Origin of the sequence: Pseudomonas extremorientalis (assembly GCF_024584605.1) — a bacterium.
Lineage (GTDB): Bacteria > Pseudomonadota > Gammaproteobacteria > Pseudomonadales > Pseudomonadaceae > Aquipseudomonas > Aquipseudomonas extremorientalis.
In genome coordinates this window covers 2,412,515-2,643,200 of the sequence record NZ_CP089519.1, presented here as the reverse complement: position 1 = coordinate 2,643,200, position 230,686 = coordinate 2,412,515, and the positions used below count along the sequence as shown (strand labels likewise).

Below are 230,686 nucleotides of genomic sequence, written 5' to 3'. Positions count from 1 at the left end.
GCAGGGCCTTGAACGTCAACCTCAAGCCGTGTGCCCTGGCCCTGGCGGTCTCGCTGCCGCTGTCGGGCTATGTACAGGCACAGGAGATCGAGATCGACATTCCTGCCCAGCCGCTGGGGACGGCGCTGCAGGAGTTCGGCCGCCAGACTAACCTGCAAGTGCTGTACAGCCCGACGGATGTGCAGGGCAAGAACAGCACGGCGGTCAAGGGTACGCAGGAGCCCGGCAAGGCCATCGCCACCCTGCTCAAGGGCACCGGCGTCAGTTACGGCCTGCAAGGCAATGCAGTTACCATCAGCGCGATCGCGTCTTCAGGGCTGGAACTGGGGACCACACAGGTCACCGCCAACCAACTGGGCACCGTGACGGAAGGTACCGGCTCGTATACGCCGGGGACTATCGCCACGGCGACGCGCCTGGTGCTGACGCCACGGGAAACGCCGCAGTCTATTTCGGTGGTGACGCGTCAGGTGATGGATGATTTCGGACTTGACGCCATTGATGACGTGATGCGCCATACCCCGGGCATCACCGTGTCGACGTATGACACCGAGCGTACTAACTACTATTCCCGTGGCTTCTCTATCGTCAACTTCCAATACGACGGTATTCCGACCCTGCGTGATGCCCAATATTCGGCCGGCCAGACCCTCACCGACATGGCGATCTACGACCGCGTCGAGGTGCTCAAGGGTGCCACCGGCCTGCTCACCGGCGCTGGCGGTCCGGGCGGCACCATCAACCTGATCCGCAAAAAGCCGACTTCCGAGTTCAAGAGCAGCATCGAGCTGGGCGCCGGCTCCTGGGATAACTACCGCTCCCAGGTCGATGTCAGCGGGCCCCTGACCGAAACCGGCAATGTGCGTGGCCGTGCCGTTGCGGCCTATCAGGACAAACACTCGTTCCTCGACCACTACTCGCGCAAGACCGGAGTGCTTTACGGCATCCTCGAATTCGACCTGGACGAAAACACCCTGCTGACCGTTGGCGCCGACTATCAGGACAGTGACCCGAAAGGCTCAAGCTGGACTGGCACACGCACCATCTTTGATGCCACCGGCAAAAAGCTGGACCTGCCGCGTTCGTTTAACAACGGCCCCAAATGGGGCTCCTGGGAACAGTACAGTCGCACCGCATTCGCAACCCTGGAGCATACGTTTGACAGTGGCTGGGTCACCAAAGGCCAGTACAACCACCAGATCAACGGCTACAACGCGCCCCTGGGCTACATTTCCCAGGACTCCGCCACGGCCAGTTCCATTTACGCGCGCAAGTACGTCGGCGATACCACCAGCGACAGCCTCGATGTGTACGCCTCGGGGCCCTTCGAACTGTTCGGCCGCGAACACGAACTGGTGATTGGCCAGTCCCTGTCCATCTCCAAATGGAAAGCCAAGGACTACACCGCGACCACCTACTTCAACAACTCCTATGACTTCTACAACTGGCACGGCCAGGCCATTGAGCCCCTGTGGACTGCCACCAAGATCAATGACGAAACCACCCGCCAGACCGGTACCTATGTGACTGGCCGCTTCAGCCTGACGGATGAGCTGCACCTGTTGCTCGGCTCGCGTGTCGCCAACTACCAGGTCACCGGTACCAGCGACACCCAGGAAAGCGGCAAGGTGGTGCCCTACGCTGGCCTGACATATGACCTGAACGACAATTTCACCGCATATGCCAGCTACACCGAAATCTTCCAGCCACAAACCCAGTACCGTACGCGCACCCGCACGATGCTCGATCCCAATGAAGGCAAGAACTATGAGTTGGGCCTCAAGGGTGAATTCTTCGATGGCCGCCTGAACTCCAGCCTCGCCTACTTCGAAGTGCACGAAGAGAACCGCCCGCTCGCCGATACGGCCTGGAACTCCCAGCCAGGCGTCGACTTCTCCTACATCGGTACCAAGACCAAGACCAAGGGCTACGAAGCGGAAATATCCGGCGAGCTCGCCCGAGGTTGGCAGCTGCAAGCGGGCTACACCCACAAGATTGCCCGTGATGACGATGGCAAGAAGGTTGCCACTTGGGAACCGGAAGACCAGGTCAGCTTCTATACCACCTACAAACTGCAGGGCAACCTGGACAAGCTCACCGTCGGTGGCGGTGCACGCTGGCAGAGCGCCGGCTGGCAGACCGTTAACAACTGGGGTTACCCTGGTGGCGGCCGCTCCGAGAAGTTCACCCAGGCCCCATACTGGCTGGTTGACTTGATGACCCGTTACCAGGTGACCGAAAACCTCTCGGCCACCCTCAACGTCAACAACCTGTTCGACAAGCACTATTACACCAACATCGGTTTCTATGACTCGGCCTACCCTGGCGACCCACGTAACGTCATGGTCACCACACGCTGGGACTTCTAAGCGCGCAAACCGTAGCCCCTGGTCACCCTGTGACCAGGGGCTTTTTTACGCCTATCGCTGACAATCCGCGATGAAGGCCGCCAACAGCAAAACGCCCCTGACCACCACTGGTCAGGGGCGTCTTTTTAGCGCAACCGCTTACTCCATTGCCGCGACAAAACTGCTGATGAACTCCGCGTTGTCCACGATCCGGTGGTGGGTTGTATCAATCACCACCGAGCGCTGGATGCCTGCCTGGCCAATCACCTCACGCATGCCGGTTTCAATCAGTGCCTGGTGAATCCCGCCCTCACTCAAGGCAGCCCACCAGCAATGCACCGGAGCCTTGATCGCACGGTAATCGGTGTCTTGCAGGCGCTCGTCCAGCACCTGCTTGATCGCCCAGGAACGTTCGGTTTCGCCACCGGTTTGCAACTCATCCGTGAGTACGCGGAAGCTGTCGCCCAGGTTCAATTCAGCCCACTCGGATACACGTCGCCACTGCTTATCCTGCTCGCCAGGAGCCGCCTGCCACACGTTCTGGATCTGCTCGGCATAGGCCGGGAACATCACCGCCAACAATTCCACGCGGCGTTCGGCAGCACAAATCTCTCGCTCGTCCACCAACCCACCCTCTTCCCAGAATGCGGTAAAGCGTGCAGGCGGCGGCGCATCGATCCAGCCCAGCGACTCCACGGTTCGGCCAGCCTGTTCCAGACGGTACGCCACCTCCATCGCCAGGTTGCCACCCAGTGACCAGCCGCCCAGGCGGAAGGCGCCGTGGGGCTGGGCCAGCAACAACTGGTGGGTGTAGTCCTCGACTATCTGCGCCCAGCTCGGCACCTCGACACCCTCTTCCACCAGGGCCCGGCAAACCACCCCAAACACCGGGCGCTGCTCACGCAAGGCCAGGGCGATGGCCTTGTAACAATGCACCGAACCAAAGCTTGGGTGGAACAGGTACAGCGGCGTGCCCTGGGTCTGGCTGTTGAGCCTGACGATCAACGAGCTACCGACATCCCCCTCGATACAGCGCGCCTGGCCCGCAACCGTCGGGTGCAGCATCAGTTGATTGACGGCGAGCATCGCACCGCAGGCCTTGTGGATGCGGTCCTTGAGCAGCAACACCAGCAACGAATGGCCACCCAGTTCGAAGAAGTTGTCGTGCAACCCCACCCGCTCGACTTCCAGCACCTGCGCCCACACCGCTGCAAGCTGCTGTTCCAGTCCGGTCTGTGGTGCAACGTAATCGCGACCGATCGCTTGCGGTTTGGGCAGAGCCTTGCGGTCCAGCTTGCCGTTGGGACTCAGGGGCATCAGTTCCAGCAGCACCCATTGCGCCGGGACCATGTAGTCCGGCAGATGGCTGGTCAGATGGGCGCTCAACTGATCACGCCAATCGTCGCCGGCCTGTTGCAGGACCAGGTAACCCACCAAGTGCTTGCCATCGACTACCTGTACGGTGGCCTCACGCACAATCGGGTGCTCGAGCAGGCGAGCTTCGATTTCTCCCAGTTCGATACGCAAACCACGCAGTTTGACCTGATGATCGAGACGACCAAGGTATTCAATGACACCGTTTGCACGCTGACGCACACGGTCGCCGGTGCGATACAGGCGCGCGCCGCTGTGGAACGGGCAAGGCACGAACCGTTCGGCGGTCAGCGCCGCGCGGCGGTGGTAACTGCGGGCCAGGCCCGCGCCGCCGAGGTACAACTCCCCGGCAACTCCGACCGGCACAGGTGCCAGGTCGGCGTCGAGCACATGGGAGCGCAGGTTGGCGATGGGCTCACCGATCGGTACCGTGTCACGGCCTTCGTCGCGGCAGGTCCAGTGGGTCACGTCGATGGCGGCTTCGGTCGGGCCATACAGGTTGTACAGGCCGGCTTGCGGCAGTTTAGCGAAAACTTGCTGTTGAGCATCCGCCGGCAACGCCTCGCCGCTGCACACAATACGCCGCAGGCTATGACAGCTGGCAACCGCGGAGTCTTGGAGAAATGCCTGTAACATCGAGGGCACAAAGTGCAATGTGGTAATGCGCTCGGCATTGATCAGCGCGACAAGCTTTTGCGGATCGCGGTGGTCGCCAGGCGCAGCGACCACAAGACGCGAGCCGGTCATCAGAGGCCAGAAGAACTCCCACACCGACACGTCAAAACTGAACGGCGTTTTTTGCAGCACGCTGTCGCGCGCATCCAGGCCATAAGCCTCCTGCATCCAGCACAGCCGATTGGTCAGCGCCGAATGACGGTTGCCGGCGCCTTTGGGCTGGCCGGTGGAACCGGAGGTGTAGATCACATAGGCGAGGTTTTCGCCGTGCAACACGATACCTGGGTTCTCTTCGCTGTAGCATTCGAACACCGATCCACCCAGGACCAGGGTTTCCAGTTCCTGTGGAATCGGCAACTGCTCCAGCAAATGCGCCTGGGTCAGCAACAGTTTCACACCGCTGTCCTGCAGCATATAAGCCAGCCGCTCACGCGGGTATTCAGGGTCCAGCGGCACATAAGCACCGCCAGCCTTGAATACCGCCAACAGGCCGATGACCATTTCGATGGAGCGCTCAACCGCCAGCCCCACCAACACATCCGGGCCCACACCGGCCTCCATCAAGCGATAGGCGAGTCGGTTGGCGCGCAGGTTCAATTCGATGTAGCTCAGGCACTGCTGACCAAACACCAGGGCCGGCGCATCCGGTGTGCGGGCGACCTGTTCTTCAATCAGTTGATGCACGCAGCGTTGCAACGGGTACTCCCGTGCAGTGGCATTCCAGCCGTGGATCGCCGCTTGCTGTTCGTGGGCATCCAGCAGCGGCAGCTGGCCGATACGTTGCTGGACGTCGCGGGTCATGCCGTCCAGCAGATTCAGCCAATGAGTCGCCATGCGCGCCAGGGTGGCCGGCTCGAACAGGTCTGTAGCGTAAGTCAGCGAAGCGGCAAGCCCCTCGGCTGACTCGTGGGTGTTGAGGCTCAGGTCAAACTGAGCAGTATGACTGTCCCACTCGAGGCCACTGACGTGCAGGCCGGGTAACTGCTCACCTTCGTCGCGGCCACTGGCTTGTGTCTGATGATTGAACAGCACCTGGAACAACGGGTTGAAACTCAGGTTGCGCTCAGGTTGCAAGGCTTCCACCAACTGCTCGAAGGGCAAGTCCTGATGGGCCTGGGCGTCCAGCGCACGCTGTTTGACCTGGGCGAGCAACTGAGCAACCGTCTGTTGACCATCGATATCGGCCTTGAGCACCTGGGTGTTAACGAAAAAGCCGATCAGCCGTTCGGTTTCCACGCGATTGCGATTGGCCACGGGCACACCCACGCGGATGTCGGATTGACCGCTATAGCGATGCAACAGGGTCTGGAACGACGCCAGCAGCAACATGAACAGGGTCACATCCTCGCGCTGGGCCAGCGCGCGCAGCGCCGTCACCAGGGTGGGTGGCACCTGGATGTCCAGGCTCGCGCCGCGATGGCTTTGCTGGCTCGGGCGGGCGTGATCCAGCGGCAGCTCCAATACCGGTTGCTCACCGCCCAGCAGGTCGCGCCAGTACTCCAGTTGGCGGGCCTTCTCGCCCGCCTCCATCCATTGGCGCTGCCATACAGCATAGTCAGCGTACTGGATCGACAACACCGGCAATTGCGGCACCTGGCCCAGACTGAAAGCGGCGTACAACTGCACCAGCTCATCGACCATGACCTGCATCGACCAGCCATCGGAGACAATGTGATGCTGCACCAGCACCAGTACATGATCGTTCTCGGCCACGCGCAGCAGGCTCGCGCGCATCAGCGGTCCCTGGGTCAGGTCGAAAGGCCGGGCGATCTGTGCCTCCACCTCGGTACGGATCGCCGATGCGTCGATATCGACCCGCGCGACCTCGATACTGGCCTGCGCGGCAATCACCTGCACGGCACGCTCACCGTCCTGGCGCAGGCAGGTGCGCAGGCTCTCGTGACGCGCTGCCAGGGTGTCGAAACTGCGCTGCAATGCCGACAGATCAAGACGCCCTTTCAGGCGCAAGGCACTCGGCACATGATAGGCAGCACTGTGCGGGTCCAGTTGCCAGAGGAACCATTGGCGCTCCTGGGCATAGGACAGCGGCAAGGGTTGACCGCGCTCAACCATAACCAGCGCGGGCGCCAGTGGCACGCCACTGGCAGTCGAAAGCGCGGCGACAAACCCTTGCAGGCGCGGTTGTTCGAACAGGCTTCGCAGCGCGACCTCGCGGCCTAACAGGTTGCGCAGGCGTGAGATGACCTGCATCGCCAGCAATGAATGGCCGCCCATCTCAAAGAAGTGATCGGTCAATCCAACCCGCTCGGCACCCAGGATATCGGCCCATATCGCCGCAACCTGTCGCTCCAGCCCGGTCACAGGGGCAACCCAGGCCTGCTGCGACTGGCTGGCGTCGGGTTTTGGCAACGCGTGGCGATCCAGCTTGCCGTTGGGGTTCAGCGGCATGCGTTCGAGGAAGACCAGATGCGCAGGCACCATGTAATCCGGCAGTTGTTCGCGCAGGGTATTTTTGAGGGTCTCACCGTCTTGCTGCTCGGCGACCACATAGGCGATCAGTTGATTATCGGCGGCCAACACCAGTGTTTCACGTACGCCGTCCTGGGCCTGGAGCAGCGCTTCGATTTCCCCCAGTTCGATGCGGAAACCACGAATCTTCACTTGATGGTCAACGCGGCCGACGTACTCGATCACGCCGTCCGCTCGGTAACGTGCCAGGTCGCCGGTGCGGTACAGGCGCTCGCCGGTTTCACCGAACGGATCCGGCACGAAACGCTCGGCGGTGAGCAGCGCACGGTTCAGGTAAGCGCGCGCCAGGCCGCAGTGGCTGCCGATATACAACTCGCCCACCGCGCCCAACGGCGCCAGGTTCAAATCGCGGTCCAGCACATATAACGCACGGCCCGGCAGCGAGCGGCCAATCGGGCTGGCAGTGGCGCCGATGGTGTCAGTACCGGACGTGCAATCGAGAACGCTCGATACCACTGTGGCTTCGGTCGGGCCGTACGTATTGAGCAGGCGCACATGGCCCAGACCGGCTTTCAGCCACTGAGCCGGGCCGTCCAGCGACATGGCTTCGCCGCCAATGTGGATCTGGCGCAGCGCACCATAAGAGCGTGGCCCCGCCGCCAGGCAATCGAGCAAAAACAGGTTCCAGTACGCAGTCGGCAAATCGGCCAAGGTGATGCCTTGAGCGATGATTTCTTCGTACAGGCGGGCGCTATCCCATAGCTCGGGACCACGCAGAATCACAGTCGCGCCGTGGGTCAGCGCCGGGTACAACTGTTCGACGAAACCGTCGAAGTTCAGGGTAGCGAATTGCAGGACGCGATCATCCTGAGTCAGCCGAGAATAACCCGCCGCAATGCTGGAGAACTCGACCAGCGCCGCATGGTTGATCGCCACACCTTTGGGCTTGCCGGTGGAACCGGAGGTGTAGATCACATAGGCAAGGTTTTGCGGGTCGACCATTACCTGCGGGTTGGTCTCGGGATAGGGAGTCAGGTCCGAATCCGACAGGTCCAGCGTCGCTACACCTTCGGGCAGCGGCATGTCTATATGCGATTGGGTCAGCACCAGCCGCACGCCGCTGTCTTGGAGCATATGCAATAGGCGCTCGCGTGGGTATTGCGGGTCCAGCGGCACATAGGCACCGCCGGCCTTGAGCACGGCCAACAGGCTGATCACCATTTCGAACGAGCGCTCCACCGCAACACCCACCAGCACTTCCGGGCTGACACCTCGGGCAATCAGCGCATGGGCCAAACGGTTGGCCTGTCGATTCAACTCGGCATAACGGATGGACTGCCCACCCAGGCACAATGCCACCGCATCCGGGCGCCGTTGCGCCTGATGCTCGAACAAGTGCTGCACACCCTGCTCAATCCCACATGCCGCGGCGGCGCTGTTCCATTCCTGCAGCAAGTGCAGCTGCTCCTGCCGATCGAGCAGCACCAGCTCGCTGATCGGCTTCACGGCATCTTGCGCCACCCCTTTCAGCAGGTTCTGCCAATGCTGTGCCAGACGCACAATGGTGGCGGTTTCAAACAGATCGGTGGCATAGGTCAGTGACGCCCAAAGACCGTCACTCGACTCCTGGGTATCCAGGCTCAAGTCGAAATGTGCGGTGTGGCTATCCCACGCCAGCCCTTCCACCCGCAGGCCGGGCAGTTGCTCGCCACGCGGTACACGTGCCTCTGACTGGTGGTTGAACATCACCTGGAACAGCGGGTTGTGGCTCAGGCTGCGTTCCGGCTGCAGCGCCCCCACCAGTTGCTCGAACGGCAAGTCCTGATGCGCCTGGGCATCGAGGGCACGACGCTTGACCTGCTGTAACAGCTGGGCAAAGGTCATTTGCCCGTCGATATCAGCCTTGAGTACCTGGGTGTTAACGAAGAAACCTATCAAGCGTTCGGTTTCTACGCGGTTGCGGTTGGCGATCGGCACACCGACGCGAATATCCGATTGGCCACTGTAGCGATGCAACAAGGTCTGGAACGAGGCCAGCAACAGCATGAACAACGTCACACCTTCCCGCTGAGCCAGGGCCTTGAGGCCCGCAACCACACCGCTATCCAGACCGATTTCCAACAAGGCACCCCGGTAGCTCTGCACCGCCGGGCGCGGATGATCCAGCGGCAACTCCAGCACGGGCTGCTCACCGCCCAACAGTTCACGCCAGTAGTTCAACTGGCGCTGCTGCTCGCCAGCGTCCATCCAGCCACGCTGCCAGGCCGCGTAATCGGCGTATTGCAACGCCATCACCGGCAGTTGCACCGACGCGCCCTGGCTGAACCCGGCGTAGAGTTGCACCAGTTCATCGACCATGACCTGCATCGACCAGCCATCGGACACGATATGGTGCTGGACCAGTATCAGCACATGTTCCTGCTCATTCAGTTGCAGCAACGTCACGCGCAGTAACGGGCCCTGGCGCAGGTCGAAAGGCTGGGCGATTTCTGTTTCGACCCGCGCCTGCACCTGTTGTGCAGACGCACCGTCCAACCGGTCGAAATCCAGCGGCAATGTGGCGGTTGGCAGGATGTGTTGCAGCGTGTGCTCACCGTCGGTGACAAACACAGTGCGCAAGGCTTCATGACGCGCGACCAAGACATCAAAACTGCGCTGCAGGGCTGGGCGATCCAGTTGCCCGCTCAAGCGCAACGCGTTGGGCACATGGTAGGCCGCGCTTTCAGGCTCCAATTGCCAGAGGAACCACTGACGCTCCTGAGCATAGGACAACGCCAGCGGTAGGTCGCGAGAGACCGCCACCATCGGCGGTGCCAGCGAGGTGGTATCCAGCGCTTGCAACGCCAGCACAAAACCTTCCAACTGCGGCTGTTCGAACAGGGTACGCAGGGCGACTTCACGCGCCAGTAACTGACGCAGGCGAGAAATGACCTGCATGGCCAGCAATGAATGCCCACCCAGTTCAAAGAAGTGATCGGTAAGGCCGATCCGCTCGGCACCGAGAATGTCGGCCCAGATAGCCGCCACCTGCTGCTGCAAGGGGGTAATCGGCTCGACGAATACTCCTTGAGATTGGGTGACGTCCGGCTGCGGCAAGCCTTTTCGGTCGAGCTTGCCGTTGGGGGTCAGCGGCATCTGCGCGAGGAGCATGAAGTGCGCCGGGACCATGTAGTCCGGCAGACGGGTCTTCAGTGCACGACGCAGTGTTTCACGGAACTCGACCTGATCAATCAGGGCCGGATCTGCGGGTACGACATACGCCACCAGTTGCTTGCCCGTCAGCCCTTCCTGGGCGACCACCACCGTTTCGCCAACGCTGTCCTGCTCACGCAGCCGCGCTTCGATTTCGCCCAGCTCGATACGGAAGCCTCGGATTTTCACCTGATGATCGACACGCCCCAGGTAGTCCACCACACCATCCGGGCGGCCACGGGTCAGGTCACCACTGCGATACACACGGCTGCCGGGCTTGCCGAACGGGTCCGGCACAAAGCGTTCGGCAGTCAGCGCCGGGCGCTCCAGATACCCACGGGCCACGCCCTCCCCGCCCAGATACAGCTCACCGGCCACACCGATGGGTTGCAGGTTGAGTTGCGCATCCAGCACATAGCCGCTGCGATTACCCAACAGTGTGCCGATGGGGGCGTAGACCGCGCCGCATGGATCGCCCTTGCGGGCTTTCCACAGCAGTGGCGTGACCACGGTTTCGGTCGGGCCGTAGCCGTTGAACAGATAGGTCGGCTTGAGTGCGCGCCAGGCCAGGTCGTAGCTGGCTTGCGCTACTGCATCACCGCCGAAGCAATACACCCGCACCTTCGGCGGGTTGCCGTCACGCTCGGCATGCTCGGCCAACTGTTGCAGGTACACCGGCGGGAACACCGCCATGGTCACGTTGTGGCGATGCATTTGCTGGTAGGTGTATTCCGGCAGCCACAGGCTGTCATCGCGGATCAACACACTCGCGCCGTTGATCAGCGGGTGCATCCAGCCTTCATGGGAGCCGTCGAAGGCGAACGACATGAAGTGCAGTTCGCAGTCGGCGGGCGAGGTTTCATAACGCTCGCCGGTGGCGATGATATGGGCTACCAGTGGACCGTGAGATACCGCCACGCCCTTGGGCATGCCGGTGGAGCCGGAGGTGTAGATCACGTAGGCCAGGTTGTCGCCGTCCAGCTTCACTTGAGGGTCAGTGTCGCTGAACCCTGCCCACTCCTCGGTGCGATCAATCGCCAGGCTGTCCAGGCCATCTGGAATCGGTAGTTGCTGCAAGGCACTGCTGTGGGTCAGCAGCAACCGGGCACGGCTGTCCTGCATCATGTACAGCAGACGATCACGCGGGTATTCGATATCCAGCGGCACGTAGACGCCACCGGCCTTCATCACTGCGAGGAACGCCACCATGATCTCGGCGCTGCGCGGCATGGCAATCGCGACGCGCACTTCGGGGCCGACACCACGGGCGATCAACGCATGGGCCAGGCGGTTGGCCTGGCGATTCAATTCACCGTAACTCAGGGTTTGTGCGTCGAATTTGACCGCCACTGCATGGGGGGTTTCAGCCGCGCGGTCGGCGAACAACTGATGGACCAGGCGGGTGGCCGGGAAACCAGAATCGGTGCGGCCCCATAGCTTGAGGATGTGTTGCTGCTCGTCATTGTCGAGCAGGTTCAACTGCGCGACGGTTTGCTGTTGATCGGCAACCATTGCCTGCAAGAGGTTCTGCCAGTGCCGCGCCATGCGCTCGATGGTGGATGCCTCGAACAGATCGGTGGCGTACCCCAGCGAGGCCCATAGGCCGCCCGGACTCTCCTGGACATCCAGGTCGAGGTCGAAATGGGCGGTCCGCCGGTCCCACGTCAAGCCTTCGATGTGCAAATGCGCCAAACCCTGTGGCTCATCCCCTGGGCGCCCTTCGGCCTGGTGGTTGAACATCACCTGGAACAGCGGGTTGAGGCTCAAGCTACGCTCCGGCTGCAAGGCCTCCACCAGTTGCTCGAACGGCAGGTCTTGATGGGCCTGGGCATCCAGTGCACGTTGCTTGACCTGGGCCAGCAACTCGGCAACGGTCGTCTGCGCATCGATGTCCGCCTTGAGCACCTGGGTGTTGACGAAAAAGCCGATCAGGCGTTCGGTTTCCACGCGGTTGCGGTTGGCGACCGGTACGCCAACACGAATATCCTGTTGGCCGCTGTAGCGGTGCAACAAGGTCTGGAACGAAGCCAGCAGCAGCATGAACAGCGTCACACCTTGACGCTGGGCCAAGGCCTTGAGATCGGCGGCGAGCGCCGTAGACAGCGGTACATCCAGGCGCGCGCCGCGATGGCTTTGCTGCGCTGGGCGCTGATGATCGAACGGCAATTCCAGCACCGGCTGCTCCCCGCCGAGCAGTCCACGCCAGTAGTCGAGTTGGCGCGCCTTCTCCCCGGCCTCCATCCACTGGCGTTGCCACACGGCATAGTCGGCGTACTGGATCGGCATGCCCGGCAGGTCCGGTGATTGGCCTTGGCTGAACGCGGCATACGACTGCATCAACTCGTCGACCATCACCTGCATCGACCAGCCATCGGAGACAATGTGATGCTGTACGAGCACCAGTACATGGTCCTCTTGCGCCAAGCGCAGAAGACTCACACGCAGCAATGGCCCTTCCTGCAAATCAAAGGGGCGGGCGATTTCAGCTTCGATCTGTGCCTGCAAATCAGCCTCGTGGACTTCATCCAGCCTGATCGGCAAGACGATGGCAGGCCGAATCACTTGCCTCGCACCGTCCGATTGCACCTGCACACAGGTGCGCAGGCTTTCATGGCGTGCTACCAGGGCGTCGAAGCTGCGTTGCAGCGCCGGGACATCCAACTCCCCCTTGAGTCGCAGGGCGCTGGGAATATGGTACGCGGCGCTGCCGGGGTCCAGTTGCCAGAGGAACCACTGGCGCTCCTGGGCGTAAGACAACGGCAGCGGGTGTTCGCGGCCGACCGCGAGCAGTGGCGGTGCCGGCTCACCCTCTGGCTCACCCAGGGCTTGCAAGGCACTGGCAAAACCCTCCAGTCGAGGTTGCTCGAAGACCAGTTTCAGCGGTACTTCACGTCCCAACACATGGCGCAGACGCGACACCACCTGCATGGCCAGCAACGAATGGCCGCCCATTTCAAAGAAGTGATCGGTCAACCCAACTCGCTCGGCGCCGAGGATATCAGCCCACACACCAGCGACCTGCTGCTCAAGTTCAGTCACCGGCGCGACCCACACCTGCTGCGCTTGGCTGGCATCCGGCTTGGGCAATGCGTGACGATCCAGCTTGCCATTCGGATTCAGCGGCATGCGGTCAAGGAAGATCAGGTGCGCGGGCACCATGTAGTCCGGCAGTTGTTCACGCAGGATCGACTTAAGCGCTTCGGCGTCGTGGGGCTCGGCGACCAGATAGGCGACAAGCTGGTTGTCAGCCGCCAACACCAGGGTTTCACGTACACCCGCCTGGGCCAGCAACAGTGCTTCGATTTCCCCCAACTCGATGCGGAAACCGCGAATCTTCACTTGATGGTCAACACGGCCGACGTACTCGATCACACCGTCCGCGCGGTAGCGCGCCAGATCGCCAGTGCGGTACAGGCGCTCGCCGGCTTCACCGAATGGGTCCGGCACAAAACGCTCGGCGGTGAGCAGCGCACGGTTCAGGTAAGCACGCGCCAGGCCGCAGTGGCTGCCGATATACAACTCGCCCACAGCGCCCGGCGGCGCCAGGTTCAGATCGCGGTCCAGCACATATAACGCACGGCCCGGCAGCGAGCGGCCAATCGGGCTGGCAGTGGCGCCGATGGTGTCAGTACCGGACGTGCAATCCAGCAGGCTCGACACCACCGTGGCTTCGGTCGGGCCATACGTATTGAGCAGGCGCACATGGCCCAGACCGGCTTTCAGCCACTGAGCCGGGCCGTCCAGCGGCATGGCTTCGCCGCCGATATGGATCTGGCGCAGCGCACCATAAGAGCGCGGCCCCGCCGCCAGGCAGTCAAGCAAAAACAGGTTCCAGTAGGCGGTTGGCAAGTCAGCCAGGGTGATGCCCTGGGCGATGATTGCTTCGTACAGGCGGGCGCTGTCCCATAGCTCCGGGCCACGCAACACAACAGTGGCACCGTGGGTCAGCGCCGGGTACAACTGCTCGACGAAGCCATCGAAGTTCAAGGTGGCGAATTGCAGTACACGGTCCTCAGACGTCAAGCGCGAATAACCGGCTGCGATGCTCGAAAACTCGGTCAATGCCGCATGGCTGATCGCCACGCCCTTGGGCTTGCCGGTGGAGCCGGATGTGTAGATCACGTAGGCCAGGTTGTCTGGGGACACAGCCACCTGTGGATCATGCTCAGGGCACATCGCCAGGTGTGCGTCCGCCAGGTCCACCGTCGCCATGCCGTCGGGCAATGGCATCGCTACATGGGGCTGAGTCAGCACCAGGCGCACCCGGCTGTCCTCGAGCATGTGCAACAGGCGTTCGCGCGGGTATTGCGGGTCCAGCGGCACATAGGCACCACCGGCCTTGAGCACGGCCAACAGGCTGACCACCATGTCGAAAGAGCGCTCGACCGCAACGCCCACCAGCACTTCCGGTCCGACACCCCGGGCGATCAGAGCATGAGCCAGACGGTTGGCCTGGCGGTTCAGCTCGGCATAGCTGATGGACTGGTCGTCCAGGCACAGGGCAATCGCGTCAGGGCGTTGCCGCACCTGGACCTCAAACAGGCCCTGTACGCCCACATCGTTTTCAAACGCCGCCGCGCCGTGGTTCCAGTCTTGCAACAACCTGCGTTGCTCGTCATCGATCAGCATCGCGAGCTGTGCAATACGACTGCTTGCATGCCCCACCACCGCGCGCAGCAACTTTTGCCAATGCTCTGCCATACGCTGCACGGTCGCCGCCTCGAACAGATCGGTGGCATAGGTCAGCGAAGCATAAAGACCTTCGGGCGACTCCTGGGTATCCAGGCTCAGGTCGAACTGCGCACTCAGGCTGTCCCACTCCAGAGCCTCCACAGCCAGGCCGGGTAACTGCTGTTCGCCCTGCGCCCTGCGACCTTCGGTCTGGTGGTTGAACATCACTTGGAACAGCGGGTTATGGCTCAGGCTGCGCTCGGGCTGCAAGGCTTCCACCAACTGTTCGAAAGGCAGGTCCTGATGACTCTGAGCCTCCAGGGCACGTTGCTTGACCTGGGCCAGTAACTGGCAGAAGGTCATTTGCCCGTCGATATCGGCCTTGAGTACCTGGGTGTTAACGAAAAAGCCGATCAACCGCTCGGTTTCTGCCCGGTTGCGGTTGGCAATCGGCACGCCGACGCGGATATCCGACTGCCCGCTGTAGCGATACAGCAGGGTCTGGAACGACGCCAGCATCAACATGAACAGCGTGACACCTTCGCGCTGGGCCAACGCCTTGAGGGCGGTGACCAGTGCCGCATCCAGGCCAATGTCGAGTCGTGCGCCACGGTAGCTCTGTACGGCCGGGCGCGGGTGATCCAACGGCAATTCCAGCACCGGCTGCTCGCCGCCCAACTGCTCGCGCCAGTAACCCAGTTGGCGTTCTTTTTCGCCGGCTTCCATCCAGCTGCGTTGCCACAAGGCGTAGTCCGGGTATTGAATCGGCAAGTCCGGCAGATGCAAACTCTCTCCCTGGCTGTACGCGACGTACAACTGCACCAGCTCGTCGACCATGACCTGCATCGACCAGCCATCAGAGACAATATGGTGCAACACTAACACCAGCACATGATCATCCGGCGCCAATTGCAGCAGCTTGACCCGCAACAGCGGGCCATGTTGCAGATCGAAGGGCTTGGCGACTTCCGCCTGCACCAGCCGCTCAAGCTGCACGGCATCAGCGCTTTCAAACGTGATTTCAAGCGGCAACTCGGGCCTGACGACCTGCAGCACCTGGTCGACATCCTGCTGCAAATGAGTACGCAGGCTTTCGTGGCGGGCGATCAGACTGTCGAAGCTACGCTGCAAGGCCGTCCGGTCAAGGCAGCCTTTCAAACGCAAGGCGCGCGGCAGGTGGTAGGCCGGGCTCTGCGGCTCCAACTGCCACAAAAACCACTGCCGCTCCTGAGCATAAGAGAGCCGAAGAGGCTCACCTTCCTGGCGCTTGAAAACCGGGGCAATCTCAAACAGGTTGATGCCTTGCTGCTTGAGCATTACCGCCAATGCTTTCTTCTGTTGCGCCGAAAGTGACCCTACCGACTCGATTAATGCTTGCACGCCACGCCCCTCAGGAAATCAATTTATCCAAATCTTCTGCTGATAGACGTTTGAGGGCCTCCAAGGATTTAGCCAATGCGTCCTGCACCGGTGAATTATTTGTCTGTTGGGCCGCCACATAAGCAGTGAAATCGGCCAGTGTCGGGGTGGTGAAAATCGATTTCACGTCAAATTCGGCGTGCAATTGCTCACGCAGGCGCACCACCACCTGGGTGGCCAGCAGCGAATGCCCCCCCAGCTCAAAGAAGTTGTCGTGCAGGCCCACCCGGTCAACGTCCAGCACTTCGGCCCAGGTCGCGGCGATCTGTTGTTCCAGCTCGCTGTGCGGAGCCACGTATTCACGGGCTTGCAGATTGGCGTCGACCTTCGGCAGCGCCTTGCGGTCCAGCTTGCCATTGGGGCTCAGCGGCAGGTGTTCCAGCAGCACCCATTGGGCCGGGACCATGTAGTCCGGCAGCTGTTGCGCCAGGTGAGCGCTCAGCACATCGCGCCAATCGTCGCCGGCGTCTTGCAGCACCAGGTAACCCACCAGGTATTTACCGTCCACCGCCAGCACGGCGGTTTCGCGGACCCAGTCGTGTTCCAGTAGGCGCGCTTCGATTTCGCCCAGTTCGATGCGCAGGCCGCGCAGTTTGACTTGGTGGTCGATGCGCCCGGCGTATTCGATCACGCCGTCATCGCGGTAGCGCGCCAGGTCGCCGGTGCGGTACAGGCGTTCACCCTTGCTGAATGGATGGGCGATAAAACGTTCAGCGGTAAGTGCCGGACGGCGGTGATACCCACGGGCCAGGCCGATACCGCCCAGGTACAGCTCGCCGAGCACACCGACCGGCACCGGCTCGAAGTTGCTGTCGAGAATGTAGCAACCCAGGTTGGCAATCGGGCGGCCAATCGGCACTGCATCGCGGCCTTCATCGACGCAAGTCCAGTGGGTCACGTCGATGGCCGCTTCGGTCGGGCCGTACAGGTTGTAGAGCCCGGCCTGCGGCAGTTTGGCGAACACTTGCTGCTGCGCATCCACCGGCAAGGCTTCACCGCTGCACACGATGCGTTGCAGGCTTTGGCAGGTGGACACCGCCGGGTCCTGAAGGAACGCCTGCAACATCGACGGCACGAAGTGCAGCGTGGTGACATGTTGTTTATTGATCAGGTCGATCAACTTGGCTGGATCCCGATGATCACCCGGCGCTGCCACCACCAGGCGCGCACCGGTCATCAGCGGCCAGAAGAATTCCCACACCGACACGTCGAAGCTGAACGGAGTCTTTTGCAGCACCGTATCGCTGACGTCCAGGCCATAGGCTTCCTGCATCCAGTGCAGACGGTTGGCCAGTGCTGAATGCCGGTTGCCGGCGCCTTTGGGCTGGCCGGTGGAGCCCGAGGTGAAGATCACGTAGGCAAGGTTTTCGCCGTCCAGCGCGATGCCTGGGTTGGCGTCACTGTAGGTCGCGAATGCAGACTCGCCCAGCACCAGGGTTTCCAGCCCCTGGGGAATCGGCAACTGTTCACGGATATGTGCCTGGGTCAGCAGCAGTTTCACGCCGCTGTCTTCCAGCATGTAGGCCAGCCGCTCACGCGGGTATTCCGGGTCCAGCGGTACATAGGCACCACCGGCCTTGAGCACCGCGAGCAGGCCCACCACCATTTCGATGGAACGTTCTACCGCCAGGCCCACCAGCACGTCCGGGCCTACCCCGGCTTCGATCAGTCGATGGGCCAGGCGGTTGGCGCGACAATTCAGCTCGGCATAGCTCAAGCGCTGTCCGGCAAACACCAGCGCCGCGGCATCCGGCGTGCGCGCCACCTGCTCTTCGATCAGCTGATGCACGCCCTGCTGCAATGGGTAATCCCGCACCGTGGCGTTCCAATCCTGAAGCACCTGCTGACGTTCAGCCGTATCGAGCATCGCCAGGTCGCCCAGACGTTGCTGACCGCCCTCAAGCATGGCTTGCAGCAGATTGACCAGGTGACGCCCATAGGTGCGCACCGTGCTTGCATCGAAATGCGCACGCGCAAAGCTGAACTGCACCGACAACGCATCACCGACGTCCACCAGCACCGTCAGCGGGAAGTTGGTCTGTTCACGGGCGTCCGGCTGGCCAAAACGGATACCGCTGCCGCCGCTCTGTTCCAGGGCTTTGGACACCGGGTAGTTCTCGAACACCAGGATATTGTCGAACAGGGCTTCACCGCCCTGCCCGGCCCAACGCTGAATGTCGTACAGCCCGGTGTGCTCATGCTCGCGCAGGGCCAGGTTGCGGTCCTGTACCGCCTGCAACCAGGCCGCCACGCTCTGCTGGTCGTCCACAGCGCTGATCACCGGCAAGGTGTTGATGAACAGCCCGATCTGCTGCTCCACCCCCACAAGCTCCGCCGGGCGCCCGGCCACCGTGGCGCCGAAAGCCACCACCGACTGCCCGCTATGGCGCTGCAACAGGATCAGCCATGCGGCCTGGATAAGCGTGTTGAGCGTCACTTTGTTGTGGCGTGCAAAGGCCTCGAGACGTTCAGTCTGAGCGCAATCCAGGCTCAGTTGGTGCTCGCCGTGTCCGTCCGCCGCCAGCGGCTGGCTGCTGCCCAGGCGCGTAGGGGCTTGCAATGCACTCAACTGTTCGCGCCAGAAGGTTTCGGTCACAACGGCATCACGCTGCTGCAACCAGCCGATGTAGTCGCGATAGCGCCCTGCTTCTGGCGGCACCGCCACGCCGGCGTAGCGTTGCAGTACTTCACCGAACAGGCGCGAATTGCTCCAGCCGTCCATCAGGATGTGATGGTTCGTGTAGATCAGCTCATGGCGTTGCTCGTCGGTGCGTACCAGCACCAGGCGCACCAGCGGCGCGTTGGCCAGGTCAAAGCCCTGGCGGCGCTGGGCCTGCTGCAGGTTCTGCAATTCCAGTTCGCGCTCCGGCATGGCGCGCCAGTCAAGGTGTTCTATAGGTAGCCGGGCTTCGCGGTACACCACCTGGCACGGCCATTCCAGCTGGCCTTCCCAGAAGAAGCCGCTGCGCAACACGTCATGGGCTTGCACCGTGGCGTCCCAGGCCTGCTGGAACCGCGCCACGTCCAGGCCCTCGGCGGTCACGCGGATCTGGTTGATGTAGTCGCCGGCTGCTTGCTCGTAGAGGGTGTGGAACAGCATGCCCTGCTGCATGGGCGACAGGGTGTAGATGTCTTCGATGGCATCGGCGGCCAGCGGCAGGGATTCCAGCTGCGGCTGGGTGAGGCGCGACAACGGGAAGTCAGAGGCGGTCACGCCGTGGTTGCCAGGCGTGCAGCAATGCTCGACCAACGCGGTCAGTTCACGGGTAAAGGCCTGGCTCAAGACTTCGATCTGCGCCGGGTCGAACATCAACGGGCTGAAAGTCCAGCCCATGTGCAGTTCGCCGCCGTACACCTGGCCGTTCAAGGTCAACCAGTTGCCCAGCGGCGCCTCCGGGCTCTGCTCGGCACCGGCGCTTTCCCCCGCTGGTACGAACAAAGCGTCCGGCTGGTCAAAACTGCCGTCGATCTGCCCCAGATAGTTGAAGGTGATGCGCGGCAGCGGCAACTGGCTGAACGCCTGGCGCGTGGCGTCGTCGCCCAGGTAGCGCAGCGCACCGAAGCCCAGGCCCTTGTCCGGCACGGCGCGCAGTTGTTCCTTGATCTGTTTGATCGAGGTGGCCAGGGAATCGGCCGGGGTCAGGCGCACCGGGAACAGGCTGGTGAACCAGCCCAGGGTGCGGGTCAGGTCGATGTCGTCGAACAGGTCTTCGCGGCCATGGCCCTCCAGTTGGATCAGACTCGAGGACTGCCCAGTCCATTGGCAGATGACCCGTGCCAGGGCGGTCAGCAGCAGGTCGTTGATTTGCGTGCGATAGGCCGTGGGCGCCTGTTGCAGCAGTTGCCGGGTGCGCTCGGCATCCAGTTGGCTGACCACGGTCTGGGCCAGGCGCCCGGGACGTGCGCCCTGGGGATCGCGACAGGGCAAGTCGGTCGACACGCCTTGGAGCTGCTGCAGCCAGAAGGCTTTTTCCGGCTCGACCGCTTCGCTGCGGGCATGGGCCTGCAAACGCTCGGCCCAGGCTTTGAACGACGAAGTCTTGGCCGGCAAGCGCTGTTGACGATAAAGGCTTTGCAGATCTTCAAGGAATACGCGCCAGGACACGCCGTCCACCACCAGATGGTGCATGACCAGCAACAGGCGCTGGGAACCGTCGGCCATCTCGGCCAGTACTGCACGCAGCAGTTGGCCTTGTTGCAGGTCGAGGCTGCGCTGGGCGCGCTCGCACAGAGCTTGCAGTTCGGCGACGTCCTGCACGCTGGCCTGCCATAGCAGGGTGGCAGCGGGCGCGTCGTGGCGTGCGGTCCAGCCTTCAGCCTGCGGGGTGAAGCTCAGACGCAGCACATCGTGGTGCTGGGTGAGTGCCTGCAACGCCGTCTCCAGTGGGCCGGCAAGCAGCGGCTGGCGCGGCGTCAGCAGCAAGGACTGGTTCCAGTGATGGCGGTCCGGCAAGTCCATCTCGAAGAACAGTTGCTGGAACGGCAACAACGGCGTCGTGCCCTGCACCGGGCCCTGGTCGATCAGCTGCGCGGTCTGCAATTGCGCCACGCGAGCCAGGCTGCGCACCGTCTGGTGCTGGAACAGCGCCTTGGCGGTGAAATGGATACCGGCGGCACGGGCACGGCTGACCACCTGGATGGAGATGATCGAGTCACCACCGCGCTCAAAGAAATTGTCGTTCAAGCCGACTTGCTCGACGCCGAGCACCTCGGCCCAGATCGCTGCGATCTGCTGCTCCAGCGCACTCTGCGGCGCTTCGTAGTGCTGGGTGGCTTCGGGCTTGGGCAGGGCCTTGCGATCCAGCTTGCCATTGGGGCTCAGCGGCAGCTGTTCCAACAGCACCCATTGGGCCGGGATCATGTAGTCCGGCAGCTGTTGTGCCAGATGGGCGCTCAGCACATCGCGCCAATCGTCGCCGGCGTCTTGTAGCACCAGGTAACCCACCAGGTATTTACCGTCCACCGCCAGCACGGCGGTTTCGCGGACCCAGTCGTGTTCCAGTAGGCGCGCTTCGATTTCGCCCAGTTCGATGCGCAGGCCGCGCAGTTTGACTTGGTGGTCGATGCGCCCGGCGTATTCGATCACGCCGTCTTCGCGGTAGCGCGCCAGGTCGCCGGTGCGGTACAAGCGCTCGCCCTTGATGAACGGATGAGCGACAAAACGTTCAGCGGTAAGTGCCGGACGGCGGTGATACCCACGGGCCAGGCCGATACCGCCCAGGTACAGCTCGCCGAGCACACCGACCGGCACTGGTTCGAAGTTGCTGTCGAGGATGTAGCAACCCAGGTTGGCAATCGGGCGGCCAATCGGCACTGCATCGCGGCCTTCATCGACGCAAGTCCAATGGGTCACGTCGATGGCCGCTTCGGTCGGGCCGTACAGATTGTAGAGCCCGGCCTGCGGCAGTTTGGCGAACACTTGCTGCTGCGCATCCACCGGCAAGGCTTCACCGCTGCACACAATGCGATGCAAGGTGTGGCAGGTCGCGACTGTCGGGTCTTGCAGGAACGCCTGCAACATCGACGGCACAAAGTGCAGCGTGGTGACCTGCTCTTGATTGATCAGGTTGATCAGCCTGGCCGGATCGCGGTGATCCCCCGGCGCTGCCACCACCAGGCGCGCACCGGTCATCAGCGGCCAGAAGAATTCCCACACCGACACGTCGAAGCTGAACGGGGTCTTTTGCAGCACCGTATCGCTGACGTCCAGGCCATAGGCTTCCTGCATCCAGTGCAGACGGTTGGCCAGTGCTGAATGCCGGTTGCCGGCGCCTTTGGGCTGGCCGGTGGAGCCCGAGGTGTAGATCACGTAGGCAAGGTTTTCGCCGTCCAGCGCGATGCCTGGGTTGGCGTCGCTGTAGGCTTCAAAGGCCGACTCACCCAGCACAAGGGTTTCCAGCCCCTGGGGAATCGGCAACTGTTCACGGATATGTGCCTGGGTCAGCAGCAGTTTCACGCCGCTGTCTTCCAGCATGTAGGCCAGCCGCTCACGCGGGTATTCCGGATCCAGCGGTACATAGGCACCACCGGCCTTGAGCACCGCGAGCAAGCCCACCACCATTTCAATGGAGCGTTCTAGCGCCAGGCCCACCAGCACGTCCGGACCGACCCCGGCTTCGATCAGGCGATGGGCCAGGCGGTTGGCGCGGTGGTTCAATTCGGCATAACTCAGGGTGATGTCGTTGAAGCGCAACGCCGTTGCCTCGGGCGTGCGTGCAACCTGTTCCTCGATCAATTGATGCACGCAACGCTGCCGTGGGTAGTCGCGCGCGGTGGCGTTCCACTCGACGAGGATCTGTTCGCGCTCCCGGCTGTCGAGGGTCGCCAGGTCCTGCAATGGCAACGCGGGGTTTGCCACGGCGGCACGCAGCAGGCTCAGCCAGTGCTCGGCCATGCGCGCCACGGTGGCGGCACTGAACAGGTCGGTGGCGTAGGTCAGGGACGCCCAGATCCCGTCGCCGCTTTCCTGGGTGTCCAGGCTCAGGTCGAACTGGGCACTGTGGCTGTCCCAGTCCAGGTTGGCCACGCGCAGCCCGGGTAGCTGCCGTGCCACGGCCGGAGAATGGGCCTGGTGGTTGAACATCACCTGGAACAACGGGTTATGGCTCAGGCTGCGCTCCGGTTGCAGCGCTTCTACCAGCTGTTCGAAGGGCAAGTCCTGATGGGCCTGGGCTTCCAGCGCGCGGCGCTTGGTGTGTTGCAGCAATTGGGCAAAGCTCATCTGCCCATCCAGGTCGGCCTTGAGCACCTGGGTGTTGACGAAAAAGCCGATCAGCGATTCGGTCTCGACGCGGTTGCGGTTGGCGATCGGCACACCGACACGAATATCCGGCTGGCCGCTGTAGCGGAACAAAAAGGCCTGGAATGAGGCCAGCAGCAGCATGAACATCGTCACGCCTTCCCGCTGGGCCAGCGCCTTCAACCCGGCAACCAGCGCTGGTTCCAGCGCGATGTCCTGGCGCGCCCCGCGGAAGCTCTGTTGCGCCGGACGCGGCTGGTCGAACGGCAACTCCAGTACCGGTTGCGTGCCGCTGAGCAGCTCGCGCCAGTATTCCAGTTGCCGGGCCTTCTCCCCCGCTTCCATCCAACTGCGCTGCCACAGGGCATAGTCGGCGTACTGGATCGGCAACGGCGCCAACGCGCAGTCCTGGCCTTGGCTGTAGGCGGCATAGAGCTGCATCAGCTCCTGCACCATCACGCCCATCGACCAGCCATCGGAGACGATATGGTGCTGCACCAGCACCAGCACGTGCTCCTCTTCACTCACGGCGAGCAAGCTGACCCGCAGCAACGGGCCGTGCTGCAGATCGAACGGACGGGCAATCTCGGCCTCGACCCATGCCTTGAGCTGTGTTTCGTCGACGGCATGCTCGGCGATCTCGATCACCCCGTGCTCCAGCACTTCCTGGGCACGCTGCTCACCGTCCAGGTGCAGGCGCGTGCGCAGGCTCGCGTGGCGGGCCACCAGCGTGTCGAAACTGCGTTGCAGGGCGGCCTTGTCCAGCCGGCCGCTCAGGCGCAGGGCGCCGGGGACGTGATAGGCGTCGCTGTCCGGGTCCAACTGCCAGAGAAACCACTGGCGTTCCTGGGCGTAGGACAGCGGCAGGTGTTGGCCGTCCTCGCGGATCGACGCAATCGGTAGCTGGGCGAAGCTCATGCCCCGGCTTTGCAGGCGCTGGTAAAACTGCTGACGCTGTTCCAGAGGCAGACGAAGAAAGCGCGAAACCAGATCGATATTAGGGTTGGAAAGCATGGGTCAAATCGCCTCTAGTTCGCTCAAAAAGTCACGAAGATCATCAAAGTCTTGCGCGCTGCCGGCGCGGAAGGTGGCGGCGGCCTGCACGTAGGCACGCAGCGTTTCGGTCTGGAACACTTCCACCAGCGGCACTTCCAGGCCCAGTTCGGCCTGGACCCGCGAGGTGATCTGGATCGCCAGCAGGGAATGGCCGCCCACTTCAAAGAAGTTGTCGTTCAGACCCACTTGCGGCAGACGCAGGACATCGGCCCAGATCGCGGCGATCTGTTGTTCCAGCTCGGTTTCGGGAGCCACATAGGCCTGTTGCAGCAGGCTCGCATCCGGCTCGGGCAGGCCCTTGCGGTCGAGCTTGCCATTGGGGGTCAGCGGCATTTGCGCCAGGAACATGAAATGCGTCGGCACCATGTAGTCCGGCAGACGGGTTTTCAGGGCGCGGCGCAGGGTGTCGCGCAACTCGGTTTCGTTGATCAGGCTGCCGTCTGCGGGCACTACGTAAGCCACCAACTGCTTGCCGGTCGGGCCTTCCTGGGCGACCACCACGGTTTCACCGACGTTGTCCTGCTCACGCAGACGCGCTTCGATTTCGCCCAGCTCAATGCGGAAACCACGGATTTTCACCTGATGGTCGACACGCCCCAGGTAGTCCACCACACCATCCGGGCGGCCACGGGTCAGGTCACCACTGCGATACACACGGCTGCCGGGCTTGCCGAACGGGTCCGGCACAAAGCGTTCGGCAGTCAGCGCCGGGCGCTCCAGATACCCACGGGCCACGCCCTCCCCGCCCAGATACAGCTCACCGGCCACACCGATGGGTTGCAGGTTGAGTTGCGCATCCAGCACGTAGCCGCTGCGATTACCCAACAGTGTGCCGATGGGGGCGTAGACCGCGCCGCATGGATCGCCCTTGCGGGCTTTCCACAGCAGTGGCGTGACCACGGTTTCGGTCGGGCCGTAGCCGTTGAACAGATAGGTCGGCTTGAGTGCGCGCCAGGCCAGGTCGTAGCTGGCTTGCGCTACTGCATCACCGCCGAAGCAATACACCCGCACCTTCGGCGGGTTGCCGTCACGCTCGGCATGCTCGGCCAACTGTTGCAGGTACACCGGCGGGAACACCGCCATGGTCACGTTGTGGCGATGCATTTGCTGGTAGGTGTATTCCGGCAGCCACAGGCTGTCATCGCGGATCAACACACTGGCGCCGTTGATCAGCGGGTGCATCCAGCCTTCGTGGGAGCCGTCGAAGGCGAACGACATGAAGTGCAGTTCGCAGTCGGCGGGCGAGGTTTCATAACGCTCGCCGGTGGCGATGATATGGGCTACCAGTGGACCGTGAGATACCGCCACGCCCTTGGGCAGACCCGTGGAACCGGATGTATAGATCACATAGGCGAGGTTGTCGCCGTCCAGTTTCACATCAGGCGCCGTGTCGCTGTAACCGGACCATTCCTCGGTGCGATCAATCGCCAGGCTGTCCAGGCCATCTGGAATCGGCAGTTGCTGCAAGGCACTGCTGTGGCTCAGCAGCAACTTCGCACGGCTGTCCTGCATCATGTACAGCAGGCGATCACGCGGGTATTCGATATCCAGCGGCACGTAGACGCCACCGGCCTTCATCACCGCCAGGAACGCCACCATGATTTCGGCACTGCGCGACATGGCAATCGCCACCCGCACTTCCGGGCCGACGCCACGGGCGATCAGCGCATGGGCCAAACGGTTGGCCTGGCGATTCAATTCACCGTAACTCAGGGTTTGCGTGTCGAACTTCACGGCTATTGCATCCGGGTTTTCCCGGGCGCGGTCAGCAACCCGTTCGTGAACCAGGCGCTCGGCCGAAAAGCCGGCGTCGGTCTGGTTCCACAGCCGAAGGATGTGTTGTTGTTCATCCTCACCCAGCAAGTTGAGTTGGCTGATGGGCTGCTGTTGATCGGCGACCATCGCCTGCAACAGGTTCTGCCAATGGCAGGCCATGCGTTCGATGGTCGACGCTTCGAACAGGTCAGTGGCATAACTGAACGACGCACCCAGTTGGTTCCGGGACTCCTCGATATCCAGGGTCAGGTCGAAATGCGCGGCCGTTTCATCCCAGCTCACCGGGCTTATGTCCAGCTGTGCAAGGCGCTGCAAATGCTGGCCGGACAGGCTGATATGGTGGTTGAACGCCACCTGGAACAATGGGCTCAAGCTCAGGCTGCGCTCAGGTTGCAGGGCCTCGACCAGTTGCTCGAACGGCAGGTCCTGATGGGCCTGGGCTTGCAGCGCACGCTGTTTGACCTGGACCAGGAGTTGGCTGACGGTGGTCTGTCCGTCGATGTCGGCCTTGAGTACCTGGGTGTTGACGAAAAAGCCGATGAGTCGTTCGGTCTCTACGCGGTTACGGTTGGCAATTGGCACGCCCACGCGGATGTCCTGCTGACCGCTGTAGCGATGCAACAATGCCTGGTAGGAGGCCAGCAACAGCATGAACAGGGTCACACCTTCGCGCTGGGCCAAGGCCTTGAGGCTGTCGATAAGCGGGGACGGCAGCGCGATATTCAGGCGCGCGCCACGGTGGGTCGGCACTGCCGGGCGCTGATGGTCGAATGGCAGCTCCAGCACCGGTTGCTCGCCACCCAGCACTTCACGCCAGTAATCGAGTTGGCGGGTTTTCTCGCCAGCTTCCATCCAGCTGCGCTGCCACAGTGCGTAATCGACGTACTGGATCGGCAGCGCCGGCAGTTGCAGACCTTCGCCCCGGCTGTAGGCGGCATAGAACTGGACTAGTTCATCGACCATCACCTGCATCGACCAGCCATCGGAAATAATGTGGTGCTGCACCAGTACCAACACATAGTCATCTGGCGCCAGACGCAACAGGCTGACACGCACAAGCGGGCCCTGGCGCAGGTCGAACGGCTGGGTGATGCACGCTTCTACCTGGGCTTTCAGACTCGCTTCATGGGTGTCCACCAAGGCGAGCTCGATGCTTGTCGGCGGGCTGATCACTTGCACGGTGCGGCCGGCATCTTGCTGCAAGTGGGTACGCAAGCTTTCGTGGCGCACCACCAGCGCATCGAAGGCGCGCTGCAAGGCGCCACGGTCGAGCTGACCTTTCAGGCGCAACGCGCGGGGTACATGGTAGGCCGCACTGCGGGGGTCCAGTTGCCAAAGGAACCATTGGCGTTCCTGTGCATAGGACAGTCCCAGCGGCTGCTTACGTTCGACGCGTTCGATGCGGCTGTTTTCAACGTGTGCCTGGGTCAGGCAGCGGACAAAATGGCTCAGCACTGGCTGGTCGAACAGGGCTTTCAAGCCCACATCAAGGCCCAGGCCATGACGGATGCGCGAAACGGCTTGGGTAGCCATCAGCGAATGCCCGCCACGTTCGAAGAAGTGGTCATTGAGGCCGACTCGTTCGACACCGAGTACTTCGGCCCAGATCGCAGCGACCTGTTGCTCCCGCTCGGTCTGTGGCGCGACGAACTCCCCACCCACTGTCTCGGGCTTTGGCAGGGCCTTGCGGTCCAGCTTGCCATTGGGGCTCAGGGGCATCTGTTCCAACAGCATCCACTGGGCCGGGACCATGTAGTCCGGCAGCTGTTGTGCCAGATGGGCGCTCAGCACATCGCGCCAATCGTCGCCGGCGTCTTGCAGCACCAGGTAGCCCACCAGGTATTTACCGTCCACCGCCAGCACGGCGGTTTCGCGGACCCACTCGTGTTCCAGCAGGCGCGCTTCGATTTCACCCAGTTCAATACGCAGGCCGCGCAACTTGACCTGATGGTCGATGCGCCCGGCGTATTCGATCACGCCGTCATCGCGGTAGCGCGCCAGGTCGCCGGTGCGGTACAAGCGCTCGCCCTTGATGAACGGATGAGCGACAAAACGTTCGGCGGTAAGTGCCGGACGGCGGTGATACCCACGGGCCAGGCCGATACCGCCCAGGTACAGCTCGCCGAGCACACCGACCGGCACTGGTTCGAAGTTGCTGTCGAGGATGTAGCAACCCAGGTTGGCAATCGGGCGGCCAATCGGCACTGCATCGCGACCTTCATCGACGCAAGTCCAATGGGTCACGTCGATAGCCGCTTCGGTCGGACCGTACAGGTTGAAGAGCCCGGCTTGGGGCAACTTGGCGAAGACTTGCTGCAGGGCATCCACCGGCAACGCCTCGCCGCTGCAAACGATGCGTTGCAGGCTTTGGCAGGTGGACACATCAGGATCCTGAAGGAACGCCTGCAACATCGACGGCACAAAGTGCAGCGTGGTGACCTGCTCTTGATTGATCAGGTTGATCAGCCTGGCCGGATCGCGGTGATCCCCCGGCGCTGCCACCACCAGGCGCGCGCCGGTCATCAGCGGCCAGAAGAATTCCCACACCGATACGTCGAAGCTGAACGGAGTCTTTTGCAGCACCGTATCGCTGACGTCCAGGCCATAGGCTTCCTGCATCCAGTGCAGACGGTTGGCCAGTGCTGAATGCCGGTTGCCGGCGCCTTTGGGCTGGCCGGTGGAGCCCGAGGTGTAGATCACGTAGGCAAGGTTTTCGCCGTCCAGCGCGATGCCTGGGTTGGCGTCGCTGTAGGCTTCAAAGGCCGACTCACCCAGCACAAGGGTTTCCAGCCCTTGAGGGATCGGCAACTGTTTACGCAAATGCGCCTGGGTCAGCAGCAGCTTCACGCCGCTGTCTTCCAGCATGTAGGCCAGCCGCTCACGCGGGTATTCCGGATCCAGCGGTACATAGGCACCACCGGCCTTGAGCACCGCGAGCAAGCCCACCACCATTTCGATGGAACGTTCTACCGCCAGGCCCACCAGCACGTCCGGACCGACCCCGGCTTCGATCAGTCGATGGGCCAGGCGGTTGGCGCGGTGGTTCAATTCGGCATAACTCAGGGTGATGTCGTTGAAGCGCAACGCCGTTGCCTCGGGCGTGCGTGCAACCTGTTCCTCGATCAATTGATGCACGCAACGCTGCCGTGGGTAGTCACGTGCAGTGGTGTTCCACTCCTCCACCACCTGTCGGCGCACAGCGCCCGTCAGCGACGGCAACTCGCCCACACGCCGAGGCGTGGAACTGGCCAAGCTGTTGAGCAGGTGCTGGAAAGACTCGGCCAACTGCTGAATCTCGGCGTCGCCGAACGCCTGCACATCAAAGCTGAACTCGAACTCCAGAGCTGCCCCGGCGCCTAGCAGCACCGTCAGCGGATAGTGGGTCTGCTCGACGTTCTGCACACCGCTGAAGGTCAGTCCAGCCGGGGCGCCTTCGGCCAACGCTGCGGACACCGGATAGTTTTCAAACACCAGCAGCGTGTCGAACAACGCCGCGCCGCTCGTACCCGCCCAGCGCTGGATATCGAACAACGGCGTATGTTCGTGTTCACGCAGGCTGAGATTCAGTGTCTGCAGTTGCTGCAACCATTCCCCTACCCACAACATCGGACTCGGGTTGGCGATAACCGGCAAGGTGTTGATAAACAGGCCGACCTGCTGCTCCACCCCCGTTAACCCTGCTGGCCGACCGGACACCGTGGCGCCAAACACTACGGTGTCCTGGCCGGTCTGGCGTTGCAGCAACAACAACCAGGCGGCCTGCACAAGGGTGTTCAGGGTGACTTTTTGGGTCTGGGCAAAAGCCTTGAGTTGGGTAGTTTGTGCGATGCTCAGGGCCAGTGTGTGCCTGCCTTTGGCGGACGACGGATCAGACGCAGCGCCCCGCGCCAGGCGCGTTGGTTGCTGCAACGCAGTCAACTGGTCCTTCCAGAAGGCTTCGCTGGCAGCCGGGTCCTGAGCCTGCAACCAACCGATATAGTCACGGTAATGCCCTTGCAGCGCCGGAAGTGGTCGGCCGGCGTAGCACTGCAAGACCTCGCCGAATAATTGCGCACGGCTCCAGCCATCCAGAAGAATATGATGATTGGTGTAGATCAGATGAAAGCGATCGGTATCGGTGCGCACCAGTTTCAGACTCAGCAGCGGTGGCTGCTCCAGTACAAAACCTTGCGCCCGCGTCGACTCGCTCAACGCGTCCAGCGCGGCCTCCTTATCCGGCCGTGCCTGCCAGTCGTATTCAGCGAACGGCAAGCACGCTGCGCGATACACCGCTTGTAACGGCTGCGCCAGGTCCTGTTGCCAGACAAACCCGGTGCGCAGCATGTCATGTCGCGCCAGCACCTGCTTCCAGGCGAGCTGGAACCGAGGTACGTCGAGGCCGTGGATGTCAGCGCGCAACTGACTGACGTAGATATCGTCCCGGCCCTGCTGGTAAAGGCTGTGGAATAGCATGCCCTGTTGCATCGGCGACAGCGGATACAGGTCCTGTACCTCTCGCGATGGGAGTGCCAGACCATCCAGCTGTTCTTGGTTCAGCTGCGCCAGGGTCACATCGGCCGGGGTGAACGCACCGTGTTGCGGGTCCACGCAATGTGCGATCAGCGCCAGCAGCTCACGCCGGTAATCGTCCACCAGCCCCTGAATGGTCTCGGCCTTGTACATCTCACGACTGAACCCCCACCGCAGGGCCAATTCACCGCCGTACACCTGCCCTTCCACCGTCAGCCAGTTGACCAGCGGTGCCTCGGGGTCCTGGGCCTGACCACTGCCCTGGTCAGCCGGAACGAACAGCGCTGCCTCGTTGAACTGGCGATCGAACTGCCCCAGGTAGTTGAAGGTGATGCGCGGCACAGCCTGTTTTGACAAGGCTTCACGCGCACCAGCTGCGCCGAGGTAACGCAGCAGGCCATAGCCGATACCTTTATGCGGCACCGCACGCAGTTGCTCCTTCACCGACTTGATCGCCGCCGACAGCTCGCCGCCGGCCTGCAGGCGCACCGGGAACAGGCTGGTGAACCAGCCCACGGTGCGGCTCAGGTCGAGCGTGTCGAACAGGTCTTCGCGACCATGGCCTTCCATTTGGATCAGCGCGGCGGGCTGCTCGCTCCAGCGGCTGATGACGCGCGCCAAGGCGGTCAGCAGCAGTTCGTTAACCTGGGTGCGATAGGTCGCCGGGGCGTCTTGCAGCAGTTGACGGGTGTGTTCGGCGCTGAGGCGGATTTCGAGTGTGGTGCCCAGGCGGTTTTGCAGGCCGCCCAGGGGGTTATCGCAAGGCAGATCGGCGCTCGCGGTTTGGGCCTGCCAGTACGGCAGTTGCTCGTCCAGCGTCTGCGCGTGGGCCTGTAACTGCTGCGCCCACTGCTGGTAGGCGCTGGTCTTGGCCGGCAGCGCGGCGTTGCGATAGGCCTGCTGCAGGTCTTCGAGCAGGATGCGCCACGATACGCCGTCCACTGCCAGGTGATGCACCACCAGCAACAGGCGTTGGGTGCCGTCGGCCATGATCGCCAGGACGGCGCGCAGCAGCGGACCCTGTTCAAGATCAAGGCTGCGTTGAGCTTCATCGCACAATGCGGCCAACTCAGCCTCGCCGGCGACCTGGGCCTGCCACAACGAAGCGTTGGCAACCGGCTCGGCATGAGCCTGCCGCCAACCATCCGCCTGCTGCACAAAACGCAGACGCAGGACATCGTGGTGGTTGATCAAGCGAGTCAAGGCGGCCTCAAGGCGCATGGGCTCCAGCGCCTCACGCGGAGTCAGCAGCAACGACTGGTTCCAGTGCTGGCGTGCCGGGATCGCCTGTTCGAAAAAGCTGTGTTGCACCGGTGTGAGGAGCACATCCCCGGTGACCGGCCCCTGGTCGACGAGCGTCGCCTGTTCGAAGGTCGCCACCCGCGCCAGGCTGCGCACGCTCTGGTACTGGAACAGGTCCCGCGGGCTCAGGCGAATGCCCGCCTGGCGCGCACGGCTGACCACCTGGATGGAGATGATCGAATCGCCACCCAGTTCGAAGAAGTTGTCTTCCAGGCCGACATGCTCCACGCCGAGCACATCGCTCCAGATTGCCGCGAGGGCTTTTTGCACCTCGCTTTCCGGGGCGACATAAGCCTGCTGGGGCGCAGCATCCGGCAATGGCAAGGCCTTGCGGTCGAGCTTGCCGTTGGCGGTCACCGGCAGCTTGGCCAGGGGCACCAGATGGGTCGGCACCATGTATTCCGGGAGGCTTTCGAGCAGCCAGGCCTTGAGGTCGACCGGCGTTTCGTCGGCCAGCACCAGGTAGGCCACCAGTTGCTTGCCACCCTGCACCAGCACCACCGCTTCGCGCACCGAGGGGTGTTGCATCAGGCGCGTCTCGATTTCGCCCAGCTCGATACGCAGGCCGCGCAGCTTGACCTGATGATCAAGGCGGCCGAGGTATTCGATCACCCCATCGGCGCGCTGGCGCACGCGGTCGCCGGTGCGATACAGGCGCACACCGTCACCGAACGGGCTCGGCACAAAACGCTCGGCAGTCAGTGCCGGGCGCCGGTGGTAACTGCGCGCCAGGCCGGCGCCGCCCAGGTACAGCTCACCGCTGACGCCCGCAGGCACCGGGTTGAGCTGGGCATCGAGCACGTACGTAGCGAGGTTGGCGATGGGTCGACCGATGGGCACGCTGTCGGCGCCTTCGTCGACGCAGGTCCAGTGGGTCACGTCGATGGCAGCTTCGGTCGGGCCGTAGAGGTTGAACAGGCTGGCCTGTGGCAATTTGGCGAACACTTGCAACTGCGCATCCAGCGGCAAGGCTTCACCGCTGCACACGATGCGTCGCAGGCTGTTGCAGGCGTGCACCCCCGGCTCATGAATAAATGCCTGGAGCATCGATGGCACGAAGTGCAAGGTGGTGATGCAGTGCTGCCCGATGGTCTCGATCAAGCGCGCCGGTTCGCGGTGTTCGCCGGGCGCGGCGACAACCAGGCGCGCGCCGGTCATCAGCGGCCAGAAGAACTCCCACACCGACACGTCGAAACTGAACGGGGTTTTCTGCAGCACCGCATCGCTGGCGTCCAGGCCATAGGCCTGTTGCATCCAGCACAGGCGGTTGACCAGCGCACGATGGCTGTTGCCGGCGCCCTTGGGCTTGCCGGTGGAGCCGGAGGTGTAGATCACATAGGCCAGGTTCAGCGCCTGCAGGTCGACGCTTGGCGACTGGCGGCTGTAAACGTCGAGCCAGCTCGCGGGCTGGTCCAGGGCAATCACCTGGATGCCCTCGGTCGGCAGCAATGGCAACAGGTCGCGCTGGCTGAGCAGCAACTGGATGCCGCTGTCGTCGATCATGTAGGCCAGGCGTTCCCGGGGGTATTCAGGGTCCAGCGGGACATAGGCGCCGCCGGCCTTGAGAATGGCGAGCAAGCCGACCACCATTTCGATGGAGCGCTCGACGCAGATCCCCACCAGCGTGTCAGGGCCGACGCCTTGCTCGCGCAAGGCGTGAGCCAGCTGGTTGGCGCGGGTGTCGAGCTGGGCGTAGGTCAGCGTGGTTGCACCGAACACCAGCGCCGGTGCATCGGGCGTGATGCGGACCTGGTCCTCGATCAGGTGATGAATGCCGCGCTCGGTCGGGTACGCCTCGGCAGTCTGGTTCCATGCGTGGACCAGCACCTGCTGCTCATCCGCGACCAACATCGGCAGTTCGCCGATGCGCTGCTCACCGTCGGCCACCATGGCCTGCAACAGGCTGAGCCAATGCCCGGCCATGCGCTCGATGGTTGGCGCGTCGAACAGGTCGTTGGCGTAGGTCAACGCGGCATGCAGGGTGCCGGATTTTTCATAGGTGTCGAGGGTCAGGTCGAACTGGGTGGTGCGGCCTTGCCACTCCACCAATGCCAGTTCCAGGCCGGAGGCGGTGCTGACACTGGTAATGTCGGCCACCACCGGCTGGTGGTTGTACATCACCTGAAACAGCGGCGTGTGGCTCAGGCTGCGCTCGACCTTGAGGGCTTCCACCAGGCGCTCGAACGGCAACTCCTGATGGGCCTGGGCGCCCAGGGCGTGCTCCTTGATGCTTTGCAGCAACTCGGTGATGCGGGTTTGCCCGGTCAGCTCGGTGCGCAGCACCTGGGTGTTGACGAAGAAACCGATCAACCCTTCGACTTCAGTGCGGTTGCGGTTGGCGATCGGCACGCCGACGCGGATATCGTGCTGCCCGGTGTAGCGATGCAGCAACACGTTGAAAGCACCGAGCAACAGCATGAACAGGGTGACGTTGTGTTTTTGCGCGCAGCCGCGCAGTTGCATGGCCAGCGCAGGCTCAATCGCGAAATTGTGGCGTGTGCCCTGGTAGCTCGGCATCGCCGGACGCGGGCGGTCGGTGGGCAGCTCCAGCACCGGGTGCTCATCGCCCAGGCGCGCTTGCCAGTAATCCAGTTGCCGCGCCTGCTCCCCCGCTTCCAGCCAGCGGCGCTGCCACAGGGCGTAATCGCTGTACTGGATCGGCAAGGCCGGCAGTTGCGGGGTTTCGTTGCGCTCGTGGGCGTCGTAGCAGCGGATGAACTCGTCGATCAGCACATTCATCGACCAGCCATCGGAGACGATGTGGTGCAGGGTCAGCAGCAGCACGTGTTCCTGCGCGTCGAGCTTGAGCAATTGCACGCGCAGCAGCGGACCGTTTTCCAGGTCGAAGGGCAACAGCGATTGGCGGGTCGCGGCCTTGTTGACGGCCTGTTCGCGCGCGGGGGCGTCCAAGTGGCTAAAGTCGAGTTGCTCGACGGTCAACGGCGTGTCCGCCGGCACTTGCAACAGGCGCTCGTCTGCCTGGCGCTGGAACGCTGTGCGCAGGGTTTCGTGGCGCGCGACCAGGCTGGCGAACGCCTGCTCCAGCGCGCAGAGGCTCAACGCCCCTTTGAGTCGCACTGCACCCGGCAGGTTGTAGGCGCCGCTGGCCGGGTCCAATTGCCAGAGAAACCACATGCGCTGCTGCGCGTAGGACAGTGCCTGACGATCCTGCGCCTCCACCCCTGCCGGAATCGGAAACCGGGAAAAATCCACGCCTTCTTTCTGCAAGGCCTGCAGGAACAATTGGCGCTTTTCCAGGGGCAACCCGATAAACCGGCGAGCAAGTTTCAAGGAGTCTTCAGCATTCATTTCTTGGAGTCCGGAGCAATAGGCAGGAAGCACAAAGGCACGTCGTCCCTATAAAACGAACCGGAGAGGGAAAAATTAGCGGGGGGATGGCAGGCGCGGGGCACGGTGTCATCAGGGGTTACATCAGTGAACAACCAACTGAAACACAAAGGCTACATCGGCTCCATCGAAGCCAGCCTCGAAGACAACTGCCTGTTCGGCAAGGTCTTGTTCATCAAGGCGCTAGTGAGCTACGAAGGGAAAACCACCTGCCAGACCCTGGGGCATGCACCAGAGAAACCTTGCAAAGGTTCCTTCAATGTCCGAGCCGGCCATGACATGCACCTGGCGGCGACCCGTAAAAAGGTGACACTCAATGACCTGACCCGCCAGGCGTTGAACGAGTTTCTGCAGCATCACGGCACAGACGCCTGCCCCGCGATCGGCTGATCACCCCAGGCGCCGATACCCCAACACCGCAGCCCCCAACACCACTACTCCCGCCGCCAGCGCCACCCGGAACCCGCTGGTGGCGCCAAAGTGGTCGATCATCCACCCGGAGCTGGCCGCGCCGATGGCCACGCCGATGCTGAGGCCGGTGATCAGCCAGGTCATGCCCTCGGTCAATCGACTGGCGGGCACGACCTGTTCCACCAGGGCCATGGACACAATGAGGGTGGGGGCAAAGAACAGCCCGGAGACAAAGACCGCCACCGCCAGCCCCGCAATGTTGGTCACCAGCAGTAAAGGCAAGGTGGTCAACGCCGTGGCGATGCCGCACAACAGAAACTGCCGGGGCAGCGGCGCCTTCAGCTTGAGGGTGCCGAACACCAGTCCCGCCAGGCACGAACCGATGGCGTAGACCGACAGTACGATGCTCGCAGCAGCCGGCTGGCCCTGATGCTGGGCAAAGGCGACGCTGACCACATCCACCACGCCGACGATCACGCCCATGGCCAACAGCAGGATCATCAGGATCAGCACCGAAGGCGACGCGACCAGCCAGCGGCCGTGATGGCCTTGATGCGCGTGCACCGGTGGCTCGGTCTCGCGCTGCAACACAAAGGTGGTGACGCCCACCGCCAGCAACAACGCGGCCACCAGAGGCCCGGCTTCCGGGAACAGCACCACGCACAAACCTACCGAGATCGGCGGGCCGATGATGAAGCACACCTCATCCAGCACCGACTCCAGGGCAAACGCAGTCTGCAGCTTGGGTTGGCCCCGGTACAACTCGGTCCAGCGCGCCCGCACCATGGCCGACATGTTAGGCATGCAACCGGCCAGGGCGGCGAACAGGAACAACGTCCAGTTCGGTGCCTGCAAGCGAGTGCACAGCAGCAACATCAGCAACGCCCCGCCACCGATCAACGCGGCAATCGGCAACACCCGCCCTTGGCTGTAGCGATCCACCAGCCTGGATACCTGCGGCGCGCAAAACGCCGTGGCCAGGGCAAATACCGCTGCCACCGAGCCCGCCAGTCCGTAACCGCCGTGCACCTGCGAGAGCATGGTGATCAAGCCGATCCCCGTCATCGACACCGGCATGCGCGCCAGCATCCCCGCCAGTACAAAAGCCCGGGCGCCAGGGACCTGGAACAATTCGGCGTAAGGGTTTGCCATGGCTCAGAAACCTTCTGTCCTTAAGGTGCGCAACCTTTTATCACACCAACCGCTTGATCTGCTTGTGTCGCCACACCAGCCGATAATACGCAGTCTGCAACGCCAGCATGGCCAGGTAGGTCAACGGAAACGCCATCCACACCCCTTCCAGGCCGAAGTGGGCGTTGAGCAGGTACGCCATCGGCAGTTCCACGCAGAGCACGCAGAAGATCGAGATCGCCACCGGCATCAACACCACGCCGCTTGCGCGCATGATCCCGCCGATCACGGCCTGGAAGCCGAATACCAAAATGCTCCACAACATGATGTGCAACAGGTGTTCGGCATTGACCCGTGCCGCGTCATCGGTGATGAACAGGCCGAGCAGCCAGTGGGACAGGACATAACCCAGCACAATCAGGCCACCGGTCAGGCAGGTGTTGATCAGCAGGCCGGTGCGCAGGATCGGGCCGATGCGCTCCAGACGCCCGGCGCCAATCGCCTGGGCCCCGAGGATCGATGCGGTAATCGCAATCGACAGCGCCGGGAACTGCACGTAGTTGACGATCTGCGTCACCGCGCCATAGGCCGCCGTGGCCTGGGAACCGTGACCGTTGACCAGGGCGAGGATGACCAGCTCCGACAGCGACAACACCACCATCTGCAAGCCCGTGGGCAAGCCGATGCGCAGGACCTTGCCGAGAATGATCCGATCCAGGCGCAGGGCCGCCAACAATTCACGGTCCGGCGCCATCACATGGTTCTTGTGGCGCAGCCGCATTATCAGAAACAGCATCGCTGCCGCGTTACCCACCAACCCGGCGTACACCGCGCTCTGGATACCCAAGGGCGGCAGGCCGATCCAGCCACGGATCAGCGCCGGTGTCAGCAACAGGCCGACCAGGGTCGAAACCATCAGCGCGAGCAACGGCGAGATCGTGTCGCTGACACCACGCAGCAATTGGGTGTAGAGGATAAAGACCAGCAGCAGCGGCATGATCAACATCATCATCTGTGCATAACCCACGGCGTCGTCGAGCACATCGACCGGCGTGCCGAGTGCCTGCAAGGCCGGGCGCGCAAACAGGCTGCCGAGCACCGCAGCGATCACCCCCACCAACGCCCCCAGAGTCAGTGTGGCGCCGGTGATCACCTTGACCAGCGCGGTTTCCTGCGCGCCCCAGGCCTGGCCGATCAGTACCGAGGCGCCCGCCCCCAGGCCGATCACCAGGGCGATAAAAAAGAACACGATGGGAAACATCCCAGACACCGCCGCCAGCGCCTGGGTGCCGAGCATCTGCCCGACATAGATACCGTTGAGGGTGCCGGAAAAGCTTTGCAGGAAGTTGGACAGCACCATCGGTGCCAGAAAGATCAGGTAGATCTGCCACAGCGGCCGTTGCTGGGTGACTTCCATGAGGGTTCGGATCCAGGAGTTGTTGTTAAACAGGGAAGGCGTCGCGTGACAGCCAGGCCAGGTAGGCCTGCACGTCTACCGGCCAGTGCGCGATCTTGCTGGAAAAATCCGCTGCATCAAAGGCAAATAACGCGCGCGAGGCGTCTTCGAAGCCGGGCAGGTCACCGCCGATGGCACTCATGAACCGATAGCCGGCTTCCTTGGCCTGGCGTATTCGATCACGGGAAGCGTGGGCAGCGCGCGCTTCATCCACCAGCCGCCGCAACGCCGCCGAAGCCCCACCGCGCTGCTGGCCCAGCCATTCCCAATGACGCGGCAATAACGTGACTTCCCGTGCGACCACCCCCAGCTTCGGGCGCCCGACCGAGGGGGGAGCGGGAGGCTCGTCAGTCATGTCGACCTGGGCAGGTGGTTCGGGCGCATAGCCCGCAGGCCAGGGAAAATCGACCTGGTTGCCGGTGGCATCGTCGAAGACCAGGAAGCTGCCCGTGGGCTGGTCAAGCTCGGCGAGCGTCGTGGCGACGTCGGCATAGGAACCTGCCGCCACACGTTGGTGGCGAACAAAGGCGGTGCAAGCAGGAAGGGGGTGCGTAGGCATGGTTATTACCCGGGTGATATGTGTTTTACCCGGATCATATTAGCCAAAGTTTTACCAGATGCAAGGTTATTGTCGTATGGGTCAGAGCTTGTCGCGCTTCATCTGCAGGATCAGGTGAAACGGCATGCTGGATAGACCGTTTCCGACACCGTAATCAGCCCGCCATCTTCATCACGATACTGGCGGATGATATTGATAGCGACGGTGCTGAATCCCCTGCTGGGTTATGACCGTGTGGCGCAGGTTACCCGAAAGGCGGCGGTGCAGTTGGGACTGATCACCGCCGAAGAGTATGAGCGACAGGTACGGCCGGAAAGAATGATCAGCCCCGACTGGTCACGGAATGTGGCGGCCCACAATCAACCACGCGACGATTGCGCTTGTTTTTCTCTTATTACGTGGTCGACGTTGACCCAGTTAAACCTTTCATCTTCTGCGCCCCTACCGCCTTTGCCATCAGTGCCAATATCGACCTCCTTCATCAGGCCTGGGCGCCGGAGAAGTTCAGCTGCGAGCCGAGACCGATCTGTCGGCGGGGACTCTGCAGCGGCACTTTTTAAACTATCGAAGCTGATGTAGTTATCCGCACTCCAGTACTGTTTGAACTTTTCGTCAAGGGCCTGAAGCAGTTCAACATCGCTCATTTTTTGATAGCTTGGCGCTGCATTCTGCGTGGCTACCCTTTCAATAGTGTCGCGCCCGATAATCCCGTCAGACGTGTCAGCATCATGATCGGAATCCAGTTTTCTATTGAGCCCCGGCCGACTGATGATTTCCTTGGCCAACAGGGTCATTCGGTCATCCACAGGGTTACCAGTCAAAGGACGATTTGCAACTTCACGAAGCGATTGCTGAGTGATCTTGCCATCCTGGTTTGGCTTGAAGTAATCAAAATTATTACCCAACTCCGTCGTTAAATCTGAGTCTTTGGCATGTTTGAAATTATTTGCGACCTCAGCATTCTGCGGGCTCACGCCGCTCTCTGCCGGATAATAATTGCGTGCCCCATTGGCGCCATATCCATTTTCAAAACGACTGCGCTGCATGCCACCGTAATACCCCTCTTGCTGGCTCTGCATATTGCCGTAATAATTCCCCGGCGCTCCTTGCATACCACCATAATTCCCTCCTGGCCCACCTCGCGTGCCACCGTTATACGCATCCGGTCCACCCAGCATGTACGCTCCCTCCTGGTCTTCGTACTCAAAGACCACCGCCTGCGCATCACCCAGGCTGATCAGACCATCTTCATGGCCGCCATGGTTGATACCATCGAGTAACTCAACCATTCCTGGACGGCTAAGAACGTCCCTTGCCAGCTGTGTCATTTGATCGTGATACGGATCACCGCTCGGTAGACGATTGGCAGCATGCTCAAGCGTTGCCCTCGTGACAAAACCAGATTCTCCCTGGAAATAAGGGAAGGCGTCGACAAAGGCCCGTGCAACTGTGGAAGTGGGAGGCAGCTGAGAGGTCCCCAGTAAGTTACTCATTGCGGGCTGATTACCAAACCTGGCGCCACCGTCCAACGGATTAGAGTAAGGGTAGTGAGTTTGTATGAACGGACCGAAAAGAGTAGATGTCATTGCAATACCTCAGATAGTTGATGCAAATAAGCCGACCAACGCGCCAGTTAGCATTAAGTCAACATCCATCTGTGGCAACGTGTAAAAGGACAGTTCCATTAAACATGAACAAAAAAACTTACCTGCTGGATAACTAATTCGCACCCCTGTATATGGGCAGTACTACGGCCAGGTCGGTAGTGTTGGCCGCCATCTGAACTACCTACCAAAGGTTTGTGAGGGCCTGCGTAACGTCGGATCAAACGGATTGATCCGCGGCCCGATCGCCGCCGCTTCGCGCTTGAGCAACTCCACCACCATCGGCAACCGGCTCGGCCCCAGGCGATCGCTGATAGTGGCCACACTGAGCGCCGCCACCGCGTGCCCGTCCCGATCGAGGATGGGCACGGCCAACCCGGCCATGCCTTCCAGCACCCCGGTATTGCGCGCCGCATACCCCAGGTTGCGCACGTTCTCCACTTCCGAGCGCAACAGCACTTCGTCATACAGGTGGAAGTCCTTGAGCCGTGGCAGGTTGTAGCGGATCACGGTTTCGCGCTCTTCCTCCGGCAGAAAGGCCAGGATCGCCAGGCTGCCCTGCCCCACCCCCAACGCCACGCGCCCGCCGATATCGCCGGTGAAGGTGCGGATCGGGTACGGGCCTTCGCTGCGGTCCAGACAGATCGCATCGAAACCGCTGCGCGCCAGCAGGAACAGCGAGTCGCCCAATGACGCACTCAGGCGCAGCATGCTCGGGCGCACCAGGTCGCGCAGGTTGCCGGTCTTGCCCGCGTTCGCCGCCAGGGCAAAGAACTCCAGGCTCAGGCGATAGCGCTTGCTGCGTGCGTCCTGTTCGACCATGCCTTCGTCCATCAGGCTACGCAGCAGGCGGTGGGTAGTGGGCTGCGAGAGGCCGACCTGTTGCGCAAGTTGGGTGACGCGTTCGCCGCCCTCCGGCACGTCACCCAAGGTGCGCAGCAGCGCGAACAGCCGGGATACCGCACCGGCACCGACCTCTTTGTTATTTTCATTTCGATCAGTGGAATCCATGACTTTCAATCTCTTTGCAAATTCCGGTGAATGAATAAATAAGAAAATAATAGTCCGTTCAGTGAAATTCCATCTTCCGCCCATCCTAGTCTTCGCCCTAATCTGCGTCCACAGGGGCGAAATGAACAACAACCGGCAGCCGACTCAAGATCGAGCGCCAACGCACCGGCAACACCTCATTCGCATCTGCCCAAAACAAAAAAGCGCGTTTCGACGCGACTCAAAAAAGGTGGAACGCAGACATGGCATTTCTCCAACTCAACGCCTTGAGCAAACGCTACGGCGCCGTCGACGCGGTGGTCGCCACCGACCTTGCGGTGGAAAAAGGCGAGTTCGTTTCCCTGCTCGGCCCTTCGGGCTGCGGCAAGACCACCACCCTGCAAATGATCGCCGGCTTCGTCGACGTGAGCGGCGGGCAGATCCTGCTCGACGGCCGCGACATCACCCACGCCAAGCCCGCCAGCCGTGGCCTGGGCGTCGTGTTCCAGAGCTACGCGCTGTTCCCCCACATGAGCGTGCGCGACAACGTCGCCTTTGGCCTGAAGATGCGCAAGGTGCCGGCCGCCGAGATCGCCAGCAAGGTGAAAACTGTGCTGGAACTGGTGCGCCTCGCCCCCCACGCCGACCGCTACCCGCGGGAACTGTCCGGCGGCCAGCGCCAGCGCGTGGCCCTGGCCCGTGCGTTGGTAATCGAGCCGCCGGTGTTGCTGCTCGACGAGCCGCTGTCCAATCTCGACGCCAACCTGCGCGAAGAGATGCAGTTCGAGATCCGCCGCATCCAGTGCGCCGTCGGCATCACCACCTTGATGGTCACCCACGACCAGGCCGAAGCGCTGTCCATCAGCGACCGCGTGGTGGTGATGCAGGCCGGGCGCGTGACCCAGATCGATGCGCCGTACAAGCTCTACGAACACCCGCGCACGCGCTTCATATCGGACTTCGTCGGCAAGGCCAACCTGCTGGCCGGCGATTACGATCAGTTGGGCACTGCGCAAGTGCGACATGAAAGCGGCGACGGCGAGCTGGTCCTGAGCCTGCGCCCGGAAAAAATCACCCTGGTGGACGCGGGGGCCGGTCGCCTGCAAGGCAAGGTGCTCGACCGCTATTTCTTCGGCAGCCAATGGCTGTACCGCGTCCACACCGACCTCGGCGAAATCACCGTGGTGCGCAGCAACGACGGTAGCGCGCCGCTGGATTGTGGCGCAGCGGTGGGCCTGGACTGGCATTCGGACCTGCTGCGCGTGCTGGCAGCCGATGAGGTGCACGCATGAGTCGTGGTTACCTGCTGTCGCTGCCGGCGCTGGTGCTGTTTGCCGGGCTGCTGGTTTTGCCGCTGGGCCTGACCCTGGTCCTGTCGTTCAACGTGTTCGATTACCAGGTGGGCGTGAAGGCCGATGAATGGACCTTGGCCCATTACCTGTCACTGCTCAGCGACTCGTACTTCTACGAGATCTTCTGGCGCACCTTCTGGATCAGCGCGCTGGTGACCCTGCTGTGCGTGGTGATCGGTGTGCCCGAGGCCTACATCCTCAGCCGCATGGGTACGCCGTGGCGCTCGATCTTCCTGATCCTGATCCTCACGCCATTGCTGATTTCGGTGGTGGTGCGCGCCTTCGGCTGGAGCCTGCTATTGGGCGCCGATGGTTTGGTGAATCAACTGATCCAACTGCTCGGCGGGCGCCCGGTGAAGCTGCTGTACACGCCCTTCGCGGTGATTATCGCGCTGGTGCACGTGATGTTGCCGTTCATGATCATTCCGGTGTGGACGTCCCTGCAGAAACTCGACCCGTCGGCTGAGCAGGCCGCATTGTCGCTGGGGGCCAGCCAGGCCACGGTGATGCGCAGGATCGTGCTGCCACAGGTCATGCCCGGCGTGCTGTCCGGCACGCTGATCGTGTTCGGCCTGGCCGCCAGCTCCTTTGCGATCCCCGGCCTGCTTGGCGGGCGCCGCCTGAAAATGGTCGCCACCGTGGTGTACGACCAATATCTCTCGGAACTCAACTGGCCCATGGGCGCGACCATCGCGGTGGTGCTGCTGTTGGTCAATCTGCTGATCATGCTGAGCTGGAACCGCATGGTCGAAGGCCGCTATAAAAAGTCCCTGGGGGTTTGAGCGCATGTCCAGAAACGGTCCTTTGGCCCTCGGTTTCCACGGCTTGGTGGTGCTGTTCATGATGGCGCCGCTGGTGGTGGTGTGCCTGGTGGCGTTCACCCCGGAAAACACCTTGAGCCTGCCCACCTCGGGCTTCTCCCTGCGCTGGTTTCGTGCGGTGTTCGAGCGTGCGGATTTTATCCAGGCGTTCTATAACAGCCTGGTGCTGGCCTTCACTGCGGCAAGCCTGGCCACATTGATTGCGGTGCCGGCAGCGTTGGCGATCAGCCGGTATTCGTTTCCCGGGCGTAATTTTTTCAGTGCGTTGTTTTTGTCGCCGATCATCATCCCGCACCTGGTGCTGGGGGTGGCGATGCTGCGGTTGTTCGCGCTGATGGGGGTCAACGGCAGCTTTACCTGGCTGATGCTGGCCCACGTGGTGATCGTCACGCCGTATGTGCTGCGCCTGGTGCTGGCGGCCGCCATCGGTATTGATCGCAGTGCCGAACAGGCGGCCGAATCCCTCGGCGCCAGCCGCTTTACGCTGTTTCGCCAGATCACCCTGCCGATGATTCTGCCCGGTGTCGCTGGCGGCTGGTTGCTGGCGTTCATCAACAGTTTCGATGAGGTGACACTGTCGATCTTCGTCAGCTCGCCGGCCACGCAAACCCTGCCGGTGCGCATGTACGTGTACGCCACCGAGTCCATCGACCCGATGATGGCGGCGGTGTCGGCGCTGGTGATTGCGCTGACGGCGGCCACCATGATTCTGCTGGACCGGGTCTACGGCCTGGACCGCGTGCTGGTGGGGAAACATTGATGGCCCTGTTCAAACGCTTGGCCGAGACCGCGCGCCCTGCCCTGTCCTTCACCCTGGACGGCCAACCCGCCAGCGGCTTGCTCGGCGATACCTTGCTCACCGCCATGCTGACCTGCGCCGAGCACCTGCGCGGCAGTGACTTCAGCGCCGAGCACCGCGCCGGTTTCTGCCTGATGGGCGCCTGCCAGGATTGCTGGGTGCGCCTTGAAGACGGTCGCCGCGTACGCGCCTGCTCGACGCTGCTGGAAGAAGGCCAGGCGATCAGCCGCGACCCGGGGCGCCAGCCATGAAGCCGGTGGTGATTGTGGGCGCAGGCCCGGCCGGGATCAGCGCGGCGCGCACCCTGCTCGACCATGGCGTCACACCGTGCCTGATCGATGAAAACCTGCGCGGCGGCGGGCAGATCTATCGGCGACAACCCTTGGGCTTTCAGCGCAGTGCCAGGCAGATCTATGGCTTTGAAGCGAGCAAGGCGCAAGCCGCGCACCGCACGATGGATGAGCTGGCGCCGCTGATCGACTATCGACCGCAAACCCTGGTGTGGAATGCCGAGGACGGTCGCCTGGACCTGCTCGACAACGGCCGTGCCGAGAGCGTCGACTACGCCAGGATCATTGTCGCGACCGGTGCCACCGACCGTATCCTGCCGGTGCCGGGCTGGACCCTGCCCGGCGTGTACAGCCTGGGCGCGGCGCAGATCGCCTTGAAATACCAGGGCTGCGCCATCGGTGAGCGCGTGGCGTTCTGCGGCAGCGGGCCGTTGCTGTATCTGGTCGCCTACCAATACGCCAAGGCCGGGGCCAAGGTGGTGGCGGTACTTGACAGCGCGCCGTTCAGTGCGCAGTGCCGTGCGTTGCCGGCGCTGCTCGGGCAACCACTGACCCTGGCCAAGGGCATGTATTACCGCGCCTGGCTGACGGCCCATGGGATTCCCGTGCATCAGGGTGCCACGCTGCAGAAAATCGACGGAGAACAGCGAGTCAGCGGTATTCGTTGGGATGACCATGTTTTGGCGTGCGATGCCGTCGCTTTCGCTCATGCCCTGCGCAGTGAAACCCAACTGGCGGACTTGCTCGGCTGTGAGTTCGCCTGGAACACCTTGAACCGTGCCTGGTTGCCGCAACGGGACAACGCCGGGCGCAGCAGCGTCAACGGTGTGTACCTGGCCGGCGACGGCGCAGGGATCATGGGCGCGGACGCCGCGAAGATGGCCGGTGAGCGTGCGGCACTGGCGGTGCTGGAAGATTCGGGCGTGGCGATTGATCAGCGCCGCCCCGCCGTATTGGAGCAGCAACTGGCGGGCATCCAGCGTTTTCGTCATGGGCTGGAAACCGCGTTCCCCTTCCCCGAGCAGTGGGCGGCCCAAGCGCCGGACGCATTGATGGTGTGCCGCTGCGAAGAAGTCAGCGCCGGCGAGATACGCGCGGTGGTGGATGAAGGCCACTGGGAGCTCAACCGGGTCAAGGCTCACTGTCGCGTTGGCATGGGTCGTTGCCAGGGCCGGATGTGTGGGCTGGCGGCGGCGGAAATCGTCGCCGAGCGCAGCGGTCGCGGGATTGAACAGGTGGGCCGCCTGCGCGGCCAGGCACCGATCAAGCCGCTGCCGTTTGGCGTGGAGGTGCAGCCATGATCGATGTGATCGTCCTCGGCGGCGGCATCGTCGGCGCCTCGGCAGCCTTGATGCTCGCGCAGAAAGGCCAGCGCGTGGCCCTGGTGGAGCGGGATTTCTGCGGTTCCCATTCCAGTGGCGTCAACTATGGCGGCGTGCGACGCCAGGGTCGGCCCCTGCACCAACTGCCCTTGTCACAGCGCGCCCATCAACTGTGGGCCGACTTGCCGGGGTTGATCGGCATCGACGGCGAATACGTGCGCTCCGGGCATTTGAAGCTGGCGCGCAGTCATGCCGACTTCGCGGCGTTGCAGGCGTATGCCGAGCAGACCCGTGGCTTTGGCCTGGGCCTGCAGTTGCTGGACTACGCCGAGTTGCGCGCACGCTTCCCCTGGGTCGGCGATATTGCCGTGGGCGCCTCGCTGTGTCCGGAAGACGGGCATGCCAATCCGCGTCTGGTATCTCCTGCCTTCGCCCGTGCCGCGCAGCGTTGTGGCGCCGCCGTGTACGAGCAGGCCGAGGTGATGCGCATCGAGCATGACAGCCGCCGGTTCCAGGTGCATTGCGCCAACGGCCTGCACCTGCAGGCAGCGTGGCTGCTCAACTGCGCCGGCGCCTGGGCCGGAAGCGTCGCCGCGCAGTTTGGCGAAGCGGTGCCGATCACCTGCGCGCACCCGGCGATGCTGGTCACCGAGCCGTTGCCGGTGGTGATGAACGTGAGTACCGGCGTTGAAGGCGGCGGGATTTATGCGCGCCAGGTCGCCCGGGGCAACTGCATCCTGGGCGGCGGTCGCGGCTTTGCCCTGGGCCCGTTGACCGCGCGCCCAGGGCAGGCGGCGGTGCTGGAGATCCTGCGCAATGCCGGCGAACTCTACCCCTTTCTCAAAGGCGCCCAGGCCATCCGCACCTGGAGCGGCACCGAAGGTTACCTCCCCGATCACGAACCGGTGATCGGCCCCAGCAGTACCCAACCGGGCTTGCTCCACGGTTTCGGCTTTGCCGGCGCCGGGTTCCAGCTTGGTCCCGCAGTCGGTGAAGCCCTGGCAGAGATCGTCTGCGCCGGGGCCAGCCGCCACCCCATCGAAGCGTTTTCCATCCGTCGTTTCCAAGCCTGAGAGGAAAAACATCCATGAACCCACGCATTGCGCTGTCCTGCTTGTCCCTCGCCCTGCTCGCCTCAACGGCGCACGCCGCGCCCACGCTGTACCTGGGCATGAACGGCGGCACCATGGAACGGGTGTACGCCGACAAGGTGCTGCCCGCGTTCGAAAAGGCCAATAACGTCAAGGTGGTGATTGTGCCCGGCACCTCGTCGGACATCCTCGCCAAGGTCCAGGCCAACAAAGACAACCCGCAGATGCACGTGATGTTCCTCGACGACGGCATCATGTACCGCGCGATCTCCATGGGCCTGTGCGACAAACTGGCGCCGAGCCCGACCCTGGAACAGATCCCGGCCAAGGCGAAGATCAAGGACGAAGCCGTGGCCGTGACCCTCGGCGTGACCGGCCTGGGCTACAACGCCAGGATGTTCAAGGAAAAAGGCTGGGCCGCGCCCACCTCGTGGATGGACCTGGCCGACCCGCGCTTCAAGGAGAAAGTGGTGTTCCAGTCCCTGGCATCGTCCACCTTCGGCCTGCACGGCTTCCTGATGTTCAACCGCATCCAGGGCGGCGACGAAACCAACGTGGAGCCCGGCTTCAAGGCCTGGCCAAAAACCGTCGGGCCCAATGTGCTGGAATACATCGCCAGCTCGGCAAAAATCTCCGAGATGGTGCAGACCGACGAAGCCGCGATCTTTCCTTTGACCCCAACCCAGGTCGCCACCCAGAAGCTGCTCGGCGTGCCCATGGAATACGCGCAGCCCAAGGAAGGCGCCGTGGTGCTGAACGTGGCCGAATGCGTGATCGCCCGCAATGACCAGCCAGAACTGGCGCAGAAACTCGCGGCCTTCCTGCTGACCGCCGAAGCCCAGGCACCGGCGCTGGAAGAAGGCGACCAGATTCTGTCGAACCCGACCACACCGACCACCGACAAGACCCGTGCGCGGGTGGAAGCGATGCAGAGTTACTTGCAGACGGCAATTTCGATCGATTGGGACCAGGTGAACCAGGCGCGGCCGGAGTGGAATGCGCGGTGGAGTCGGTCGATCGAGCGTTAATCAAAGGGGCGCAATCGGCAGCGCGCGCTTGTGTGCTGTCTTGCTGTACGCGCCCTCGACAATCGTCCTCACCCGCTCGCTCACCGGTTCGCCCATCAGGTAGGCGTCGATCTCTGCATACGTGCAACCGTAGGCGTGCTCGTCCAGCTTGCCCGGTACCAGCTCTTCCAGGTCGGCCGTCGGGTGTTTGTGCACCAGGTTGTCCGGTGCGCCGAGGGCCGTGGCGAGCAGGCGCACTTGGGTTTTGGTCAGGCCGGACAGCGGGGCCAGGTCGCAGGCGCCGTCGCCGAACTTGGTGAAAAAACCCATCAACGCTTCGGCGCCGTGGTCGGTGCCCACCACCAGGCCATTGTGCAGGTTGGCCACGGCGTATTGCGCGATCATGCGCGTGCGGGCCTTGACGTTGCCCTTGATGAAATCGACATGCTCGGCGCTGGCTTCGGCGGCGGTCAGGCTGGCCATCAGGCCGTCGACGCTGGCGGCGATGTTGAGGGTGTCGATGTGGTCCGCAGTGATGAAGTCCAGGGAGGCCTGGGCGTCGCGTTCATCGGCCTGGGTCTTGTAGGGCAGGCGCATGGCGATGAAGCGTGCGGCGTAACCCTCGCTGCGCAATTGCTCTGCCGCCATTTGGCACAGGCGGCCGGCGGTGAGGGAGTCGACGCCGCCACTGATGCCCAATACCAGGGCCTTGCAGCCCGAGTGGCGCAAGGTGGTCTTGATGAAGTCGATGCGCCGTTGGATTTCCTCGGGCTCGCCGCCTTGGGTCAACGCGCGATTGATGTTCAGTTCCCGTGCGATACGTTCTTGCATGTCACACCTCCACACTGCCAACGTTGAACACTTGTGCTGCGTACTGCAAAAACGAGGCGTCTTCGCAGACGTTCTTGATCGGGTCATCGGAGAACTTCACCACTGGCTCGCCGTGCACCCGCACCAGTTTCATCACGATGCTCAGCGGCTCGACGCCGTCCACATCGCAGGCCAGGCTGGTGCCCATGCCGAACCCGAACCTGGCCTTGCCGCGCACGTGACGCAGGATCGGCAGGCATTTTTCGAAGTTCAGGCCATCGGAGAACATCAGGTCCTTGGTCATCGGGTCGATGCCCAGTTGCTTGTAGCGGGCCAACACCTTGTCGGCCCAGGCGATGGGGTCGCCGGAGTCCTGGCGCAGGCCGTCGTAGAGCTTGGCGAAGTACAGGTCGAAGTCCTTGAGGAAAAAGTCGGTGCTGATGCAGTCGGTCAGGGCGATCCCCAGGCGACCACGGTACTCGCGCACCCAGTTTTCCAGGGCGGCGTTCTGGCTCTCGCGCAGCCGGCCCAGTTGCTGGTGCACCATCAGCCATTGGTGGGCCATGGTGCCGATCAGCGGCAGGTCGAACTCGTAGGCCAGGTGCGCGTTACTGGTGCCGACGAACTGGCCGGGGAAGTCGCGGCGCATGATGTCGACCACTTCGCGCTGGGCCTTGAACGACAGGCGCCGACGAGTGGAGAAGTCCGATACACGCAGGTCGGCCAGTTCGTCGCGGCTGAGGTTTTTCTCCAGCCAGTCGAACTTCTGGTAGAGCTTGCGGGTGACGTCTTCCAGGGTCACATCGGGGTATTTGTCGCGGTTGCGCAGCTCGCTGACCAACGCCAGTACCGGTTGCTCGAACATGATGCAGTGCAGCATCGGGCCGACCACGCGGATATTGAGTTGGCCGTCGACTTCACTGACGTGGATGTAGCGCAGGTTGAAACGGAACAGGCCAAGGAAGCGCTCGTAATCCGGGGTGAGGTATTCGCGAAAACGCGGGTTGAACAGGAAGCGCAACTCGCCTTCGCGCATCCGCAGGCTGGCGAGTTTCTCCAGTTCGGCACGGATTTCAGGAATCAGGTGGCCGAGCTTTTCCCTGGAGCGGACGATGAAGTTGTACTCCACATCAACGTTGGGGTACTGGTGCAACACCGCCTGCATCATGGTGAAGGTGTAGTAATCGGTGTCGAGCAACCCCTGGATCACCGGGGATTCGTAGTCGTATGCACTTTCCATGGTGTCTCTCCTTAACGCGTGGCCATTGCGGCCAGTTCTTCGCGGGTGCGGCTGATAGCGGCACCGGCCTTGAGCAACTCATTGACCGCCTGTACACCGCCCTCCTCGCTGATGCCTCGGCACGCCGGCAAGTGCAGCACCACTTCCAGGCCGGCCTTGAGCAACTGCAACGCGGTGGTCTTGACGCAGTAATCCAGGGCCAGGCCGCCGACGATCACGCGAACCACGCCTTGGGCTTTCAAATACTCGATGACGCCGGTGGACAGCTTGTCGTGCAGGTCGTGGTAGCAGGCGCCGTAGGGATGCAGGTCGGGTTCGACGCCTTTCCAGATGAAGTAGTCGTAGTCATAAGGCGCGGGCAACTCATCCAGCAGGGTGAAGCCCTCGGTGCCGGGTACACAGTGGCTGACCCAAGTGACATCGGCATGGGCCAGGCCGGTGGGTTGCAACATGTCGCTGTGCTGCGCCACCACCCAGGGCGCGTGCGGGGTGTGGGCGTCCTTACTGCCGACACGATGGCCGGCAAGGCTGGCCATGTAGTTGAGCTCGGCGCCGATCCGGTCACCGCCGGCCACCGGCAACTCGTTGGGGCACAGCGGCGTGAAACTCTTCTGGGCGTCGACGTCGAATGAGGCAATGGCGGTTGTCGCGAGGGTCATGGTGGTTCTCCTGTGGCCTGGAAACAAAAGCACACGTCATGTACTTTCATTGCAACAAACATTTGCGTATCTATCCTGGACTCAGTACATGACATATCTGTTCGATCCGTTAGACTGTGCCGCACTGCTGTTTAGAAGGACATCACATGCCCCGTAGCGCCTACCTCCATACCGTCGACCTGTGCGTGCTGTCTTACTGCCGCATCTCTGGCGAACTGAAACTGCTGCTGAACCAGCGCGACGCCGAGCCCTTCGCCGGGCACTGGGCGCTGCCGGGCGTGGTGGTGAATGGCGGCGTGCAGGACCTGAGCCTCCAGGCTGCGGTGGAGCGCTTGCGGGCGAGTGACAAGGTCGGGCTGGACCTGGCCTGGAGCGAACAGGTGGGGACGGTGGGGGATGCGTTTCGCGATCCGCGCTGCTGGTCGTCGTCCACCTATTACCTGGCGATCGTGAACGAGGACGTGACGCTGGGTGAGCACCAGCGCTGGTATTCGCTGACAGCGGTGGCGAGTGGCGGCATCAAGTTGCCGTTCGATCACAACAGCATTGTGGCAGCGGTGCAGGACCGTTTGTTTTCCAAGTCGTTGTACAGCAACTTGCCGCTGATGTTTCTGGGCAATGAATTCAGCGCACCGGACGCGACCACGATCTTCTCCCTGGTGCTGGCGCGGCCGGTGTTGAAGACCAGTATTCGCCAGCGGTTGTTGAAGCTGACGGAGGCAGGGTATCTGCGCGAGACCGGGCGCAAGAAACAGGGTGAAGGCGGCAGGCCCCAGGCGACGGTGGAGAACCTGAAGCCTGGAGAGATTTACTTCTTCGACCGCAGTTTTGCGGACTAGCCCCGAGTCAACGAACAAAGAGGCTCAACAGTGGGAGGGGGCTTGCCCCCTCACACATTGGGCCCTAGTTCATCCAGTTGCCGCCATCGACATTGTAGGTCTGCGCCACCACGTAGTCGGCCTCTTTTGACGCCAGGAAGATCGCCATTCCGGTCAGGTCCTGCGCCGTGCCCATCCGCCCAAATGGTACCTCGGCCCCTACCCGCTTCTTCTTCTCTCCCGGAGCCAGCCCTTCATGCCTGGCAAACAGCGCATCCACACCATCCCAATGCTCCCCGTCCACTACGCCGGGCGCAATGGCATTGACGTTGATGCCCTGCCTGATCAGGTTCAACCCCGCCGATTGCGTCAGACTGATCACCGCCGCCTTGGTCGCGCAGTAGATCGCCACCAGTGGCTCGCCGCGTCGTCCGGCCTGGCTGGCCATGTTGATGATCTTGCCGCCATGGCCCTGGTGGATCATCTGCCGCGCCGCGGCTTGCAGGGTGAACAGCGTACCGGCGACGTTGATCGAGAACAGCCGCTCGTAGCTGTCGCGGGTGATGTCGACGATGGGTGCCAAGTCGAACAGCGCAGCGTTGTTGACCAGGATATCCAGCTTGCCGGCCTGGGCCACCACGGCGGCAATCGCGCCGTCGATAGAGGCCTGGTCGGTGACGTCCATGGCCACGGCGTAGGCCTGCGGGCCCAGCTCGGCAGCCGTGGCCTGGGCCCGTTGCAGGTTGATATCGGCGATGGCGACTGTGGCGCCCTCTTCGATGTAGGCCTGGGCGAAGGCGCGGCCGATACCGCGCGCCGATCCGGTGATCAGCGCGCTTTTACCTTCCAGTCGTTTCATCAGTAGGTCCCGTCAAAAGTTACTTCGGATAGCCGGCGCGTTTCATCTCGCGCTCGGTGGTGGACTGCGCTTGCAGCAAGGCCTGGTCAACCGACATGCCACCGGTCAGCGCCGCCGAGAACAGCTTGCCGACCGAGGTGCCGATGGCCTGGAACTCGGGGATGGTCACGTACTGGATACCCACGTACGGCACCGGCTTGACGGACGGATGCGCGGGGTCGGCGTGTTTCATCATCTCCAGGGTCACCCGGGCAAACGGGGCCGCCTGCAGATACGCCTCGTTATAGGTGGACTGGCGGGTGCCTGGCGGCACGTTGGTGATGCCTTCTTTGTCGGCCACCAGTTGGATGTAGTCCTTGGACGTCGCCCAACTGATAAAGGCCTTGGCGGCGTCCTTGTGTTTGGAAGTGGCCGGGATCGCCAGGGACCAGGCGTAGAGCCAGGACGAACCTTTATCGGTGACCTCGGTGGGCGCGGCAGCAAAGCCTACGCTGTCGGCCACTTTGCTCTGGCTTTTATCGGTGGTGAAGGAGCCGGCGACGCTGGCATCGACCCAGATTGCACATTTGCCGCTATTGAACAGCGCCAGGGTTTCGTTGAAGCCATTGCTGGACACGCCCGGCGGGCCGTACTGTTTGAGGGTATTGACATAGAAGTTGGCGGCCGCGGTCCACTCGGGGCTGGTCAGCTCGGGCTTCCACTGTTCGTCGAACCAGCGCGCGCCAAAGGCGTTGGCCATGGTGCTGAGCAAGGCGATGTTCTCGCCCCAGCCGGCCTTGCCGCGCAGGCACATGCCGTATTGGCCCTTGTCCTTGGCGGTGAGCTTGGACGCGAACTCACCGAGCTGGGTCCAGGTGGGGTGCGCCGGCATGCTCAGGCCCGCCTGCTGGAACAGGTCGGTGCGGTAGTAGGTGACAGTGCTTTCGCCGTAGAACGGCAAGGCATAGAGGGTGTTGTCGACTGACAGGCCCTGGCGTACCGAGGGGAAGATATCGTCGACATCGTAATCGGCCGGCAGTTGGGCCAAGGGTTCCAGCCAGTGCTTGGCGCCCCAGAGCGGGGTTTCGTAGGTGCCGATGGTCAGCACATCGAATTGCCCACCCTGGGTGGCGATGTCGGTGGTGAGGCGCTGGCGCAGCACGTTTTCTTCCAGCACCACCCAGTTGAGCGTGATGTCCGGGTGCTGGGCTTCGAACACCCTGGACAGGCGCTGCATGCGGATCATGTCGCTGTTGTTGACCGTGGCGATGGTGACGGTGTCGGCGGCGTGGCTGGGCATGGCCAGTGCCAGGCCGGACAGCAGGAACATCACTTGCGGGAGCTTGAACATGGCGGTTTCCACCTGTTGTTTTTGTTGTTGAGCGCCGATTACAGCAGCTTGGCCAGGCCCTCACAAACCCGTGGCGGATGCTCGACTGGTACTTTTTTAACCCGGGCGTGCGAGTTAAAAAAGTATCAGTGCCGGACGCAAGCGGGGGTAGCGCCTGAACGCCCGAGGCGCGTATTTTGAAGCGATTACAAGAACCCCAAGAAGTCCGCTCATGCCCATCAGCCGTGCCACGCTGTTCGAGCACCGCCCCGCCGAACTGGAAGTGATCCTGCCCGAGCCGGACCACTGTTTCCGCTGGTTCGAACACGACTACCCCTACGACCTGGCGCGTTGGAACCACCACCCCGAATTCGAAATCCACCTGATCCGCCAAGGCAGCGGCAAACTCGTAGCGGGCGACTACATCGGTGCATTCAGCGCCGGGCATGTCGCACTGATCGGCCCCGACCTGCCCCACGACTGGATCGGCGAACTGGCCCCCGGCGAATACCTGAGCGGCCGCGACGTGGTGCTGCAATTCGACGGCGCCGCCCTCCTCGCCCTGCGCAACACCCTGCCGGAGCTGGGCGACCTGCAGCCGTTGTTCGAACAGGCTCGCCGTGGCCTGGAGTTCACCGGGGACACGGCGCTGCAGGCCGCCCACCTGATGGAAGCCATCGGTAACGCCCAGGGCCTGCAACGCTTGATCCTGTTCCTGCAATTGCTCGACACCCTGAAAAACACCCCGCCCCATCAGGCCAAGGCCCTGGCCAGCCCCTGCTACGCGCCGACCCTGGATGCACGCAGCGCCGAACGCATCAACAAGGCATTCGACTATTTGATGCGCGAGCTGACCGGCGATGTGCGCCTGTCGGTGATCGCGCAACAGTTGGAGATGAGCGAACCGGGCTTTTCGCGCTTCTTCAAGCGCAACACCGGCCACGGCTTTATCGAGCTGATGCGCAAGTTCCGGGTACAACGCGCCTGCCGGCTGTTGCTGCAAAGCGATATGTCGGTGGCGGACATCTGCTTTGAAGTGGGCTACGCCAACCTGTCGAATTTCAACCGGCACTTTCGCATCGAGATGAATCAGACGCCGAGTGACTATCGACGGGAAACCGCGACGCACCTGTTCCACCGCATCGAAAAATGACACCCGGTCAATTCTGACCAAAAGGTCGACTAATCCTATTTTTTTCCAAGCTGATCAATCGATTGAACAAAGTTGGTACAGCCTGTGCAAACGTTTGCGGTACGAACTTGGCGACCAAGTTCACCTCTACCCGAAGAATCGGGTTCAAACCGCGTACGAATAGGGATTTTCAATGCATTCCACCTCAAGGCGTCCTACCTGCTTTGGTGTTTCCTTGCTACTGACCGCCGTTACGGGACTACTCAGCGCGCCCGTTTTGGCGCAGGAAAAACCCGTCGATGACTCAGCACAGGGCGAAACCCTCAGCCCGGAAGCCAACCCGGCGAAAAAAGGCGTGTACCTGTCGGATTGGTTCAACCAGGACCTGACGCTGATCGGCAGCAAAGACATCAGCTTCGGCCCCAAGCCGCAGGATGACGTCTATCTGGAGTACGAATACTTCGGTCGCAAGGGGCCTTTCGAGTTGTACGGCTATATCGACGTGCCGAAGATCCTCACCATCGGTAACAGTAATGACAAGGGCGTGTGGGACCATGGCTCGCCGGTGTTCATGGAGCATGAGCCGCGGATTTCCATCGACTACCTGGCGGGCCGCAGCCTGGCCATCGGGCCGTTCAAGGAATGGTACGTGGCCTTCGACTGGATCTACGACCACGGCAGCAACAAGGCCAACCGCGCCAATACGCTGTACAGCGGCCTGGGCACCGATATCGACACCCACTCGCGGGTCAACCTGTCGGCCAACTTCTACGGGCGTTACCAGTGGGAAAACTATGGCGCCAGCAACGAATATTCCTGGGACGGCTACCGTGCGCAAATGAAGTACATCGTGCCCATCGGCAAATTCGATAACGGCGCCTCGCTGACCTACATCGGCTTTACCAACTACGATTTTGGCTCGGACCTGCACAAGGACAACCCTGCACGCACCGCCAACTCGCTGGTGGCCACCAACGTGCTGCTGTATTCGTTTACCCATCTGCGCTTCACCCTGGTCGGCCGTTACTTTCATAACGGCGGCAACTGGGAAGACGGCAGCGAGTTGAATTTCGGCGAAGGCAATTTCCGCGCCCGCTCGGACGGTTGGGGTTACTACGCCGGCGTGGGCTATCAATTCTGATCAAGGAGCTTTAGATGAACGCATTGACCCGTCTCTCAATGGCCGTTGGCCTGACCTTTCTGCCCCAGGTGGTGCTGGCCGATGCACCCGCGCCGATCAAGCCCAAGGTGATGCTGATCACCATGTTCGCCCCCGAGGCGCAAACCTGGATCGACCGCCTGGAACTCAAGCAGGAAGTGCGCGTGCCGGGCCTGTCCGCCGAGTATCCGGTGATCCGCTGCAATACCCGGGATGTGTGCCTGCTGGTCACCGGCATGGGCCAGACCAACGCCGCGGCCTCCACCCTGGCATTGGCCCTTTCGCCCAAATTCGACCTGCGCCAAAGCTATTTCCTGACCGCCGGGATCGCCGGTATCAGCCCCAAGCACGGCACGATCGGCACCGCCGCGTGGGCGCATTACCTAGTGGAATTCGGCACCCAATGGGAGCTGGACTCACGGGATGCGCCGAAGGATTGGCCGACCGGCTATCTCGGCATCAACACAAAGGGCCCCAACGAAAAACCACCGCTGGACTACAAGACCGAAGTGTTTGAGCTGAACCCCAAATTGCAGGCCAAGGCGTTTGCCCTGTCACAGAAGGTCGAGCTGACGGAAAGCAAGGAATCCAGCGCCTGGCGCAAACACTACCCGGCCGCGCCGGCCAACCAGCCGCCGCAAGTTACGCGCTGCGACACCCTGGCGGGCAACACCTGGTTCTCCGGCACGCGTTTGAGCGAGCGCGCCGAGGTGTGGACCAAGCTGCTGACCGACAACAAAGGCGAATACTGCACCACGCAGCAGGAAGACAACTCCACCTATGAGGCCCTGCTGCGCGCCAGCCGCGAAGGTTTGGTGGACATCCAGCGCCTGGCGGTGGTGCGGGCCGGTTCGGATTTCGACCGGCCGTACCCGGGCTACAGCGAAGTGGATAACCTGTTGAAGTACGCGGACCAGGGCGGTTTTGTCCCGGCGCTGGAGAACCTGTACCGCACGGGCAACCCGCTGGTACAGGCGATCCTCAACAACTGGTCGGCCTGGGAAAAAGGTGTTCCCGAGGCATGACCGCCAGGATCAGGGCAGGAAGATGAGCTTGTCTGCGCTGCCCTGGTTCACCTCTTCGAAGCACTGCACCCCATCGGCCAGCGCGACTTCACGCAGGCCGGTGGGCAGCGGCAACAAGCCTTCATCGAAGAACCGCCCGAACTGCTCCAGCATCACCGCACACTGCTCGCAGTTGTAGAGCAACGAATTGATCCCCACCACCGAACCGCCCTTGCGGTACAACGCCAGGGCCGGCAGTTGTACATGGCCGTCCACCGGTGCGGCGATAATAGCGATGCGGCCGAACGGTGCCAGGCCTGCCACGGCGGCGGGCAGCCAGAAGCCGGTGGTATCGAAGATCACATCCGCACCGCCCTTGAACACGGCGTTGACGTGCGCGCCCAGGTCTTCCGGCTTGCCCAGGGCAATCGCGGCGAAGCCCTGGCTCTGCAAGACTTCAACCTGTTCCGGGCGACGTACGGCGGCCAGCACCTGGGCGCCACGGATCTTCGCCAAGGCCAGGGTCGCACTGCCCACCGCGCCATTGGCGCCGATCACCAGCAGGCGTGTGCCCTGGGTCACGCCACTGCGCTCCAGTGCATCCCAGGCGGTGGTGTACGGCACACCAAGGCCCGCGGCCTGGGCGAAACTCAGGTGGGTAGGCTTATGTGCCACGCCCTTGGCCGACACGGTGAGGTACTGGGCATGGGAGCCGTCGGCAAAAAAGCCCAGGTCACGGCCGGTGCCCCACACTTCCTGGCCGACCAGCGCCTGCGGACCTTCAACCACAATCCCGGCGAAATCACGGCCGGGGATGCGCGGCAAGGTGGTATAGGGAAAACGACCGAGCACGTTTTTGACGTCGCTGGGGTTGAGGCCCGCAGCCTTGATCTGGACCAGCACTTCACCCACGGCCGGCACCGGGGTGACGACGTCGACAAAGCGCAGGTTGTTGAGGTCGCCGGTGGCAGTAAATTGCAGTGCTTTCATGGCCAATATCCATCGAAGAGAAAAAAGAGATCAGGAGAACCAGGTGCCCACCAGCTGCCGCCCCATGGGCCAGAGCTTTTCACCCAGCAACATGCCCATCAGGCCGATCAGGGCGATGGCCGGCGGTGCGGGCGAGCGGAAGTCGAGGGCGCCGTAGATCACGCCGACAAACAGGCCGATGGCCAGGGAAATGAGGTAGTTCATGGGGCAGCGCCTTGTGGGTGGATGCGCTCAGTGTAGAGAGCACCAGCCTGAAGCATCGGCCAAGTGCTTCAGGATTTCGGCCAACCCCTCAGCCCACGTATTGCGAGGGCGCCACACCGAGTTCACGCCGGAACATGTCGCTGAAACTGCTGGGCGAATACCCCAGTGAACGCGCGATGGCGCTGACCGACTGGCCCTGGATCAACTCTGCCACCGCCGTGGCCAGTTGCACCTGGCGGCGCCATTCGGCAAAGCCCATGCCCAGGTGGGTCTGGAACAGCCGCGCCAGGGTGCGCACGCTGGCGCCGGCGGCTTCGGCATGCTGCTCGAAAGGGATCTCCAGGGACGGCGCAGCCATGACCGCCTGACAGGCATTGATCAGCCGACGGTCGGCCTCCACCGGCATGGCGATGCGAATCGGCGAGCGACGCGCCCGTTGCAGCTCCAGCAAAGCCAGGCTGACCAGCGCGTCGTAGTAAGCCACCTCACCGTTGTCGCCCTCGTCCACCAACGTGACGATCAGCTCGCGCAACAACCCACCGACTTCGATCACCTGCACCTGGCTGTCCAGCGTTGCCGCCAAGGCCGGGCGCAGGTAGATATTGCGCATCTGCAAGTCCGAGACCACGCGGATACCATGCTCCACGCCGGGCGGCAGCCATACGGCACGCTGTGGCGGCACCACCAGCGCTTCCTGCGGGGTGTCGACCCACATCACGCCGCTCATGGCATAAAGCAACTGGCCCCAGTCGTGGCTGTGGGGCTCAATGTAGAGCCCACGCGGATAGGTGCGCGCCAAAGGTTGCACGGGAACGGCAGGATCACTGAGGTCAGGCGGCGCGGCCAGGGCCATGGGGTGCACATCATTCGAAGGAGAGTCGCTATGGTAATCACCGCCGCACGACAATCCGAGCGATTTTTGCGGCCCGCAAACCGTGTGGGAGCACGCATGCCCCCACCGGTTCAAACACCGCTAGCCTTTGGCAGACTTGGCACATTCACACCCCGTCGCAGCCGCACACGGCTCACCATGGGCATGGTGCTCGGCACAGCCCTGGCAGCAATAGCCCTTGCCGTCCTTCATGACCGCATCAGGTCCCAGCACGCATTTGCAGTGTGGGCAGGCACAGGTTTTATCTGGCATGGTCAGACTCCTTCTTCATGGTCGTCCCGGTGCGGCGGGCGCCGACACCTTAAGCAGTGACTGCGGCCCGCCTTCGTTGGTTCAAGCCATCAGTCGGTGCGGGTATTGCTGCGATACATGAACACCAGCGCCAACGCCAGGCAGGCCATCGCCACGATGCGGCTGCTCGACAGCTCGATGGCCGGGTTGCCCAGCCAGCCGAAGTTGTCGATCAGCATGCCCATGCCCAATTGGCCGACGATCACCGCGACGGTGGCAACGGCCGTGCCGACCACCGGCACCGCGCCGACCATCACCATCATGTACACCACACCGAACAACGCACCGGTCAGTTGCCATTTCGGCACGTCCAGCAGGCTCACCGCCTGGACGGGTTCAAAGAAGAAAATCATTAACGCGGTGACAATCGCCCCCACCGAGAAGGTCACCAGGCTGCCACGCAACACCCCCACCGCCTGGCCCAGGCGACCGTTGATCGCCGCTTGCACGCTCAACACCGCACCTGCGGCGACCACCACTACCAGTAACAGAATCAGATTCATCGCCTTAACCTCGTGCAATCAGAACAAGTGCCACCACAATCAGTGCCAAGGCAATCCAGCGTTCGCCATTGACCCGCTTGCGCGCCGAGCCGAACCAGCCGAAATGGTCGATCAGCACACTCTTGCCGACCTGCCCGGACAAAATCGCGATCATGGTCATCGCAATACCGATGTGCGGCGTGGCCAGGGTCAGCACGACCACGTAGATCGGTCCCAGGAAACCGCCGATCAGCTGCCAGCGCGGCAGTTCGGAGAGCGCCGGGCCCTTTTGCGGGCCACTGAACAACAGCAGCAGATACAGGATCGCCGAGCCCACCCCGAAAATGCTCAGGGTCGCCCACAAGTGGCCGACCTGCACACCCAGCGGGCCGAGCAACCCGGCTTCTACCGACAGGCCCATGCCGGCCAGGATCACCAGCGGCAGCAACAGCACCCTCAAGACGTTTTTTTTCGGCCTGGCTTGCGCCACACCCTCGATGGAACTTGCTTGCATACATCACCCGCGCTCAAGAAAGGAAACATGGCGCGCATTATCCGGTGGCCGAGCTGTGCGATAAATGGGAGCATGTCGACAACACCTTTGCGCAAAACGCACAGCCTGGAGACATGATGCAAGGCTTGAATGAATTGAGTTTCAAGGCGCTGCGCCTGTTCGTGGCCGTGCTGGACCTGGGCAGCTTCTCCGAAGTGGCTCGCCGCGAAGGCCTGGCACCCTCCTCTATCTCCCGGCAGGTACAGCTGATGGAACAGGCCCTTGGCCAACAGTTGCTGTACCGTCACACCCGCGCGGTCAGCCCCACCGAAGCCGGTCGGCTGCTGGGGCGGCATGCGCGGTTGATGCTGGAACAACTGGAAGCCGCCGGCCAGGCGTTACAGGAACAGGAAAGCGAGCCCAGCGGCCTGGTGCGCATCAATGCACCCATGGTATTCGGCCAGCGTCACCTGTCACCGTGGCTGGGTGAATTGTGCCGACGCTATCCGAAGCTGCAACTGGACATCCAGCAGACCGACACTTACGTCGACCCACTGCAGGACGGTACCGACCTGCTGTTCCGCATCGGCGTGCTCAACGATTCCAGCATGCAGGCCCGCATCTTCGCGCCCCAACGCTTTCGCATCGCCGCCAGCCCCGCCTACCTGGCCCGGCATGGCACCCCGCAGCACCCCGACGAGCTGAGCAACCATCAATGCCTGGCCTACAAAGGCGTCACCGGCCAGCAGCGCTGGTTCTTTCGCAAGGGCCAGGGCGACTGGACGCCCTACAGCGTCAAGGGCCCGATCACCGGCAACCATGCTGACACCTTGACCCACGCCGCCGAGCAAGGGCTGGGGCTGGTGGTGTTTCCCTCCTGGTTGATCGGCGAAGGCTTGCGCGCAGGCACGTTGCAGGCGGTGCTGACCGACTATGAAGTGGCGACAACCCTGGAACCGCAGCAGATTGCGGCACTGTGGCCGGGCAGCCGGCGCTTGTCGCTGAAGGTGCGGACGGTGATTGATTATTTTGTGGAGTGTTTCGGGGGGGTGCCGTATTGGGATCGGTGAGCAAAGAGGCTCGGGAGAAACATCGCCACATCAGGAATTTTCTTACAGGAGGAAGTAGTTCCATTCTGTTTTTTCGGGCCAGTATTCTTCTGGCCAAGCCTGTTACGGCAGACTTTCGCCACATCTTCCTTTAGAGAACTGCCATGAAAGTCACGTATCACAAACCATCGCGATCTGAGCGTGCCGCGTCCGCCAGTGGTCTGGCCGTCTTTGATAGCGCACCCAGTTTTGGCTATATTTGGCCAAAATATGGGGATAACCACATGATCACGGTTCCTTTGGGCGAAGCGAAAAACAATCTGTCGAAACTGGTGGATGAGGCCGCTGCGGGCAAGGTCATCACCATAGCCAAACATGGACGTGCGATGGCACAGCTTGTGCCCATGGGGAAATCCAAGGGTCGCAGAATCGGTGCCATGAAAGGCAGGTTCATCATTCCCGAAGACTTTGACGCACCTTTGCCTGACGATCTGCTGGATGCCTTCGAAGGCAAGCGTGCATGAGAGTGCTGTTGGACACCCACATTCTGCTGTGGACCCTGACGGAAGACCCCAGGCTATCCGGCAAAGCCAGGAAGCTGATTGAGAATGCCGCAGAGATCTACATCAGCGCTGCGACATTCTGGGAGATGGCAATCAAGGTCGGCCTGGGGAAACTCGCTGTCGATCTGGATGAAATCCGTGAGTACTGCCTGGAAAGCGGATTTGTCGAGCTGCCCGTCACCTCGGAACATGCCATCGCGGTCAAGGATCTCGAACACCATCACAAGGACCCTTTTGATCGGCTCATCGTTGCGACAGCCATGAGCGAACCCATGAGGCTGTTGACCGCCGATCCCCACATCGCCCAATACACGTCCTTGGCGATCCTGGTCTAACTCATCTCGACGACAGCACCACCTCAACCAAACACCCACTGCCCAATCAACCAGGCATTCGCCCCACTGATCAGCGCAAACAGAAACCACGCCAGCAACCGCGTCGGCAGCCGATTCACGAATGGCCCCATCAGCTGTTTATCGCCGGTCATGCGGATCAACGGATACAGCGCGAATGGCAACTGCAGGCTGAGCACCACCTGGCTGAGGATCAGTAGCTTGCCGATGGCATCGTCGCCCATCAGCCATACCCCCACAAACGCCGGAATCAGCGCCAACCCACGGGTGATAAGACGACGTTGCCAGCAGGGGATGCGCAAGTTGAGGTAGCCCTCCATGATCACCTGCCCAGCGATGGTGCCGGTAAAGGTAGAGCTTTGCCCGGACGCCAACAGCGCAATACCGAACAAGATACTGGCAAAGGCACCGCCCACCAGCGGGTCAAGCAGGTGGTAGGCGTCCTGGATCTCGACCACCTCGGTGTGGCCGGTCTTGTGGAAAGCGGCGGCGGCGAGAATCAGGATCGCGGCGTTGACCAGCAGCGCCAGGGCCAATGAACCGATGGTGTCGATACGCGCCAGCTTGACCGCATCCACTTTGCTGGCGAGGTCCTTGCCGATCAAGCGGGTTTGCACGATGGAGCTGTGCAGGTAGAGGTTATGGGGCATCACGGTGGCCCCGAGGATACCGATGGCCAGGTACAGCGGCGCCGCGTCGCTGATGGCCGAGAGTGACGGGGCGAAACCACCGAATACGTCCGGCCAGTACGGTTTGATCAGCACCAGTTCGATAAAGAAACACACGCCGATGGTCGCCACCAGCGCCAGCATGATCGCTTCCAGGCGCCGGAAGCCACGGTTTTGCAGGGCCAGGACCAACAGCGTGTCAAAGGCGGTGATCACAATGCCGGTGGTCAGCGATACCCCCAGCAGCAAGTGGAATGCCAGGGCACAGCCCAACACTTCGGCAAGGTCGGTGGCGATGATGGAGATTTCCGCCAGCACCCATTGGGTGCGAGCGGAACCCTTGCTGTAGCGCTCACGGCACAGCTGCGCCAGGTCTTTGCCGGTGGCGATGCCCAGCCGCGAGCACAGGCACTGCACCGCCATCCCGGCCAGGCTGGCCAGCAACACCACGAACAACAGACTGTAGCCGTAGCGCGAACCGGCCTCGATGGCCGTGGCCCAATTGCCCGGGTCCATATAGCCGATGGAGACCAGCAAGCCAGGGCCGGCGAACATCAACATGCGCTTGAAGAACGAGGCCTTGGGGTCAACGGCGACGGAGCCGGCCACTTCCGGCGGGCAGAACGGGGCGGTAGCAATTTTCGGCAGGCTGAATTTCACGCGGTATCCCAGGCAAACATACAAGACAAGGATGCAGCTTATCAGTCGGACACGACCGTGCGCATCACCGTGTCCCTTGGCAGGTCGAATGCCTCCACTACCTGCACCACCAGGTCCATCTCCTGGTTCAGCGCTTCACGCTCCATGCGCTGGCGAATCACGCCGATCACCAACACGGCCAACGTGGTGATCGAATACGCCGGGCCGGAAAATGCTCGCACGCCGCTCACCACCAGCATCGCCGCCGCCAACGCCTGGCCCACCACCGGGATTGCCGTGGCCGCGCCACGGCGCAGGATAAAACCGGTGAGCCCGGCCAGCGCCGTGCCGCTCAACGCGGTGGCAGCCGAACGGCCTACGTCAAAACGGCTGAACAAGCCCTGCTCCTTTTGCGCGGCAGCCTTGAGTTCTGCGTCGAATACCTGTCGGTCCGCGTTGCTGAGTTTATCCTTGTACTGTTCGATGAGTTTCTCGGCGACCCTGGCTTCGAGATCGGCCAGAGCGACAGTATCCAGCGCCTCGTCGAATTTGATCCCCAGCCGCCGCACCACATCTTCGGCGATCTGGCGGTAACCCACACCATGCCCACGGGCCAGGTTCATGAAGCTGTCGCCGCCCATGCGTTGCAGCTCAACAGCCAACTTGAGCGGCTCGCGCACCGTGGCGTCTATCGATGCACTGCGCTTTTGCGCCATCAATTCGGCGAGGAACTTCAACTCTTCCGGCCGGGCCTGCACCAGCGCCGGGAACAAATCGATGTCCTCCTCGGCAAAACGTACTTCAGCACTGCGCTGGTCAGAGCGGATCATGCCGCGCCGCTCGTGCAGCAGGTCGGTGTACTGCACCACCGTCTGCAACTGCGGCCAATAGGCGGCGTGATCGAAAGTCGCCAGGTGCACGTTGGTGACCTTGGCCTTGAGCGCCGGTGTCACCGGGATTGCATAACGGCCGATACAGCGTTCGGTGTCCGGCTTTATGGCCAAGGCCCAGTCCTTGCTGGAGTGGCAGTTGATCACTCGCCCCTTGAGCGGCGCCGACACCACGTCCCACGGGCTCGACGTGCAGATCGCCCCGCCCATCAACAACAGGTTGTCCAACGGCAGCTCACGGGCGGTTTCGGGGCTGGCGAGCAAGCTCTTGACCAGGATGCGCGCCCCCAGGGAATGACCGATCAGGTTGATACGCCGCACATCAAGGGATTCACCGTGCAGGTAGTTGGCCAGTTCCGGCAACAGGCTTTTGGCGACTTCGTCCACCCGCGCCTCGACGCTTTTGTAGTGATCGAGAAAATAGGCAATCGCCTTGCCCACCCCGACGGTCGCCGCGCCCAGGCTGCCGCCGCCCAGCACTGCGCCGATCACCTCCTTGAAGGGTGCAAACAGATTTTCCAGGAAATGCCCGGCCGGCCAGAACAGCATCAGGTTGGTCGAACCTTCGATACTCGCCAACTGCTCCTTGAAGCCACCCAATTGTTGCCGATTGAAGAACGCCGAATAACCGTGAACATAGAGATTGAGCACGTCGCCCTGAGGCTCGCCGCACAGTACGAAGGTGGGCTTGCGGGTGCGGTGCATTTCATCCCACTGGTGCTGCATGGGGCAGTGACTCCTGGCGACAAGGGACGGCGATAGTAACAAAGGACGAGGCTCGCCGCCGTACCGCTGGGGGAAAAGGCGCCCGGTTGGCAGTAGGGTTGTATCGCCGGCCGGTGAACCTCGCACCGGTCGGGCAAGTTGCGGTCATGCAAGGCGATTGATAACCGGATAAAACAAAACCCTGCACGTGCCGGGCTTTTGCAATGTTTCCAAATGCACGTCATATAGCTTTTCTGCCATCGGGACGTGTTCCTCATACCATCGGTGTCGCCCTGTCTTGTCTCCACCGATCAGCAACAACGCACATCGGCGTGGATCAAAGGCATACAACACGCGAAGCGCTCGGAACCTTGAAAAATACTGCGTGTTCCCCCTCCTGCGCCGCAAAAACACAATTATCCAAATGTAAAAAGCGCTCTAATACCTGTCTGTTGATTGGTTTTGAAGATCCTGGAGTTCCCAATGCCCCATGAAGGCAACCTGTTACAAGCAGCCGTGGTGTTCCTGCTCGCCGCCGTGCTGACCGTGCCCCTGGCCAAACGTCTGCAACTGGGCGCGGTGCTGGGCTATCTGTTCGCCGGTGTGATCATCGGCCCCTCGGTGCTCGGCCTGATCGGCAACCCGCAAAGCGTCGCGCAGTTCTCCGAGCTGGGTGTGGTGTTGCTGCTGTTCATCATCGGCCTGGAGCTGTCACCCAAGCGTCTGTGGGTGATGCGCAAGGCGGTGTTCGGCGTCGGCCTGGCGCAGGTGCTGCTTACCGGCCTGGTAATGGGCGTGGTGGCGTTGTGGCTGTTTGGCCAGTCGTGGAACAGCGCTATCGTGCTGGGCCTGGGCCTGGCGCTGTCGTCTACTGCCTTCGGCCTGCAAAGCCTGGCCGAGCGCAAGGAGCTGAACCAGCCCCACGGTCGCCTGGCCTTTGCCATCCTGCTGTTCCAGGACATCGCCGCGATCCCGCTGATCGCCATGGTGCCGCTGCTGGCCGGCAGCGATCACCCGACCACCGAGGCCCAGGGCCTGCAACACGTACTGCAGATCCTCGGCAGCATCGCCGTGGTGATCATCGGCGGACGCTACCTGTTGCGACCGGTGTTTCGCATCGTGGCCAAGACCGGCCTGCGTGAAGTATCCACCGCCACCGCGCTGCTGGTGGTGATTGGTACGGCGTGGTTGATGGAATTGGTGGGCGTGTCCATGGCCCTCGGCGCCTTCCTCGCCGGCCTGCTGCTGGCGGACTCGGAGTACCGCCACGAACTGGAATCGCAGATCGAGCCATTCAAGGGCCTGCTGCTGGGGCTGTTCTTCATCAGCGTGGGCATGGGCGCCAACCTCAGCCTGTTGCTCAGCTCGCCGCTGGTGGTGATTGGCCTGACGCTGCTGTTGATAGGCCTGAAATTGCCGCTGCTGTATGCCGTGGGCCGCATGGTGGGTGACCTCAATCGCGAAAGCGCCCTGCGTCTGGGCGTGGTGCTGGCGGCCGGGGGTGAATTTGCCTTCGTGGTGTTCAAGATCGGCCGCGACCAGGGCCTGTTCGAACCGCACCTCTACGACGTGCTGGTATTGACCATCACCCTGTCCATGGCGGTGACGCCGCTGTTGCTGCTGGTGTGCCCGAAGTTGTTCAAGCCCAAGGTCAAGCCGGTGGAAGTGCCCGAGGAGTACCTCACCATCGAAAGCGATGCGCCGCGCGTGGTGATCGCCGGCATGGGCCGTATGGGCCAGATCGTGGCGCGGATCCTGCGGGCACAGAACATCTCGTTCATCGCCCTGGACACCTCGGTGGAAACCATCGAGCTGACCCGCAGCTTCGGCGGCATGCCGGTGTTCTACGGCGACCCGCAACGCCCCGAGATCCTGCACGCGGCCAAGGTCGACCAGGCGGAGTTCTTCGTGATCGCCATGGACGACCCTGAGATCAACATCAAGACCGCCGAGTTGGTGCGCAACCTCTACCCGCACATGCAGATCATCGCCCGTGCACGTAACCGCCAGCACGTGCACCGCCTGGTCGACCTGGACGCCTCGCCGGTTCGTGAAACGTTCTATTCCAGCCTGGAAATGAGCCGCCGCACCCTGGTGGGCCTCGGCTTGAGCCAGGCCCAGGCCGATGCACGCATCACCCGCTTCAAGAACCACGACCTGCAAGTGCTGGCCGCGCAACACGCGGTGTACGACGACGCGGCCAAGGTGATGCAAACCGCCCAGGAAGCACGGGCAGAACTGGCGCGGCTGTTTGAGATGGATCGACTGGAGGAAGAGTCCGACAAGCTGTGAGGCTGCCGGTGAACGAGATTGCGACTTTTCTGACAGAATACGCCGCAATCTTGTTCATCCCCTGGAGCGCTTCATGGCCACTTTCACCAAGACCACCGTCCTGCTGGCCCTCGCGCTGACCGCCGGCAGCGTATTCGCCGCGTCCAAGCCGACCACCCAAACTATCTCCACCTTGGGCGGCAAGTTCACCTTCAACCTGCCCAAAGCCTACGCCGCCGACACCCTGCCGGCTGGCAAGGCGGAGGACGGCACTGCCGATACCCAAGGCACGATGTACGCCAACCAGACCACGAAAAGCGTGGTGATCGTCGCCGAAACCGTGCGCAACGATGGGGTAACTATTGGGGATAACGACGCGAAATTCCTGGACGGCGCCGTGGCCGGCTTCGTCAAGGACCAGAGCGCCGCCCTGCCGGACTTCAAGAAACAGAGCGAGAAGAAGCTGACCTTCAAGGGTCTGGGCCTGCGCCAGGTGGACAGCACCGCCACCCAGGGCGGCGGCAAGACGCTGAATTCGACGTTCCTGGGCGGTTCGGGCAATCACCTGCTGGTGATCCAGGCGATTTCGCGGGCGGATGATGCGAAGGGGCATGCCGCGTTGGTGAAGCAGATTACCGGCGGGAAATAACAATCTTCCAGACAACCCGATCAACATGTGGGAGGGAGCAAGCCCCTCTCACAGTGCTCGACCGCGTTTAATTCAGGCTCTTTTCCAGCCAGGCTTTCAGGTCCTGCACTTCCGTTTCACTGATGGTATGCGGCATGCCCGGATACCCGTGGAACTCCGGCTTCAATCCCAACCCCGTCAACACCTCATTCGCCCGAGTGGCCGACGCATAAGGCAGCGCCTGGTCCAAAGTGCCGTGGCCAATGAAAATCGCCAGCTTGCCCAGTGACGCATCCGGCTTCAGCTCAGCCTTGAGCACCGGCAACACGCTGCCACTCAACGCTGCAATCCCACGCAGCAGTTCCGGCCGACGCAACCCCACCTCGTAAGACATGATCGCGCCCTGACTGAAGCCCACCAGGAACACCCGATCCGGCTGGGTGTGGTATTTGGCGGTGGCTTTGCCGACAAAGTCTTCGATCAGCCGGGCGCTACGTTGCAGGTCGGCGGTCTCGCCATCGTATTCGCCGTCACCGGGCGTCTTGGTAAACCAGCGATAGCCGTGGGGGGCCACCGGCATCGGCGCGCGGGCCGACAGGTAAGTCCAGGTGGACGGCAGCGCGTCCTTGATGCCGAACAAATCCTCTTCGTCACTGCCGAAACCGTGCAGGAAAATCACCAGCGGCTGGTTGCGCGCATCGCCCTGGGTCTGTTCCAGGTACGACAACGGCAAGTCGGTGTGCAGCGTATCGTCGGCATGAGCGACGCCGACCACCAGGGTCAGCGCCAGGGCAAACAGTTTGAGCATGGGACGTGACCTCAGGGTTTGCGCAGCAGATAAGTGTCCATGATCCAGCCATTTTCCAGGCGCGCCGCCTTGCGCACCCGTTCGATTTTTTCTGCCACTTCACTGACCTTGCCGCTGATAAGGATTTCATCCGGCGTGCCCAGGTAGGCGCCCCAGTAGATGTCCAGGCCTTGATCGGCCACGGTGCGGTAAGAGTCTTCCGCGTCGAGCATCACCACCAGGGTGTCCGCATCACTCGCCTGCCCCGCCGCCAGACGGCGCCCGGTGGTGATCTCGACCGACTTGCCAATACGGTTCAGCGCCACTTTATGCTGTGCGGCCAGCGCCTGCACGCTGGTGATACCGGGGATCACCTCGAACTCAAAGGCGCAACGGCCACTGGCCAGAATCGCCTGCAAAATGCGGATGGTGCTGTCGTATAACGCCGGGTCGCCCCACGCCAGGAAAGCACCTACTTCACCGTCAGCCATTTCTTCGTTGATCATGCGTTCGAAGGTCTGCTGCTTGTCGCGGTTCAGGTCCTGCACGGCGGTGGTGTAGTCGATATCGCCGCGCACGCGCTCCGGGCACTCGGCCTCAACGAAGCGATAACCCGGCTCGGTGATGTAGGTCTCGCAGATCTCGCGACGCAGGTCGATCAACTTGTCTTTGCTCTGGCCCTTGTCCATCAGGAAAAACACGTCGGTGCGGTTGAGCGCCTTCACGGCCTGCATCGTGATGTAGTCAGGGTTGCCGGCGCCAATGCCGATGATCAGGATGCGTTTCATGGGTTGCTCTCATTGCGGGGCGTGGATTTTGCCATGTTCAGGCGCTCAGGCGTGAGTTTCCAGGCGCAGGCGCCAGACGTTGTTGAAGCGTAGCTCGGTGGCGGACAACGGTTCGACGTCGATACGGTAGAACATCGACAGCGGGAACTGCATCACCTGCAACAACGCGGCGCGGATCACAAAGGGGTGGGTGATTGCGACGATATGGCCGGGTTGGGTTTCGAGGGTTTTCAGCCACTGCGCTACACGTGCGCATAGGTCATCGACTGACTCCCCACCCTGGGCCGCGAAGGTGCTGTCGGTGAGCCAGGTATTCAACTCATCACGATTGAGCTGGTTGATGGCCTGGCCTTTCCACTGGCCGAAATCAGCATCGCGCAGGGCGTCTTCGATCACAGCGTCATTGCCGAACAAGCCCGCCGTCTGCCGAGTACGCAGCTCGGGAGCGCAGAGTAAACGCGGCTTTTTCCTATAACGCCCAGCGAGAGAGCCGGCCGCCCCCTGCCAATCCATCGCCACCGGCTCGTCATCGCAGAAACGCCCCTGTTTTTGCAGGGGCGTGAGGGCATGGCAAATGAGTGTCAGACGTGTGGCTTGCATCGCAGCGTGCTTGGACCCAGGGAATGAGGCCACCAAGACTGGCGCAGTTATCCCAGTCGCGCAACGCCTTGTGCCAGATAGAGCACCTGGTAACCCGTCCCTGGGTGCTGCGCGTCCAGCGCCTTGGCCGACAAGGTGACCCGCACCAGGCGCCACGCTTGCACATCCAGCGCCAGGAACACCGCAAAGGTCTCTGCGCTGTCGGCCACCTGTTGATTGCGCCGTTTTCCCTCGGCCAAGGCCACCGCCCTGTCCGCGCCCGCCTCCAGCGGCCATTCCTCGCGGTACAAACTCACTGCGCCCTGCGCCGGGCCACGTTGTACATCAAGCGGCAACCAGCTCTCGATATGCGGGCGACCAAAGCTGTCGAGCACCTTCTGGAAGCGCTCGCCCAATAAAAAGTCAGCGGCCTGCAACGGGTCGGCCCACAGGTACACCGACGAATACACTTTGCCCCCCTGCTCGCGGGCGATAAACGCCTTGAACAGCAACCCCTCGGCGTCATCCCACAACGGCCCCAATTGCGCGGCGCGCCGGTGAATCACGCCCATGTCATAGTCGGCTGGCAAGCGGTGTGAATACTGTTTGGCAAACATGCGAGAACTCCTGTGCAAGATGAGCGTTCAGCTTGCGCAGCGTCGATGATTTCAACAAGATATCCGTCGATATATGTGCGATAAGGATTGAATATGACTGACGCCCTCAGACCCCTGGATATCGATACCGTCCAGGCTTTTGTGCTGGTGGCGGATTTCGCCAGTTTCACCCGCGCCGCCGAAGCCCTCGACACCTCCCAGGCGGCCATCAGCCTCAAGCTCAAACGCCTGGAAGAGCGCCTCGGCTACCGCCTGCTCGAGCGCACGCCTCGCCATGTACGGCTGTCGCCCCAAGGCGAACAGTTCATCATCGCCGCCCGCGCCCTGCTCAATGCCCATGAACGCGCCTTGGGCGACATGGCGACTCACACGCCCCGGCGCCTGGTCATCGGCATCAGCGACCACGTGGCCGGCCCCGACCTGCCGGCCTGGCTCAGCCGCCTGGCCGCCTACGACCCGCTGGTGATCCTCGAAGTGCGCATCGCCTCCTCCCGCGAACTGGTTGCCGCTTTTGATCGCAATGAGTTGGACGCCGTGATCGTGCGCAACGAAGGCGACCGCCGGGACGGTGAAGTGCTGGCAGTGGAACGCTTCGGCTGGTTCGCCGCCCCCACCTGGCAACACACCCCAGGCACGCCCCTGCGCATGGCGACCATGGCCGCACCCTGCGGTGTTCGTCACCTGGCGACCCGCGCACTGGACACGGCGCGCATCGACTGGACCGAAGTCTTCGTGGGCGGCGGCGTCCTGGCCGTCGGTGCTGCCGTCAGCGCCGGATTGGGCGTCGCCGCCCTCGCCCGCCGCGTGGCGCCGTCTGGCGCGGTAGATGTGAGCGAGCAATACGGCCTGCCACCCTTGCCGGTGAGTGAAGTGGTGCTTTACAGCCGCATCACCGATGTGCGCTCACGGGAGACACTGCGTGCCCTGAGCGCGACCTTTCGCGGCGTGCTGCAACACTGAAATAACTGTTTTTTGTGGCGAGCGGGCATGCCCCGCTCACCACAGGGGAATTCGGTGATCTAAGAGAAATCTGTCAGTCAAACCACTCCCGCCGACCTTCAAAGGTGCCAACGATCAGTTCAACAATCATCCGCACCGCCTCCTCATCCCGCACCTGCGCATTCACCGCCAACCACACCTGGCGCTGCATGCTCTCGGCCAATAACCCCGGCAACGCCACCAGCCCCCGGTCAAAGCTGCTCATGTAATGCGGCAGCAACCCAATGCACGCGCCACAACGGATCATCTCCAGCATCAGCGAATACGCCTGCACCTGCACCACTGCCGCCAGGCGCTCCTGTACAACCTGGTTCCACGCCTGCAAAGCCCCCACCTGCGCATCCGGCTGCCATTGCACCAGCATGTAATCGTCGAGGTCCTCCACACTGTCCGGCCGCGTGGTCAACCGCGAATAACGCTTGGCGATATGCGGCAGATACTGCAAGCGCGCCAAGGCTCGGGGTGGCTCAGTGGCAAAGCTCGGACCCGGCACCGGCCCGTCGGCGTCTGACAGCCACAGCACCACGTCCACATCCATCGCCTGCAACGACACGTGACTGTCGATGGAGATGATCTCCAGGCGCACGCTGGCATTGCGGCGCAGCAACGCGATCAGATCGCGCCCAAGGATGTCATGCAGGATCGGCTCGGCCACGGCCAGCCGAATCAGCGGCTGCTCCGTCACCGGCAGGCGTCGTTCATGGGCCAGGGCAATCAGCTGCGCCTGCAGCTGCTGGCCATCTCGACTGAGCACCAAACCATTGCCCTGGTAGCTGAACAGCGAATGCCGCAGGTGTTCCTCCAACTGCGCCAGACGCTTGCGCAACAGCGTGGCCTTGATATTCAAACTGCGCGCCGCCTGCATGAAACAGCCGCAGCGTGCACTCACCAAGAAGTAGCGCGCCACTTCCGGGTCGATCTCATGGGCCAGGGCCAGCCAACTGTTGCGGCCCTCGGCTGGCGCACGATAAGCGGACGGCCCCTGAGGGGCAGACGGTTCTAGAAATGCCATGGGAGACTCCCTGTCTTGTTGGTCTGTGCATCCAATGCGGGTTGACGTGTATTACTCCAGCACTTTGTTCAACTCGGCGCCGTCGATACTCAGGGTGGCGGTATTGAGCATGCCTTCGAGGTAAGCCTTGGCGATCTGTTCCTGGCGCTGGGCACGCAGGGCCTGGATCAGCCGTTCACGCAGTTCGTCGAGGGTCGCGGTGCGTGCCGGTTGCTGGCCGGTGAGCTTGAGCACATGGAACCCCGCCGCGCTCTGCACCACATCCGACACGGCACCGACCTTGAGGCGCGACACCGCACTGCGCACTTCCGGCACCAGTTGCTGCAACGGCTGCATGCCCGAGTCGCCAGCGCGTGCAGCAGAGTCGGTGTCCTGGGAAAACTGCGTGGCCAGGGCGGCGAACTCATTCGGCGCCGCCTGGGCGCGACGGCTCAGTTCCTGGGCCTGGCGGCGCACACTGTCAACGGCTTGCGGGTCATTCACCGCGAGGAAAATCTGGCTCACGCGATACAACGCCGGCGTCACCCACTGCGATTTACCGCTGTCGTAGGCCTGCTGCAATTCGGCGGCGCTGGGGTAATCGGCCGGCACCTGGCTGACCGACAACATGTAGTCGCGAAACACAATCTGCTCGGCGGCGGCGCGGGTTTGCTGCTCCACGTCCGGGCGCTGGCGCCAGCCCTGGGCGTCAGCCTGTTCGAGCACCGCCTTTTGCGCCAGGCGTGAACGGATCCAGGTTTCCAACGCGCCACGATTGCCGCGCAATTGCTCGCGGGACTCGACAGGCAGGCTGGCCAGCACGGTTTTCAGTTCCATGAGGTCGATCTGCTGATTGCCCAGGCGCGCCACTGCCGGCCCGCTCGCTGCCGGGTTGCTCACCGGCGCCGGTTGCTGCGCCGCCACCGGGTCGCTGCCCGGCCGCAGGCTCAAGCCAACCGCCACCACCAGCAAGGCCAGCGCACCCGCGCCGACCATCAGGGTTGGCTTTTTCACAATACCGGCGCCTCGGCTTCAGCCTGCAACTGCGCCGCCTGCTGGCTGTATTCACGCAGGTAAACAATAAATTCCTGCAACAGACGGTCCCACAATTCCAGCTGGCTGCGCAGGTGCGTAGCGCCGACACCGGCCACCACCACGTCCATTTCCATCAGCAGGAATTCGCTCTGCACCGACAACCGCGCAAAGCGCCGCGAAGCGTTCCACACCTGGGCCAGGCCTTCGGGCAGCTCGCCCTGGATACGCAGTGCGCAGCTGTAGGTGAAATCCACATAACCGCCCTGCTCCGCCGCCGGGTTGCCGAAGCGAACCGCAAAGCCGATGCCCTGGCTGGCGCTGAGCAATTGCACGATGCCGTTTTGCTCAGTCTGGTTGACCCGGTAGCCGGCTTCCTGCAGCAACTCGGTGAGGCTCTGGGGGGTGACGCTGGTGATCAATTCGCTCATGGAGATCTCTTCCCTGTCTATCAATGATTGGCAGTTGCCTGGGGCGCATCGAAACGGCTCTTGTACAAATCGTCGCCGAAGCCCTGGGCCAGTTCCTCGAACTTGACCCGGACGCTGCTGGCGAACGGCTGGCGGATACTCATCACCTCGGCCACGTCGATTTTTTCGTAGGCGGTGAGCAACTGCCGGGCCACGCCGTACATCTGTTGATTCTTGACTGAACATTGCTGCACTTGTGTGTCACGTTCACTCAGTTGTGCCTGCAAGCGCGCTCGCTCGGCCTCTTTACCCTTGGCCAGCACCAGCAGTTCGTCATAGGCCTTCTTGAACTTGCCGATCTGCTCATTGCTGGCCGCCACCTGGGCCTGCGCCTGGCTGTGCAGGCTCTGTTGCTGGCCGGCCATTTGCTCGGCCACGGAGCGGGCCTTGTCCAGCTCGGCCGTCAGTTGCTTGATTTGCGCCTGGGCCTGCCTGGCCTGGTTTTCCGCAGCAAGGCGTGCGGCGCTGGCCTGGGCCTGCTCGCTTTGCAGGGCCTGCAATTGCTGGGTGGTGCTGCGCAGTTGCGTGCGCAGGCGCTCCTCCATGCCTTCAGCCGACGCGCCGCTGGCGACCAGCAGCAGTAACAGCCCGCAGATTCGCGTGTTCATGTGGCATCTCCCTGCGCATCAAAAGCGCGTGTTGAGTTCCAGTTGCATCACATCCACCTCGAACGGCGCGCCATACACTTCGGACGCACTCAACCAACGCGCACTGGCGTAGATGTTCTTTTCGATGCCGTAGTTGGCGCCAATGAAGTAGCCCTTGGCGTTGGTGCCGCCCAGGTGGAACGACGAATCGTTGAAGCCGTCGGGCAAGGCGTCAGGCTGGATGTACTTGTAGCCGGCCAGTACGTTCCAGTCGCCACGCTTGCGCATTTCCAGCGCGCTGCCGAGGGTGAACGAAACCATCAACGCATTGCCGCCACTTTCAAACTGACCGTCGCTGTTGATGTTGTTGACGATCTGGCCTTCGCTGCGCTTGAGCATTTCGCCCTTGTCGTAGGCCAGGTTGTGGATGTAATTGCCCTGGGTGCGCAGTTTGAAGTCGCTCGGCAGCTCGGCATCCCAGGCCAGGTTGAGGTCGAGCACGTCGAACTTGGACGCCAGGCCCACGAACTGCGGCTGCGGGGTCAGGCCGGGCGTCGCCGGGTTGGGGGTGATGTCGCGTAGCAGGAACACGCTGTTGCCCTTTTGCATGAAGGCCAGGCGTGAACCGTCGCTGTCACAGGCCGGCTGGCCGGACCAGGGCTGGCAAGCGCCGGAGCGCTTCCCTTCGATATCGTCGAAGTGGTAGTACGCCAACGCGCCCTTGAGGCTGTTTTCGCGGTTGATTTTCCAGTTGGCGCCGATTTGCCCGCCAAACAGCCATTTGGTATCGCTGTCTTCCTTGTCGAAACCGTTGCTGCTGGCCGAGTCGGAGGTGTACTCCACCGGGAACGCGCCCAGGGTGCCGAACAGGCCCCACTCACTGTTCAGCGCGTGGTTGAAGTTGGCAGCGATACCGTCGAAGTTCAGGTCGCCCGAATACATCATGTCGGTGGAATAGAACGGGTTGGCGAAGCGCCCGGCGGTAAGGGTCACGTCCGGGCTGGCCTTCCAGCTCAGGTAACCCTGGTCGAGCCAGATGTCCTTCTTGCCAAAGCCACCGCCCAGGGTCTGAGTGGTGGACACCGGGTTGTTGTCGGAGCCGGTGCCCACCCGGATGCCGGCGGTCCAGTCCGGCGACAGTACCGCTTTCATGCCCAGGCGCGCGCGCAGGCGGAACAGGTTTTCGCGGTCCTTGGTGGTGTTGAGCAGCGGTGGCAGCTTGGTGTTGGTGTCTTTGTTGGTGTCGTACGGGCCACTTTCATTGAGCTTGGCGTAGTCGACGATCTCGTTGCTGTTGTTCCCCGAGAAGTAGCGCGACTCATCCCGCAGGCGGATATCCCCGTCAAAGCTGATGCGCGAGACCCAGTCCGGGAAAGTATTGGGCTGCGCCCAGTTTTCCTGCTTGGCAGTGGCCATGACCTCGGCCTTGACCTGGTCACGAATCTGATCCTTCACCGCCTGCGGCACGTATTGCACCCGCACATCGCCGGGGGCTGCGGTCGGGCCTGCGGCCACCAGCGGCGCGGCATTCGCCTGGCGCGCCTGCCGGGCTTCTTTTTCGGCCTGGGCGATCAGCCCGTTGGCGGTGTCCTGGCTCAGCACGCCCTGCTGCACCAGCAGACGGATCAGGTTGATGGTGACGTTTTCCGAGGGCGCAACCGGGGCCGCAGCCGCCTGGCCGACCAGGGTCGCGATGACCATGCCGACCGCCAGGGTCAGTCGATTCACGGGGGAAATCATGTGTACGCAACTCCTGTAAAAACCGTTGAAAAAAGGATTCAATCAATCCGGGCGCCGGCCCTTGAGGGACAGGCGCATGGGCAGCGTCAGCGACGCCGGTGGTTTCTGTGTGGCACGCGGCGCCTGGATCAAGGCGAGCATCTGCGCATCGGTCTCGGCATCCCCGCTGGACTTGGCCACCAGCGCCTTGGTGACCTGGCCATCGGCGCCCAGCCACAGGTCTATCTGTATCGAGAAGGCCTTCTTGCGCAGCTCAGGATCCTCGCGCATCAGCCGTTGATAAGTGCCGGCCAGGTACTGCTTGTAGGTGCCGGTCCCCAGCCCGCCGCCACCGCTGCCGGCCATACCGCCGCCCTTGCCGGCACCGATGTTGAAACCGTCATTGCCGGACTGGGCGTCGCCATCGATCTGCATCGGGTTGGCCAAATCCTCGTTAGGCGAAGGCGGCGCTTCCTCGACCGGCTTGACCTCTTCGGGCTCGGGGCTCGGCACCGGTTCCGGGACTTTTTCTTCGACCTGGGGCTCGGGCTCCTTGGGTTTTTCCGGCGGCGGTGGAGGTGGCGGCGGCAACGGGATAATCGTCGGCACCTTCGGCGCTTCACGGCGCACGCCGCTCATGTCGTTGGCCCACTGCCACAAGAACCAGGCGGCGACGGCGCCCAGCAACAGGCCGGCGCCCCACTTCAACGGGCGCAACGGCGGCGTGTTTTTCACAGGCGGTGGCGCGATCGGGATCTGTGCAGTCATGACTCAGCCCTGGCTCGGTTTGCCGGTGACCAGCCCGACTTGGGACAGCTCCAGCCGGCGCAGCAGGTCGAGCACTTCGATGACTTTCTGGTACTGCACCATCGCATCGCCGCGCACGATCACCGGGAAGTCCGGGTTCAGTGCTTTCTCGATGCGCAGGCGCTCTTCCAGCTCGCCGAGAGTCACCGGATAGGCGTCGAGGAACACCTGGCCGCCGTCATTCACGGAGATGGCCTTGGTCTTGGCCTGCGACAACGACACCGAGGCGCTGGCCTTGGGCAGGTGAATCTGGATGCCCGACACCTGGGCGGTCGCAGTGAGGATAAACATCACCAGCACCACCATGAGCACGTCCACCAGCGGCGTGATGTTGATGCTGTCGACGGCCGCGTCATCGTCATCGTCGTGGGAGGCATTTACGGAAGCCATGGCGATTCTCCTCAGGCCGGAACCGATGCGTGATGTTCGCGGCGGTGCGCGGCTTCACTGTGCTGGCTCTCGCCGTGCATCTCCGCCAGGCGAGTGATGAACTCGTCGACGAACACGCGCATGTCCGCACTGACTTCCTTGTTGCGCGTGATCAGGCGGTTGTAGCCAAACAGCGCGGGGATCGCCACGAACAGGCCCATGGCTGTCGCCAGCAACGCCGCCGCCATGCCAGGGGCGATCGCGTTGATGTTCACGTCACCGGCCATCGCCGTGCCGAGGAACACCACCATGATCCCCAGCACCGTGCCGAGCAGGCCGATGTACGGGCCGCCGGCGATGGCGTTGGACAGGGTCGACAACTTGGAACTCAGGGCCTGGTTCTCGCGGGTGCGCACGCCGTCCATGGAGCAACGGATGGCTTCGATGGTGGCGGCCGACACCGACGAAGTGTCCGCGCCCTGGGCACGGCGGGTGCGGATCTCCTTGACCGCCACCAGGTACAGGCGCCACAGCGAAGAATGGGTCAGGCGCTCACCCAACAGGGCGTCGTCGGCATACATCTCCAGGCGGGTGCCGATCTGCGCGAAGTGCTCGCGGAAGACCTCGTTGGCACTGCTTACACGGCTGACCTGGCGGTTCTTGCGCAGCATGATGACCCACGACTGGAACATCATCGCCACCAGCACCAGGATGATCACCCAGGCATCCACCGGTACGGCGTTGAGCAAAAAGCCCAGGCTGCCGAAACCGAAGCCGGATTGTTCTTCATCCACCCCGTAGGCCACCAGCTTCGACTCGGCGCCCTGGGCGCTGGCATCGGCCAGCAACAGCGCAGCCGGGCGTGCCACCTTGGACAGGCGCAACTCATCGATGGCACCGGCGAATGGCAGGTGGGTGCTGCCGGCTTCCGGCAGGTCGGCGCCAATGGCGGTCTGAGAATTGAACGCCGGCAGAGCCACTGCCAGAGTCGCGGTTTCGCGGCCATTCACGTACAGCGTGACCTTATCGCCCTCGGCGGTGAACGCCAGGTGCTGCCACTGACCAGGGTTCAGCGGTTGAGTGGAGACGGCGCGCTGGCCGTCGACGTCCACGAACGGCATGCCCTGGTTCAGGCCCAGTAACAGACTATGGCCGCCGTCGCGACGGGCCAGCACCGCTTGCTCGCCGCTGGCCTGGTCCAGGCGCAACCAGGCGCTGAACGTGAACGCGCCGCCCGCAGCGTGCTGTAACGAGGGGCTGGCCGGCAACATCAACGCTTGGCCGCTCAACTGCAAGGCGCGGCCGATCACGCCGTCGATGCTCGCGCCGGTGGCGTTCAACGCGGTGTTGGCGTAGGCCGTGGTGTCCCGGGCCGGGCTGCCATTGACCCCGTCAAAGTGGTAGAGCGCGGTGTAGCTCGGGTCGAAGGTCAGTTGCCCATTGGCCGTGGCCGGGGCCTTCTGGTTGCCGTAGTACATCCACAAGTCCTGGCGCTGGCCGCCTTCGACCTTGGGCACATCGACCCAGATCAGCGCCATGCCCATCAGTGGGTCGAAGCTTTCGATCTGGTGGTTGAACACGGTCTTGTCGTCGGCACTCACAAAACGCAGGTCAGAACCGTCGTCCTTGACCCCGTCAAACGTGAAGTTGCCGGTGTGCAGGCGCACCAGCAGTGCAGTGCGACCCAGGGCCTGGCTGATCGCGGCGCCTTGGGCGGTGGTGTCTACCGAAATCTGTTTGCGGTAGTGCCAGTCGTCCTGCCACCAGGCATGGGCGGTGGCCGGGAGCGCGAAGCCCAGGCAGATCAACAGGCTCAGGAATAGGCGTTGCATGGGTGAAGTCTCCGGAAGAAAAAGTCAGAAAGTCGCCTGCACACTGAAGTGCAATCGCGAGTCCTGTTTCTGGGTGTTCGGTCCATCGAGCAGCGGGTAGCCCCAATCCAGGCTGCCGGACAACCATTTGCTCAAACTGGCGCGGGTGCCCAGGCCGACACTGGCCAGGCTGTATTCGTCTTCTTGCTCGGGCAGCGGGTCGTGCAGGCGCATGCGCGCGCCTTCGGCGAACGCATAAAAGCGCCACTCCTGCACATAACTGCCGAGGAACTTGGCCAGGGACGGCGTGCGCAGCTCCTGGGAGAGCAAGTAACCCTCATCCCCGGTGCGCTCCGCCGCCAGGTAACCGCGCACCGAAGTGGCGCCGCCGGCGGAATACTGCTCGTTGGAAACCAGCGGCCCCGACGCGAGCTGGAAGCCGCCCTTGGTTGCCGACTGCCAATCGTTGGCAAAGGTGTAGGTGTAATTCAGGTCGCCCTTGAGCACGGCGAAACTGGCGCTGGCCTTGTAGCGCTTGTAGTCGAACTCTTCGGCATCGCTGCCGTAGCCGAAGAACGCGCGGGTGCCCACCACCAGGTTCAGGCCCAGGCCCAACTGGGATTGTTCGGTGTAGCGAAAGCCGTTGTAACCCAAGGTGAACGGTGCGTACTTGAGCGGCACCTGGTCGCTGCTGGAGCCGAATTTCATCTGCTCGTCGAAGTCCTTGAAGTCCACGCCGAACGAGAACGAATGGGCCCAATTACCCGCCGCCGGCAGGTTGTAGATGGCCGACACGCCGTAGGAATGGCCCTTGCCCAACACGTTACTGCCGCCGATGGTGGCGATGTTGCTGTCGGACTGGTAACCCGAGAACTGCAAGGTCCAGCGCTCGTTCAACGGCGCACTGTAGGAACCGGACCAGACCTTGGCGTTGTCGGTGTCCTGGGGCGCGGTGAAGTAGGTCAGGGAAATGCTGTGGCCCAGCTGCCAGAGGTTGTCGTAACCCAGCGTGGCGACCGAACGCAGCTTCTCGGTGTCGGCGCTGTAGTCGTTGTTCAGGCCGAGGGTGGCGTGCCAGGGGTTCTGGTCTTCCACCTGCAGGTCCACATCCATCGTGCCCGGGCGCTGGCCTTCGCGCACCAGCGGCGTGACCTGGCGCCCGGCACTGCGATTGAGGCCGGCCAACTGGGTTTGCACCGTGGCAAAGTCCGGCACCGCGCCCTCCTCCAGGGCCGGCACCTGCTCGCGGATTTCCACCGGTGAATAATGCTTGGCGCCGACCACCCGTACGCGGCCAACCTTGGTTTCGCTCACCTGCAGGTAGACGATGCCGTCATCGACCTTCTGCTCCGGCAGCTCGACAAACACCGACTGGTAGCCACGCGCCTGGTAGATCTTCTGCAATGCATCGCGGGCACCTTCGATATCGTCCAGGGTCTTTTGCGGCCCCAGGAACGGGTACACCGCCTCCTCGATCGTCGCCGCATCGAGCACGGTATTGCCGCGCACGAAGTACTCATTGACGTCGACCCTGCGCGCCGCCGCCTCTTCCTCGGCCAACACCGGTTGCGCCAGGCTCCCCAGCGTTACGCAACACAGCGCCAGCGTTAATTTGAACAGATGCTCCACACCGCCCCCTGACTGTCTGATTGTTTGCACCGTCGCCGAATGCCCGGCGTACGGCCTGCTCAATTGCTGGTGATCGCGGTGTTGCCGTGGCGTGCCAGCCAGGTGTGCAACAAGGCGAAGTTCAACGAGAACTCCGGCATGTGCAGCAAGGCGCCACAAAACACGTCACCGATGATTTTCTGGATGAGTTGCACCGCACGCGGGTTGTTCAGCAGCGTGGCGATGTCGCGAGTCAGGACATGAACACTCCAGACCTTCTGGTTGAGGTCCAGACCGACGAACCAGCGGAACAGCAGGTTGTAGTTCAGCTGTTCATGCAGTTGCTGCTCGCTGGGCACCGAATACAGCAGTTGCAGCAGCAGGATCTGCAGCACGGTCGGCGCAGGGATCGACATCACGGGTTCGGCGGTGAGCCAGTCACGGTGCTGGTCGAGCACTTCGTCGATCTGCGGGCGCAGCAACACCAGGGAATGGCCTGCCGGGATGTAGCTTGAGACTTCCTTGCGGGCGCCCTGCCAGTCCTCCTGGGAGACAATCCATACCCAGGGTGCGCCGTAGCGATAGACCGACACCGGCTTCTTGCGCGCCGCTTCGACGATCTTCGACAGGCGCTGGTCGAGCTCCTGCATGCCCACTTTCGAGTAACGTTCCATAGTTCCCATCGCCCCACTCCTGGCATCCTGCTTGCGGCTGAAAAGCTCACCTTTCTGGTGGGCTCAAGCGCGTTACACAGAGGAGACGGGAGTGGCCATGGGCTACCGAACTTTTGTCATGAAAGCTTCATTTGGGATTGGGTGGGGGGCAATTCTTGGTGGTGTGTATATCCGTTATTTGGGTAACGGCGGCTATTGGTTCCGCCCTTACGGCGGCTCACTTTTGAAAAGCCGGAATGCCGGCCCAGTCAAAAGTAAGCAAAACGCTCTTGCCCCAACACTCGGCACCTCGCTTAGGCTCGGTGTACCCGTAATCCGACAGGGATTTGGGGGGCCGCCTAACATCAAAATCAAAAGCAGATCAAAAGCCAGAGCCAGAGCCAGAGCAAACCACCCTTCAACTGATACATGAAGATCAAACTGTGGGAGGGGGCTTGCCCCCGATGGCGGTGTGTCAGCCAACTCATCAGTGACTGACCCACTGCCATCGGGGGCAAGCCCCTCCCACACTTTGACCGAGTACCGGCCATACAATCCGGTCGGCTCCAAGGCCGCCGCGCTCTTGCTTTTGATCTGGGATCGCCCCGTCAAACACGCTGGCCGAACCTAGGCGAGGTGCCGAGTGTTGGGGCGAAGGCCTTTTGCTTACTTTGGGCTGGGCCGGCATTCCGGCCTTTCCAAAAGTGAGCCGCTGTAAGAGCGGAACCCTAAGTAGCCGTTACCGAAGAAACGGATATGTACTCAACTTCGAGAACAAAACCCAACCCCCTGCAACGGCAACTCATAAGACTTCTTAACCGTCCTAACCACCAACGTCGACGAATAGGTCCGAATCGGAATATCCCGATAAGTCTCCAGAAACCGATAGATATACTCGGTGTACTCCGCAGCATCCCGAAACTTCGCCACCATCACAAAATCAAACTCCCCCGTCATCAGGTAACAATCCTGAATCTCCGGATGAGTCGAAAGGATGTGCTGCATCTTGCGGTCAATATCCTGGCTATCCCTGTCCAGCTTGATCAGGAAAAACGCCGTCACCTGAATGCCCAATTTGCGTTCATCCAGCACCGCGACCTTGGCCTTGATGATCCCCACGCTCTCCATGCGACGAATCCGCCGATAACAACTGGTGGAAGACAGCCCCACGCTGTCGCTCAACAACTCCAGGCTCTGGTCGCAATCCTTCTGCAACTTGCCCAGGATCTTCAAATCCATGGCGTCTGTCATCGGTTCCGAATCGTCCTTGAAAAAATGCAATGAATACGTCGCAAAGACGGGCCAATTTGCACAAATCCTGCGCAGTGGCTAGTTAACATCGTTCCAGCTTAGCAGCCCGGCCAACACCTGGCCTGAAGGCGGCATGAGAGGGATCTGATGATAGTCGCGAAACCGACATGGACCGGTGATATCAAGGCGCTGTTCAGCGCCCCCTACTGGATACCCGCCGCCCAGCGCGCCGCCGTCGCCGCCACCTGGGTCGGTTGCATGAACGCCTATGAGGTGTTCCTGGAAGACCCGGCCTCGGTCCAGACCTGGTCGCAAACCATCTACCAGCACCTGGCCTCGCGCAACATGCCGCTGACCACCGATCAGCAACAGTTCTGGCCGATGGATGCCCTGGAAACCTTCCGCCTTTGGGTCAACCAGGGTTGGCGGCTGGACAGCATCTCGCCGTTTGACCTGGCCGAGCGCATTCCGCCACCGGCATTGCCACACCCGGTCAAGCGTGTACGCCAGGACATCCGCTCCCTGAGCGCCGAAGCACTGAACCTGTACCGCGCCAAGCTGGATGACGTAATGCACATCGGCGACCCCGACAGTGGCTCGCCCTGGCAGCGCTATGCCTACATCCACACCAACTGGTGCCTGCATTACCAGGAAGCCTTCGCCCTGTGGCACCGCGCTTACCTGCTGTACCTGGAAGCACTGATCGACTGCGCGATCCCCTACTGGGACTGGATGGCCGCAGACGCCAGTGTCGACGGCAGCCCCCAGGCCGGCTTGCCCCAGGCGTTCCTCGATGAAACCTACGTGCACCCCCGCACCGGTGAGGTGCGGCGTAACCCGTTGCGTTATGCGGCGGCCAAGGATGGCTGCTCCAAGGTCTGCGCCACCGCGCCGGTCGAGGGTGTCGACTGCCTGTACGTGCAGCGCAACCCGCTGTTCTACACCCAGGGCGAGGCCTTTCGGTTCGAGCGCACCCAGCTGTATGGCATGAGCCGGATCTTCCAGCAGCAGGTGGTCGATGCGCTGGCGTTCACCACCTTCAGCCAGCCCCAGGGTGTGCCAGGCTATCCGTGGGCCAACATCACGGCCTTCGACCCGCCGCAACCGGACAACCTGTACCCCAACCGTGCGCTGAATTTCGACGGACTCTACGAGCAGCCCCACGACAACTATCACGGCTGGATCGGCGGCGACATGGCCGACAACGCCTACACCGCCTTCGACCCGGTATTCTGCTCCTATCACGCCAACATCGACCGCATGCTGGAGGTCTGGATCCGCGCCAACCCGGCGGCGCAGTACACCACCCAATGCCTGTTGCAACCCTTCGCCGGGCATCAGGCCGATGACGTGACCTTCACCAGCGCCGACGCCTGGCGCTACACCACCCTCGGCGACATGGCCCAGGACAGCCGGCACATCGGCTACGACTATGGCACGCCAGTCGCCCCGCAGTTCGGCGCGGCCAAGGCTGCGTGCTGCCGTCAGTCCCAGGCGGCAGGCACCGGTCCGTGGGTGGTGTTCGACCATGTGCGCTGCACCCACGACACCTACCTGATCGACGTCTTCCTCAACCAGCCCGACGCCACCGCGCAACACGCCCGCGCCGATAACCCGCATTACGTCGGGCGCTTCAGCCGCATCGGCATGGGCCTGGTCGACGACAAGGGCCGCTGCGTCACCCTGGGCGTGTCGCGGGCGCTGAACGCTGCGCGCAATGCCCGGGTACTCAAGCTCAAACCGACCGACACAGCGCAGTTATCGCTGGTCGTGACCCACTCCGATAGTGGCCAGGTATTGACGGCCGATGCATACGCGCCGCTGCCTGGCTTTATCGCCGAACTGGTGTGGGACGACCCGCGCCAGACCTCTGCCGGCCCCGCTCCGGGCGCCGGTTGCTGCTCCACCAACACCGATGCTGGAGAACCGACATGAGCACACCCTTCACCCAATTCACCTCCCCTGCCGAACAAGCGCCCAAGGACTACAACAAGCTGGGCCTGGAGGACCAGTTGCCGGCGTTCGAAACCGACTGGAACAACAACGTCACCGGCTGGACCCAGATGTCGATCATCGGCAACCCCTGGTCCAACCTCAACGATGCACCGCGCTCGGGCTATTACAACCCGCTGGAGAGCGGCTACGGCACGCTGACGCCAAAGACCATCACCTGGCAGCCCTTCCCCAATCGGCTGTGGACGTTTTTCTATAACGAGGGCGCTGCCGTGGTCCCGCAACTGGGCGGCAAGGCCATGACCCTGGACCAGGTGATGCAACTGACCGACCACGGTCAGATCACCCTCAACGACACCCTCTATTCGCTGTACCCGGACCCCAAGGCCACCCAACTGCAGATCCCCAGCGTGCTGTGCAAATCCATCAACTGGAACGGCCCCTACGCCGACTTTTCGCCCTCGGGTCCACGGGGCTGGCTGGACGAATACTGCGAGTGGTCGATCACCCGCGACCCCGACGGCAACATGCGCAGCATCATGTTCACCAGCGAGAACCCGGCGTATTTCCTGACCATGTGGAACATCGACCCGGGTGCCGTGCTGGGCCTGTACCAGGCGTATGTCGACCCGCAGGTGAAACTCGAAGACCTGTACCTGCGCTACACCGCCGACGGCCCGACCGGCAAGGCCGGCGAACCGGTACTCGACCCCACCACCGGCCAGCCCGCCTACGACACCGTGAACAAATGGAACAGCGGCACCGTGCGCATACCGGGCGTGTCGGGCGGCGCGATGCACCTGACTTCCGGCCCCAATACCCTGAGTGCCGAGATCTACCTGGCGGCGGCGGCCACCATCCTGCGGCCACTCACCAGCAGCCAGAACCAGCAGAGCCTGATCTGCTGCGCGCAATACGGGCAGAACTACCGCAACTCCGACCCGCATATCGGGTTCTCCGCGAACCAGGCGGCGGTCAACAACCTGATCTCGTTGACCAACCCTATCGGCCTGTACCTGCAGCAACCCAAGTCCTTCAGCACCTGGAAAGGCCCGCAAGGCCAGGATGTCAGCAGCTACTGGCGCGTTACCCGTGGCACCGCCGGCACCGGCCCGAACAACTCCGACCAGATTCTCCAGGCGGTCTTCGAGGTGCCGGCCAGCGCGGGGTTTTCGATCAATGAGATCACCATCAACGGCACGCCGATCGACTACGTGTGGGTGATCGCCAACGAACTGAACGTGGCCCTCAGCGTGACCCCTGCGCCGCTCACGGCCCAGCCCAAGGAGTGTGCCTGCGTGGCGGCCAACACCACCGATGCGCAACCCTGGCCCGTGCAGTTGCTGCCGATTGACCTGTTCTACGGCCAATCCCCCAGCGACTTGCCGGCCAGCTTTGCCCCCGGCAGCTCAGGCCAGTTCGTATTGGTGGTACAAGGCGCCGACCCGAACACCACGGCGGCGGATGCACGGGTGCAGTTCTCCAACCCGGGCATCACGGCCCAGGTCACGCAGTTCCTGCCGGATGCCTCGGCGATTCCCGGCCAGACCGACGGCGGCGGCACCCAGGGCTACATCATGACCATCACCGTCAGCAGCAACGCGGCGCCGGGGCTGGTCAGTGTGCGTGCGCTGAACCCCAGCGAAGCGGCCAACCCGAGTGCCTCCGAGCACCCCTGGGAAAGCGGCCTGGCCCTGGTGCCCAGCGCCTGAGTGCCTCCCGGCCGCCCATGCCTGGCCTGGGCGGCCGCCCCTTGAGTCTTGAGCAAGGAATGCGATCATGAACGGATGGCTTCGCCCGCTGCGCCGGGCACGCTTGCGTATTGCCTGCGCAATCACCTGCACCCTTCTCCCACTGCTGGCCCCCACACCGGCCAATGCCGCCTCGGACGCCCAGAGCTGCGTCAGCCAGCTGGTGTTCGATCCCACCAGCGGCGGCTTCCTGCCGGTGAACAATTTCGGCACCGAGCAGGCTTTTCTCAATTGTTTCGGCTGGCAGTTGTTCATCGCCATGAACTGGCCGGTCAATCCCGGCTGGCCGGCCAACCCAAGCCTGGCCGGTGAGCCGGACACCCAAAGCAGCGCGGCCCAGTTCGGCGTGCCGCCAACCCCCGGCCAACCGATGAGCAATGCCCCGGTGTGGGCCAGCTACAAGGATGCCAGCGAAATCTTCCTGCCCGGCGCGGCCAAGCCGTCCGGCTGGGGCGTGGAAACCCTGGTGCCGTCCAATTGCACCGCCACCGGCAACCTCAAGGCGTTTGCCACGGGGGCGCGTAAATTCATCACCGCCACCTCGGAAAGCGCGATCAACCGCAAGCACCGCTTCCACCTGTCCAGCGGCACCCAGGTGACCCTGCCGGATTCGATCATGGAAGCGTCCGGCGGCTGGCTCACGGACCAGTCGGGCAACCTGGTGTTTTTCGAGCGCAAGGTGGGCAAGGCCGAGTTCGACTACATCGTCGACAACGGTTTGTACGACGCCGCCAACCAGCTGATCGTGGCGCAAAACAGCGACAACCGACACCCCGCCGGCCTGTCACTGCCGGCCGGCAAGCCGGTGCGCGAGCTGCCGGCCAAGGCGCTGCCCCAGGAGGAGCTGGGTGCCCTGGAACTCAAGGCGGCCTGGCGCGTGCTCACCAACAAGCCCGACTTGTACGGGCGCTACCTGACCACCGTGGCCTGGCTGCAACGCCCGGACACGCTGCAATGCACCCAGGAAGTGATAGGCCTGGTAGGGCTGCATATCATCAACAAGACCCAGACCCAGCCGAACTTCATCTGGACCACCTTCGAGCAGATCGACAACGTGCCCGATGGCGGCGCCGCCCCACCCCAGGGCTACAGCTTCAACAACCCCGAGTGCACCGGCGATGCCTGCGCGCCAAACGTCGCCCGCGTGCAGTGCGACGCCACCCACACGCCGCCCGACTGCACGCCCCTGGACCAGCCGGTGCAGGCCACCCGGCTCAACGCCACGCCCCAGGACATGCAGGCGCTGAACACGGCGGTGCAGCAGACCTTCGCCCAGCAGACCCAGGGCCAGTCGGTGTTCCAGTACTACAAACTGGTGAACGTGCTGTGGTCCAAGACGCCCAACGCCCCCAACGATCCAGGCCCTGGGCCGAACGTGAAGGTGCCGCTGTCCTATGGGCCGTTTGTCAGCGACCAGAGTGTCGTGGTCGCCAACACCACGATGGAAACCTACGTGCAGACAGACAACTGCAATGACTGCCACCAGTACGCGGCGATTGCCGGCAAATCCGGGCTGGCGTCGGACTTCTCGTTCCTGTTCGGCAATGCCGACTCGGCGAAAAATACGCGGCTGATCAAACGCATCGAGTCGTTCAAGACCCTCAAGGACAACCCGTAACCGGCGCAAAAAAAGGGGCGATCATTGATCGCCCCGAACGGTACATCGAGAGGTCCCTTCCAACGCCTTACAAACTGATCTGCTTGCGCTCCTCATCCGTCAGCCGCGCTCGCGCCTGTTCGCTCAGCGGCCCGGCGCCCAGCACCTGCACCGGGCTGTTGGGGTTGTAGCCGGAGGTTTTCTGCGCCGGCGCAGGCTCCTGCGGCAACGGTTCGGTGCCCAGGCTCAACACTTCCACGGTCATGATCGACGGCCTGCCCTGTTTGGCGGCCGCCTGCTGGCTGCGCGCCGCGTCTTCCGCGGCCTGGGACGCCGCCGCTCCGGCCGCGCTGGCCGACGTCATGGCGTTGGTGTTGACCGCAGCAGACACCGGCACCCCGGACGACTTGCCCTGGCTCTGGATATTCGCCGCGTTCACCACGCGCAAGGCGGCAATGTTGACGTTGCCGGACACACGAATGCCCGCCTCGCCGGCATCGATGGTGCCCAGCGGTGCGATCAGGTCGATGTCCCCCGCCGGCACTTCCGGGATCGGGTTGAGCGTGGCGATCCCCGCACCGGTACTCGGCACCGACGGCGACAGGCCGACGTTGCCCCAGTTGTCATACACACGCTTGGGCGGCGTGTACACCACGGTGGTCTTGGAACCGCGCCCGGCGTTGATGTCGCCTTCGCTGGTCCAGCCCATGATCGAGCCGCCGAAGGTGGTCATGATGCGGCTCTGGCCCAGCAGGATGCTGCCCAGGGAATACAGCTGGATATCCCCCGCGCCCTGGGTGATCACCCCCGCCGTCGACGGTGGCGCCGCGCCTTCGATACCGAAGGTCTGGCTGCCGCCCGGCGTGAGCATCTGGATGGAACCCCCGAAGTTGGTGTGCACACCCGCGCCACCGAACATCGTGATGTCGCCTTTGTAGGTGATCGGGTTGCCGGCCACGTCCTTGTCCGGGAACAGCGCCGCAATCGCCGCGCGGCCACGCAGATAGCTGCCCTGGCGCACGCTGCCAGCGGTGTTGTACTCACGGCCGGCGGCCTTGAGCTCGGCGAAGTACACGTCGCGGGCGAACACCCGTTGTTGCTCGGCGGGGAGCGCCGCGTAGTAAGTGCGGGCCTGTTCGGCGTCTCCGGTAAACCCGAAGCGCTCGACCAGCCAGGCGAGCAATTCCCTCTCGTAGGTCTTGGCGACCTTGCTGCCCTGGATCGACTCACCCGGCAGCGCCAGGTTGGCGGGGTTCAAGTAAGCCTCGACAAACCGACGGTAGTCCGGCCCCTTGGGCCCGACACCGGCTTGCAGGACGATGCTGGCACCCGCTCGGTTGTCGCCGGCCGCCACGGCGCCCAGACTGTTCACGCCCACCTGATCGTCCATCTGGATAGTGCGCCCGGCCGTCAGCTCAAGGGTCCCGGGGCCCGCGACATTGAAACTGCTGTAGAGGATGTCGCGCCCGGCGCTGGCAATGGAGATATCAGTCGCCCCCGTGTGCACGAACAGGTTGCCGATGAACGTGTATTCACCGGTGCTCACGTCCCCGCCAAGGGCACCATTCAAGCGGGTGCCGCTGCTGACGATATCGCGCCCGGCGAGCATCCAGACCGGGCCTGCACCTTCGTAATAGGTCTGACCGAAGCGTGGATCGTTTGCCCCATAGAGACTGAGCGCCCGTCCACTGTTGACCCCCAGCAGGTCACCGCTGAGCGCATAGAAACGCGCCGGTTCCAAGGCGCCGCCCCATGCCATGCTCGCGGTGTCAGGGCCAAACGCGAACAGCGGGTGAAGCCCCAGGCGTGCGATGTTGCCATCACTGGAAAGATTGCCGCTGCCTGCGACCGGCAAGCTGTTGATGAAGCCCAGGAACGCCGGACGCTGGATCGTCGCCAGGCTTTGCGGACTTGCGCTGGAACGGCTGATGGTCAAGTCGCCGCCGTAGATCGAATCGCCCGCCAGCAATTCCAGTTGACCGTTGGCCGACGGTGCCAGCACCAGCGCCTGCAATGGCTGCGGCACATTCGGGTTACTCGTCGACGCACGGCCGTAGTACAGGCTGCCGCTGGCGGCGACCGCACGCAATGTGGCGGGGTAGACCGCCGCCATATCGGTTTCCAGCGTCTGGGTCAGTGGTGTGAGGTTACCGCCGGAGGAGAACAGATCGACTGCCGCACGGTCGGTCCACAGGCTGAACCAGCTCTGTCCTACCCCGTTGACGCCTTCCTTTGCGTAGGCCAAGGCATTCATCTGCGGTACGCGGCCTGGATCGGCGACATCCTGGAGGACCAGGTCGCCCCGGGTAGCCAGGCTGAAGGTCGAATCCCCTGGCAGCAGGCTCAAGCCGCCGGCCGCCATGGCCGAGGTGGAGCGCAGCGGGTCGTAGGCGCGCACTTCGCTGGGGCTCTGGTCCCTGGACTGGTTGCCGTAACGCAAGGTCAGGCTGCCCAGGCTGCCGCCCGTCACCTGTACGTGGCCGCGCAGGTTCACCAACGAGCCATTGAGGTGATCGACGGTGACCTGACTGGCGGGGTTCAGCGCATCGCCCACCCGCAGGTTCAAGTCGCCACCACCGCTCAGTTGCACACTGCCATCGGCCGCGACCCGCCCTGTACCGCCGACCGCCAGAACGAGGCCTTGGCTGCGTGGGCTGACGTTCTGGGCGGTTGACGACAGCGCACTGATGATTCCCGCATTGCCCCCCACATCAACCGTGAGGTTGCCGCCACCCAGGGTGCCGAACCCGGTAAAACCGACCATCTGGTCCGAACGCACGTTAGCGACGTAAGAACCGAAATTGATCCACCAGCTGGTCGCTTGTGCCTGGCTGCCCTCCAGGTTATTACCCTGTCGCCACAGCCAATTGCCGACATTGGCTGAATCCAGCCCCAGGTCGACAGGCACAGGACGCGCAACGCCATTCTGCGCAGGGCTGGTGATATTGCCTGTCAGGTCGCCCCCCACTTTGACCAGCACATTGCCGCCCGTGTCCGGGTACCAGGCGCGGTACAGGCTGTCGGGGCCACCGTTGACCCACTTTTCGTTACCGCCGACGTTACCCAGGACCTTGCCATTGCCGCCAAGGGCACGCTTGAGGTTATACGGGTCGCCAGCCGAGGTGCCCGTGGAGGAGCTGCCGGCGGTGTAGACACCGTACAACGACTCCATGCTCAGGTTGCCGCCTGCCAGCAAATCCAAGTCCGCAGCGCCGGTGCGGATGACACTGAAACGCGTACTGCCGCCCGCCAGCAAGGTGTAGGCATCGCCCTCGGACGAGCAATATTCCGGCATATCGTCACAAATCCCGGGGTAGGCGTAGCCATCATTCACATCGATGGGCTTGCCCACCATGCTGTTGTCGCCATAGACATCCAAAGAGCCCTGCTCGGTCCAGACCAGCGCACCCTGCCCGTACATCCCATAGTGACTGTCGGCCAACCGAAGGTTGCCGGTGACCGGGTGCGGTTGCAGCAGGCGACTGTCCGCCGCGCCGGTGTCCGCGCCGGCCACCAGCCGAATCGACCACGCTTGCGAGCCTTCCTCCAGCATCGGCGCAATCGCCCAGTTCTTGCCCTGGCGCCCGGCATCGGCGACACGCAGCTGTACCGACGCCGCACCGTCCGGCAACTTGACATCGGTACCCGACGGCAACAGCGCGCCACGGGGCAAGACTTTACTGCCTGCCAGCTTGAGGCTGGTAGCCAAAGGCACTCCCTTGGGCCAGATCAGCCCGTTGACATTGGCCGCACTGCCCAACAAGGTGCCGGCGTCCAGCGTGCTGCCGGCGGCGAGGGTCTGGCTCTGAACCAGCAGCGTGCCCGCGGCGAACAGCACATTGCCCGATGCGTCCCGCACGGCGGCGGCCAACACCGTCCCGGCAGGCAGCACCAAGGACTGGCTGAGCGTTGCCGCGACGGGCAACCGCGTGCCAGCAGGCAGGAACAGCGGCTGCGTCGGCACATCGAAATTGAGCGTCACGCCGCCTGGGAACAGGGTGCCATCCGCCAGGGTCACACCACTGCCCGGCACCACCACCGTGCCGCCGGTGTAGTCGATACCTGCACGCAGGACCCAGCCATTGTCATCATCGGTTTGCGGCGGCGGCGCAAAGCCGTCGTTGATGCTGCCGTAGATATTCAGGTCGCCACCGGCGCGCAGGGTCAGGCTGCCGGCCTCGGTAGGTTGGGTCGACTTGAGGCTGGCGTAGCGATAGCCGGACAAATCCAGGTCGCCCTGTACCACCAGGTCGACGTCGGGCGTCTTGCTGATAATCTCCACACCAGGCCGCAGGTGGAAAACATCGCCGTAGGTGGCGTTATTCAGGCCTGCCAGTTTGTTCTGCAGCAGGTTGGTATTGCCGAGCGCAGCATTGATGAACGCCGTGCTCAGTGCGTGCTTGCCGTCGAGGTAGGCTTGGTCGATCGCCTGGTACGGACGTCCGTTCGGGGTGGCATCGGTCCTGGTCGGGGCATCGTCGTAGGTGACCATGCCATTGAGCGCGATGGAGCGTGCGCCGGTGATGGTCAGGCGCCCACTGGCATCGATGGCAATGTCATCGCCGCCCAGACGGGGCGCGTTGAGCTCCAGGGTGCCGAGACTGCGTCCGTCATTACCGGCCCCTGCCCCCGTGCCATGGCGCAGGTCGATGCGCACGCCATCGGCCAGGGTCAACTGGCCCTGGCCTGAGCCGAGCACAACGGTGGCGCGGTTCGGCGCGTCGATGACCTTGCCATAACTGTCCACGCGCACTTGCGTGCCATGGGCATCGAGCACCGCCGTACTGTCCAGGACCAGGCCGTTCCTGGCGGCCAGGTTGATGCTGCCGACGCGCTCGCCGCTGGCGTCTACCAGGCCGGTAACGCGCAGGCTGCCATTGTCTAGCGAAACGTTGACGCTGTTGGCCTTCACATCGCTGCCGATGATCAGATCGCCTTGCTTGAGCTGAAAGCTGCGCGAGCCATACACCTGGCCTTGATTGAGGCGTTGATTGAGGGCGGCGAACTGTTCATTCCATGTGCCGCTTGTGCCCAGCCGCTGGGCCTGGATCTCCACCGCGCCCGCCAGGTAAGGCACCCGCGTACCGCCGGCATCGTAGTCGCCGCTGCTGCCAGCGACGATCCTGCCCGCCAGGTCGACGGTGCCCGCCGCGCCCTCTACGGCCACCGCCCGCAGCCGACCCGCCTGGTTGTGCTGCGCCGACAGGTCGATGGTCGAACCGACCGCCTGCAGCACGTTGCCCGCACGGCTTTCCAGCAGGACCTCGCCGCCAGCGCTGTATTTAGTCAGGTCGTTGAAAGCGATGGCCCGGCCGGCCACATCGATCAAGGCCGCATCAGTCAACACCACATCGCCACGGGCGCCCAGGGTGAGCTTGCCGCTGGGCAATACCACCGCGCTGGCCAGGCGGATGCTGTCGCCCTGCAAAGACAACTCGCCGCCAATGCCCTTCGCCTCGCCCACCGGCCCCGCCGAGGCGAGCACATCAATCGCGCCACCGGCTGTGATCCGGTTGACTGAGCCGGCTTCACCGCTCATCAACGGTGTGAGGATATTCAGGTTGCCGCCGTTGTAGGCAAAGCCCTTGATCGCGTCATAGGCGCCCTGACGCTGATACACCGAGAGGCTGCCCTTATGGTTGGCGGTGATGCGCTGGCTGGCGTTCAGGTTGACGTTGGCAAAGCCCAGGGCCAGGCGGTCAAAGGACTGGGTGGTGCTTGGCTGGGCAAAATCCCCATAGCCGAACTCGATGCGCTCGGCATTGATATCCAGGCGCCCGCTGCCGCTGCCGGCACCGTCAGTTACTGCCGCCACGGGCGGTGTCGCGGCCCCCTGCCAGATCAGGTTGGCGGTATGGATGGTGGCTACATTGTTGGCGCCGCCCGCACCATAAATAGCCGGCGTGGACAGCATCAGGTTGCTCAGCATCGACTTGCCAGTCGCCGAGTCATAAGTGTCCAGGGTCGTGGTGCCATAGAAGTTGAAGCTGTCGCGTGCCGACAGTTGCAGGGTTTCCAGGGCCGGCGCGCCAAATTGAGTGTCCCCCCGCAGCAGGCGCTCCAGGACTTGCTGGGTGAGGGTCATGCCCGCCGGCAGGCGATTGCCGGCAGCGGCGGCGGCCAAGGCTTCGGGGCTGCCGACGTTGATGCTGGATACGCCCAGGTTCAGGTGACGGGTGCCATAACGCACGTCCGCCCCCATCTGCAGGGTGCTGTCGGTCAAGGCAACGAGTGTGCCTTCGGAATACAAAGCGCTCTGGCCGCTGCACAGCGTGCCAGTGCAAGCCCCCAGCTCGATCCCGCCGCTGGTCACACCGGCCATCGGCGTTGCTGCGACCACGTTGAGCAGGCCGTTGGACACCGCCAGCATATTGGGCATGTTGTACACAAAGCCGTCACGTGCGTCATAACTTGCCTTGCCGCGACCGATGGTGTTGATCGAGGCCCCCTGTTCGACGGTTACCTTGCCGGTAGAGGACACCAGCAACACTTCCGGCGCCGCCAGGTTCGCGCCTTGGCGCAGGTTGATGTTGCTCAAGGCTCCGTTGGCCAGGTTGATGTAGTTGCCGCCCTGACCGTAGGTCACCACGGTCAGGCCACCGATCAACAGACGCGCCGCGCCGAGCGCGTTGAGGCTCTCGGCCTCGACGCTGATGCCGCTGAAACCCGGGGTTGCGCCCTTGCCTGCCGCGACGATCTCAATGTCCTTGCCCGTGCTCCTGTTGCCATTGGTCAACGCCACGGTGCCACCGTAACCGCCGTCGGCGGCCTCGAAGCGACCGATACCCTTGAACGAAAAGGCATTGGCACCCGCCCCCGGGCTGAGGTTCAGTTGCAGGGTCTTGGCATCCACCGGCAACAGCGCACGCGGCACCCCGAGGCGGGCCGCGTCGGCCACGGCGAATTGCGCATAACGGGTCTCGTTGTATTGGGAATAGCGGCGCAGGGTGTCGGCGGCGGTGAGGATCACCTGGCTCGCCGTACTGTTGCCGATGCCGGTATTGGCGATGGACAAGCGCCCCGCAGTGGACCATGAGCCGTTGCGCAGCAACTGGGTCGTGCCTTCGCTGCCGAGCCCCGCCAAGCCGTTGATTTCCAGGCGGAAGGCCCCCGGCATCAGGGCATAAGTGGACGGCATCAAGGTGTAGGTGCCCGCTGTCAGCCCCGGCACACCGGCACCGATCGTGATTTGCTGGCCAATCAACGGGTCGGTCGCCCCGCCTTCCGGCCCCACCGGGGCATAGCCCGGTTGCGCGCCCGGCACAATCGCGTAGACCGGGTTGGTGCCCAGCCCCGGCAACACAAAACCGCCGGTTGCCCCGAATTGCACCAGGGGGTTGTAGCGCGCATCGGTAGATCCGCCGCGCCCGGAAATAAACCCGGCCCCAAGCAGCTCGCCGCCACCGGAAAGGTCCACGGTAGCGTCAGGCTGCACCACCACCGATTCGCCACCCAGGACCATCCCGACATTCAGGCTGCCGTTCGCGTTAGGCAACGCCCCCTGCCCAAGGAACGTCACAGTCTTGCCGTTGTATTTGTAGACCTGGCCGTCTACCGTGCCGCCGTAGGGCAACACCAGTCCCTTGCCACTCACCGAGGTCAGGCTGCCGGGCAGCAGCTCGACGCGGCTGGCCCCGAGGTTGCCGATTTCGATCAGGCCCAGGGGCGCACGCACCACCCCGCCCTGCTTGATCGTCGGGCCGCCCAGTTGCAGGCGGCCAAACGCCGAGTACGGCATGGCGGCATCAGCAGTCCCCGTGCGCGCGATCGTCAAGGTACGGGTCGGGTCGTACTTGAAGCCAGAGAAGGCATCGATAAAACCGGCCAGCACCCGTGCGCCAACGTCCGTCGCCGGGTACAACTGCGCGGCGCGCAGCGTCATATCGCCTTTGGTCATCAACTGAGTACTGATGCCCTGCGCGATCACGTCCGCCCCGGCACCGGCAAGGAAGCGCAGGTCACCCTGGCTGCTCAACTGCACATCATCGAAGCCACGGCGATCGATGCTCTGCTTGCTGGCATCGCTCAGCGTCAGGTCACTCTGGTTGCCGAACAGCACATTGCCGCGCACGTCGATCAGATTGCCACTGGCCTGGAACAGCGCCTGGCTGGCACGTTGCGACAGGTTGGACGCCAGCACCGGATGCAGGTACTGGTCCTTGCTGGGGTCCAGCGGCGCAAGGATGCCGGCCAGCAGCAGATAAGGCGCAGACAGGTTGATGCGAGCGTTGGCGGCGGCGTTTTCGGCAAGGCCCATGGCGCCGCTGTACAGGCGCAGGCTTTGCCCCATGTTCAGCGACACATCACCGTCGAAGCTCAACACGCCGTTGCTGAGCAAGGCCAGGTTATCAAAGCCGCCGGTGGTGACCTGGTCCACACCGAGGCGGCCATGGCCGTACTCGAGGGTGTCCGGGAGGGGGCTGGCTTGATGGGACTGGCTGAGCACCAGTTCACGCACCTTGAGCATCGGGTCGGTGACCGCCGCCTTGAGGTAGTAAGGCGTTTCCAGTGCCAGCGATAAACTGCCGCCCGCCGCCGCGGCACCGCCGGCCCGGGCGACCAAGCTGCCATCCAGATACAGGCCATTGTTGGACGCAACGCTGATGCTGCCGCCATTGCTGGCCACCTGCACCCGGCCCTGGCCCGGAATGTCGAGCATCGCCTGGGCACCGGAAGCGTCCAGGCGCGCGCCGTCGCGCACCACCACAAACAGGTCGCTGGCCTTGGCAATGCCGGTGGCCAGGTCAATTTCGCCGCCGAGGCTGATCCTGCCACCCTGGCCGACCTGGCCGTAGAGGCGCCCGCGATTGTCCGCGGCACTGATCGCACGGGCTGCCACATCGATCACCGCGTGGTCGCCGACCCAGATCGAGCGGTTATGCCCGGCGGCATTGGCCACCTCGGAACCGACAGCGGTCAGGCCTCCCAGATTGACGCTGCCGCCCCAGGCATTGAGCGTGCCGTTGACCGTCAACTGGCCGACGCTGCGCAGGTTGATGCTCTGGCCCGGGTCGACGTTGATCACCGCGCCCCGGCCCACTGTCAGGGCCGTGGTAGCCAGTTCGGCCGCCGTGGATTCCTGCCGACCGGCAGTCAGGCTCAGGCTGGCGCCACGGCGCTGGGTCAGCACGCCTTTGGCAGCGTCTTGCTGATACAGCGCAGGGGTCCAGCGCTCCAATACCGTGGCAGGGTCGCCTCCCGTTGGCGCAGCGGACGTCTGCTCGCCAAGGCGATACACCGGCATGGTGACATCCACCTGGGTGCCATCAGTGACCAGCAGGCCCTCGTTGCCGGTGATGTCATAGGCCGAGAAGCCCTTGTTGAAGAAGTCTTGCGCCAGTTGCACGGTGCCGGCGTCAGGCGCCCCGGTGCTGTTGCCGATCTGTACCTTGCGGGCCTGCAACGCCAGGGTGCCGCCGCCATTGACACCATAACCGCGAATCTCGCCCTCCAGCCCCAGGCTGCCCAGTGCCCCCAAGGTCACGTCACCGCCCTTGCCGCCGATGAGCTTGCCATCCACGCCGAGCGTGGCGCCGGAAGACGCCTCCACCACGCTGCCTGACGCCAGGTTCAGGTTGCCGGTGCTGCGCAGCGACACCTTGCCGCCGTTCACATAGGCCACGCCTTCACCAAGGCTCGGGTCCAGCGCCAGGTTGTTCCAGCGCCCGGCGGCGTCCAGCTTGACGCCTGTCGCCACATCGACCCGTCCGCTGCCCGCGAGGATCACATCGCCGACGGTGTTGCCCGCGTTGAGGTTGACCTGAGTGAGGATGTTGCCCGCGTTGATACTGCCCCCCCGGGCGGTGAGATTGGCGTTGATACCGACCCCCGGCCCGAACAAGGTGATGTCGCCGCCGTCTGCCACCTTGAGCGCACCATTCACCGTGATCTGCTGCTTGGCGCCCACCTTGATCGCGCCCAGTTGGTAACCGTTGAGCGGGTCGCTGTCGAGCACCATCTGGCCCTGGCGATCCGCTGGCAGCGCCGTGGTGAGGTTCAGGCCATCGGCGATTTTCCGGGTATTGCCATCGATCAGCACCTGGTCGGTGGTGCCGCTCAGGGCATAGCGCAGCGTGCCGGTGGTCTTGTTGTAGATCGGAATGTACTGGCCGATGATCAACTGCGCCCGCTGGGCCATGGTCTTCTTGGATTGCTGATAGCCGTCGAGGTTGATGTTGGGCGCCTGGGTCTGCCGATCGCCCTGGAACACATCACTGATCAACTGACCTTCCAACACCGCACTGGTGGTGCCGACCACCAGTTTGCCGGCGTCGCGGCCTACGGTGTAGCCGGCCTCGTAGCGGCGTTGCGGCGCGATCAGCGGGTTGTAGTAATACTCGGTCTGGCCCCAGCGCGCGCTGGTGTCTTCATAGCCCTTGTAGAACCCCGAATAGAGGATGTCGCCGGGCGCCCTGGACAATTCATACAAGCGGCCATTGGGCCCCTTGAGCCAGGTCTGCTGGATGTAACCGGCCTGCACGTCCACGGTGCCGCCGGACAGGTTGATCTGCGCGCCCGTCTGAGTGACCACATCCTTGCCGGTAAAGGTCACCGTGCCGCCCTGGGCCATCCATTCGCCGACCGAATGTCCTTGAGTACCGAGGTAACCGCCCACTTCCAGCAAGCCGCCGGCGGTGTACCAGCGATCCGTCGCGTAACCGTTGGTGCCTGCCGGTACAAACACCAGCTCGCGCAGGTCGACCCACACATCGTTGTTGATCAGTTGCCCGCCGTCACGGTTCACCGGAGCATCACGCTGCTCGTTACCCTGCACGTTGATCTTGATCGTGTTGGATGCCATCGACACCTTGACGCCGACCGCGCCTGAGACGTCGATCATCGCGCCATCGCGCACCAGGCTGCGCCCGGTAGCGCTGACCGCCACCTGGCCGCCGGTGGCCAGGGTGATCGAACCCTTCTGGAAGTCCACGGAGCCACCGCTGACGATCTCGACGCGTGATTGGTCGGTACGGTCAGCCACGGCGCTGAGGTGGTTGAACCGGCCGGTGATCAGGTTGGCGGGTGTTCCGTCGAGTTTGACCAGCCCGTTGTCTTTCTGGCTGTTGAGGGCGGTGCTGTCACTGGCGTCCAGCAAGATCGCGGTGGTGCTGCCCTCGCCCAGGGTCACGCTACCGGTGCTGTCGCTGGCAGCGTTGAGCAGATGAATCGTGCCGCGAGTGTCCACCGAGGTGCTGGCCAGCGCCACGCCGTTTTGCTGCACCTGGTGGCCGGTGAGCGTGATATCGCCGGTGGAGGCCATGATCAGGCCGCTGTTGGTGACTTTACCTGCGCTGCTGCCAGGGTTGAGGCTGGTCGCCACCTCATTGCCACGCGTGGTGGAGCGGTCGTTGCCCGTGGTGCCGACACCCTTGCGGATGTAGAAACTGTCGCCGGCGGCCAGGGTGGTCTGGCCCTTGGCGGTGATGACGGTGCCGGCGTTTTCCACTTCGGTACCGAGCAGCAAGGCATAGCCGCCGGCGTCGGTGGAGGTGGCCGGATTGTGGGTCTGGATCAACGCACCGCGCTGCACCTGGACCTTGCCCGCCGCATCGGTGAAGGTCGGCTGGGTGCCGTTGGCATCGACGTAGAGGCCGCGTTGGGTGAACTGCTCGTCGGTGATGTTCGCGGCGGCCGCCACCAGGTTGCGCACGTTGACCTGGCTGGTGCCGCCGAACACCACGCCGTTGCGGTTCATGATCATCACCGTACCGGCGCCGTTGATCTGGCCCTGGATCTCACTGGGGCGCGCATTGGGATCGTTGACGCGGTTGAGCACCGCCCAACTGGCCTGCTGCTGGAAGTCCAAGGTGGTGTTGCGCCCGACGTTGAACGTCTCCCAGTTGAGGATCGCCTTGTCGGCGGTCTGCTCGATGGTCACCGTGGTCTTGCCGCCGGACTGGCTCTGGGTCGGGTTCTTGGCGTGGGTCCAACCCTGGGTCAGGCTGTTGTCGACCTGCAGGCCGCCCTTGCCCAGGCCATCGGGAATCGCCGAGACCTGACCGAACGCCGCCTGGCGCCCTGCCGCTTGCGCGGCCTGCTGGGCCGCAATGGCCGCGACACTGGTGTTCAAGGTACTGATGGAGCGCGCCAACTGCTGCTTGACCCGCGCCTGCTGGTTCAATGAAGGAATCCCCGGCACCTGGCCGGCACCGGTACGCGCTGCCGTGGCCGCCTGGGACGCGCCCTTGTCGGCAAACCAGCCGGAACTGAACGCCGTGGCTGCCTGGGCGTTACCCGCCACCATCAATAAGGCAATGGCATGGGCCAAAGGCTTGAGACGCAGGACGGTCTCGGGGGCTTTCAGGTTGACCGGTGATTTGCAGCGGACCATCGGGAATCTTCCTTCTTTGTTATTACGCAGGGAGCAGGACAGGCTCACGTATGAGGATTAGGCGGTTGGCGAGGGACACGACTGAACTTCTGTCATGCAAAGTTCACATGACGCTGTCGGCGCGGCGGTGAACAGCACAAACGCAAAAATCAGCAACGGCGCAGGCCGTTGCTGATCAGGTGTTGCGGGTCTTTGAAAGCGTGGGTTACAGCGGACGACCGATGCCGTTGCAGACGTTGGTGTTGCCGATGCTCAGGGCATTGGTGGCGGTCAGGAAGCTACCGCGAATAGCGATTTTCCAGTTGTTTGGCAGTGGCACGAACGCGTTGGCTTCGATCGCTGCGTCGTTGTTGGCAGACGAACCGTAGTGCTTGGTGAAGAAGTCACGCACTTGGGTGGTCTGGGTGGCATCGGCGTAGCACTGGCTGAAGATCACGTTGGTGAAGCCCAGGATCGGGTAGCCCGACGTTGGGTAAGGCACCACACCCGCGGTGTTGGCTTTGCCGAACACGGGCACCCAAGCGTCAGGGTTGCCACGGTCAGCGACAGCAGGCAACGGCACGGCATTGATGGCGGCGGATACGTTGCTCGCTTTCGGCGATACACCCTGGACCGCCACACCGTTGACCACGTCCTTGCCCACGCGAGCGACTTTAGTTGCGTCATCCAGACCGGCCAGGGTCGGGGCGGCGAAGTCAGGGCTCATGTAGGTGATACCGCCGTCGGTACCGGCCAGGGTGGTCATCACGCCTTGGCTGCCAGTTGCGGAAACCGCGCCGGCAGGCAAGCCACCGGTGTAGCTGGTGCCGAAGGTGGTGGTGACATTGAAGGTGCCGGTTTCAGCGCACTTGGCATTCAGAAAGCGCGTGAACAGTTCGGTGGTGCCACTGCTTTCGCTGCGGTAAACCACTTTGATGGCGCCACTGCGACCCGAACCTGTGATACCGCTCCAGTCGGCGATACGGCCGGAGAACACACCGCACAGCTCGTTGATGCTCAAGTCAACGGCCGCAGTCCCGCTTTTGTTGAACGGGATGGCAACCGAAGTACCCACCGATGGCACTTGGATCAGCTTGCCCCAGGCAGGTTGCTTGGCCGACGCATACGTCGACAGTTCAGTAGCGCTCAGCTTGGAATCGCTGCCCGCCCAGTGCACGTTCAGGTTGGAAACGCCAGCCTTCAACTTGGTGTAGTCGTTGGTCAGGAAAGCTGCCTTGCCATTGCCGCTGCCCACACCGATGTACGGGGCAAAACCTGCGGTCAACACGCCAGACGTCTGGTACAGCGCTTGTGGCAGGGTTGCGCCGCCGCCGTTGATGTCAGCCATTGCAGCCTGGGCCGAGCACAGTGCAGCGAGGGTCATGGATACCGCGAGAACGTTGCGCTTAAACATGAAGAATCTCCTTTCGTCGTGTTTGTACGTTTGGGGTAGAGGGCTCTTGCATGACGCCATGGCTTCGGTCCCGAGCCGTGTTCAGGGGGGTGGCCAGGGGTTAAAACCATGGGACAGAAATTCGCAGTTTCCGATGACGTTTGTAGGAAAAAACCTCGGGAGGAACACCTTGATTTTTAAAAAGATTCTCGGGTGTTCCGGTCATGATTCCGAGCGCTTTGGGCGCAGGTGACAGTCAGGTTTCAGCGCGTATGGCTGGAGGCGACATGAGCTGTCGGAATGTGACGGAACGAGGAACCCGAGGTTGGACGGGAGCAGGTGCGGTCAGGTGACCAGTTGGTTGATCTCGATGATCGGCAACAACACCGCCATGACGATCACCAGCACCACGGCCCCCATCACCACGATCATCAGCGGCTCCAGCAAGGCGGTCATGCCCATGGCACGCCGTTCGATATCCCGCGACAGTGTCTGCGCCGCGCGCTCCAGCATCGGTGGCAGCGAGCCGGTTTTCTCGCCGCTGGCGATCAGGTGGATCAGCACCGGCGGGAAGACCTTTTCCACCGCCAGCGCCGGGGCCAGGTTGACGCCCTCGCGCACCTTGGCGGTGGCATCGCTGACGCACTGGTCGAGCCGGTCGTTGGACAAGGTTTGCCGCGCGGCCTCCAGAGCACGCAGCAACGGCACCCCGGCACCGCCGAGAATCGCCAGGGTCGAGGCGAATCGTGCCGTGTTCAACCCCAGTACAAAACGCCCGATCAATGGCAGGCGCAGCACGCGGCTGTGCCAATTCAGCCGCGCTACCGGATTGCGCAGGTACAGGCGCCAGCTCCAGAAACCACCGACGATCCCGGCAAGACACAGCCAGCCCCAGGCGCGGATGAAGTCACTTGCGTTGAGCATCGCCAGGGTCAGCCCCGGCAGGTCCTGGCGGGCCTGGGAGAACGCACTGACCACCTGGGGCACCACGTAGCTCAGCAAGAAAATCACAATGCCGATGGACACCAGCCCCACCACACCGGGGTAGATAAACGCGGTGAGAATCTTGCCACGCAGGTTGTTGCGCTCCTCGATGTAGTCGGCCAAACGCTCCATCACCTGGGCCAGGTCACCGGACTCCTCCCCCGCCGCAATCAGCGCGCGGTAGATCGACGGAAAATCCCGAGGTCGCGCCGCCAACGCATCCGCCAGGCGCATGCCGCCCCGCACATCGGCGCGCACGGCGGCCAGGGTCTGGGCGATATGCTTTTTCTCGGCCTGCTCCACCGTAGCACTCAGCGCAGCTTCCAACGGCAGGCTCGCGCCCAGCAGGCTCGCCAGTTGCCGCGTGGCCCAGGCCAGGTCGTTGTCCGACAGTTTGGCGCTGAACAGGCTGCTGCCCGTCGCGGCCGGCTGATTGCCTTCGATCTGCACCAGCAACGCGGTCAAACCGCGACTGCGCAGGTTGGCAAAGGCTGCGCTCTGGCTGTCGGCCTCCACATGCCCGGCCTCGACTTTGCCGCTGCTATCGGCGGCTTCATAGCGATAGCGATTCATCAGGCGTCCCGTGTCACACGCAGGATTTCTTCGGGGGCGGTGGCACCGCTGCGCACCCAGCGTTCACCGTCTTCACGCATGCTCAACATCCCGGCGCGGCGCGCGGCCAGGCGCAGGTCCTGCTCGTTGGCGCCCTCATGAATCAGGCTGCGTACCGCATCGTCGACACAGAACAACTCATGGATCCCGGTACGTCCGCTGTAGCCGACCTGGTTGCACTGCGCGCAGCCGACCGGGCGCCAGGTGCCGGGCGCGGCGGGGTCTTCCTGCTTGCAGTGCGGGCACAGGCGCCGTACCAGGCGCTGGGCCAACACCCCCAGCAGGGACGACGCCAGCAGGAACGGCTCCACCCCCATATCGATCAGGCGGTTGACCGCCGACACCGCATCGTTGGTGTGCAGGGTCGCCAGCACCAGGTGACCGGTGAGCGAAGCCTGCACGGCGATTTGTGCGGTCTCCAGGTCACGGATTTCGCCGATCATGATGATGTCCGGGTCCTGGCGCAGGATCGCACGCAGGGCCAGGCCGAAGGTCATGTCGATCTTGGCGTTGACCTGGATCTGGCTGATACCCGGCAGGTCGTATTCCACCGGGTCCTCCACGGTGAGGATATTGCTGGTGCTCGCATCCAGCCGCGCCAGGGCGGCGTACAGGCTGGTGGTCTTGCCACTGCCGGTGGGTCCGGTGACCAGCACGATGCCGTGGGGCTGGCGGATCAGCGTATCCAGGCGTGCCAGCAGCTGCGGCTCCATGCCCAGGGTTTCCAGCTGCAGGCGCCCGGCTTGTTTGTCCAGCAGGCGCATGACCACCCTTTCGCCATGGCCGGTGGGCACCGTGGACACGCGAATATCGATGGGCCGCCCGGCCACGCGCAGGGCGATACGGCCGTCCTGGGGCAGGCGTTTTTCGGCGATATCGAGTTGGGCCATGATCTTGATCCGCGACACCAGCGCGCCATGCAATGCCTTGCGTGGCGAGACCACGTCACGCAGGGTGCCGTCGACACGGTAGCGCACCACGGAATGGGTTTCGTAGGGCTCGATATGGATGTCGCTGGCTTCGTCGCGGGCGGCCTGGGTCAGCAAGGCGTTGATCATGCGGATCACCGGGGCGCCGTCCTGGGTGTCCAGCAGGTCGGTGATTTCGGGCATGTCTTGCATGAGACGGTCGAGGTCGACCTCGTTTTCGGCGGCGCCGACGACGGCGGCGGCGCTGCCGGTGTCGGCGTACGCGCTGGTGAGCAGGCCGTCGAGTTCGTCGTCGCGGACCTGTTCGAGGTGGGCCGGGCCGAATTGGCGGTGGACTTCGCTGATGGACCAGCCGGGGGTTGAGGGGCAGACCGTCAGCAGCATGCCCTGGTCGCTGGGGCGCAGGAGGATGCGTTGGGATTTGGCCCAGGCGTAGGGCAATAGGCTCATTGGGGTTGCCCTTTGGGTGGGTGTACATATCCGTTATTTGGGTAACGGCGGCTTATGGTTCCGCCCTTACGGCGGCTCACTTTTGAAAAGCGCAAAAGTAAGCAAAACGCTCTTGCCCCAACACTCGGCACCTCGCTCAGGCTCGGTGTGCCCGTAATCCGACAGTGATTTGGGGGGCCGCCGCCACGCGCCATCCATGGCGCGGGGCGGCTAAACCGGCATCCCTGCCGGTTTACCCCCCAAATCCCTGCCGAATTCCGGCCAGCGTGTTTGACGGGGCGCCTCAGATCAAAATCAAAAGCAAAGCGCGGCGGCCTGGTAGCCGACCGGATCGTTGAGGCGTGCGCGTTCCCCCTGAGCCGGGCTTGCCCGCGATGGTCGTTAACGATGACGCGGGAAACCAGGATAAACGCGGCGCGCTCACTGGTTTCAGGGCTGCTTCGCAGCCCAACGCGGGGCAAGCCCGCTCGCCACAGTAGGGCGGCAACACAAAACAAAAAACGTATCCACGATGCGCAGCGAGTCGCTCTTGCTCTTGATCTTCGGCGCCCCGTAAAACCACGCTGGCCGAACGCAGGCTTGAATCCGTGGGTAACCCGGCAGGACGCCGGGTTAGCCGCACTGGGCCATGGATGGCCCATTGCGGCGGCCCACGGATTCAAGCCGGAGTGAGGGAACACCGAGCCTGAGCGAGGTGCCGAGTGGTGGGGCGAGGACCTTTTGGTTACTTTTGGGTCCTTCCAAAAGTGACCCGCTGTAAGAGCGGAACCATAAGCCGCCGTTACCGAAGGAATGGATATGTACACGGTCAAAACGTTCAAGGCCGGCCCCCAGGAATCGCCTTGTCCACAGAAGGCAACTGCGGCGCCTGCACATCCGGCATCGCCCAACTGTGCTCCGGCTGCAACCCCCCTTGCGCCCTGCGCATAAACTCATACCGATTCAACGTAATACTGCGCCCCGCCCCACTGTCCCGAATAATGTACGGCCGCAAGAACACCATCAGGTTGGTCTTGTTCACACTGCGCTTCTCATTGCGAAACAACGCCCCCAACCCCGGAATATCCGACAACCACGGCACCGCGTCATTGCTCTGGCTATACCCATCCTGCAGCAACCCGCCGAGCACCATGATCTGCCCGTCATCCAGCAAAATACTGGTATCGATCGCCCGCTTGTTGGTCACCGTACCCGCCTCCACCGACGCCCGCGCATCCACGGTGCTGACCTCCTGATAGATATCCAGCTTCACGGTGCCGCCTTCGGAAATCTGCGGCCGCACGTTCAACTTGAGCCCCACCTCTTCACGCTGCACGGTCTGGAACGGGTTATTGCTGGTGCCCCCGCCGCCGGTCACATAACTGCCGGTGACAAACGGAATGGTCTGGCCCACGAAAATACTCGCCGCTTCGTTATCCAGGGTCAGCAGGTTGGGCGTGGACAATATGTTGGTGCCGCCCTTGCTCTTCAGCGCACGGGCCAACACCTTGAGGTCGAGCACCTTGCCGATGCCGGGAATATCAACCGTGCCGTTGACCACCCCCACATTCAGCCCCTTGGGCAGCACATCAATACTGGTAGGGCTATTGGGCTTACCATTCACGCCGCTACCGCCGAGGTTCACGCCACCAAACCCGCCCTTGCCCCCCAGGTTGCCGGCCTGCCACTGCACGCCAAACTCGGTGGCATCGTCCTCGCCGACTTCCACGATCAGGCTTTCGATCACCACCTGGGCACGGCGCTGGTCGAGCATGTCGATGACTTCGCGCAGGTTGCGGTACAACGGGTCCGGCGCGGAGATCAGCAGGGTGTTGGTGGTGGCGTCGGCCTGGATCGTCACGCCGCCGGCACTGAACGCGGTGTCCTGGTCCTTGGGGGTGCCGTTGGTGCCGGTGGTCGAGCCGGTGGCCTGGCCATAACCCGACTGCACGCCGCTGCCGGTGGGCGTGCCGCTGCTGTTTTGCGCATTGCTCGCGCCTTGGGCGGTGTTCTTGCCATTGCCGCCCATGGCGCTGAGCTTGCCCCGGGCATCGTCGCTCACGCCGGAATCGCTCTCGCCGGTGAGCAAGCCGCGCAGTGACTGGGCCAACTTGCCCGCCTGGGCGTTGCGCAGGTACACCACGTGCATATTGCTGGGGTTGCTCTGGGCGTTGTCGAGTTTATAGATGAGGTTGCGCGCCAGTTCCGTCCGCTCCGGGCTGCCGGAGCGGATGATGATCGAGTTGGAGCGCGGGTCGCCGACCACGTTGATTTTCTGGGTCTGGTCGGCGCCCTGGGTGTCCAGCAGCTCGGAGACCATGGCGGCGATGTCCACGGCGATGCCGTTCTGCACCATCACCACATCGGTGTCGATGGCACTGGGGGTGTCGATACCGTTGATGATCTGCGCCACCCGCGCCAGGTTTTCCGCGTAGTCGGTGATCACGATGCTGTTGTTGCCGGGGTAGGCATTGATCGGGTTGTTCGGCGACACGATGGGGCGCAGCACCGGGATCAGGTTGACGGCGTTTTCGTATTGCAGACGGAAGGTGCGGGTCTGCATGCCACTGCTGCCGGCGCTGTAGATCGGCCCGCCGAGCAGCTTGGCATCGGCCTCGGGCACCACCTGGGCGACGCCGCCCACATCGACCACGCTGAAGCCCTGCATGCGCAGCGCCGCCAACAGCATGTCGTAGGCCTGATGCGCCGGCACCTGGCCTTCGCTGACCAGGGTGAGGTTGCCCTTCACACGCGGGTCGACCAGGAATTGTTGGCCGGTGGCGCGGGAGAGTGCGCGCACCACGGCCTGGATGTCGGCGTCGACAAAGTTGAGCTGCACCGGTTGGTCACCCAGCGGGTTGCGGGCCTTGACGGTTGCCGGGGCATGGCCGCGAGCACTGTTGGTGACGCGGTGCTGTACGGGCGCTTTGGGGGCGGGTTGGCTCTGGCGGTCGAGGACGGTCTCGCCACTGCGACGGGTGTCCGCCAGGGGCTGGCCGAGTTCGCTGTCCACCAGCAGCGGCTTGGACGCGTCCTGGTTGCTGCACGCACTCAGGGCCAGCACCAGCAACGGCGCGACCATACGGAAAGGGGGGACTGACCACTTCATGAAGCTTCCTTAGCGCCAAGCGCCTGATCCATGCGAACGGTCCCGGACACAGTGCCGGCCGAGTTGTCGACGGTATCGAGCACGCGCTGTAAACGCGCCTCGGACACCTCCAGGGAAAACGAACGGGCATTGCCCAGCAGCCAGCCCACCACCGCGTCGGCCGGGGCGTTGTCGAAGGTCAGGCGCCACCCCGCGGGCTCGAGCGCCTGCAACTGGTAATGCCCTTGCAGGCCGGCACTGTCCAGGGCCTGGCGCAACGCGGCTTCGTCGCCCGGCCTGGGCGCGGCGACGTCCTGCAACAACACCTGCAAGGCCTCGGCCTGGGCGCGCAGCTTGGGGGTTTCGGCCTGCCAGTAATCGATCTTTTTCAACGCGGGCTGCACCAGCACCAGCCAGGTCAACAGGCTGGCCAGGACCAGCCCGGCGCCACCGAGCATGCGCTTTTCGCGCAGGGCCAGGCCGCTCCAGAACACCCGGGCCTGGCTGCGCAGTCGCTGCACTTTATTCATCGCCGGCTCCGGCTTTTTCTGCGGGCTGCACGGGAGCAATGGTCCAGGCCTGGCCCTCGCGGCTGGCGGTGAAACCGGCCTGGGCCAACGCCGCCTGCCATTCACCTTCGGCGGTCGGGTGACGACTGTCGGCGAGCAGCTCGACACGCAAGCGCCCCTGTTCAAACGTCAGGTTGCCGACACTGCCGACCATGAACGGCAGGTTGCTGCCCACCAGTTGCAGCAGGCCGGGGAAGCGTTGGCCCGGGTCGGCGGCCGCGCCGGTCTGGCGTGCGGCCAATTGCTGCCGGGCCTGTTGCAAGGGGTTGAGCACCACCGGCAACGCCGGAAACGCCTGGCGCACCTGCTGGCTCATCAGCGCCTTGAGTCGCTGGCCTTGCTCCACCTGGCGCGCGGCGTACAGGTTGAGGCCCAGGGTCCAGATGGCCGTGGCCAGCACCACACAGGCCAATGCCCTGCCCCACCCGCCGGTCGAGGGCTGTGTGAGGCGACCGTGCAACCCCCACATGGGCAGCGGCCCACTCCAACGCTGCGCCGCTGCCACCAATGGCAGGTCCAGCGCCTGCAAACCCAGCGGGTGCATCGTGCCTTGTTGCAGGCTGTCACGGGTCAGCAGGTAGCCGTCATCCAACGCAGCGGCGCCCACCGGCAACGCATAGGGTGCCGGGTACAGGCCGCGCAGCTTGAGCGGCAACTGCGCCAACCGCTCCAGCCCGGCCTTGGGCACCCAGGCCACCTGCACGCGCCCATCGCTTTCACGCGGGCCGTGGGCCACCTGCATCTGTTCAACCGGGCCGAGGATCAACGCTTGTGCGGCACAGGCCACGGCGGCGGCGGTCTTCGCCGCCGGCAATGGCGGCAGTTCCAGGCTGGTCAGCAGGCTGTCCCGCGGATGCAGGAAACAGTCCGCTGCCTGGCGTGACTGGCCCAACTGCGCCAGGCTGGCGTCGCCCTCTTCAATGACCACGCCACGCTCCACCCAGGCAAACCGGACCTGGCTCTGCGCACTCAATTGATCCAGCGGCGGCAGGCCAATGCGCAAGCGTTTCATACGCCCACCCGCGCCCAGATCACCCGGGGCTGCCGGTCTTCGGGGCGGTGCAACAAGGCGTCAAGGCTGACCCGCCGCTGCTCGCGCCGCGCCTGGCCCCGCACGCGGAACCACTCGCTGGTGATGCCCACCTGCACCGAATCCACCGCCACTTGCGGCAAGTGCAGGCGGTTGACGAAATCACCCCGGTTGATAAACCACTGCCCGCTGTCACGCTCAGCCACCAATCCATGGGCCTGGGACAGGCTGAGCTGGGGCACCACCGCACTGAGCACTTCGGCGCTGGCGGTGTTGCCGTTGACCCAGGTCGGGCCGGGCAGCACGCTGATATAGGCCTGCATGCGCTGCAACACCAGGGGATCAAGGCCTTCGATCCCGCTCAGCTCATCCAGGCTGCGCAGCATCGGGTATTTGGCGGGCGGTTCATAAGAGGCAATCACCCGCTGACTGATGCGCCGACTCACCGCCGGGTCGACGCCGATCAGGCGGCACAGCCGTTCAAAACTCTGCAATTGCTCGGTGTCCACCTGCTGGCGGTTGACCAGGTTGCGCAGGTTGAACTTGCCCTGTTCGTCCTCGATCCGTCCCTCGAAGGCCCCCCCGTGGGCACGCGCCCAGGGTTGGTCGAGACGGGTCAGCACGTCCTTCTGGCGGGCGTCCCAGAGCAGCTGCCGACTGCGCTCCAGGCCGCCCTGCAACAACCATTGGCCCTGGATGCGCAACTGCTCGGCTTCGAGGCTGCGGGTAAATACGGTCTGGCGCGTGAGCATGGCGCCGGCCAATACCGCCACCACCGCTGCGATCAGCAAGGCGCTGATAATCGCCATGCCGCGCTGCTTCGCCACTGGCGGCGAATACCGTTTCATGGCGGGCCCTAGAGTTGCCAGGAGCCGATATCGGCATTCACGCCATCGCCATCCGGTTGGCCGTCGGCGCCGAGGGAGAACACATCCACCTCACCATTGGCGCCCGGGTTGAGGTAGTGATACGGGTGGCCCCAGGGGTCGTTGGGCAGGCGATCCAGGTAGGCGCGCCAGTTGCTGTTCTTGGCGTCGGCCGGGCGTTCCACCAACACCTTGAGGCCCTGGTTCATGCTCGGGTAAGTGCCGTGGTCGAGGCGATAGAGTTTCAGCGCCTGCATCAACCCGCCGATGTCCTGCCTGGCCGCCGTGGCCCGCGCCTGGTCCGGCCGGTCAAGCACCTTGGGCACCACCATTGCGGCGAGGATACCGAGGATGACCACCACCACCATAATCTCGATCAAGGTGAAGCCACACTGCCTGTGAGGGCCTGGCAATGGGGACGTTAGGCGCGCGATATCCATCTCGACATTCCTTGGCTTGAGTGCAATTCGTGGCGCAGTGTTGCAAGAACACATGTCAGTCGTATTGAAATTCCTCGGGAGTTTCAGTCGCCAATCGGTCAACTCCCGGCGCTAGTCTGCGGGCCTGTTTCCCGGCTTTGAGAGCGCCATGTACGGCCGTCGCAAGGAGCAAGGTTTCACCCTGATCGAAGTGCTGGTGGCGCTGGCGATCATCGCCGTGGCCATGGCCGCCGCCGTGCGCGTGGCCGGGTTGATGACCCAGAGCAACGGCCTGCTGCGAGACAAATCCATCGCGTTGCTGGCGGCGCAGAGTCGCCTCGCCGAACTGCGCCTGGAAGGCCACCTGCGCAGCGGCAAGAAGACCTTCACCTGCGATCAAGGCCGCCTGAAACTGCGCTGCGAACAAACCATCAACGCCGACGGCCGTCTGTTCCAGGTCAACCTGCAAGTGCTCGACGCCAGCCGCGAAGCGCCGCCCCTGGCGCGGCTGGACACCCAGGTCATGGCCGAGTGAGCAGCGGCAACGCAGGCCCCGGCGGCAACTTGTCGAGGTTGACACGCTGCTTCTCGCCGCCGCGCTCGATCTCCACCCCATCGCCTTCAATGGCCGTCAGCCGCACACCGGGGCTGAGGCGTTCACCCACTAGAAAGCTGCGCGGCGGGCCATCGTTGAGACTGAGGATCGCCACCGCACCACGGGCACCTGCCAACACGCCAGTGACTTTGACTTGCAGCGCTGTCGGCGCATTGGAAAACCATTGCAGCGCCGGGTTATCGCTGCGCGCCGCCAGTGCCTGGGGCGTGGCTTGCGGCGTGTGGGATTCGGCGCTGGTGAGCAACAGCGGCGTCCATACCGCCACGCCCGCCAGCGCGGCCAGCACACCCAGGACCTGCACACCATGGGCCAGGGTGAAACGAGGGGCAAATGTCATGGGGAGGACCTCCTGTTTGTCCGTCGCACCAGCCTACAGGTCAATTCGCACGCTTTTATTTCACACACTCCCCAGTTCTCCAGGTAGCCCGCGATGAAACAGCAAGGCTTCACCCTGATCGAGCTGATGGTGGTGCTGGTGATCATCGGCATCGCCAGCGCCGCCATCAGCCTCACCATCAAGCCCGATCCGCTGCACCTGTTGCGCAAAGACGCCGAACGCCTGAGCCAACTGCTGCAAGTCGCCCAGGCCGAAGCCCACGCCGACGGCCGACCCATCACCTGGCACGCGGATGCCAAGGGGTTTCGCTTCAACCGCCAGCGGGACGACGGCCAGGGCCTCGATACCTTTGAAAACGACGACCCGTTGCGCCCACGCCTGTGGGAAAGCACGCCGATGCAGATCAGTCTCGAGCCCCGGCAAACCCTGGTGCTCAACGCTGAATGGATCAACCCACCGCTGCGCATGGTGCTGTCCGACGGCCAACACAGCCTCAGCCTGCAACGCGACGCCGCCGGTTTGATGCGCGTGGTCAGCCAACCATGAAGCCGGCACAGCAAGGCTTCACCCTGATCGAAGTGATGGTGGCGATCATGCTCATGGCGGTGGTCAGCCTGATCGCCTGGCGCGGGCTGGACAGCGTCACCCGCGCCGATCAGCATTTGCAGGCAAGCACCGAACAGACCGAAGTGTTGCTGCGCGCACTGAACCAGATGCAACGGGATATCAGCCTGCGTGCCAGCGTCGAACTGACGCCACCTGAAGCCACCCAAACAGAGGGGCTGGCCGCCGTGACCGTACGCAGCTCCGACAGCAAGGGCTTTCGCCTCGACGTGATCCGCAGCGCCCCAGCGGCCGGCGATGGCCTACAACGGGTGCGCTGGTGGCTCAAGGGCGACGCACTCTACCGCGCTGCCGCCCCCGCGCGGGACCGCTACCCGCTGCCGGCGGCAAAGGACGGCGTGGTGGTACTGACTGGCGTCAGTGACCTGCAGGTACGCGTATGGGAAGCGGACAAAGGCTGGCGGCAACTGAGCGGCAATCGCCGCGAAGACCCGCTGGGGCTGGAGATCAGCCTGGTGCGGCAGACGCCACAGGGAGTGGAAAAATACCGGCAGGTGGTGGGACCGTTGAAGTAGGGGCGGCGAATTGGCCGCCCCGCTACTGTCATCGTCCGCGCTCGCCGGTCTCGAGCCACACTTTGCTGACGCTCAAGGTTGTCGCCAGTTTCTCCACACGATCCACCGGCAGCCCGCGTGAAAACCAATTGTTGAGGCACTGCGGGCTGACGTGCATCCATTCGGCAAAGGCCGTGGGCGGGATGCCGTAGGTGTTGAGCACCAGACGCAGGCGCTGGCCGGAATGAAGGGTCGGGGGTTGTGGTGGGGTGTGGCGCCGGGGGGATTTTTTTCGGGTATGCATGAGGTGGGCGGCTCCCTGCCGTGGTGGATTGCTCCGTGAACTATAAAACAGCGCAGGCATGAAACAGCAGGTGTCTGGGAGGGCTGGAAAAGCATAAAACGAAATGACCTACATATTACAGTGAACAATTCCTACGACTCGATAGGAAGCTGAACGCCGGTCACGGCTGATCGACGTTCGGGTTGAACTGACTTGACCGCGCATTACAACAATCGGCGTTGCACCGCTTCTTCCAGGGTACTGCGGGTCAAGGCATGCACCACGTCCTGCGTGTTCTTCTGGAAAGGAATGGCGACGATCGATCGCGGGTAACACACCTTGCTTAGATTTTTGCTGTCATTGCCTCAAGGCTGAGTATGACTAGCGCTATGCTTGTCGAGATCAAATCTTTTCTGCATAAAAAATCGGTTATATCCAGCGACCGGGTAATCTTTGAGTTCTCCAAATATGCTGAAGCCGAGCCGGCGGTAAAAGTCCGGAGCCTGAAAAGAGAATGTGTCCAGCCAGATACCTTGGCAGCCTTTCTCACGCGCCAGCGCTTCCACCTTGTTCATCAACTTTGCGCCCAACCCTTGCCCTCGGGCTACTTCAGGGACTACCAGCAACTCAACAAATAACCACTGCCCAGAAATTTTTGCGTATAGCCCACCTTGCGTCGCCCCTGCGTCATCCTTGATCAAGAACGCAAATTTTTCAGTTCCGATGAGCCCCGTTTGTGCTTGGTTGAATTCGCGCAGCGGTGCCAAAATCGCTTGGTAATCGACCTCTTGAGGCGTCTCATTTATCTCAATCCGTAAGTCCACAGCTTTCTCCTTGAGTGGTTTTTGATTAAACAGGCGCCCAACGATGTGGTAACAAGTTGGTGGCGTCCCCTGTCCGCTGCGTGGGCAGACGAGTCAAAACGTCCTTCATTTAAGCATACGGCTCATGTCCGTTCATGCGCGCAGACTGGATCAAAGTCATAATCGCTGCCGCCCGCTTTCCGCTGTGTAGCGATCCGGCAAACAACCTCTTTTACCTTCTTATACCTTTTGCCCCAACTAAAGTTTAAAGAGAATAGAAAAATCCGGACCGAGCTCATTTCTCAAGTGTTCAGCTAATCGCTCTCCCTCTCGCTTGAATTCGCGCTCTAACTCCTCACTCTCGAACCCAGAGTTTGGCGGGTAATCAGCATTCAGGGTTTCATCGTATATAGCGGCCCACTTTGATAGACGCAGCTGAAGCTCTTCAGAGATAGGAAGCTCGCAGGGAGCTATGTCCCCATACTCATCGGGGGACATATTCCAAAGCGGATGACACTGATAATCCGCCATCAACTTTATATTTTTCATTTAACGCTGCCCCTTGGATTTGCACCGACGACAAAGCCGTTGTCGCCAACAGTCACAGCAATTCGATGCGGCTGCCCATTAACAGTTAACTCATAAATTGGGCGCCCAGCTCCAGAGCCTTGATAACCAACGAGCTGGATCCCTCAGGGTCTGACCCCGTTTTCCAAAGTCAAAAATCACTCTTTTCGACGATAAACGACCCTCGCAGCTTCCGACAAACTAGGTATATCTTCGTTGCCTACAAAAACTTCCGACCTGCATTTTAAATCCGCCCCCTGGTAAGCAGTATATTGACATATGATATCTTCTACCTCACCAACATCATCCTCTATATTTTCTTCAAGATAAAATCTTATTACCCAAACATCATCCTCACAATACAAAACTACCATCCTGAAGTTTGGAGTAACTGCCCCCAACATCGCTTGAACAAGCATTAAGACTTGGAAATTCCAAGCTTTCAATTCGGCTTCTGCATTCATTTTTGAGTCCAATTAGGATCCCTCAGGGTCAGACCCCGTTTACCCTTATAAAATTAAGTATTCCCTAGATAAACGACCCCATCCGAGAACTCCATAAGCCAAGGCTCAGTTGATGACGAACAAAATGCATTCAAGACGCGGCCGTCAGATAATTTAAAAAATGGATCGATTGGCTGAGCATCGATAAGCCAACCTACCTCAACAATGGATAAGCCTAACAGCTCAGAAACATGGTCAAGCACATCGTCATCCCAACAAGCGAACAGCAACTCCCCCCCCTTAGACACACGCCACGCACTCTCGGTCTGAAAGCTCCAACCCGCAGAAAAAAGCATCAAAATATCGCCATCCCAAAATACTCTTTCAATTTTCATAGGCAACAAAAGGGCCACAGCTTGCAAGAATGTATTCGTCATTTAGTCCACCTGCTCAATATGCGTACGCTCTCTAATCCACTGCTTCCGTTCAGCCTTCGATAAACCCTGCGGGGCTGCGACGGCTTTCCAGTAGTAGGATCGACAGGTCCACCATTAGCGTTCTCGAATGAGGCGCGCTGGGGGCTTCGACCATCCGCCTGCATCACCCGAACTCGCGAACCATCAGGCAAGATGTATTGAGTTCCGAAAAAAGGGAACGAATTTATTTAGGCTTGGCGCTGCTCGGCAAGCACCAAATAAATCTGTCCCCTTCTCTTATGGCGTGGATCGCCACCTTGGGTAACGAGCCGTCCGCCAGGACGTTTTTCATGTAATCCCCTACCAGGTTGAAACTGGCCGCCGCCAAGGTGTTGAACAAAGCATTTTTCGCCGCGTCACTGACACTGCCGCCCTGCCCCAGGGCTTTGTTCAGTCCCTCAGGGTCTGACCCCGTTTACCTACGTTTACCTATCCCTTTTCTCGCCATAGCCGATAGATTGATAAAAAGTAACAGTAGGCCCGTAATCCTGATCTGAATTCGAAACCTCTACAGAAAAATTCCATCCTGGAAATTTGTCCTTTAAAACTAGCCGCCATGAAAAAGCAATAGTGTCAGCTAGCTGCTCAAAAACGACATCATCAACTTCATCCGTACAGCCTGAAAAAACATCGTACATGTGAGTGTGGTTCATTATTTTTTCAACTGCAGAAATATCCCCATCAAGTTTCTTTAACCATACCAAAAAAACTTCATGATCATATTTAGCATTTAAAAAAATCGCACCTTGACTGATAAAAAAATCAGGAAACAACAGCCTGCAAAATAGCAGACAGTCTTCAGGCTTACAAATAGCACTCATATAGGAAAATATATCTATATTATCTCTCTCAGCCCAGCTTGACGCCCATAGCTCGTATCGACTCAAACCGCTAAATTGCCCAAGCGTATTTACTTTCATTATGGAATCTCATCCGAATTGGTAGGCCGGGGAGCCAGTTTAGTAGAACCTGGAACTGCCTCTCCAGTTGAAACAAGTACTCCTTTAGCCCAAAAAAAATAATTAAACCGCTATTACTATTCGTAAATTTTAGATGCAAACAATATTTTTGCAAATGTCTGCCAACTAGGGATGAGGGCTTCATCATCCCCAGAGTTCAGTGCATAGAAATTCATTGCTCGTACCCAAGCTTCCATTGCATCCAAAAACCTTTCCAGCGTAGGGTTTTCCCATTCACCTGAATTCAACTCCAAATCCTCCCTAAGCCCACAAATAAAATCTGCAAACTCCTCTCTTGTTTTAACACTCTCAATCATCTTATCTAAATCCATAAGTCACCTATTTACAAACCCCACGCACACAAATTATAGAACCGTTGTTTGGTGTAGTCATCTTCCTTCCAATTTCCTTGGCTATTTCGGCCTCGGTGGCGGGAACGATTTTGATGGGCACGCCGGCAGCAGATGCAGCTAGAACTCGCCGATTATCTAAGCTATAGACTAGGCCATCCTTTTCGAAGAAATCGGGGTCAGACCACCAATATACATTGGCGCACTAATCGGGCACACTAATCGTGGTCCGCCCCCTATTCCCCAATAATGTGCAACGGGATATACGGCAGTATAACCCTAGGACGGCGAACCAAATAAATCCCCAAACAAATAAGAGCTTACAGCTTAGCCGCCCATCACTAGGCCAACAAAATCGAATAAGTACAAAAAAAAAAAAATAAATCATATTTTAAAAGAGCAATTCTGCTGAACTCTAAAAATCGCAAAGCCGTGGCCTCCCCCCTATCTTTTCAGGTCCTAGGCTAGCAGCAAAATTTTTTAAGCATTCAACACTGCAAAGCTTACATCACCGGACCTCAAAAATTCTTGAAAACAAGAAATAACGATATCTATATTTCTTGTGACAACACTCGCCGGATAGTAATCGTCCAAAACATCAACCAATTTTGCTCCAGCCGACGTATTATTAAGAGTACGCACAACATGCTCACCATCATCAAGGTATTGGTTCAGCATCAGAATATAATTTCCGGATTCAGCATAAAGATTGATTTCGTAAGGTCCGGCTTCAGGTGCTGGGGAAATAGACAACGAAACGACGCCGTCGACTTTACTATATTCAAATATAATGGACCTTACCTGTTCCATGGTCGGCTTATCAATTAGAGGGATTTGCGATCTGCCATGCTCAGGACTAAGGGTATACCCTCCGATGATCATCTATTTTCTCTCCTTAATAGACTTGCCGCGCAGGAACTGGGGTCGGTCTGGCAACTGACGATGGCGTCAATGTCCTGCTGGAGGCTCAGTTCCTGGAATTTGCACGTGGCATCCTGGATGCAGGAGGCGTCGGTGCATCGGGCTATCTGTTTGGCGGCACGTTCCAGTTGGTTGTGTGACAGGTAGTTGTATTGCGTAGCGTTCTTCGCCACCCAGCTGCCGGTCTCCAGCTTGGCGGCGTCGGTGTCGCTTTGTGCCGCAGCCGCCAGTACGCCGACGATCTGCGAACTCATGGTGAGCAGGGTGTCGTTGCCTTTGACCAACGTATCCAGGTGGCCAACCAGTGCTTCGCTTGCCGCCGCCGCCAATGCGCCGGTCTTGAAGTCGCCGCCGGTGGCTTCGGCCAGCAAGCCACCGACCATGGCGTGGATCGCCACCTTGGGTAACGAGCCGTCCGCCAGGACGTTTTTCGTGTAGTCCCCTACCAGGTTGAAACTGGCCGCCGCCAAGGTGTTGAACAAGGCATTTTTCAGCGCGTCACTGACACTGCCGCCCTGCCTCAGGGCTTTGTTCAGTCCCTCAGGGTCTGACCCCGTTTACCTCCGTTTACCTCCGTTTACCTTTTTTAAAAAACTGATCGGCGTCACTCATAAATTTCGTTGGACCTGGAACTGCCTCTCTAGTTAAAAAAAGTACTCCTTTAGCACCAACTAAAATGTCAATTTAATCCAAATAAAATCCGCCTGAGAGCACGTTGTTTTTCTAGGGTTGAACCATCAGAAAAAACCTTATCAGACGTTACAACTTTTAAAAACCTACCACACTCATAAACTTTAAATCCCTGGCTTTCCAACAACGAAATGCTGGCAAATCTATCCACACCAGCTCTCTCCCAGAAGAGGTTTCCTAGCCACATAGTGCTTCCAATCGCTTCAATATATCCTTGCCTGGGCACGTTACGGCCAGGATTCCCTGAGGTATCAATTTCCATTTGATCCAAGGGGGGAGGTAAACCATTTGACTTCATTGGAAGACCTGAAAGAGGGCGCCCCACACATTCATACTCTAGAGGGTCTGTAGCGTTCTGCCAAAAATCATATTCGACATCAGAAACCCATGCCTGAATAAAACCTTCAACGCTGAGAAAAGGCCCTATTTCCTCTTTCAACTTAGTATTACTATGACCCTCTGACTCTTCTAGTACCAAAAAGCAATAACCCAGTGCTGGAAGCAACCCGAATCGGAGCTCAAACCCGCTAGACATCAAACCACTCGGCCAAGATTTTTTTTTCAATATTTTCTTTTCAAGCGTTTTAATATCAATCTTAACCCCATGCAGAAAAAACACCGTAGGGGAGGAAAACTTATTTAGAAGCTTCTCAACCAAGGCCAGCATCTGCAAACCACTGATCGACTCGATATCAAAAACAAACTTAAATCGCTTCATTTTTTCAGGTCTCACTTGAACTCTTTAACAACCACTTTGACATTATATTCACGTCCGAATTCGATAAGCGATTTAGCAGCAGCCGAACCGCCAGGCTGAACTCGCAGATCAAGCACCATATTTGCTGGTACACCATCGACTTTCGCGCCATTTTTTCCTAAGTCGATAATATGATCTTGCATTCGGCCTAACCACGTACTTCCTGCCGTATCTACAGATTTCAGACTAACGAGCGTATTACCATTCTGAAAATCTACAAGCGGGAAATATCCATTTCTTTCGGCTCCTACGTTATACCAGCCGCTCTGCGGTGAATACTCAGTTTTAGCAAGGTATGACTCAATGTCTACCCCTCGTTGAGTCGGTTTAAGAGTCCAAATCTCTGAAAGATTCGTTTTGAGATCTTTTGGCCCCCCCGCCGCAGTCCCCACCCCAACCGCCAGTGCGATCTTCAGGTTGTCCGCAATGTCCTGCGCCTGAGCATCGCTCAGTGCCCACTTCGACTTGAGCGACTCGACCATCGCGCCCACCGAGTGCTCGGTCGTGGCGGTCGCCAGCATTTCCTGAAATTCGTAATTGCCGTTGATCAGGCTCTGTACCGCCTCCCGTGCGTCTGGCGAGGCGTAGTCGGCGATGTCGCGGATGGCGTTGAGGTTCGCCATGGTGTTGGCGACTTCTTTGGAGCTTGCCGCGCAGGAGCTGGGGTCGGCCTGGCAGCTGACGATGGCGTCAATGTCCTGCTGGAGGCTCAGTTCCTGGAATTTGCGTGTGGCGTCCTGGATACAGGAGGCGTCGGTGTCGCTTTGTGCCGCAGCCGCCAACACGCCGACGATCTGCGAACTCATGGTGAGCAGGGTGTCGTTGCCTTTGACCAACGTATCCAGGTGGCCAACCAGTGCTTCGCTTGCCGCCGCCGCCAATGCGCCGGTCTTGAAGTCGCCGCCGGTGGCTTCGGCCAGCAAGCCACCGACCATGGCGTGGATCGCCACCTTGGGTAACGAGCCGTCCGCCAGGACGTTTTTCGTGTAGTCCCCTACCAGGTTGAAACTGGCCGCCACCAAGGTGTTGAACAAGGCATTTTTCAGCGCGTCACTGACACTGCCGCCCTGCCCCAGGGCTTTGTTCAGTCCCTCAGGGTCTGACCCCGTTTACCCCTACTCAGGAATAATTTCCAACTCACTCCACAGTGGTTTCAGCCCTACACTCTCCATATAAGCCCCATAGTCGAAAAAGGCCCTAACCCCAATGTCTTCGTATAAAAACCATGAGGCATCGCACTCTTGACATAAGAACAAGCAAGTGTCGCCAGCTATAACTTTAGCCTTGATAACATCTCCCTGCTCACACCTTGGACACAACATATAAAACCTCTCTATTTAACAGGACAGGCGGTAATGACCTGACTGGTCCCAGGCCGAACAATAACTTTAATACTCGTTTCTCCCGAAGTACCAATCGCTCGGCCCATCGGGACAACATATGCCCCCGGATCCCCTACTACAGGACTACCTTTCTTGAGCCATGCTTCATCGACAGCGCTTAAAATCTCTTTTGTGTCCATACTAAAGACGCTATGTGCTGTCTTGGCTGGATTCGGTTCCGCATGCTCTAAAACATGCAAAACTCTGTTTCCTTGAACCGATCCTTGTCCATAGTCTAGACCAGCTGGAGTTGTCCAAGTCCGCGTAGCCTTGTCAAACGTTAGCTCTACTGCACCACCTGTCGCTTTTGCACCATTAAATCAGGCCAAGTTCTCGCAACTGTTTCTCGCTCGCAAACTCTAATCCGCCGTTCTCAACCCTAGACCCATCTGAATAATGGGAGTACCCACAGACATTGCACTGATAAGCCAACAATCCATTATGCTTACCTATAAAGGCGCGCATTCCCTCAGATTCACATCTGGGGCATTGCTTATCAACTTCGACAGTCGCCAACTCCTCAATTGTATCACGTAAAAACCTCGCAATTGACTCTACATCTCTAGCCTGAAGTTTAAAAACAACACGCTTGAAATTAATTAAATCACTCACCTTAAAGGAAGAGTATTCAACTGGAATCTCCCTCTCATCTAATTTCGTAAAGCTATCAAAACCATAGGCCGAAAACGGCTCACCGGCAAGATACTTATGATTACCTCTCATCCAAAATAGTATTACTTCAAGAACTACCCTTAAATGTGTTTCGTCACTCAGAGCTTCCACTACCGACTGGAATTCACGCCATATCTTTATGGGTAGAATACGCATCAGTTGCCCACCTTAACCGGGAAGGTTGTAATTAAATTTCCTGCCTTATCGGTGAATACCTTTATCACAGACGTAGGAACACCGCCATCCTTCAATGTAGTGGTGCCAATAGCCCGCCCCACATCAACCGTTCTTACGAATTGGCCATCTGGCAGCGCAACAACCGGAGACTTCACGACAGAACTGCTCTGTAGGATGCCTTTCAGCTCATCCGGAGCAATGGTAAACACGGAGCGCGAGTTGGAGATTTCTCTATTGAAATGCCCATCTATAACGTGATCGAAACCCGCAGATACGGGATTGCCGTTATCACGAAGAGGAGTCGTTTCCGTGCGACCATTGGCAATGTTTACACGCGACTGCACTCGGTCTGGGATCTGAGTAGCAGCTTCGCTTGTCGCTTTTGCCCCCCTCGCCACAGCCCGCCTATAAGCCACCACCCCCGCCGCAGTCCCCACCCCAACCGCCAGTGCGATCTTCAGGTTGTCCGCAATGTCCTGCGCCTGAGCATCGCTCAGTGCCCACTTCGACTTGAGCGACTCGACCATCGCGCCCACCGAGTGCTCGGTCGTGGCGGTCGCCAGCATTTCCTGAAATTCGTGATTGCCGTTGATCAGGCTCTGTACCGCCTCCCGGGCGTCGGGCGAGGCGTAGTCGGCGATGTCGCGGATGGCATTCAGGTTCGCCAGGGTGTTGGCGACTTCTTTGGAGCTTGCCGCGCAGGAACTGGGGTCGGCCTGGCAGCTGACGATGGCGTCAATGTCCTGCTGGAGGCTCAGTTCCTGGAATTTGCGCGTGGCGTCCTGGATACAGGAGGCGTCGGTGCATCGGGCTATCTGTTTGGCGGCCCGTTCCAGTTGGTTGTGTGACAGGTAGTTGTACTGTGTGGCGTTCTTCGCCACCCAGCTGCCGGTCTCCAGCTTGGCGGCGTCCGTGTCGCTTTGTGCCGCAGCCGCCAGTACGCCGACGATCTGCGAACTCATGGTGAGCAGGGTGTCGTTGCCTTTGACCAACGTATCCAGGTGGCCAACCAGTGCTTCGCTTGCCGCCGCCGCCAATGCGCCGGTCTTGAAGTCGCCGCCGGTGGCTTCGGCCAGCAAGCCACCGACCATGGCGTGGATCGCCACCTTGGGTAACGAGCCGTCCGCCAGGACGTTTTTCGTGTAGTCCCCTACCAGGTTGAAACTGGCCGCCGCCAAGGTGTTGAACAAGGCAGTTTTCAGCGCGTCACTGACACTGCCGCCCTGCCCCAGGGCTTTGTTCAGCAACACAGAGGTGCCGTTCTGCAGCGCCTGGTTGGCCGCGAATTGGCCGACGCCGCTCCAGGTGCCCAGCGAGCCGGAGGTGGCCACTTTGCTGAGTGTGGTATTGGTCTGCGCTCCGGTCCATGGGTCGAAGTAACCCACCGTCAGGCCGGCAGTGATCGCCGAAACGCCGTAGCCCTTCAGGGCATCGGATGACGTCACGTCCTTGAACACGGCACCAAGATTGCCCCGGTTGTTGACCACGCTGACACTGGCATTGGTCGAGGCGCCGGTCGCAACCGCACCGACCATGGCGCCGCCGACACCGCCGCCTGCTGCGGCCGTCGCCATGGGCCCGATGACTGCCGACATCACGATGGCAATGATCAGTTGCGAGGCCGGCCCCAGCCCGGAGTGGCTGTACTTGAAGCTGTCGTGGACCTCCCTGACCTGGCGCCAGTCCACATCCCCGCGCTGTTCTGCGTCCTTGAGCCAAGCCAATTGCGGGTCGGCCTTGACCATCGCATCAATGGACTGGCTGACGCTCTGCTGATTGACCTGCTTGATGTCGATCTGCAAACCGTCGACGGCCTGGATCGCGATGGTGCCCCCGGCAACCAACTGGCTCTGGCGTAGTGTTTCGTCAGTGCTGCCCTTGCCCTTGGATGCCACCCAGAATGCGTTGTTGTTGGTCTTCTCGTGGCTCTCCTGATGCAGGTCTTTCACCGCTTCGAAGGTCACCGCCCCACCACTGGTGATGGCGATATCCGCCGCGCTTTCCAGCCTTGCCCCTTGATACAACTGACCGCCGCCGCTGATCAGGTTGAGGTTGCCGCCTGTGGTGATCTGGCTGCCCACCGCCAGCACGTCGGTGACTTCGTCGCGTTGGGTCTTGAGGGCGCCGAAGCTGCCTTTTTTCTTGTAGTCATACAGGCTGTAGTCGCTGTCATTGGCACTCAGCAGTTGCAACTGCCCACCCGCCACCAGGTACGCATCCTTGCCGCTGCTGACCTGGCTGGCGTGCAGCACGATGTCTTGCCCCGCGCTGGCGTTCAGTTTGCCGCCGGCGGTGAGCTGGCTGCCCACGTGACGCACCTGGGTGGTTTGCTCATGCACCTTGGCGCCGCCGCGTTTGCTGTTGACCGCGTGATCGGTTTCGTTGGCGGCGGCCAACAGGTGGAGGTTGCCACCGGCGGCGACGGTCAGGTCTTTGTCGGCGTTGGCTTGGCTGGCCAATAGGGTGATGTCGCGCCCGGCATGCAGGCTCAGGCTGCCGGCGGCGTTGAGATTGGCGCCAAGCTGTTCGGTGCGGCTGTGTTGGGTGACCCGGTGGCCGCCGTTTTCCGTGGTGCGTACCTGTTGGGTGTCGGTGACGGCGATGAGGTTGATGTCGCGCCCGGCGCTCAGGCTGGCATCGCCAGCGCTGTTGATGTCGCCTCGGTTGGTGATGTCGCGCCCGGCGTTGAGCGTGAGTTGCTGTGCGGCGCTGATCTGGCCCGCCTGGTCGAGATGGGTGACAAGGGTGCCGTCGCCCTGATGCTTGGCATGGGCGGTGCGGTCGTTGACGATGTCGCCGGTGACGCTGGTAAGTTCGATATGGCTGCCACGGATCTCGCCGGCCATCGCGTTGCGGATACTGTCGGTGGCCAGCAGGCTGATGCGTTCACCGGCGCTGAGCGTACCGCCATTGAGCAGGCGGCCGTCGGCGATGGCGGTCAGCTCCTGTGCCGCATTCAAGGTGCCGACATTGACGATGTCGCCACCACTGACCAGGTTGATGTCCCGGCCTTGCACCAGGCTGCCCCCGCGCAGGTTATTGGCGTCGACCGTCGCCAGGTACAGCACCGGCACCAGCACGTCTTCACCCTGCACCTGGCGTTTTTCCATCCACACGATGTCGTGGGTCAGGGCCGCCACCTGCTGCGCGGTGAGGCCGACGCCGACGCTCAATTGCAGGCTGTCGCGGGCGCTGAGGCCGTTGTCCATCAAGTAGCGGAACTGTTCCTCGTCGCTCTCCAGCCCGGCGAGGAAGCGTTGCCCGGTCTTCGCCAGCACGGCGTCACGGATCAGGCGGCTTTCGTAGTAGCCGTCGCCCAGGCGTCGCCAGGCCACGTCGGTGCTGTAGCCGATCTTGTCGAGCAAGTACTGGGAACTGAGGAAGTTGGCCAGGTGGGTGAACAGGGGATTGGTTTCAATCAGGTAGGGGCTGCCCGGATTCTTGCTGGGGATAAACAGCCCGTATTTACCGCTGGGGAGTTGGAATTCCGGCGGTTGGGTCAGGTCATCGCTGAGGCGATCCGGGCTCAGTTCGAGGTCGTTGGGGTTGTGGCCAATGTCGCCGGTCAGTTGCGCCAGGGTGTTTTCCCGCAGGGTGCCGTTTTGCAGGTACTCGGTGGCCTGCAGGTTGAGGCGGCCGCCGGCTTGCAGCGTGGCGGCATAGACTTCGCGGCCATCCTCGCGCCAGGTGGTGAGGGTGCCGGGGTTGCTGAACCCCTCTCCGGTCGAGCGGGCCTTGAGTTCGGCAAAACGCACGGGGTCGAAGGGTGCGTTATTGAAGGCCGGCAGGTCGTGGAATTCCATCTGGTCCCACAGGGCTTTGTCGATGCGACCGGGGGTGCCGATGATGGTGCTGGAGATGCCGGTCTGGGAGGCCGCGCCCTGGTTGATAAGGCGGTTGGCGGAAAGGTGCACGTCGCCATTGGCGGCGAGCAGGCTGTAGCGGTTCTCCAGGGTCTGCGCGTCGATACGCAGGTCTTTGCCGGCCACCAGTCGCGCCGCCCTGGTGGAGTTGGGCGCGGCGGTTTCGCGCCAGGTTTCGCTGATGTAGATGGTCCCACGCTTGAAGCTGTCGTCGCCGTCGCAGTGCTGGCCGCAGACCCATTGGATACTGCCGCCGACCAGCTCGCGTTCGAGGACAAGGTGGGTGCGGGCGTTTTCAAACTCGCGGGCGTTGATGTGCAGGTTGCCTTCGGTTTCCACGCTGCCGGAGAGGTTGCTGAAGCGCGTGCCGGCGAAACTGAAATCACCGACGCTGTAGAGGTCACCTTCAAGGTTGCTGAAATGCTCGCCACGCACGTGCAGGTCGCCGCCGCTGAACAGCAGGCCGGTGTTGGTGACGTTGGCAGTGAGCAGGAGATTGCCTTGGCTGCCGAGCGTGCCGGGGTTATTCAGTTGAGCCGCATTAATCTGCATATGCCGCGCTGCGCTGAGCACGCCGAGGTTATGCAGTACATCGCGCACGCGCAGTTGGATGTCTTGGCCGCTGAGAATCTGGCCGTGGTCTTGGGTAAGGTTTGATGCGCTGATATAGGCATCGCCTTTGGCGGCGATCAGGCCGCGGTTGTTCAGGTCGCCATCGACCTGCAGGAGCAGGTGGTTGTCGCCGAGCAGTTCGCCCGCGTTGGTGAACGTGCCGGCCGCAATACTCAGCGCAGTGCCTGCCCCCACGATCTTGCCGCTGTTGTCGACGCTGTCGGCGACCAGGCTCAAATCGCCTTCGGCATGCAGCGTCCCGGCATGGTTGATGGCCTGTCCGGCGGCAATTTCAAGTTGGCCGGCGGTGACCACCTGGCCAGTGTTTCTCAGGTCCTGGCGGGCTTCGATCCTGGCGCTGTCGGCGGCGATCTGGCCGCTGTTATCGAGGCTGCCGCTGGTGATTTCCAGGTGGCCACTGGCATTGAGTTCACCCGGGTTATCCAGGCGCTGGGCCTTGATGCTCAGCTGTTTGCCCGCGATACGCCGGTCTTCCAGGATGCCGCTGACGACCTTGCCCTGGTTGCTCACCGTACTGCCTTCGAGGCTGACATTCCCGGCGCTGGCCAGAGTCTGCCGTACCACCAGATCGCCCTGGGCCTGCAGGTCGATATCAGCCATCGCAAAGGTCGGGCCTTGCAAGTCAATCGACGCGGCCTTGGCCGTGAGGGCGCCGACGCTGGTGGTGTGGGACAGGCTCAAGCCGCCATTGGCGTTGATCACGATGTCGCCGGCGGTGCTGGCCATATCGCCCGCCAGCCTTACGCCGACGCCCTGCTCAGTGCCCACCAGGCGAATCGTCCCGGCGTACATGCCGCCGAGGGCGCTGGCATCAATGGCCAGTTGCGGTTTGTCCCGGCCATCTTCGGCATGGGCACGGGCCTGCAAAGTGTCGGCACTGACATCGTTACGGCCGGTGATAATGTTGAGCTGGTCGGCATGCAGTTGCGCGTTGAGCTTGGTCGTGCGGGTAATCAGATCGAACTGGCTGACATTGCGGGCATTGAGCCCGGCGCCCTCCAGCGCAATATCGCCGCCGTCTACGCGAAAGTGATCCAGCCGCCCACCTTCGATCACGGGCTTGCCGGTGGTCAGCGTCGCGCGCGGCGTATTGATAAACCCGCAGCCATTGCAGGTGATGCCGTGAGGATTGGCGACGATCACCCGCGCGGCATGCCCCGCCACTTCGGTGTAGCCCCCCAAATGGCTGCGGTTGCCACCGGTGACTTCGTTGAGGATCACGCTGGCAGGCCGCCCTTGCAGGCCTGGGTTGCCGAGGATCACACCGCCCAGTTGGGTGTTTTGCGTGGCCTGGGTGGCGTTATTGAGGATCAGCCCGTTGCTGCCGACGTTGTAGTCGGTGAACAGGTTATGGGACAGCCCGCTGCCATTGGGCCCGGCGATATTCACCACCGGCACGCCGTTGGGCGCATGGCCGAGGCTGGTGCCGGGGCTGGCCGGGTCCACGCTCAGCTCGGCGGCGGCCGCGACAATCGGGTTGAGGAAGATGATGCCTGCGAGGCTCAGGGCCAGGCACTGGTAAAACGGGCGGCGCACGTCCATAGGCTAGGTTCCTTGTTGTTATTCAGAAAAACAGGTCGATTCGGGCATAGATCGGGTGTTCGCGACGTTCAACGATGGCCGGGCGCTCCAGGGAGCGGGCGAGCACCAGCGAAGCGGCAAGGTGAGTACCGCGTGCGCTGAGCTCCCAGGCATGGCCGGTAAGGCGCCCGGCAACGTCAGGGTTGTGCGGGCCACGGCGGATCACTCCGACGTCGTAGCCAAAGCCCACGCCCACTTCGTGCACCCAGGGCCGCAGCGCGTCCCAGGCCACCGGTTGGCGCCAGCGCACCTGGCTGCGCCAGTAGCCGCCGCTATTGCCCGAAAGGTTCTGTTGCTGGAACCCGCGCACCGCACCGAGGCCGCCGACGCTCAGGCGTTGTGGCCCATAGAGTTCGTCTTCGGCGTGTTGGCCGGTGGCAAGGCTGTCGACACTCCAGTGCTGGCCCAGCCAGCGAAAGGCCTGCAAATAGCTGAGGGTCAGGGTGTATTTCTGATAGCGCGAGGTCGGCGCGCCGCGCTGTGTAGAGAGATCGCGCTGGGCGTCCAGGGCGCCGATGCCCTGTTGCCAGCCGGCATCGAGGTTGAGAAAGGCGTTGCCGATGCGGCGGCCATGGTTGAAGCCCAGTTGACGCTCCGTGATGCGATGGCTGGAGGTGCGCAGCAACGCGTCTTCCAGGTAGTTGCGGGTCCGCAGGTGGCTCAGGCCAAAGCTGAACGCCGTCTTGCCCAGGTTATCGCGGTGCAGCACGCGCTCGGCGCGCAACTGCTGGCTGGAGGTCTCGCCTGACAGTGCGAAGGCAAACCCGGAAAGGTCGTTGCGCGTGCGGTAGAAGCTTTGGCTGTGGCTGACATTGAACGTCCACCAACCATACGGCAGGCTGTAGAACAGGTTCTGGCTGTGGGAATGGCGCCAGCGGTCGCTGACGGTGTCGCGGCTGGCCCGCAGGTTCAATTGATCCGCCAGGCCCAGGGGGCTGTCCCAATCCAGGCCGATACCGGCCTGCTGGCGACCGGTGCTGGCATCGCCATGGTTGTTGCGGTTGGCCGAGACACGCCAGGGTTCGCGGCGCTCACCTTTGAGCGTCACGCGGCTGCCCCCCACTGCCTGCCCCGGCAACACCTCAAGCTGCGGCTGGCGCGAGGGCAAGCGCGATAGTTGATCCACCCACTGCTCCAGCTCGCGCAGGTCGAGCACCTCCCCTACGGTGCCGGGAAAGGTCATGGCGGACTCCAGCGGGCTGGCCAGCGATGAGCTGTCGAGCCCTTCAAGGCGCCCTTCGACCACGATGATGTTCAGTTCGCCATGTTTCAGGTCCTGCTGTGGCAGGTAGGCGCGGGTGGTGACGTAGCCGCGATGCAGGTAGTGATCGGTGAGGCTTTTGAGCACGGCGTTGAGTTGGGGCACCCCCAGGCAACGCCCCTGCCAGGGTTGCAGCAGCGCCTCGCGCTGGCCTTCGGGCAGCAATGTCGCGCCTTCAATGTTGATAAGCGTGACGGTGATGCACTGGCCGTCTTCCAGCAGCGCGGGAGCCGTTGGCACAGCGATTTGGCCGGGCAGGTTCTGCAGGTCTTCAAGGCGACGACGCTGCTCTTCCAACACTTGCTGCTGACGCTCACGGGCCAATTCGCGGTCGCCGGGCGACACGGGGGACGCGGCAAGAAGCGGACCTGAAAACAGCGCTATCCCCAGCAGCGCAGGTCGAAAAACAGCCGGCATCCTTTCACCCTCACACAGGTACTCAAATGGAAAGAGCACCCATGCTGCCGAGGCTGAAACGCTTAAGGAAAACAGGAAAGGTTACAAAAAATTCGGCGTTCCTGAGGGCGTAGCCCTGTCTGTCACACAGCCGTTGGAGGGCTGTCAGATGCTTCCGAACAATGTCAGTCGAAGGAAGAAACCGGATAGGAAGTGAGACTTGAAACGTACATTTCCTGGGTTTTTCTTACGCTGAAAATCCTTTCCCCTACAAACGAGAAAGACAATTCAGAGAGGATAAGAAAGGAGATCTGTCAGAGGAAAAAGACCGGTCGCTCTACCCATGAGCACACAGGCATACCTGAAAGCGACAGGCGTAGATTAGCGTTCTGGCCCGGTCCATTTACATCGTAAAAATTGGAGTTACCCGACGAGCGGCAGCCCCTCAACTCAACAACACCACCCCACCCGGCAACTCCGTGCACTTGGCCCCATACGCATCGCGGATCAACAACGCCACGCCCGCCAACTGCTGCAAACTGAAGCGCGCCTGAACCCGACGCTGGCCCAGTTCCTTGTTCAACAGCAGCAGCATGCCCGGGCGATAACGGTTGATCTCGTCCACCACCGTCGCCAGCGTGGCGTTGTTGAACACCAGCACCTGTTCACGCCAGGCCACCACTGCCTGGGTGTCCACCATTGTCACCTCGCTGACGCCGGACGCGCCGTAGGTGAGTTGCCGGCCGCTGTCCAGGCGCACGCTGCGCCCGGCGATGGCCACCGCGAGTGAACCGTCGATGCAGGTGACGCATACCCGGTGGTCGGTATTGCGCACATTGAAGCGTGCCTGCGCCGCGCTGACCGAGCCCTCGCCAGCCTGGACCAGCAGCGGTTGCGCAACGTGGGTGACCACCTCGACTTCGCCTTCGAGCAGTTCGATGCCCTCGCCCACCCGGCTGATGCGGGTCTGGGTGTTGAGTTCCAGGCTGATGCCTTGGCTCAACAGCACTTGGCGCTGCTCGCCGACTTCGGTGCGATAGTCCGCTGTGAGCCCGGCGAAGCCGCCCGGCACACCGACGCGCACCATCACCACGGCTGCCGAGGCGGCGATGGCCCCGCCGAGGAAGGCACGGCGGCCAAAGCTGCGCGGTTGCGACATTTGATCAAGGGCCGGGGACAGTTGCTGCCACAGCGCCTTGGCCTGTTCGAAAGCCTGGGCGTGTTCCGGGCTCTGCGCGCACCAGGCTTTGAGGGCCTTGGCATCGGCCACGGTGGCGCGGCCCGAGGTCAGCAGGAGCAGCCAGTCGCGGGCTTCATCGTGCAGGGGGGTGGCGGCGGACTGCCGGGCGGTGGAGAGGCTAAAAATATTCAAGCGCGCACGTACTCACGGATTTATCAGGGACTCGACACTAAGACGGTTTTCCGGCCCCGGGACCGAACCGCTGAATCACTTTTCTTTCCAGGCGCTTGGCACAGTGGCCCAGGGCGGCCTTGATTTCCTTTTCGACCATGCGCGTGGAAATGCCAAAACGCTGGGAGATTTCCAGGTGCGGCGCCTCTTCCAGGCGCGCGGCGATGAGGATCTTGCGCCGACGCGCCGGCAGTTCGTAGAGGGCCTTGACCAGGGATTGGATTTCTTTCTGGCCGCCCACCACCCGCGACGGGTCCTGGGCTTCGTCGGCGCTTTGCAGCAGCTCTTCCACCTCGCTGCCGGTGAGCAGGCGCGCATCGGCCTGGCGGCGGTCGGCGGCGATGTTCAGGGCCATGCGGTACAGGTAGGCATTGGGCTGTTGCAGGTTCGGCGGCACGTCCATGCGGTCGACGCGCAGGTAGGTCTCGTGCAGCACGTCGTTGGCCAGGTCCTCCGAGCCCAGGCGCTTGCGCAACCGCACCTTGAAGTCTTCGTAAGAGGCCAGGAACAGGCTGACCATCGTACTGTGCCCGGTATTTTTCATCCCTCCGAGGCTCCTTTTGCGGCTGTGCATTCCATGCGCGTTCCTGTTGTGTCAGGCATCAAAAGTAAAGTCACCGGTTGGCGCAGCGAGCTTGGCGCCGGGCGTTCGACCCGCGCCGCTGCCAGGCTGCGCACCAGTGCTTCATCGCGTTGTTCATCGCCGGTGGAACTCACCAACCGGCTGTGTTCGACCCGCCCATCCGGGTTGACCCACACCTGCACCAGCGCGCGAAAACTGCCGGGCCGGGTCAGCGGCGAGCGGCACAGGCTGGTCTCGATGGCTTGCTGCAACGCCGTCGCATAGCTGTTGTTGATCCGCGCAGCGTTGCGTGCCGCCGCACCCCGCTTAGTAGTAGGCGGAGGGCTGACTTGCGGGGTCTGCAAGGTAAACGCATCGCTGCGTGCATAACGGGCCATCAGGCCACTCCCTGTCAGCAACATCGCCAGTGCCTCTTGCGCCGTGAAGCGCCCGCGCACGGCGATGGAGCGCCGCCCGCGCGTCAACTCACGGTCCACCAGCACCGCCATCCCGGTGGCACGGCTGTAGGCTTGCAGTGCATGTTCCAGGTCCTGCGCCGGCAGGTTCAACGGCAGCAGCGGTGACTCTGCCTGCGCCGCGCGACCAGCGGCCAGCAGCAACAGCAAGACCAGGGCGCGCATGACGCGCCTCCAGGCTCCCTGTTCACCCCCTGTTCTGCATCGCTGCACGGCCGACGCGCCCTAGAAAACCGTCATCCTGAGGCCAGTTTATGAACCTGATGTTACGGTGATAGCAAAAAAAACATCACGGTGATGAGAGGCCCGCTGCACTAGACTTCCAAGCCTTACCGGCCCACTCCTTCGGGCCTGCCAGGAGGCCCGATGAAAACCTTGCCGACCCTTGCCAGCCTGTTGCTGTGCGCCACCCTGCCCTTGCTGGGCCATGCCGAAACTGCCGCCGGCACGTGCGCCGAGGTCAGCGTGGATGGCTACAAGGCGCCCGACTATGGCTGCCTGAGCCAGCAGATGAGCAACCACACGAACGCTACCAAGGCGGCCAAAAAGAACCGCGAGGCGCAGAACCTCCCCATCGAAAAACGCCCGCCGAACGCGGTAGGCCTATCCACCCCGGCGGCGACCAGCGTGCGCATGGGCAATACCTTCGGGACGTCGGTGAAACCGCAGCGGCCCTGAGGGCCAACCCTTTCAAAACGGGCGATAAGTCCCCTGTGGCGAGCGGGCTTGCCACAGTTGCAGTGTTCGCTCTTAACGGGAGGGTTTCAGCCAGAGACTGGGAGCACTGGATCGCGTTTACCCTGCTGGTCGGGCTGGGGCTGCACATGATCTGGTGGCAAGCGTGCGGAGATGGTCGGTGGTGTGGTGCTGATGCTAGTGGGGGCGACAATTCTGTACGAGCACCTCTTGGTCCAGGCACACCGCAAAATAATGTGGGAGGGGGCTTGCCCCCGATAACGGCGGGTCAGTCAATTATGCGGTGACTGCCCGACTGCTATCGGGGGCAAGCTGAACTGGCCTAATGATTTTGGACACTTCAATCGGGCGCTATGATAGCGCCCAAATCTGAGGTGTTTGGATATGCGTAAATCTTATTCGAGTGAGTTCAAGCTCAAGGCTGCCAGCATGGTGCTGGATGAAGGTCAGCCGGTTACCGAGGTCTGTGCCAGCCTGGATATTGGTCCTACTGCTCTGCGCCGTTGGGTCGATCAAGTGCAAAAAGAACGCTTGGGCTCGACTCCGGTGGGAGCCAAGGCAATTACCGCTGATCAACGAGAGATCCAGAGACTCAAAGCCCTGCTCAGGGAGAAAGACCTGGACATTGAAATCTTAAAAAAGGCCAGTGCTCTCCTGCTTTTGGACGCCAAAGATCATTCACGCTGATCGATGAGCTGGACGAGCAGTACGGCGTTAAAAGGTGTTGCCGGGCGTTCGGGGTTAACCGCAGCAGCTTCTATGCCTGGCGCCAGCGCCAGGGCAGAGCAAATCCTGAGCGGGAAAAGCTCAAAGCCGCGCTGGTCAGGCACCACAAGGCGTCGAGAGAGTCGGCGGGCGCACGTACCTTGTCCAAGGAGCTGCAAGCCAAAGGACATCGTGTCGGACGTTACATGGCTCGCAATTTGATGCGCGAGGCTGGCATCGCTAGTCGTCAGCGCAGGCGCCATAAGTACAAGTCGCCGGGCGTGGAGGCCTTGGTGGCGCCGCATGTGCTCAAGCGGAAATTTGATGTGACGGCGGTTAATCAGGTGTGGTGTGGCGACGTAACGTACATCAAGGTCGGCAAGCGTTGGATGTACTTCGCCGCCGTTCTGGATCTGTACGCTCGCAGGATCGTAGGCTGGTCGTTCTCGATGATTTCGGATGCCAACCTGACCTGCGAGGCACTACGCATGGCAGTTGAGCTACGCGGCCATCCCGAGGATGTGTTGTTTCACTCTGACCAAGGTTGCCAGTACACCAGCCATAAATTCCGAAACGCGCTTGTGAAGCATGGGTTTAGGCAAAGTATGAGCCGTAAAGGCGAGTGCTGGGACAACGCCCCGATGGAGCGTTTCTTTGGTAGTTTGAAATCCGAGTGGGTTCCTGAAACGGGCTACAAACTGGAGCATGAGGCCCGGGCAGATGTGCAGCGCTATGTCTCGCGCTACAACATCAGCAGGCCTCACAGCTACAACGACTACCGGTCGCCGGTCGCGAAGGAAAGGTTGGCGGCATGAACCTTAATCGGTGTCCAAGATTACTTGACCAGTTCAAGCCCCCTCCCACAAGGGTTCTACAGCGGTTCAGGGAATGCGTTTCACGCCGCTTGGCTTTCCTTTTTCAAGCTGTCCATATCGATCACGAACCGATACTTCACATCGCCCTTGAGCATCCGCTCATACGCCTCGTTGATACCCTGGATATCGATCATCTCGATGTCCGAGACAATCCCGTGCCTGGCGCAGAAGTCGAGCATGTCCTGGGTCTCCTGGATGCCGCCGATCAACGAACCGGCCAGGCTGCGGCGCTTGAAGATCAGGTTGAATACCGTGGGCGACGGATGCGGGCTGTCGGGCGCGCCGACCAGGGTCATGGTGCCGTCACGCTTGAGCAAGTTAAGGAACGCATCGAGATTGTGCGGCGCGGCAACCGTATTGAGGATGAAGTCCAGGCTGTTGGCAACCTTGGCCATTTCGTCCGGGTTCTTCGACACCACCACCTGGTCGGCGCCCAGGCGCAGGCCGTCTTCGCGCTTGTTCGGTGAGGTGGTGAACAGCGTCACATGGGCGCCCATGGCATGGGCGATTTTCACTGCCATATGGCCCAGGCCACCCAGGCCGACCACGCCGACTTTCTTGCCGGGGCCGACCTTCCAATGATGCAGCGGCGAATAGGTCGTGATGCCGGCGCACAGCAACGGCGCCACGGCAGCCAGGTTGGCGTCATCGTGGGAGATGCGCAGGACGAACTTTTCCTTGACCACGATACTGTCCGAGTAGCCGCCGAAGGTATTTTCACCGCCGAACACCGGGCCGTTGTAAGTGCCGGTAAAGCCGTTCTCGCAGTACTGCTCCTCGCCCTCGGTACAGGACGCGCAGTGCTGGCAACTGTCGACCATGCAGCCGACACCGGCCAGGTCACCCACCTTGAACTGCTGCACATTGGCGCCGACCGCCGTGACACGGCCGACGATTTCGTGGCCAGGCACGGAAGGGTAAAGGGTGTTGTTCCACTCGTTGCGCACGGTGTGCAGGTCGGAGTGGCAGACCCCGCAATAGAGAATGTCGATCTGCACGTCATCCGCCCCCGGCGCACGGCGCTCAAAGGTGTAGGGCTTGAGGGAATCCTTGGCGTTCTGGGCGGCGTAGCTGTAAGTCTTGGCCATTTCGTTCACCTGTGTGATCGGATGCTGGGAGTCAGATGACCAGCATAGACGCTGAATCGTTCAACCGAGCACGTCCGTACAATCCGCCGGTCGGCCCCGTCCCTAAGATCGAGACTTTCTCAAAACGCGGGAGAGTGGGTATGTGTAGAAAAGTCAGGACGGTATCGCTGGCAGTCACCTTGCTGGCCGGGGCCATGATGAACAGCGCCTTCGCCGCTACACCGGCGGTCGCCGTGGCTCCGCAATACGACACCAGCCACGTCTATGTGGCACCGGCCGATGTGGAGCGTTTTACCCAGAGCTTCCTGGCCACATTCGGCGGCAAAAGCACGCCCCAAGTGGTGGTGAACGTGTTGCCGGTGCCCAGCAGCACCACGTCGCAACTGCTGCAGACCCCGGCAGGTACAGTGTCGCTGTTCGGTTTCACCACGCCGATCCCGCACCCGTTCGGCCAGGAGCGCAACGGTTACCTGGTCAAGGACATGGACGTCGCCCTCAAGGCCGCCCGGGAGAACGGCGCGGCGGTGATCGTCAGCGACTTTCCCGACCCGATCGGGCGTGACGCGGTGGTGCAGTGGCCGGGCGGTGTGAACATGCAGCTTTACTGGCACACCAAGACCCCGGATTACGCCGCGTTCCAGACCGTGCCGGAAAACCGCGTGTACCTCAGTGCCGAGCGTGCCGACACCTTTATCAAATCGTTTATCGGCTTCTCCCACGGCAAAGTCCTGGCCGATGACAAACACGCCCCTGGCGTGGATATCGGCCAAGCCAACGGCAACTACCGTCGCGTCGACATCGAATCGCCATTCGGGCGCATGGCGGTGCTGGTCACCAACGGCCAACTGCCCTACCCGTTCGGCCACGAGACCACCGGCTATCAAGTGGCTGACCTGACGGCCACCCTGGGCAAGGCCACCGGCTCCGGCGCGAAAGTGTTAGTGCCTGCGTTCGACAGCAAAGGCCGTCGCAGTGCGTTGGTGGAATTTCCGGGCGGCTACGTCGCGGAGATCCATCAACTCAACGCCGCAAAATGACGCGCCGCACAGGCTGGGGCCTGGCCGTGCTGTGGCCGCTGCTCGTCGGCAGCGTCCACGCCGACGAGCAAGCGACACGCCCGGCCATCAAGGCCAACCGCTGGCAGGAAGACTGGTCGGTTTTGCAGGACCCGGCGCTGCGCACGCAGCCGCTGGACAGCTTGAAGTACATCCCGCGGTCCAGCGCGAACCCCTACACCTACCTGTCCCTGGGCGCGACGTTGCGCGAGCGTTTCGAGATGAACGATGCCAGTGGCTTCGGCGTGCGGGATGTGAAGCGTGATCGCTACCTGATCCAACGCTTCCAGCTCCACGCCGACCTGCATCTGAACGAGCACTGGCGGGTGTTCACCCAATTGGAAGATGCGCGGGCGTACGACAAGACCACGATCGGCGGCGCCGACCAGAATCGCGTCGATCTGCGCCTGGCCTTCGCCGAGTACGTGAATACCTTCAGCAGTGGGACTCTCAAGGCCCGTGTCGGGCGCCAGGATTTTGCCTTCGACCTGCAGCGCTTCATCTCATCGCGGGACGGCCCGAATGTGCGGCAGTCCTTCGATGCGCTGTGGGCCGACTGGGAGACCTCCAACTGGCGTTTTATCGGGATCGCCAGCCAGCCGGTGCAGTATCAGGACGGGCGTCACTTCGACGACAAATCCAACAGCGATGCGCGCTTCCACATGGTCCGTGTGGAGCGACTGGTGGGCGGCAAGAACGAGTTGTCCGCCTACTACGGCGTGTATGAGCGCACCGCCGCCCACTACCTGGACGCCGACGGCGACGAGACCCGCCACCTGTTCGACGCACGCCTGGGCGGCGCGGCCATGGGCTTTGACTGGGACATCGAAGCGATGCTGCAAAGCGGCTCGGTCGGCAACAAGGACATTCGCGCCTGGGCCGGTGGCAGCCGTACCGGCTACACCTTCGACAGCCTGGCCTGGAAGCCGCGCATCGGCCTGCAACTGGACATCGCCTCGGGCGACCGCAAAACCGGGGATGGCAACGTCGGCACCTTCAACCCGCTGTTCCCCAACGGCTACTATTTTTCCCTGGCGGGCTACACCGGCTACAGCAACCTGATTCACGTCAAGCCGTCGATCACGCTCAAGCCGATCGACAGGCTCAGCGTGCAAACCGCCATCGGCCTGCTGTGGCGCCAAACCACCAGCGACGCGGTCTACACCCAGCCCAACCTGCCGGTGGCCGGCACCGCAGGCCAGGGCGATCGCTGGACCGGCGCCTATGCGCAAGTGCGCACCGATTATGTGTTCAGCCCCAACCTCACCGGCGCCGTCGAGGCCGTGCACTACGACGTGGGCCAGACCCTGCGCGATGCCGGCGGTGACGACAGCAATTACCTGGGGGTCGAGCTCAAGTTCAGCTGGTAACCCCAAGCAAGCACACCCGTACAAGCCCTCGAGCCGGTTAACGGCAATAGTGATCCTGCGTTTTATCCCCCCTCGATAAGGAGATGTTCATGAGCACATTCGTCGCCAAAGACGGTACCCAGATCTATTTCAAAGACTGGGGCAGCGGTAAACCCGTGCTGTTCAGCCACGGCTGGCCGCTGGACGCCGACATGTGGGAATACCAGATGGAATACCTGAGCAGCCGCGGCTTTCGCACCATCGCGTTTGACCGCCGTGGGTTCGGCCGCTCGGATCAACCCTGGACCGGCAACGACTACAACACCTTCGCCGACGATATCGCCCAGCTGATCGAACACCTTGACCTCAAGGACGTGACCCTGGTGGGCTTCTCCATGGGCGGTGGCGACGTCGCCCGCTACATCGCACGCCACGGCAGCGCACGCGTGGCCGGCCTGGTACTGCTGGGCGCGGTCACACCGCTGTTCGGCCAGAAACCGGACTACCCGCAGGGCGTGCCGACTGAAGTGTTCGATGGCATCAAGGCCGGCCTGTTGAAAGACCGTGCGCAATTTATCAGCGACTTCAACACGCCGTTCTTCGGCATCAACCAGGGCCAGAAGGTCTCTGAAGGCGTGCTGACCCAGACCCTGCAGGTGGCGATGCTGGCATCCCTCAAGTCGACGGTGGATTGCGTGACCGCGTTCTCCGAAACCGACTTCCGCCCGGACATGACCAAAATCGACGTGCCGACCCTGGTGATCCACGGCGATGGCGACCAGATCGTGCCGTTCGAAACCACCGGCAAAGTGGCGGCCGCCTCAATCAAGGGCGCCGAACTGAAAGTCTACAAGGACGCACCACACGGCTTCGCCGTGACCCACGCGCAGCAGTTGAATGAAGACCTGCTGGCGTTCCTGCAACGCTGAAACGCCTGCACCACCCTCTCCTTATTTTGGCCGGGCTTGCCCGGCCTTTTTTTGCTCAGGAGAAACGCTGGCCCAGGACCAGGCGACCGGGCCCGCTGATCAGCAAGGTGGTAAAGATGATCAACAGCAGCCAACCGAACTGCCCTTCGAACAACGTCCACTCCGGGTGCACCACCAACAAAGCGATCAACAGCACCGCCAGGATCGGCAGGCACGCCAGGCGCACCAGCACCCCGGCAATGATCAGCAGCGGGCATAGCACTTCAGCGAAAATCGCCAGCAGCAACGTGATGTTCGCCCCCAGGTGAAACGGGTCTTCGATCAGCTGCAATTGCTCGCTGTAGTTGAGCAACTTGGGCAAGCCATGCACCCACAGCAGGAACAGCGCCCCGCTGATCCGCAGAAACAATAGTCCCAGGTCCTGACGCGTCGATTCGTTCATACGTGCTCTCGGTTGATTGCTACAAACAACGATTGTGTCGACCGGGCCACCGCCGCGCTTGCAAGCCTGTGCTGACCTCACTCCCCGGTGCCGGCAAACGCCGCCACGATTTCATCGATCACCGCCCGCACCCGTGCGGTGTGGCGCAGATCGGCGTGGGTCACCAGCCATACGTCATATGGCAAGGGTCGGGTGCGCTCCGGCCACAGGCGCACCAGCCCGTCGCGCTCACCGGTGCACACCGGGATTTCGCCGATGCCGATGCCGGCAGCGATGGAGCGGCGCACCAGCAGGCTGGAACTCAAGGCAGCAACGATGCGCCCGCGGCCGAGGGGCTCGGAGACCAGGGTCATGTCCTTCTGGCTTTGCAGATGAGGTTGGTAGACCACCAGGTCATGGCCTTCGAACAGGCTGCCCGGCTCAGGTACGCCGTGACGCTCGAGGTAACCCTGGGACGCAAACAACCCCAGCGGCCAGCGCGCAATACGCCGGGCGATCAGGTCGGGGTTATCCGGGCGCTGGTTGCGCACGGCGATATCGGCTTCGCGCTTGGCCAGGCTGAGGATCTGCGTGGAGGCGTCCAGTTGCACGCGCACGTCGGGGTGTTTGTCGTGCAGGCAGGCGATGGCCGGGATCAGGAAGTCGATGGCCAGGGAGTCGGTGGTACTGACCCGCACAGTGCCGGTCAGGCGGTCATCCAGGCCCTGGATCTGGCGCTCCAGGTCGAGGGCCGAGCGCTCCATTTTCTCCACCGAAAGCAACGCCGCTTCGCCGACCGCCGTGAGCGCGTAGCCTTCGGAGGTGCGCAGGAACAAGGTTGCGTTCAAGGACTTTTCCAAGGCGTTGACGCGGCGCCCCACGGTGGCCTGGTCCACGCCCAGCACCCGTGCGGCGCCGCGCAATGTGGATTCGCGGCACACCGCCAGGAATACCCGTGCATCGTCCCAATTCATGCGGTCTCCCATTGATGCAGATATGCATCATCATGACGCTAATTCGCTGCATTATTGCATCGAAAAATCCCGATATGCTGACCGCCGCAGAAAAAACTTCAGGACAGCCATCATGCTCGACTCCCACGCACCATCCCGCAGCGCGGTCTGGCTGCCGATCTTTGCCGGCCTGTGTGCCAGCCTGGTCAGTATCGGCCTGGCACGCTTTGCCTACACACCGCTGATCCCCAGCCTGATCCAGGCCCAGTGGTTTTCCGCCAATGACGTGGTCTACCTCGGCGCCGCCAACCTGGTGGGTTACCTGATCGGTGCGCTGATCGGCCGGCCCATCGCCCAGCGCACCTCCAATACGACCGCCCTGCGCATCATGATGGTGGCGGTAACCCTGGCCTTCTTCGCCTGTGCCTTCCCGCTGTCGGTGGTGTGGTTCTTCGCCTGGCGCCTGCTGTCGGGGATTGCCGGCGGCGCGATCATGGTGCTGGTGGCCGCGACCGTATTGCCCCACGTACCGGCCGCACGCCGGGGCCTGGCCAGTGGCGCGATCTTCCTCGGCATCGGCCTGGGCATTGCCGGCTCCGGCACACTGGTGCCGCCGCTGTTGAGCCTGGGCTTGCAGCAGACGTGGCTGGGCCTGGGCCTGCTGGCGTCGCTGTTGACGGCGGCCAGCTGGTTCGCCTGGCCCGGCGTTACGCTGCATGAAGCAGCGGCCCCAATGGCCACTTCAGCGCGGATGCCGTCCGGCGTGTACCTGCTGTTCGCCCAGTACGCCTTCATGGCCGCAGGCCTGGTGCCGGCGATGGTGTTCCTGGTGGATTACGTGGCCCGTGGCCTGGGTGAGGGTGCGCACATCGGCGCGATGGTCTGGGTGATGTACGGCCTGGGCGCGATTGTGGGGCCGGTAAGCTACGGGTTTATCGCCGATAAACTCGGAGCACGCCTGAGTATCCGTGTGGTGCTGGTGGTGCAGGCGATTGCCGTCGGTCTGTTGCCGCTGGCCAGTTCTTTCACTGCCCTTGCCGTACTGGCGGTGATCCTCGGTTCGTTCCCGCCAGGCATCGTGCCATTGGCCTTGGCGCGGGTGCATGAATTGCTGCCCAACCATCATCAGCAGCAGGTAGCGTGGAGCCGCGCCACCGTCTCCTTTGCTACCTTCCAGGCACTGTCCGGGTTTGCCTACTCGGCACTGTTCAACAGCAGCGGTGGCCAGCATGCGCTGTTGTTCGTGATTGCCGCTGGCGCCATCGTGGTCGCCCTGGCCCTGGAACTGGGCATGATTGTGCTGAACCGTCGACCGCTCGACACGGTCCCAACCCATACGCTCCCCCTTACAGGATTTGCCAAATGACCCTGCCTACCGACATGACCCTGATTGAAATCACCACGCCCGGCGGCCCCGAGGTGCTCAAGCCGCGCCAGGAACCGGTGCCCTCCCCGGCCCCCGGCGAAATCCTGATCCGCGTGCACGCCGCCGGGGTCAACCGCCCCGACGCCTTGCAACGTGCCGGCAAGTACCCGATGAAACCCGGCTTCAGCCCGATCCCCGGCCTGGAAGTGGCCGGCGAAGTGGTCGCGCTGGGCGAAGGGGTCAGCGAATACGCGATTGGCGACAGGGTCTGTGCCCTGACCAATGGCGGCGGCTACGCCCAATACTGCACGGTGCCCGCCAGCCAGGCGTTGCCGGTTCCCGAAGGCATGGAGTGGATTCAAGCCGCCGCCATCCCGGAAACCTTTTTCACCGTGTGGGCCAACCTGTTCGGCATCGGCGGCGCGCACAAGGGCCAGCGCGTGCTGATCCACGGCGGCACCAGCGGGATCGGCACCACCGCCCTGATGCTGTGCCGCGAGTTCGGTATCCAGGCGTTCGCCACCGCTGGCAGCGAAGAGAAATGTGCGGCCATCCGTGCCCTGGGCGCTGAAGCCATCAATTATCGCGAGCAGGATTTTGCCGAGGTGATCGGGGCTCGAGGTGTCGATGTGATCCTCGACATCATGGGCGGCTCCTACCTCAACAACAACCTCAAGGCCCTGGCCATGGACGGGCGCCTGGTGATGCTGGGCTTCCTGGGCGGCGCCAAGGCCAATGACGTGGACCTGCTGACCATCCTCGGCAAACGCGCCGTCGTCACCGGCTCCTTGCTGCGCGCCCGTACCAAGGACGAGAAAGCCGCCATCGCCGACCAACTGCGCGAGCACGTATGGCCGGTGCTGGCAGCCGGGCGCTGCCTGCCGATGATCGACCAGGTGTTCGATTACACCCAGGCCGATCAGGCGCATGCGCGGATGGAAGGTGGCGATCACATTGGCAAGATTGTGTTGCGGGTGGTTTGATTACCCGGCGAACACCGGGTAGTCGACATAACCCGCTTCGCCTCCCCCATACATCCCTTCCGCCCGCAGCGGGTTCAACGGCCAGTCGTTGAAAATCCGCTGCGGCAAGTCCGGATTGGCGATAAACGGCCGCCCGAACGCGATCAGATCCGCCAGCCCCGCTTCAACCAGTGCTGCACCGCGTTCAGCGGTGTAGCGACCGGCATAGATGATCCGCCCGCTGAAGGTGTCGCGTACCGCTCGGCGGAATGATTCGGGCAATACCGGGGCGTTATCCCAGTCGGCTTCGGCAATGGACACATAGGCGATGCCCGACGCTTCCAATACCTTGATCGCTTCAATGTAGGTGTGGTGCGGGTCGTCTTCCACCAGGCCGATGTACACCCGGTCCTGGTCGGTGCCGCTGAACAATGGTGAGAAGCGCACGCCCAGGCGCTCGGGCCCGACCACGGCGGTCACTGCTTCGACGATCTCGCGCAGGAAGCGCAGGCGGTTGTGCAGCGAGCCACCGTACTCGTCGTCACGCTGGTTGGCGTGGGCCGAGATGAACTGGTTGACCAGGTAGCCATTGGCTGAATGGATTTCCACCCCATCAAACCCCGCATCCAGTGCATTGCGCGCTGCCTGGGCGTAGTGCCCGACCAGGTCCTTGACCTCCTGTGTGGTCAACGCACGCGGTACAGGCGGCTGCATCAATTGCCCCTCGCCCGGCGCCGTTTCGATAAAGGCCTTGGCCTGAATTGCCTGGATAGCAGAAGGTGCGACCGGTGCGGCACCCTCAGGCTGCAACGCGCTGTGGGACACCCGACCGACATGCCACAGCTGGGCGAAGAACACCCCGCCTTCGGCATGCACCGCCTCGGTGACCTTGCGCCAGCCGTCGATCTGCGCCGGCGTATAAATGCCCGGCGTCCACGCGTAACCCTGGCCACGCGGTTCAATCTGCGTGCCCTCACTGACCATGAAGCCGGCACTGGCGCGCTGGCGGTAATACTCGGCCATCAAGTCAGTGGCGATATCGCCCGGCTGGGCGCTGCGCTGGCGCGTCAACGGTGGCAGCACAATACGGTTGTTCAGTGTGTGGTGACCCAGTTTCACCGGGGTACTTAAAACGGTCATCTCATTCTTCCAGATTACGAGCGCGCGAAAGCATTGGCGACTTATTCAAGTCGCCAATGCATCAAGCGGTTTATTGAGTCAGGCAGTGAGTTTCAGCAGGGCCTTGGCGACATCGCTGGAACTGCCGGGGTTTTGCCCGGTGACGAGCAAGCCATCGGTAATGACAAAGGACTGCCAGTCAGCGCCTTTTTCATACAGGCCACCCAGCTTCTTGAACTCGTCTTCCACCAGGAACGGCACTACATCGGTCAATTCAACGGCGGCTTCTTCCGAGTTGGAGAAACCGGTGACACGCCGGCCCCTGACCAACGGCTCGCCGTTGACCGCCTTGACATGACGCAAGGCACCCGGTGCATGGCAGACAAAGCCGATCGGCTTGCCGGCACGCTCGAAGGACTCGATCAACGCGATGGAAACCGGCGATTCCGCCAGGTCCCACAGCGGGCCGTGGCCGCCTGGGTAGAACACGGTGTCGAAGGCATCGGCGTTGACCGAATCCAGCTTCAGCGTGGTCGCCAGGGCCTGTTGCGCGGCCGGGTCGGCGGCGAAGCGGCGGGTCTGGTCGGTCTGGAAGTCCGGCTGATCGCTCACCGGATCCAACGGCGGCTGGCCGCCGGCCGGGGATGCCAGCACCACCTCGGCGCCGGCGTCCTTGAACGCGTAATAAGGTGCGGCAAATTCTTCGAGCCAGAAGCCGGTCTTGCGGCCGGTGTTGCCCAACTGATCGTGAGAGGTCAATACCATCAATACTTTCATTGTCGAGTGCCTCGGGATGACTGTGGGTTGAAGCTTAGGAGCCTGGGCGTCGCCTCACAACGTCATATCCGCAAGGTTTTCGGACATTGCTCGACGGCAGTTGCCGTTTCTCGCCCAGCCGCCGACAATCGCGTCTCCCCTGCCCCCTGGAGAAACACGATGCACAGCGTTGCGCTGCTGGTCTACCCGAATTTCGAATGCCTGAGCCTCAGCGTGGGCTCGGTGTTCGAGTGCGCGAACCTGTTGCGCGGCGAGCCGGCCTATGCGTTTCACCTGGTCTCGGAGACCGGCGGCGCGGTGATGACATCCCAGGGCTTTTCGGTGAACACCACACCCATTCGGGCCGAAGGCTATGACACCTTGATCGTCGGCGGCTACATGGAGTTCCGCCTGCCGGAAGCCAACCTGCTGGAACAGGTCAAGGCCGCCTCTGCCCAGTCGCGGCGCGTCGCCTCATTGTGCATGGGCATCTTCGTGCTGGCCGAAGCCGGCCTGCTGGAAGGCAAGCGCACCACCACCCACTGGATTCACGCGCCGGCCTTTCGCAAGCGCTACCCGCACATCCAGCTGGAAGAAGACAAGTTGTTCGTGGTGGACGGCCAAGTGTGGACCGGTGCCGGCATGAGCGCCGGGGTGGACCTGGCATTGGCCATGGTGGAGAACGACCTGGGCAGCGACCTCGCCCGGCGCATTGCGCGCAAACTGGTGATTGCCCAACGTCGCGGCAGTGAACAATCGCAGCTGTCGGCGCTGTTGGAGCTTGACCCCAAGTCAGACCGCGTGCAACTGGCCCTGGCCTACGCCCGTGAGAACCTGACCCACGATCTCACGGTGGAGACCTTGGCCGATGTCGCCCGGCTGAGCCCGCGCCAGTTCAGCCGGGTGTTCCGTGAGGAAACCGGGCAGACACCGGCCAAAGCCATCGAAGCCCTGCGCGTCGAAGCCGCCCGGGCACTGATGGAAACCAGCCGTCACCCGGTGGAGGTGGTGGCCCGCGAAACCGGCTTTGGCGACCGCGAACGCATGCGCCAGGCGTTCCTGAGGGCGTTCGGGCAGCCGCCGGCGGTAATGCAACAGGCCTTTAATGCAGGGCCGCCCGCGTAATCAGGTAACTGACCAACTGCGGGTCATCCTCCAGCTCTATCGTCTGTACCGGGCGCGGCAGGTTATCCAGCACCGTGCGCCAGAACGCCTGGGACACTTCGTCCTGGTCATAGAACCGCACCAGCCAATTGGCCTGGCCGCTGCACAGCACCTGGCTGGCGATGGCGCGGCCGATGCCTTTGCGGCGATAGCGCTTGAGGATGAACAGATCGGCCAGCTCCAGGGCATCGATGCCTGGCAGTTCGCTGCCTTCGATCAGCAGGAAGCCGGCAATGTAGCCATCCACCAGCAGCAGGTTGGCGCTCCATTGCGGGTCTTGCCAGTAGCGGGCCAGGTGTTCGTCATGGATGTAGAAACGGCCGTCCGCCTCCACATCTTCCTGTTCCCAGTCGGACGACTCATAGGCGTAGTACTGGTAGAGATTACGGATCAGCTCGGCGGCTTCGGGGCCGGTCTGGATCAATTCGACGGTGACTTCGGGCATGGGGCTCTCGGTGAAAAAACGCAGGGCGCCATTGTTCACAAAACGCGAGGAGAGGCCAACCTTTCTACTTGCTGAACCGATTGCAAATAGGTGTTGCCTCGCCCGAAACCTTGAAACATTTCGAATAAACTTCGTGAAATTTGCCTCTGCTCTTCAAGGACACCTATTTTGACCAACATGTGTACCGCCGGCCTGGATGTGGGTTTTGCCTCCCTCGATTACCTACAGATCTTCATCCTTGGCGTGATCCAGGGCATTACCGAACTGCTGCCGGTGTCGTCCACCGCCCACATGCGCGTGGTGCCCGCCCTGCTCGGCTGGCAAGACCCCGGCTCGGCGTTTTCCGCGGCCATGCAACTGGCGGCGCTGGCCGCGGTGGTCAGTTACTTCTGGCGCGATGTGCGCCAAGTCACCACCGGCAGCATCGGCGCGGTGCGTCGGGGTGACTACAACGACCGTTGGTTCAAGCTGGCGGTGGCGATTGTGCTGGCGACCCTTCCCATCGGGATTGCCGGCCTGGCGTTGTCGTCGACCTTGAATGCCTGCAACTCGCCGCTGCGTGGGCTGATGGTGATCGGCATTTCCTGCGTGGTGATGGCGGTGCTGCTGGCTGTGGCGGAAGTACGCGCACGCCACACCCGTGAAGTGAGCGAAATGCGCCTGCGCGATGCGTTGATCGTCGGGATCGCGCAAATTGGCGCGTTGATTCCGGGGGTATCGCGGTCCGGCTCTACGCTGACCGCTGCGTTGTTTCTCAATTTCAAGCGTGAGGAAGCTGCACGCTTCTCCTTCCTGCTGGGCCTGCCGGCCATCGCCCTCGCCGGGCTGAAGGAGTTGTGGGTGTTGCTGCACGCCGACATGCCGGCCCATGCCTGGCCGCATCTGCTGTTCGGTCTGGTGGTGGCGAGCGTCTCGGCGTTCTTTGCGATCTGGGGCCTGATGAAGTTCCTGGAGCGGTTCTCCACCTGGCCGTTCGTGATCTACCGCGCGCTGTTGGGGGTGTTCCTGATTGTGGCGGTCAGTACTGGGCTGTTGAGCTGACTCAATTCAAAAAACACATCCGATCCAATGTGGGAGGGGGCTTGCCCCCGATTGCGCAGTGTCAGTTGCATATAAGTTGACTGACACACAGCTATCGAGGGCAAGCCCTAATGCCGGTCAGTTAAGGGACAGAACGGGCAACCAGACACCTGTGGCGAGCGGGCTTGCCCCGCGTTGGGCTGCGAAGCAGCCCCAAAACATAGCCCCGGAGCTGTCTGGCACACTGCAGTGCTCTTATTGGGGCTGCTGCGCAGCCCAACGCGGGGCAAGCCCGCTCGCCACAGTTACAGTGTTCCTCCTTAACTGACTGGCATTAGGGCAAGCCCCCTCCCACCTTTGTACCGTATTGCCTTACAGACTGCCGGTTCGGTCGGCCAGTTCTTCCAGCAGGTCGGCCGAGGGCACGAAAAACAGGCCGCCGGTGACCGCCGTGCTGAAATCCAGCAGGCGGTCATAATTGCCCACCGGACGGCCGACGAACATGTTTTCCAGCATCAACTCCAGGGGATGCGGCGAGCGTGCATAGCCGATGAAGTAGGTGCCGAACTCCCCGGCACCTGGCCGGCCAAAGGGCATGTTATCGCGCAGGATCTTCACTTCTTCACCGTGTTCGTCGGTGATGACGGTCAAGGCGCTGTGGGAGTTGCTCGGCTTGGCTTCTTCGTCCAACTCGATATCCGACAACTTGGTGCGCCCGATCACTTTCTCCTGGGCCTCCACCGTCAAGCCATTCCACGCCGTCATGTTGTGCAGGTACTTCTGCACCAGCACGTAGCTGCCGCCACGGAATTCGCTGTCTTCGTCACCGACGATGGTGAAGCCCTCGGCCTTGCGCCCTACCGGGTTCTCGGTACCGTCGACAAAGCCGATGATGCTGCGCATGTCGAAATAGCGGAAACCCTGGACCTCATCCACCACCTTCACGCTGTCGCCCAGGGCCGCCATGAGATGGGTGGCCAGTTCGAAGCACAGGTCCATCTGTTCGGCGCGGATATGCAGCAGGATATCCCCCGGTGTCGACATGGCCATGCGCCCCTCCACGCCGAACTCGCGGAACGGGTGCAGCGCCGCCGGGCGTGGCGCGCCGAACAGGCGGTCCCAGGCATCCGAGCCAAACCCGCAGACGCAGGTCAGGTTGCCGGCCGGCACGCGCTTGCCCACCGAGCGCACCAGCCCGGCAATGTCGGCGCACCAGGCGCGTACCGTGTCCTCGCTGCCGGGGGTGACAGTGGCGACCATGAAAATCGCGCTGCTGGTGATCGGGTGGCACACGGACTCCGGTTCCAGGGGCGGCTGAACGGAGGATGGGGTCATGGTGAAAGTCCAGGCTAAAGGGCGAGATTGAACCCGCGCAGATTAGCAGATCACTTCTGACAACTGCGCCACACCTCACGAATGAGCGCCTGCATCTTCAGCGCTTCGGACCAGCGATCGCTGATTTCGCACCCGTCCGCGCCGGTGATCGCATAAGGCGCCGGGCCGAGTTCGCAGGTAAAGGACAGGCTCTGCGGCGTCTGCGGGCGCGCCAGCCAGTCTTCGATCCCGTAGCGCCACCACTCGGTAAAGCGTCGGACCCAGGCTTGGTGCTGGGGAAACGCCAACGAGACTTGTACCTGCTCGCTGCTGGCTACCCGACCGTGGAAACCCCAGCTGTGGCGCAGGATGCTGCGTATCTGCGCATCGTCCTCGGCGGCGCCCGGCTCCGGCAGTTCGCGCCCGACCACGTAGTGGGACAGGTCGGCCAGCAGCTTCAAGTCGGGCATCTGTGCCAGCACGTCAAGGGTGAACAGCAGATCATTGGTGAGGCGATAACGGTGGGTTTCCAGCAGCACCGGAAACTCCACCTGTTCGGCCAAGCGCTGCCAGCCTTCGACCAATCGCGCCGCTTCGCTTTGGGTGCGTGGGCGCACGTCGGCTTGCAGGGTGAGGTGGTGGCAGCCATAGCCACTGATCACCTCCAGCGCGGCGGCCAGGTCATCCACCGACTGCGGGAACAGCTGGCCTTCGATCTGCAAGCCTTGCGCCGTGGCGGCGGCGTGCAGGCGGGCGACATCGGCGGGCTTGAAGTAATGATCGGTAATGCCGTCGAACCCGGCGGCCTTGATGCGCTCGAGTTGAGCCTCGAGTGGGCCGGGTTCGGTCTGCATGGCCCACAGGGATTGGAACACCAGGAATTGGCGCATATCAGCCTCGCAGCAGGTGTTTGAGGGACAGCTCGGGGTTGGCCAGGCTGGCGGGATCGAGTGAGCGTCGCGCGCTGATCAGGCGTTCGCAGAGCTTGATGTCCTTGGCCACGCTGTTGCCTGGCGCCCATCCGCACGCGCCTTGCAACTGGTGATCGGCATCGAGATGGAACAGCAACATGCCGCCGCCCGGCAATGGGCGGCTGACCGTCGAGGGCGTGAGCACGCCGACGGTCTGCAAGCCCCAGTCGTACTGGTCGGACCAGAACCCGGGAAGCGCCTCGAACGGCACATCGCGGCCCAGCAGGTTCAATGCCGCATGCCGGCCCTGGACCTCGGCGTTGCGCCAGGTTTCCTGGCGCTGATAGAGGCCATCCAGGCGAAACTCACACACGTCACCGGCGGCATAAATATCCGGCGCGCTGGTACGCAGGTGCGTATCCACGCGTATGCCCTGCCCCACGTCCAACCCCGCTGCGGCGGCCAATTCGATATTGGGTTGCATGCCGATGCCGACCACCACCAGGTCGCAGGGCAAGCGTTGCCCGTCCACCAGCAGCACGGCGTCGGCCTGGATCGATTCCAAGGCCACATTCAGGCGAACATCGACCCCGTGCTGGCGATGCAGGGCCAGCAGCGCCTCAGAGATAACGGCCGGCAACACCCGGCCCGCCAATCGCGGCCCGGCTTCGAGCAGGGTGACCTCACAGCCAAGGCCACGTGCCGTGGCCGCCACTTCCAGGCCAATAAAGCCGCCACCGACCACCACCAACCGCGTGCCGGGCTTCAGCGCATCGCGCAGGGCCAGCGCTTCATCGTGGGTACGCAGGTAGAGCACGTTGGCCTGCTCCTGAGGCAACCGGCGCGCCCGCCCCCCGATGGCCAGCAGCAGGCCGGCGTAACGCAGCCATTGGCCATCGGCCAGTTGCAGGCGATGCTGTTGCGGCTGCAACTGCGTCACCGGGTTAGCGGCGATGTGCTCGATGTCCAGCTCGGCCAGTCGCGCGCTGTCGCACAGGCTGCAGCCGGCCAGGTCCGCCGTGCCCTGCAACACGCCTTTGGACAGCAGCGGCCGCTCGTAGGGCAAGTGCGGCTCATCGCCAATCAGGATCAGCCGCCCGGTGTAGCCTTCTTCACGCAAGGTCAGCGCCGCACGGCCGCCGGCATGGCCGGCGCCGACGATGATCAAGGGATCGTGCATGATCAGGCCGTGACAGCGAGCAACACCCGCCCCGCTTCGACCCGCACCGGGTAGGTCTTGAGGTTGACGCACACCGGCGCGCCGAGGGCCTTGCCGGTGCGGTAATCGAAGCGCCCATTGTGCTTGGGGCACTCGATCACGTGGTCCATCACCAGGCCATCGGCCAGGTGGATTTTCTCGTGGGTGCACAGCCCGGCGGTGGCGAAGAATTCATTCTCGGCCGAGCGATACACCGCATAGGTGTGCGGCCCATGGTCGAAGCGCAGCACGTCTTCTTCGTCTATTTCGCCCACGGCGCAGACGTCGATCCATTGATCGTTCATGGCGTTTTTCTCTTGTTCTTGGGTGGGGTTCAACCGGCAGCGGTTTCTGCATGCACCGGCGCATGGGCAGCCGGAGGCGTATTCGGGTGAATCGGGCGCTGGACGAAATAGGTGGGATCGCTGCGCTGCTTCCAGATGGTCGGCAGGATCTCCTTGAATGCCTCGAACAGGTTGGCGTACGGCGGCGGGCAGTCGCTGCGGATTTCGTCGTGCAGTTGCGCGAGGGCGTGGTACGGCACCATCGGGTACATGTGGTGTTCGAGGTGGTAGTTCATGTCCATGTAGATAAAGCGCAGCACGCGGTTCATGTAAATGGTGCGGCAGTTGCTGCGGTGGTCGAGTACATCTTCGGCCAGGCCGACATGCTGCGTGAGGCCAAACAGATAGCCGAGCCACGCGCCATAAATACTCGGCAGGCCCACCAGCATCAGCGGCAACCAGCTATGCAGGTACAACGCGGTGCCGATCACCACGGCATAAATGCCGACCCAGATACGCGCGGCACGGAACACCTTGGGCCATTCGGATTCGGGGATGAAGTCCGCTTCCTGGGCACTCATCTTGCCCATGGCATGGCGCGCCACGCCGCTGAAGGTTTTCCAGGCCAGGGGCAGGTTGAACAGGCTCAGGCACATCATCCAGAAGCTCGGCGGACGCGGTTCGACGATCTCCGGGTCACGGCCGACCACGATGGTGTCGGTATGGTGCCGGGCATGGCTCCAGCGCCACACGTGGGGTTCGAAGATGCACATGAAGCTGGCGACCTGATACAGCACATCGTTCATCCAGCGGGTCTTGAAGGCGGTGCCGTGGCCGGTTTCGTGCCAGCGCGGGTTGGACGCAGTGCCATACAGCACGCCATAGACCAGGAAGAACGGCACGCAGGCCCAGGTGCCCCAGAACCAGTAGCCGCCAAAACCGCTGGCAAACAGTGCGATCACCCAGATCGCGGTGTCGAGCAGTGCCGGGCCGTCACGGCGTTGCATCAGTTCTTTCATGCGTTTACGCGAGATCGGCGATTGGTACCAACTGGCCGAGACCAGGCCTTTTTCAGCGGCGCGGGCGGCTTCGGGGCCGGTGAGGCTGTAGTCGCGGCGGCCGATAGGAGCGGTGTGTTCAGGCATTGTTATTGTTCTCCACAAGCGGGTGGTTTCTGGTGCTGTGTGAAACCCACCTTAGAGAACGGGTTATTCACCCTCAAGGCCTTGAATCCATTCCCTATCAAGCTATCATCCAGGCCCAGCCGGGCTTGATAGTTTTCTATCAAGACGCTCAAGGGGCCAGTCATGAACAACAACAAACGCCCAACCATCGCCAGCGTGGCCGCCCATGCCGGGCTGAGTGTGGCCACGGTCGACCGCGTATTGAATGCGCGGGCACCGGTCAATCCCGAGACTGCCGAGCAGGTATTCCAGGCGGCCGAAGCCGTGGGGTATTTTGCGGCGCGGCTGATCGGCCAGCGCATTCGCGAGCGTCGGCCGACCTATCGCTTCGGCATCCTGTTGCTGGCCACCGCCCAGGCGTTCTATGCCAGCCTGGCGCAGGCCATCAGTACCGCCGCGGAGCAGCATGCCAACGCCAACCTGACGTGCCAGTTCGAGTACATCGTGGACCGCTCGCCCAACGCCATCGTCGCGCAGATCGAACAGTTGGCCGTGCAGTGCGATGGCCTGGCGGTGGTCAGTTTTGCCCATCCGTCGATCAACGCCTGCCTGGCGCAAATCCGCGCAGCCGGCGTGCCCGTGGTCGCCCTGCTCTCGGATATCCACGAACAGGCGGAGGAACCCTACGTAGGCCAGGACAATCATGTGGTCGGCCGCACCATGGGCTGGCTGCTCGCCCGCACCTGCGGCACGCGCAAAGGCAGCGTGGGTATCCTGCTCGGCGGCCACCGTTTCCTCGGCCACCAGGCACGGGTCGAAGGCCTGCACAGCTACCTGGCCGAGCATGCGCCGGGGCTCAAACCGCTGGAGCCGTTGATCAATCTGGACAACTGCGACATTACCGAAGAAGCCACCCTCGACCTGATCAGCCGCCACAGCGACCTGCGCGGCCTATGCGTGGTGGGCGGCGGCGGCGATGGCATCATCAGCGCCCTGGCGCAGTTGCCCAGGCGGCCGGCGTTGTGCTGCATCCTGCAGGAGTCCACCGAGCTGTCGCGCCAGGCGCTGCGCCAGGGTTTGATCGATGTGGTGATGGACTCGCAGCCGGGGCAGACGGCGACGGCGTTGGTGCAGTTGATGGTGGAGTTGCAGACTGCCGAAGGGTTCGATCCGGTGCGGCAGCGGGTGTATATACCGCCGCAGATTGTGACGTCGGAGAACCTCTAGCGGACGCATCGACGAGGAAGCCAAGGCTGAACGCCTACGCCACGCTTGGGAGGCGCTGGCTTTCTGTGGCGAGCGGGCTTGCCACAGGGGTTCTCGTTTGTCGTGGGCCAGCGCTGCTTAAATCTCAGGCGCGGCGAAAATCGCTGGCACTCAGCCCGAACCGGCTCATTTTGTTGTACAGCCCGCCCCGCGACACGTTCAGTTGCCGGGCGGCCAGGCGGATGTTGCCGCCGGTGTTCTTGAGTGCGGCGACGATGGCGTGCATTTCGTGGCTGCTCAGGTCCTGGGCGGGTTGCGGCTCATAGGCGCGCAGCGGGGTGTGCTGCCTGGTTTCCATCGGCAGATCGGCAGGCTGAATCAGCTCGCCCATCGCCAGGTTGGTCGCCCGCTCAATACTGTTTTCCAACTCCCGCACATTGCCCGGCCAGCCATAGGCCGACAGCAATGCCATCGCCTCCGGCGAAAAGCCCTGCACCGACTTGCGCAACGAGCGTGCACAGCGGGCCAGGAAGTGCCGCGCCAGCAGCGGAATGTCTTCGCGGCGCATGCGCAGGGGCGGCACGGTGAGGTTCAGGACGTTGAGACGGTAGTAGAGGTCTTCGCGAAACGCGCCTTGCGCCACGGCCTGGCTGAGGTTGCGGTGGGTGGCGGCAATGATGCGCACGTCCACTTGTCGCGAGTTCTTCGCGCCCACCCGGGTGATTTCACCCTCCTGCAACACCCGCAACAGGCTGACCTGGGCATCGAAGGACATGTCGCCGATCTCATCCAGAAAGATGGTGCCGCCATCCGCCAGTTCGAACTTGCCCGCCGAACCGCCACGGGTGGCGCCGGTGAACGCGCCCTCGACATGGCCGAACAGTTCGCTTTGCACCAGGTCACGGGGGATCGCCCCGCAGTTGACCGCCACGAAGGGGCCTTTGTGGCGGTCGCTGCCGTTGTGGATGGCCTGGGCGAACAGCTCTTTGCCGGTGCCACTTTCGCCGAGGATCAGCGTGGTGGAGTCGCTGCGACTGGCGATACGCCCCAGGTGCAGGGCGTCCTGGATGGCTCGGGAGTTGCCCTGGATGGTTTCAAATGTGTAGCTGGCCCGGGTGCCGATCAGGCGCCGGGTGATTTCGCGGATGCGGCGGTTTTCACGCAGCGACACGATCACCCCGCCCTGCTCCAGCGGGCACACCGACACCAGGCAGGCGAGTTGGCCTCGGTTAGCCAAGTGGAAGGTGCAATCGAGGTCGCGCACGGGCTCGCCAAGGACGTCGCTCAACTCGCTACGGCCCAGCTGCTGGAACGGCCGCCCGATCAGCTCCAGCCCTACGCCGAACAACTGCCGGGCATAACGGTTGAGCGCCTTGATGCAACCGCGCTCGTCCAGTACCACCAGGCCTTCGTTGAGGACTTCGAGCACCGCTTGCTGCTCCTCCAGCAACACCTGCAACGCCATCTGCCGCGACACCGCCTCGGCGGCCGCCTGCACCGTACCGAGGGTATGGAAGTGAAACCAGCCGGGCTCGGCGGTGAGGGTCAGCATCGCCACAGTGTGGCCCTGGGCATTCCTGATCGGCGCGGCGGCGCAGTGCATGCGGCGCTGGCGCAGGCCGATGCCGAAGTTTTCCTCGGCCAGCACGTACACCAGGCGGTCTTCGGCCAGGGCCAGGCCGGTGCAGTTGGTGCCTTGCACCGACTCGAGCAGGCGGCTGCCGACCGGAGTGATGTCCAGGCCACAGAAATACAGGGTGGTGCCATCGGCATCGGTGAGGTTGATATGGCCGCGCGGGTTGTAGGCCAGCAAGCCGTGCATGACTTGCGCGGCAGCGGCGATCAGCACGCGGTGGGTGGTCAGGGTGGCGGTCAGCGTGTCGGCTGCGACAAAGCGGTACGCGTTGTCGGCTGGATCGATGCCCGCCTCGACGCTGCGCCGCCACGAATCCCAGATCACTTGGCGCACGGACGCCGGCCGGTCGACCTGGCCGGCCAGGCAATCGCGCCAGGCCTGCTCCAGCGCGGCCACCGGGCCGTCATTCAGCGCGGCAGGCCCCAGGGTCGTCAGGTAGTCGAGGTCTTGCACACTGAAGGCCATGCTCATTGGGTGATATCCATGTTCATGTTTTTGACATGTCAGTATAGTCATGTCATCAGAATGAACACTTATTGTTTGTAGATATTAATTAACCCTTATTAATCAATAAGTTGAAAACTGGCACACGCCTTGCTCCCACCCCCTTGCCCATCAGGACTGTCCTGAGGCCAATAACAACAAGGGGTCATTGCATGAGTACACAAAACATCCGCCTGGGTTTGATCGGTGCCGGTCGCATGGGCAGCTTCCACGGCCTGACCGCCGCACGGCACATCCCCGGTGCCAGCCTGGCAGCGATTGCCGACCCGACGCCAGGCCAGGCCGCCCGCCTCGCCGCCGAACTGGGGGTGAGCAAGATCTACACCGACCCTCAGCAGTTGCTCGACGACCCGGCTATCGACGGCGTGATCATCGCCGCCCCGGCCCGCAGCCATGCCGAACTGGTGATCAGCGCCGCCCGCGCCGGCAAGGGCATCTTCTGCGAAAAACCCATGGCCATCACCCTCGATGAGGCCGACCGCGCCATCGCCGCTGCCGCCGATGCGCGAGTGCCGTTGCAGGTGGGCTTCAACCGGCGTTTCGCCAAGAGCTTTCGCACCGCGCACCTCGACGTCGCCGCCGGCCGCATCGGCACGCCGCAGTTGCTGCGCTCGCTGACCCGCGACCCGGCGCTGAACAACCCGGCCAACTCGCCGCAATGGGTGATTTTCCTCGAAACCCTGATCCACGACTTCGACACCCTGCGCTACCTCAACCCCGGTGCCGAGGCGAAGCAGGTGTATGTGATGGCCGACGCACTGATCGCTCCGCAATTCAAAAGCAAAGGCTTCCTCGACACCGCAGTGGTCGCGATCCGCTTCGACAACGGCGCCATCGCCACCGCCGAAGCCAACTTCCAGGCCGTGTACGGCTACGATGTGCGCGGCGAAGTGTTCGGCAGCGCCGGTATGCTGAGCATGGGCAGTCTCAACGACAGCGACCTGGTGCGCTACCTGGCCCAGGGCATCCAGGCCGACACCCAGCGCCTGGACACCGACCTGTTGCGCGACGCCTACATTGCCGAGCTCAACCACTTTGTCGACTGCCTGCGCAGCGGTGCCAAGCCGATGGCCAGCGGCGAGGATGCGCGCGCGGCCCTGGCGATTGCCCGTGCGTGCATCGAGTCGTTCGAAACCGGCAAGGCGGTGGCGGTATGAGCCCGTTCAAGCTGGCGGTCAGCGCCGAGATGGTGTTTCTCGACCTGCCGTTTGTCGAGCGTGTAAAGCGCATTCACGCACTGGGGTTCAGCGCCGAAATCTGGAACTGGACAGACAAGGACATCACCGCCCTGGCCGCCACCGGCGCCGATTTCACCTCCATGACCGGCTACATCAGCGGCACCCTCACCGACCCCGATGGCATCCGCCAGTTACTCGACAGCGCCCGCAAATCCTTAGGGGTAGCCGCACACCTGAATTGCCCCAGCCTCAACCTGCACGGCACCGGCCTGGGTGAAGGCGGCCTGCCCGTTCAACCGGTGAGCCTGGCCACCGGGCGCATGTGGCTGAGCGCCTGCAAAACCCTGGAAAAAATCGCCCGCCTGGGGGAAGACGCCGGCCGTGTGTTCCTGCTGGAAAACCTCAACACCGAAGTCGACCACCCCGGTACGCCATTCGCCCGCGCCGACGATACCCTGGCGCTGATCGAGGCCGTGGGCAGCCCTTACCTGAAGATGAATTTGGACCTGTACCACGCGCAGATCGGCGAAGGAAATTTGATCGAACTGATCCAGCGCGCTGGCAGCGCCATCGGTGAAATCCAAGTGGCCGATGTACCAGGTCGCAAGGAGCCTGGCACCGGTGAAATCCACTACCCGGCCATTGCCAAAGCCTTGCACGCCATAGGCTACAGCGGCGTGGTCGGCCTGGAAGGCTGGGCCAGCGGCGACAGCGAGATGGCCCTGGAGCGTTTCCGCCAGGCGTTCACCCTATAACAATAAAAGGATCACCCTTATGAATCGCTATTCGTTGTTTGCTGCCACCTTGTTGCTGCTGTTCAGCCAATGGACCTACGCGGCTTATCGCATCGGCGTGAGCATTGCCCGGGTCGACGACAACTTCATGACGTACGTGCGCACCGGCCTGGAAGCGGCCGCCAAGCAGCAGGATGTGCAGATCCAGTTCGAAGACGCCCAGGGCGACGTGGTGCGTCAGCTTAATCAGGTCGAGGGCTTCCTCAACCAGAAGGTCGACGCGGTGATCGTACTGCCGGTGGACACCGCCGCCACCGCCAACATGACCCGCGCCGCCGTCTCCGCCAAGACACCGCTGGTGTACGTCAACCGCCACCCGGACGAGCGTACCCTGCCCAAAGGCGTGGTCACCGTGGCCTCCAACGACATCGAGGCCGGCCAGTTGCAGATGCGCTACCTGGCGGAAAAACTCGGTGGCAAGGGCAACGTGGTGATCATCATGGGCGACCTCGCACAGAACGCTACCCACGACCGCACCGAGGGCGTCAAACAGGTGCTCAAGGAGTTTCCCGGTATCAAGGTGGTCGAGCAGCAAAGCGCCGAATGGCAACGCAGTAAAGGCATGGACCTGACCAGCAACTGGCTGCTGGCGGGCACGCCGTTCGATGCCATCGTGGCCAACAACGATGAAATGGCGATTGGCGCGGCCATGGCTTTGCAGCAGGCGGGAAAAACCAAGGGTGAAGTGGCGATTGTGGGTATCGATGGCTTGCCCGATGGGCTGGCAGCGATCAAGCGGGGGTTGCTGACGGCGTCGGTATTCCAGGACCCGAAGGCCCAGGCGACCCAGGCCGTGCAGGCGGCGGTGCGAATGATCAAGGGCGAGGCGATTGAGCCGCAGGTCTGGGTGCCGTTCGAACTGATCAAGCCCGAGCAGGTGGCGGTGTTCGAGCAGCGCTACAAATAACTGGAGTGTGGTGACCCAAATATGGGAGGGAGCAAGCTCCCTCCCATATTTTTAGTCCAAGTCGCGAGCGCTATGGCGTTCGGCCAACTGCTCATGGGGCTCGCCGGACACCCGGTTGACCCGCCGCCCACGCTGCACCGCCGGCCGCGCTTCAATCGCGTCCGCCCAGCGCAGCACATGCTGGTACTCATGCACCGAGAGGAACTCCGCCGCGCCATACAAACGGCCTTTGACCAGCCCGCCATACCAGGGCCAGATGGCGATATCGGCGATGGTGTACTCATCACCCGCGATGTATTCGCTCACCGCCAGGCGCTGGTCGAGCACATCGAGCTGACGCTTGGTCTCCATGGCAAAGCGGTTGATCGCATATTCCATCTTGCTCGGCGCATACGCATAGAAGTGACCGAAACCACCGCCCAGGTAGGGCGCGCTGCCCATCTGCCAGAACAACCACGACAGGCATTCGGCGCGGGCGGCGGGTTCGGTGGGCAAGAACGCGCCGAACTTCTCTGCCAGGTATTGCAGGATCGCTCCCGACTCGAACACCCGAATCGGCGTGGCGCCGCTGCGGTCCAGCAGTGCCGGGATCTTGGAGTTGGGGTTCACCCCCACGAAGCCGCTGCCGAACTGGTCGCCGTCACCGATCTTGATCAGCCAGGCATCGTACTCCGCACCGCTGTGCCCGAGGGCCAACAGCTCTTCCAGCAGGATCGTGACCTTCTGCCCGTTGGGCGTGGCCAGGGAGTACAACTGCAGTGGATGCTTGCCCACCGGCAATTCTTTTTCATGGGTCGCGCCGGCCACAGGGCGGTTGATGCTGGCGAAAGTGCCGCCATTCTCGGTGTCCCAGGTCCACACTTTCGGGGGTACGTAATCGGTCATGCTTACTGCTCCAAATGTGCTTGCGTTCAACGAAGCGTTCCAGACTAAACCAAAGGTCGATGGCTCGTCACACCGTGAATGCGGCCAATCTCCAGGCTGACGTCAAAGATGCAGCGGTGCACCCACGGCGTCATTGCCCGGCACCGTTACCCGCAGCGCAATCAACAAGGCGGCCAATAGCATCAACACACCGGCGCCGAGAAACACCCCGCTGATGCCACTGAGACTGAACATCGCGCCCCCACCGGCCGCGCCCGCCGCAATGGCCGACTGCACGGACGCCACCACCATGCCGCCGGCACTTTCAGCTTGATCCGGCACGCTGCGCGCCACCCAGTTCGACCACGCCACCGGCACCCCGCCAAACGCCATGCCCCACAGCGCCAGCAGCAACGCCTGGCCTGGCAGCGAGGCCGGCAGCAACACCAGCGCCAGCGCCGCGACGCCCACCAACACCGGCATCAGCACCAAGGTGCCGCGGGGATAACGCACCAGCATCCAACCGGCCAACAGCGTGCCAACGAAGTTGGCCGCACCGAAGCCCAGCAGCATCAAGGCCAGCCCTTCAGTGCCCACGCCCGTGGTGCTTTCGAGGAACGGCCGGATGTAGGTGAACAGCGCAAAGTGCCCGGTGTGCACGAGCACGCAGCCCAACATGCCGATGGCGATGCCCGGGCGCAGCAGCACATCCAGCACCGTGCGCAAGCGTGCGCTGCCCGTGGGGGCCAACGGTGGCAACGTGAACAGCTGGAACGCCAGCGTCACCCCGCCGACCGCTGCCGCCGCCACAAATGCACTGCGCCAGCCATACAGGCCGCCCAGGTAGCTGCCCAACGGCACGGCAACCACCGTGCCCACGGCAATGCCACTGAAGATGATCGACAGCGCACGGGGCAGCAGCGCCGCCGGCACCAGCCGCATCGCGACCGCCGCCGCCATGCTCCAGAAGCCGCCCAGGGCAACACCCAGCAGGATGCGCATCAACAGCAGCACCGCCAGGCTGGAAGAAAACGCCACCAACAGGTTGGACGCAATCATCAGCAGGGAAAAACCCAGCAGCACCACGCGCCGGTCGATCCCGCGCGTGAGGCCCGGTACCAGCAACCCGGCGAACAACGCCACCACGGCGGTCACGGTCACGGCTTGGCCGGCCAGCGCTTCAGAAACGCCAAGGTCCAGCGCCATCGGCGTCAGCAGGCTGGCCGGCAGGTATTCGGCCGTCAACAAGCCGAACACCCCCATGGCCAGGGAAAACACCGCCATCCAGGCGGGCGCATCGGGCGCCACCTGGGCAGGGCGAGCGGTTTGGGCTACATAATCATTCATCACACGACATCCTCGGTCATTAGCACGACGGCCAGTCTAGGTTTGCCAATTCGGATGATCTATGATGCAAACCCTTGAGTTTTTGACCGAAACCCCGAAGATGACCGCAGCGGCGCCCTTCAACCTGTCCTCCGACCTTATCGACGAACTGCTGCGCGGCATGCGCCTGAGCGGGGTGCAGTACCGACGCATCCAGGCCGGACCGAGCTTCGGCATGGGTTTTGAGGCCAAACCGGGACACGCCTACTTCCACTTCCTGGCCGCAGGGACGGCCACCCTGCGAACCGATGACGGCAGCCTGTTCGAATTGTCGGCGGGCAATGCGGTGTTCATCTCCCACGGCGGCGCCCATGCGCTGTCCTCCGATGCGGACAGGGCTGTGCAAGACATCGATGGCTTTGGCGCGACCGCGTTGGGCGATACCGTCTGCGCCGTGGATGCGTCCCCCGATACCCCCCCCTGCACCTTGCTGTTCAGCGCCTGCATGGCGTTCGAGCTTGGCAGTATCCAGGGGCTCGGCAGCCTGATGCCGGCCTTGATGCTGATCGATGCCCAGGGCCAGCGTTACCCTGGCTTGATGCCGATTTTGGCGGTGATGGAACGTGAAGTCAGCGCGGCTCGTGTCGGCTATTCCGGCATCCTCGCGCGCCTGGCCGATGTGGTCGCCGCCATGATCGTGCGGGGCTGGGTGGAGTGTGCCTGCGGTAATGCATCAGGATTGGTGGCGGCGCTACGCGACACGCGACTGGCCGGTGCCCTGCTCGTCCTGCATCAGGACCCGGGCCGCGATTGGAGCGTGGCCGAATTGGCGGCGCATTGTCATGCTTCCCGTTCGGTGTTCGCCGAGCGCTTCCAGGCCACCCTGGGCATCCCGCCCCTGCGCTACGTGACGGAGTTGCGCATGCGCCTGGCCAGCCAATGGCTGACCCTGGAGCGATTGCCTATCGAAGAAGTAGCGCTGCGCCTGGGCTATACCTCCCAGGCAGCGTTCAGTCGTGCGTTCAAGCGTATTACCGGCCATCCGCCTGGGGCCAGTCGCCAGCGCAGCCGGAGCCCGGCATGAACGAGCGCCTCGAAGACATCCTGGCCGACGCCGGCGTTCAGGTGGTTTTTTCGAGTACCCAATAATCGGCGGTGTCGACGTTGATATAGTTACCGCGCTCGATACGCATGACCACACGCACCTTGCAGTCCTCGACCAAACGCTTGACGTACTCGACAAAAGGTTCATGGTCCAGGTAACTCTGGCGCGTACTGACAATCAGGTAGCCAGGACTGCGCGCGACACGCAGCAGTTCGTCCAGTGCGGTGACGGCCACATGTCCGTCGATGAACACGCCGCAACAGACCACCAGGTCATAGCGATCATCGGCGATGGCCGGGTTGCGCACGTTCAAGTCGACATCAGCCGTAAGCTGACTGTATGCGTTGGTCTTGCGTGCCTGCTCGACCATGCCGGCGGATAGGTCGACGCCATCGATCTCGCCGTAGCCGATCCCGGCCAGTTGCTCTCCCACCAACCCGGTACCACACCCGGCATCGAGAATCCGCGCACTGTGTGGCCGGCCAGATTTGACCAACGCGTGGGCCACCACATCCAGCAATTTTGCACAAACCCAGTGACCGACATACTTCTCACCAAAAGCGGTGTCTACGTAGCCTTCCGCCCACTCATCGTAGAAGGCCCGCAGCACCTCCTTTTCACCGTTGAGCCGGTGGGATGCGGTCACCAGTGCACTTTCCTCTGCCGTGTGTTTCATTGTCGATCCTCGATTGATGTCACGTGGGGAAATAAGCCTCAGCCCGCCAGCCGTTGGCTGCGCGCAATACCGGCTCGGAAACAGTCGGACAACGTCAAGCCTTCGCCTACGGCGTCCAGCAATGCTTCCGTCACGCCACCTGGCGTGGTGGCGCTGTGCAGGTAGTCGCGCCGGGCACGGTCATCCAGCCCCCGGGGCCTGACGGCGTTGGCCCACGCAATCACCTTGCCCCAAGGCGGCAGGTTGCACGCTGTGGCGCCCCTGGCAATGGCTTCTTGGGACACCTTGACGGCCAGGCTCTCGCAGTAGGTCAAAACAATCGGCAGGCAGGGGCCATAGACGGTAAAGGCGTCGAATTCAGCTTCCGATGGCAGGTTGATCAGTTCGACTCCCAGCCGGCGCAGCAACCCATCAACCAGGGCCGAATCGGCGCCATAACGCGCGCCGATGGCACAGGCACCGGCAATCGTATCCGGTGCGCTGACCATGACACGGACAATCTGGGGAGGCGGCTGGAACAGGGACTTGATGCGCTCAACCGGCAAACCAGCGATAAACGAGACCAGCACAGTGCCGCTCTTGAGCTGCAGCCCGCTCAACGCCCGGTAGTCCTGAGGCCTTACCGTCAGCAGGATCAACTGCGACTCATCGACGACTCGCCGGTTGTCGGCATATCGGTCTTCCAGCCCGGCCTTCTTGAGCCTGCCCCGCGCAGCGCTGGAATGCCGATTGCTGAGCAACAGGTTGGCCCTGGGTAAGCCGGCGGCAATCAGCCCTTGGGCCAGGGCGACCCCCAAGTGGCCCGAGCCGACAATGCCGATGCGGGTGGACAACACTGTCTTGCAGTCATTCATATCCATAGCGACTTGACCCTTGACCGTTGGAAACCGCGGCATCACGCCTCGGATGCCAGGCGCGAAGTCGCTCCTGCGCGGCGCACGCTCAGGACCTCCAGCACGCTCACACCCAGGATGCCAATCAGGACCAGCAGGGCTCCGCACACGAACCACAGGTCCAACGCATCGTTGAGGACCACCACCCCCAGTGCCACGCCTGCAACCGGCGTCAACAGCTGCAGCACGGACAGGCGTGACGCAAGGTATTTGGTCAGCAGCCAATACCAGCCCAGGAAGGTCCCCAGGACCAGAACCAGGGTCTGGAAGGTCAGGTTCGCTACCACCGCACCGTCGATCTCAAAGGTGGAGTGGCCCATGAAAAAGGTCAGCGGAAAGATCAACAGCGTCGCGATACTCACCTGGTAAAACAGGGTTTTCTCCGGTCGCGCACTGGCGAGCGTCGACGTACGCACTGCAATGGTGGTGGCCCCCCAGGCGGCTCCGGACAGCAGCCCGAGCCCATCCCCCAGCAGCGTGTTGCCCTGGGCACCGTCGCCCCGCCCCATGAAGGTAATGACGATGCCAAGAAACGCCAGCACCACGAAACACCATTGGCTGCCACTGAGACGTTCCTCCTCGCGCAGGAAATGCAGGCCGAAACTCGCAAACAAGGGGCCGGTGTACAGAAACACGGTGATATGGCTGGCACTGCTGTAGCGCAAGCCTTCAGCGATGAAGATCGATTCCAGGGCTACCAGGATTCCGACCACGATACCCGCGCCGACGGTGTTATCGCTGAACAGCCCGGCACCCTGGCGATACCACAGGTACCCCCCCAGGATCAGCGCGGAAATGGCATATCGAATTGTCAATTGCATCAGCGGATCGAGCTGCGACGCGGCCAGTTTGATCAATACCTGCTGCCCCCCCCATAACAGGCACAGGACCATCATCGTGGACACGGAAAAGACATCGAGGGATTTGCGTGTGTCGAGCATCGTCATAGACCTTGAGCCGCGGCATTGAAAAACATAGGTTCAAGGCTATGCGCATCACCTCTGGCAAGTAATCGATTTTTTGCTAAGGTGCTTGCATGAAACTCAACCTGGAAAAACCTCACCGCCTCCCTTCCCTCAGCGCCTTGCGTGCGTTCGAAGCCGCCTCACGCTGCCGCACGCTCACCGAAGCCGCCCAGGAGTTGTGCGTGACCGTGGGCGCAGTGAGCCGGCAGATCCGACAATTGGAGGATGACCTGGGGCTGAGCCTCTTTCATCGCACCGCTAACGGCGTAACCCTCAATGAGTCGGGGCAGCGCCTGGCCCGTGACGTGTCCAAGGCCTTCTCGCTGCTGCTCAAGGCCACTCAGGATATGCGCCCGCAGACCGGTGCCAGCATCGTGTTGACTTGCACGGTATCCATCACCAGTCACTGGTTGAGCAAGCGGTTGCCGGCCATCACCGCGTATGCTGGCGGTAACCTTGCGTTGACGATCGACCCTAGTTCCGAAGTGCGCAACCTCGACCATGGCGATGCCGATCTGGCGATTCGCTACTGCCCGCGCGAACTTGTGTTGAGCCATTCGGCGTTGCTGCTGCAGGACCGCTACTTCCCCGTTTGCAGCCCTGCCTACCTGAACAGCCTTGGGCCTGTCGACGAACCGCTGGACCTGGTGGGTGCGCGGCTGGTCCAGTCACCCTGGTACCACGACGATCGCTTGGGCAATGCCACTTGGGACGACTGGTTCACGGCGATTGCCAAGTGCGATACGCAGACGACGGCAGCGCTTTCCTTCAGCGGTGTGGGCTATGCCATGCATGAAGTGGCGCAGAATGGCGGGGTAATGATCGGCAGTTCTGCGCTGCTGCAAGACGAATTGGCCGACGGGCGCCTGGTAGCCGTGTTCGGCGACCGCCATCAACTCACCTCCCCTTACGAATACAGGCTGGTCTGGACGCAATCGGCACACCAGTCGCATGATCAGCAGTACCTGATCAATGGCCTGCTGCGCGCCGCCGGACAACCTTCGGCCTTTGCGCCGGGTAGGGTCTACGCCCCGGGGTAGGCCCCACCGTCCATATTGATGACCGCCCCCGACAAATAGGATGCTCTTGGACTGGCCAGGAACAACGCCAGATCGGCCACTTCCCCCGCGCGGGCAAACCTGCCCATCGGGATCGATGCCTGCTGTCGCGCCAGGGTCTGCTCAAGGCTTTCGCCGCTGCGTTGAGCCATGCGTTCCAGGGTCGCCTGGGTACGGGGCGTCAGGGTAAACCCAGGGTTGATCACGTTGATACGGATGCCTTGGCAGCCATAAGCCTGCGCCAACCCCTGTGACGTGAGGATCAACGCTGCATTGGCTGCACCGCCGGCGACATGCTCGGGCATTGCCACCCGGCCACCGATGCCGACGATATTGACCACCGCCCGCAGCGACGGCTGCGCCTGGCCAAGAAAATGGGCAAGCACCGCATGCTGGGTGTTGATGTAGGGGCAGAACTTGGCGCTGAACGCCTCCAGGTAATGGGCCGGAGTAAGTTGACTCACCGGGTGTCTCGCAGCGGCACCCGCACTGTTGACCAGCACGTTGATGGCGCCATGGCGCGCGCTGATTGCGTCAATGACCGCTTGAGCCTGATCGGCGTCTGACAGGTCGCCGGCAAAAGGATGCACGTGCAGGCCCGCTTCCTCGCACACGCGTTGCGCCTGCTCAAGCCGCTGATGTGACCTCGAAACAATTGCCACCCGCGCGCCTTCGGCGGCGAAAGCCTGGGCGCAGGCCAGGCCAATGCCTGAGCTACCGCCCGCGACCACTACCAGGCGTTGTTGCAAAAACAGATCCATTCGGGCGGGGCCTCCTTCAGGCGTTTTTTCTCAGCTGGTCAAGATAACGCTCCACTTCCCCGGACAGCCAATGGGAGAATTCGCGCTGCTTGTCTTCCGAACTTTCCCTGGGTGGCCACACCAGCCAATACGGATAGGCATAGGGCGCACTCACATCGCACAACTGGACCAGCTCTCCGCGCTCGATAGCGTCATGCACCAGACTGCGCCGCTCCAGCGTGATGCCCTGCCCCAGGCGAACCGCCTCCAACACCAGATTGGAGTCGTTGCTGCACAACCCCTTGCGTTCGTTGCCCATTTCAACACCCGCGGCCTCGCACCAGGGCAACCATGATTCAGTGTTGTAGATGATCTCGCTGTCGATGACCTCTTGCGGTGTTTGCGGCAGGCGCCCGCTATTGAAGTGGGGGGCGGCGACGACGACGACTTCATCGTGGAACAACAGCTTCTGCTCGACCCCTTCCCAATCCCCCTTGCCCATACGAATACCGATATCCACCGATTCCTGATGCAAGTTGGAGATGGTCAAGCTGGCTTGCAGACGAATGCTGATATGAGGGTAAAGCTGCTGAAAACGTGGTAGGCGCGGTAACAGCCAGGACCGGCCAAACGATGGCAATACCGCCACCACCAACTCACCCATCTTGGGCTGTGCCTGGATCAATCGCGTGGCTTCGGCGATATCGCCCAAGGCTTTTCGGATCTGCAACGCGTACAGCCGCCCATCCTCGCTGACACGCAAGCCTCGCCCTTCACGCACGAACAGGGTCAAGCCGACAATCTCTTCCAGCACCTTGATCTGCTGGCTGATGGCTGAATGGGTAACGTGCAATTCCTTGGCTGCCAGGGTGACGCTCCCCAACCTGGAAGTGGCTTCAAAACTGCGCAGGCAGGTCAACGGAGGGAATGCACTCATGTAAGCTAAACTAACCTATTGTGGTAAAAATTATCGATACTTCGAGGGCTACACTCAGGATAAAGTAACCTCAAATTAACAATCCTGCCAGCTGCAGGCGTCTTTTCGTTCCACCGTCACCTCGCGAACCGCGGAGCGTCTTCGATGAAAACCACGATCATGGAACAGAGCGTCTCGACCGCCCGTATCACTCAGGCTCCGCAGGTATTGCTGGCGAAAATGGCGTTGGGCCGACATTCCCTGAAATGGCTAGTGACCAAGGATCAACTACTCTCTTTCTGGTTGGAACAGCAAGCCTATGTCGTCGCGCTGAAAGGGCGTCATTGGATGACGTCCCAAGGTACCGATGTCTGCCTGGAACCCGGGGATTTCACCTGTCTTGCGCCGGGCCTGATTCTGCTGGAGGGCGACGGGGAAATCGCGCTGTTCCTGGCCGCCGACGAGGCCAGTCCTCGCGTGCGCGGGTTGCTCCTGGATCTCTACAAATACCTCAAGCATCCCCACTGCACTTTGAAAATTACCCTGACGTAAATGGAGGCTTCATGAAACTGGTTGGCATGCTGGACTCGCCCTACGTGCGCCGCGTCGCAATCTCCCTGGACCTGTATGGCGTCGACTTTGAGCATCAGCCGCTCTCGGTATTCAGCACCTACGAGCAATTTGCCCAAATCAATCCGGTCGTCAAGGCGCCCTCCCTGGTGCTGGACGATTCAACCGTGTTGATGGACTCAAGCCTGATCCTCGAATACTTCGAAGCGCTGGCGCCGGCCAACAGGAAGCTTTTGCCCGATCGCGCCAGCGAGCGCGCCCAGGACCTGCAATTGATCGGGCTCGCACTGGCCGCCTGTGAAAAAACCGTACAGATTGTGTACGAGCATAATCTGCGCCCCGCCGAAAAGCTCCACGAGCCCTGGCTCGACCGGGTAACCGGCCAATTACTGGCAGCCTACTCGACCCTGGAAAAACGCCTAGCCCACGCGTCCGACGAAAAGCTGACTCAAGGCGCCATTACCGCTGCGGTGGCGTGGTCGTTCAGCCAGTTCACGGTCGCCTCAGTGGTCAAAGCCGAGTCCTTCCCGTACCTGCAGCGTCACGCCAAGCGCCTGGAGGAACTCCCGGCCTTCAAGCAATACCCCATCCAGTAAACTGGCTCAAACGCCACGCGAGCCGGTCCCCACCGGCTCCTCGCCCTGCGCCCACATAAAAGCCCCCTATGTACACAGTATTTTTTTCACCTACCGCCAACGGTTATAAAATCCTGCTGATGCTTGAGGCCCTGGCGGTCAATTACGACATCTGCCACATCAACCTCGCCCGCGATGAGCAGCACCTTCCCGCGTATCTGCAGCTGAACCCGCACGCGAAGATTCCGGTGCTGCTCGACCACGATACCCAGCAAGTGGTGGTGGAGTCGGCGGCGGTGCTGCTCTACCTGGCGGACAAGCACGCCCGTTTTCGCGGGACGTCGCCCGAGCAGCGCTGGCAGGTGGTGCAATGGCTGATCTGGCAAGTCAGCAGCCTGGGACCGATGGCCGGCCAGAATTATCACTTCCACCATCAGGCTTCCCAACCCGAGGCATACTCGGCCAACCGTTATCTGAACCAGACCCGCACGCTGTTCCAGGTATTCGAGCAAGCCATCGCCGGGCGCGCGTTTATCTGCGGCGAATTTTCCATCGCCGACATGGCGATTTATCCCTGGCTGCGACTGCACAAGGTGCTGCACATCAGCCTGGAGGCGCTACCTCACACCGTGCAGTACCTGCAGCACATGGCCCAACGGGACGATGTTCGACGCGCCTATGATGCAGGCGCGCCGTATCATGAGCGCACGCACGGCGACGTCGACAAGCTTATGGCCATTGCCGATCGCCGCGCGACGGGCTAGACCGCCGTGGCGTACTTGCCTGCATGAAAGATCAGCGGGTTGCCTTCATTGAGTGTGAAGCTGATGACTTCGCCGATGAAAATCCAATGATCACCACCGTCGAACTCATTGCGCTTGATGCATTCGAACTGAGCAATCGCGCCATCGATCAACGGCAGTTGGTTTTCGCTGATTGCGTAGGGCACCTGGCTGAACTTGTCAGCGGTCGGCGTGGCAAAACGGTCGCTCAGCAGTTGTTGCTCATGGGCCAGTACATTGATCGCGAAGCCATCCGCCGCCTGGAATGCACGAGCGGTGTAAGATTCCTTGCGCAGGCTCCACAAGACCAGGGCCGGCTCCAACGACACCGAATTGAAGCTGCTGACCGTCAGTCCGGCAGGCGCGCCTCGATCATCCAAGGTTGTGACAACGGTGACCCCCGTGGCGTACTTGCCGTAGGCGTTACGCAACGCGCGCGTGTCCATCTGTTTTTCAAGCGTCTGCATTTCCCTGTCCACCTTTTCAGAGTTGGCCAACCACGGTGTGGTTGTCGATTGTCGTCAAGCATGCCGCCAGTATCTCCAGACCTTCGAGCAACACGGGCCGGGGAATGGTCAGTGGCATGAGAAAACGGATGACATTGCCGTATTGCCCGCACGCCAGCAGGAGCAAGCCGCGCTCGCGCGCGCATTGGATCAGTTGCCGGGCCAGGCGCGCAGAAGGTACACGGTGGGCCGCATCGTCAAACAGCTCCAGGGCAACCATCGCCCCCAGGCCGCGGATACGGCAATGGATACCAAGGGCGCCGGTGATTTCCTTGAGGTTGTCGCGCAGATCTTCGCCCAGTTCGCGGGCGACGTTGAGCAACCCTTGCTCATCGAATACCCGCAGGACGGCCAATGCAGCCGAGCAGGCCAGCGGGTTCCCGGCGTAGGTGCCACCGAGGCCGCCCGGCAGGGGCGCATCCATGATTTCAGCCTTGCCGGTCACGCCGGATAACGGCAGCCCGCCGGCAATCGACTTGCCGAACACAATCAAGTCGGCATGGACGCCCATTTGCTCCATCGCGAAAAAACTGCCGGTACGCCCCGCGCCACACTGTATTTCATCCGCGACCAGCACAATGCCATGCTGGTCGCACAAGGCGCGTAGCGCCACCATGAACGCCACAGGGGCTGCGACAAATCCCCCTTCACCCTGAACCGGCTCAATAACGATGGCAGCGATATCTTCCGGTGCGGCGTCGCTGCTGAAGATCCGGTAAATGCTGTTCATCGCCTCGACCACCGAAACGCCGGCGTCCGCATCCGGGAACATCGCCCGATAGACACCACCGGGCATCAGTCCCATGCCTTGGGCATAGGGGTTGACCTTGGCGGTCATCGCCAGGGTCATCAGCGTTCGGCCGTGATAAGCGCCGGTGAACACAATCACACCCGTACGGCGTGTGTGTACGCGGGCGATTTTCAATGCACTTTCTACCGCCTCAGAGCCCGTGGTCAGCAGCAGCGTCTTCTTGGCAAAATCGCCCGGCACCCTCGCGTTGATCGCTTCACACACCGCGATATAGCTCTCATAGGGCACCGCCGCAAAACACGTATGGGAAAACTGCTGCAATTGCGCCTGCACCGCGTCAACCACCTGCGGGTGCAGGTGACCGGTATTGAGCGCTGCAATCCCGCCGCAGAAATCCACGTAGCGCCGCCCTTCGACATCCCATAGCAGCGCATTGTCCGCACGCTCCACGTACACGGCATGGGCCTGGTTGACGCCCCGGGCGACTGCCTGGGTGCGTCGCTGCGCCAATGCCTGGGTTGTATCTTGCATACCCTTACCCTCTCGTAGACGACAGTCAAAGCGGCTCCAGCCTTCACCGGAGCCGCATGCAGTGGGGGAACTCAGCGAACCCGATAGGCTTGCAGCGCTGCATCTGCCTCGGCAGCCAGCTGCAGGCGGTCGCCGTAACGGTAGCTGTCGAGGAAGTCGAACTTGACCGGTGCATTGCCGCGATCAAATCGTGCCTTGAGCCCGCCCGGTGCGTCATTGGCCCACTTGAGCAACGAATCGGCAAACTCCTGGCTCGCGCGGGAGATGAAGCGGTTGGAGAAGTCGGCGAAATCGATCGGCAAATGCTCGCGCTGCTCTTCGAACAAGCGCTGCAATACCTCGATGGTCTGCGCTTCGCTCTGCTGGCCGGCACGGTAGGCTTCCATTGCGGTGCAGGCGGCCTCAAACAGCGCTTCGTAATACGGGCTCTCGATCGACAGGTGCCCAGCATAGGTTGCCGTCTCGAACGCCTGTTCCAACGCCTCGTTATCGCCGGTCTTGAGGTAGTCGGAGAGAATCTTGCGAAACCGCAGCACGCCAATGTAACTGCCACTGATCCACACCCTGAACCACGCATTCCAGAGTGGGAAGCTGTCGAACGCGGTAAAGGAGTTGGCCACCAGGCGGTCGTTCACTTTCACCACTTCCAGGCTGTAATCCTGATATGAGAGAAAGTCCTCCTTGCGCCAGACGTCAGTCTGGACCGCCTTGAGGATCTTCGGTGCCACCCGCGCAATCGACTCGAAGGTATTGACCAGGCCACGAGAAAACAAGGGGTCGACAAAACCCACTGCATGCCCGAGCAAGCAGTAACGATCCCCCACGCTTTCGCGGCTGGTGTAGTTGAGTCGGGGGGCTACGGTCCATTCGCGCACCCTGGCCGCGCCCTCGAAATGCCGGGCAACGGAAGGGTGATCGTCAAGAAACTGCTTGAACTCCACCTCTGGATCACCAGCAGGACCATGCTCGTCGATATCCAACTGCAGCCCGATGCTGCATAGCGGGTTGGTGGAGTGAGGATGATTGTTGAACGGGATGATCCACAGCCATCCTCCCTTGAACATATGGTGCAACGTGCTTTGCGCCAGGGGTGTAGGCGAACCGGAAGCCTGGGTCGACGCGATGACCTCTTCGTAGAGCTTTACCCCAGTCATATGCGTGAAGATCGACCGGGTACGCGCCTGCATTTCCCGGGCGCCCTGGCGTAGCTGGTACTTGTCGGCGATGGGCGAACGGTAACCCGCCGCGTCCACCACGTAGCGTGCGCTGAGCTGTTCGCGGCCCAGGTTCAGGATCATGCCGTCGGCGGTTTCTTCAATATCCTGAATCCGCGCTTGTTGCTTGATGGTCGCGCCGAGCCTGGCGGCCAGGGCCAGGTAATAGGCGTCCACATCCTGCCGGAACAGATGGGCCTCGGGGGCGATAACCGGAGTGGACACCACATCCAGCGGGTTATGTTCTTGGTGTTTGCCGTTCCAGGCAAAACTGAACGCCAACTTGATCCCGGCCGATGAGGAACCCACATGCTTGATCAGCGAATTGAGTTCGCCGGGGTAGGCCAACTCCGGTATTGCATAACGGTTGGCCAGGATTTTCAACAGCACAGCGCTCTCGGGCACCATCGATTCGCCCACTGCAAAACGCGGATGGGTGCCGGCGTCGATGATGACCACGCTCACACCTTCCTTGGCCAGGATAGCGCCCAACATGGTTCCGGCAATGCCACTGCCAATGATGGCTACGTCGTAAGTGTTTTCCATGACAACCTCGATCGGTGGTTATTGATTCAGTGAAAGTGCGCACTTGCGCGCTGTAGGAGTTCGGTGCTGACCTGAAGCACCTCGACGCTGTCCGTCTGGGCCTCGACCAGAAACAGATAGTCGGCCTGGCCCGTGGCTAGCCAATAGTCGGCCAAGCCTCGGGCAATGGCTTGAACGTCACGTCCAGGCATGGTCAGGACCAGCGTCGGTCCCTGGAAGCCATAGCGTGTGCAACAGATGGAGGTCGCCGCTCCGGCATTGGCGTTGATAAAGTCCGAGGGCGAAACACGGTCCTTGCTGGCCAGGCCTTCGACGATCCTGTCGGTGGTGGTCTTGGGATAAGCGTTGCCGTAATAAATGAACCCCACCTGAGCACGCACCGGGTCGAGGCGTTCGCGGTATTTGAGGTACAACTCGCTGACGCTGGATAGCACGCTGTAGACCGACGGGTCAGCGCTTTTGAGGCCTTTGCGCAAGCCTTCATCAAGGTCGTTGTAAGTGAAGTTGCTGGCATGAGCACGATCCAGGATTTTCATGAGACCCTCCTTGAAGTGACTTAGCTGTAGCGTTGGAACACAAGGCTGGTATTGAACCCGCCAAAGCCGATGGTGAGGCTCAGGCCGATCTGCGCCTGTGCCTGCAATGCCGTGCCGACGGGCAAGCGGAAATCCAGGTTCGCGATTGGCGTCTCAAGCCCGTGGATGGGCGGCACGACTCCGGTCTGCAGGCTCTTGACCAAGGCAATCGCCTCCAACGCCCCCGTTGCGCCCAATGTGTGGCCAAAGGCGCCTTTCGTGGCAAAGACGATGGGCTGGTAGCCGCTGAAGTAATCGGCATAGGCTGCGCTTTCCACCCGGTCATTGGTCAGGGTTCCCGAGCCATGGGCATTGACCAGGCCGATCTGGTTACGGTGAATCCCCGCCTCCTCCAGAGACCGGTCCAAGGCCAGGCGAATACCCATGCCTTGCTCGTCCGGCGCAGTCAGCCCGGCGGCATCGTTGGCCGAGCCACAGCCCAGCAGATAGGCATAGGGCTTGCGCGCCTCCTGCCCTTGACGCTCCAGCACCAGGAACCCCGCGCCCTCCCCCAGCAGCGTGCCGTCGTGATGCTGGTCGAACGCCCGCAGTCGAGTCGCCGACATGGTGCCCAACGCGGTATGGGCCAGGCGTTTGGAGCGGCCGAGGATATCCGCACCGCCACAGACACAGGTGTCGGCCAACCCGGCTCGGATCAGGTAAGCCCCCAGCATCAGCGCATCCGAGCCCGACGAGCACGCAGTGGACAGCGCCAACGGCTGCAAACCGAGGCGCTGCGCGGTGGTCACTACCCATTCATGCAGCGGATCTTCATGAAACGCCAGGCTGTCCAGGCGATACCCAAGGCTGGTGCCGGCAATCAGAAACTGCCGGGGGTTTTGCCCGCTGACGGCCACTCGGGCATCGTCCAGTGCCGCCTTGACCGTGCGTTGCGCCAGATCCAGCAGCCGTGCCTTCGGCTCGGCGATGTCGCAGTCCGGCAGGAAACCTGCCAGCGTGTTCTTGAGCGGATATTCGACGGGCAGATCACGTATGCCTGTCTGACCTTCTACCAGCCGCTCCCATACGGTCTGCAATTGAGACCCTAACGCGGTGTTCCATCCGAGACCTGTCACTACAACCTTGTTCATAGTGCCTCCAGCAGAAAAATCGGGAGTCGCCTCAGCCGTAGACCCGTTGAAATTCGTCAACCGGCTTGTCGTGCACTGGCGAGGGATAGTAGTTATCAAGCAACTCGCCCGAGACCAGCTCGATGCGCCGGGCAAACGGCTCGCTTTGCAGCCAGCGGTCGCTGTGGATGAAGGTTTCGTCGATATCGGCGGCATTGAAGCCCGGCAACTGCGATGGTTCGACGATCTTGCGGCGCTTCTTGTCCAGTACCTGGGCATAGGCCGAGGTATCGAAGTAGCGGATACGGTTGTCCTGTATCAGCGCGTTGATGCAGTGCCAGCGCTGTGGCAGGTACAGATAGTTGACGAAGATGTTCCTCACCGCGTAGACCTTCTGGCCGAGCAACTGGCTGACGAGCACGCCCGCCACGTTGGCCATTTCCGAGCAGAAACACGGCAACCGCGGCCCCTCGTCGAGCATGGCGTTGAGGTAGTCCAGGGGGCTGATCGCGGGAATCACCACGTCCCGATAGTGCTCATAGCGCTGGATGCAGGCTTCCCACTGGCTCGGGTCGAACTTCAACTTGACCACATTGGGCGGGTAGGTCTCGAACTGGTCGGACTCCTGCAGCACATGACACATGTACCGGGGAATCAACGCCATGACATCCTCCAGTGAGGACAACGCGTAGCGATTGATCACTTCGCGGGCCGCAGCCGTAAGCTGTTCATTCATAGCAGTCACCTACTTGTAATTGACGATGGAGCCGGCGTCCTGAAAGACCAGGTCAATGCGGCCGGGGCGCTCGTAGCGCTTGAGCAGTTTCAATATGTGTTGCTTGAACGAAGGGCCGTCGCAGGACGGCACGATGGACTGATCGAGCGTCACTTCCAGCTCGAATCCCGCCAGCGCCTGATGTGTCGGCTTGACCAGCGTTCGGCAACTGATGACCCCTGGCAGCGTGCGGCAGATGTGCTTGATCGCCCCAAGGTTGACCTTCTCATCGTTGATCACCAGGAAGTCCGATTTACGCCCTTTGAAAAACAGATATCCCTGCGCGTCCTGGGTAAAAATATCGCCGGTGCGCAACCATGTCGTCCCGTCGATATCGACCAGAGGCGATTTCGCGCTGCGCCCGATTTTGCTGAGCAGCAACGTATTGGATGACACCAGCAACTCCCCTTGCCAAGGGCTCTCGGACAGCCAGTCGAGCCTCACTTGGGTGCCCGCCAACGGTAGCCCCACCGAGGCATACCGGGCAGGGTCGACGCGATGGGCGGCCAACGTCGACACGCGGGGCCCGGCTTCGGTGATGCCGTACGTCAGATACAGCTCCAATTGCGGGTTTGCTTGCAGGCAACGCTGCACCTGCTCCGCCGGTACGTGGTCGCCCCCCACGCTCAATACGCGCAACCCAGGCGGTAAGCCGGACGGTTCGCAGGCATTGATCTGACGCAACAGCACCGGTGTCAGCGAACTCACCGTGATGCGATGCGCGGCGATATCGCGGGTGTATTGCGGCAGTAAAAAGGGCGGACCGCTGATGACCAACTGGGCGTCCAGCGTCAGGGTCGCAATGGCTTGGGCCACCAGTGCCGTCGAGTAATACAACGGTAGATTGACCAGCACCCGATCCTCTTTACGCAGCCCGATGCTGTGGGCATGTCGCAGGCCATTGGCTTGCAACGATTCGAACCGGTGCACGCAACCGCTGCTGAACGACGCTGAAGTGCCTGATGTGGTGATGATGACCTCACCAGGTCGCGTCGACGGCATACGCGGCGCATCGAAAATCAGCACACTCCAGCGACCGATGAGTTCAGCCCGTGCGCCTGGCCCATGGGGAATACCATCAATGCGCAGACTCGACTTCACCAACGCCGCGGCCTGGAAATCCTCGATGATCTGCCCAAACCGCTCAGACGGGGTAGTCGGCGCAATCAACGCCGGTACCAGGCCGCTGTTGAGCACAGCGAAAAACATGTGCAGTACATCGATCGTGTTCGGCAAGGCGATGACCACGACGTGTCCGGGCTGCAGCGGACTGGTTTGCCAGAACCTCAGGTAGTCCGTGTAAGTGTCAGTCGCTGTGCAATGATCGCCTACGGATGAGGTGGCCGAAATATTCAACAGTTTATCGGCAGGAAAGAACTCCCTGCTTCGTTCGATTGACACAAGGCTATTCATTTCAATGAGCCTCAAGCTTGTTGACAATAAAGTCAGACAGTGTCTTGCAATTAAAGAAGTTATCGGGCCCGAACTCTTCTTCACTGATCTTAATCTTGAATTCTTCTTCACATTGAAAACGCAATTCGATAAAACCAATCGAGTCCACGCCCACTTCCGAGGAGAACCCCGCCTCCTCTTTTATGTGCGACTCCGGGATATCCAGGTCCAACTTTTCGGAAACAATTTTCTTCAGAATCGCGATAACTTCTTGCCGGGTATGTACGCTCATGGAAACCTCGCTTTTATCAAAGAAAACAACGGGTATTACAGGTCAGTGAGAACTTCGCGTTTGCAGCATTTCTTTCGAAAGAAATACATGGGGATCCGGGCGTAACAGACGCCGGACCAAGGGTGTCGTCGTTGCAGTAATAATCAGCGCCATGAACACCAGGATGGTGTAGGCATCGATCGAGATCAGTTTGAGTTCCAGGCCAATCGCCAGGATGATCAGCTCCATCAACCCACGGGTATTCATCAGGGCGCCGACAATGGCCGAATCGGTCCGTTGCAGACCGCTGACACGCGCCCCCAGATAGGCGCCACCGAACTTGCCAACAAACGCACACACCAGGAATACGCCGAGCCAGATCAGGTTTTCCTGACTGCCAAGGCTGGCGAACGAGGTTTTGATCCCGGCGTAGGCGAAAAATACCGGCAACAGGACAAAGTTCAGAAACCCTTCCACCTGGTTGCGCCAATAGTGAGTGAATTCAGGCACCTGCTTCATCATCAAGCCGGCGAGCAGCGCTCCGATTGCACAGTGCAGGCCCAACCAGTCAGTGACCCAGGCACACAGCAATACGTAGCTGATCACCATGGGCATGATCGCCGCGTGCTCGTCCCGCGCCTGGGCGCGGCGGATAAAGGGGATGACCAGGTAGCGTGTCAGGCCATAGAAACCGACGAATGCCACCAACAGTTGCGCAGCGAAATAGCGAGCATCGAGGGGATTGCCATCCACTCGGGAGCAAAACACTATCGCGCCCAATATCACCCAGCCCACTACGTCGGTGATCACAGCCGCACGCAACGTGACGTGGGCCACCAGCGTTTCCTGCAAGGCGAGGCTCTGGACGATCCGCGTCATGACCGGCACCGCAGACACTGCTAACGCAACACCGCAGAACCAGGCGAACCCCCATTTCGAATAGGTCGGCGCCAAGTGTTCATGGGCAACCAGCGCCACGCCTACGCCCAAGGCAAAGGGCAAAACCAGCCCGAGCAGGGCAATCGCCAAGGCGGCGAAACGCCCCTGTGCCGATGCTTCGGGGTGTCGTTGATTGATGTGCACACCGACTTGGAACATCAGGAAGATCAGCCCCAGGTCGGCAACATGCGCCAACCACCCGATGTGCTGGGTTTCAAACAGGCCCACGGACTGACCAAGGGATGATTCCAGGCGCCCGAACACCGTTGGCCCGAGCACGATACCCGCGGTTATCTCGCCCACGACGCGACATTGTCCAAGGCGCTCAGCCAGCCAACCAAATAGGTGACAAGCAAGTAATATAACGGCCAGTTGTATGAAAAACATAGTGAAGTACCCATGCAGTACAACGATTGAAAGAGCCACACAAGACGCCGAACTTCAGGCATGCCTTCGGCATCCAGGCACGGTTTAAACCCACCCGCCACACAGTCATTGGCAGTCCAGCAGTCCATCCATCTATAAAACTTAGCGATGCGTGCGCAGTTTACTTATCAACACTATCGGCAATCGAAAGTTCGACAACTGCGCGGGCGCCAGGCGAACGCATCAAGTAGTTGGCAGCGCCGCCCGTCAACGCAAGTAAAAGACTCGTCCAACAAATACCGGCCCAGCCGAAATAAGCATGAATGACCGGCGCAGCTATCGACCCTATGGCGCCGCAGCCATAATAAAAAAACATATAAAGTGCAAACAGGCTATTGCGCTGGAGCGGATCTATTTTCAGCACGGTCGTTTGATTGGCGACTTGGGCGCTGAAGCAACCCAAGTCAAACAGCACCACTCCCGCGACAATCGCGAGCAGAGAATAGGGAAACACCAGCAACACAAGCACGCCCAGTCCGGTCATGCCGAAGCCGGCGCCAATCACCTGTCGGCTTCCCCACCTGTCTGCCCATTTTCCGGCCGGCCGAGCCATCAACAATCCTGCCAGCCCGGCCAGGCCGAGCATGCCTGCCTGTGAAGGGCTCAACGACATAGGTGCGCTGCTGACGTGGAGCATCAATGCGACCCACAACAAGCTGAAAATCAAAAACCAACAGCCTCCCAATAACGTAGCCCAGCGTAATGCCCCGTGGCGCATGAACAGAGGCGCAAGACCGAGGAGCAATTGCCGATAACTGGCACTGCGCCGGGTTTCGATATAGGGCAACACCGCTCGACTGGCCAAGGCCAGCAGCAGCATCAGCAGCCCCACCACCACGAGCATCCCACGCCAGCCAAATTGATCAGCCAGAACACCGCCCATGAACCGCGCCAGCAGAATACCGGCGGCGATACCGGCACCCACCAGCCCGACCGTGCTGCCCTTCGGGTCAATCTGAAAGCCTAGGGCGTTGAGCTGCACCGCATTGGTGGCCATGGCGCCAATCACGGCACCGAGGCCGATCATGTACAACAGGTGCGTGCCGCAAGCCGCCAGCAACAATGCCAAGCCCAACACCAGAAATTGAAGGCTGACCACGCTGCGCTTGTTCCGCGAATCGCCTAGGGGCACCAGCAGCATGATCCCCAGCATGTATCCAACCTGGGTACTGCCGGCGATCAAGCCGGTGGCCGACACGGGGATGTTCAACGAGACCGCGATGGCCGGCAGCACAGGCTGCAATACGTAATTGTTGGCGATGGACAGCCCTGCGGCGACAGCCACAAACCCCGTGACGAATCGCGTGTCTGATAGGCTCATATCAACGCTCTCCGTCAACGATTCCGTTGGGCAACCACTTCAATGCCCACCAGCATTTGCGGCTCGGCGAAAGGCAGCACATGCAACAGCGTGAACGCCGGCCGGATATCACGAAAGAAGGCGCCATGGACCTCGGCCGCCTGCCGCCACTCCGTCAATTGCGTCAGGTACATGCGGCTTTGCACCACGTCTGTGAGGGCGAAACCGGCGTCCTGCAGGATGCGGCTGATCTTTTCCAGGATGACGCGAGTCTGCTCGGCGACATTGGACGCGACGATGATTCCGTCGGGCCCGAGTGCGCCCGTCTTGGAGATGTATAGGGTGTCATCCACTTGAACCGCCCGGGAAAACCCGAACACTTCCTCCCAGCTGGAGCCCGATGAATACCTTTCGCGCATAGTTCATCTCCTTATGAAACGGGGCCTGATGCGGCTTAGGTATGGAGCAGTGATCTTTCGGATCCAATGATCAAAACCATACGCCCGACGCCTCGGAGATGTCTAGGTTCAAGAACGCATATAGTTAACCTAAACTACCAATAAGAACGAAATAGACCGCTTAAAACCCGCCTTCATTTAAGAAAAACTACACTATCAATTAACATCCACTACCAGATCGAAACGCCTTCATCGGCAAAATTGTCTTGATTTCAAGCTGTTGGCCGACAGCTCGACTGACCGGTCCGAAGGGCACCCGAATGCTCACTGGCGCGCCTGACCATTCGTCGGCTAACGCATATTGGCGGGAGGGGGAGGAGTATATGCACAAGCGAGTTGACAGACTGCTCCTGCGCAAGAGCAGTCCATTGAAGTCGACATTCGGATGGAGGGTGCGACGCGGTTAAACCCAACCGCCATCCACAATAAAGTTCTGCGCCGAACACATCGCCGAGGCATCGGAGGCGAGAAACAACGCCATGTTGGCGATGTGTTCCGGCAAAACGCTCCCCGGCAAACACTGACTGCGGCTGATCAGTTCCTTGGCGGCATCGTCGACCCACATCGCCAATTGTTTTTCCGTCATCACCCAACCCGGCACCAGCGTATTCACGCGGATGCGGCTCGGCCCCAGTTCCCGGGCCAGGGCGCGGGTCATGCCGTGGGCGGCGGCCTTGCTGGCGGCGTACACCGGGTAGCCGGCGGAAGCCATCATCCAGCCGACGGAGCCGAGGTTGATGATCGCCCCGCCGCCCGCGTTTTTCATCATCGGCACCACGGCCTTGGCGGCGAAGAAGGCGTGCTTGAGGTTGACGGAGATGAGCCGGTCGAACATTTCCGAGTCGACTTCTTCCAAGCTGTGGCGTACGTCATTAGCGGCATTGTTCACCAGCACGGTGATCGGCCCCAGCGAGTGTTCGAAACGAGTGATGGCGGCTTTATAGGCTATCTCGTCGGTGATGTCGCAATTGACGAATTCCACCGTGTGCCCTCGCGAACTCAGCAAAGCCGCCAGGCGTTCGCCCTGGCTTTGCGCGCGGTCGACAAAGCCGACCTTGGCGCCTTGGGCCGCGAAGGCGCGCACCATGAATTCGCCAATGCCTGAGGCGCCTCCAGAGATCAGGACAGTCTTGCCTTCAAGGTCGGGATAAACGGGGTGATGAGTGGTCATAAAAGGTTGCCTCGCTTAATTAGTCTTATTTTATTTTGCAAAAATGCGGTTTAAGGCTATAAATTCGCTGTCATATCGACAAAATATCGCACATTAGTAGAACTATTCCACTCAAAACAACAAAAGGAAGTTCGACCATGAAGCACCCTCGTTACCTGCTTTCGGGCCTCGCCCTGTCCATGCTGGTCGCCAGCGGCGGCGCCCAGGCGGCGGGCCTTACCAGCGAACACAAACCGTTCGGTAAAACCAATGACGGCACCGCCGTCGAGCAGTACATCCTGCGTAACAGCCATGGCATGCAAGCCACGGTGATCACCTACGGCGGCGTGTTGCAGTCGCTGAAAGTACCGGACAAACATGGCAAGCTCGACGACGTGGTGCTGGGCTTTGACGACGTGCAAGGCTATCAGAGCGGTACGGCGTTCTTCGGCGCGACCATCGGCCGTTTCGGCAACCGTCTGGCCGGCGGCGCCTTCGAACTCGACGGCAAGCGCTACCAGGTGCCACTCAACGACGGCCCCAACTCGCTGCATGGCGGCGCCCAGGGCTTCGACAAGCGGGTGTGGAAAGCCACGCCGGTCAAGGCCAAGGACTCGGTCGGCGTGACCCTCACCTACCTGTCCAAGGACGGCGAGATGGGCTTCCCCGGCAACCTGAAGACCGAAGTCACCTACCGCCTCAACGACAACAACGAACTGCACATAGACTACAGCGCCACCACCGACAAACCGACGGTGCTCAACCTCACCAACCACAGCTACTTCAACCTGGCCGGCGCGGGCAATGGCGACATCCTCAAGCAGGTCGCCACCTTGCATGCCAGCCATTACACGCCGGTGAATGCGACGCTGATTCCCACCGGCGAACTGGCGCCGGTCAAGGGCACACCGATGGACTTCCTCACGCCGACGCCGATCGGCCAGCACATCAAGGACGATCACCCACAGCTCAAATTTGCCGAGCCGAAACAGGGTGGGTTCGACTTCAACTGGGCGCTGGATACCCAGGGTGACGTGAAGCAGGTGGCGGCCGAGGTGCATGATCCTGCGTCCGGGCGGCGCTTGCAGCTGTTTACCACCGAGCCTGGGGTGCAGTTCTATACCAGCAACTTCCTCGATGGGTCGGTGAAGGGCAAGGCTGGCAAGACCTATCAGCACTGGAGTGGGTTTACGTTGGAGACCCAGCATTTTCCGGATGCGCCTAACCAGCCCAAGTTTGCGTCGACCCGCCTGAACCCAGGGCAGACCTACACCCAGAACACTGTCTTCAAATTCTCCGCGGACTAAACTTGTGTGAGGGGGCTTGCCCCGATAGCAGAGTGTCAAAGACAGCGATGCACACTGACACACCGCTATCGGGGGCAAGCCCCCTCCCGCATTTGGAACTACATTTGGCTTGGGATCAGCGTTGTTTCATGCGGTCGATGACCACCGCCAGCAGCAGGATCGAGCCGCGGATCACGTACTGGTAGAAGGTGTCGATGTTCTTCAGGTTCATCGCATTCTCGATGATCGCCAAAATCAACACGCCGGCAATCACATGACGGATCATGCCTACCCCGCCGCTCAGCGACACCCCGCCCAGCACGCACGCCGAGATCACGGTCAGCTCGAAGCCCTGGCCGATCATCGGCTGGCCGGAGGTCATGCGCGAGGCGAGGATCACCCCGGCCAACGCGCCGATCAGGCCGTGCACGGCAAAGATCAGGATCTTGGTGCGGTCCACATTGACGCCCGCCAGCAACGCCGCTTCCGGGTTGCCGCCGATGGCCATGGTGTTGCGCCCATAGGTGGTGTAGTTGAGCAGCCAGCCGAAGAACAGGAAGCACAGGATCGTGATCAGGATCGGCACCGGCACCCCCAGCAACTGGCCGTTGCCGAAGATGAAGAACTGCTCCTGGGACACCCCCACCGCCTTGCCGTTGGCGAAGATGTACGCCAGGCCGCGCACGATCTGCATGGTCGCCAGGGTGGTGATCAGCGCGTTGACCCGCAGCTTGGCGATCACGATGCCGTTGATCAGCCCCACCATCAGGCCCATCAGCAAGGCGGCGCCAATGCCCAACAGGACGCTGTCGGTGTCGCGCATCACAATCGCCGCCACCACCCCGGCGCAGGCGATCACCGAGCCCACCGACAGGTCGAAATGCCCCGACGCCAGGCAGAACAGCATGGTGCAGGCGGCGATGCCCACGGTGGAAATCGCCAGGCCCAGGCCACGCATGTTCAGCGGTGACAGGAAGTTGTCGATGAGCAAGGCGCACAGCAGGAAAATGCTCACCGCCGCCAGCAGCATCGCCCAGTTGTCCAGCAGTGCACGCAGGTCCAGAGGCTTGCGCGCCGTGGGCAGCACGTTGTGTTGAGTAGTCATAGTCGTCTCTCAGTTCGCCACGCTGCGCGGCAGGGCCAATTGCAGCAGGTTGGATTCGGTAGCGTCTTCGCGGGTTTGTTCGCCGCGCATCGCACCTTCGCACAGCACCAGGATGCGGTCGGAGATGCCCATCACTTCCATCAGGTCGCTGGACACCACAATCACCGCAATGCCCTGGGCCGCCAGGTTATGGATGATCTGGTAGATCTCGGCCTTGGCGCCGATATCGATGCCACGGGTCGGTTCGTCCAGCAGCAGCACCTTCATCGGCATCGACAGCCAGCGACCGAGAATGGCCTTCTGCTGGTTGCCGCCGGACAGGTACATGATCTTCTGCGCGGCGTTCGGCGTCTTGACCTTCATGGCCTGGATCTGCTGGTCGGCGTTGCCCTTTTCCCAGCCCTCGCGCAGCAGCCAGCCGAACGTGGAGTGGGCACCGCGTGCGCTGATATTGATGTTCTCGGCGACGCTGGACAGCGGGATGATGCCTTCCTTCTTGCGGTCCTCCGGGCACAGCAGCACGCCGGCGGCGATGGCATCCCTGGGCGAGCGCAGTTGCAGCGCCTGCCCGCACAAATGCAGGCTGCCGGCACTGGCGCGCTCCAGGCCGCTGAGCAGCCGGAACAGCTCGGTGCGCCCAGCCCCGACCAGCCCGAACAGGCCAAGGATCTCGCCCTTGCGCACACCGAAACTGATCGGCTCACGCAGGCCGGGACCGAGCAGGCCATCGACCTTGAGCGCGACTTCGCCGTGCTCACGCGGGCGGTAGTCGTAAATGTCCTGGATATCGCGACCCACCATGCACGTCACCAGTTGGTCGTGGGTCAGCGCGCTCATGTCCTCGAAGGTGCGCACGTAGCGACCGTCCTTGAACACCGTGACGGCGTTGCAGATGCGGAACACTTCTTCCATGCGGTGCGACACATAGAGCACCACTTTGCCCTCATCGCGCAGGCGCGTGATGATCGCCATCAGGCGGTCGATCTCCCGCGCCGACAGGCTGCTGGTCGGTTCGTCAAAGGCAATCACATGGGCGCCACGGGACAGCGCCTTGGCGATTTCCACCAGTTGACGCTGGCCAAGGGACAAGCGCCCGAGTTTCTCGGCCGGGTCGATTTCATCCGCCAGCCCCTTGAGGCACGCGAGGGCCTGCTTGCGCAGGAGCCCCCGGTTGACCACGCCGAAACGCGACGGCAAGTGGCCAAGGAACAGGTTCTCGGCCACCGTCATTTCCGGCACCAGATGCAGTTCCTGGTGGATCACCGCCACACCGCTGGCAATGCTGTCGGCGGCGCATTTGAAGGCCATGGTCTGCGCGCCGATGTGCAGCGAGCCGCTGTTGGGAATGTAGGCGCCGCCGAGGATCTTCAACAGCGTCGACTTGCCCGCACCGTTCTCGCCCATCAGGGCGTGCACCTGCCCGGGGTGGGCGGTAAAGCTGATGCCATCCAGCGCCTTGACCCCGGGAAAGGTCTTGCCGATGCCGTCAAAGCGCAGGGCCGCAGCGGTCATTGCCACAACCCGATCTTGGTCAGTTCTTCCTTGAAGTTGGCGCGGGTGATCAGCGTCACTTCGTCCATGGCCGTGTATTTCGCAGGCTCGGTGCCTTTAGTGACCCAATCGAACATCATCTTCGCAGTGTTGTAGCCCTCGATATGCGGACTGGGCAGCATGGAGCCAAAGAAGCCGCTTTCAGGCTTTTTCAGTTCGCCAATGGCGTCGGTGCCATTGATGCCGATACCGATCACATTGGCGGCCTTGAAGCCGGCGCTTTCGGTGGCGCGTACGCCGCCCAGCACGGTGTTGTCGTTCATGCCGCCGATGATCAGGTTTTTCGCGCCGCTGGGCAGCTTGACCAGCGCCGAGTTGGTGGCGTCCATGCTGCCGGGTACGTCGAGAGTCTTGGCGGCGGTGAACAGGATGTGGTCCTTGGGCATGCCGGCTTCTTCCAGGGATTTGACCGAGCCGTCGGTGCGTTTCTTGCCGGTGTCGAGTTCGTTGAAGGTGTTGATCACCGCGTAGGTGTCCTTCCAGTCCCAGCCGCGTTTTTTCGCTTCGGCCGCCATCGCGGCGCCCTGCTTCTGGCCCACTTCAAAGGCCGCCATGCCCAAGTACGGCACGTCTTCCATGAAGTTGCCCTTGGCGTCGACAAAGCGGTCATCCACGGCAATGACTTTCAAACCGTTGGCCTTGGCCTTGGCCACGATGGCCGGGCCGAGGGACACGTCCGGCGGGCAGATCACAAAGCCCTTGGCACCATTGGCGGCCAGGCTGTCGATGGCCGACAGGGTCTTCTCGCCATCGGGCACGGCGATCTTGATCACGGTGAAGCCATGCTCCTTGCCGGCTTTCTCGGCGAAGGCCCATTCGGTCTGGAACCACGGCTCCTCGGCCTGCTTGACCAGGAAGCCGATCTTCACTTCTTCAGCGGCCAGCAACAGCCCGCTCAAGCTCATGGCCGAGACCGCCACAGCGGCGCAGCACAGGGAACGCAAACCACGACGATTCATACGGGTGACTCCTTGTTGTTGTTTTTAAAGGGGGACTTATCCGGCAAAGCGATGACAGGGTTTTCCAGGCACATCGACCTCGATGGCCAATACCGCGCCATCCAAGGGGTGTTCCAACGGGCTGGCCGCGCTGGTGATGTACAGGGTGGTGAGGTTCGGGCCACCGAACACGCAACTGGTGGGGCGGCTGACGGGCAGCTCGATGATGCGGTCGACGGTGCCGTCGGGCGTGAGGCGCAGCAGGCAACTGCCATCCCAGCGGGCGTTCCAGATGTAGCCTTGTACATCCATGGCCGAACCGTCCGGCCCGCCACGTTCGTGGGGACCGAACCACGCCTGCGCGGATTCGAGTTGGCCGTCTGGCTGGATAGCGTGGCAGTACAGCGTGCCGTCCAGGCTGTCGCCGAAATGCACCTGCCGACCGTCATCACTCCACAGCAAGGTGTTGGGAATGCCCAGGCCGCTGAGCAACGGTGTGACCTGCGCATCGGCATCGATACGAAACAGGCCGCCGGAGCGTCGCGTGATGGGCAGGTCTTCACCCTGCTCGCCAATATTGTTCTGCATGGTGCCCAGCCACAGCCGGCCCTGGGCATCGCAGCGTGCTTCATTGCCACGGTTGCCGGGTTGCGGGTCGGCCACGCACAGCAGGGTCAGGGCCTCGGTGGCCAGGTCGAGGCGGTACACGCCGCTGCTCAGGGTCACCAGGGCATCGCCGCCCTCACACGGGATGAACGCCGAGACATGCTCGGGCAACTGCCACACCCGCAACTGCCCGCCCATCAGGCGCAGTGCCTGTTTGCCGGCAATATTCACCCAGTACAGTGCCTGGGTGGGCGCGTCCCAGAACGGTCCCTCGCCCAATTGCGCACGGTGCGGGGTAACGGCGATACACGACATGATGCCTCCTGGATTGTTGTTGTTCTCAGGTGTGCGTTACAGCGGTTCGCGAGATGGTGTGCCATCCACCAGCCGCTGGATGCGCAACGGATTGGCGTTTTTCAACGCGTCGGGCAGCAGGCTATCAGGGTAATTCTGGAAGCACACGGGGCGCAGGAAACGCTCGATGGCCAAGGTGCCGACCGAGGTGCCACGGGCATCCGAGGTGGCCGGGTACGGTCCGCCATGCACCATCGAATCGCAGACTTCCACGCCGGTCGGGTAGCCGTTGAGCAGGATGCGCCCGACTTTCTGCTCCAGCAGCGGCGTGAGTTCGGCGAACTGTTGCAGGTCGGCGGGCTCGCCAATGATCGTCGCCGTAAGTTGACCGTGCAGACCGTGCAAGGCGGCGTTGAGTTGGGCCTGGTCGGCGACTTCGACGAACACGGTGGTGGGGCCGAAGACTTCTTCCTGCAGCACTTCATCGCCGTCGACCAACAGGCTCGCATCGGCCTTGAACAGCTGTGGTTGCGCCTGATTGCCGGCCTGCTGGTTGCCCGCCAGGTGCTGGATGCCCGGGTGCGCCAGGAGTTTTTCCAGGCCTTTGCCGTAGCTGCCCAGGGTGCCGGCGTTGAGCATGGTCTGGGCCGGTTGCTCGCCGATCAGTTGCGCGACTTGCTGGGTGAACGCGGTGAATGCAGGCGACGCGACACCGATGACCAGGCCAGGGTTGGTACAGAACTGGCCGCAGCCTTGTACCACCGAGGCGGTCAGGTCACGCGCGACGCTGTCGGCGCGCACGGTCAGGGCCTGGGGCAATACGATCACCGGGTTGATGCTCGACATCTCGGCAAACACCGGGATCGGCTGCGGGCGCGCCGCCGCCATGTCGCACAAGGCACGCCCGCCCTTGAGCGAGCCGGTAAAGCCCACCGCCTGGATCGCCGGGTGCTTGACCAGCGCCTCACCCACGCCACCGCCGAAGATCATGTTGAACACACCGGCCGGCATCTCGGTGGCCTCGGCCGCGCGGATGATCGCATCGGCCACGCGTTCGGCGGTCGCCATATGCCCGCTGTGGGCCTTGAACACTACTGGGCAGCCTGCCGCCAAAGCAGCCGCTGTATCACCGCCCGCCGTAGAAAATGCGAGGGGGAAGTTGCTCGCGCCAAACACCGCGACCGGCCCCAGGCCGATGCGGTATTGACGCAGGTCCGGGCGTGGCAGCGGTTGGCGGTCGGGCAGTGCCTTGTCGATGCGCGCACCGTAGAAATCGCCGCGACGCAGCACCGTGGCGAACAGGCGCATCTGGCCGCTGGTACGCCCGCGCTCGCCCTTGATGCGTGCAGCCGGCAGCGCGGTTTCGCGACAGACCAGTTCGACAAAATCATCCCCCAACGCGTCCAGCTCATCGGCCACCGCATCCAGGAACTGTGCACGGCGCGATGCGCTCAAGGCGCGGTACGCAGGGTAGGCCTGCGCGGCAGCCTTGGCGGCGGCGTCGACTTCCTGCGGCGTGGCCTGGAAAAAGGCCTGGGGCAAGGCTTCGCCGGTGGTGGCATCGACGCTGTGCAAGGTCACGCTGCCGTTGGCGCTGCGCTGGCCGCCGATGTAGTTGTGGCCGAGAAACTGAGTCATGGGGTTCTCCATTAAAGGGTGATGACATTGCCGGGTTCGAACGCCGCAGCGCTGCTGCCGACACGGTTGACCAGCGGCGCACCGAACTCGGCCTGGCTGATCTCGAATACATCGCCGACCTGGGTCCGTATACCGTCGGCGAATGACAGCGTGGCGGTGCCGAAGAAGTGGATGTGCACATCGCCGGGCTTGAGGAACTGTTGGTATTTGAAGTGGTGGTACTCAAGGTTCTCCAGGCTGTGGCACATATTGGCCTCGCCGCTGAGGAACTCGTTCTGCCAGATCACTTCGCCGTTGCGCAGAATGCGGCTGGTGCCCGCCAGGTGCTGGGGCAACTCGCCCACGCGCAACTCCGGGCCGTAGCTGCAACTGCGCAGTTTGGAATGGGCCAGGTACAGGTAGTTCTTGCGCTCCATGATGTGGTCGGAGAATTCGTTGCCCACCGCAAAACCGACGCGATAGGGCTTGCTGTCCGGGCCGATCACATACAGACCACCGATCTCCGGCTCTTCACCGGCATCCTCGGCAAACGGTGGCACCGGGAAGGCTGCGCCGGGGCGCACCACGATGCTGCCGTCGCCCTTGTAGAACCACTCGGGTTGCACACCCGCCTGGCCAGCCGGTGGACGGCCGCCCTCCACGCCCCATTTGAAGATGCGCATGGTGTCGGTCAATGCGCTGTCGTCGCCGGCCTGGTGCATCTTGTCCCGCGCCGAGGCACTGCCCAGGTGAGTCAGGCCGGTGCCGCTGATCAGCATATGGGCCGGGTCCGGGTGGTCCAGCGGCGGCAGAATTTTCAAGTCGGCCAGCAGCGCGGCGTAGTCATAGCTGTCGCCCAGGCCCAGGCTGTCCACGTGTTGCGCCAGGCCTACGCCGGCGTCGATGGCAGCCAGGGCCAATTCGCGCACGCTGCGGGCTGTCTGTACTTCGCGCACCTTGGTGGCGTCGACCACGCCGACACGGCGGTCTCCGTTACGCAACTCGAACTGAACTAAACGCATGACTGTTCTCCTGGATTAAGGTCGGGTGGCGCCACGGGCACTGGCGGCAAATTGGTCGGCAGGCAGGACGTGCCTGCGCTCGAGCAGGCGGTAGACCACAACGGTCAGGACCAGCCCGAACAGCATCACCCCGGACAAGAAGTACAGGCCCGAAGCGAGGTTGCCGGTGTATTCCTTGAGCGCGCCGATCACGAACGGGCCGATATAGCCGCCGAGGTTGCCCACCGAGTTGATCAACGCAATGCCCGCCGCCGCACTGGCGCCCGCGAAGAAGCGCCCGGGCAAGGTCCAGAACACTGCCGTGCAGGAGAACATCGCGAATGCCGCCAGGCACAGCGCCGCCATTTGCAGCACCGGCACACTGAGCGCGGCACTGAAGAACAGGCCAATGGCGCCCAGCACGTAGAGCACCGCAAGGTGGCCGTAGCGGTCGTTCAAACGGTCGGAACTGCGCGGGATGATCAGCAGGCCGATAATGCCGAAGAGATACGGCACCGCAGAGATAAAGCCGGTGACCAGATCAGTGCCGCCGAACTGCTTGATCAGGGTCGGCAGCCACAGGCCCAGGCCGTAGATGCTCAGGGTCACCGGCAGGTAGAACAACGCCAGCAGCAACACGCGTTGGTCTTTCAAGGCATGCAGCGGGTTGCCGTGACGGGTCTGGCCGTAGGTTTGCAGGTCTTTGGCGAGTTCGCCGGTGAGCCAGGCCTTTTCGTCGTCGCTCATCCAACTGACCTGTTCAGGGCCATCTGGCAGGAAGCGCAGCACCGGCCAGGTCAGCAGGATCGCCGGGGTGCCAATCACGATGAACAGCCATTGCCAGCCGTGCAGGCCAAGGATGCCGTCCATGCCCAGCAAACCGCCGGACACCGGACCGGTGATCATCATCGCGATGGGTTGCGACAGGATGAACAGCCCGAGGATCTTGCCGCGATGGCGCACCGGGAACCACTGGGTAATGTAGTAGAGAACGCCGGGAAAGAACCCCGCCTCCGCCGCGCCGAGCAGAAAGCGCATCACATAGAAGCTGTGCGGGCCCTGCACAAAGGCCATGCCGATGGTGATGGCGCCCCAGGTGATCATGATCCGCGCAAACCAGCGGCGTGCGCCAAAGCGGTCGAGCATCAGGTTGCTGGGGATCTCGAACAGGAAGTAGCCAATGAAGAACAACCCCGCACCCAGGCCATAGGCAGCATCGCCAATGCCGACGTCGGCGCCCATGTGCAACTTGGCGAAGCCCACGGCGGAACGGTCCACGTAGGCGATCAGGTACAGCAGGATCAGGAAGGGAATCAGTTTCAGCGTGATGCGCCGAATAAGCCGCAGTTCCTGGCTCATGGGGGTCGATCTCCGATTGTTGTTTTTATAGAAGCTCGGGGGACGCCTCTCGCGAAAATCCGCCAGGGTCATACCTCAGTTGAGATCGACTATATAGTAGGACTATTTACAAAACAACTCTTCCAAAGCAGCGTTTTTGCGCTTATGTTTAAGCACGCATAGAACATATAGTCATACAATAAGAGAATCGATCATGCCTGATAAAAAGCCCGGCCTCCGCTCCGCCCAGTGGTTCGGTACCGCCGACAAGAACGGCTTCATGTACCGCAGCTGGATGAAGAACCAGGGCATTGCCGACCATCAGTTCCATGGCAAGCCGATCATCGGCATCTGCAACACCTGGTCGGAGCTGACCCCGTGCAATGCACATTTCCGTCAGATCGCCGAGCACGTCAAACGCGGCGTGATCGAGGCCGGTGGCTTCCCGGTGGAGTTCCCGGTGTTCTCCAATGGCGAGTCGAACCTGCGTCCCACCGCCATGCTCACCCGCAACCTGGCGAGCATGGACGTGGAAGAGGCGATTCGCGGCAACCCGATTGACGGCGTGGTGTTGCTGACCGGCTGCGACAAGACCACCCCGGCCCTGCTGATGGGCGCCGCCAGTTGCGACGTGCCGGCCATCGTGGTCACCGGCGGGCCGATGCTCAACGGCAAGCACAAAGGCCAGGACATTGGCTCGGGCACCGTGGTGTGGCAGCTCAGCGAACAAGTGAAAGCCGGCACCATCACCCTGGATGATTTCCTTGCAGCCGAAGGCGGCATGTCGCGCTCGGCGGGCACCTGCAACACCATGGGCACCGCGTCGACCATGGCCTGCATGGCCGAGGCACTCGGCACTTCCCTGCCCCATAACGCGGCGATTCCGGCGGTGGATGCGCGGCGTTATGTGCTGGCGCATATGTCGGGCATGCGTGCCGTGGAGATGGTGCGCGAAGACTTGAAGCTGTCGAAGATCCTCACCAAAGAGGCGTTTGAAAACGCGATCCGTGTGAACGCGGCCATCGGCGGCTCGACCAATGCGGTGATCCACCTCAAGGCCATCGCCGGGCGCATCGGCGTCGAACTCGACCTGGACGACTGGACCCGCATGGGCCGTGGCATGCCGACCATCGTCGACCTGCAACCTTCGGGGCGCTTCCTGATGGAAGAGTTCTACTACGCCGGCGGCCTGCCCGCCGTGCTGCGCCGCCTGGGTGAAGCCAACCTGATCCCGCACCCGAATGCCCTGACCGTCAACGGCAAGTCCCTGGGCGAGAACACCAAGGACTCGCCGATCTACGGCCAGGACGAGGTGATCCGCACACTCGACAACCCGATCCGCGCCGACGGCGGCATCTGCGTGCTGCGCGGCAACCTGGCGCCGCTGGGCGCGGTGCTCAAGCCCTCCGCCGCCAGCCCGGAACTGATGCAGCACCGTGGCCGTGCGGTGGTGTTCGAAAACTTCGACATGTACAAGGCGCGCATCAATGACCCGGAGCTGGACGTGGACGCCAACTCGATCCTGGTCATGAAAAACTGCGGCCCCAAGGGCTACCCGGGCATGGCCGAGGTCGGCAACATGGGCCTGCCGGCCAAGCTGCTGGCCCAGGGCGTGACCGATATGGTGCGAATTTCCGATGCACGCATGAGCGGCACGGCGTACGGCACGGTGGTGTTGCACGTGGCGCCGGAAGCCGCTGCCGGCGGACCATTGGCCACGGTCAAGGAAGGCGACTGGATCGAACTGGACTGCGCCAACGGCCGCCTGCACCTGGACATCCCCGACGCAGAGCTGGCGGCACGCATGGCAGACCTGGCGCCTCCGCAGAACCTCATCGTCGGCGGCTACCGCCAGCTGTACATCGACCATGTGCTGCAGGCCGACCAGGGCTGCGACTTTGACTTCCTGGTGGGTTGCCGTGGGGCGGAAGTCCCACGGCATTCCCACTAATTGGGATGCTATGATGCCGCGTCTTTAAGCCAGAGCCTCCCCGTCGTCATGGATCACCAGCCGCCCAAGCCGCGCAAGAGCCAGCATGCCCAGATCGTTCAGGACTTGGGCATGCACATCGTTTCCGGCCGCTTCAAGCCCGAAGAACGGCTGCCCATGGAGGCCACGCTCTGCGAGGAGTACCAGGTCAGCCGCTCGGTGTTGCGCGAAGCCACGCGGGTGCTCAGCGCCAAGGGCCTGGTGTATTCCAAGCCACGGGTGGGCGCGGTGGTGCGGCCGCGATTGAAGTGGCACCTGCTCGACCCGGACGTGTTGTCCTGGTTGATGCAGTCCACGCCCCACAGTGAGTTCTTCAACACCCTGGCCGGTGTGCGACGCATCCTCGAGCCGGAGATCGCCGCCATGGCCGCGACCACGGCTACCGATGAAGACATCGCCACCATCGAAAAAGCCTACCTGGGCATGGAAACCGCGCAGACCCACGAACAGCTATTGCAGGCCGACCTGGACTTCCACCGCGCCATCGCCGACGCCACCCGCAACGACCTGCTCGCCTACATGTGCAACATGCTGTCGCTGCCGTTGCGCGAGTCGATCAACATCACCAACCGCCGCCCGGACATCCAGGGCCTGAGCCTGCCCCGGCACAAGGCGATCCTCACCGCGATCCAGAACCGCGACGCCCTCGGCGCCCGGCATGCATCGCTGGTGCAGCTGGATGACACGCGGGTGGCGTTGGATACGGTGATGAACGTGCTTACGCCGCTCTGACTTCAAGGGGTACACAGAACCAAATGTGGGAGGGGGTTTGCCCTCTCCCACATTGAAACTGTGCTAGGCATTAGAGGGTGTAGGCGATGCCCACCTGCACCGTGCGTGGCGCACCTGGGTAGGCGTAGAAGTTGCCGAACGCGCCTTCCTCGAAATCACGGTTGAACAGGTTCTTCACATCCAGGTTCAGGCGCACCTTGTCGTTGACCTTGTAGTAGCCCAGCAGGTCGACCACGGTGTAGGCGTCCATCGAGAAGGCGGTGTTGGAGGTCTGGCCGGCACGTTCATCGACGTATTTGGCGCCCGCGCCCAGCCCGAGCCCCTTGAGGCGACCGTCCTGGAATTCGTAGACATTGAGCAGGCTGAAGCTGTTGCGCGGGATGTTGGCCAGGGGTGAGCCGACGCGGATGGTGTTGTCTTTGGTGACTTCGGCGTCGACGTAGGCGTAGCCGCCAATCACGCGCCATTCAGGGGTGAGGTTGCCGGCGACGTTGAGATCGAAGCCGCGGCTGCGCACCTGGCCGGCGGCGACACTGAAGGTCGAGTCCAGGGGGTCGGTGGTGAGCACGTTTTTCTTCTCGATCTGGTAAACCGCAGCATCGACGCTCAGTTGACGATCCAGCGCTTCCCATTTGATGCCCATTTCGTAGGACTTGCCCTTCTCCGGCTCAAACCCACCCCCCTGGCGGCTGGCACCTGTATTCGGCTTGAACGAGCGAGCGGCATCGGCGTACACCGCGACAGTGTCGGTGAGGTCGTAGGTCACGCCTACGCGCGGGGTGACTGCATTATCACTGGCCTCCCAGCTTTTACCGCCTGGCACATAGGTGTGGTAGTCGTGCTCGAAGCGCTCGAAGCGTGCGCCGGCGAGTACTTTCAGGCGCTCGGTCAGGGCCACTTGGTCCTGGACGAAGGCGGCGTAGGTCTTGAGGTTTTCCTTGTCGTGGGTCGGCGTGCGCGTGAGCGTCGGGCGTGGTTGGCCGTAGACCGGGTTGAAGATGTCGATGGGATAGGTACCCACCGCCCCGCTGGAGCGCTGGATGATCGACTTGTAGTCGTAGTCTTCGAACTCGACGCCGGTGAGCAGGGTGTGGTCAAAACCGCCCGTGGAGAAATGCCCGGTGAGGTTGAGCTGGGTGTCCTTGTCGGTCCACTCCAGCTTGCGGTAGTTGAAGTTGCGACCCAGGGTACGACCGTCAGCGGCCAGACCGTTGGCTTCGATGGCGTTGCCTTGCAGGGTGCCATCGAGCCATTGAAAACCACCGCCCAGGGTCCAGTTGTCATTGAGCAGGTGCTCGAAACGCAACTGGGCCATGCTGTTGTCGTTGTGCAACTTGCCGACGTCTTTATCGCCCCAGAAAGTGTCGCGCGAAGGCGTGCCTTTCTGATTGGCAAAGCGTGTCAGCCCGCGGTCCAGCGGGTGGTTGTTGCGCATGAAGTCGCCTTCGAAGATCACCTTGGTGTCGTCGCTGGCCTGCCAGGTGAGCACCGGGGTGACGCCGTAGCGCTCGGTCTCCACATGGTCGCGGAAGGTGTCGCCGCCCTCGCCCACCACGTTCAGGCGATAGGCCAGGCGGCCCTCCTCGTCCAACGGGCCGGAGGCATCCAGGGTGCCGCGCTTCATGCCCTGGTCATTCAATTGGCTGCCGAGAGTGACCGTGCGTTCGGCCAACGGTTGCTTGGTCACCACGTTGAAGGTGCCGCCGGGATCGCCACGGCCATAGAGCATGGTCGCCGGGCCGCGCAGCACTTCCAGGCGTTCGATGGTATTGGCGTCCGGCATGTTCGGGTAGCCACGGTTGATCGGGAAACCGTTGCGGTAGAACTCGCCGGTGGTAAAGCCGCGCACGGTGAAGGTGGTGAGGCCCTGCCCGCCGAAGTTGTTGGCGCGGCCGACACCGCCAGCGTAATCCAGGGCGTCTTGCAGGCGGGTGGCGCCGATGTCTTCGACCACCGCCCTGGACACCACGCTGATGGACTGCGGGGTTTCATGGATCGAGGTGTCGGTGCGCGTCGCACTGGCTGAACGTGTGGCGTGGTAGCCCTGCACCGGCCCTTGGGCGGTCTCGTAGTCCGCCTCGCCGGTGACATTGGTCGCTTGCAACTCAAGGCTGGCTTTCTCGGTAGAAGCAACCTCTGCCCAGGTGAACGGGGAAAACGCCTGAAGCACGCAGAGGGAAATCAGGGTACGACGCATGGGTGTGGAACCTAGTGAATGAGCCAGATGGGACGGCAAACCTGCCAAGAATTCGCGAGGGATGGTATATCAAGTCATTCGCGTTTGACATCTATTCTCATTCGCTATTTTTTGCGCATCGCCTGTGTATCAGCGCTGACACAGGCAAAAAAAAGCCACTCAATCGAGTGGCTCATCGTTGACGCGTGACCTCAGCGATAACGTTCCAACCAATGCGCGTAAGGCGCAGGCAAGGTCCACGAGGACTTCTCGACCCCCAGTTCCTTGGCCGCGAAGTACGCCCAATGCGGGTCGGCCAGGTGCGCACGCCCCACCGACACCAGGTCCAGGTGCCCGGCCTGCAACGCGCCTTCGGCCAGTTGCGGGGTGCCGAAGCCCCAGGCCGAAGTAACCGGGATACCGGCTTCGCGACGCACGCGCTCGGCGATCGGCCCCATGAACGCAGGCCCCCACGGGATGTGGGTGTCGGGGATGGTGAAACCGACGCTGACGCTCAGCAGGTCCAGGCCACCGGCCTTGAAACGGCGGGCCAGTTCGATGGACTCGGTGAGGGTCTGCTCGTCGCGACCGTCGTACTCGATCACACCGAAACGTGCGGTGAGCGGCAGGTTTTCCGGCCAGACTTCGCGCACGGCAGCCAGGGTTTCCAGGAGGAAACGGCTGCGGTTGTCGAAGCTGCCGCCGTAGGCGTCGGTGCGCTGGTTGGAGTGCTCGGAGAAGAAGCTCTGGCCCAGGTAGCCGTGGGCGAAGTGCAGCTCGATCCATTCAAAACCGGCGTCGCGGGCACGGCGGGCGGCGTCGACGAAGTCCTGGCGCACCCGGGCGATGTCGTCCAGGGTCATGGCGCGAGGCACCTGTGGCAGGTTGGCACCGAAGGCAATGGCCGAGGGTGCGATGGTTTCCCAACGGCGGGCGTCGGAGGCGGCGATATGGTCGTCCCCTTCCCACGGACGGTTGGCGCTGGCCTTGCGGCCGGCGTGGCCAATCTGGATGCCCGGCACGGAACCGGCAGCCTTGATCGCCTGGACCATCGGCACGAACGCCTCGGCATGCGCATCACTCCAAAGCCCCGCGCAGCCTGGGGTGATACGACCTTCCGGCGCGACGGCAGTGGCTTCGACCACCACCAGGCCGGCACCGCCACGGGCCATGCTGGCCAGGTGCACGAGGTGCCAATCGTTGACGATGCCATCATCGGCCATGTACTGGCACATCGGCGGGATAGCGATGCGATTGCGCAGGGTGACATCTTTTAGTTGGAACGGTTCGAACAATGCGGCCATGGGGCAACTCCAATGAGCAGGTGGTTGATTCGATAGTTCGATGGTAATCGAACTATGGTATTCAACGATAGCCCCCTGTTATGATTCATTTCATGCGAGCCTTCAAACACCCTCCCCTGCAAGACCTCACCCTTGAGCGCGTGCTATACGCCCTGAGTGATCCGGTGCGCCTGGAAATCGTACGCTGCCTGGCCGGCGTGCCCGAGGCTACCTGCGGCGAACTGGACGGTGGGCGACCGAAGTCGAGCATGTCCCATCACTTTCGGGTGTTGCGCGATGCCGGGCTGGTGCAGACCCGAAGCGTGGGGACCACGCACATGAATGCATTGCGCGCGGACGACCTGGAAAGCCGCTTCCCCGGCTTGCTCGCGAGCATTCTGGCCCAGCACTGAGGCCCATCTGTCCGTTTCATCTGGAAGCGGTCACTGGCTCGCCATCCAGATACACGCAGTCCTTGCCATTGTGCTTGGCGGCATACAGGTTGCGGTCGGCGCATTTGAGTACCACTGACATATCGGCACCCACCGAGAAATGCGTCATACCCGCGCTGCACGTGTAGTGATGGGGCGGCGGGACACTGCCACGGATCGCTTGCAGCAGCCGCACGGCAAAATCAGTGGCCGCCCCAGGGTCATCTCCCACCAGCAACACGCCGAACTCCTCTCCCCCGATCCTGCCGAAGCTGTCGCTGCCCGGCGTGGCGTTCAGGCAGTGCGCCATCGCACAGAGAATCTTGTCACCGACATCATGGCCAAACTGGTCGTTTTTCAACTTGAAGCTATCAATATCCAGCATCATGAAATAGCCGCACTGCCCCTCGGCGATCACCTTGGCGAAACGTTCGATAAAGGCCCTGCGGTTAAGGATGGAGGTCAAGTAATCCGTTTCTGCCAGTTCCCGGAACTCACTCTCGACCAGCAACACAGAGCGCAGGTTCTTCACGTAGGAATAATTCAGGATAAAGCCGATCGACACCGACGCCAGGCAGAACATCACCAGGTAAACCTCAACCCCGACGTAGATCGACATATGAACAGCTGGCCACAGCATCGACCAGATCAATGCAGCGCCTATCAAGAAATCCTGGACTGCGATAAAGAGCAAGGCACTGCTCAGCACCAGAATCACCGCCAGCGGTAGAGCAAATACCTGCAACGCCTGATCGGTCTGCATCACCAACGCAAAGCCGCCGGCCAACACCGCCATATAGACCACACCGAACGCCCGCCAGGCCAGGAAATTGGTCAACCGCCGGTGAAATCGACACAACGCTGTCAAACACACGGTAATGAGCACGGTGTACCACCCGAACTCCAGCACCGGATCCACCAAGAGCACCCACCACCAGGCAATCAGACCTATCGATTCCGCCTGGGCAACAGCGGGCGACAATAACCTCTGCATCCTTGGCCTGAGCTTTAAGTCAGCCGGCATCTCAACACTCCCTGCGCATAAGTTGCCTATATTTTGTTGGCTTGGCCCAATTCGATACTTTGCAGGGTGATTGCAAATGAATACGCCATGAAACGGCGCACCAACTTTACAAAGGGCGGCAATACTTCCAACTGCGTCTTGGAATGCACTTTAAAGCAACCTTTTTCAACACCCTCCTGAACCAGACGAATCACATGGGTCTTGGACACTGAAAGTCGCGTCGCCAGTGAAAGATAAGAAGACGTCCTGAAACTTGCGCCCTGACAGTCCAAGGAACAGGCATCGTTATAAATCGCCAACATCAGCATATGTCCGGCATCGCGGTTAACCAGCCAGTCACATTCAGGCAGCAATACATCGATGGTCAGCTTATTTGAAAGAAGGGTGGCAAACCCTTTGAAATAAAGTGCCAGGAAGGCTCGGTCGTCCAACTCACTCATCCGCTGGACCTGCGCTTCACTGGGGCACATTGGTCCCAGCGGCTGCACCACGGAATTGAGCATCGACCTGACTTCATGGCAGGCCTGGGCCGATGGGCTGAACACTCGGAAACGGCTGTCGTCAGGGTGGCCGGCGACCTTCATGAACCCCAGTGCCCGGAACAGCAGGAAGATCGACTCCAGGCTGTTTCTGGAACAGAAGCCGCGAGCCACGCAGAACGCTTTCACGTCGGACAACAACGGCGCGGGCTTGGAGAAATATTCACTCAGCAGCGTGAAGGACACCATCAAACGGTTGAACTTCAACGCTGTCTTGTAGAAAAACGGTCGTTTTGAATAGGGAACCAGCAGAATGGCGTAGTGCGCGCGAATACTGCATTCAAATTCCCCGTGACGTTCCAACACCCGCGCGGAATGATCCAACGCCCACTTCAACGAACTGACGCACATGAGAAAGAGCCCTGATCAACCCACTGGAATTCACTGATCGATGGCGCAGCACTTCTGCAACCAGGTCTCACAACAACTCACGTCGTAAACACCACCAGTGATGGCGTTTTGCCTCGAGCGCAATGTATCGCGATTAACCCGACAGACATCATCGCTACCAAAATTGTTCCAAAACGTATTGGCGTCCCTAAAACAACCCACTCATACACGCCCATGACAGCTGCGGTGCTTCGCTGCTTTTAAATATATCCAAGCGTTGTGATGAAACTGTTCAATCGACCTGTTCGCCGATGCCATTGAATCCTGGCGGCACTGGAAGAATTGCGACGACTCTCATGGGAGCCGGTGAGCGCTACTTAAACGATTCAGGCCCTGGGGCGAACCTTTCACCGCGACCCGCGTCCGAGCTAAGGCACCGTTGCCTGCCACTCACCGCGAGGTCTCCGTTTGAAAGCCGCCATCCTCAAAAAGTACCGCCTGATCATCAAAACCATGGGCTACGTTGGCTGGGCGCTGTTCTGGCTGCTGCTGTGGGACGTCGCCGTCACCGTGGACTTCATGTTGTTTCTCACCTACAAGATCAATCTGCCGCTGATGCCTCTGACCCTGCTGGGTTCGGCGCTGGTGGTGCTGATCAGTTTCCGTAACAGCAGTGCCTACAACCGCTGGTGGGAAGCCCGCACACTGTGGGGCGCGATGGTCAACAACTCGCGCAGTTTTGCGCGCCAGGTACTGACCCTGCTGGACGACCCCGACGACGAAGTGAACCCGGTCAAGGCCACCCTGCTGCGTCGTCATGTGGCCTATGTGAATTGCCTGGCCGCGCACCTCAAGGGCCAGCCTTGCCCCGAAGAAGTCCGCGCGTTTATCCCTGGTGACGAGTTTGCGCGCAACGGCGCCACCAACAACTTTGCCAACGATATCCTCACCGGCTCGGCGGCGTTGCTGGCCCGCGAGTACAAGGCCGGTCACCTCGACAGCATCCGTCTGGCGCGGCTGGAGTCGACCCTGGTGGACCTGTCCAACGCCCAGGGCGGCATGGAGCGGATCGCCAACACCCCGCTGCCCTACCCTTACGTGTATTTCCCGCGGCTGTTTATCTCGCTGTTCTGCCTGATCGTGCCGGTGGGCCTGGTGGAGTCCCTGGGTTGGTTCACCCCGCTGGCCTCGACGGTGGTGGGGTTCATGCTGCTGGCCATCGAGCGCATCGGCACCGACCTGCAAAGCCCCTTCAACTCCAGCGAACACCAGATCCAGATGGACACCATCTGCGAAACCATCGAAAAAAACCTGCAGTCGATGCAGCGTGATGCGCTGGGTGGCGAGCGCATCGGTTAAACCCTCCCTCAGCCCTCAAGTGCGTGCCCGCGCAGTCGATATACAGAGGGTACGCATGGGCCACACTCCTTAAAACAACACATGCGACGCTCGACGCTACTGTTTTCTCCTTGCCAAAATTATAAATACCCGCGGGTGAAGTCATGAATATCAAGCAAAAGCTGACCTGGGCGTTTGCCGCCATCGCGTGCGTCCCGGTTATTTTGGTCGCTGTATTGGTTGTACTGAATCTGCGCGAGGGGGCCCAGGCCAATTTCCTCGACAGCAGCGGCCGCGAGATCCGCCAGATCGACAATGGCATGAAGCAGTTCTTCGACGGCATCAGCCAGAACGTCGAGTATGTGGCCAAGGACCCGCGCGTTGTCGCGGCCAAGGACCTCAAGAGCTACGCCGGCGCCGATGCCGCGCAAATCCCCCTCACGCCCACCAACACAGCGCTGCTGGAGATTTTCGACCAGTTCGCCAAGAGCCATCCGAGCACCGCCTACCTGTCCCTGGGCCTCGCCGACGGCGGTTACGCCAGCTGGCCCGACGACACCAAGCTGAACAACTACGACCCGCGCGTACGCCCCTGGTACCAGGCCGCCATCGCCGCGCCGGGTAAAACCGTGCGCACCGGGGCCTACTATTGGGCGCCGGACGACGTGACGCTGATCGGCACCGTGCACACCGTCACCGACGCCGCCGGCAAGATCCTCGGCGTGGTTGGCCTGGACGTGTCGCTCAAGCAGCTCACCGAGTTGGTGCGCAACATCAAGCTCGGCGACAGCGGCTACCTGATGCTGGTGGAAGGCAACGGCAACGTGCTGGTAGACCCCAGCGACGCCAAGCACAATTTCAAGCCCCTGGCCGATCTGGGCCCCAACTACGCCGAGCTGGCCAAGCGCGGCGACGGTGTGAGCCAGATCGATATCGATGGCGTGGCCTACATGGCCAACATGGTCAGCTCCAAAGACCTGGGCTGGCGCTTTATCGGCCTGATCAAACGCGACGAAGTAATGGCCGGCGCGACCCACCTCACCTGGTTGATCGCGGCGATTGCCGCCGCGCTGGCCGTGGTCTTCGCGATTGTCGGCGCCAGTTTCGCCAGCGTGATCGTACGTCCGATTCGCGGCGTGGCCGACGGCCTGCAAGAGATCGCCGAAGGTGAAGGCGACCTGACCCGCCAGCTCAAGGTGCAGGGCAAGGACGAAACCGCCAGCCTGGCTGGCTGGTTCAACCAGTTCCTGAGCATGATCGCCCAGTTGGTACAGCGCATCGGCAACGCCTCGTCCGACCTGCAAACCGCCGCCGCCGACACCAGCGAAGTCGCGCACAACATGAACCAGGCCGCCGGTCGCCAGCGTGAAGCGGTGGAACTGGTTAGCACCGCGTTCAACGAAATGGTGGCCACCGCCAATGAAGTCGCGCGCTCCTGCAGTGCCGCCGCCACCAGTGCCGACGAAGGCTACCGCGATGTGCACGACGGCCAGCAGCACATCGGCGAAGCCACCGGCAGCGTGCTTCAGCTCAGCGAAGACCTGCAACGCTCGACCCAGACCATGCAGCAGTTGGAGCAGGACAGCAAAAACATCAACACCATCCTCGACACCATCCGCTCGATTGCCGAACAGACCAACCTGCTGGCGCTCAACGCGGCCATCGAGGCCGCCCGTGCCGGTGACCAGGGCCGTGGCTTTGCGGTGGTCGCCGACGAAGTCCGCGCCCTCGCCCGTCGCACCGCCGACTCCACCGGCGAGATCGACAGCCTGCTCGGCAACCTCGCCCGTCGCACCCAGGAAGTGACCCAGCAGATGCAAGGCAGCCTGCTGGTGTCCCACACCAGCGTGGAGCGCATCCAGCAGGCCCGCGACAGCTTCGACAAGATCCGTGGCTCGGTGGACTCGATCCGCGACCAGAACACCCAGATCGCCACCGCCGCCGAAGAACAGCACCAGGTGGCCGAAGAGATCAACCGCCACATCGCGCAGATCCATGCCGATGCGCAACTGGTCGAGGGGTTTGCCCATTCGGCGCAGACCGGGTCGGGTCGGCTGACGGATATTTCGGGGCAGCTCAAAGGGTTGGTGGGACGCTTCAAGTTCTGATCCATCCTCCGCAGGGGCCGGCTTGCCGGCTCCACAGGATCGGTCACCCCACCTGAAGCTCCGTGGAGCGCCCGGTGGCCTTGAAGAACACCAACACGACAATCCCCAGCGCAAGCCAGCACGTGCCGCCGACCTTGGCATAGATATCAGAGTTGACCAGCACATAGCTGATGATCACAAAGCCGATCAATGGCACCAGCCCATGCACCAACCGACGACCGGCGCCGCGGTAGTGCCAGGCCACGGCGACATGAAGCAGCAGGAACGCACTCAGCGCACCAAAGTTGCACATCGACGCCAGCAGGTTGATCTGTCCCACGAAGAACAAGCCCAGCACCAGGCTCAAGCCCGCGACCAACAAGGTGGCGCGCTGCGGCACGCCGGTGACCGGGTGCACCTGGCTGAGAAACTGCGGCAGTTGGCGATCGCGGGCCATGGCAAACAGCAGGCGCGAGGTGGCGGCCTGGGCCACCAGGGAATTGGCGATGGCGGCGCCGATGGCCACGGCCAGGGCGATCACCACTTGCAACCACGGGCCTGCCACCAGGCGGCCGATTTCGTAGAACGCGTTGTTCGACGCATCGGCATCCGGGTACTGCACCAGGTTGGGCTGCAACAGCGCGGCCAACCAGGTTTGCACCATGAACAATGCCGCTACCAGGGCCAGTGCCCACAAGGTCGCACGCCCCACCGCCCGGCTACCGCCACGGGTCTCCTCCGACAGCGTGGAGATCGCATCGAAGCCCAGGAACGACAGGACCGCCACCGACAATGCGCTGAAGATCAGCGGCAGGGAAAACTCAGCCGGGTTGTACAGTGGCTTCAGGGTCCAACTGGCACCATTCACGCCGTTGCTGATCGCGATACTGGCCAGCACCACAAACACCACCAGCACCACCAACTGCCCATAAAGGAACAAGCGATTGGCGCGCGCAGTGGTCTGGATACCGCGCAGGTTCACCAGAGTGTTCAGTACCACGAAAAACACGATCCACAATGGCTGAGGCACCGAGGGGATCACATTGGCCATGGCATTGGCACCGATCACATACAGCAACGTCGGCACCAGCAGATAATCGAGCAGGATCGCCCAGCCCGCAAGAAACCCCAGCTGGCTGTTCAGCCCACGCCCCACATAGGCATACACCGAACCGGCGACCGGAAACGCATGGGACATCTGCTGGTAGCTGATCGCGGTGAACAGCATGGCGACGAAGCCGATCAGGTACGTCAGCGGCACCATGCCGTGGCTGGCGTCGAACACCCCGCCAAAGATGGAGAATGGCGCCAGCGGCACCATGAACACCATGCCGTAGATCAGCAGGTCGCCCAGGCTCAGCTGGCGCTTGAGTTGTTGGGTATATCCGAAACGCGCAAGCTCCGCGCTGTCACCGGGGGTGGAAGGATCGATCATGATGACGCTCCGCAAGGGTTGGACAGAAGCTTCACTCTAGGGCGTTACAGGCCGGCAGCTGTATCCTGAAAAATACTAGGTTTTGGCCTTGGCAGATTGTTTGCTTGGAAAACCGCGCAACCCAACGCCCGGAGGCGCCATGCACACCGACCTGATGCGATTCAGCGAGCAACTCGCCCACACCACGACGCTGGACGCGTGCCTGGCCGAGGTTCAGGCCGCCACCGACCAACTGGGTTTCAAGACGCTGATCTACGATTACGCCCCCGTGCCGGTGAGCCACGAGGGGGCGCTGATCACACCGTCGGTGTTCAAGACCCTGAATGCCCCGACCGACATGCACACGTTGTGGTGTGAGCGCGGCTATTACCAGATCGACCCGGTGCAGCAATGCGCAGCCCGCCGGACCACGCCATTTGTCTGGTCATTCAGCGCGGACACGCACTGGAACGGCGCCCTCACCGACGCCCATCGCCCGGTGGCTCACTACATTCGCGACTATGGCTTGAGCACCGGACTGACCGTGCCGCTGCACTTGCCCGATGGCGGCTTTGCCACACTGACCGCCATTGTCGACGGCACGCCCGACGGCGCCGAACGACAAGCCCAGCACAACCTGGGCGAGATGCTGGTACTGGCCCATGCCTTCCAGTCCAGGGCCAGCGAGTTGCTGGCGCCGGCCGAACGCTGCTGCACCCACATCCACCTCACCCGCCGCGAACGCGAGTGCCTGCAACATTCGGCCAAGGGGCTTACGGCCAAGGGCATCGCCGCCACCCTCAACCGGTCCCAGGCCACGGTCAACCTGCACCTGGTGGGTGCCGCGCGCAAACTGGGCGCGCGCAACCGCGTGGAAGCGGTGGTCCGTGGCCTGCATTACCGGCTGGTGGAGATCTGAGAACCTATAACTTTTGCCAGTGCCCCTGACGGCACGCTTTGACTAGCCTGTACCTCATTGATCCCCAGGAGGTACACAGCATGCAGGTTCGCGAAGGTTATGCCGAGTTCCGTGGGCACCGGACATGGTTCCGGGTCACGGGCGATCCGGACTCGGGGCGCCTGCCCCTGATCGTTGCCCACGGCGGCCCCGGTTGCACCCACGACTACGTCGACAGTTTCAAGGACCTGGCCGCCACCGGTCGGGCGGTGGTGCACTACGACCAGATCGGCAATGGCCGCTCGACCCATCTGCCGGATGCGCCCCGCGAATACTGGGTGGTGGACCTGTTTCTCGCCGAACTGAACAACCTGATCGCTCACCTGGGTATCCGTGATTACGCGCTGCTCGGCCAATCCTGGGGCGGCATTCTGGGGGCCGAGCATGCGGTACGCCAGCCGGTCGGCCTCAAGGCACTGATCATCGCCAACTCGCCGGCGTCCATGGCGCTGTGGTCCGAGGCCGCGAATGAGCTACGCCAGGCACTCCCTGCGGATGTGCAGGCAACGCTGCAACGCCACGAAGCAGCAGGCACCACCTCCAGCGCCGAGTACCGCGCAGCATCGGACGTGTTCTATGCGCGCCATGTATGCCGCATCCAGCCGATGCCCGCCGAAGTGGCGCGCACCTTCGCTGCCATCGATGCGGACCCCACGGTCTACCACGCCATGAACGGCCCCACCGAATTCCACGTGATCGGCAGCATGCGCGATTGGACGATCATTGATCGCTTGCCTCGCATCCAGGTGCCGACGCTGTTGATTTCCGGTCGCTACGATGAAGCCACCCCCGCAACGGTGCAGCCATTCGCCGACGGAATCGCCAACGTGCAGTGGCAGATATTCGAGGCGTCCAGTCATATGCCCCACGTGGAAGAACGAGAAGCGTGCATGGCCTGTGTGGCGGCATTTCTGGAACAGCAACCGAGCTAGCATGCCGGGTCAAGCCGTGGGCCGTGCGGGGGTGTTCTCACCCGCGCGCGCGGCTGATCCGCCAACTCGCCAACTGATAAAGCCCCAGTAAACCGCCCGCCAGCAGCAGTGTCCATTGCACACTCAGCGCCGCCGCCAACAAGCCTGCAAGTAACCCGCCGATGGCTTCAAAGCCGAAGCGCATGGCGATATAGAACGCGATCACCCTGCCCCGCAACGCTTCGGGCGCGGCGCTTTGTAGAGTCATGTTGCTGCTGACATTGCTCGCCGTGATGCCAAAGCCCAACCCCGCCAGCGCAACCAGCGTGAGCCACAGCGGTGGGTCGGCCGCCACCGCGCATAACGAAACCGCACAGACCACCGCGCCCATGGCGATGATGCGGCCCAATCGCGAGGTGCTGCCAGCGAAAGCGAGAAAGATCGTGGCCACAAAAGCCCCCGCGCCCGCAGCGCCCCATAGCCAGCCCAGAGTCTGCGCGTCGCCGCTGAACGTGTGCTTGGCCAGAATCGGCAGCAGCACCGTGTAGCAGGAGGCGAGCAGATTCACCATCACCACACTGATCAGCAAGCGCCGGATGGACAGTGTGCCCCACAGGTAGCGCAGGCCTTCGCGGAAAATCTCCCCGGTCGACCCCTTTGCCCGCACGGGCGCACGACTCTGCACCTTGCCCAGCCCGATCAGCAACATACCGAAGGCGATAGCGGTGAGAAGGAAGCAACCGGCCTCACCGCTCCAGTTGATCAGCAAACCGGCCAGCGGTGGGCCGATAAAGCGCGCGGCGTTGATCAGCATTGCATTGAGCACGAGGGCATTGGGCAGGTCGTTGGGGTCATCGACGAAGCTGGCGATCAAGGCCTGGCGCAGAGGCGTTTCCAGGGCGTTGAGCAAACCCAGCAGAAGCGCCATGGCGATGATCACCTCACGGCCCATCCACTGCTGCCAGGTCAGCACGGCCAGGGCCAGCGATTGCAGGGCCAGGGCGGCCTGCACCGCCATCAACAGGCGACGCTTGTCGTGGCGGTCGGACCAGGCGCCCGCCAGCGGCCCGACCAACAGCTGCGGCAACAGCGTCAAAAACGCAATGGCCCCCAGCAGTACGGCCGAGCCCGTCAGGTGGTAGGCCAGCCATGACAGCGCGACCTGTTGCACCCACTTGCCCAGGGTCGAGAGACCCTGACCGACAAAGTAGATCTGGAAATTGCGATGGCGCAGCGCGCGGATGGGCGTGGGCCATCGGGAGGTAGACGCAGGATTCAAATAAACTCACAGCCCTTTTGTTTCAGGGATTCAAGGACCCAGGAGCGGTCGTTTTCGCCCAGTGCAATCTGTTCCAACTGCTTCTGTTCGGCGGCATGTTTGGCACTGGCGCGATCATACACCTCACCGACCTGCTCAAACGGCACGCAGAGCAATCCATCTTCATCACCGATCACCAGATCGCCGGGTTCGATCACCATACCGGCCAGGGCAATCGGCACATTCACCTCGCCAGGTCCGTCCTTGTAAGGGCCGCGATGGGTGATACCGGCGGCGAACACCGGGAAATCCCCGGTGCCGATGCTGGCTGCGTCGCGAATCGCGCCGTTGATCACAATACCCGCCACACCTTTCTTGATCGCGTACGCCACCATCATCTCGCCAATCAGCGCATTACTCAGGTCACCGCCGGCATCCACCACGATCACGTCGCCGGGCTCGGCGATGTCCAGCGCGTGATGCAGCATCAGGTTATCCCCCGGCCGCGCCTTTACGGTGAGCGCCGGCCCGACCAATACGCCCGTGCGATGCATCGGTTGCAGGCTTGCGCCGCCGGCGGTAAGGCGGTGCATGGAGTCGCTGATATTGGCGACAGGCACGCTCCGGTAACGCTCGACCCACTCAACGGCGACCTTGCGTTGCTGCTTGAGCACTCTGAATCCGATGGACATGGGGTATTCCTCTGATGATTTTTGTTTATTTTGAAACACCATTTCGAAATTAACACCACAAATTCAAATCAACAAGACTCAAGCCCAATCCAGGCATCAAATGACCAGCGGTACAACTCCTGAAAAACCAGCACAAAACCCTATCTGGCAAGGTTGGGTACTGTATTTGGCCGACTTTGAAGCGACGATAAAAAAATTATTTATTGCAACGCCGTTTCATTATGATAATTTCCAGTCACTACCGCACACCGACAAAAACACCAAGGTGCACAGAAATGACCCGAACCCTCCTGCTGACCGGCCCGGAATTGACCGCCGACGCCATGACCCACGCCGCCTCCCACGGCGTGCGCGTCATCCCTACCACCCCCTACGCACCGGCCGATGAACTCATCGCGATCATTGCCCGCGAACAACCGGACGCAATCATCGTGCGCCAGGGCCAACTGACCCGGGAGATGATCAACGCATCGGCCGCACTGAAGATCATCGCCAAGCACGGCGTCGGCTACGACAGCATCGACATCGCCGCCGCCGCCGAACGCCAGATCCCGGTAACTATCGCCCTGGGCGCCAACGCGCAATCGGTGGCCGAACACGCCTTGGCATTGATGTTCAGCGTGGCGCGCCAGACCGCCCTGCTCGACGCACGGATGCGTGACGGGCATTGGGACAAAGCCACTTCAGTGGGCATCGAACTGTCCGGCAAGACCCTGGGCCTGGTGGGCCTGGGAAGCATCGGACGAATCCTGATGGAACTGGTGGCGCCGCTGCGCATGACCATCAAGGTGTTCGACCCGTACTTGCCGGAACTGCCGAATGTGGAGCGCGTCGACGACATTGATGACCTGCTGACAAGCTGCGATATCATCAGCCTGCATTGCCCACTGACCGAACATAACCGCAACCTGTTTGGCGCGGCGCAGTTCAAGCGCATGCGCCCCGGCAGCCTCCTGATCAATACGGCGCGCGGTGAACTGATCGACACCGAAGCCTTGGTCCACGCCCTGAGCACCGGGCAGATTGCCGGCGCCGGACTCGACACGTTCAACCCCGAACCCCCTCCCGCCGATTCGGCGCTATGGGGCCTGCCTACCCTGGTAGCCACACCGCATGTGGGGGCCAATACCGCCGAAGCGCGGGACCGAGTGGGCCTGCTGGCCCTGCAACAAATCATCGATTTCTGGGACGGCATCGCGCCGCCGCCGCGTGCTGTGGTCAACCGCCACCTCTACGCACACTGACATCTCCCGCCGGTTACATGCGGGCTCATCACGCATCTCCAAAAAAAACAATACGGGAGAGAGTCATGCCTATCAGTTCTACCGACATCAGCGCCATCGAGCGCTCAACCATGCGCAAGGTGGCGTGGCGACTGCTGCCGTTCCTGATCCTTTGCTACCTGCTGGCGATCATCGACCGCGGCAACATCGGCATGGCCTCGCTGCAAATGAACCAGGACCTGGGGCTGACCCCGGCGATCTTCGGCTTTGCCAGCAGCCTGTTCTTTGTCTCGTACTTCCTGGTGGAAGTGCCGAGCAACCTGGCCTTGCAGCGCTTCGGCGCACGGGTGTGGATTGCGCGGATCATGGTTACCTGGGGCCTGATTTCCGCCGGCACAGCGTTTGTTACCGGCGCCAACTCGCTGTATGTGATGCGCTTCCTGCTGGGCGCGGCCGAGGCAGGATTCTTCCCGGGCGTGCTGCTGTACCTCACTTACTGGCTGCCAGCGGCATACCGTGGGCGCATGGTCGCGATTTTCATGGTGGCGATTCCCGGCGCCAACTTCATCGGCTCACCACTGTCCGGCTTGTTGTTGAGCCTGGACGGCTGGTTCGGCATGCGTGGCTGGCACTGGCTGTTCATCATCGAAGGCATTCCCGCTGTACTGCTGGGCATCGCCTGCCTGTTCGTGCTGACTGATCGCCCGGAACAAGCCAAATGGCTGAACCACGAGCAGCGCCACTGGCTCACTGGCCGCCTCGACGAAGAGCGCAACCGCAAGACCGCCATCGGGCATATCTCCCTGTGGAAACTGCTGCGCCACAAGCACATCTGGGTGCTGGCACTGATCTATTCCGGCGCATCGGCGGCCGGCAGCACAATGAGTGTATGGGCGCCGCAACTGCTCAAGACGTTTGGCCTGGACAACCTGGAAATCGGCATGGTCAACGCCATCCCCTACGGGCTCGCGTCCATTCTGATGATTGTGTGGGGCCGCAGCTCCGACAAGACCGGTGAACGCCGCTGGCATACCGCACTCACCCTGTTGCTGATCACCGGCGGGTTGCTGCTGGCGCTGGTGACCTCTTCGCTGGTCGCCACGGTGTTCATGCTGTCAATGGTGCTGATCGGTGCGTACTCCATGAAAGGACCGTTCTGGGCGCTGGTCTCGACCTGGCTTTCATCCTCCACCGCAGCCGCTGGCTTGGCCGCCGTAGGCGCGATGGCCAACCTGATAGGCGGCGGCATCATGGTCAACGTGTATGGAACCATTCATCACGCTACAGGCAGCTACGCCCTTGCATTGCTGCCGCTGGCGGCGCTGTGTGCCGCTGGTGCGATCATGGTGTTGCTGATGGGGCGCAAGCAGATGAGCGAAACGGCGCAACTCAATAAACCTGCCAACGCGACCTGAAAAAGCGGGAGGGGCAGCACGATGATTCGACTGCCCTTCTCCCCACCGCTTTGACCGCGCCGACCAATGGCAGTATTTTGCAGCCTACCCGCCCACCCCCTCACAAGGAGCAACCCATGGTAAAAACCCGCCCACGCCCCGCAGTCACTGGGGTGGCCTCGGCTGATCGGGTGCTCACCGTGCTGACTGCCTTCCGCATGGGGGATACCGCCCTGGAACTGGCCGAACTCGCCGCACGCACCGGACTGATCAAAAGCACCATCATGCGTTTGATGGTTTCGCTTGAGAATCACGGCCTGATCACCCGCCTGGCCGATGGTCGCTATCAGCTGGCCACCGAAATCATGCGCTTGAACACGGTGTACCAGGACGGCCTCGATCTTGAACGCCACATCACTCCGCTGCTGCACCGCCTGACTCAGGAAACCGGCGAAACCGCTTCCTTCTACGTACGCCACGGCGCTTATCGGATGTGCCTGTACCGCGTGAACTCCCCTCACCATCTGCGCCTGCACCTGCAACCCGGGGACACTCGCCCCATGGACGGCGCCGCCGGAGCCGAGGCGTTGCGTACACCCTATGCGCTGGCCGCGAAAATGATCAAACCGATTTTCTCCCATGGCGCCACCGACCCCCATGCCTCGTCCATGGCCCTGCCCATCTTCGGTCCAGGGGAAAACCTGATCGGCGCACTGGTACTGTCCGGCCCCGCCAGCCGCCTGACTGCCGAACAGGCGCAGACGCTGCACCCGCTGTTCCAGCAAGCGGCCGTCGAACTGACCCGCAGCTTGGGCGGCGACGCACTTGCCAGCACCGAGGCCCCGCAAAAAAAGCTGCGCGGCAAGAAATCCGACTAAAACGCCGGCCTGCCAGGTGCGAGACGCATCGCACCTCGAGCGACATTCGACCACATGCCATCATCGCAGCACCTGTAATAGTCTATTGCAGGACTCTAATGTACTAACCAGTTACTTATCTTGCTAAAATCGCGTCTTTGCCCTCTCACATTCGAGTCCTGTCGACATGAAACGAGCATCGCGCGCCACTGGCGTCTCTAGAATCCTACTGCTGGGCCTGGGCGTTATCATCGCCCTGCTCGGCCTCGCGCTGGCCATCGGCGGCGGCAAACTGGTGAGCCTGGGAGGCTCCTGGTACTTCTTGATCGGCGGTGCGGCCATGGCCGTGTCCGGCTTGCTGATTGCCCGACGCAAGCCGGCGGGCGCGTGGCTGTTCGCGGCCTTCCTGGTCGGCACGGCTCTCTGGGCGGTGGCGGATGTGGGGCTGGTGTTCTGGCCGCTGTTCTCCCGCCTGTTCATGTTTACGGTGATCGGCCTGGTGGTAGCGCTGGTGTACCCGCTGCTGGCCAACCGGCCTGCACGTGGCGCCTATGGCGTGGCGGCGGTATTGGCGGTGGGCGTGGCCGTGGCGGCGGGCAACATGTTTGTCGCCCACCCGAGCGTGGCACCCACCGGCACTGGCCCAGGTATCACGCCGGTGGCCGCAGCCGACGCACAGAAAGACTGGGCGCACTACGGCAACACCGAAGGCGGCAGCCGCTTCGCCGCGCTGGACCAAATCAATCGCGACAATATCAATAAGCTCAAAGTGGCCTGGACCTACCACACCGGTGACGTCGCTCTCAGCGACGGCAACGGTGCCGAAGACCAGCTCACCCCGCTGCAGATCGGCAACAAAGTGTTCATCTGCACGCCGCACAACAACCTGATCGCCCTCGACGCCGACACCGGCAAAGAGCTGTGGAAGAACGAGATCAACGCCAAATCGGCGGTGTGGCAGCGTTGCCGTGGCATGGCCTACTTCGACGCCACTGCGCCGATTGCCCAGCCTACCCAACCGAACAGCTCACCGATCATCGCCGCCAGCGTGCCCGCCGGTGCGCAGTGCCAGCGCCGCTTGCTGACCAACACCATCGATGCACGCCTGATCGCCGTGGACGCCGACACCGGCCAGTTCTGCGAAGACTTCGGCACCCACGGCCAGGTGGATTTGAAAGCCGGCCTGGGCAACGTGCCGGACAGCTACTACCAACTGTCCTCGGCACCGCTGATCGCCGGCACCACCGTGGTGGTCGGCGGCCGCGTGGCCGACAACGTGCAGACCGACATGCCCGGCGGCGTGATCCGTGGCTTCGACGTAATCACCGGCCAGATGCGCTGGGCGTTCGACCCGGGCAACCCGGAAGACAAAAAAGCCCCGGCCGACGGTAGCACCTACGTGCGCAGCACGCCGAACAGCTGGGCGCCAATGTCCTATGACCCGCTGATGAACACCGTATTCTTGCCGATGGGCAGCTCGTCCACCGACATCTACGGTGTGGAACGCACCCAGCTCAACCACAAATACGGCGCGTCGGTACTGGCGCTGGACGCCTCCACCGGCGCGGAAAAATGGGTGTACCAGACCGTCCACAATGACCTGTGGGACTTCGACCTGCCGATGCAGCCGAGCCTGATCGACTTCACCCCGCCGGGCAGCGACAAGGCTGTGCCTGCGCTGGTGATCGGCACCAAGGCCGGGCAGATCTACGTGCTCGACCGTGCCACCGGCAAGCCGCTGACCGAGGTGAAGGAAGTGCCGGTCAAGGCCGCCAACATCCCTGACGAGCCCTACTCGCCCACCCAGCCAAAATCGGTCGGCATGCCACAGATCGGCGCGCAGACCCTGACCGAATCGGACATGTGGGGCGCCACGCCGTTTGACCAGTTGCTGTGCCGCATCGACTTCAAGGGCATGCGCTACGACGGCCTGTACACCGCGCCGGGCACCGATAAATCCCTGAGTTTCCCGGGCTCGCTGGGTGGCATGAACTGGGGCAGCATCTCCACCGACCCGGTGCACGGTTTTATCTTCGTCAACGACATGCGCCTGGGCCTGTGGATCCAGATGATACCCTCGCAGAACAAGGCCCAGGCCGCGTCGGGTGGCGAAGCGCTGAATACCGGCATGGGCGCCGTGCCACTCAAGGGCACGCCGTATGCGGTGAACAAAAACCGCTTCCTGTCGGTGGCCGGTATTCCGTGCCAGGCGCCGCCGTTCGGCACCCTGACTGCGATCAACATGAAGACCCAGAAAGTCGCCTGGCAAGTACCGGTCGGCACCGTCGAGGACACCGGCCCCCTGGGCATCCGCATGCACCTGCCGATCAAGATCGGCCTGCCGACCCTCGGCGGCACCCTGTCGACCCAGGGCGGCCTGATCTTTATCGCCGGCACCCAGGACTTCTACCTGCGCGCCTTCAACAGCGGCAATGGCGAGGAAATCTGGAAGGCCCGCCTGCCCGTCGGCAGCCAGGGCGGCCCGATGACCTACGTATCGCCGAAAACCGGCAAACAGTACATCGTCATCACCGCCGGTGGCGCACGCCAGTCCACTGACCGTGGCGACTACGTGATCGCCTACGCCCTGCCTTAACCCCCCTGTTCGCGCGGCGCCTCCCCGGCGCCGCGCCTTGTGCCTGGAAAAACCCGCATGACCCCCACTTCTCATATTGCCCTTGGGCGCCTGCTGCTGGGCCTCGCCCTGGGTGCCGCGCTGCCCGTACAAGCCGATGACACCACCCTGACCGGCGACTGGGGCGGCCTGCGCCGTGAACTCGACGCACAGGGCATCCGCTTCACCGGCGACTACAGCGGCGAGACCGCCTACAACGCCCACGGCGGCCAGCACCGCTCGGCGCGCTACTCGCAGAACCTCAAGCTCGGCGTGCAGTTCGACCTGGGCAAGCTCTACGGCTTGAACAATGGCGACCGCATCCAGCTCACGATCAACGACCGGCGCGGCAACAGTGCGTCCGAGGACCTGGTGGGCAACCGCCTGCCGATCCAGGAAAACTACGGCGGTCTCTACACCCGCCTCACCGAGTTGAGCTACGAACGCACGCTGTTCACCCCGGCGCTGAACGTCAAGCTCGGCTACATGGCCATGGGCAATGACCTCGGTGGCCTCGACAGCGGGATCTTGTGCAACTTCATGAACGCCGGGTTCTGCGGGCACCCGCTGAACATGTCCGGCGGCAGCGGCTGGACCAACTACCCGAATGCACGACTGGGTGCGCGGGTGAAATATGACTTCTCGCCGGCCTGGCAATTGCGCGTTGCCGCCTTCAACGTCGACCCGCAAAGCAACGGCAACTCCAGCCGCGCCTGGCGCCTGGACCCCAAGCACACCACTGGCACCGTGGTGCCCATCGAATTGATCTACAAACACGCCGGCAGCCTGCCGGGTGAATACAAGCTGGGCTATTACTACGACAGCTCCGACGTGAAACGCATCGGCAGCACCAAGGAGGTCAGCGGCCGCGGTGGTCACTACCTGCTGATCGACCAGGCAGTGTGGGCCTCGGACTCATCCGCCGGCCGTGTGCTGCACGCCTTCGGCCAGTATTCCGCCGCCAGCGAAGCGGCCTCGCCGTTCAGCAAGTGGTACGGCGCAGGCGTGGTGCTGTACAAGCCGTTCGAAGGCCGGCCGCGTGACACCCTGGCCCTGGGTTATGGTCGCGCCGTGCCGAACCCGCGCAGCCGCGAGGTACAGGAACTGGCCGCCTTCAAGGCCGGGACCGACTATCCCGACCTGAACAATGCCGAACAACTGATCGAACTCAGCTACGGCTACCAGGCCACCCCCTGGCTGACCCTGCGCCCGGATGTGCAATACATCATCGAGCCGGGTGCGTTTTCCGGTGACAACATCGACAACGCCCTGGTGCTGGGCCTGCAGGTCAAGGCGGTGTTCTGAGGCGACTCAGTCGTCTGATGGCAACGCCCTGTTCGCCCGTTCGAGCGCAGTGATGCGCTCGACTTTCCTCCCGGAGCGCTCTGCTTCGAACTCCGATTCCAGGAACACTTTGACGATGCTCTTGGCCAGCTCGGGCCCGATCACCCGCGCACCGATGGACAGGATCTGCGCATCGTTGCTCTTGCGTGCGCGCTCGGCCGAATAGGTATCGTGGGCCTGGGCGGCCCGCACCCCCTTGATCTTGTTGGCGGAAATCGCCATGCCGATGCCGGTGCCGCAGATCAACACACCCAGGCGCCGCTCACCCGCGCCCACCGCCGTGGCTACGGCTGCTGCGATGTCCGGGTACAGCACCGGGCTGGACGAATGGCAGCCAAAGTCCTCGACCTCATACCCCAGGCTTTCGATAAAACGCTTGAGCATTTCCTTGAGCTCAAAGCCTGCCTCGTCGCATCCGATGGCCACCGAAAACATCGTTTGTGCACCCATTACTGCCTCTCCATCAGACCGATCAAATGATCACTAACTGAAATTATGCACAATCATTAGCGGACGATCAGCCCGCCGCTGTCAAGGCTTATTTCAAGGCGAAGTGCCGCTAAAACGATAAAAGCACGGGCGAACACTGCGCCAAACCATTGACAAAGCCGGCCCGAGCAGTTTAAACATATGATCACTATCCGATCATATGATCAGGCTGTTGGCTAAGCCTACCTAATAAGAAAATCAGCAAGAGGACACACCGATGGCCCCGCCATTACTGCTTCACGCTGAACAAGTTTCCAAGGCCTACGCCGGGGTCCCTGCCCTGCGCGACGGGCGCCTCTCCCTGCGGGCCGGCAGCGTGCACGCACTGTGCGGCGGCAATGGCGCCGGCAAATCCACCTTCCTCAGCATCTTGATGGGCATCACCCAGCGTGACGCCGGCAGCATCCTGCTCAACGGCCAGCCGGTGCAGTTCGACCGCCCCAGCGCAGCCCTCGCCGCCGGGGTGGCGATGATCACCCAGGAGCTGGAACCCATCCCCTACATGACCGTCGCCGAAAATATCTGGCTGGGCCGCGAGCCACGCCGCGCCGGCTGTATCGTCGACAGCAAGGAACTGAACCGACGCACCCGCGAACTGCTGCAAAGCCTGGAGTTCGACGTGGACGCCACCAGCCCCATGCATCGCCTGAGCGTGGCGCAGATCCAACTGGTGGAGATCGCCAAGGCGTTCAGCCATGACTGCCAGGTGATGATCATGGACGAACCCACCTCGGCCATCGGCGAACACGAAGCGCAAACCCTGTTCAAGGCGATCCGCCGCCTGACCGCCCGTGGCGCCGGGATCATCTATGTGTCGCACCGCCTGAGTGAACTGGCGCAGATTGCCGATGACTACAGCATCTTCCGCGACGGCGCCTTTGTGGAAAGCGGGCGCATGGCCGATATCGACCGCGCCCACCTGGTGCGCGGCATCGTCGGCCAGGAGTTGCAGCGCATCGACCATAAAGTCGGCCGCGAATGCGCCGCCGCCACGTGCCTGGATGTCAATGGCCTGAGCCGTGACGGCGAGTTCCAGGACATCAGCCTGCAACTGCGCCAGGGTGAAATCCTCGGCATCTATGGGCTGATGGGTTCGGGCCGCAGCGAATTCCTCAACTGCCTGTATGGCCTGACCCTGCCGGACGCCGGCAGCGCCACCCTGCAAGGCCAGCCCCTGCCCACCGGCACCCCGGCGGCGACCATCCGCGCCGGCATGTCCCTGGTCACCGAAGACCGCAAGGACAGCGGCCTGGTGCTCAGCGCCAGCATCCTCGCCAACATCGCGCTGTCGGCCTACAAGCAATTGTCGAGCTGGTCGGTGATCAATGCGCGCAAGGAACAGGCCCTGGCGCAGAGCATGGTCAAGCGCCTGCAGATCAAGATCTCCTCCCTGGACCTGCCGGTGGAATCCATGAGCGGCGGCAACCAGCAGAAAGTGGTGCTCGCCAAATGCCTGTCGACCCAGCCGATCTGCCTGCTGTGCGACGAACCCACGCGCGGCATCGACGAAGGCGCCAAGCAGGAGATCTATCACCTGCTCGACGAATTCGTGCGCGCCGGCGGTGCGGCCATCGTGGTCTCGTCCGAGGCGCCGGAACTGCTGCACCTGAGTGACCGCATCGCGGTGTTCAAGGGCGGCCGCCTGGTGACCGTCAGCAGCGACACCGCCCTTTCCCAGGAAGCCTTGTTGAGTCTTGCCTCATGAACAGTAAAGTCCTCGCCGCACCCGTCACTGCCGCGCCGCGCAACCGCCTGCGCTTGTCCCTCGACCGCTTCGGCCTGCCGCTGGTGTTTATCCTGCTGTGCCTGGTGATGGCGTTTTCCAGCGAATACTTCATGACCTGGCGCAACTGGATGGACATCCTGCGCCAGACCTCCATCAACGGCATCCTGGCCGTGGGCATGACCTACGTGATCCTCACCAAGGGCATCGACCTGTCGGTGGGCTCGATCCTGGCCTTCGCCGGCTTGTGCAGCGCGCTGGTCGCCACCCAGGGTTATGGCCTGCTGGCGGCGGTGAGTGCGGGGATGTTTGCCGGGGCCATGCTCGGCGTGGTCAACGGTTTCATGGTAGCCAACCTGAGCATCCCGCCCTTTGTCGCCACCCTCGGCATGCTCAGCGTGGCGCGGGGCATGACCTTTATTCTCAACGACGGCAGCCCGGTCACCGACCTGCCGGACAGCTTCCTCGCCATGGGCATCGGCAAGCTAGGCCCTATTGGCGTGCCGATCATTATCTTTGCGGTGGTCGCGCTGATCTTCTGGATGGTGCTGCGCTACACCACCTACGGGCGCTACGTGTACGCCGTGGGCGGCAACGAAAAAAGCGCGCGCACCTCCGGCATCGGCGTGCGCAAGGTCACGTTCTCGGTGTATGTGATTTCCGGCCTGCTGGCGGGGTTGGCCGGGGTGGTGCTGGCGGCGCGCACCACCTCGGCCCTGCCCCAGGCGGGCGTGTCTTATGAGCTGGATGCGATTGCGGCGGTGGTGATCGGCGGCACCAGCCTGTCGGGTGGCACCGGCAGCATTGTCGGCACGTTGTTTGGCGCGCTGCTGATCGGTGTGATCAACAACGGTTTGAACCTGCTCGGGGTGTCGTCGTATTACCAACAAGTGGCCAAGGGATTGATCATCGTGCTTGCGGTGTTGATTGATGTCTGGCGCAAGAAAAAACGCTAAGTGGAGTGTGTGCAATGTCCAATTTCTGGAACCAGGCGTTCGACCTCACCGGCCGTTGCGCCGTGATCACCGGGGGCGCCGCCGGTATCGGCCTGGCCTGTGCCCAGTTGCTGGTGGAGCGCGGCGCCCGGGTGGCGTTGCTGGACCGTGACCCCGCGGTGGTCGAAGTGGCTGCCAGCCTCGGCGCGGGTCATGTGGGGCTGGTGGCTGACCTGCGCCAGCTCGATTTGCTGCAGGCCGCCGTCGACCAGGCCGCTGCCGGGCTAGGGCGCATCGATTACCTGGTCAACAGCGCGGGGGTCGCGCTGCTCGACAAAGCCCTGGACGTGAATGAAAACGCCTGGGACACCACCCTGGACATCAACCTCAAGGCCAGTTTCTTCGTGGCGCAGGCCTGTGCCCGCTACATGATCGAACAAGGCGGCGGGCGTATCGTCAACCTTGCCTCCCAGGCCGCCGTCATCGGCCTGGACCGTCATGTGGCCTACTGCGCGAGCAAGGCCGCCGTGGTCGGCATGACCAAGGTGCTGGCCATGGAATGGGCGCCCCACGGCGTCAACGTCAACGCCGTGTCTCCGACCATCGTCGAGACCGCCCTGGGCAAGAAAGCCTGGGCGGGCGAACTGGGCGAACGGGCCAAATTGCAGATCCCGGTGGGGCGCTTCGCCCAGCCGGAAGAAATCGCCGGCCTGGTGCTCTACCTGGTCAGCGACGCGGCCAGGATGATCACCGGGGAAAACGTAGTGATCGACGGTGGCTACAGCATTCAGTAAGCCGATTCCAGACGAATAAGAACAAGGAAACACCCTATGAATCGAGTCATCAATGATGCGGACCTGGTGGTCGAGGACATGCTCGCGGGCATCCTCCTGGCGCACCCGGAACTGGTGCAGTACGAGAGCAACCCACGGGTCATCCGCAAACGCACGTCCTCACCGGCCGGCCAGGTCGGTATTGTCACCGGCGGCGGTTCGGGGCACGAGCCGGCGTTTCTCGGCTATGTCGGCCCGGGGCTGGTGGATGCGGTGGCGGTGGGCGAGATTTTCTCTTCGCCCACCGCCAAGAGCTTCTTCGACGCGTTCCGTGCCGCCGACCAGGGCGCAGGCGTGGCGTGCCTGTATGGCAATTATGCCGGCGACAACATGAACGTGAAGCTGGCGATGAAAATGGCCGCCAGCAAAGCCATGAACATCCGCACCGTGGTGGCCAACGACGACGTGGCCTCCGCCCCGCCCGCCGAAATCGCCAAGCGGCGTGGCGTGGCCGGCGAGATCTTCATGTGGAAGATCGGCGGTGCCGCCGCCGCCCAGGGCTACGACCTTGACGCCGTGATCCGCGTGGCGCAGAAGGCCGTGGACCATTGCCGCTCCATCGGCGTGGGGCTCACGCCCTGCACCATTCCGGCGGTAGGCAAACCCAACTTCCAGATTGCCGACGGCCTGATGGAACTGGGCATCGGCCACCATGGCGAACCCGGTATCGAAGTGGTGCCAGTGGAGTCCGCCGCCGCCATGGCCGAGCGCATGCTTGCGCCGATCCTGGCCGACCGCGACTTCACCCAGGACCAGAGCGTGGTGGTGCTGGTCTCGGGCCTGGGCGCCACGCCGGTGATGGAGCTGTATATTTTCTACGCCGAGGTCGAGCGCCAACTGCGCGCCAAGGGCCTGCGCATACACCGCTGTTACGTGGGCAACTACTTCACGTCCCTGGAAATGATGGGCGTGACCCTGACCCTGCTTGGCCTCGACGCCGAGCTGAGCCGTTTGATCGACCAACCTTGCCGCTCCATCGGCATGACCCAGTCGGAGTGAAGCATGAGCGAACATTTCCCGAGCAACACCGGCAGCGCCATCGTCACCAACCTGGTGTCGATCATCGTCGCCAACCGCGAATACCTCAGTGAAGTGGACGGCGCCATCGGCGACGGCGACCACGGCATCAACATGGCCAAGGGATTCTCGCGCTGCGGCAAGACCCTGGAGGGCCGCGAACTGTCCCTGGCCGAGGCGCTGGACGAACTGACCCTGGCGTTGATGGAAGGCATCGGCGGCTCCATGGGCCCGCTGTATGGCAGCCTGTTTATCGGCATGGCCGACGAAGTGCGCGGCCGCGATAGCATCGATGGGGCGACCTTCGCCAGGCTGCTGCGTGGCGGCCTGACCTCACTGCAAGACATCAGCGACGCCGGCGTGGGTGACAAGTGCCTGATGGATACGTTGATTCCAGCGGTCGAGGCGTTCGAACAGGCCCAGGCCAGCGGCGCGACGTTCCGCGAAGCGTTGCACCGGATGAAAAGCGCCGCGTCCCAGGGCCGTGATTCCACCCGCGACCTGGTGGCCAAGATCGGCCGTGCCAGCCGCCTGGGGGAGCGCTCCCTGGGAGTACTGGATGCGGGCGCAGTGTCGTGCTGCCTGATCCTGACCAACCTTGCCGAATCGGTTGAGGCGCGGTTGGTGGCCTAGGTGTGGGAGCGGGTTTGCCCTACACAGCCTCTTTGGTGGACGGGGCTTTCTGTGGCGAGCGGGCTCGCCACAACAAGCCCGCTCACCACAACAAGCGGGCTCACCACATACAAGATGTCACCTAGCGGCGCGTTGCATCATCCAGGGCAAGGATCGTGTAGGCATTCGACACGGTCGTCGCCAGGGTGTTGATCACCCCGGAGCGCAACGCACCGAGGGTGGCCGCCGCCTTGGTGTTTTCGCTGGCAATCGCTACCACGTCGGGAATGCGCACCAGCTCCTGTACCGACAGGCCGATCACCCGGCCCTGCATGGCGTTGACCGCTGGCTGGCCGTGGATGTCGATGAAGTCGTAGCCCATCATGTCACCGACCGTACCGGACACCCGGGCCTGGGCGATTTCCTGGGGCGAGAACCAGCCCATGCGCACCATGTTGCTGTTCTCGCTCATGTCGCCGATGCCGATCAAGGCGATATCGGCGCGGCGCGCACGGTCGAGGGTGGAGCGCACGGTGTCGTTGTTGATCAGCACGCTGCGCAGTTCCGGGTTGGCCACCAGGGCCGGGGCGTACAGGGTTTCGCTCTCGGCGCCGAAACGCAGGGCCAGGCGCCGGCAGATATGGTCGGGGTTCATGTATTCGCCGGCCTTGAGCGAGCCGCCGATGGCACAAACGAAGGTGCAGTTGCGCGTCACCGGCAGGAACACGTTCTCGGCCACGGCGCCCACGTTGCGGCCCATGCCGACGGCGACGATCATGCCGTCGCTGAGGGTCTTGTTCAGGTAGTTGGCCACCAGGCTGGCCACGGCCGAGCGCTGGGTGTCGGGGTCGCCGTGGTCAACCGCGATCAAGGCGCGGTCCAACTGGAAACGCTCGACCAGCGCCTGCTCCAACTCCGTGTTCAGGGCCGGATGCTGCAACACCCGCACCTCCACCACCCCTTCATCACGGGCGCGCTTGAGCAAGCGGCTGACCTTGACCCGCGACAGGTCGAAGCGCTTGGCAATGGCTTCCTGGGTGATGTTGTCGAGGTAATAAAGCATGGCCACTTCGGTCATCAGGTCGATGTCGCTGGCGGCACGGTGGGCACTGTCGGTCATGGGAGCTTCCATTTACGCCACAAAAAACCATTCTCCCTAGTCTGTACGGTGCAAGTCCAGCAGCGAATGGGCGATGCCTGCAAAGTTTCTAATGGCTGTGCTGGTATTCCCGTGGCGTGCAGCCGAACTCGCGGCGGAACACGGTGTGCAGGTACTGCGCCGACTTGAAGCCGCACTGCTGGGCGATGTCGGCAATCGCCAGGTGGTTGCCCTGCAAGCCCTTGGCGGCGCTGGCGAGTTTGAAGCGCAGGATCTCGTCGTGCACGCTGCACCCGCGCGCCTTGCGAAAGTGCGATTCCAGCGATGAACGCGACACGCCGACATAGGCCGCCACCTGCGCCGTCTTGATGCCCTGGCAGGCGTATTGGCGGATAAACAGCAACGCCTGCATCACATAGGGGTTGCCCAAGGGTTGGTGCAGGCTCGACGCCTGCACGTTGATCGCATCCGGCGGCACCAGCACCTGCGTGCCGGTGCAGGGCTTGCCATGCAGCATCTGGTGCAACAGCGCGGCGGCGGTGCGGCCCATGGTTTCGGTGCCCTGGATCACCGAACTCAACGGCACGCGCGTGAGGGTGCGGGTCAGTGGGTCGTTGTCGATACCGATCAGCGCCACTTCTTCCGGCACCGCGATGCCGGCGGTGAGACAGGCTTGCAGCAGTTGCCGGGCGCGGGCGTCGGTGACCGCAATGATCCCGATGGGCTTGGGCAGGCTTTGCAGCCAGGCGATCTGCTGCTCCACCGCGCTGTCCCACAGCGGCGCACTGGTGCCCAGGCCGCGATAGATCTGCACTGGCAAGCCATCGCGTTGCAGCAAGCGCTTGAAGGCCTTTTCGCGCTCCTGGGCCCAGCGATTGGCCTGGGCTTCGGGCAGGCTGAAACAGGCGAACCGCGTCACACCGGCCTCGATCAAATGTTCATAGGCCAGCTTCATCAAGGCCGCATTGTCGGTGGCCACATAGGGAATGCCCTTGGGGTAGGCGCGCGCATCCTCATAAGAACCGCCCACTGCCACCACCGGCACCTTGCTGCCGGCCAGCGCCTCGCCGATCAGCGGGTCGTCGAAGTCGGCGATGATGCCGTCGCCCTGCCAGCGCTCTATGCCTTTGAGGCGGCACAGGAAGTCCTCTTCAAGGAACAAGTCCCAGGACGCGCGGGTACTGCTCAGGTAATTGCCGATGCCGGCGATGATGCCACGGTCGTAGATTTTGCTGCCGTTGAACAGCAAGGCGATGCGGTGCACGGGCGGTAGGGTTTTCATTGTTGTTGTCCTGGGGCCGGTCGCAACAGCCTAGACCCTGCCACTCAAAATCGCACCCTCCCTTGGTGATTTTCATAATCGGCAGCCCATTGGCCGTTGCTAGTATCGGGGCACCGCCAAGAACAATAAGGAAAACGCCATGCCGTACTTCCCCGGTGTCGAGAAGGTTCGCTTCGAAGGCCCCAGCAGCGACTCTGCCCTCGCCTTTCGCCATTACGACGCCAATAAAATCATCCTCGGCAAACCCATGCGCGAACACCTGCGCATGGCCGCCTGTTATTGGCACACCTTCGTCTGGCCAGGGGCGGATATGTTTGGCGTGGGCACCTTCAAACGGCCATGGCAACGCAGTGGCGAGCCGATGGATCTGGCCATCGGCAAGGCGGATGCGGCCTTCGAGTTTTTCACCAAGCTGGGCATCGACTACTACAGCTTTCACGACACGGACGTCGCCCCCGAAGGCAGCTCGCTCAAGGAATACCGCAATCACTTTGCGCAGATGGTCGACCACCTGGAACGCCATCAGGAACAAACCGGCATCAAACTGCTGTGGGGCACCGCCAACTGCTTCAGCAACCCACGCTTTGCCGCCGGCGCCGCGAGCAACCCGGACCCGGAGGTGTTTGCCTACGCCGCCGCCCAGGTGTTCAGCGCGATGAACGCGACGCTGCGGCTCAAAGGCGCCAACTATGTACTGTGGGGCGGCCGTGAAGGCTATGAAACCCTGCTCAACACCGACCTCAAGCGCGAACGCGAACAGCTCGGGCGCTTTATGCGCATGGTGGTAGAGCACAAGCACAAGATCGGCTTCAAGGGCGACCTGCTGATCGAGCCCAAGCCCCAGGAGCCGACCAAGCACCAATACGATTACGACAGCGCCACGGTGTTCGGCTTCCTGCATGAGTTCGGCCTGGAGCATGAGATCAAGGTCAACATTGAGGCCAACCACGCGACCCTGGCCGGGCACAGCTTTCATCATGAGATCGCCACCGCCGTGTCCCTCGGGATTTTCGGCAGCATCGACGCCAACCGTGGCGACCCGCAGAACGGCTGGGACACCGACCAGTTCCCCAACAGCGTCGAGGAAATGACCCTGGCCACTTATGAAATCCTCAAGGCCGGGGGTTTCAAGAATGGCGGCTACAATTTCGATTCCAAGGTACGCCGCCAGAGCCTCGATGAGGTAGACCTGTTCCACGGGCATGTGGCGGCCATGGATGTGTTGGCGCTGGCGCTGGAGCGGGCGGCGGCCATGGTCGAGAACGACCGGTTGCAGCAGTTCAAGGACCAGCGTTACGCCGGCTGGCAGCAGCCGCTGGGCCAGGCGGTGCTGGCGGGGGAATTCAGCCTGGAATCCCTGGCCGAGCATGCCTTTGCCCATGAGCTGAACCCGCAGGCGGTGAGTGGTCGGCAAGAGATGCTGGAAGGTATTGTGAATCGCTTTATCTACCGCTGACTGTGTGACATGCGGGCTTTTTTTGTGGCGAGCGGGCTTGTTGTGGCGAGCGGGCTTGCCCCGCGTTGGGCTGCGAAGCAGCCCCAGAACCAGGCGCCTACGTGTGTCAGGTGAAAACATGTCGCCGGGAAAGGGGCCGCTTCGCGCCCCAACGCGGGGCAAGCCCGCTCGCCACAACAGCTCACTTGCCACAACACGCTTCATCGCCACAAGTACGGTGTTTGCCTAGAGTCTTTCCAACAACAATAAAAGGACGCATAACCATGAAACGCACCCTCATCGCCACTGCCCTGGCCCTGTTCGCCCTGCCGGTGCTGGCCGACTCGGCCCACCCGAAGATCGGCTTCTCCATCGATGACTTGCGCCTGGAACGCTGGTCCCGCGACCGCGACTACTTCGTCGCCGCCGCAGAGAAACTCGACGCCAAAGTCTTCGTGCAATCCGCCGATGCCAACGAGCAAAAACAGATCTCCCAGATCGAAAACCTGATTTCCCGCGGCGTCGATGTGATCGTCATCGTACCGTTCAACGCCACCGTGCTCACCAACGCCGTCGCCGAAGCCAAGAAAGCCGGGATCAAGGTGGTGTCCTATGACCGCCTGATCCTGAATGCGGACATCGACGCCTACATCTCCTTCGATAACGAAAAGGTCGGCGAAATGCAGGCCAGCGGCGTGCTGCAAGCGGCGCCCAAGGGCAACTACTTCCTGCTCGGCGGCGCGCCCACCGACAACAACGCCAAGGTGCTGCGCGAAGGCCAGATGAAAGTGCTGCAACCGGCCATCGACAAGGGCGATATCAAGGTGGTCGGCCAGCAGTGGGTCAAGGAATGGAACCCCACCGAGGCCCTGAGCATCGTCGAAAACGCCCTGACCCGGAACAACAACAAGATCGACGCCATCGTCGCCTCCAACGACGCCACCGCCGGCGGTGCGATCCAGGCCCTGGCCGCGCAGAAACTGGCAGGCAAGGTGCCGATCTCCGGCCAGGATGCCGACCTGGCGGCGGTCAAGCGCGTGATCGACGGCACCCAGACCATGACCGTGTACAAGCCGCTCAAGCTGATCGCCAGCGAAGCCGCCAAACTCTCGGTGCAACTGGCGCGCAATGAGCAACCCACCTACAGCTCGCAGTACGACAACGGCAGCAAAAAGGTCGACACCATCCTGCTCACCCCGACCCCGCTGACCAAGGCGAACATCGACCTGCTGGAGAAAGACGGGTTCTACACCAAAGAGCAGATGGCCGGGCAGTAAGCGCCATGGTCGACTACCTGCTGCAAATGAACGGCATCGTCAAACGCTTTGGCGGGGTCAACGCGCTGAACGGCATCGATATCAAGGTGCGGCCGGGGGAATGCGTCGGCCTGTGCGGCGAGAACGGCGCCGGTAAATCCACCTTGATGAAGGTGCTGTCGGCGGTATATCCCCACGGCACCTGGGACGGCGAAATTCTCTGGGACGGGCAGCCGCTCAAGGCCCAGTCGATCAGCGAAACCGAAGCGGCCGGTATCGTGATCATCCACCAGGAACTGACCCTGGTGCCCGACCTGTCGGTGGCCGAAAACATCTTCATGGGTCATGAACTGACCCTGCCGGGCGGGCGCATGAACTACCCGGCGATGTTCCACCGCGCCGAAGCCTTGATGCGCGAGCTCATGGTGCCGGACATGAACGTGGCGCTGCCGGTGTCGCAGTACGGCGGCGGCCACCAGCAACTGGTGGAAATCGCCAAGGCCCTGAACAAACAGGCGCGGCTGCTGATTCTCGACGAGCCCTCCTCGGCCCTGACCCGCTCGGAAATCGAGGTGCTGCTGGACATCATCCGCGGCCTCAAGGCCAAGGGCGTGGCCTGCGTGTACATCTCCCACAAGCTCGATGAGGTGGCGGCGGTGTGCGACACCGTTGCGGTGATCCGCGACGGCAAGCACATCGCGACCACCGCCATGGCCGACATGGACATCGCACAAATCATCACCCAGATGGTCGGCCGCGAGATGAGCAACCTCTACCCCACCGCACCCCATGCGGTGGGCGAGGTAATTTTCGAGGCACGCAACGTCACCTGCCATGACGTCGACAACCCCAGGCGCAAGCGCGTGGACGATGTGTCCTTTGTGCTCAAGCGCGGGGAAATCCTCGGCATTGCCGGGCTGGTCGGTGCCGGGCGCACGGAGCTGGTGTCGGCACTGTTCGGTGCCTACCCCGGTCGCTACAGCGCCGAGGTGTGGCTGGACGGCCAGGTGATCGACACGCGCACGCCGCTCAAATCGATCCGCGCCGGGCTGTGCATGGTGCCCGAGGACCGCAAGCGTCAGGGCATCATTCCCGACTTCGGCGTGGGCCAGAACATCACCCTGGCGGTACTCGACACCTACGCGCACCTGACGCGCATCGACGCCGAAGCCGAACTGGGCAGCATCGACCAGCAGATTGCACGCCTGCACCTCAAGACCGCCAGCCCGTTCCTGCCGATCACCAGCCTGTCCGGTGGCAACCAGCAAAAGGCCGTGCTGGCGAAAATGCTGATGGCCAAGCCTCGCGTGCTGATCCTCGATGAGCCCACACGCGGGGTGGACGTGGGCGCCAAGTATGAGATCTACAAATTGATGGGTGCGCTGGCGGCCGAGGGAGTGTCGATCATCATGGTCTCCTCGGAGCTGGCCGAAGTACTCGGCGTATCCGACCGCGTGCTGGTGATCGGCGACGGCCAGTTGCGCGGCGACTTCATCAACGACGGGCTCACCCAGGAACAGGTGCTCGCCGCGGCGCTCAGCCAACACAATAATAATGATCGGAAGACCGCGTAGATGAATCAGCTCAAACAGCTGTTTACCCGCTACAAAATGCTTGCCCTAGTGATCGCCGTGGCGGTGATCTGGCTGTTTTTCAGTTGGCAGACCGAGGGGGGCTTCCTTACACCGCGCAACCTGTCCAACCTGCTGCGGCAGATGTCGATCACCGGGATCCTGGCGTGCGGCATGGTGCTGGTGATCATCAGCGGCGAGATCGATTTGTCGGTGGGCTCGTTGCTCGGCTTGCTGGGCGGGTTGGCGGCGATCCTGGACGTGGTGTATCACGTGCCGCTGTTGGCGAACCTGAGCCTGGTTGCCCTGTGCGGCTTGATGATCGGGTTGGCCAACGGCTACATGACCGCCTACCTGCGTATCCCGTCGTTTATCGTTGGCCTGGGGGGGATGTTGGCGTTTCGCGGGATTCTCCTGGGGATCACGGGCGGTACCACCATTGCGCCGGTGTCGCCTTCCTTGGTGTATGTGGGCCAAGGGTATTTGCCCCATTCGGTCGGGATCGGCCTCGGTGTCTTACTGTTTGCCCTGACCCTGTTCCTCACCTGGAAACAACGGCGCAACCGCGCACTGCATGGCCTGGCTGCGCATTCATTGGTGCGTGATGTGCTGCGCGTGGTGGTGATCGGCGCGGTGTTGGCCGGGTTCGTCACCACGCTCAACAGCTACGACGGCATCCCCGTGCCAGTGCTGCTGTTGCTGGTACTGCTCGGTGTATTCAGCTACGTCACCAGCCAGACCGTGTTCGGCCGCCGGGTGTATGCGGTGGGCAGCAATATGGAAGCCACGCGCCTGTCGGGCATCAACGTGCAGGCAGTGAAACTGTGGATCTTCGGCATCATGGGCGTGATGTGCGCGCTCGCCGGGTTGGTCAACACCGCTCGCCTGGCTGCCGGCTCGCCGTCGGCGGGTAACATGGGTGAGCTGGATGCCATCGCCGCGTGTTTTATCGGCGGCACATCGATGCGCGGCGGCTCTGGCACGGTGTATGGCGCGTTGCTCGGGGCGTTGGTGATTACCAGCCTGGATAACGGCATGTCGATGCTGGATGTGGACAGTTACTGGCAGATGATCGTGAAGGGCAGCATTCTGGTGCTGGCGGTTTGGGTGGATGTGAGTACCCGCACAGGTCGGCGCTAGGAACGCAGGATTAATGTGGGAGGTGGCTCGCCCCGATGGCGGTGGATGAGTCAGCTTACCTCTAGCTGACTCATCCACCGCCATCGGGGGCAAGCCTATAGCGATAGAGCACAAGCCATCTGCCAGCCCGCAAATCCAATCAGACACACCCCGCTCGCTCGATTGAGCACACCAAAACCTGAACGTTCAGCAAACAGCTTCTTCATCCCCCCACCCCCTGCTGCATACAACATTTGCCCGAGAAACGAGCCCACTAGAACACCCAGCAAATTCCAGTAGATTCCCTGCCCCTGAAGCTGGGCGCCGCTGGCGATGGCATAGGAAGAAATCGCCGCAATGGTGAACGGGCTAGTCAACGTCAGTAAAAAGACCGGTACAAATCCTGCGGTGCACGTTATCTGCATCGTGCCAGCAGCGTTCTTGAATGTGGTAACACCAAGATAAAGGAGGTAGGCAATCGCTCCCCACGTCAATAGCTGATGATTGTCGACCCAAAATGCTTCGACCACCTTCAAGCCTGTAAAGGCGACAGCTGCAAATACCGCGTCGGCAACTGCCGCCCCCAGGGCTGCGGGCAATGCACTGCGAAAGCCAAAGACGATGGACTGCCTTAGAATGATCAAGGCTATCGGTCCAACGCTTATTGAAAGCAGTGTCGAAAATAGCATTGCACTCAGAAAGTCGTGCATTTACCTCACAATCTCTCTGAACATTTTTTTCTTTGCCCGACAGTGCGGACACTGAAAATTGTCGTCTAGCTCGCCCCACCTTGTTCCTGCCTCAACGTCGACTAGAAGCTCACCCAATGCCTCGGAATAAACGTAGTGACAGATCTGACACTCATAAGACTTATACATGTAGACAATCTCCAGAATTCAAAGACTCTGCGGGTCGGCAAGGCGACGATTAAGTGCCGAAAACATATGTTCAAAACCGTCCATGAATGCCATCGCACCGCGCATGGCTTGTGGAGCGATACCTGGGTTTTTCTCCAAGTATGAAATTACGATCTCCCGCCCGGTCGCTACGTGCATGGGTTCGACTTCGCAGTGGATAGCGAAGAACGCCAAGACCGGGTCTTCCTCATCCACCAAGCCATACTCACGGGCGTATTTTTTAAACCCTTCAAGAAAGTACTGAAACTCTCTGGACGAGGTCATTTCCGAAGCCAAATGAAAACCCAACGCTTCGCCCAAAAACTCGGAGCGGTACATCCTATGCGTGTTATTCCCCATCGCAGTACCCTCTGGGAGTACGTTAGACGGATTAAACAGATCAGCATCGGAAAGCCCCAGATGAGTCGTCAGTTGTTTAAACATCTGATGATGGGTAGGCAGCACATGTTTACTATGCTGGTGCAGACCATACTCATCAACCGAAGCATAAAGAATATGCGCAGCCTTGGCTGTGCCATTCCACATATCCTCCTTGATCCATTCATCCGTAACACGTGCAGCCAACGCAACGATTCCCGCAGGCACGTCTTTAAAAAAAGCCCAAAGGGTGCCAAAAAACAAGGCCATACCCTGATGCGTCAGAGGACGAGCAGAGATAATCTCGCCGAATTTTTCAAGTTCCCTAAGCGCGGCATGCCGGACAATTGCATTAGCCACCTCGTTGTAACCGGCCTCGCACACTCTATATAAATCTCATTCTTAGAGAGCCTTTCATTTGATCTGTTTTTTACTGAATTTTGAGCATCCATCATTTTCATCCTTGTTTTTATAAAAAAATGATTTCACACCTTTTAAAGCAAGCGATTAAATTATTTATCCGCACATAAATTTGTCAAGCCAAAACACCTCATGATTTTGTATCACACATCTTAAACGCTCACTGTAGAGCGTTCCTGCACGATAAAAAAAACCGCCAGCAAACCAGCAACTAAGTCCTACCGATAATACTGTAGGCTGCGTTTGTAAGACGAATACCATCCGAAGGAAATTCCCATCACCAATTAAACCATCCATTAGTTTATTTATTCATCAATTAAACATGCTCGCACTGACACACCCTGCTCTACACCGCCAGCTTGCTCGACAGTGCTTCGGCCACCGAACTGGATTGCGGTTAAAAAAGTGGGAGGAGGCAAGCCCCCTCCCACTTTTGCATCGGTTTACACCAGATGATCAGGCTGACGATTGCACGGCAGTCACTGGCTCAACACTACATCGCGCATCGCCGGGATGTAGCCATAGTCATAAGCCTCCTGCACAAACGAACGATCGCCCTTCAACACAATCCTGACCGTCGGCGCTTCGGTGCCGCCGATACGGTAGTCATCGCCGGTGGTGGGCACACTGTCGATAAACGATGTCACCAGGCCGTTGGGCATTACACAGTGGGAGTATGTCTGGAAGGGCTGCGAAGGCGGATTGCCGAGCACCAGGCCGGAGGCGTTCATCGGTGTGTAAGGGCCGAACAGCCGGTCGCTGACGAAACCATACACGCCATCCGGGCCCGTCACGCCGTCCGCGTAGGTGAACTTGTGACTGATGGTGAACAGGTAGTACTTGTTGTCCTGGAACACATAGTGCGGCCGTTCGGTCTGGTCGTTCACACCGACGGCGGTCACCAGCGGTGGCAAAATCTCCCACTCGTCACCGTTGAGGTCTTTGGCCACCGCAATGCCGATGCAGCCGACCTGATAACGCGCACCGCCGACATCTTCATGCCCGGGCGGCACCAGGCCTATTTCATTCGGGCCTACTTCGTGTGTCCCGCGCTCGCCGGCAACGTTGCCTTCGAACACCATGTACAACCTGCCATCTTTTGGATCGATAAAGGGGCTGGGATCGCGAAAGTTCCAAGTCGAATTTTGCGCTTCGGTTTGGTAATAGATACCGTCGGCATCAAACAACGATTTGACCTGATCAAAGCCCCGCAGGGTCACGCCGGTATCCGAGGTGACCACCTGGCCCCTGACTTTGGCAATGGTGGCGCCCGGTGTGACGCAGGTGTAATACAGGTCGATATCGCCGTTGTTATTCAGCAGGATCGGTGTACCTGCCCATTCCCGCGTGGTCGGCGAAACCCCTTCGGCCATGACACGACCGCCGAAGATCCAGTCCTTGCCGGTGCGCGAATACCAGTAGCAGATACGCGCATGGCCATGGCG

The 230,686-nt window shown here is 62.1% G+C and carries 176 protein-coding genes and 8 pseudogenes (2 of these 184 cut by a window edge); 67 read left to right on the top strand and 117 right to left on the bottom strand.

Annotated elements, in window-relative coordinates; genetic code table 11:
• Positions 1-2,369 carry the 3' portion of a TonB-dependent siderophore receptor gene (locus LUU92_RS11885; protein ID WP_257103668.1) on the top strand. Its footprint begins 49 nt before the window's first position, so only the last 2,369 of its 2,418 coding nucleotides appear in the window; its start codon lies beyond the left edge, outside the window; it ends in the stop codon at positions 2,367-2,369.
• Positions 2,370-2,507: 138 nt separating this feature from the next.
• Here LUU92_RS11885 and LUU92_RS29350 read toward each other — a convergent pair whose 3' ends face one another.
• From LUU92_RS29350 to LUU92_RS11865, 3 genes are read right to left on the bottom strand one after another with little or no spacing between them, the layout of a single operon-like run.
• A complete protein-coding gene (locus tag LUU92_RS29350) occupies positions 2,508-16,070 on the bottom strand; it encodes a non-ribosomal peptide synthase/polyketide synthase (RefSeq protein WP_306459262.1) in 13,563 nt (4,520 codons plus the stop codon).
• A 10-nt stretch (positions 16,071-16,080) separates the two neighbouring features.
• Positions 16,081-23,862 (bottom strand): non-ribosomal peptide synthetase, encoded by a 7,782-nt coding sequence (locus LUU92_RS29345; RefSeq protein WP_306459261.1) that lies wholly within the window; start codon positions 23,860-23,862, stop codon positions 16,081-16,083.
• Between the two features lie 3 nt (positions 23,863-23,865).
• Positions 23,866-34,800, bottom strand: coding sequence for a non-ribosomal peptide synthase/polyketide synthase (locus LUU92_RS11865; protein WP_257103667.1), 10,935 nt, complete (start codon positions 34,798-34,800; stop codon positions 23,866-23,868).
• Positions 34,801-34,926: 126 nt separating this feature from the next.
• Between LUU92_RS11865 and LUU92_RS11860 the strand changes: the two genes are divergently transcribed.
• Positions 34,927-35,229, top strand: coding sequence for a type II toxin-antitoxin system HicB family antitoxin (locus tag LUU92_RS11860; RefSeq protein ID WP_257103666.1), 303 nt, complete (start codon positions 34,927-34,929; stop codon positions 35,227-35,229).
• Here the strand turns inward: LUU92_RS11860 and LUU92_RS11855 are convergent, their stop codons facing one another.
• The 5 genes from LUU92_RS11855 to LUU92_RS11835 all read right to left on the bottom strand — a co-directional run bounded on the left by LUU92_RS11855 (position 35,230) and on the right by LUU92_RS11835 (position 41,011).
• Positions 35,230-36,402, bottom strand: coding sequence for an MFS transporter (locus tag LUU92_RS11855; protein WP_257103665.1), 1,173 nt, complete (start codon positions 36,400-36,402; stop codon positions 35,230-35,232).
• Positions 36,403-36,442: 40 nt separating this feature from the next.
• A complete protein-coding gene (locus LUU92_RS11850) occupies positions 36,443-37,798 on the bottom strand; it encodes an MATE family efflux transporter (protein WP_257103664.1) in 1,356 nt (451 codons plus the stop codon).
• Positions 37,799-37,823: 25 nt separating this feature from the next.
• Entirely contained in the window at positions 37,824-38,396 is a 573-nt protein-coding gene (locus LUU92_RS11845; protein ID WP_257103663.1) for a DUF2239 family protein, read from the bottom strand.
• A 359-nt stretch (positions 38,397-38,755) separates the two neighbouring features.
• On the bottom strand, positions 38,756-39,889 hold the full coding sequence (locus tag LUU92_RS11840) for a hypothetical protein (RefSeq protein ID WP_257103662.1): 1,134 nt from the start codon (positions 39,887-39,889) through the stop codon (positions 38,756-38,758).
• 291 nt (positions 39,890-40,180) lie between these two features.
• Complete coding sequence (locus LUU92_RS11835) at positions 40,181-41,011, bottom strand: IclR family transcriptional regulator (protein WP_071491265.1); 831 nt, start codon at positions 41,009-41,011, stop codon at positions 40,181-40,183.
• A gap of 242 nt (positions 41,012-41,253) precedes the next feature.
• Here LUU92_RS11835 and LUU92_RS11830 point away from each other — a divergent pair, with 242 nt between their 5' ends.
• The 7 genes from LUU92_RS11830 to LUU92_RS11800 are packed head-to-tail and all read left to right on the top strand — an operon-like array spanning position 41,254 to position 47,693.
• Entirely contained in the window at positions 41,254-42,282 is a 1,029-nt protein-coding gene (locus LUU92_RS11830; protein ID WP_257103661.1) for an ABC transporter ATP-binding protein, read from the top strand.
• Positions 42,279-43,124, top strand: coding sequence for an ABC transporter permease (locus LUU92_RS11825; protein ID WP_257103660.1), 846 nt, complete (start codon positions 42,279-42,281; stop codon positions 43,122-43,124). Before LUU92_RS11830 ends, LUU92_RS11825 begins: the two co-directional genes overlap by 4 nt.
• A gap of 4 nt (positions 43,125-43,128) precedes the next feature.
• Positions 43,129-43,923 carry an ABC transporter permease gene (locus LUU92_RS11820; protein ID WP_071491262.1) on the top strand — a complete coding sequence of 265 codons (795 nt, stop codon included), beginning with the start codon at positions 43,129-43,131 and terminating at the stop codon, positions 43,921-43,923.
• Entirely contained in the window at positions 43,923-44,213 is a 291-nt protein-coding gene (locus tag LUU92_RS11815; RefSeq protein WP_071491261.1) for a (2Fe-2S)-binding protein, read from the top strand. Before LUU92_RS11820 ends, LUU92_RS11815 begins: the two co-directional genes overlap by 1 nt.
• Positions 44,210-45,553 carry an FAD/NAD(P)-dependent oxidoreductase gene (locus LUU92_RS11810; protein ID WP_092245780.1) on the top strand — a complete coding sequence of 448 codons (1,344 nt, stop codon included), beginning with the start codon at positions 44,210-44,212 and terminating at the stop codon, positions 45,551-45,553. Before LUU92_RS11815 ends, LUU92_RS11810 begins: the two co-directional genes overlap by 4 nt.
• Positions 45,550-46,647, top strand: coding sequence for an NAD(P)/FAD-dependent oxidoreductase (locus LUU92_RS11805; RefSeq protein WP_222539967.1), 1,098 nt, complete (start codon positions 45,550-45,552; stop codon positions 46,645-46,647). The genes LUU92_RS11810 and LUU92_RS11805 overlap by 4 nt, the downstream gene beginning before the upstream one ends.
• Positions 46,648-46,661: 14 nt before the next feature.
• Entirely contained in the window at positions 46,662-47,693 is a 1,032-nt protein-coding gene (locus LUU92_RS11800) for an ABC transporter substrate-binding protein (protein ID WP_257103659.1), read from the top strand.
• Here LUU92_RS11800 and nadE read toward each other — a convergent pair whose 3' ends face one another.
• The 3 genes from nadE to LUU92_RS11785 are packed head-to-tail and all read right to left on the bottom strand — an operon-like array spanning position 47,694 to position 50,381.
• Entirely contained in the window at positions 47,694-48,503 is an 810-nt protein-coding gene (nadE, locus tag LUU92_RS11795; RefSeq protein ID WP_071491257.1) for an NAD(+) synthase, read from the bottom strand.
• 1 nt (position 48,504) lies between these two features.
• Positions 48,505-49,722, bottom strand: a complete 1,218-nt coding sequence (pncB, locus tag LUU92_RS11790; RefSeq protein ID WP_071491256.1) for a nicotinate phosphoribosyltransferase — start codon at positions 49,720-49,722, stop codon at positions 48,505-48,507.
• Positions 49,723-49,733: 11 nt separating this feature from the next.
• Positions 49,734-50,381 (bottom strand): nicotinamidase, encoded by a 648-nt coding sequence (locus LUU92_RS11785; protein ID WP_257103658.1) that lies wholly within the window; start codon positions 50,379-50,381, stop codon positions 49,734-49,736.
• A 146-nt stretch (positions 50,382-50,527) separates the two neighbouring features.
• Between LUU92_RS11785 and LUU92_RS11780 the strand changes: the two genes are divergently transcribed.
• Positions 50,528-51,220 (top strand): NUDIX hydrolase, encoded by a 693-nt coding sequence (locus LUU92_RS11780; protein WP_257103657.1) that lies wholly within the window; start codon positions 50,528-50,530, stop codon positions 51,218-51,220.
• Positions 51,221-51,284: 64 nt separating this feature from the next.
• On the opposite strand, the gene LUU92_RS11775 is transcribed toward LUU92_RS11780, so the two are convergent.
• Together LUU92_RS11775 and LUU92_RS11770 are read right to left on the bottom strand one after the other, a co-directional pair.
• A complete protein-coding gene (locus LUU92_RS11775; protein ID WP_257103656.1) occupies positions 51,285-52,058 on the bottom strand; it encodes an L-iditol 2-dehydrogenase in 774 nt (257 codons plus the stop codon).
• 19 nt (positions 52,059-52,077) lie between these two features.
• Positions 52,078-53,367 (bottom strand): ABC transporter substrate-binding protein, encoded by a 1,290-nt coding sequence (locus tag LUU92_RS11770; protein WP_371322053.1) that lies wholly within the window; start codon positions 53,365-53,367, stop codon positions 52,078-52,080.
• Positions 53,368-53,599: 232 nt separating this feature from the next.
• Here LUU92_RS11770 and LUU92_RS11765 point away from each other — a divergent pair, with 232 nt between their 5' ends.
• The 3 genes from LUU92_RS11765 (at position 53,600) to LUU92_RS11755 (ending at position 56,683) form a co-directional block, all read left to right on the top strand.
• Positions 53,600-54,520 (top strand): AraC family transcriptional regulator, encoded by a 921-nt coding sequence (locus LUU92_RS11765; RefSeq protein WP_257103654.1) that lies wholly within the window; start codon positions 53,600-53,602, stop codon positions 54,518-54,520.
• A 172-nt stretch (positions 54,521-54,692) separates the two neighbouring features.
• Positions 54,693-55,640, top strand: coding sequence for a nucleoside-specific channel-forming protein Tsx (locus LUU92_RS11760; protein ID WP_071491250.1), 948 nt, complete (start codon positions 54,693-54,695; stop codon positions 55,638-55,640).
• 14 nt (positions 55,641-55,654) lie between these two features.
• Positions 55,655-56,683 (top strand): purine-nucleoside phosphorylase, encoded by a 1,029-nt coding sequence (locus LUU92_RS11755; protein ID WP_071491249.1) that lies wholly within the window; start codon positions 55,655-55,657, stop codon positions 56,681-56,683.
• Between the two features lie 9 nt (positions 56,684-56,692).
• Here LUU92_RS11755 and LUU92_RS11750 read toward each other — a convergent pair whose 3' ends face one another.
• The 6 genes and pseudogenes from LUU92_RS11750 to LUU92_RS11725 form a co-directional block, all read right to left on the bottom strand.
• Positions 56,693-57,652 (bottom strand): quinone oxidoreductase family protein, encoded by a 960-nt coding sequence (locus LUU92_RS11750; RefSeq protein WP_257103653.1) that lies wholly within the window; start codon positions 57,650-57,652, stop codon positions 56,693-56,695.
• 30 nt (positions 57,653-57,682) lie between these two features.
• On the bottom strand, positions 57,683-57,856 hold the full coding sequence (locus tag LUU92_RS11745) for a DUF1427 family protein (protein ID WP_076955279.1): 174 nt from the start codon (positions 57,854-57,856) through the stop codon (positions 57,683-57,685).
• 68 nt (positions 57,857-57,924) lie between these two features.
• Positions 57,925-58,709 (bottom strand): annotated as a pseudogene (locus LUU92_RS11740) (AraC family transcriptional regulator).
• Between the two features lie 120 nt (positions 58,710-58,829).
• The gene (locus LUU92_RS11735) at positions 58,830-59,000 is read right to left on the bottom strand and encodes a metallothionein (RefSeq protein ID WP_081049255.1); all 171 of its coding nucleotides are present in this window, start codon (positions 58,998-59,000) and stop codon (positions 58,830-58,832) included.
• An 89-nt stretch (positions 59,001-59,089) separates the two neighbouring features.
• The gene (locus tag LUU92_RS11730; RefSeq protein WP_222539973.1) at positions 59,090-59,542 is read right to left on the bottom strand and encodes a DMT family transporter; all 453 of its coding nucleotides are present in this window, start codon (positions 59,540-59,542) and stop codon (positions 59,090-59,092) included.
• Between the two features lie 4 nt (positions 59,543-59,546).
• Positions 59,547-60,035 (bottom strand): DMT family transporter, encoded by a 489-nt coding sequence (locus LUU92_RS11725; RefSeq protein WP_071491245.1) that lies wholly within the window; start codon positions 60,033-60,035, stop codon positions 59,547-59,549.
• 116 nt (positions 60,036-60,151) lie between these two features.
• Between LUU92_RS11725 and LUU92_RS11720 the strand changes: the two genes are divergently transcribed.
• The 3 genes from LUU92_RS11720 to LUU92_RS11710 all read left to right on the top strand — a co-directional run bounded on the left by LUU92_RS11720 (position 60,152) and on the right by LUU92_RS11710 (position 61,961).
• Positions 60,152-61,084 carry a LysR family transcriptional regulator gene (locus tag LUU92_RS11720; RefSeq protein WP_257103846.1) on the top strand — a complete coding sequence of 311 codons (933 nt, stop codon included), beginning with the start codon at positions 60,152-60,154 and terminating at the stop codon, positions 61,082-61,084.
• Between the two features lie 143 nt (positions 61,085-61,227).
• Positions 61,228-61,587, top strand: coding sequence for a type II toxin-antitoxin system Phd/YefM family antitoxin (locus tag LUU92_RS11715; protein WP_231999495.1), 360 nt, complete (start codon positions 61,228-61,230; stop codon positions 61,585-61,587).
• Complete coding sequence (locus LUU92_RS11710; protein WP_257103652.1) at positions 61,584-61,961, top strand: type II toxin-antitoxin system VapC family toxin; 378 nt, start codon at positions 61,584-61,586, stop codon at positions 61,959-61,961. Before LUU92_RS11715 ends, LUU92_RS11710 begins: the two co-directional genes overlap by 4 nt.
• 23 nt (positions 61,962-61,984) lie before the next feature.
• On the opposite strand, the gene LUU92_RS11705 is transcribed toward LUU92_RS11710, so the two are convergent.
• From LUU92_RS11705 to LUU92_RS11695, 3 genes and pseudogenes are all read right to left on the bottom strand, one after another.
• Positions 61,985-63,307: an Nramp family divalent metal transporter gene (locus tag LUU92_RS11705; RefSeq protein WP_092245833.1), complete on the bottom strand. Its 1,323-nt coding sequence runs from the start codon at positions 63,305-63,307 to the stop codon at positions 61,985-61,987.
• Between the two features lie 41 nt (positions 63,308-63,348).
• Entirely contained in the window at positions 63,349-64,902 is a 1,554-nt protein-coding gene (locus tag LUU92_RS11700; protein ID WP_257103651.1) for a DUF726 domain-containing protein, read from the bottom strand.
• A 144-nt stretch (positions 64,903-65,046) separates the two neighbouring features.
• Positions 65,047-65,247: pseudogene (locus LUU92_RS11695) on the bottom strand (type II toxin-antitoxin system RelE/ParE family toxin); the annotation flags it as partial.
• 117 nt (positions 65,248-65,364) lie between these two features.
• On the opposite strand from LUU92_RS11695, the gene LUU92_RS11690 reads away from it, so the two are divergent.
• Together LUU92_RS11690 and LUU92_RS11685 are read left to right on the top strand one after the other, a co-directional pair.
• Positions 65,365-67,173: a monovalent cation:proton antiporter-2 (CPA2) family protein gene (locus LUU92_RS11690; protein ID WP_257103650.1), complete on the top strand. Its 1,809-nt coding sequence runs from the start codon at positions 65,365-65,367 to the stop codon at positions 67,171-67,173.
• A 73-nt stretch (positions 67,174-67,246) separates the two neighbouring features.
• Positions 67,247-67,801, top strand: coding sequence for a DcrB/PsbP domain-containing protein (locus LUU92_RS11685; protein WP_071491239.1), 555 nt, complete (start codon positions 67,247-67,249; stop codon positions 67,799-67,801).
• A 67-nt stretch (positions 67,802-67,868) separates the two neighbouring features.
• Here LUU92_RS11685 and LUU92_RS11680 read toward each other — a convergent pair whose 3' ends face one another.
• From LUU92_RS11680 to LUU92_RS11665, 4 genes are read right to left on the bottom strand one after another with little or no spacing between them, the layout of a single operon-like run.
• Positions 67,869-68,588 carry an alpha/beta hydrolase gene (locus tag LUU92_RS11680; RefSeq protein ID WP_257103649.1) on the bottom strand — a complete coding sequence of 240 codons (720 nt, stop codon included), beginning with the start codon at positions 68,586-68,588 and terminating at the stop codon, positions 67,869-67,871.
• An 11-nt stretch (positions 68,589-68,599) separates the two neighbouring features.
• Positions 68,600-69,355 carry a precorrin-6A synthase (deacetylating) gene (cobF, locus tag LUU92_RS11675; RefSeq protein WP_257103648.1) on the bottom strand — a complete coding sequence of 252 codons (756 nt, stop codon included), beginning with the start codon at positions 69,353-69,355 and terminating at the stop codon, positions 68,600-68,602.
• 45 nt (positions 69,356-69,400) lie between these two features.
• Positions 69,401-69,955 carry a histidine phosphatase family protein gene (locus LUU92_RS11670; protein WP_071491236.1) on the bottom strand — a complete coding sequence of 185 codons (555 nt, stop codon included), beginning with the start codon at positions 69,953-69,955 and terminating at the stop codon, positions 69,401-69,403.
• A 47-nt stretch (positions 69,956-70,002) separates the two neighbouring features.
• On the bottom strand, positions 70,003-70,551 hold the full coding sequence (locus LUU92_RS11665) for a DUF4865 family protein (protein WP_071491235.1): 549 nt from the start codon (positions 70,549-70,551) through the stop codon (positions 70,003-70,005).
• Between the two features lie 93 nt (positions 70,552-70,644).
• Here LUU92_RS11665 and LUU92_RS11660 point away from each other — a divergent pair, with 93 nt between their 5' ends.
• Positions 70,645-71,511 carry a LysR family transcriptional regulator gene (locus LUU92_RS11660; protein ID WP_257103647.1) on the top strand — a complete coding sequence of 289 codons (867 nt, stop codon included), beginning with the start codon at positions 70,645-70,647 and terminating at the stop codon, positions 71,509-71,511.
• A 73-nt stretch (positions 71,512-71,584) separates the two neighbouring features.
• On the opposite strand, the gene LUU92_RS11655 is transcribed toward LUU92_RS11660, so the two are convergent.
• The 11 genes from LUU92_RS11655 to LUU92_RS11605 all read right to left on the bottom strand — a co-directional run bounded on the left by LUU92_RS11655 (position 71,585) and on the right by LUU92_RS11605 (position 82,836).
• The gene (locus LUU92_RS11655; protein ID WP_257103646.1) at positions 71,585-72,562 is read right to left on the bottom strand and encodes a LysR family transcriptional regulator; all 978 of its coding nucleotides are present in this window, start codon (positions 72,560-72,562) and stop codon (positions 71,585-71,587) included.
• Between the two features lie 51 nt (positions 72,563-72,613).
• Complete coding sequence (locus tag LUU92_RS11650) at positions 72,614-73,555, bottom strand: peptidylprolyl isomerase (protein WP_257103645.1); 942 nt, start codon at positions 73,553-73,555, stop codon at positions 72,614-72,616.
• The gene (locus LUU92_RS11645) at positions 73,552-74,004 is read right to left on the bottom strand and encodes a YbjN domain-containing protein (RefSeq protein WP_173668605.1); all 453 of its coding nucleotides are present in this window, start codon (positions 74,002-74,004) and stop codon (positions 73,552-73,554) included. Before LUU92_RS11645 ends, LUU92_RS11650 begins: the two co-directional genes overlap by 4 nt.
• Before the next feature lie 20 nt (positions 74,005-74,024).
• Positions 74,025-74,651 (bottom strand): DNA repair protein, encoded by a 627-nt coding sequence (locus LUU92_RS11640; RefSeq protein WP_257103644.1) that lies wholly within the window; start codon positions 74,649-74,651, stop codon positions 74,025-74,027.
• An 18-nt stretch (positions 74,652-74,669) separates the two neighbouring features.
• Complete coding sequence (locus LUU92_RS11635; RefSeq protein WP_257103643.1) at positions 74,670-76,370, bottom strand: putative porin; 1,701 nt, start codon at positions 76,368-76,370, stop codon at positions 74,670-74,672.
• A 42-nt stretch (positions 76,371-76,412) separates the two neighbouring features.
• Complete coding sequence (locus LUU92_RS11630) at positions 76,413-77,117, bottom strand: energy transducer TonB family protein (RefSeq protein WP_093513696.1); 705 nt, start codon at positions 77,115-77,117, stop codon at positions 76,413-76,415.
• 3 nt (positions 77,118-77,120) lie between these two features.
• Positions 77,121-77,546 (bottom strand): ExbD/TolR family protein, encoded by a 426-nt coding sequence (locus LUU92_RS11625; RefSeq protein ID WP_010564254.1) that lies wholly within the window; start codon positions 77,544-77,546, stop codon positions 77,121-77,123.
• Between the two features lie 11 nt (positions 77,547-77,557).
• Positions 77,558-79,357, bottom strand: a complete 1,800-nt coding sequence (locus LUU92_RS11620; RefSeq protein ID WP_257103642.1) for a DUF2341 domain-containing protein — start codon at positions 79,355-79,357, stop codon at positions 77,558-77,560.
• A 24-nt stretch (positions 79,358-79,381) separates the two neighbouring features.
• Positions 79,382-80,965 carry a ShlB/FhaC/HecB family hemolysin secretion/activation protein gene (locus LUU92_RS11615; protein WP_222539984.1) on the bottom strand — a complete coding sequence of 528 codons (1,584 nt, stop codon included), beginning with the start codon at positions 80,963-80,965 and terminating at the stop codon, positions 79,382-79,384.
• Positions 80,966-81,024: 59 nt separating this feature from the next.
• Positions 81,025-81,618 carry a transposase gene (locus LUU92_RS11610; RefSeq protein ID WP_257103845.1) on the bottom strand — a complete coding sequence of 198 codons (594 nt, stop codon included), beginning with the start codon at positions 81,616-81,618 and terminating at the stop codon, positions 81,025-81,027.
• Positions 81,619-82,359: 741 nt separating this feature from the next.
• Complete coding sequence (locus tag LUU92_RS11605; protein WP_071491274.1) at positions 82,360-82,836, bottom strand: Lrp/AsnC family transcriptional regulator; 477 nt, start codon at positions 82,834-82,836, stop codon at positions 82,360-82,362.
• Positions 82,837-82,995: 159 nt separating this feature from the next.
• On the opposite strand from LUU92_RS11605, the gene LUU92_RS11600 reads away from it, so the two are divergent.
• The 3 genes from LUU92_RS11600 to LUU92_RS11590 all read left to right on the top strand — a co-directional run bounded on the left by LUU92_RS11600 (position 82,996) and on the right by LUU92_RS11590 (position 88,170).
• A complete protein-coding gene (locus LUU92_RS11600) occupies positions 82,996-84,783 on the top strand; it encodes a tyrosinase family protein (protein ID WP_257103641.1) in 1,788 nt (595 codons plus the stop codon).
• The gene (locus LUU92_RS11595) at positions 84,780-86,513 is read left to right on the top strand and encodes a DUF8225 domain-containing protein (protein ID WP_222539987.1); all 1,734 of its coding nucleotides are present in this window, start codon (positions 84,780-84,782) and stop codon (positions 86,511-86,513) included. The genes LUU92_RS11600 and LUU92_RS11595 overlap by 4 nt, the downstream gene beginning before the upstream one ends.
• Positions 86,514-86,580: 67 nt before the next feature.
• On the top strand, positions 86,581-88,170 hold the full coding sequence (locus LUU92_RS11590; RefSeq protein ID WP_257103640.1) for a hypothetical protein: 1,590 nt from the start codon (positions 86,581-86,583) through the stop codon (positions 88,168-88,170).
• Between the two features lie 67 nt (positions 88,171-88,237).
• Here LUU92_RS11590 and LUU92_RS11585 read toward each other — a convergent pair whose 3' ends face one another.
• From LUU92_RS11585 to gspG, 9 genes are all read right to left on the bottom strand, one after another.
• Positions 88,238-100,480 (bottom strand): filamentous hemagglutinin family protein, encoded by a 12,243-nt coding sequence (locus LUU92_RS11585; protein WP_257103639.1) that lies wholly within the window; start codon positions 100,478-100,480, stop codon positions 88,238-88,240.
• A gap of 205 nt (positions 100,481-100,685) precedes the next feature.
• Positions 100,686-101,873, bottom strand: a complete 1,188-nt coding sequence (locus tag LUU92_RS11580; protein ID WP_071491222.1) for a substrate-binding domain-containing protein — start codon at positions 101,871-101,873, stop codon at positions 100,686-100,688.
• A 324-nt stretch (positions 101,874-102,197) separates the two neighbouring features.
• A complete protein-coding gene (gspF, locus tag LUU92_RS11575; protein WP_257103638.1) occupies positions 102,198-103,409 on the bottom strand; it encodes a type II secretion system inner membrane protein GspF in 1,212 nt (403 codons plus the stop codon).
• Complete coding sequence (gene gspE, locus LUU92_RS11570) at positions 103,409-104,827, bottom strand: type II secretion system ATPase GspE (RefSeq protein WP_257103637.1); 1,419 nt, start codon at positions 104,825-104,827, stop codon at positions 103,409-103,411. Before gspE ends, gspF begins: the two co-directional genes overlap by 1 nt.
• A gap of 817 nt (positions 104,828-105,644) precedes the next feature.
• Positions 105,645-107,915: a type II secretion system secretin GspD gene (gene gspD / locus LUU92_RS11565; RefSeq protein WP_257103636.1), complete on the bottom strand. Its 2,271-nt coding sequence runs from the start codon at positions 107,913-107,915 to the stop codon at positions 105,645-105,647.
• Entirely contained in the window at positions 107,912-108,424 is a 513-nt protein-coding gene (locus LUU92_RS11560) for a type II secretion system protein M (protein WP_071495351.1), read from the bottom strand. Before LUU92_RS11560 ends, gspD begins: the two co-directional genes overlap by 4 nt.
• Complete coding sequence (gspL, locus tag LUU92_RS11555; RefSeq protein WP_257103635.1) at positions 108,417-109,475, bottom strand: type II secretion system protein GspL; 1,059 nt, start codon at positions 109,473-109,475, stop codon at positions 108,417-108,419. Before gspL ends, LUU92_RS11560 begins: the two co-directional genes overlap by 8 nt.
• Positions 109,472-110,341, bottom strand: coding sequence for a type II secretion system minor pseudopilin GspK (gspK, locus tag LUU92_RS11550; RefSeq protein WP_257103634.1), 870 nt, complete (start codon positions 110,339-110,341; stop codon positions 109,472-109,474). The genes gspL and gspK overlap by 4 nt, the downstream gene beginning before the upstream one ends.
• Before the next feature lie 8 nt (positions 110,342-110,349).
• Positions 110,350-110,799 (bottom strand): type II secretion system major pseudopilin GspG, encoded by a 450-nt coding sequence (gspG, locus tag LUU92_RS11545; RefSeq protein ID WP_071491215.1) that lies wholly within the window; start codon positions 110,797-110,799, stop codon positions 110,350-110,352.
• Between the two features lie 148 nt (positions 110,800-110,947).
• On the opposite strand from gspG, the gene gspI reads away from it, so the two are divergent.
• The gene (gspI, locus tag LUU92_RS11540) at positions 110,948-111,313 is read left to right on the top strand and encodes a type II secretion system minor pseudopilin GspI (RefSeq protein ID WP_058427240.1); all 366 of its coding nucleotides are present in this window, start codon (positions 110,948-110,950) and stop codon (positions 111,311-111,313) included.
• Here the strand turns inward: gspI and LUU92_RS11535 are convergent.
• Positions 111,300-111,731 carry a type II secretion system protein N gene (locus tag LUU92_RS11535; protein WP_257103633.1) on the bottom strand — a complete coding sequence of 144 codons (432 nt, stop codon included), beginning with the start codon at positions 111,729-111,731 and terminating at the stop codon, positions 111,300-111,302. The two genes, gspI and LUU92_RS11535, sit on opposite strands and share 14 nt — an antisense overlap.
• 93 nt (positions 111,732-111,824) lie before the next feature.
• On the opposite strand from LUU92_RS11535, the gene gspH reads away from it, so the two are divergent.
• Positions 111,825-112,277, top strand: coding sequence for a type II secretion system minor pseudopilin GspH (gspH, locus tag LUU92_RS11530; RefSeq protein WP_257103632.1), 453 nt, complete (start codon positions 111,825-111,827; stop codon positions 112,275-112,277).
• Positions 112,274-112,870, top strand: coding sequence for a type II secretion system protein GspJ (locus tag LUU92_RS11525; protein WP_257103631.1), 597 nt, complete (start codon positions 112,274-112,276; stop codon positions 112,868-112,870). Before gspH ends, LUU92_RS11525 begins: the two co-directional genes overlap by 4 nt.
• 28 nt (positions 112,871-112,898) lie before the next feature.
• Here the strand turns inward: LUU92_RS11525 and LUU92_RS11520 are convergent, their stop codons facing one another.
• From LUU92_RS11520 to LUU92_RS11440, 18 genes and pseudogenes are all read right to left on the bottom strand, one after another.
• Entirely contained in the window at positions 112,899-113,153 is a 255-nt protein-coding gene (locus LUU92_RS11520) for a helix-turn-helix domain-containing protein (protein WP_071491211.1), read from the bottom strand.
• A 344-nt stretch (positions 113,154-113,497) separates the two neighbouring features.
• A complete protein-coding gene (locus LUU92_RS11515; RefSeq protein WP_257103630.1) occupies positions 113,498-113,956 on the bottom strand; it encodes a GNAT family N-acetyltransferase in 459 nt (152 codons plus the stop codon).
• Positions 113,957-113,981: 25 nt separating this feature from the next.
• Positions 113,982-114,161, bottom strand: a pseudogene (locus tag LUU92_RS11510) (transposase domain-containing protein); the annotation flags it as partial.
• 32 nt (positions 114,162-114,193) lie between these two features.
• On the bottom strand, positions 114,194-114,484 hold the full coding sequence (locus LUU92_RS29375) for an immunity protein CdiI family protein (RefSeq protein ID WP_071491209.1): 291 nt from the start codon (positions 114,482-114,484) through the stop codon (positions 114,194-114,196).
• Between the two features lie 176 nt (positions 114,485-114,660).
• Positions 114,661-114,966, bottom strand: a complete 306-nt coding sequence (locus LUU92_RS11505; RefSeq protein WP_083351579.1) for a MafI2 family immunity protein — start codon at positions 114,964-114,966, stop codon at positions 114,661-114,663.
• A gap of 53 nt (positions 114,967-115,019) precedes the next feature.
• Positions 115,020-115,382: a hypothetical protein gene (locus LUU92_RS11500; protein ID WP_071491208.1), complete on the bottom strand. Its 363-nt coding sequence runs from the start codon at positions 115,380-115,382 to the stop codon at positions 115,020-115,022.
• A gap of 464 nt (positions 115,383-115,846) precedes the next feature.
• Entirely contained in the window at positions 115,847-116,341 is a 495-nt protein-coding gene (locus tag LUU92_RS11495) for a hypothetical protein (RefSeq protein WP_257103629.1), read from the bottom strand.
• A 116-nt stretch (positions 116,342-116,457) separates the two neighbouring features.
• On the bottom strand, positions 116,458-116,712 hold the full coding sequence (locus LUU92_RS11490; protein WP_071491207.1) for a DUF7660 family protein: 255 nt from the start codon (positions 116,710-116,712) through the stop codon (positions 116,458-116,460).
• Positions 116,713-117,210: 498 nt separating this feature from the next.
• Complete coding sequence (locus LUU92_RS11485) at positions 117,211-117,612, bottom strand: DUF6911 family protein (RefSeq protein WP_071491206.1); 402 nt, start codon at positions 117,610-117,612, stop codon at positions 117,211-117,213.
• A pseudogene (locus LUU92_RS11480) lies at positions 117,609-118,187 on the bottom strand (DUF637 domain-containing protein); the annotation flags it as partial. The gene LUU92_RS11485 and the pseudogene LUU92_RS11480, both read right to left, overlap by 4 nt.
• 143 nt (positions 118,188-118,330) lie before the next feature.
• Complete coding sequence (locus LUU92_RS11475) at positions 118,331-119,074, bottom strand: hypothetical protein (protein ID WP_256579984.1); 744 nt, start codon at positions 119,072-119,074, stop codon at positions 118,331-118,333.
• Positions 119,071-120,186: pseudogene (locus LUU92_RS11470) on the bottom strand (DUF637 domain-containing protein); the annotation flags it as partial. The gene LUU92_RS11475 and the pseudogene LUU92_RS11470, both read right to left, overlap by 4 nt.
• 609 nt (positions 120,187-120,795) lie before the next feature.
• A complete protein-coding gene (locus tag LUU92_RS11465; RefSeq protein ID WP_071488110.1) occupies positions 120,796-121,308 on the bottom strand; it encodes a hypothetical protein in 513 nt (170 codons plus the stop codon).
• The gene (locus tag LUU92_RS11460) at positions 121,308-127,367 is read right to left on the bottom strand and encodes a two-partner secretion domain-containing protein (protein WP_257103628.1); all 6,060 of its coding nucleotides are present in this window, start codon (positions 127,365-127,367) and stop codon (positions 121,308-121,310) included. The genes LUU92_RS11465 and LUU92_RS11460 overlap by 1 nt, the downstream gene beginning before the upstream one ends.
• A gap of 22 nt (positions 127,368-127,389) precedes the next feature.
• Positions 127,390-129,084, bottom strand: a complete 1,695-nt coding sequence (locus LUU92_RS11455; RefSeq protein ID WP_257103627.1) for a ShlB/FhaC/HecB family hemolysin secretion/activation protein — start codon at positions 129,082-129,084, stop codon at positions 127,390-127,392.
• A 424-nt stretch (positions 129,085-129,508) separates the two neighbouring features.
• Positions 129,509-130,435 (bottom strand): FecR family protein, encoded by a 927-nt coding sequence (locus LUU92_RS11450; protein ID WP_257103626.1) that lies wholly within the window; start codon positions 130,433-130,435, stop codon positions 129,509-129,511.
• Between the two features lie 37 nt (positions 130,436-130,472).
• Positions 130,473-131,018 carry an RNA polymerase sigma factor gene (locus LUU92_RS11445; protein ID WP_016980117.1) on the bottom strand — a complete coding sequence of 182 codons (546 nt, stop codon included), beginning with the start codon at positions 131,016-131,018 and terminating at the stop codon, positions 130,473-130,475.
• Positions 131,015-131,677: a TonB family protein gene (locus LUU92_RS11440; RefSeq protein WP_071487879.1), complete on the bottom strand. Its 663-nt coding sequence runs from the start codon at positions 131,675-131,677 to the stop codon at positions 131,015-131,017. Before LUU92_RS11440 ends, LUU92_RS11445 begins: the two co-directional genes overlap by 4 nt.
• Before the next feature lie 201 nt (positions 131,678-131,878).
• On the opposite strand from LUU92_RS11440, the gene LUU92_RS11435 reads away from it, so the two are divergent.
• The 3 genes and pseudogenes from LUU92_RS11435 (at position 131,879) to LUU92_RS11425 (ending at position 133,728) form a co-directional block, all read left to right on the top strand.
• Positions 131,879-132,190 carry a hypothetical protein gene (locus LUU92_RS11435; protein WP_257103625.1) on the top strand — a complete coding sequence of 104 codons (312 nt, stop codon included), beginning with the start codon at positions 131,879-131,881 and terminating at the stop codon, positions 132,188-132,190.
• A gap of 156 nt (positions 132,191-132,346) precedes the next feature.
• A pseudogene (locus tag LUU92_RS11430) lies at positions 132,347-132,469 on the top strand (hypothetical protein); the annotation flags it as partial.
• Positions 132,470-132,592: 123 nt separating this feature from the next.
• Positions 132,593-133,728 (top strand): IS3 family transposase gene (locus LUU92_RS11425; RefSeq protein WP_428842196.1). Its coding sequence is split into 2 segments (ribosomal slippage): positions 132,593-132,839 and positions 132,839-133,728, totalling 1,137 coding nucleotides; the frame shifts between segments, so codons are not numbered across the junction.
• Positions 133,729-133,808: 80 nt separating this feature from the next.
• On the opposite strand, the gene LUU92_RS11420 is transcribed toward LUU92_RS11425, so the two are convergent.
• The gene (locus LUU92_RS11420) at positions 133,809-134,876 is read right to left on the bottom strand and encodes an NAD(P)-dependent alcohol dehydrogenase (RefSeq protein ID WP_222541488.1); all 1,068 of its coding nucleotides are present in this window, start codon (positions 134,874-134,876) and stop codon (positions 133,809-133,811) included.
• Positions 134,877-135,016: 140 nt separating this feature from the next.
• On the opposite strand from LUU92_RS11420, the gene LUU92_RS11415 reads away from it, so the two are divergent.
• The 3 genes from LUU92_RS11415 (at position 135,017) to LUU92_RS11405 (ending at position 138,209) form a co-directional block, all read left to right on the top strand.
• Positions 135,017-135,913, top strand: coding sequence for a VOC family protein (locus LUU92_RS11415; protein ID WP_222541487.1), 897 nt, complete (start codon positions 135,017-135,019; stop codon positions 135,911-135,913).
• Complete coding sequence (locus LUU92_RS11410; RefSeq protein ID WP_257103624.1) at positions 135,910-137,301, top strand: alginate export family protein; 1,392 nt, start codon at positions 135,910-135,912, stop codon at positions 137,299-137,301. The genes LUU92_RS11415 and LUU92_RS11410 overlap by 4 nt, the downstream gene beginning before the upstream one ends.
• Before the next feature lie 89 nt (positions 137,302-137,390).
• Positions 137,391-138,209, top strand: coding sequence for an alpha/beta fold hydrolase (locus LUU92_RS11405; RefSeq protein WP_257103623.1), 819 nt, complete (start codon positions 137,391-137,393; stop codon positions 138,207-138,209).
• A 55-nt stretch (positions 138,210-138,264) separates the two neighbouring features.
• Here LUU92_RS11405 and LUU92_RS11400 read toward each other — a convergent pair whose 3' ends face one another.
• Complete coding sequence (locus LUU92_RS11400) at positions 138,265-138,651, bottom strand: DoxX family protein (protein ID WP_071488263.1); 387 nt, start codon at positions 138,649-138,651, stop codon at positions 138,265-138,267.
• Between the two features lie 77 nt (positions 138,652-138,728).
• Positions 138,729-139,604, bottom strand: coding sequence for a LysR family transcriptional regulator (locus LUU92_RS11395; protein ID WP_071488262.1), 876 nt, complete (start codon positions 139,602-139,604; stop codon positions 138,729-138,731).
• Positions 139,605-139,716: 112 nt separating this feature from the next.
• Between LUU92_RS11395 and LUU92_RS11390 the strand changes: the two genes are divergently transcribed.
• Both LUU92_RS11390 and LUU92_RS11385 read left to right on the top strand, forming a co-directional pair.
• Entirely contained in the window at positions 139,717-140,949 is a 1,233-nt protein-coding gene (locus LUU92_RS11390; RefSeq protein ID WP_257103622.1) for a YbfB/YjiJ family MFS transporter, read from the top strand.
• Positions 140,946-141,932, top strand: a complete 987-nt coding sequence (locus tag LUU92_RS11385; RefSeq protein WP_071488260.1) for an NAD(P)H-quinone oxidoreductase — start codon at positions 140,946-140,948, stop codon at positions 141,930-141,932. Before LUU92_RS11390 ends, LUU92_RS11385 begins: the two co-directional genes overlap by 4 nt.
• On the opposite strand, the gene LUU92_RS11380 is transcribed toward LUU92_RS11385, so the two are convergent.
• Complete coding sequence (locus LUU92_RS11380; RefSeq protein WP_257103621.1) at positions 141,933-143,051, bottom strand: alkene reductase; 1,119 nt, start codon at positions 143,049-143,051, stop codon at positions 141,933-141,935. It lies immediately after the preceding gene.
• A 78-nt stretch (positions 143,052-143,129) separates the two neighbouring features.
• On the bottom strand, positions 143,130-143,807 hold the full coding sequence (locus tag LUU92_RS11375; protein WP_257103620.1) for a type 1 glutamine amidotransferase domain-containing protein: 678 nt from the start codon (positions 143,805-143,807) through the stop codon (positions 143,130-143,132).
• Between the two features lie 159 nt (positions 143,808-143,966).
• Between LUU92_RS11375 and LUU92_RS11370 the strand changes: the two genes are divergently transcribed.
• A complete protein-coding gene (locus LUU92_RS11370) occupies positions 143,967-144,911 on the top strand; it encodes a GlxA family transcriptional regulator (protein ID WP_071488257.1) in 945 nt (314 codons plus the stop codon).
• On the opposite strand, the gene LUU92_RS11365 is transcribed toward LUU92_RS11370, so the two are convergent.
• Positions 144,889-145,395 (bottom strand): GNAT family N-acetyltransferase, encoded by a 507-nt coding sequence (locus LUU92_RS11365; RefSeq protein WP_257103619.1) that lies wholly within the window; start codon positions 145,393-145,395, stop codon positions 144,889-144,891. The genes LUU92_RS11370 and LUU92_RS11365 overlap by 23 nt on opposite strands.
• A gap of 168 nt (positions 145,396-145,563) precedes the next feature.
• Between LUU92_RS11365 and LUU92_RS11360 the strand changes: the two genes are divergently transcribed.
• Positions 145,564-146,436 (top strand): undecaprenyl-diphosphate phosphatase, encoded by an 873-nt coding sequence (locus LUU92_RS11360; protein ID WP_071488256.1) that lies wholly within the window; start codon positions 145,564-145,566, stop codon positions 146,434-146,436.
• 351 nt (positions 146,437-146,787) lie between these two features.
• Here LUU92_RS11360 and LUU92_RS11355 read toward each other — a convergent pair whose 3' ends face one another.
• From LUU92_RS11355 to LUU92_RS11335, 5 genes are read right to left on the bottom strand one after another with little or no spacing between them, the layout of a single operon-like run.
• Positions 146,788-147,750, bottom strand: coding sequence for a Dyp-type peroxidase (locus tag LUU92_RS11355; protein ID WP_257103618.1), 963 nt, complete (start codon positions 147,748-147,750; stop codon positions 146,788-146,790).
• A 50-nt stretch (positions 147,751-147,800) separates the two neighbouring features.
• The gene (locus LUU92_RS11350) at positions 147,801-148,619 is read right to left on the bottom strand and encodes a sugar phosphate isomerase/epimerase family protein (RefSeq protein WP_257103617.1); all 819 of its coding nucleotides are present in this window, start codon (positions 148,617-148,619) and stop codon (positions 147,801-147,803) included.
• Position 148,620: 1 nt separating this feature from the next.
• Positions 148,621-149,820, bottom strand: coding sequence for an NAD(P)/FAD-dependent oxidoreductase (locus LUU92_RS11345; protein WP_257103616.1), 1,200 nt, complete (start codon positions 149,818-149,820; stop codon positions 148,621-148,623).
• A gap of 2 nt (positions 149,821-149,822) precedes the next feature.
• Entirely contained in the window at positions 149,823-150,143 is a 321-nt protein-coding gene (locus LUU92_RS11340; protein WP_058426960.1) for a MocE family 2Fe-2S type ferredoxin, read from the bottom strand.
• A gap of 29 nt (positions 150,144-150,172) precedes the next feature.
• Positions 150,173-151,267 carry a fatty acid desaturase family protein gene (locus tag LUU92_RS11335; RefSeq protein ID WP_092245966.1) on the bottom strand — a complete coding sequence of 365 codons (1,095 nt, stop codon included), beginning with the start codon at positions 151,265-151,267 and terminating at the stop codon, positions 150,173-150,175.
• A 162-nt stretch (positions 151,268-151,429) separates the two neighbouring features.
• On the opposite strand from LUU92_RS11335, the gene LUU92_RS11330 reads away from it, so the two are divergent.
• Positions 151,430-152,473 carry a LacI family DNA-binding transcriptional regulator gene (locus LUU92_RS11330; protein ID WP_222541476.1) on the top strand — a complete coding sequence of 348 codons (1,044 nt, stop codon included), beginning with the start codon at positions 151,430-151,432 and terminating at the stop codon, positions 152,471-152,473.
• Positions 152,474-152,597: 124 nt separating this feature from the next.
• Here the strand turns inward: LUU92_RS11330 and LUU92_RS11325 are convergent, their stop codons facing one another.
• The gene (locus tag LUU92_RS11325; RefSeq protein ID WP_071489130.1) at positions 152,598-154,559 is read right to left on the bottom strand and encodes a sigma-54 interaction domain-containing protein; all 1,962 of its coding nucleotides are present in this window, start codon (positions 154,557-154,559) and stop codon (positions 152,598-152,600) included.
• Between the two features lie 185 nt (positions 154,560-154,744).
• Between LUU92_RS11325 and LUU92_RS11320 the strand changes: the two genes are divergently transcribed.
• From LUU92_RS11320 to LUU92_RS11310, 3 genes are read left to right on the top strand one after another with little or no spacing between them, the layout of a single operon-like run.
• Complete coding sequence (locus tag LUU92_RS11320) at positions 154,745-155,749, top strand: Gfo/Idh/MocA family oxidoreductase (RefSeq protein ID WP_257103615.1); 1,005 nt, start codon at positions 154,745-154,747, stop codon at positions 155,747-155,749.
• Positions 155,746-156,525, top strand: a complete 780-nt coding sequence (locus LUU92_RS11315; RefSeq protein WP_257103614.1) for a TIM barrel protein — start codon at positions 155,746-155,748, stop codon at positions 156,523-156,525. The genes LUU92_RS11320 and LUU92_RS11315 overlap by 4 nt, the downstream gene beginning before the upstream one ends.
• A gap of 19 nt (positions 156,526-156,544) precedes the next feature.
• Positions 156,545-157,471: a sugar ABC transporter substrate-binding protein gene (locus tag LUU92_RS11310; protein WP_222541474.1), complete on the top strand. Its 927-nt coding sequence runs from the start codon at positions 156,545-156,547 to the stop codon at positions 157,469-157,471.
• 51 nt (positions 157,472-157,522) lie between these two features.
• Here LUU92_RS11310 and yghU read toward each other — a convergent pair whose 3' ends face one another.
• Positions 157,523-158,356 (bottom strand): glutathione-dependent disulfide-bond oxidoreductase, encoded by an 834-nt coding sequence (gene yghU / locus LUU92_RS11305; RefSeq protein WP_092245986.1) that lies wholly within the window; start codon positions 158,354-158,356, stop codon positions 157,523-157,525.
• Between the two features lie 102 nt (positions 158,357-158,458).
• Positions 158,459-159,682, bottom strand: coding sequence for an MFS transporter (locus LUU92_RS11300; RefSeq protein ID WP_222541473.1), 1,224 nt, complete (start codon positions 159,680-159,682; stop codon positions 158,459-158,461).
• A 64-nt stretch (positions 159,683-159,746) separates the two neighbouring features.
• Between LUU92_RS11300 and LUU92_RS11295 the strand changes: the two genes are divergently transcribed.
• The gene (locus LUU92_RS11295) at positions 159,747-160,745 is read left to right on the top strand and encodes an AraC family transcriptional regulator (RefSeq protein WP_257103843.1); all 999 of its coding nucleotides are present in this window, start codon (positions 159,747-159,749) and stop codon (positions 160,743-160,745) included.
• A gap of 37 nt (positions 160,746-160,782) precedes the next feature.
• Here the strand turns inward: LUU92_RS11295 and LUU92_RS11290 are convergent, their stop codons facing one another.
• From LUU92_RS11290 to LUU92_RS11280, 3 genes are read right to left on the bottom strand one after another with little or no spacing between them, the layout of a single operon-like run.
• Positions 160,783-161,442: a class I SAM-dependent DNA methyltransferase gene (locus tag LUU92_RS11290; RefSeq protein WP_071489124.1), complete on the bottom strand. Its 660-nt coding sequence runs from the start codon at positions 161,440-161,442 to the stop codon at positions 160,783-160,785.
• Positions 161,443-161,480: 38 nt separating this feature from the next.
• Entirely contained in the window at positions 161,481-162,302 is an 822-nt protein-coding gene (locus LUU92_RS11285; RefSeq protein ID WP_162276399.1) for a pyrroline-5-carboxylate reductase family protein, read from the bottom strand.
• Between the two features lie 35 nt (positions 162,303-162,337).
• Positions 162,338-163,276: a DMT family transporter gene (locus LUU92_RS11280; protein ID WP_071489136.1), complete on the bottom strand. Its 939-nt coding sequence runs from the start codon at positions 163,274-163,276 to the stop codon at positions 162,338-162,340.
• Between the two features lie 95 nt (positions 163,277-163,371).
• On the opposite strand from LUU92_RS11280, the gene LUU92_RS11275 reads away from it, so the two are divergent.
• Positions 163,372-164,340, top strand: coding sequence for a LysR family transcriptional regulator (locus tag LUU92_RS11275; protein ID WP_028619727.1), 969 nt, complete (start codon positions 163,372-163,374; stop codon positions 164,338-164,340).
• Here LUU92_RS11275 and LUU92_RS11270 read toward each other — a convergent pair.
• Together LUU92_RS11270 and LUU92_RS11265 are read right to left on the bottom strand one after the other, a co-directional pair.
• The gene (locus LUU92_RS11270; protein ID WP_071489123.1) at positions 164,325-165,119 is read right to left on the bottom strand and encodes an SDR family oxidoreductase; all 795 of its coding nucleotides are present in this window, start codon (positions 165,117-165,119) and stop codon (positions 164,325-164,327) included. The two genes, LUU92_RS11275 and LUU92_RS11270, sit on opposite strands and share 16 nt — an antisense overlap.
• 16 nt (positions 165,120-165,135) lie before the next feature.
• Entirely contained in the window at positions 165,136-166,035 is a 900-nt protein-coding gene (locus LUU92_RS11265) for a LysR substrate-binding domain-containing protein (protein ID WP_028619725.1), read from the bottom strand.
• 144 nt (positions 166,036-166,179) lie between these two features.
• Here LUU92_RS11265 and LUU92_RS11260 point away from each other — a divergent pair, with 144 nt between their 5' ends.
• The 3 genes from LUU92_RS11260 to LUU92_RS11250 all read left to right on the top strand — a co-directional run bounded on the left by LUU92_RS11260 (position 166,180) and on the right by LUU92_RS11250 (position 167,923).
• On the top strand, positions 166,180-166,566 hold the full coding sequence (locus tag LUU92_RS11260) for a hypothetical protein (protein WP_028619724.1): 387 nt from the start codon (positions 166,180-166,182) through the stop codon (positions 166,564-166,566).
• Between the two features lie 11 nt (positions 166,567-166,577).
• A complete protein-coding gene (locus tag LUU92_RS11255) occupies positions 166,578-167,180 on the top strand; it encodes a glutathione S-transferase (RefSeq protein ID WP_071489122.1) in 603 nt (200 codons plus the stop codon).
• A 68-nt stretch (positions 167,181-167,248) separates the two neighbouring features.
• Positions 167,249-167,923, top strand: a complete 675-nt coding sequence (locus LUU92_RS11250; RefSeq protein WP_071489121.1) for a glutathione S-transferase family protein — start codon at positions 167,249-167,251, stop codon at positions 167,921-167,923.
• Here the strand turns inward: LUU92_RS11250 and LUU92_RS11245 are convergent.
• The 12 genes from LUU92_RS11245 to LUU92_RS11190 all read right to left on the bottom strand — a co-directional run bounded on the left by LUU92_RS11245 (position 167,920) and on the right by LUU92_RS11190 (position 179,866).
• Complete coding sequence (locus LUU92_RS11245; RefSeq protein ID WP_028619721.1) at positions 167,920-168,408, bottom strand: flavin reductase family protein; 489 nt, start codon at positions 168,406-168,408, stop codon at positions 167,920-167,922. The two genes, LUU92_RS11250 and LUU92_RS11245, sit on opposite strands and share 4 nt — an antisense overlap.
• Before the next feature lie 16 nt (positions 168,409-168,424).
• Entirely contained in the window at positions 168,425-169,729 is a 1,305-nt protein-coding gene (gabT, locus tag LUU92_RS11240; protein WP_068933922.1) for a 4-aminobutyrate--2-oxoglutarate transaminase, read from the bottom strand.
• 71 nt (positions 169,730-169,800) lie between these two features.
• On the bottom strand, positions 169,801-171,489 hold the full coding sequence (locus tag LUU92_RS11235; protein WP_071489120.1) for an NAD(P)/FAD-dependent oxidoreductase: 1,689 nt from the start codon (positions 171,487-171,489) through the stop codon (positions 169,801-169,803).
• A gap of 26 nt (positions 171,490-171,515) precedes the next feature.
• Positions 171,516-172,025: a cispentacin moiety biosynthesis protein AmcG gene (amcG, locus tag LUU92_RS11230; protein ID WP_071489119.1), complete on the bottom strand. Its 510-nt coding sequence runs from the start codon at positions 172,023-172,025 to the stop codon at positions 171,516-171,518.
• Between the two features lie 20 nt (positions 172,026-172,045).
• A complete protein-coding gene (gene amcF, locus LUU92_RS11225; protein ID WP_071489118.1) occupies positions 172,046-173,155 on the bottom strand; it encodes a cispentacin biosynthesis acyltransferase subunit AmcF in 1,110 nt (369 codons plus the stop codon).
• 31 nt (positions 173,156-173,186) lie between these two features.
• Positions 173,187-173,870 (bottom strand): hypothetical protein, encoded by a 684-nt coding sequence (locus LUU92_RS11220; RefSeq protein WP_071489117.1) that lies wholly within the window; start codon positions 173,868-173,870, stop codon positions 173,187-173,189.
• A gap of 9 nt (positions 173,871-173,879) precedes the next feature.
• Positions 173,880-175,322: an adenylate-forming 2-oxoglutaryl-ACP ligase AmcH gene (gene amcH, locus LUU92_RS11215; RefSeq protein ID WP_071489116.1), complete on the bottom strand. Its 1,443-nt coding sequence runs from the start codon at positions 175,320-175,322 to the stop codon at positions 173,880-173,882.
• Between the two features lies 1 nt (position 175,323).
• Positions 175,324-175,593, bottom strand: a complete 270-nt coding sequence (locus tag LUU92_RS11210; protein ID WP_032864610.1) for an acyl carrier protein — start codon at positions 175,591-175,593, stop codon at positions 175,324-175,326.
• A gap of 42 nt (positions 175,594-175,635) precedes the next feature.
• Complete coding sequence (locus LUU92_RS11205) at positions 175,636-176,898, bottom strand: cation:proton antiporter (RefSeq protein WP_071489115.1); 1,263 nt, start codon at positions 176,896-176,898, stop codon at positions 175,636-175,638.
• 160 nt (positions 176,899-177,058) lie between these two features.
• Entirely contained in the window at positions 177,059-178,258 is a 1,200-nt protein-coding gene (locus LUU92_RS11200) for an MFS transporter (RefSeq protein ID WP_071489114.1), read from the bottom strand.
• A 14-nt stretch (positions 178,259-178,272) separates the two neighbouring features.
• Positions 178,273-178,656 (bottom strand): RidA family protein, encoded by a 384-nt coding sequence (locus tag LUU92_RS11195; protein ID WP_028619715.1) that lies wholly within the window; start codon positions 178,654-178,656, stop codon positions 178,273-178,275.
• Between the two features lie 442 nt (positions 178,657-179,098).
• Positions 179,099-179,866, bottom strand: a complete 768-nt coding sequence (locus LUU92_RS11190; protein WP_071489113.1) for an SDR family NAD(P)-dependent oxidoreductase — start codon at positions 179,864-179,866, stop codon at positions 179,099-179,101.
• Between the two features lie 137 nt (positions 179,867-180,003).
• On the opposite strand from LUU92_RS11190, the gene LUU92_RS11185 reads away from it, so the two are divergent.
• Positions 180,004-181,152, top strand: a complete 1,149-nt coding sequence (locus tag LUU92_RS11185) for an aldose epimerase family protein (protein ID WP_102592650.1) — start codon at positions 180,004-180,006, stop codon at positions 181,150-181,152.
• 115 nt (positions 181,153-181,267) lie between these two features.
• Here the strand turns inward: LUU92_RS11185 and araH are convergent, their stop codons facing one another.
• The 7 genes from araH to LUU92_RS11150 are packed head-to-tail and all read right to left on the bottom strand — an operon-like array spanning position 181,268 to position 189,602.
• Complete coding sequence (araH, locus tag LUU92_RS11180; protein WP_071489111.1) at positions 181,268-182,236, bottom strand: L-arabinose ABC transporter permease AraH; 969 nt, start codon at positions 182,234-182,236, stop codon at positions 181,268-181,270.
• A gap of 9 nt (positions 182,237-182,245) precedes the next feature.
• Positions 182,246-183,748 carry an L-arabinose ABC transporter ATP-binding protein AraG gene (gene araG, locus LUU92_RS11175; RefSeq protein WP_083351572.1) on the bottom strand — a complete coding sequence of 501 codons (1,503 nt, stop codon included), beginning with the start codon at positions 183,746-183,748 and terminating at the stop codon, positions 182,246-182,248.
• A complete protein-coding gene (locus tag LUU92_RS11170; protein WP_071491455.1) occupies positions 183,745-184,746 on the bottom strand; it encodes a substrate-binding domain-containing protein in 1,002 nt (333 codons plus the stop codon). Before LUU92_RS11170 ends, araG begins: the two co-directional genes overlap by 4 nt.
• 36 nt (positions 184,747-184,782) lie before the next feature.
• A complete protein-coding gene (locus LUU92_RS11165; RefSeq protein WP_071491456.1) occupies positions 184,783-185,646 on the bottom strand; it encodes an SMP-30/gluconolactonase/LRE family protein in 864 nt (287 codons plus the stop codon).
• A 36-nt stretch (positions 185,647-185,682) separates the two neighbouring features.
• The gene (locus LUU92_RS11160) at positions 185,683-187,263 is read right to left on the bottom strand and encodes an aldehyde dehydrogenase (NADP(+)) (RefSeq protein ID WP_071491457.1); all 1,581 of its coding nucleotides are present in this window, start codon (positions 187,261-187,263) and stop codon (positions 185,683-185,685) included.
• An 11-nt stretch (positions 187,264-187,274) separates the two neighbouring features.
• Positions 187,275-188,264 carry an AraD1 family protein gene (gene araD1 / locus LUU92_RS11155; protein ID WP_071491458.1) on the bottom strand — a complete coding sequence of 330 codons (990 nt, stop codon included), beginning with the start codon at positions 188,262-188,264 and terminating at the stop codon, positions 187,275-187,277.
• 15 nt (positions 188,265-188,279) lie between these two features.
• Positions 188,280-189,602 (bottom strand): MFS transporter, encoded by a 1,323-nt coding sequence (locus LUU92_RS11150; protein WP_071491459.1) that lies wholly within the window; start codon positions 189,600-189,602, stop codon positions 188,280-188,282.
• A gap of 193 nt (positions 189,603-189,795) precedes the next feature.
• Between LUU92_RS11150 and LUU92_RS11145 the strand changes: the two genes are divergently transcribed.
• Both LUU92_RS11145 and LUU92_RS11140 read left to right on the top strand, forming a co-directional pair.
• Complete coding sequence (locus LUU92_RS11145) at positions 189,796-191,532, top strand: IlvD/Edd family dehydratase (protein ID WP_071491460.1); 1,737 nt, start codon at positions 189,796-189,798, stop codon at positions 191,530-191,532.
• A 48-nt stretch (positions 191,533-191,580) separates the two neighbouring features.
• Positions 191,581-192,303 (top strand): FadR/GntR family transcriptional regulator, encoded by a 723-nt coding sequence (locus tag LUU92_RS11140; RefSeq protein WP_071494877.1) that lies wholly within the window; start codon positions 191,581-191,583, stop codon positions 192,301-192,303.
• A gap of 70 nt (positions 192,304-192,373) precedes the next feature.
• Here the strand turns inward: LUU92_RS11140 and LUU92_RS11135 are convergent, their stop codons facing one another.
• On the bottom strand, positions 192,374-194,500 hold the full coding sequence (locus tag LUU92_RS11135) for a TonB-dependent siderophore receptor (protein WP_257103613.1): 2,127 nt from the start codon (positions 194,498-194,500) through the stop codon (positions 192,374-192,376).
• Positions 194,501-194,691: 191 nt separating this feature from the next.
• Entirely contained in the window at positions 194,692-195,783 is a 1,092-nt protein-coding gene (locus tag LUU92_RS11130; RefSeq protein ID WP_071491463.1) for an NADH:flavin oxidoreductase/NADH oxidase, read from the bottom strand.
• 92 nt (positions 195,784-195,875) lie between these two features.
• Between LUU92_RS11130 and LUU92_RS11125 the strand changes: the two genes are divergently transcribed.
• Positions 195,876-196,175, top strand: a complete 300-nt coding sequence (locus LUU92_RS11125) for an ArsR/SmtB family transcription factor (RefSeq protein ID WP_170856087.1) — start codon at positions 195,876-195,878, stop codon at positions 196,173-196,175.
• Positions 196,176-196,191: 16 nt separating this feature from the next.
• Here LUU92_RS11125 and LUU92_RS11120 read toward each other — a convergent pair whose 3' ends face one another.
• Positions 196,192-197,217 (bottom strand): GGDEF domain-containing protein, encoded by a 1,026-nt coding sequence (locus LUU92_RS11120; RefSeq protein WP_257103612.1) that lies wholly within the window; start codon positions 197,215-197,217, stop codon positions 196,192-196,194.
• A gap of 26 nt (positions 197,218-197,243) precedes the next feature.
• Positions 197,244-198,107 (bottom strand): hypothetical protein, encoded by an 864-nt coding sequence (locus LUU92_RS11115; protein WP_257103611.1) that lies wholly within the window; start codon positions 198,105-198,107, stop codon positions 197,244-197,246.
• 447 nt (positions 198,108-198,554) lie between these two features.
• On the opposite strand from LUU92_RS11115, the gene LUU92_RS11110 reads away from it, so the two are divergent.
• From LUU92_RS11110 to LUU92_RS29190, 3 genes and pseudogenes are all read left to right on the top strand, one after another.
• Positions 198,555-199,445, top strand: coding sequence for a bestrophin family protein (locus tag LUU92_RS11110; protein WP_071491466.1), 891 nt, complete (start codon positions 198,555-198,557; stop codon positions 199,443-199,445).
• Between the two features lie 143 nt (positions 199,446-199,588).
• Positions 199,589-200,668: pseudogene (locus LUU92_RS29195) on the top strand (HAMP domain-containing protein); the annotation flags it as partial.
• Between the two features lie 321 nt (positions 200,669-200,989).
• Positions 200,990-201,532 (top strand): annotated as a pseudogene (locus tag LUU92_RS29190) (methyl-accepting chemotaxis protein); the annotation flags it as partial.
• A gap of 43 nt (positions 201,533-201,575) precedes the next feature.
• Here the strand turns inward: LUU92_RS29190 and LUU92_RS11100 are convergent.
• Positions 201,576-202,946, bottom strand: coding sequence for an APC family permease (locus tag LUU92_RS11100; protein ID WP_093127995.1), 1,371 nt, complete (start codon positions 202,944-202,946; stop codon positions 201,576-201,578).
• Between the two features lie 139 nt (positions 202,947-203,085).
• Between LUU92_RS11100 and LUU92_RS11095 the strand changes: the two genes are divergently transcribed.
• Together LUU92_RS11095 and LUU92_RS11090 are read left to right on the top strand one after the other, a co-directional pair.
• Complete coding sequence (locus tag LUU92_RS11095; RefSeq protein WP_071491469.1) at positions 203,086-203,844, top strand: helix-turn-helix transcriptional regulator; 759 nt, start codon at positions 203,086-203,088, stop codon at positions 203,842-203,844.
• An 80-nt stretch (positions 203,845-203,924) separates the two neighbouring features.
• The gene (locus LUU92_RS11090; RefSeq protein ID WP_093127992.1) at positions 203,925-204,815 is read left to right on the top strand and encodes a proline iminopeptidase-family hydrolase; all 891 of its coding nucleotides are present in this window, start codon (positions 203,925-203,927) and stop codon (positions 204,813-204,815) included.
• 37 nt (positions 204,816-204,852) lie between these two features.
• Here LUU92_RS11090 and LUU92_RS11085 read toward each other — a convergent pair whose 3' ends face one another.
• The gene (locus LUU92_RS11085) at positions 204,853-206,073 is read right to left on the bottom strand and encodes an MFS transporter (protein ID WP_083351571.1); all 1,221 of its coding nucleotides are present in this window, start codon (positions 206,071-206,073) and stop codon (positions 204,853-204,855) included.
• A complete protein-coding gene (locus LUU92_RS11080; RefSeq protein ID WP_071491471.1) occupies positions 206,070-206,744 on the bottom strand; it encodes an RraA family protein in 675 nt (224 codons plus the stop codon). Before LUU92_RS11080 ends, LUU92_RS11085 begins: the two co-directional genes overlap by 4 nt.
• Before the next feature lie 275 nt (positions 206,745-207,019).
• Here LUU92_RS11080 and LUU92_RS11075 point away from each other — a divergent pair, with 275 nt between their 5' ends.
• The 5 genes from LUU92_RS11075 to LUU92_RS11055 all read left to right on the top strand — a co-directional run bounded on the left by LUU92_RS11075 (position 207,020) and on the right by LUU92_RS11055 (position 214,137).
• The gene (locus LUU92_RS11075) at positions 207,020-207,988 is read left to right on the top strand and encodes a hydroxyacid dehydrogenase (RefSeq protein WP_071491472.1); all 969 of its coding nucleotides are present in this window, start codon (positions 207,020-207,022) and stop codon (positions 207,986-207,988) included.
• A 65-nt stretch (positions 207,989-208,053) separates the two neighbouring features.
• The gene (locus LUU92_RS11070; RefSeq protein ID WP_257103609.1) at positions 208,054-209,382 is read left to right on the top strand and encodes an MFS transporter; all 1,329 of its coding nucleotides are present in this window, start codon (positions 208,054-208,056) and stop codon (positions 209,380-209,382) included.
• Between the two features lie 116 nt (positions 209,383-209,498).
• Positions 209,499-210,239: an IclR family transcriptional regulator gene (locus LUU92_RS11065; RefSeq protein ID WP_071491474.1), complete on the top strand. Its 741-nt coding sequence runs from the start codon at positions 209,499-209,501 to the stop codon at positions 210,237-210,239.
• 166 nt (positions 210,240-210,405) lie between these two features.
• Positions 210,406-212,814 carry a glucose/quinate/shikimate family membrane-bound PQQ-dependent dehydrogenase gene (locus LUU92_RS11060; RefSeq protein WP_257103608.1) on the top strand — a complete coding sequence of 803 codons (2,409 nt, stop codon included), beginning with the start codon at positions 210,406-210,408 and terminating at the stop codon, positions 212,812-212,814.
• 57 nt (positions 212,815-212,871) lie between these two features.
• Entirely contained in the window at positions 212,872-214,137 is a 1,266-nt protein-coding gene (locus tag LUU92_RS11055; RefSeq protein WP_257103607.1) for a carbohydrate porin, read from the top strand.
• 6 nt (positions 214,138-214,143) lie between these two features.
• On the opposite strand, the gene rpiB is transcribed toward LUU92_RS11055, so the two are convergent.
• Complete coding sequence (gene rpiB, locus LUU92_RS11050) at positions 214,144-214,626, bottom strand: ribose 5-phosphate isomerase B (RefSeq protein WP_257103606.1); 483 nt, start codon at positions 214,624-214,626, stop codon at positions 214,144-214,146.
• A gap of 256 nt (positions 214,627-214,882) precedes the next feature.
• On the opposite strand from rpiB, the gene LUU92_RS11045 reads away from it, so the two are divergent.
• From LUU92_RS11045 to dhaL, 5 genes are read left to right on the top strand one after another with little or no spacing between them, the layout of a single operon-like run.
• Positions 214,883-216,370, top strand: coding sequence for a sugar ABC transporter ATP-binding protein (locus LUU92_RS11045; protein ID WP_071491478.1), 1,488 nt, complete (start codon positions 214,883-214,885; stop codon positions 216,368-216,370).
• The gene (locus LUU92_RS11040) at positions 216,367-217,344 is read left to right on the top strand and encodes an ABC transporter permease (protein WP_076954377.1); all 978 of its coding nucleotides are present in this window, start codon (positions 216,367-216,369) and stop codon (positions 217,342-217,344) included. Before LUU92_RS11045 ends, LUU92_RS11040 begins: the two co-directional genes overlap by 4 nt.
• A 14-nt stretch (positions 217,345-217,358) precedes the next feature.
• A complete protein-coding gene (locus tag LUU92_RS11035) occupies positions 217,359-218,117 on the top strand; it encodes an SDR family oxidoreductase (RefSeq protein WP_257103605.1) in 759 nt (252 codons plus the stop codon).
• Between the two features lie 36 nt (positions 218,118-218,153).
• Positions 218,154-219,155: a dihydroxyacetone kinase subunit DhaK gene (locus tag LUU92_RS11030; protein WP_257103604.1), complete on the top strand. Its 1,002-nt coding sequence runs from the start codon at positions 218,154-218,156 to the stop codon at positions 219,153-219,155.
• 3 nt (positions 219,156-219,158) lie between these two features.
• A complete protein-coding gene (gene dhaL / locus LUU92_RS11025) occupies positions 219,159-219,806 on the top strand; it encodes a dihydroxyacetone kinase subunit DhaL (RefSeq protein ID WP_071491482.1) in 648 nt (215 codons plus the stop codon).
• Between the two features lie 121 nt (positions 219,807-219,927).
• Here dhaL and LUU92_RS11020 read toward each other — a convergent pair whose 3' ends face one another.
• Positions 219,928-220,905: a sugar-binding transcriptional regulator gene (locus LUU92_RS11020; RefSeq protein ID WP_257103603.1), complete on the bottom strand. Its 978-nt coding sequence runs from the start codon at positions 220,903-220,905 to the stop codon at positions 219,928-219,930.
• A gap of 88 nt (positions 220,906-220,993) precedes the next feature.
• Positions 220,994-222,166, bottom strand: coding sequence for a XylR family transcriptional regulator (locus LUU92_RS11015; protein ID WP_058427030.1), 1,173 nt, complete (start codon positions 222,164-222,166; stop codon positions 220,994-220,996).
• 139 nt (positions 222,167-222,305) lie between these two features.
• Here LUU92_RS11015 and xylA point away from each other — a divergent pair, with 139 nt between their 5' ends.
• The 4 genes from xylA to LUU92_RS10995 all read left to right on the top strand — a co-directional run bounded on the left by xylA (position 222,306) and on the right by LUU92_RS10995 (position 227,568).
• On the top strand, positions 222,306-223,622 hold the full coding sequence (gene xylA / locus LUU92_RS11010; protein ID WP_071491485.1) for a xylose isomerase: 1,317 nt from the start codon (positions 222,306-222,308) through the stop codon (positions 223,620-223,622).
• A gap of 263 nt (positions 223,623-223,885) precedes the next feature.
• On the top strand, positions 223,886-224,878 hold the full coding sequence (gene xylF / locus LUU92_RS11005; protein ID WP_071491486.1) for a D-xylose ABC transporter substrate-binding protein: 993 nt from the start codon (positions 223,886-223,888) through the stop codon (positions 224,876-224,878).
• A gap of 5 nt (positions 224,879-224,883) precedes the next feature.
• Positions 224,884-226,431, top strand: a complete 1,548-nt coding sequence (xylG, locus tag LUU92_RS11000; RefSeq protein ID WP_257103602.1) for a D-xylose ABC transporter ATP-binding protein — start codon at positions 224,884-224,886, stop codon at positions 226,429-226,431.
• Positions 226,432-227,568: a sugar ABC transporter permease gene (locus tag LUU92_RS10995; protein ID WP_092246075.1), complete on the top strand. Its 1,137-nt coding sequence runs from the start codon at positions 226,432-226,434 to the stop codon at positions 227,566-227,568.
• 95 nt (positions 227,569-227,663) lie between these two features.
• On the opposite strand, the gene LUU92_RS10990 is transcribed toward LUU92_RS10995, so the two are convergent.
• The 4 genes from LUU92_RS10990 to LUU92_RS10980 all read right to left on the bottom strand — a co-directional run.
• Positions 227,664-228,257 (bottom strand): LysE family translocator, encoded by a 594-nt coding sequence (locus LUU92_RS10990; RefSeq protein WP_092246078.1) that lies wholly within the window; start codon positions 228,255-228,257, stop codon positions 227,664-227,666.
• On the bottom strand, positions 228,258-228,425 hold the full coding sequence (locus tag LUU92_RS29185; protein ID WP_081049337.1) for a rubredoxin: 168 nt from the start codon (positions 228,423-228,425) through the stop codon (positions 228,258-228,260).
• Between the two features lie 18 nt (positions 228,426-228,443).
• Entirely contained in the window at positions 228,444-229,181 is a 738-nt protein-coding gene (locus LUU92_RS10985) for an iron-containing redox enzyme family protein (RefSeq protein ID WP_257103601.1), read from the bottom strand.
• 539 nt (positions 229,182-229,720) lie between these two features.
• A protein-coding gene (locus LUU92_RS10980) for a glycoside hydrolase family 68 protein (protein WP_071491491.1) crosses the window boundary here: on the bottom strand, positions 229,721-230,686 show its 3' portion. Its footprint extends 285 nt past the window's final position; 966 of the gene's 1,251 nt are visible here — the last part of the coding sequence; the start codon falls outside the window, past its right edge; the stop codon is at positions 229,721-229,723.

Excerpts from the sequence above, each read along its gene's own strand:
- LUU92_RS29345 (WP_306459261.1), bottom strand. The coding sequence starts at position 23,862 with ATGCTTTCCAACCCTAATATCGATCTGGTTTCGCGCTTTCTTCGTCTG.
- LUU92_RS11865 (WP_257103667.1), bottom strand. The coding sequence starts at position 34,800 with ATGAATGCTGAAGACTCCTTGAAACTTGCTCGCCGGTTTATCGGGTTG.
- LUU92_RS11855 (WP_257103665.1), bottom strand. The coding sequence starts at position 36,402 with ATGGCAAACCCTTACGCCGAATTGTTCCAGGTCCCTGGCGCCCGGGCT.
- LUU92_RS11850 (WP_257103664.1), bottom strand. The coding sequence starts at position 37,798 with ATGGAAGTCACCCAGCAACGGCCGCTGTGGCAGATCTACCTGATCTTT.
- LUU92_RS11845 (WP_257103663.1), bottom strand. The coding sequence starts at position 38,396 with ATGCCTACGCACCCCCTTCCTGCTTGCACCGCCTTTGTTCGCCACCAA.
- LUU92_RS11840 (WP_257103662.1), bottom strand. The coding sequence starts at position 39,889 with ATGAGTAACTTACTGGGGACCTCTCAGCTGCCTCCCACTTCCACAGTT.
- LUU92_RS11835 (WP_071491265.1), bottom strand. The coding sequence starts at position 41,011 with ATGGATTCCACTGATCGAAATGAAAATAACAAAGAGGTCGGTGCCGGT.
- LUU92_RS11830 (WP_257103661.1), top strand. The coding sequence starts at position 41,254 with ATGGCATTTCTCCAACTCAACGCCTTGAGCAAACGCTACGGCGCCGTC.
- LUU92_RS11825 (WP_257103660.1), top strand. The coding sequence starts at position 42,279 with ATGAGTCGTGGTTACCTGCTGTCGCTGCCGGCGCTGGTGCTGTTTGCC.
- LUU92_RS11820 (WP_071491262.1), top strand. The coding sequence starts at position 43,129 with ATGTCCAGAAACGGTCCTTTGGCCCTCGGTTTCCACGGCTTGGTGGTG.
- LUU92_RS11815 (WP_071491261.1), top strand. The coding sequence starts at position 43,923 with ATGGCCCTGTTCAAACGCTTGGCCGAGACCGCGCGCCCTGCCCTGTCC.
- LUU92_RS11810 (WP_092245780.1), top strand. The coding sequence starts at position 44,210 with ATGAAGCCGGTGGTGATTGTGGGCGCAGGCCCGGCCGGGATCAGCGCG.
- LUU92_RS11805 (WP_222539967.1), top strand. The coding sequence starts at position 45,550 with ATGATCGATGTGATCGTCCTCGGCGGCGGCATCGTCGGCGCCTCGGCA.
- LUU92_RS11800 (WP_257103659.1), top strand. The coding sequence starts at position 46,662 with ATGAACCCACGCATTGCGCTGTCCTGCTTGTCCCTCGCCCTGCTCGCC.
- nadE (WP_071491257.1), bottom strand. The coding sequence starts at position 48,503 with ATGCAAGAACGTATCGCACGGGAACTGAACATCAATCGCGCGTTGACC.
- pncB (WP_071491256.1), bottom strand. The coding sequence starts at position 49,722 with ATGGAAAGTGCATACGACTACGAATCCCCGGTGATCCAGGGGTTGCTC.
- LUU92_RS11785 (WP_257103658.1), bottom strand. The coding sequence starts at position 50,381 with ATGACCCTCGCGACAACCGCCATTGCCTCATTCGACGTCGACGCCCAG.
- LUU92_RS11780 (WP_257103657.1), top strand. The coding sequence starts at position 50,528 with ATGCCCCGTAGCGCCTACCTCCATACCGTCGACCTGTGCGTGCTGTCT.
- LUU92_RS11775 (WP_257103656.1), bottom strand. The coding sequence starts at position 52,058 with ATGAAACGACTGGAAGGTAAAAGCGCGCTGATCACCGGATCGGCGCGC.
- LUU92_RS11770 (WP_371322053.1), bottom strand. The coding sequence starts at position 53,367 with ATGTTCCTGCTGTCCGGCCTGGCACTGGCCATGCCCAGCCACGCCGCC.
- LUU92_RS11765 (WP_257103654.1), top strand. The coding sequence starts at position 53,600 with ATGCCCATCAGCCGTGCCACGCTGTTCGAGCACCGCCCCGCCGAACTG.
- LUU92_RS11760 (WP_071491250.1), top strand. The coding sequence starts at position 54,693 with ATGCATTCCACCTCAAGGCGTCCTACCTGCTTTGGTGTTTCCTTGCTA.
- LUU92_RS11755 (WP_071491249.1), top strand. The coding sequence starts at position 55,655 with ATGAACGCATTGACCCGTCTCTCAATGGCCGTTGGCCTGACCTTTCTG.
- LUU92_RS11750 (WP_257103653.1), bottom strand. The coding sequence starts at position 57,652 with ATGAAAGCACTGCAATTTACTGCCACCGGCGACCTCAACAACCTGCGC.
- LUU92_RS11745 (WP_076955279.1), bottom strand. The coding sequence starts at position 57,856 with ATGAACTACCTCATTTCCCTGGCCATCGGCCTGTTTGTCGGCGTGATC.
- LUU92_RS11735 (WP_081049255.1), bottom strand. The coding sequence starts at position 59,000 with ATGCCAGATAAAACCTGTGCCTGCCCACACTGCAAATGCGTGCTGGGA.
- LUU92_RS11730 (WP_222539973.1), bottom strand. The coding sequence starts at position 59,542 with ATGAATCTGATTCTGTTACTGGTAGTGGTGGTCGCCGCAGGTGCGGTG.
- LUU92_RS11725 (WP_071491245.1), bottom strand. The coding sequence starts at position 60,035 with ATGCAAGCAAGTTCCATCGAGGGTGTGGCGCAAGCCAGGCCGAAAAAA.
- LUU92_RS11720 (WP_257103846.1), top strand. The coding sequence starts at position 60,152 with ATGCAAGGCTTGAATGAATTGAGTTTCAAGGCGCTGCGCCTGTTCGTG.
- LUU92_RS11715 (WP_231999495.1), top strand. The coding sequence starts at position 61,228 with ATGAAAGTCACGTATCACAAACCATCGCGATCTGAGCGTGCCGCGTCC.
- LUU92_RS11710 (WP_257103652.1), top strand. The coding sequence starts at position 61,584 with ATGAGAGTGCTGTTGGACACCCACATTCTGCTGTGGACCCTGACGGAA.
- LUU92_RS11700 (WP_257103651.1), bottom strand. The coding sequence starts at position 64,902 with ATGCAGCACCAGTGGGATGAAATGCACCGCACCCGCAAGCCCACCTTC.
- LUU92_RS11690 (WP_257103650.1), top strand. The coding sequence starts at position 65,365 with ATGCCCCATGAAGGCAACCTGTTACAAGCAGCCGTGGTGTTCCTGCTC.
- LUU92_RS11685 (WP_071491239.1), top strand. The coding sequence starts at position 67,247 with ATGGCCACTTTCACCAAGACCACCGTCCTGCTGGCCCTCGCGCTGACC.
- LUU92_RS11680 (WP_257103649.1), bottom strand. The coding sequence starts at position 68,588 with ATGCTCAAACTGTTTGCCCTGGCGCTGACCCTGGTGGTCGGCGTCGCT.
- cobF (WP_257103648.1), bottom strand. The coding sequence starts at position 69,355 with ATGAAACGCATCCTGATCATCGGCATTGGCGCCGGCAACCCTGACTAC.
- LUU92_RS11670 (WP_071491236.1), bottom strand. The coding sequence starts at position 69,955 with ATGCAAGCCACACGTCTGACACTCATTTGCCATGCCCTCACGCCCCTG.
- LUU92_RS11665 (WP_071491235.1), bottom strand. The coding sequence starts at position 70,551 with ATGTTTGCCAAACAGTATTCACACCGCTTGCCAGCCGACTATGACATG.
- LUU92_RS11660 (WP_257103647.1), top strand. The coding sequence starts at position 70,645 with ATGACTGACGCCCTCAGACCCCTGGATATCGATACCGTCCAGGCTTTT.
- LUU92_RS11655 (WP_257103646.1), bottom strand. The coding sequence starts at position 72,562 with ATGGCATTTCTAGAACCGTCTGCCCCTCAGGGGCCGTCCGCTTATCGT.
- LUU92_RS11645 (WP_173668605.1), bottom strand. The coding sequence starts at position 74,004 with ATGAGCGAATTGATCACCAGCGTCACCCCCCAGAGCCTCACCGAGTTG.
- LUU92_RS11640 (WP_257103644.1), bottom strand. The coding sequence starts at position 74,651 with ATGAACACGCGAATCTGCGGGCTGTTACTGCTGCTGGTCGCCAGCGGC.
- LUU92_RS11635 (WP_257103643.1), bottom strand. The coding sequence starts at position 76,370 with ATGATTTCCCCCGTGAATCGACTGACCCTGGCGGTCGGCATGGTCATC.
- LUU92_RS11630 (WP_093513696.1), bottom strand. The coding sequence starts at position 77,117 with ATGACTGCACAGATCCCGATCGCGCCACCGCCTGTGAAAAACACGCCG.
- LUU92_RS11625 (WP_010564254.1), bottom strand. The coding sequence starts at position 77,546 with ATGGCTTCCGTAAATGCCTCCCACGACGATGACGATGACGCGGCCGTC.
- LUU92_RS11620 (WP_257103642.1), bottom strand. The coding sequence starts at position 79,357 with ATGCAACGCCTATTCCTGAGCCTGTTGATCTGCCTGGGCTTCGCGCTC.
- LUU92_RS11610 (WP_257103845.1), bottom strand. The coding sequence starts at position 81,618 with ATGGAACGTTACTCGAAAGTGGGCATGCAGGAGCTCGACCAGCGCCTG.
- LUU92_RS11605 (WP_071491274.1), bottom strand. The coding sequence starts at position 82,836 with ATGGATTTGAAGATCCTGGGCAAGTTGCAGAAGGATTGCGACCAGAGC.
- LUU92_RS11600 (WP_257103641.1), top strand. The coding sequence starts at position 82,996 with ATGATAGTCGCGAAACCGACATGGACCGGTGATATCAAGGCGCTGTTC.
- LUU92_RS11595 (WP_222539987.1), top strand. The coding sequence starts at position 84,780 with ATGAGCACACCCTTCACCCAATTCACCTCCCCTGCCGAACAAGCGCCC.
- LUU92_RS11590 (WP_257103640.1), top strand. The coding sequence starts at position 86,581 with ATGAACGGATGGCTTCGCCCGCTGCGCCGGGCACGCTTGCGTATTGCC.
- LUU92_RS11585 (WP_257103639.1), bottom strand. The coding sequence starts at position 100,480 with ATGGTCCGCTGCAAATCACCGGTCAACCTGAAAGCCCCCGAGACCGTC.
- LUU92_RS11580 (WP_071491222.1), bottom strand. The coding sequence starts at position 101,873 with ATGTTTAAGCGCAACGTTCTCGCGGTATCCATGACCCTCGCTGCACTG.
- gspF (WP_257103638.1), bottom strand. The coding sequence starts at position 103,409 with ATGAATCGCTATCGCTATGAAGCCGCCGATAGCAGCGGCAAAGTCGAG.
- gspE (WP_257103637.1), bottom strand. The coding sequence starts at position 104,827 with ATGAGCCTATTGCCCTACGCCTGGGCCAAATCCCAACGCATCCTCCTG.
- gspD (WP_257103636.1), bottom strand. The coding sequence starts at position 107,915 with ATGAAGTGGTCAGTCCCCCCTTTCCGTATGGTCGCGCCGTTGCTGGTG.
- LUU92_RS11560 (WP_071495351.1), bottom strand. The coding sequence starts at position 108,424 with ATGAATAAAGTGCAGCGACTGCGCAGCCAGGCCCGGGTGTTCTGGAGC.
- gspL (WP_257103635.1), bottom strand. The coding sequence starts at position 109,475 with ATGAAACGCTTGCGCATTGGCCTGCCGCCGCTGGATCAATTGAGTGCG.
- gspK (WP_257103634.1), bottom strand. The coding sequence starts at position 110,341 with ATGAAACGGTATTCGCCGCCAGTGGCGAAGCAGCGCGGCATGGCGATT.
- gspG (WP_071491215.1), bottom strand. The coding sequence starts at position 110,799 with ATGGATATCGCGCGCCTAACGTCCCCATTGCCAGGCCCTCACAGGCAG.
- gspI (WP_058427240.1), top strand. The coding sequence starts at position 110,948 with ATGTACGGCCGTCGCAAGGAGCAAGGTTTCACCCTGATCGAAGTGCTG.
- LUU92_RS11535 (WP_257103633.1), bottom strand. The coding sequence starts at position 111,731 with ATGACATTTGCCCCTCGTTTCACCCTGGCCCATGGTGTGCAGGTCCTG.
- gspH (WP_257103632.1), top strand. The coding sequence starts at position 111,825 with ATGAAACAGCAAGGCTTCACCCTGATCGAGCTGATGGTGGTGCTGGTG.
- LUU92_RS11525 (WP_257103631.1), top strand. The coding sequence starts at position 112,274 with ATGAAGCCGGCACAGCAAGGCTTCACCCTGATCGAAGTGATGGTGGCG.
- LUU92_RS11520 (WP_071491211.1), bottom strand. The coding sequence starts at position 113,153 with ATGCATACCCGAAAAAAATCCCCCCGGCGCCACACCCCACCACAACCC.
- LUU92_RS29375 (WP_071491209.1), bottom strand. The coding sequence starts at position 114,484 with ATGAAAAATATAAAGTTGATGGCGGATTATCAGTGTCATCCGCTTTGG.
- LUU92_RS11505 (WP_083351579.1), bottom strand. The coding sequence starts at position 114,966 with ATGAATGCAGAAGCCGAATTGAAAGCTTGGAATTTCCAAGTCTTAATG.
- LUU92_RS11500 (WP_071491208.1), bottom strand. The coding sequence starts at position 115,382 with ATGACGAATACATTCTTGCAAGCTGTGGCCCTTTTGTTGCCTATGAAA.
- LUU92_RS11495 (WP_257103629.1), bottom strand. The coding sequence starts at position 116,341 with ATGAAAGTAAATACGCTTGGGCAATTTAGCGGTTTGAGTCGATACGAG.
- LUU92_RS11490 (WP_071491207.1), bottom strand. The coding sequence starts at position 116,712 with ATGGATTTAGATAAGATGATTGAGAGTGTTAAAACAAGAGAGGAGTTT.
- LUU92_RS11485 (WP_071491206.1), bottom strand. The coding sequence starts at position 117,612 with ATGATCATCGGAGGGTATACCCTTAGTCCTGAGCATGGCAGATCGCAA.
- LUU92_RS11465 (WP_071488110.1), bottom strand. The coding sequence starts at position 121,308 with ATGCGTATTCTACCCATAAAGATATGGCGTGAATTCCAGTCGGTAGTG.
- LUU92_RS11460 (WP_257103628.1), bottom strand. The coding sequence starts at position 127,367 with ATGGACGTGCGCCGCCCGTTTTACCAGTGCCTGGCCCTGAGCCTCGCA.
- LUU92_RS11455 (WP_257103627.1), bottom strand. The coding sequence starts at position 129,084 with ATGCCGGCTGTTTTTCGACCTGCGCTGCTGGGGATAGCGCTGTTTTCA.
- LUU92_RS11445 (WP_016980117.1), bottom strand. The coding sequence starts at position 131,018 with ATGAAAAATACCGGGCACAGTACGATGGTCAGCCTGTTCCTGGCCTCT.
- LUU92_RS11440 (WP_071487879.1), bottom strand. The coding sequence starts at position 131,677 with ATGCGCGCCCTGGTCTTGCTGTTGCTGCTGGCCGCTGGTCGCGCGGCG.
- LUU92_RS11435 (WP_257103625.1), top strand. The coding sequence starts at position 131,879 with ATGAAAACCTTGCCGACCCTTGCCAGCCTGTTGCTGTGCGCCACCCTG.
- LUU92_RS11420 (WP_222541488.1), bottom strand. The coding sequence starts at position 134,876 with ATGGCCAAGACTTACAGCTACGCCGCCCAGAACGCCAAGGATTCCCTC.
- LUU92_RS11415 (WP_222541487.1), top strand. The coding sequence starts at position 135,017 with ATGTGTAGAAAAGTCAGGACGGTATCGCTGGCAGTCACCTTGCTGGCC.
- LUU92_RS11410 (WP_257103624.1), top strand. The coding sequence starts at position 135,910 with ATGACGCGCCGCACAGGCTGGGGCCTGGCCGTGCTGTGGCCGCTGCTC.
- LUU92_RS11405 (WP_257103623.1), top strand. The coding sequence starts at position 137,391 with ATGAGCACATTCGTCGCCAAAGACGGTACCCAGATCTATTTCAAAGAC.
- LUU92_RS11400 (WP_071488263.1), bottom strand. The coding sequence starts at position 138,651 with ATGAACGAATCGACGCGTCAGGACCTGGGACTATTGTTTCTGCGGATC.
- LUU92_RS11395 (WP_071488262.1), bottom strand. The coding sequence starts at position 139,604 with ATGAATTGGGACGATGCACGGGTATTCCTGGCGGTGTGCCGCGAATCC.
- LUU92_RS11390 (WP_257103622.1), top strand. The coding sequence starts at position 139,717 with ATGCTCGACTCCCACGCACCATCCCGCAGCGCGGTCTGGCTGCCGATC.
- LUU92_RS11385 (WP_071488260.1), top strand. The coding sequence starts at position 140,946 with ATGACCCTGCCTACCGACATGACCCTGATTGAAATCACCACGCCCGGC.
- LUU92_RS11380 (WP_257103621.1), bottom strand. The coding sequence starts at position 143,051 with ATGACCGTTTTAAGTACCCCGGTGAAACTGGGTCACCACACACTGAAC.
- LUU92_RS11375 (WP_257103620.1), bottom strand. The coding sequence starts at position 143,807 with ATGAAAGTATTGATGGTATTGACCTCTCACGATCAGTTGGGCAACACC.
- LUU92_RS11370 (WP_071488257.1), top strand. The coding sequence starts at position 143,967 with ATGCACAGCGTTGCGCTGCTGGTCTACCCGAATTTCGAATGCCTGAGC.
- LUU92_RS11365 (WP_257103619.1), bottom strand. The coding sequence starts at position 145,395 with ATGCCCGAAGTCACCGTCGAATTGATCCAGACCGGCCCCGAAGCCGCC.
- LUU92_RS11355 (WP_257103618.1), bottom strand. The coding sequence starts at position 147,750 with ATGACCCCATCCTCCGTTCAGCCGCCCCTGGAACCGGAGTCCGTGTGC.
- LUU92_RS11350 (WP_257103617.1), bottom strand. The coding sequence starts at position 148,619 with ATGCGCCAATTCCTGGTGTTCCAATCCCTGTGGGCCATGCAGACCGAA.
- LUU92_RS11345 (WP_257103616.1), bottom strand. The coding sequence starts at position 149,820 with ATGCACGATCCCTTGATCATCGTCGGCGCCGGCCATGCCGGCGGCCGT.
- LUU92_RS11340 (WP_058426960.1), bottom strand. The coding sequence starts at position 150,143 with ATGAACGATCAATGGATCGACGTCTGCGCCGTGGGCGAAATAGACGAA.
- LUU92_RS11335 (WP_092245966.1), bottom strand. The coding sequence starts at position 151,267 with ATGCCTGAACACACCGCTCCTATCGGCCGCCGCGACTACAGCCTCACC.
- LUU92_RS11330 (WP_222541476.1), top strand. The coding sequence starts at position 151,430 with ATGAACAACAACAAACGCCCAACCATCGCCAGCGTGGCCGCCCATGCC.
- LUU92_RS11325 (WP_071489130.1), bottom strand. The coding sequence starts at position 154,559 with ATGAGCATGGCCTTCAGTGTGCAAGACCTCGACTACCTGACGACCCTG.
- LUU92_RS11320 (WP_257103615.1), top strand. The coding sequence starts at position 154,745 with ATGAGTACACAAAACATCCGCCTGGGTTTGATCGGTGCCGGTCGCATG.
- LUU92_RS11315 (WP_257103614.1), top strand. The coding sequence starts at position 155,746 with ATGAGCCCGTTCAAGCTGGCGGTCAGCGCCGAGATGGTGTTTCTCGAC.
- LUU92_RS11310 (WP_222541474.1), top strand. The coding sequence starts at position 156,545 with ATGAATCGCTATTCGTTGTTTGCTGCCACCTTGTTGCTGCTGTTCAGC.
- yghU (WP_092245986.1), bottom strand. The coding sequence starts at position 158,356 with ATGACCGATTACGTACCCCCGAAAGTGTGGACCTGGGACACCGAGAAT.
- LUU92_RS11300 (WP_222541473.1), bottom strand. The coding sequence starts at position 159,682 with ATGAATGATTATGTAGCCCAAACCGCTCGCCCTGCCCAGGTGGCGCCC.
- LUU92_RS11295 (WP_257103843.1), top strand. The coding sequence starts at position 159,747 with ATGCAAACCCTTGAGTTTTTGACCGAAACCCCGAAGATGACCGCAGCG.
- LUU92_RS11290 (WP_071489124.1), bottom strand. The coding sequence starts at position 161,442 with ATGAAACACACGGCAGAGGAAAGTGCACTGGTGACCGCATCCCACCGG.
- LUU92_RS11285 (WP_162276399.1), bottom strand. The coding sequence starts at position 162,302 with ATGGATATGAATGACTGCAAGACAGTGTTGTCCACCCGCATCGGCATT.
- LUU92_RS11280 (WP_071489136.1), bottom strand. The coding sequence starts at position 163,276 with ATGCTCGACACACGCAAATCCCTCGATGTCTTTTCCGTGTCCACGATG.
- LUU92_RS11275 (WP_028619727.1), top strand. The coding sequence starts at position 163,372 with ATGAAACTCAACCTGGAAAAACCTCACCGCCTCCCTTCCCTCAGCGCC.
- LUU92_RS11270 (WP_071489123.1), bottom strand. The coding sequence starts at position 165,119 with ATGGATCTGTTTTTGCAACAACGCCTGGTAGTGGTCGCGGGCGGTAGC.
- LUU92_RS11265 (WP_028619725.1), bottom strand. The coding sequence starts at position 166,035 with ATGAGTGCATTCCCTCCGTTGACCTGCCTGCGCAGTTTTGAAGCCACT.
- LUU92_RS11260 (WP_028619724.1), top strand. The coding sequence starts at position 166,180 with ATGAAAACCACGATCATGGAACAGAGCGTCTCGACCGCCCGTATCACT.
- LUU92_RS11255 (WP_071489122.1), top strand. The coding sequence starts at position 166,578 with ATGAAACTGGTTGGCATGCTGGACTCGCCCTACGTGCGCCGCGTCGCA.
- LUU92_RS11250 (WP_071489121.1), top strand. The coding sequence starts at position 167,249 with ATGTACACAGTATTTTTTTCACCTACCGCCAACGGTTATAAAATCCTG.
- LUU92_RS11245 (WP_028619721.1), bottom strand. The coding sequence starts at position 168,408 with ATGCAGACGCTTGAAAAACAGATGGACACGCGCGCGTTGCGTAACGCC.
- gabT (WP_068933922.1), bottom strand. The coding sequence starts at position 169,729 with ATGCAAGATACAACCCAGGCATTGGCGCAGCGACGCACCCAGGCAGTC.
- LUU92_RS11235 (WP_071489120.1), bottom strand. The coding sequence starts at position 171,489 with ATGGAAAACACTTACGACGTAGCCATCATTGGCAGTGGCATTGCCGGA.
- amcG (WP_071489119.1), bottom strand. The coding sequence starts at position 172,025 with ATGAAAATCCTGGATCGTGCTCATGCCAGCAACTTCACTTACAACGAC.
- amcF (WP_071489118.1), bottom strand. The coding sequence starts at position 173,155 with ATGAACAAGGTTGTAGTGACAGGTCTCGGATGGAACACCGCGTTAGGG.
- LUU92_RS11220 (WP_071489117.1), bottom strand. The coding sequence starts at position 173,870 with ATGAATGAACAGCTTACGGCTGCGGCCCGCGAAGTGATCAATCGCTAC.
- amcH (WP_071489116.1), bottom strand. The coding sequence starts at position 175,322 with ATGAATAGCCTTGTGTCAATCGAACGAAGCAGGGAGTTCTTTCCTGCC.
- LUU92_RS11210 (WP_032864610.1), bottom strand. The coding sequence starts at position 175,593 with ATGAGCGTACATACCCGGCAAGAAGTTATCGCGATTCTGAAGAAAATT.
- LUU92_RS11205 (WP_071489115.1), bottom strand. The coding sequence starts at position 176,898 with ATGTTTTTCATACAACTGGCCGTTATATTACTTGCTTGTCACCTATTT.
- LUU92_RS11200 (WP_071489114.1), bottom strand. The coding sequence starts at position 178,258 with ATGAGCCTATCAGACACGCGATTCGTCACGGGGTTTGTGGCTGTCGCC.
- LUU92_RS11195 (WP_028619715.1), bottom strand. The coding sequence starts at position 178,656 with ATGCGCGAAAGGTATTCATCGGGCTCCAGCTGGGAGGAAGTGTTCGGG.
- LUU92_RS11190 (WP_071489113.1), bottom strand. The coding sequence starts at position 179,866 with ATGACCACTCATCACCCCGTTTATCCCGACCTTGAAGGCAAGACTGTC.
- LUU92_RS11185 (WP_102592650.1), top strand. The coding sequence starts at position 180,004 with ATGAAGCACCCTCGTTACCTGCTTTCGGGCCTCGCCCTGTCCATGCTG.
- araH (WP_071489111.1), bottom strand. The coding sequence starts at position 182,236 with ATGACTACTCAACACAACGTGCTGCCCACGGCGCGCAAGCCTCTGGAC.
- araG (WP_083351572.1), bottom strand. The coding sequence starts at position 183,748 with ATGACCGCTGCGGCCCTGCGCTTTGACGGCATCGGCAAGACCTTTCCC.
- LUU92_RS11170 (WP_071491455.1), bottom strand. The coding sequence starts at position 184,746 with ATGAATCGTCGTGGTTTGCGTTCCCTGTGCTGCGCCGCTGTGGCGGTC.
- LUU92_RS11165 (WP_071491456.1), bottom strand. The coding sequence starts at position 185,646 with ATGTCGTGTATCGCCGTTACCCCGCACCGTGCGCAATTGGGCGAGGGA.
- LUU92_RS11160 (WP_071491457.1), bottom strand. The coding sequence starts at position 187,263 with ATGACTCAGTTTCTCGGCCACAACTACATCGGCGGCCAGCGCAGCGCC.
- araD1 (WP_071491458.1), bottom strand. The coding sequence starts at position 188,264 with ATGCGTTTAGTTCAGTTCGAGTTGCGTAACGGAGACCGCCGTGTCGGC.
- LUU92_RS11150 (WP_071491459.1), bottom strand. The coding sequence starts at position 189,602 with ATGAGCCAGGAACTGCGGCTTATTCGGCGCATCACGCTGAAACTGATT.
- LUU92_RS11145 (WP_071491460.1), top strand. The coding sequence starts at position 189,796 with ATGCCTGATAAAAAGCCCGGCCTCCGCTCCGCCCAGTGGTTCGGTACC.
- LUU92_RS11140 (WP_071494877.1), top strand. The coding sequence starts at position 191,581 with ATGGATCACCAGCCGCCCAAGCCGCGCAAGAGCCAGCATGCCCAGATC.
- LUU92_RS11135 (WP_257103613.1), bottom strand. The coding sequence starts at position 194,500 with ATGCGTCGTACCCTGATTTCCCTCTGCGTGCTTCAGGCGTTTTCCCCG.
- LUU92_RS11130 (WP_071491463.1), bottom strand. The coding sequence starts at position 195,783 with ATGGCCGCATTGTTCGAACCGTTCCAACTAAAAGATGTCACCCTGCGC.
- LUU92_RS11125 (WP_170856087.1), top strand. The coding sequence starts at position 195,876 with ATGCGAGCCTTCAAACACCCTCCCCTGCAAGACCTCACCCTTGAGCGC.
- LUU92_RS11120 (WP_257103612.1), bottom strand. The coding sequence starts at position 197,217 with ATGCCGGCTGACTTAAAGCTCAGGCCAAGGATGCAGAGGTTATTGTCG.
- LUU92_RS11115 (WP_257103611.1), bottom strand. The coding sequence starts at position 198,107 with ATGTGCGTCAGTTCGTTGAAGTGGGCGTTGGATCATTCCGCGCGGGTG.
- LUU92_RS11100 (WP_093127995.1), bottom strand. The coding sequence starts at position 202,946 with ATGATCGATCCTTCCACCCCCGGTGACAGCGCGGAGCTTGCGCGTTTC.
- LUU92_RS11095 (WP_071491469.1), top strand. The coding sequence starts at position 203,086 with ATGCACACCGACCTGATGCGATTCAGCGAGCAACTCGCCCACACCACG.
- LUU92_RS11090 (WP_093127992.1), top strand. The coding sequence starts at position 203,925 with ATGCAGGTTCGCGAAGGTTATGCCGAGTTCCGTGGGCACCGGACATGG.
- LUU92_RS11080 (WP_071491471.1), bottom strand. The coding sequence starts at position 206,744 with ATGTCCATCGGATTCAGAGTGCTCAAGCAGCAACGCAAGGTCGCCGTT.
- LUU92_RS11075 (WP_071491472.1), top strand. The coding sequence starts at position 207,020 with ATGACCCGAACCCTCCTGCTGACCGGCCCGGAATTGACCGCCGACGCC.
- LUU92_RS11070 (WP_257103609.1), top strand. The coding sequence starts at position 208,054 with ATGCCTATCAGTTCTACCGACATCAGCGCCATCGAGCGCTCAACCATG.
- LUU92_RS11065 (WP_071491474.1), top strand. The coding sequence starts at position 209,499 with ATGGTAAAAACCCGCCCACGCCCCGCAGTCACTGGGGTGGCCTCGGCT.
- LUU92_RS11060 (WP_257103608.1), top strand. The coding sequence starts at position 210,406 with ATGAAACGAGCATCGCGCGCCACTGGCGTCTCTAGAATCCTACTGCTG.
- LUU92_RS11055 (WP_257103607.1), top strand. The coding sequence starts at position 212,872 with ATGACCCCCACTTCTCATATTGCCCTTGGGCGCCTGCTGCTGGGCCTC.
- rpiB (WP_257103606.1), bottom strand. The coding sequence starts at position 214,626 with ATGGGTGCACAAACGATGTTTTCGGTGGCCATCGGATGCGACGAGGCA.
- LUU92_RS11045 (WP_071491478.1), top strand. The coding sequence starts at position 214,883 with ATGGCCCCGCCATTACTGCTTCACGCTGAACAAGTTTCCAAGGCCTAC.
- LUU92_RS11040 (WP_076954377.1), top strand. The coding sequence starts at position 216,367 with ATGAACAGTAAAGTCCTCGCCGCACCCGTCACTGCCGCGCCGCGCAAC.
- LUU92_RS11035 (WP_257103605.1), top strand. The coding sequence starts at position 217,359 with ATGTCCAATTTCTGGAACCAGGCGTTCGACCTCACCGGCCGTTGCGCC.
- LUU92_RS11030 (WP_257103604.1), top strand. The coding sequence starts at position 218,154 with ATGAATCGAGTCATCAATGATGCGGACCTGGTGGTCGAGGACATGCTC.
- dhaL (WP_071491482.1), top strand. The coding sequence starts at position 219,159 with ATGAGCGAACATTTCCCGAGCAACACCGGCAGCGCCATCGTCACCAAC.
- LUU92_RS11020 (WP_257103603.1), bottom strand. The coding sequence starts at position 220,905 with ATGACCGACAGTGCCCACCGTGCCGCCAGCGACATCGACCTGATGACC.
- LUU92_RS11015 (WP_058427030.1), bottom strand. The coding sequence starts at position 222,166 with ATGAAAACCCTACCGCCCGTGCACCGCATCGCCTTGCTGTTCAACGGC.
- xylA (WP_071491485.1), top strand. The coding sequence starts at position 222,306 with ATGCCGTACTTCCCCGGTGTCGAGAAGGTTCGCTTCGAAGGCCCCAGC.
- xylF (WP_071491486.1), top strand. The coding sequence starts at position 223,886 with ATGAAACGCACCCTCATCGCCACTGCCCTGGCCCTGTTCGCCCTGCCG.
- xylG (WP_257103602.1), top strand. The coding sequence starts at position 224,884 with ATGGTCGACTACCTGCTGCAAATGAACGGCATCGTCAAACGCTTTGGC.
- LUU92_RS10995 (WP_092246075.1), top strand. The coding sequence starts at position 226,432 with ATGAATCAGCTCAAACAGCTGTTTACCCGCTACAAAATGCTTGCCCTA.
- LUU92_RS10990 (WP_092246078.1), bottom strand. The coding sequence starts at position 228,257 with ATGCACGACTTTCTGAGTGCAATGCTATTTTCGACACTGCTTTCAATA.
- LUU92_RS29185 (WP_081049337.1), bottom strand. The coding sequence starts at position 228,425 with ATGTATAAGTCTTATGAGTGTCAGATCTGTCACTACGTTTATTCCGAG.